The organism is Shewanella maritima (assembly GCF_004295345.1).
Classification (GTDB): Bacteria; Pseudomonadota; Gammaproteobacteria; order Enterobacterales; family Shewanellaceae; genus Shewanella; species Shewanella maritima.
The window spans coordinates 1,326,442-1,557,127 of record NZ_CP036200.1 but is presented as its reverse complement, the minus strand read 5'-3'; the positions used below and the strand labels follow the sequence as shown (position 1 = coordinate 1,557,127).

The 230,686-nt window shown below is 44.8% G+C and carries 203 protein-coding genes, 13 tRNA genes and 13 pseudogenes (1 of these 229 cut by a window edge); 128 read left to right on the top strand and 101 right to left on the bottom strand.

The features are described 5' to 3' along the window. From EXU30_RS06715 to EXU30_RS06690, 6 genes are all read left to right on the top strand, one after another. A protein-coding gene (locus EXU30_RS06715; RefSeq protein ID WP_130598536.1) for an alpha-hydroxy-acid oxidizing protein crosses the window boundary here: on the top strand, positions 1 to 736 show its 3' portion. It extends 506 nt beyond the left edge of the window; only the last 736 of its 1,242 coding nucleotides appear in the window; its start codon lies off the left edge, out of view; it ends in the stop codon at positions 734 to 736. After that, complete coding sequence (locus EXU30_RS06710; RefSeq protein ID WP_130598534.1) at positions 737 to 1,057, top strand: cytochrome c3 family protein; 321 nt, start codon at positions 737 to 739, stop codon at positions 1,055 to 1,057. A 53-nt stretch (positions 1,058 to 1,110) separates the two neighbouring features. Further along, positions 1,111 to 1,680 carry a 3-keto-disaccharide hydrolase gene (locus EXU30_RS06705; protein ID WP_165398978.1) on the top strand — a complete coding sequence of 190 codons (570 nt, stop codon included), beginning with the start codon at positions 1,111 to 1,113 and terminating at the stop codon, positions 1,678 to 1,680. 244 nt (positions 1,681 to 1,924) lie between these two features. Next, on the top strand, positions 1,925 to 2,905 hold the full coding sequence (gene dusA / locus EXU30_RS06700; protein ID WP_130598530.1) for a tRNA dihydrouridine(20/20a) synthase DusA: 981 nt from the start codon (positions 1,925 to 1,927) through the stop codon (positions 2,903 to 2,905). A 303-nt stretch (positions 2,906 to 3,208) separates the two neighbouring features. Further along, a complete protein-coding gene (locus tag EXU30_RS06695) occupies positions 3,209 to 3,517 on the top strand; it encodes a hypothetical protein (RefSeq protein WP_130598528.1) in 309 nt (102 codons plus the stop codon). Positions 3,518 to 3,686: 169 nt separating this feature from the next. Continuing rightward, entirely contained in the window at positions 3,687 to 3,884 is a 198-nt protein-coding gene (locus EXU30_RS06690; RefSeq protein ID WP_130598526.1) for a PspC domain-containing protein, read from the top strand. A gap of 184 nt (positions 3,885 to 4,068) precedes the next feature. Here EXU30_RS06690 and EXU30_RS06685 read toward each other — a convergent pair whose 3' ends face one another. Further along, the gene (locus EXU30_RS06685) at positions 4,069 to 4,806 is read right to left on the bottom strand and encodes an enoyl-CoA hydratase (protein WP_130598524.1); all 738 of its coding nucleotides are present in this window, start codon (positions 4,804 to 4,806) and stop codon (positions 4,069 to 4,071) included. A 36-nt stretch (positions 4,807 to 4,842) separates the two neighbouring features. Here EXU30_RS06685 and EXU30_RS06680 point away from each other — a divergent pair, with 36 nt between their 5' ends. The 3 genes from EXU30_RS06680 to EXU30_RS06670 are packed head-to-tail and all read left to right on the top strand — an operon-like array spanning position 4,843 to position 7,041. Next, positions 4,843 to 5,325: a copper chaperone PCu(A)C gene (locus EXU30_RS06680; RefSeq protein WP_130598522.1), complete on the top strand. Its 483-nt coding sequence runs from the start codon at positions 4,843 to 4,845 to the stop codon at positions 5,323 to 5,325. 19 nt (positions 5,326 to 5,344) lie between these two features. Further along, on the top strand, positions 5,345 to 6,316 hold the full coding sequence (locus EXU30_RS06675; protein WP_130598520.1) for a DUF2333 family protein: 972 nt from the start codon (positions 5,345 to 5,347) through the stop codon (positions 6,314 to 6,316). A gap of 2 nt (positions 6,317 to 6,318) precedes the next feature. Further along, positions 6,319 to 7,041, top strand: coding sequence for a TIGR04219 family outer membrane beta-barrel protein (locus EXU30_RS06670; RefSeq protein ID WP_130598518.1), 723 nt, complete (start codon positions 6,319 to 6,321; stop codon positions 7,039 to 7,041). A 79-nt stretch (positions 7,042 to 7,120) separates the two neighbouring features. Here EXU30_RS06670 and tolC read toward each other — a convergent pair whose 3' ends face one another. Continuing rightward, complete coding sequence (tolC, locus tag EXU30_RS06665; RefSeq protein WP_130598516.1) at positions 7,121 to 8,416, bottom strand: outer membrane channel protein TolC; 1,296 nt, start codon at positions 8,414 to 8,416, stop codon at positions 7,121 to 7,123. Between the two features lie 308 nt (positions 8,417 to 8,724). On the opposite strand from tolC, the gene nudF reads away from it, so the two are divergent. The 7 genes from nudF to parC all read left to right on the top strand — a co-directional run bounded on the left by nudF (position 8,725) and on the right by parC (position 16,918). After that, the gene (nudF, locus tag EXU30_RS06660; RefSeq protein WP_130598514.1) at positions 8,725 to 9,360 is read left to right on the top strand and encodes an ADP-ribose diphosphatase; all 636 of its coding nucleotides are present in this window, start codon (positions 8,725 to 8,727) and stop codon (positions 9,358 to 9,360) included. A 207-nt stretch (positions 9,361 to 9,567) separates the two neighbouring features. Then, on the top strand, positions 9,568 to 9,993 hold the full coding sequence (locus EXU30_RS06655) for a DUF1249 domain-containing protein (RefSeq protein ID WP_130598512.1): 426 nt from the start codon (positions 9,568 to 9,570) through the stop codon (positions 9,991 to 9,993). 36 nt (positions 9,994 to 10,029) lie between these two features. After that, entirely contained in the window at positions 10,030 to 10,869 is an 840-nt protein-coding gene (gene cpdA, locus EXU30_RS06650) for a 3',5'-cyclic-AMP phosphodiesterase (RefSeq protein WP_130598510.1), read from the top strand. Positions 10,870 to 10,913: 44 nt separating this feature from the next. After that, a complete protein-coding gene (locus EXU30_RS06645) occupies positions 10,914 to 11,495 on the top strand; it encodes a YqiA/YcfP family alpha/beta fold hydrolase (RefSeq protein ID WP_130598508.1) in 582 nt (193 codons plus the stop codon). A gap of 57 nt (positions 11,496 to 11,552) precedes the next feature. Next, the gene (gene parE / locus EXU30_RS06640) at positions 11,553 to 13,439 is read left to right on the top strand and encodes a DNA topoisomerase IV subunit B (RefSeq protein ID WP_130598506.1); all 1,887 of its coding nucleotides are present in this window, start codon (positions 11,553 to 11,555) and stop codon (positions 13,437 to 13,439) included. A gap of 87 nt (positions 13,440 to 13,526) precedes the next feature. Beyond that, positions 13,527 to 14,627, top strand: a complete 1,101-nt coding sequence (locus EXU30_RS06635; RefSeq protein ID WP_242620333.1) for a PQQ-dependent sugar dehydrogenase — start codon at positions 13,527 to 13,529, stop codon at positions 14,625 to 14,627. After that, the gene (gene parC / locus EXU30_RS06630; RefSeq protein ID WP_130598502.1) at positions 14,624 to 16,918 is read left to right on the top strand and encodes a DNA topoisomerase IV subunit A; all 2,295 of its coding nucleotides are present in this window, start codon (positions 14,624 to 14,626) and stop codon (positions 16,916 to 16,918) included. The genes EXU30_RS06635 and parC overlap by 4 nt, the downstream gene beginning before the upstream one ends. 77 nt (positions 16,919 to 16,995) lie before the next feature. Here parC and EXU30_RS06625 read toward each other — a convergent pair whose 3' ends face one another. From EXU30_RS06625 to rsgA, 7 genes and pseudogenes are all read right to left on the bottom strand, one after another. Beyond that, positions 16,996 to 17,187, bottom strand: a complete 192-nt coding sequence (locus tag EXU30_RS06625) for a bacterioferritin-associated ferredoxin (RefSeq protein WP_130598500.1) — start codon at positions 17,185 to 17,187, stop codon at positions 16,996 to 16,998. 386 nt (positions 17,188 to 17,573) lie between these two features. After that, positions 17,574 to 18,500: a D-2-hydroxyacid dehydrogenase gene (locus EXU30_RS06620; protein WP_130598498.1), complete on the bottom strand. Its 927-nt coding sequence runs from the start codon at positions 18,498 to 18,500 to the stop codon at positions 17,574 to 17,576. Between the two features lie 139 nt (positions 18,501 to 18,639). Next, positions 18,640 to 19,404, bottom strand: a complete 765-nt coding sequence (locus EXU30_RS06615; RefSeq protein WP_130598496.1) for a glycerophosphodiester phosphodiesterase — start codon at positions 19,402 to 19,404, stop codon at positions 18,640 to 18,642. An 11-nt stretch (positions 19,405 to 19,415) separates the two neighbouring features. Then, a complete protein-coding gene (locus EXU30_RS06610) occupies positions 19,416 to 22,622 on the bottom strand; it encodes a mechanosensitive ion channel domain-containing protein (RefSeq protein WP_130598494.1) in 3,207 nt (1,068 codons plus the stop codon). Between the two features lie 43 nt (positions 22,623 to 22,665). Beyond that, positions 22,666 to 23,543: pseudogene (locus EXU30_RS06605) on the bottom strand (DMT family transporter). A gap of 25 nt (positions 23,544 to 23,568) precedes the next feature. Continuing rightward, positions 23,569 to 24,429, bottom strand: a complete 861-nt coding sequence (gene asd / locus EXU30_RS06600; RefSeq protein WP_130598492.1) for an archaetidylserine decarboxylase — start codon at positions 24,427 to 24,429, stop codon at positions 23,569 to 23,571. 97 nt (positions 24,430 to 24,526) lie between these two features. Then, positions 24,527 to 25,588 (bottom strand): small ribosomal subunit biogenesis GTPase RsgA, encoded by a 1,062-nt coding sequence (gene rsgA / locus EXU30_RS06595; protein WP_130598490.1) that lies wholly within the window; start codon positions 25,586 to 25,588, stop codon positions 24,527 to 24,529. A gap of 115 nt (positions 25,589 to 25,703) precedes the next feature. Between rsgA and orn the strand changes: the two genes are divergently transcribed. The 27 genes and pseudogenes from orn (at position 25,704) to EXU30_RS06460 (ending at position 51,234) form a co-directional block, all read left to right on the top strand. Then, positions 25,704 to 26,249, top strand: coding sequence for an oligoribonuclease (gene orn, locus EXU30_RS06590; protein WP_130598488.1), 546 nt, complete (start codon positions 25,704 to 25,706; stop codon positions 26,247 to 26,249). A gap of 187 nt (positions 26,250 to 26,436) precedes the next feature. Further along, a tRNA-Gly gene (locus EXU30_RS06585) sits at positions 26,437 to 26,512 on the top strand. A 49-nt stretch (positions 26,513 to 26,561) separates the two neighbouring features. Continuing rightward, positions 26,562 to 26,637: transfer RNA gene (locus EXU30_RS06580), tRNA-Gly, on the top strand. Positions 26,638 to 26,741: 104 nt separating this feature from the next. Then, positions 26,742 to 26,817, top strand: a tRNA-Gly gene (locus tag EXU30_RS06575). 250 nt (positions 26,818 to 27,067) lie between these two features. Further along, positions 27,068 to 27,143, top strand: a tRNA-Gly gene (locus tag EXU30_RS06570). A gap of 114 nt (positions 27,144 to 27,257) precedes the next feature. Next, positions 27,258 to 27,333: transfer RNA gene (locus tag EXU30_RS06565), tRNA-Gly, on the top strand. 303 nt (positions 27,334 to 27,636) lie between these two features. After that, positions 27,637 to 28,092, top strand: a complete 456-nt coding sequence (locus tag EXU30_RS06560) for a ferritin family protein (RefSeq protein WP_130598486.1) — start codon at positions 27,637 to 27,639, stop codon at positions 28,090 to 28,092. A gap of 157 nt (positions 28,093 to 28,249) precedes the next feature. Then, positions 28,250 to 28,708 (top strand): tRNA (adenosine(37)-N6)-threonylcarbamoyltransferase complex ATPase subunit type 1 TsaE, encoded by a 459-nt coding sequence (gene tsaE / locus EXU30_RS06555; protein ID WP_130598484.1) that lies wholly within the window; start codon positions 28,250 to 28,252, stop codon positions 28,706 to 28,708. Between the two features lie 2 nt (positions 28,709 to 28,710). After that, complete coding sequence (locus EXU30_RS06550; RefSeq protein ID WP_130598482.1) at positions 28,711 to 30,036, top strand: N-acetylmuramoyl-L-alanine amidase; 1,326 nt, start codon at positions 28,711 to 28,713, stop codon at positions 30,034 to 30,036. A gap of 3 nt (positions 30,037 to 30,039) precedes the next feature. Next, on the top strand, positions 30,040 to 32,040 hold the full coding sequence (gene mutL / locus EXU30_RS06545) for a DNA mismatch repair endonuclease MutL (protein ID WP_130598480.1): 2,001 nt from the start codon (positions 30,040 to 30,042) through the stop codon (positions 32,038 to 32,040). A 25-nt stretch (positions 32,041 to 32,065) separates the two neighbouring features. Then, positions 32,066 to 32,956, top strand: coding sequence for a tRNA (adenosine(37)-N6)-dimethylallyltransferase MiaA (gene miaA, locus EXU30_RS06540; RefSeq protein ID WP_210147110.1), 891 nt, complete (start codon positions 32,066 to 32,068; stop codon positions 32,954 to 32,956). Positions 32,957 to 33,034: 78 nt separating this feature from the next. Continuing rightward, positions 33,035 to 33,298 (top strand): RNA chaperone Hfq, encoded by a 264-nt coding sequence (hfq, locus tag EXU30_RS06535; protein WP_130598476.1) that lies wholly within the window; start codon positions 33,035 to 33,037, stop codon positions 33,296 to 33,298. Between the two features lie 21 nt (positions 33,299 to 33,319). Then, complete coding sequence (gene hflX / locus EXU30_RS06530; protein WP_130598474.1) at positions 33,320 to 34,627, top strand: ribosome rescue GTPase HflX; 1,308 nt, start codon at positions 33,320 to 33,322, stop codon at positions 34,625 to 34,627. Positions 34,628 to 34,656: 29 nt separating this feature from the next. Further along, positions 34,657 to 35,814 carry an FtsH protease activity modulator HflK gene (gene hflK, locus EXU30_RS06525; protein WP_130598472.1) on the top strand — a complete coding sequence of 386 codons (1,158 nt, stop codon included), beginning with the start codon at positions 34,657 to 34,659 and terminating at the stop codon, positions 35,812 to 35,814. 2 nt (positions 35,815 to 35,816) lie between these two features. After that, positions 35,817 to 36,710 (top strand): protease modulator HflC, encoded by an 894-nt coding sequence (gene hflC, locus EXU30_RS06520; RefSeq protein ID WP_130598470.1) that lies wholly within the window; start codon positions 35,817 to 35,819, stop codon positions 36,708 to 36,710. A 702-nt stretch (positions 36,711 to 37,412) separates the two neighbouring features. Further along, positions 37,413 to 38,003: a ubiquinol-cytochrome c reductase iron-sulfur subunit gene (petA, locus tag EXU30_RS06515; RefSeq protein ID WP_130598468.1), complete on the top strand. Its 591-nt coding sequence runs from the start codon at positions 37,413 to 37,415 to the stop codon at positions 38,001 to 38,003. Then, on the top strand, positions 38,003 to 39,217 hold the full coding sequence (locus EXU30_RS06510) for a cytochrome b (RefSeq protein WP_130598466.1): 1,215 nt from the start codon (positions 38,003 to 38,005) through the stop codon (positions 39,215 to 39,217). Before petA ends, EXU30_RS06510 begins: the two co-directional genes overlap by 1 nt. Beyond that, positions 39,217 to 39,960 (top strand): cytochrome c1, encoded by a 744-nt coding sequence (locus EXU30_RS06505; protein WP_130598464.1) that lies wholly within the window; start codon positions 39,217 to 39,219, stop codon positions 39,958 to 39,960. Before EXU30_RS06510 ends, EXU30_RS06505 begins: the two co-directional genes overlap by 1 nt. 95 nt (positions 39,961 to 40,055) lie before the next feature. Continuing rightward, positions 40,056 to 40,685, top strand: coding sequence for a stringent starvation protein SspA (sspA, locus tag EXU30_RS06500; RefSeq protein WP_130598462.1), 630 nt, complete (start codon positions 40,056 to 40,058; stop codon positions 40,683 to 40,685). Then, positions 40,685 to 41,158, top strand: coding sequence for a ClpXP protease specificity-enhancing factor (locus EXU30_RS06495; RefSeq protein WP_130598460.1), 474 nt, complete (start codon positions 40,685 to 40,687; stop codon positions 41,156 to 41,158). Before sspA ends, EXU30_RS06495 begins: the two co-directional genes overlap by 1 nt. Before the next feature lie 73 nt (positions 41,159 to 41,231). After that, positions 41,232 to 41,804 carry an anthranilate synthase component II gene (locus EXU30_RS06490; protein ID WP_130598458.1) on the top strand — a complete coding sequence of 191 codons (573 nt, stop codon included), beginning with the start codon at positions 41,232 to 41,234 and terminating at the stop codon, positions 41,802 to 41,804. Positions 41,805 to 42,310: 506 nt separating this feature from the next. Then, entirely contained in the window at positions 42,311 to 44,800 is a 2,490-nt protein-coding gene (locus EXU30_RS06485) for a S9 family peptidase (RefSeq protein WP_130598456.1), read from the top strand. Between the two features lie 98 nt (positions 44,801 to 44,898). Next, a pseudogene (locus EXU30_RS06480) lies at positions 44,899 to 46,040 on the top strand (HDOD domain-containing protein). A gap of 539 nt (positions 46,041 to 46,579) precedes the next feature. Continuing rightward, on the top strand, positions 46,580 to 47,797 hold the full coding sequence (locus EXU30_RS06475; RefSeq protein ID WP_130598454.1) for an aspartate aminotransferase family protein: 1,218 nt from the start codon (positions 46,580 to 46,582) through the stop codon (positions 47,795 to 47,797). Positions 47,798 to 47,873: 76 nt separating this feature from the next. After that, a complete protein-coding gene (astA, locus tag EXU30_RS06470) occupies positions 47,874 to 48,893 on the top strand; it encodes an arginine N-succinyltransferase (protein WP_130598452.1) in 1,020 nt (339 codons plus the stop codon). Positions 48,894 to 48,904: 11 nt separating this feature from the next. Further along, a complete protein-coding gene (gene astD / locus EXU30_RS06465) occupies positions 48,905 to 50,365 on the top strand; it encodes a succinylglutamate-semialdehyde dehydrogenase (RefSeq protein WP_130598450.1) in 1,461 nt (486 codons plus the stop codon). A 74-nt stretch (positions 50,366 to 50,439) separates the two neighbouring features. Then, the gene (locus tag EXU30_RS06460) at positions 50,440 to 51,234 is read left to right on the top strand and encodes a DUF1338 domain-containing protein (protein ID WP_130598448.1); all 795 of its coding nucleotides are present in this window, start codon (positions 50,440 to 50,442) and stop codon (positions 51,232 to 51,234) included. A 188-nt stretch (positions 51,235 to 51,422) separates the two neighbouring features. On the opposite strand, the gene EXU30_RS06455 is transcribed toward EXU30_RS06460, so the two are convergent. From EXU30_RS06455 to crp, 4 genes are all read right to left on the bottom strand, one after another. Further along, positions 51,423 to 52,778: an ATP-binding protein gene (locus tag EXU30_RS06455; protein ID WP_130598446.1), complete on the bottom strand. Its 1,356-nt coding sequence runs from the start codon at positions 52,776 to 52,778 to the stop codon at positions 51,423 to 51,425. Then, positions 52,779 to 53,450: a response regulator gene (locus EXU30_RS06450; protein ID WP_130598444.1), complete on the bottom strand. Its 672-nt coding sequence runs from the start codon at positions 53,448 to 53,450 to the stop codon at positions 52,779 to 52,781. It lies immediately after the preceding gene. Continuing rightward, complete coding sequence (locus tag EXU30_RS06445; RefSeq protein WP_130598442.1) at positions 53,431 to 53,781, bottom strand: PepSY domain-containing protein; 351 nt, start codon at positions 53,779 to 53,781, stop codon at positions 53,431 to 53,433. Before EXU30_RS06445 ends, EXU30_RS06450 begins: the two co-directional genes overlap by 20 nt. A 93-nt stretch (positions 53,782 to 53,874) precedes the next feature. Beyond that, positions 53,875 to 54,510: a cAMP-activated global transcriptional regulator CRP gene (gene crp / locus EXU30_RS06440; RefSeq protein WP_130598440.1), complete on the bottom strand. Its 636-nt coding sequence runs from the start codon at positions 54,508 to 54,510 to the stop codon at positions 53,875 to 53,877. A 322-nt stretch (positions 54,511 to 54,832) separates the two neighbouring features. On the opposite strand from crp, the gene EXU30_RS06435 reads away from it, so the two are divergent. Beyond that, entirely contained in the window at positions 54,833 to 55,612 is a 780-nt protein-coding gene (locus EXU30_RS06435) for an SEL1-like repeat protein (protein WP_423213377.1), read from the top strand. 555 nt (positions 55,613 to 56,167) lie between these two features. Here EXU30_RS06435 and EXU30_RS06430 read toward each other — a convergent pair. The 3 genes from EXU30_RS06430 to EXU30_RS06420 all read right to left on the bottom strand — a co-directional run bounded on the left by EXU30_RS06430 (position 56,168) and on the right by EXU30_RS06420 (position 58,402). Beyond that, on the bottom strand, positions 56,168 to 57,064 hold the full coding sequence (locus tag EXU30_RS06430) for a phosphoribulokinase (protein ID WP_130598436.1): 897 nt from the start codon (positions 57,062 to 57,064) through the stop codon (positions 56,168 to 56,170). Between the two features lie 116 nt (positions 57,065 to 57,180). After that, positions 57,181 to 57,432, bottom strand: coding sequence for a YheU family protein (locus EXU30_RS06425; RefSeq protein WP_130598434.1), 252 nt, complete (start codon positions 57,430 to 57,432; stop codon positions 57,181 to 57,183). Next, on the bottom strand, positions 57,392 to 58,402 hold the full coding sequence (locus EXU30_RS06420) for a hydrolase (protein ID WP_130598432.1): 1,011 nt from the start codon (positions 58,400 to 58,402) through the stop codon (positions 57,392 to 57,394). Before EXU30_RS06420 ends, EXU30_RS06425 begins: the two co-directional genes overlap by 41 nt. 192 nt (positions 58,403 to 58,594) lie before the next feature. Here EXU30_RS06420 and EXU30_RS06415 point away from each other — a divergent pair, with 192 nt between their 5' ends. From EXU30_RS06415 to arsJ, 6 genes are all read left to right on the top strand, one after another. Then, positions 58,595 to 59,101, top strand: coding sequence for a TAT leader-containing periplasmic protein (locus EXU30_RS06415; protein WP_130598430.1), 507 nt, complete (start codon positions 58,595 to 58,597; stop codon positions 59,099 to 59,101). Positions 59,102 to 59,177: 76 nt separating this feature from the next. Beyond that, entirely contained in the window at positions 59,178 to 60,761 is a 1,584-nt protein-coding gene (locus tag EXU30_RS06410) for a GMC family oxidoreductase (RefSeq protein WP_130598428.1), read from the top strand. 491 nt (positions 60,762 to 61,252) lie between these two features. Then, positions 61,253 to 63,400: a M3 family metallopeptidase gene (locus EXU30_RS06405; RefSeq protein ID WP_130598426.1), complete on the top strand. Its 2,148-nt coding sequence runs from the start codon at positions 61,253 to 61,255 to the stop codon at positions 63,398 to 63,400. A gap of 366 nt (positions 63,401 to 63,766) precedes the next feature. Next, positions 63,767 to 64,111, top strand: a complete 345-nt coding sequence (locus tag EXU30_RS06400) for a metalloregulator ArsR/SmtB family transcription factor (RefSeq protein WP_130603291.1) — start codon at positions 63,767 to 63,769, stop codon at positions 64,109 to 64,111. A 77-nt stretch (positions 64,112 to 64,188) separates the two neighbouring features. After that, complete coding sequence (locus tag EXU30_RS06395) at positions 64,189 to 65,196, top strand: ArsJ-associated glyceraldehyde-3-phosphate dehydrogenase (protein WP_130598424.1); 1,008 nt, start codon at positions 64,189 to 64,191, stop codon at positions 65,194 to 65,196. A 1-nt stretch (position 65,197) separates the two neighbouring features. After that, positions 65,198 to 66,412 carry an organoarsenical effux MFS transporter ArsJ gene (arsJ, locus tag EXU30_RS06390; protein WP_130598422.1) on the top strand — a complete coding sequence of 405 codons (1,215 nt, stop codon included), beginning with the start codon at positions 65,198 to 65,200 and terminating at the stop codon, positions 66,410 to 66,412. Positions 66,413 to 66,528: 116 nt separating this feature from the next. Here the strand turns inward: arsJ and EXU30_RS06385 are convergent, their stop codons facing one another. Together EXU30_RS06385 and EXU30_RS06380 are read right to left on the bottom strand one after the other, a co-directional pair. Beyond that, positions 66,529 to 66,975 carry a TIGR02444 family protein gene (locus EXU30_RS06385; RefSeq protein WP_207234104.1) on the bottom strand — a complete coding sequence of 149 codons (447 nt, stop codon included), beginning with the start codon at positions 66,973 to 66,975 and terminating at the stop codon, positions 66,529 to 66,531. Between the two features lie 119 nt (positions 66,976 to 67,094). Beyond that, entirely contained in the window at positions 67,095 to 69,008 is a 1,914-nt protein-coding gene (locus EXU30_RS06380) for an ABC transporter ATP-binding protein (protein WP_130598418.1), read from the bottom strand. A gap of 149 nt (positions 69,009 to 69,157) precedes the next feature. Here EXU30_RS06380 and EXU30_RS06375 point away from each other — a divergent pair, with 149 nt between their 5' ends. Further along, on the top strand, positions 69,158 to 69,355 hold the full coding sequence (locus EXU30_RS06375) for a YheV family putative zinc ribbon protein (RefSeq protein ID WP_130598416.1): 198 nt from the start codon (positions 69,158 to 69,160) through the stop codon (positions 69,353 to 69,355). Positions 69,356 to 69,415: 60 nt separating this feature from the next. Here the strand turns inward: EXU30_RS06375 and EXU30_RS06370 are convergent, their stop codons facing one another. From EXU30_RS06370 to sfsA, 8 genes and pseudogenes are all read right to left on the bottom strand, one after another. Then, entirely contained in the window at positions 69,416 to 69,940 is a 525-nt protein-coding gene (locus EXU30_RS06370; protein ID WP_130598414.1) for a DUF4124 domain-containing protein, read from the bottom strand. Positions 69,941 to 70,242: 302 nt separating this feature from the next. Beyond that, positions 70,243 to 71,091 carry a pantoate--beta-alanine ligase gene (gene panC, locus EXU30_RS06365; protein ID WP_130598412.1) on the bottom strand — a complete coding sequence of 283 codons (849 nt, stop codon included), beginning with the start codon at positions 71,089 to 71,091 and terminating at the stop codon, positions 70,243 to 70,245. A 131-nt stretch (positions 71,092 to 71,222) separates the two neighbouring features. Then, complete coding sequence (panB, locus tag EXU30_RS06360) at positions 71,223 to 72,017, bottom strand: 3-methyl-2-oxobutanoate hydroxymethyltransferase (protein ID WP_130598410.1); 795 nt, start codon at positions 72,015 to 72,017, stop codon at positions 71,223 to 71,225. Positions 72,018 to 72,094: 77 nt separating this feature from the next. Continuing rightward, positions 72,095 to 72,570, bottom strand: a pseudogene (folK, locus tag EXU30_RS06355) (2-amino-4-hydroxy-6-hydroxymethyldihydropteridine diphosphokinase). 54 nt (positions 72,571 to 72,624) lie between these two features. Continuing rightward, entirely contained in the window at positions 72,625 to 73,935 is a 1,311-nt protein-coding gene (locus EXU30_RS06350; protein ID WP_130598408.1) for a polynucleotide adenylyltransferase PcnB, read from the bottom strand. A gap of 193 nt (positions 73,936 to 74,128) precedes the next feature. Continuing rightward, positions 74,129 to 74,983, bottom strand: a complete 855-nt coding sequence (gene gluQRS, locus EXU30_RS06345; RefSeq protein ID WP_130598406.1) for a tRNA glutamyl-Q(34) synthetase GluQRS — start codon at positions 74,981 to 74,983, stop codon at positions 74,129 to 74,131. 85 nt (positions 74,984 to 75,068) lie between these two features. After that, positions 75,069 to 75,512, bottom strand: coding sequence for an RNA polymerase-binding protein DksA (dksA, locus tag EXU30_RS06340; protein ID WP_130598404.1), 444 nt, complete (start codon positions 75,510 to 75,512; stop codon positions 75,069 to 75,071). Positions 75,513 to 75,630: 118 nt separating this feature from the next. Continuing rightward, positions 75,631 to 76,335 carry a DNA/RNA nuclease SfsA gene (gene sfsA, locus EXU30_RS06335; RefSeq protein ID WP_130598402.1) on the bottom strand — a complete coding sequence of 235 codons (705 nt, stop codon included), beginning with the start codon at positions 76,333 to 76,335 and terminating at the stop codon, positions 75,631 to 75,633. A 182-nt stretch (positions 76,336 to 76,517) separates the two neighbouring features. On the opposite strand from sfsA, the gene pepB reads away from it, so the two are divergent. Continuing rightward, positions 76,518 to 77,795, top strand: a complete 1,278-nt coding sequence (gene pepB / locus EXU30_RS06330; RefSeq protein ID WP_130598400.1) for an aminopeptidase PepB — start codon at positions 76,518 to 76,520, stop codon at positions 77,793 to 77,795. A 177-nt stretch (positions 77,796 to 77,972) separates the two neighbouring features. Here the strand turns inward: pepB and thpR are convergent, their stop codons facing one another. Then, entirely contained in the window at positions 77,973 to 78,587 is a 615-nt protein-coding gene (gene thpR, locus EXU30_RS06325; RefSeq protein ID WP_130598398.1) for an RNA 2',3'-cyclic phosphodiesterase, read from the bottom strand. 210 nt (positions 78,588 to 78,797) lie between these two features. Between thpR and EXU30_RS06320 the strand changes: the two genes are divergently transcribed. The 4 genes and pseudogenes from EXU30_RS06320 (at position 78,798) to EXU30_RS06305 (ending at position 87,741) form a co-directional block, all read left to right on the top strand. After that, positions 78,798 to 81,086: a putative bifunctional diguanylate cyclase/phosphodiesterase gene (locus tag EXU30_RS06320; RefSeq protein WP_130598396.1), complete on the top strand. Its 2,289-nt coding sequence runs from the start codon at positions 78,798 to 78,800 to the stop codon at positions 81,084 to 81,086. A gap of 454 nt (positions 81,087 to 81,540) precedes the next feature. Beyond that, positions 81,541 to 84,071, top strand: a pseudogene (gene hrpB / locus EXU30_RS06315) (ATP-dependent helicase HrpB). A 34-nt stretch (positions 84,072 to 84,105) separates the two neighbouring features. Continuing rightward, the gene (gene mrcB, locus EXU30_RS06310) at positions 84,106 to 86,463 is read left to right on the top strand and encodes a penicillin-binding protein 1B (protein ID WP_130598394.1); all 2,358 of its coding nucleotides are present in this window, start codon (positions 84,106 to 84,108) and stop codon (positions 86,461 to 86,463) included. 138 nt (positions 86,464 to 86,601) lie between these two features. Further along, the gene (locus EXU30_RS06305) at positions 86,602 to 87,741 is read left to right on the top strand and encodes a GGDEF domain-containing protein (RefSeq protein ID WP_130598392.1); all 1,140 of its coding nucleotides are present in this window, start codon (positions 86,602 to 86,604) and stop codon (positions 87,739 to 87,741) included. A gap of 24 nt (positions 87,742 to 87,765) precedes the next feature. Here the strand turns inward: EXU30_RS06305 and EXU30_RS06300 are convergent, their stop codons facing one another. The 8 genes from EXU30_RS06300 to EXU30_RS06265 form a co-directional block, all read right to left on the bottom strand. Next, positions 87,766 to 88,587, bottom strand: coding sequence for an ion transporter (locus EXU30_RS06300; protein WP_130598390.1), 822 nt, complete (start codon positions 88,585 to 88,587; stop codon positions 87,766 to 87,768). Positions 88,588 to 88,709: 122 nt separating this feature from the next. Beyond that, positions 88,710 to 89,036, bottom strand: coding sequence for a hypothetical protein (locus tag EXU30_RS06295; protein ID WP_130598388.1), 327 nt, complete (start codon positions 89,034 to 89,036; stop codon positions 88,710 to 88,712). Positions 89,037 to 89,051: 15 nt separating this feature from the next. Next, the gene (locus EXU30_RS06290; protein ID WP_130598386.1) at positions 89,052 to 89,705 is read right to left on the bottom strand and encodes a hypothetical protein; all 654 of its coding nucleotides are present in this window, start codon (positions 89,703 to 89,705) and stop codon (positions 89,052 to 89,054) included. Between the two features lie 6 nt (positions 89,706 to 89,711). Beyond that, entirely contained in the window at positions 89,712 to 90,401 is a 690-nt protein-coding gene (locus EXU30_RS06285; RefSeq protein WP_130598384.1) for a PspA/IM30 family protein, read from the bottom strand. 10 nt (positions 90,402 to 90,411) lie between these two features. Beyond that, entirely contained in the window at positions 90,412 to 90,825 is a 414-nt protein-coding gene (locus EXU30_RS06280) for a YjfI family protein (protein WP_130598383.1), read from the bottom strand. Positions 90,826 to 90,903: 78 nt separating this feature from the next. Beyond that, positions 90,904 to 92,661, bottom strand: coding sequence for a polyamine aminopropyltransferase (locus tag EXU30_RS06275; RefSeq protein ID WP_130598381.1), 1,758 nt, complete (start codon positions 92,659 to 92,661; stop codon positions 90,904 to 90,906). Between the two features lie 5 nt (positions 92,662 to 92,666). Beyond that, on the bottom strand, positions 92,667 to 93,566 hold the full coding sequence (locus EXU30_RS06270; RefSeq protein ID WP_130598379.1) for a DUF350 domain-containing protein: 900 nt from the start codon (positions 93,564 to 93,566) through the stop codon (positions 92,667 to 92,669). A 13-nt stretch (positions 93,567 to 93,579) separates the two neighbouring features. Continuing rightward, positions 93,580 to 94,548 (bottom strand): hypothetical protein, encoded by a 969-nt coding sequence (locus tag EXU30_RS06265; protein ID WP_130598377.1) that lies wholly within the window; start codon positions 94,546 to 94,548, stop codon positions 93,580 to 93,582. A gap of 165 nt (positions 94,549 to 94,713) precedes the next feature. Here EXU30_RS06265 and glnE point away from each other — a divergent pair. The 4 genes and pseudogenes from glnE (at position 94,714) to rimI (ending at position 99,636) form a co-directional block, all read left to right on the top strand. After that, positions 94,714 to 97,568, top strand: a pseudogene (gene glnE, locus EXU30_RS06260) (bifunctional [glutamate--ammonia ligase]-adenylyl-L-tyrosine phosphorylase/[glutamate--ammonia-ligase] adenylyltransferase). Positions 97,569 to 97,678: 110 nt separating this feature from the next. Beyond that, a complete protein-coding gene (locus EXU30_RS06255; protein ID WP_130598375.1) occupies positions 97,679 to 98,647 on the top strand; it encodes a GGDEF domain-containing protein in 969 nt (322 codons plus the stop codon). Positions 98,648 to 98,719: 72 nt separating this feature from the next. Beyond that, positions 98,720 to 99,058 (top strand): DNA polymerase III subunit psi, encoded by a 339-nt coding sequence (locus EXU30_RS06250; RefSeq protein ID WP_130598373.1) that lies wholly within the window; start codon positions 98,720 to 98,722, stop codon positions 99,056 to 99,058. Between the two features lie 101 nt (positions 99,059 to 99,159). After that, the gene (rimI, locus tag EXU30_RS06245; protein WP_130598371.1) at positions 99,160 to 99,636 is read left to right on the top strand and encodes a ribosomal protein S18-alanine N-acetyltransferase; all 477 of its coding nucleotides are present in this window, start codon (positions 99,160 to 99,162) and stop codon (positions 99,634 to 99,636) included. 534 nt (positions 99,637 to 100,170) lie between these two features. Here rimI and lipA read toward each other — a convergent pair. The 14 genes from lipA to leuS form a co-directional block, all read right to left on the bottom strand. Then, positions 100,171 to 101,136 carry a lipoyl synthase gene (gene lipA, locus EXU30_RS06240; protein WP_130598369.1) on the bottom strand — a complete coding sequence of 322 codons (966 nt, stop codon included), beginning with the start codon at positions 101,134 to 101,136 and terminating at the stop codon, positions 100,171 to 100,173. A 2-nt stretch (positions 101,137 to 101,138) separates the two neighbouring features. Then, a complete protein-coding gene (gene lipB, locus EXU30_RS06235; RefSeq protein WP_130598367.1) occupies positions 101,139 to 101,789 on the bottom strand; it encodes a lipoyl(octanoyl) transferase LipB in 651 nt (216 codons plus the stop codon). A gap of 145 nt (positions 101,790 to 101,934) precedes the next feature. After that, entirely contained in the window at positions 101,935 to 102,201 is a 267-nt protein-coding gene (ybeD, locus tag EXU30_RS06230; protein WP_130598365.1) for a DUF493 family protein YbeD, read from the bottom strand. Between the two features lie 166 nt (positions 102,202 to 102,367). After that, positions 102,368 to 103,579 carry a serine hydrolase gene (locus EXU30_RS06225; RefSeq protein ID WP_130598363.1) on the bottom strand — a complete coding sequence of 404 codons (1,212 nt, stop codon included), beginning with the start codon at positions 103,577 to 103,579 and terminating at the stop codon, positions 102,368 to 102,370. A gap of 324 nt (positions 103,580 to 103,903) precedes the next feature. Next, entirely contained in the window at positions 103,904 to 104,737 is an 834-nt protein-coding gene (locus EXU30_RS06220) for a septal ring lytic transglycosylase RlpA family protein (protein WP_130598361.1), read from the bottom strand. Further along, positions 104,727 to 105,737 (bottom strand): lytic murein transglycosylase B, encoded by a 1,011-nt coding sequence (mltB, locus tag EXU30_RS06215; protein ID WP_130598359.1) that lies wholly within the window; start codon positions 105,735 to 105,737, stop codon positions 104,727 to 104,729. The genes EXU30_RS06220 and mltB overlap by 11 nt, the downstream gene beginning before the upstream one ends. Positions 105,738 to 105,740: 3 nt before the next feature. After that, entirely contained in the window at positions 105,741 to 106,847 is a 1,107-nt protein-coding gene (gene rodA / locus EXU30_RS06210) for a rod shape-determining protein RodA (protein WP_130598357.1), read from the bottom strand. Beyond that, positions 106,844 to 108,700, bottom strand: coding sequence for a penicillin-binding protein 2 (gene mrdA, locus EXU30_RS06205; protein WP_130598355.1), 1,857 nt, complete (start codon positions 108,698 to 108,700; stop codon positions 106,844 to 106,846). The genes rodA and mrdA overlap by 4 nt, the downstream gene beginning before the upstream one ends. Positions 108,701 to 108,820: 120 nt before the next feature. Then, positions 108,821 to 109,291, bottom strand: a complete 471-nt coding sequence (rlmH, locus tag EXU30_RS06200; RefSeq protein ID WP_130598353.1) for a 23S rRNA (pseudouridine(1915)-N(3))-methyltransferase RlmH — start codon at positions 109,289 to 109,291, stop codon at positions 108,821 to 108,823. Further along, complete coding sequence (gene rsfS, locus EXU30_RS06195; protein ID WP_130598351.1) at positions 109,291 to 109,620, bottom strand: ribosome silencing factor; 330 nt, start codon at positions 109,618 to 109,620, stop codon at positions 109,291 to 109,293. The genes rlmH and rsfS overlap by 1 nt, the downstream gene beginning before the upstream one ends. 129 nt (positions 109,621 to 109,749) lie before the next feature. After that, complete coding sequence (nadD, locus tag EXU30_RS06190; protein WP_130598349.1) at positions 109,750 to 110,421, bottom strand: nicotinate-nucleotide adenylyltransferase; 672 nt, start codon at positions 110,419 to 110,421, stop codon at positions 109,750 to 109,752. Beyond that, on the bottom strand, positions 110,422 to 111,450 hold the full coding sequence (gene holA, locus EXU30_RS06185; RefSeq protein WP_130598347.1) for a DNA polymerase III subunit delta: 1,029 nt from the start codon (positions 111,448 to 111,450) through the stop codon (positions 110,422 to 110,424). It abuts the gene before it with no gap. Between the two features lie 124 nt (positions 111,451 to 111,574). Next, on the bottom strand, positions 111,575 to 112,075 hold the full coding sequence (locus tag EXU30_RS06180) for an LPS-assembly lipoprotein LptE (protein ID WP_130598345.1): 501 nt from the start codon (positions 112,073 to 112,075) through the stop codon (positions 111,575 to 111,577). Between the two features lie 169 nt (positions 112,076 to 112,244). Then, entirely contained in the window at positions 112,245 to 114,836 is a 2,592-nt protein-coding gene (gene leuS, locus EXU30_RS06175) for a leucine--tRNA ligase (RefSeq protein ID WP_130603289.1), read from the bottom strand. Positions 114,837 to 114,956: 120 nt separating this feature from the next. Here leuS and EXU30_RS06170 point away from each other — a divergent pair, with 120 nt between their 5' ends. Both EXU30_RS06170 and EXU30_RS20890 read left to right on the top strand, forming a co-directional pair. Then, on the top strand, positions 114,957 to 115,457 hold the full coding sequence (locus tag EXU30_RS06170; RefSeq protein ID WP_130598343.1) for a zinc ribbon-containing protein: 501 nt from the start codon (positions 114,957 to 114,959) through the stop codon (positions 115,455 to 115,457). A gap of 223 nt (positions 115,458 to 115,680) precedes the next feature. Further along, on the top strand, positions 115,681 to 115,959 hold the full coding sequence (locus EXU30_RS20890) for a DUF6966 domain-containing protein (RefSeq protein ID WP_130598341.1): 279 nt from the start codon (positions 115,681 to 115,683) through the stop codon (positions 115,957 to 115,959). A 109-nt stretch (positions 115,960 to 116,068) separates the two neighbouring features. Here the strand turns inward: EXU30_RS20890 and EXU30_RS06160 are convergent, their stop codons facing one another. The 8 genes and pseudogenes from EXU30_RS06160 to EXU30_RS06125 all read right to left on the bottom strand — a co-directional run bounded on the left by EXU30_RS06160 (position 116,069) and on the right by EXU30_RS06125 (position 123,998). Further along, a complete protein-coding gene (locus EXU30_RS06160; protein ID WP_130598339.1) occupies positions 116,069 to 116,566 on the bottom strand; it encodes a glycine zipper 2TM domain-containing protein in 498 nt (165 codons plus the stop codon). A 736-nt stretch (positions 116,567 to 117,302) separates the two neighbouring features. After that, entirely contained in the window at positions 117,303 to 117,821 is a 519-nt protein-coding gene (locus EXU30_RS06155) for a prepilin-type N-terminal cleavage/methylation domain-containing protein (RefSeq protein WP_130598337.1), read from the bottom strand. Then, positions 117,811 to 119,378 (bottom strand): annotated as a pseudogene (gene lnt, locus EXU30_RS06150) (apolipoprotein N-acyltransferase). The gene EXU30_RS06155 and the pseudogene lnt overlap by 11 nt, the downstream one beginning before the upstream one ends. A gap of 3 nt (positions 119,379 to 119,381) precedes the next feature. Further along, entirely contained in the window at positions 119,382 to 120,203 is an 822-nt protein-coding gene (corC, locus tag EXU30_RS06145; protein ID WP_130598335.1) for a CNNM family magnesium/cobalt transport protein CorC, read from the bottom strand. 101 nt (positions 120,204 to 120,304) lie between these two features. Beyond that, on the bottom strand, positions 120,305 to 120,766 hold the full coding sequence (gene ybeY / locus EXU30_RS06140; protein WP_130598333.1) for an rRNA maturation RNase YbeY: 462 nt from the start codon (positions 120,764 to 120,766) through the stop codon (positions 120,305 to 120,307). Next, on the bottom strand, positions 120,766 to 121,935 hold the full coding sequence (locus tag EXU30_RS06135) for a PhoH family protein (RefSeq protein WP_130598331.1): 1,170 nt from the start codon (positions 121,933 to 121,935) through the stop codon (positions 120,766 to 120,768). The genes ybeY and EXU30_RS06135 overlap by 1 nt, the downstream gene beginning before the upstream one ends. A 184-nt stretch (positions 121,936 to 122,119) precedes the next feature. Continuing rightward, the gene (miaB, locus tag EXU30_RS06130; RefSeq protein ID WP_130598329.1) at positions 122,120 to 123,547 is read right to left on the bottom strand and encodes a tRNA (N6-isopentenyl adenosine(37)-C2)-methylthiotransferase MiaB; all 1,428 of its coding nucleotides are present in this window, start codon (positions 123,545 to 123,547) and stop codon (positions 122,120 to 122,122) included. 91 nt (positions 123,548 to 123,638) lie between these two features. Then, positions 123,639 to 123,998, bottom strand: a complete 360-nt coding sequence (locus EXU30_RS06125; RefSeq protein ID WP_130598327.1) for a hypothetical protein — start codon at positions 123,996 to 123,998, stop codon at positions 123,639 to 123,641. A 297-nt stretch (positions 123,999 to 124,295) separates the two neighbouring features. Between EXU30_RS06125 and EXU30_RS06120 the strand changes: the two genes are divergently transcribed. The 12 genes from EXU30_RS06120 (at position 124,296) to EXU30_RS06065 (ending at position 129,931) form a co-directional block, all read left to right on the top strand. Continuing rightward, complete coding sequence (locus EXU30_RS06120; RefSeq protein WP_130598325.1) at positions 124,296 to 125,567, top strand: FAD-dependent monooxygenase; 1,272 nt, start codon at positions 124,296 to 124,298, stop codon at positions 125,565 to 125,567. Between the two features lie 130 nt (positions 125,568 to 125,697). After that, on the top strand, positions 125,698 to 126,285 hold the full coding sequence (gene pth, locus EXU30_RS06115) for an aminoacyl-tRNA hydrolase (RefSeq protein ID WP_130598323.1): 588 nt from the start codon (positions 125,698 to 125,700) through the stop codon (positions 126,283 to 126,285). A gap of 72 nt (positions 126,286 to 126,357) precedes the next feature. Then, positions 126,358 to 127,449, top strand: coding sequence for a redox-regulated ATPase YchF (gene ychF, locus EXU30_RS06110; protein WP_130598321.1), 1,092 nt, complete (start codon positions 126,358 to 126,360; stop codon positions 127,447 to 127,449). 287 nt (positions 127,450 to 127,736) lie between these two features. Further along, positions 127,737 to 127,813 (top strand) — tRNA-Met (locus tag EXU30_RS06105). Positions 127,814 to 127,924: 111 nt separating this feature from the next. Beyond that, positions 127,925 to 128,009 (top strand) — tRNA-Leu (locus EXU30_RS06100). A gap of 48 nt (positions 128,010 to 128,057) precedes the next feature. Beyond that, positions 128,058 to 128,132 (top strand) — tRNA-Gln (locus EXU30_RS06095). Positions 128,133 to 128,155: 23 nt separating this feature from the next. Then, positions 128,156 to 128,230: transfer RNA gene (locus EXU30_RS06090), tRNA-Gln, on the top strand. Positions 128,231 to 128,235: 5 nt separating this feature from the next. Continuing rightward, a tRNA-Met gene (locus EXU30_RS06085) sits at positions 128,236 to 128,312 on the top strand. 88 nt (positions 128,313 to 128,400) lie between these two features. Then, positions 128,401 to 128,485 (top strand) — tRNA-Leu (locus EXU30_RS06080). A 42-nt stretch (positions 128,486 to 128,527) separates the two neighbouring features. Beyond that, a tRNA-Gln gene (locus EXU30_RS06075) sits at positions 128,528 to 128,602 on the top strand. A gap of 78 nt (positions 128,603 to 128,680) precedes the next feature. Then, positions 128,681 to 128,765: transfer RNA gene (locus tag EXU30_RS06070), tRNA-Leu, on the top strand. Positions 128,766 to 129,316: 551 nt separating this feature from the next. Then, entirely contained in the window at positions 129,317 to 129,931 is a 615-nt protein-coding gene (locus EXU30_RS06065) for a hypothetical protein (RefSeq protein ID WP_130598319.1), read from the top strand. A 62-nt stretch (positions 129,932 to 129,993) separates the two neighbouring features. Here EXU30_RS06065 and EXU30_RS06060 read toward each other — a convergent pair whose 3' ends face one another. After that, positions 129,994 to 130,920 (bottom strand): TIGR03899 family protein, encoded by a 927-nt coding sequence (locus EXU30_RS06060; protein WP_242620332.1) that lies wholly within the window; start codon positions 130,918 to 130,920, stop codon positions 129,994 to 129,996. A gap of 69 nt (positions 130,921 to 130,989) precedes the next feature. Continuing rightward, entirely contained in the window at positions 130,990 to 132,210 is a 1,221-nt protein-coding gene (locus EXU30_RS06055; RefSeq protein WP_130598317.1) for an MFS transporter, read from the bottom strand. Between the two features lie 206 nt (positions 132,211 to 132,416). On the opposite strand from EXU30_RS06055, the gene hemG reads away from it, so the two are divergent. Beyond that, complete coding sequence (hemG, locus tag EXU30_RS06050; protein ID WP_130598315.1) at positions 132,417 to 132,938, top strand: menaquinone-dependent protoporphyrinogen IX dehydrogenase; 522 nt, start codon at positions 132,417 to 132,419, stop codon at positions 132,936 to 132,938. 9 nt (positions 132,939 to 132,947) lie between these two features. After that, positions 132,948 to 133,472: a cytochrome b/b6 domain-containing protein gene (locus EXU30_RS06045; RefSeq protein WP_130598313.1), complete on the top strand. Its 525-nt coding sequence runs from the start codon at positions 132,948 to 132,950 to the stop codon at positions 133,470 to 133,472. A gap of 133 nt (positions 133,473 to 133,605) precedes the next feature. Here EXU30_RS06045 and EXU30_RS06040 read toward each other — a convergent pair whose 3' ends face one another. The 5 genes and pseudogenes from EXU30_RS06040 to lolB form a co-directional block, all read right to left on the bottom strand. Beyond that, complete coding sequence (locus EXU30_RS06040) at positions 133,606 to 134,259, bottom strand: thiol:disulfide interchange protein DsbA/DsbL (RefSeq protein ID WP_130598311.1); 654 nt, start codon at positions 134,257 to 134,259, stop codon at positions 133,606 to 133,608. A 272-nt stretch (positions 134,260 to 134,531) separates the two neighbouring features. Next, positions 134,532 to 135,119: pseudogene (locus EXU30_RS06035) on the bottom strand (DNA-J related domain-containing protein); the annotation flags it as partial. A 286-nt stretch (positions 135,120 to 135,405) separates the two neighbouring features. Then, a complete protein-coding gene (locus tag EXU30_RS06030; RefSeq protein ID WP_130598307.1) occupies positions 135,406 to 136,353 on the bottom strand; it encodes a ribose-phosphate pyrophosphokinase in 948 nt (315 codons plus the stop codon). Positions 136,354 to 136,428: 75 nt separating this feature from the next. Next, on the bottom strand, positions 136,429 to 137,283 hold the full coding sequence (gene ispE / locus EXU30_RS06025; RefSeq protein WP_130598305.1) for a 4-(cytidine 5'-diphospho)-2-C-methyl-D-erythritol kinase: 855 nt from the start codon (positions 137,281 to 137,283) through the stop codon (positions 136,429 to 136,431). Between the two features lie 16 nt (positions 137,284 to 137,299). Beyond that, entirely contained in the window at positions 137,300 to 137,932 is a 633-nt protein-coding gene (lolB, locus tag EXU30_RS06020; RefSeq protein ID WP_242620330.1) for a lipoprotein insertase outer membrane protein LolB, read from the bottom strand. A gap of 222 nt (positions 137,933 to 138,154) precedes the next feature. On the opposite strand from lolB, the gene hemA reads away from it, so the two are divergent. The 7 genes from hemA (at position 138,155) to kdsA (ending at position 145,365) form a co-directional block, all read left to right on the top strand. Then, on the top strand, positions 138,155 to 139,405 hold the full coding sequence (gene hemA / locus EXU30_RS06015) for a glutamyl-tRNA reductase (protein ID WP_130598303.1): 1,251 nt from the start codon (positions 138,155 to 138,157) through the stop codon (positions 139,403 to 139,405). A gap of 99 nt (positions 139,406 to 139,504) precedes the next feature. Then, complete coding sequence (gene prfA, locus EXU30_RS06010) at positions 139,505 to 140,590, top strand: peptide chain release factor 1 (RefSeq protein ID WP_130598301.1); 1,086 nt, start codon at positions 139,505 to 139,507, stop codon at positions 140,588 to 140,590. A 10-nt stretch (positions 140,591 to 140,600) separates the two neighbouring features. Next, on the top strand, positions 140,601 to 141,449 hold the full coding sequence (prmC, locus tag EXU30_RS06005) for a peptide chain release factor N(5)-glutamine methyltransferase (protein ID WP_130598299.1): 849 nt from the start codon (positions 140,601 to 140,603) through the stop codon (positions 141,447 to 141,449). Between the two features lie 274 nt (positions 141,450 to 141,723). Continuing rightward, a complete protein-coding gene (locus EXU30_RS06000; protein WP_130598297.1) occupies positions 141,724 to 142,119 on the top strand; it encodes a SirB2 family protein in 396 nt (131 codons plus the stop codon). An 11-nt stretch (positions 142,120 to 142,130) separates the two neighbouring features. Continuing rightward, positions 142,131 to 142,922, top strand: a complete 792-nt coding sequence (locus EXU30_RS05995) for a transglutaminase family protein (protein ID WP_130598295.1) — start codon at positions 142,131 to 142,133, stop codon at positions 142,920 to 142,922. A 283-nt stretch (positions 142,923 to 143,205) separates the two neighbouring features. Further along, complete coding sequence (locus EXU30_RS05990; protein ID WP_130598293.1) at positions 143,206 to 144,459, top strand: DUF819 family protein; 1,254 nt, start codon at positions 143,206 to 143,208, stop codon at positions 144,457 to 144,459. Positions 144,460 to 144,516: 57 nt separating this feature from the next. After that, the gene (gene kdsA / locus EXU30_RS05985; RefSeq protein WP_130598291.1) at positions 144,517 to 145,365 is read left to right on the top strand and encodes a 3-deoxy-8-phosphooctulonate synthase; all 849 of its coding nucleotides are present in this window, start codon (positions 144,517 to 144,519) and stop codon (positions 145,363 to 145,365) included. A gap of 191 nt (positions 145,366 to 145,556) precedes the next feature. Here the strand turns inward: kdsA and EXU30_RS05980 are convergent, their stop codons facing one another. Next, a complete protein-coding gene (locus EXU30_RS05980) occupies positions 145,557 to 146,831 on the bottom strand; it encodes an alkaline phosphatase family protein (protein WP_130598289.1) in 1,275 nt (424 codons plus the stop codon). Between the two features lie 267 nt (positions 146,832 to 147,098). Here EXU30_RS05980 and EXU30_RS05975 point away from each other — a divergent pair, with 267 nt between their 5' ends. Then, positions 147,099 to 148,004, top strand: a complete 906-nt coding sequence (locus EXU30_RS05975; RefSeq protein WP_130598287.1) for a multidrug transporter — start codon at positions 147,099 to 147,101, stop codon at positions 148,002 to 148,004. A gap of 7 nt (positions 148,005 to 148,011) precedes the next feature. On the opposite strand, the gene EXU30_RS05970 is transcribed toward EXU30_RS05975, so the two are convergent. The 3 genes from EXU30_RS05970 to EXU30_RS05960 are packed head-to-tail and all read right to left on the bottom strand — an operon-like array spanning position 148,012 to position 150,137. Then, on the bottom strand, positions 148,012 to 148,704 hold the full coding sequence (locus tag EXU30_RS05970; RefSeq protein ID WP_130598285.1) for a phosphatase PAP2 family protein: 693 nt from the start codon (positions 148,702 to 148,704) through the stop codon (positions 148,012 to 148,014). Between the two features lie 8 nt (positions 148,705 to 148,712). After that, positions 148,713 to 149,705 carry a ketopantoate reductase family protein gene (locus EXU30_RS05965; protein ID WP_130598283.1) on the bottom strand — a complete coding sequence of 331 codons (993 nt, stop codon included), beginning with the start codon at positions 149,703 to 149,705 and terminating at the stop codon, positions 148,713 to 148,715. Next, a complete protein-coding gene (locus tag EXU30_RS05960) occupies positions 149,706 to 150,137 on the bottom strand; it encodes a VanZ family protein (protein ID WP_130598281.1) in 432 nt (143 codons plus the stop codon). A 166-nt stretch (positions 150,138 to 150,303) separates the two neighbouring features. Here EXU30_RS05960 and EXU30_RS05955 point away from each other — a divergent pair, with 166 nt between their 5' ends. Further along, positions 150,304 to 150,789: a YajQ family cyclic di-GMP-binding protein gene (locus tag EXU30_RS05955; RefSeq protein ID WP_130598279.1), complete on the top strand. Its 486-nt coding sequence runs from the start codon at positions 150,304 to 150,306 to the stop codon at positions 150,787 to 150,789. Between the two features lie 74 nt (positions 150,790 to 150,863). On the opposite strand, the gene EXU30_RS05950 is transcribed toward EXU30_RS05955, so the two are convergent. The 5 genes from EXU30_RS05950 to EXU30_RS05930 all read right to left on the bottom strand — a co-directional run bounded on the left by EXU30_RS05950 (position 150,864) and on the right by EXU30_RS05930 (position 155,023). Beyond that, the gene (locus EXU30_RS05950) at positions 150,864 to 151,097 is read right to left on the bottom strand and encodes a hypothetical protein (protein ID WP_130598277.1); all 234 of its coding nucleotides are present in this window, start codon (positions 151,095 to 151,097) and stop codon (positions 150,864 to 150,866) included. A gap of 435 nt (positions 151,098 to 151,532) precedes the next feature. Then, complete coding sequence (locus EXU30_RS05945; RefSeq protein WP_130598275.1) at positions 151,533 to 152,936, bottom strand: AmpG family muropeptide MFS transporter; 1,404 nt, start codon at positions 152,934 to 152,936, stop codon at positions 151,533 to 151,535. Between the two features lie 89 nt (positions 152,937 to 153,025). Continuing rightward, entirely contained in the window at positions 153,026 to 153,358 is a 333-nt protein-coding gene (locus EXU30_RS05940) for a hypothetical protein (RefSeq protein ID WP_130603283.1), read from the bottom strand. Between the two features lie 487 nt (positions 153,359 to 153,845). Continuing rightward, positions 153,846 to 154,439 carry a peptidylprolyl isomerase gene (locus tag EXU30_RS05935; protein ID WP_130598273.1) on the bottom strand — a complete coding sequence of 198 codons (594 nt, stop codon included), beginning with the start codon at positions 154,437 to 154,439 and terminating at the stop codon, positions 153,846 to 153,848. Positions 154,440 to 154,453: 14 nt separating this feature from the next. Then, on the bottom strand, positions 154,454 to 155,023 hold the full coding sequence (locus tag EXU30_RS05930; protein WP_130598271.1) for a YajG family lipoprotein: 570 nt from the start codon (positions 155,021 to 155,023) through the stop codon (positions 154,454 to 154,456). 375 nt (positions 155,024 to 155,398) lie between these two features. Here EXU30_RS05930 and EXU30_RS05925 point away from each other — a divergent pair, with 375 nt between their 5' ends. Together EXU30_RS05925 and EXU30_RS05920 are read left to right on the top strand one after the other, a co-directional pair. After that, entirely contained in the window at positions 155,399 to 156,373 is a 975-nt protein-coding gene (locus EXU30_RS05925; protein WP_242620395.1) for a DUF2804 domain-containing protein, read from the top strand. A gap of 118 nt (positions 156,374 to 156,491) precedes the next feature. Then, positions 156,492 to 157,448 (top strand): sterol desaturase family protein, encoded by a 957-nt coding sequence (locus EXU30_RS05920; RefSeq protein ID WP_130598267.1) that lies wholly within the window; start codon positions 156,492 to 156,494, stop codon positions 157,446 to 157,448. Positions 157,449 to 157,787: 339 nt separating this feature from the next. On the opposite strand, the gene EXU30_RS05915 is transcribed toward EXU30_RS05920, so the two are convergent. Both EXU30_RS05915 and EXU30_RS05910 read right to left on the bottom strand, forming a co-directional pair. Next, the gene (locus EXU30_RS05915) at positions 157,788 to 159,056 is read right to left on the bottom strand and encodes an MFS transporter (RefSeq protein ID WP_130598265.1); all 1,269 of its coding nucleotides are present in this window, start codon (positions 159,054 to 159,056) and stop codon (positions 157,788 to 157,790) included. A gap of 165 nt (positions 159,057 to 159,221) precedes the next feature. Next, positions 159,222 to 159,635 (bottom strand): hypothetical protein, encoded by a 414-nt coding sequence (locus EXU30_RS05910; protein ID WP_130598263.1) that lies wholly within the window; start codon positions 159,633 to 159,635, stop codon positions 159,222 to 159,224. 322 nt (positions 159,636 to 159,957) lie between these two features. Here EXU30_RS05910 and EXU30_RS05905 point away from each other — a divergent pair, with 322 nt between their 5' ends. Continuing rightward, the gene (locus tag EXU30_RS05905) at positions 159,958 to 160,698 is read left to right on the top strand and encodes a FadR/GntR family transcriptional regulator (protein ID WP_130598261.1); all 741 of its coding nucleotides are present in this window, start codon (positions 159,958 to 159,960) and stop codon (positions 160,696 to 160,698) included. Positions 160,699 to 161,107: 409 nt separating this feature from the next. Here the strand turns inward: EXU30_RS05905 and EXU30_RS05900 are convergent, their stop codons facing one another. Further along, positions 161,108 to 162,304 (bottom strand): methyltransferase, encoded by a 1,197-nt coding sequence (locus tag EXU30_RS05900; protein ID WP_130598259.1) that lies wholly within the window; start codon positions 162,302 to 162,304, stop codon positions 161,108 to 161,110. A 168-nt stretch (positions 162,305 to 162,472) separates the two neighbouring features. Between EXU30_RS05900 and EXU30_RS05895 the strand changes: the two genes are divergently transcribed. Then, entirely contained in the window at positions 162,473 to 162,883 is a 411-nt protein-coding gene (locus tag EXU30_RS05895; RefSeq protein WP_130598257.1) for a hypothetical protein, read from the top strand. Positions 162,884 to 163,092: 209 nt separating this feature from the next. Then, the gene (locus tag EXU30_RS05890; RefSeq protein WP_130598255.1) at positions 163,093 to 164,820 is read left to right on the top strand and encodes an ABC transporter transmembrane domain-containing protein; all 1,728 of its coding nucleotides are present in this window, start codon (positions 163,093 to 163,095) and stop codon (positions 164,818 to 164,820) included. Between the two features lie 122 nt (positions 164,821 to 164,942). Here EXU30_RS05890 and EXU30_RS05885 read toward each other — a convergent pair whose 3' ends face one another. Beyond that, entirely contained in the window at positions 164,943 to 166,541 is a 1,599-nt protein-coding gene (locus EXU30_RS05885) for an AMP-binding protein (protein WP_130598253.1), read from the bottom strand. 488 nt (positions 166,542 to 167,029) lie between these two features. Here EXU30_RS05885 and EXU30_RS05880 point away from each other — a divergent pair. Further along, positions 167,030 to 169,635: pseudogene (locus EXU30_RS05880) on the top strand (TonB-dependent receptor plug domain-containing protein). A gap of 59 nt (positions 169,636 to 169,694) precedes the next feature. On the opposite strand, the gene EXU30_RS05875 reads toward EXU30_RS05880, so the two are convergent. Beyond that, complete coding sequence (locus EXU30_RS05875; protein WP_130598252.1) at positions 169,695 to 170,225, bottom strand: thioredoxin family protein; 531 nt, start codon at positions 170,223 to 170,225, stop codon at positions 169,695 to 169,697. A 330-nt stretch (positions 170,226 to 170,555) separates the two neighbouring features. Between EXU30_RS05875 and EXU30_RS05870 the strand changes: the two genes are divergently transcribed. Beyond that, positions 170,556 to 171,176 (top strand): LysE family translocator, encoded by a 621-nt coding sequence (locus EXU30_RS05870; protein ID WP_130598251.1) that lies wholly within the window; start codon positions 170,556 to 170,558, stop codon positions 171,174 to 171,176. Between the two features lie 198 nt (positions 171,177 to 171,374). Here EXU30_RS05870 and EXU30_RS05865 read toward each other — a convergent pair whose 3' ends face one another. Together EXU30_RS05865 and EXU30_RS05860 are read right to left on the bottom strand one after the other, a co-directional pair. Further along, positions 171,375 to 171,656, bottom strand: coding sequence for a DUF3144 domain-containing protein (locus EXU30_RS05865; RefSeq protein WP_130598250.1), 282 nt, complete (start codon positions 171,654 to 171,656; stop codon positions 171,375 to 171,377). 70 nt (positions 171,657 to 171,726) lie between these two features. Next, positions 171,727 to 172,269, bottom strand: a complete 543-nt coding sequence (locus EXU30_RS05860) for a prepilin-type N-terminal cleavage/methylation domain-containing protein (RefSeq protein WP_165398976.1) — start codon at positions 172,267 to 172,269, stop codon at positions 171,727 to 171,729. Positions 172,270 to 172,461: 192 nt separating this feature from the next. On the opposite strand from EXU30_RS05860, the gene ung reads away from it, so the two are divergent. Beyond that, positions 172,462 to 173,070 carry a uracil-DNA glycosylase gene (gene ung, locus EXU30_RS05855; RefSeq protein WP_242620394.1) on the top strand — a complete coding sequence of 203 codons (609 nt, stop codon included), beginning with the start codon at positions 172,462 to 172,464 and terminating at the stop codon, positions 173,068 to 173,070. Positions 173,071 to 173,242: 172 nt separating this feature from the next. Here the strand turns inward: ung and ispB are convergent, their stop codons facing one another. After that, positions 173,243 to 174,214, bottom strand: a complete 972-nt coding sequence (gene ispB, locus EXU30_RS05850) for an octaprenyl diphosphate synthase (RefSeq protein WP_130598247.1) — start codon at positions 174,212 to 174,214, stop codon at positions 173,243 to 173,245. 471 nt (positions 174,215 to 174,685) lie between these two features. Here ispB and rplU point away from each other — a divergent pair, with 471 nt between their 5' ends. The 7 genes from rplU (at position 174,686) to EXU30_RS05815 (ending at position 178,862) form a co-directional block, all read left to right on the top strand. Next, the gene (gene rplU / locus EXU30_RS05845) at positions 174,686 to 174,997 is read left to right on the top strand and encodes a 50S ribosomal protein L21 (protein ID WP_130598246.1); all 312 of its coding nucleotides are present in this window, start codon (positions 174,686 to 174,688) and stop codon (positions 174,995 to 174,997) included. A gap of 18 nt (positions 174,998 to 175,015) precedes the next feature. Further along, on the top strand, positions 175,016 to 175,270 hold the full coding sequence (gene rpmA / locus EXU30_RS05840; protein WP_130598245.1) for a 50S ribosomal protein L27: 255 nt from the start codon (positions 175,016 to 175,018) through the stop codon (positions 175,268 to 175,270). Positions 175,271 to 175,469: 199 nt separating this feature from the next. Then, positions 175,470 to 176,636, top strand: a complete 1,167-nt coding sequence (gene cgtA / locus EXU30_RS05835) for an Obg family GTPase CgtA (RefSeq protein ID WP_130598244.1) — start codon at positions 175,470 to 175,472, stop codon at positions 176,634 to 176,636. 17 nt (positions 176,637 to 176,653) lie between these two features. Beyond that, a complete protein-coding gene (locus EXU30_RS05830; RefSeq protein WP_130598243.1) occupies positions 176,654 to 177,412 on the top strand; it encodes a threonine/serine exporter family protein in 759 nt (252 codons plus the stop codon). Between the two features lie 17 nt (positions 177,413 to 177,429). Beyond that, on the top strand, positions 177,430 to 177,882 hold the full coding sequence (locus EXU30_RS05825) for a threonine/serine exporter family protein (protein WP_130603281.1): 453 nt from the start codon (positions 177,430 to 177,432) through the stop codon (positions 177,880 to 177,882). Positions 177,883 to 177,909: 27 nt separating this feature from the next. Beyond that, the gene (gene folA, locus EXU30_RS05820) at positions 177,910 to 178,392 is read left to right on the top strand and encodes a type 3 dihydrofolate reductase (RefSeq protein ID WP_130598242.1); all 483 of its coding nucleotides are present in this window, start codon (positions 177,910 to 177,912) and stop codon (positions 178,390 to 178,392) included. An 83-nt stretch (positions 178,393 to 178,475) separates the two neighbouring features. Further along, positions 178,476 to 178,862 (top strand): DUF3718 domain-containing protein, encoded by a 387-nt coding sequence (locus EXU30_RS05815; RefSeq protein WP_130598241.1) that lies wholly within the window; start codon positions 178,476 to 178,478, stop codon positions 178,860 to 178,862. 256 nt (positions 178,863 to 179,118) lie between these two features. On the opposite strand, the gene EXU30_RS05810 is transcribed toward EXU30_RS05815, so the two are convergent. The 7 genes and pseudogenes from EXU30_RS05810 to lptD all read right to left on the bottom strand — a co-directional run bounded on the left by EXU30_RS05810 (position 179,119) and on the right by lptD (position 188,117). Next, complete coding sequence (locus EXU30_RS05810) at positions 179,119 to 181,140, bottom strand: methyl-accepting chemotaxis protein (protein ID WP_130598240.1); 2,022 nt, start codon at positions 181,138 to 181,140, stop codon at positions 179,119 to 179,121. A gap of 111 nt (positions 181,141 to 181,251) precedes the next feature. Then, positions 181,252 to 182,069: pseudogene (locus EXU30_RS05805) on the bottom strand (symmetrical bis(5'-nucleosyl)-tetraphosphatase). A 3-nt stretch (positions 182,070 to 182,072) separates the two neighbouring features. Continuing rightward, the gene (gene apaG / locus EXU30_RS05800; protein WP_130598239.1) at positions 182,073 to 182,450 is read right to left on the bottom strand and encodes a Co2+/Mg2+ efflux protein ApaG; all 378 of its coding nucleotides are present in this window, start codon (positions 182,448 to 182,450) and stop codon (positions 182,073 to 182,075) included. A gap of 42 nt (positions 182,451 to 182,492) precedes the next feature. Next, positions 182,493 to 183,305 (bottom strand): 16S rRNA (adenine(1518)-N(6)/adenine(1519)-N(6))-dimethyltransferase RsmA, encoded by an 813-nt coding sequence (gene rsmA, locus EXU30_RS05795; protein ID WP_130598238.1) that lies wholly within the window; start codon positions 183,303 to 183,305, stop codon positions 182,493 to 182,495. Between the two features lie 9 nt (positions 183,306 to 183,314). Then, complete coding sequence (gene pdxA, locus EXU30_RS05790) at positions 183,315 to 184,298, bottom strand: 4-hydroxythreonine-4-phosphate dehydrogenase PdxA (protein WP_130598237.1); 984 nt, start codon at positions 184,296 to 184,298, stop codon at positions 183,315 to 183,317. Between the two features lie 9 nt (positions 184,299 to 184,307). After that, a complete protein-coding gene (surA, locus tag EXU30_RS05785) occupies positions 184,308 to 185,612 on the bottom strand; it encodes a peptidylprolyl isomerase SurA (protein ID WP_130598236.1) in 1,305 nt (434 codons plus the stop codon). Positions 185,613 to 185,817: 205 nt separating this feature from the next. Further along, positions 185,818 to 188,117: pseudogene (lptD, locus tag EXU30_RS05780) on the bottom strand (LPS assembly protein LptD). A 144-nt stretch (positions 188,118 to 188,261) separates the two neighbouring features. Here lptD and EXU30_RS05775 point away from each other — a divergent pair. From EXU30_RS05775 to EXU30_RS05750, 6 genes are all read left to right on the top strand, one after another. Next, the gene (locus EXU30_RS05775) at positions 188,262 to 189,392 is read left to right on the top strand and encodes an aminoglycoside phosphotransferase family protein (RefSeq protein ID WP_130598235.1); all 1,131 of its coding nucleotides are present in this window, start codon (positions 188,262 to 188,264) and stop codon (positions 189,390 to 189,392) included. Then, complete coding sequence (gene murU / locus EXU30_RS05770; RefSeq protein ID WP_130603279.1) at positions 189,392 to 190,081, top strand: N-acetylmuramate alpha-1-phosphate uridylyltransferase MurU; 690 nt, start codon at positions 189,392 to 189,394, stop codon at positions 190,079 to 190,081. Before EXU30_RS05775 ends, murU begins: the two co-directional genes overlap by 1 nt. Positions 190,082 to 190,145: 64 nt before the next feature. Next, positions 190,146 to 190,925 carry a co-chaperone DjlA gene (djlA, locus tag EXU30_RS05765; protein WP_130598234.1) on the top strand — a complete coding sequence of 260 codons (780 nt, stop codon included), beginning with the start codon at positions 190,146 to 190,148 and terminating at the stop codon, positions 190,923 to 190,925. 76 nt (positions 190,926 to 191,001) lie between these two features. Continuing rightward, the gene (locus EXU30_RS05760; protein ID WP_130598233.1) at positions 191,002 to 191,616 is read left to right on the top strand and encodes an outer membrane protein; all 615 of its coding nucleotides are present in this window, start codon (positions 191,002 to 191,004) and stop codon (positions 191,614 to 191,616) included. 99 nt (positions 191,617 to 191,715) lie between these two features. Beyond that, entirely contained in the window at positions 191,716 to 192,678 is a 963-nt protein-coding gene (locus tag EXU30_RS05755) for a D-2-hydroxyacid dehydrogenase (RefSeq protein WP_130603277.1), read from the top strand. A 67-nt stretch (positions 192,679 to 192,745) separates the two neighbouring features. Beyond that, positions 192,746 to 193,177 (top strand): hypothetical protein, encoded by a 432-nt coding sequence (locus EXU30_RS05750; protein ID WP_130598232.1) that lies wholly within the window; start codon positions 192,746 to 192,748, stop codon positions 193,175 to 193,177. A gap of 129 nt (positions 193,178 to 193,306) precedes the next feature. Here EXU30_RS05750 and purT read toward each other — a convergent pair whose 3' ends face one another. Then, positions 193,307 to 194,503, bottom strand: a complete 1,197-nt coding sequence (gene purT, locus EXU30_RS05745) for a formate-dependent phosphoribosylglycinamide formyltransferase (RefSeq protein ID WP_130598231.1) — start codon at positions 194,501 to 194,503, stop codon at positions 193,307 to 193,309. A gap of 232 nt (positions 194,504 to 194,735) precedes the next feature. Between purT and EXU30_RS05740 the strand changes: the two genes are divergently transcribed. Continuing rightward, on the top strand, positions 194,736 to 195,152 hold the full coding sequence (locus EXU30_RS05740; protein WP_130598230.1) for a DUF3302 domain-containing protein: 417 nt from the start codon (positions 194,736 to 194,738) through the stop codon (positions 195,150 to 195,152). Between the two features lie 2 nt (positions 195,153 to 195,154). Then, a complete protein-coding gene (locus EXU30_RS05735; protein ID WP_130598229.1) occupies positions 195,155 to 196,306 on the top strand; it encodes an HlyD family secretion protein in 1,152 nt (383 codons plus the stop codon). Between the two features lie 184 nt (positions 196,307 to 196,490). Here EXU30_RS05735 and EXU30_RS05730 read toward each other — a convergent pair whose 3' ends face one another. Further along, positions 196,491 to 197,057, bottom strand: coding sequence for a DUF4136 domain-containing protein (locus EXU30_RS05730; protein ID WP_130598228.1), 567 nt, complete (start codon positions 197,055 to 197,057; stop codon positions 196,491 to 196,493). Between the two features lie 184 nt (positions 197,058 to 197,241). On the opposite strand from EXU30_RS05730, the gene EXU30_RS05725 reads away from it, so the two are divergent. Next, positions 197,242 to 197,547, top strand: a complete 306-nt coding sequence (locus EXU30_RS05725; RefSeq protein ID WP_130598227.1) for a DUF1289 domain-containing protein — start codon at positions 197,242 to 197,244, stop codon at positions 197,545 to 197,547. Here EXU30_RS05725 and EXU30_RS05720 read toward each other — a convergent pair. The 6 genes from EXU30_RS05720 to EXU30_RS05695 all read right to left on the bottom strand — a co-directional run bounded on the left by EXU30_RS05720 (position 197,544) and on the right by EXU30_RS05695 (position 203,495). Continuing rightward, positions 197,544 to 198,842 carry an ATP-binding protein gene (locus EXU30_RS05720; RefSeq protein WP_130598226.1) on the bottom strand — a complete coding sequence of 433 codons (1,299 nt, stop codon included), beginning with the start codon at positions 198,840 to 198,842 and terminating at the stop codon, positions 197,544 to 197,546. The genes EXU30_RS05725 and EXU30_RS05720 overlap by 4 nt on opposite strands. Positions 198,843 to 198,853: 11 nt before the next feature. Beyond that, the gene (locus EXU30_RS05715; protein ID WP_130598225.1) at positions 198,854 to 199,567 is read right to left on the bottom strand and encodes a winged helix-turn-helix domain-containing protein; all 714 of its coding nucleotides are present in this window, start codon (positions 199,565 to 199,567) and stop codon (positions 198,854 to 198,856) included. Beyond that, positions 199,567 to 199,989 carry a DUF3019 domain-containing protein gene (locus tag EXU30_RS05710; RefSeq protein WP_130598224.1) on the bottom strand — a complete coding sequence of 141 codons (423 nt, stop codon included), beginning with the start codon at positions 199,987 to 199,989 and terminating at the stop codon, positions 199,567 to 199,569. The genes EXU30_RS05715 and EXU30_RS05710 overlap by 1 nt, the downstream gene beginning before the upstream one ends. Then, positions 199,989 to 200,861 carry a MipA/OmpV family protein gene (locus EXU30_RS05705; protein ID WP_130598223.1) on the bottom strand — a complete coding sequence of 291 codons (873 nt, stop codon included), beginning with the start codon at positions 200,859 to 200,861 and terminating at the stop codon, positions 199,989 to 199,991. The genes EXU30_RS05710 and EXU30_RS05705 overlap by 1 nt, the downstream gene beginning before the upstream one ends. A gap of 234 nt (positions 200,862 to 201,095) precedes the next feature. Continuing rightward, positions 201,096 to 201,710 (bottom strand): TetR/AcrR family transcriptional regulator, encoded by a 615-nt coding sequence (locus EXU30_RS05700; RefSeq protein ID WP_130598222.1) that lies wholly within the window; start codon positions 201,708 to 201,710, stop codon positions 201,096 to 201,098. Positions 201,711 to 202,073: 363 nt separating this feature from the next. Beyond that, complete coding sequence (locus EXU30_RS05695; RefSeq protein WP_130598221.1) at positions 202,074 to 203,495, bottom strand: coniferyl aldehyde dehydrogenase; 1,422 nt, start codon at positions 203,493 to 203,495, stop codon at positions 202,074 to 202,076. Positions 203,496 to 203,789: 294 nt separating this feature from the next. On the opposite strand from EXU30_RS05695, the gene EXU30_RS05690 reads away from it, so the two are divergent. After that, complete coding sequence (locus EXU30_RS05690) at positions 203,790 to 204,221, top strand: universal stress protein (protein WP_130598220.1); 432 nt, start codon at positions 203,790 to 203,792, stop codon at positions 204,219 to 204,221. 129 nt (positions 204,222 to 204,350) lie between these two features. Here EXU30_RS05690 and EXU30_RS05685 read toward each other — a convergent pair whose 3' ends face one another. From EXU30_RS05685 to EXU30_RS20505, 3 genes are all read right to left on the bottom strand, one after another. Beyond that, positions 204,351 to 204,899: a DUF924 family protein gene (locus EXU30_RS05685; RefSeq protein ID WP_130598219.1), complete on the bottom strand. Its 549-nt coding sequence runs from the start codon at positions 204,897 to 204,899 to the stop codon at positions 204,351 to 204,353. Between the two features lie 97 nt (positions 204,900 to 204,996). Continuing rightward, positions 204,997 to 206,607 (bottom strand): PH domain-containing protein, encoded by a 1,611-nt coding sequence (locus EXU30_RS05680; protein WP_130598218.1) that lies wholly within the window; start codon positions 206,605 to 206,607, stop codon positions 204,997 to 204,999. Then, the gene (locus EXU30_RS20505; protein ID WP_242620329.1) at positions 206,604 to 207,416 is read right to left on the bottom strand and encodes a PH domain-containing protein; all 813 of its coding nucleotides are present in this window, start codon (positions 207,414 to 207,416) and stop codon (positions 206,604 to 206,606) included. Before EXU30_RS20505 ends, EXU30_RS05680 begins: the two co-directional genes overlap by 4 nt. Before the next feature lie 251 nt (positions 207,417 to 207,667). On the opposite strand from EXU30_RS20505, the gene EXU30_RS05670 reads away from it, so the two are divergent. From EXU30_RS05670 to bfr (EXU30_RS05600), 15 genes are all read left to right on the top strand, one after another. Beyond that, complete coding sequence (locus tag EXU30_RS05670) at positions 207,668 to 208,267, top strand: alpha-ketoglutarate-dependent dioxygenase AlkB family protein (protein ID WP_130598217.1); 600 nt, start codon at positions 207,668 to 207,670, stop codon at positions 208,265 to 208,267. 115 nt (positions 208,268 to 208,382) lie between these two features. Next, complete coding sequence (locus EXU30_RS05665; RefSeq protein ID WP_130598216.1) at positions 208,383 to 208,682, top strand: BolA family protein; 300 nt, start codon at positions 208,383 to 208,385, stop codon at positions 208,680 to 208,682. A gap of 139 nt (positions 208,683 to 208,821) precedes the next feature. Next, positions 208,822 to 209,916, top strand: coding sequence for a TRAP transporter substrate-binding protein (locus tag EXU30_RS05660; RefSeq protein ID WP_130598215.1), 1,095 nt, complete (start codon positions 208,822 to 208,824; stop codon positions 209,914 to 209,916). Positions 209,917 to 210,025: 109 nt separating this feature from the next. Further along, positions 210,026 to 210,535, top strand: coding sequence for an S-ribosylhomocysteine lyase (gene luxS / locus EXU30_RS05655; RefSeq protein WP_130598214.1), 510 nt, complete (start codon positions 210,026 to 210,028; stop codon positions 210,533 to 210,535). 199 nt (positions 210,536 to 210,734) lie between these two features. Beyond that, positions 210,735 to 212,798, top strand: coding sequence for a TonB-dependent receptor (locus EXU30_RS05650; RefSeq protein ID WP_165398975.1), 2,064 nt, complete (start codon positions 210,735 to 210,737; stop codon positions 212,796 to 212,798). A 431-nt stretch (positions 212,799 to 213,229) separates the two neighbouring features. Beyond that, the gene (locus EXU30_RS05645; RefSeq protein ID WP_130603273.1) at positions 213,230 to 214,564 is read left to right on the top strand and encodes a Na(+)-translocating NADH-quinone reductase subunit A; all 1,335 of its coding nucleotides are present in this window, start codon (positions 213,230 to 213,232) and stop codon (positions 214,562 to 214,564) included. Beyond that, positions 214,564 to 215,760 (top strand): NADH:ubiquinone reductase (Na(+)-transporting) subunit B, encoded by a 1,197-nt coding sequence (locus EXU30_RS05640; RefSeq protein WP_130598212.1) that lies wholly within the window; start codon positions 214,564 to 214,566, stop codon positions 215,758 to 215,760. Before EXU30_RS05645 ends, EXU30_RS05640 begins: the two co-directional genes overlap by 1 nt. Then, the gene (locus EXU30_RS05635; RefSeq protein ID WP_130598211.1) at positions 215,753 to 216,550 is read left to right on the top strand and encodes a Na(+)-translocating NADH-quinone reductase subunit C; all 798 of its coding nucleotides are present in this window, start codon (positions 215,753 to 215,755) and stop codon (positions 216,548 to 216,550) included. The genes EXU30_RS05640 and EXU30_RS05635 overlap by 8 nt, the downstream gene beginning before the upstream one ends. Then, positions 216,550 to 217,182: an NADH:ubiquinone reductase (Na(+)-transporting) subunit D gene (locus EXU30_RS05630; RefSeq protein ID WP_130598210.1), complete on the top strand. Its 633-nt coding sequence runs from the start codon at positions 216,550 to 216,552 to the stop codon at positions 217,180 to 217,182. The genes EXU30_RS05635 and EXU30_RS05630 overlap by 1 nt, the downstream gene beginning before the upstream one ends. 5 nt (positions 217,183 to 217,187) lie before the next feature. Next, complete coding sequence (gene nqrE / locus EXU30_RS05625; protein WP_130598209.1) at positions 217,188 to 217,796, top strand: NADH:ubiquinone reductase (Na(+)-transporting) subunit E; 609 nt, start codon at positions 217,188 to 217,190, stop codon at positions 217,794 to 217,796. Positions 217,797 to 217,840: 44 nt separating this feature from the next. Next, complete coding sequence (gene nqrF, locus EXU30_RS05620) at positions 217,841 to 219,088, top strand: NADH:ubiquinone reductase (Na(+)-transporting) subunit F (RefSeq protein WP_130598208.1); 1,248 nt, start codon at positions 217,841 to 217,843, stop codon at positions 219,086 to 219,088. 130 nt (positions 219,089 to 219,218) lie between these two features. After that, positions 219,219 to 220,232 (top strand): FAD:protein FMN transferase, encoded by a 1,014-nt coding sequence (locus EXU30_RS05615; protein ID WP_130598207.1) that lies wholly within the window; start codon positions 219,219 to 219,221, stop codon positions 220,230 to 220,232. A gap of 24 nt (positions 220,233 to 220,256) precedes the next feature. Continuing rightward, positions 220,257 to 220,478, top strand: a complete 222-nt coding sequence (gene nqrM / locus EXU30_RS05610) for a (Na+)-NQR maturation NqrM (protein ID WP_130598206.1) — start codon at positions 220,257 to 220,259, stop codon at positions 220,476 to 220,478. A 211-nt stretch (positions 220,479 to 220,689) separates the two neighbouring features. Then, positions 220,690 to 221,154 carry a bacterioferritin gene (gene bfr / locus EXU30_RS05605; RefSeq protein ID WP_130598205.1) on the top strand — a complete coding sequence of 155 codons (465 nt, stop codon included), beginning with the start codon at positions 220,690 to 220,692 and terminating at the stop codon, positions 221,152 to 221,154. A 16-nt stretch (positions 221,155 to 221,170) separates the two neighbouring features. Next, the gene (gene bfr / locus EXU30_RS05600; protein ID WP_130598204.1) at positions 221,171 to 221,638 is read left to right on the top strand and encodes a bacterioferritin; all 468 of its coding nucleotides are present in this window, start codon (positions 221,171 to 221,173) and stop codon (positions 221,636 to 221,638) included. Between the two features lie 93 nt (positions 221,639 to 221,731). Here bfr (EXU30_RS05600) and EXU30_RS05595 read toward each other — a convergent pair whose 3' ends face one another. Continuing rightward, positions 221,732 to 223,648 (bottom strand): methyl-accepting chemotaxis protein, encoded by a 1,917-nt coding sequence (locus tag EXU30_RS05595; protein WP_130598203.1) that lies wholly within the window; start codon positions 223,646 to 223,648, stop codon positions 221,732 to 221,734. A gap of 230 nt (positions 223,649 to 223,878) precedes the next feature. Between EXU30_RS05595 and dinB the strand changes: the two are divergent. Continuing rightward, positions 223,879 to 224,957: pseudogene (gene dinB / locus EXU30_RS05590) on the top strand (DNA polymerase IV). A 134-nt stretch (positions 224,958 to 225,091) separates the two neighbouring features. Here the strand turns inward: dinB and EXU30_RS05585 are convergent. Continuing rightward, positions 225,092 to 226,552, bottom strand: a complete 1,461-nt coding sequence (locus EXU30_RS05585) for an aminoacyl-histidine dipeptidase (protein ID WP_130598202.1) — start codon at positions 226,550 to 226,552, stop codon at positions 225,092 to 225,094. Positions 226,553 to 226,863: 311 nt separating this feature from the next. Between EXU30_RS05585 and EXU30_RS05580 the strand changes: the two are divergent. Both EXU30_RS05580 and EXU30_RS05575 read left to right on the top strand, forming a co-directional pair. Beyond that, a pseudogene (locus EXU30_RS05580) lies at positions 226,864 to 228,419 on the top strand (M17 family metallopeptidase). An 896-nt stretch (positions 228,420 to 229,315) separates the two neighbouring features. After that, positions 229,316 to 230,604, top strand: a pseudogene (locus EXU30_RS05575) (NCS2 family permease). Positions 230,605 to 230,686: the final 82 nt, after the last annotated feature.

Below are 230,686 nucleotides of genomic sequence, written 5' to 3'. Positions count from 1 at the left end.
AAGTAAGTTTGTTAGGGGTATTGTTGAAGGGGCTTACAATGCTGGCACCCTAGGTTGGGCAGCAGACGGTATTGGCGACCCAATTGAGACATACCGCGAGCGCCTAACTGTGGTCAAAAAGTTCAAAGGCCGAGCTTTAGCACAGATTAAACCTCGTACTCAAAAAGAAATTTTTGAGCGTATTGATGCAGTGCAAGCAGCAGGTGCACCTTTCTTTGCTATCGACATCGACTCTGCCGGTCGCGCAGCAAGAGCCTTACCGGGTAAAACAGTTGAGCCTAAAGATGTCAAAAAGCTTCGTGAAATCGTCAAGTACGCGAAAATTCCATTTGTAGCGAAAGGGATCATGACACCAACTGAAGCACTTATGTGTGTAGAAGCTGGCTGTGCAGGTATTGTTGTGTCGGATCACGGTGGCCGTGTAATGAGCTCAACTCCTGCATCTTTAGACGTGCTGCCAGGTATTGTAAAAGCGGTTCGCGATAGCGGTTCAGACATGGTCATCTTGTTTGACTCAGGTGTTCGTGACGGTGGTGATGTGCTTAAAGCCCTAGCACTAGGTGCGCAAGCTGTACTTGTTGGCCGTCCTTTCTTAAGAGCTTCGCTAGGTGGTGGTGCTAAAGGCGTTGAAATGATGTTCAAGAAAATGCACACCCAACTCGTTTCTACCATGGTATTAGCTGGTGTAGCTGATGTGAAAAAAGTGCCGGCGGACATCATCTATAAGGAGGCTTAGATGGGCCAGAAACGAATTAAAGGCCTCTATGCAACCTTATTAACCTTTGCTGTATTGACTACAGCCAGTGTTAGTGCCACTCCAAGCGATCAAGATCGTCAATACGGTGGAGGAGGCAAAGGTGCTGTGGTGTTTAGCTTTGAAAGTCATGCGCGCAATGGTGGCTTAACTTGCGAAGACTGCCACTCAACCGATGGCACGGGGTTATTTGAGATGCAGCGATATGAATTTACCATGCAAGATCATGCTAAAGGAAACTATTGCTGGGCCTGCCATAACAATAAAATCGCAGATAAAAGCTGCGGTAGTTGTCACTACTAACGGCTATGGCTCCTTCATTTAATCAAGGAGCCTTCTTATGGAGAAGAACATTCATGAAATACCTAGTTTTAGGCGTAATCGCGGCAGCGGCGATTCCATTTTGTAGTATTGCAGATACATTGGGTGTAAAAGCTGATTTATCTTTCTATGACCGTCATATCGTTGCAGATGGCGTCACTTGGTCTGCACAAAATGACATTATTCATTCAAAAGGCACTGGAGAAAGCTATCTTGTTGTACCAGGAACCTATGATGATTTTGTATTAACCATCGAGTTTAAACCTGATGCGACCGTTAATGGCGGTATTTATATGCGCTGCCAAGATCCTAAAAAAATCAAAGCAAACACTTGCTATGAGGCCAATATTTGGGATGCAGCAAAAAACCAAGAGTTTCGAACTGGTTCAGTCGTAAAACGACAAACCTATATCAGCAAACAAGATACCGCCAATCAATGGAATACTTATGAGTTAACTATGGTGGGTCAACATCTAAAAGTTCGATTAAATGGTGTGGTCACTGCAGAGATGAACAATGTTGAATATGCAGATGGCTTTATTGCTATTCAGCACAAAGGCAAAGGCGAATTTAAAATGAGAAACTTAAATATTCGCAAGCTATAAACTTTCTCTACTGTTTCACGTCCTCCCCCTGCGAAGCCCAAAGCAACATGCTGCGGGCTTTTACATTCTTATGTTGTTTTTGTGTACCCTGCTTTGTAGTCGTTGGCAGCTTTTCTATGCTAGAATGCGCCGCTTTTTTGTCCTGCTAAATCATCAACTATGCCGCCAACAATTTACGTTGGGCGAGCACACTTGCTGTCGCAGGCTAAAATTGATACCAGAAAACTATTGTTTAGAGACGTTTATGAGCACACAGAATCTTGATCGCACTTTTAGTATCGCGCCAATGCTTGATTGGACCGATCGTCATTATCGATACTTTGCGCGCATTATGTCTAAACAAGCTTTGCTCTATACCGAGATGGTGACGACAGGGGCGATTATTCATGGCAAAGGTGATTACCTTGAGTTCAATGAGCCTGAGCACCCAGTGGCGTTGCAGCTAGGCGGGTCTAACCCACAGGATCTTGCTACGTGCGCTAAGCTTGCGGCTGAGCGCGGTTATGATGAAGTAAATCTTAATGTGGGTTGCCCGTCAGATAGAGTACAAAATGGCCGCTTCGGTGCTTGCTTAATGGCTGAGCCTGAATTAGTTGCCGAGTGTGTGGATGCTATGAAGCAAGTGGTTGATATCCCGGTTACGGTCAAGTCACGTATTGGTATTGATGACCAAGACAGCTATGAATTTTTAACTCGCTTTATTGATGTTGTTTCAGCTTCAGGCTGTGAAGAGTTCACGATTCATGCTCGCAAAGCCTGGCTACAAGGTTTAAGCCCTAAGCAAAATCGTGAGATCCCGCCGCTGGATTATGATCGCGTGTATCAGATCAAAAAAGACTACCCGCAATTAAATATCAGCATTAATGGCGGAGTTACCAGTCTTGAGCAAGCTAAAGTGCATCTTGAGCATGTTGATGGCGTTATGGTTGGGCGCGAAGCCTACAACAACCCTTATATTCTTGCCGAAGTTGACCAACAGCTATGTGGTATTGATGCGCCTGTGGTGACTCGCCAACAAGTGATCGATCAAATGCTGCCTTATATCGAGCGTCATTTATCTTCTGGTGGCAAGCTGCACCATATTACCCGCCATATGACTGGGCTATATCAAGGTATTCCAGGCTCACGCAGCTGGCGTCGTTATTTGAGCGAGAATGCTCATAAGGCTGGGGCTGATACTCAGGTGGTACTCGATGCGATTGCGGCTATGGAGCAGGGCAAGTAACGCTACTCAAGATTTGTGAATATCTACTACTTTCGACTGCTTTAAAAGCGCCATCTGGCGCTTTTTTGCTATTTGAGCGATCGCAAATGATCGTTTTGACTATTTTCACCAAGTAAATGGCGAAAATCACTACTCGTTGGTTTTTTGCCAATATTAGCAAATGAAAACCACGGTTAAAAACGCCATTGTTCTCACCTATCTATTTGTAATTTAAATAAATATAAAACTTGGCACGCAGGTTGTAATAACTTAATCGTCAGTGATAACAGGGGTTATCACACTAAACGATTAAAGGATTACATTATGTTTACTTCAACTTCTAAAAATTGGTTATCAACTTCAGTTAAGTCTTCTATCGCTGCGCTAGTACTGGCTACAACAAGTCTATCAGCACAAGCTAATGAAGTGTCAGTGACCGAAAGTCTAGTAACCAATATTGAACAAAACCTTACTCACGCAAGCCAAGAAATGTTTAGCACAGTGCAGCACGAAATTATGTTGTCGCTACAAACTCAAATTGCTGAGCAAGTGTTTGAACTCACAGCAACGGAATCTGCAACTGAACAAGCTGATAAAATAAACACTGCCATTGCTGCAGCTAAGGCTAAGTAATGTTATTCAGTTCAGGTCTAGTCACTTTGCTTTTGTTACCTGTCATTAGTTTTAGTTTATGTGCAGCAATGGCGAGCTGGCTTTGGGGTGATGCGCAATAATAAAGTCCGAAGTGATTCGGCAGTAAATTTTAATCAGCCAGGTTAATGGCTTAAACAAAGGGGATGATATGAGTAGTTTGATGGAACGTTTAGATTCGAGTCGCGGGTTAGTGTGTGGTGTATGTAGCAAAATCGCCACTCAGTTTGGTTGGTCTATCGCAGTTAGCCGTATAGTGGCAGCAATTGTGTTAGTGGTAAATCCAAGTGTGACTTTGTTGGTTTATATGGTGATTGCCGTGCTGATGACCCAGCGTAGTTCTTACTGAAAACACCATAGATGGCAATAACAAGAGGACAAGACTATGCCCCAAAACCGCAGTAAAACAGTTAAACGCTGAGCTCTTAGTTAACCGCTTTTATTTGAGAGCGATTAACTAAGGGCTTTGTAGCTTGTATGCATTGATTAATGCACACAAGCCATTGATTGGTACACATAAGCGTATAGCGAGGTTATTTAGACAAGAAAGCAGCAAAGCGTGCTTTGGCTTCATCACTTTGTAGGCGGGTATCAAATTCCACAAGCTCGCGCTCCATTTGGTTTTTTACTTGGTCAAAGTCATGACGCAATAACTTCTTCGACGCTTGAATTGCCTGAGGAGGCAATGCAGCGAGTTTTGCGGCTTGTTTAAAGGCAAACTCAACTACTGGCTCGTCAGTAATCACTTTATTGAGTAGATTAAGTTCATCTGCGCGCTGCGCTGAAAACGGCTCGCCAAGCAGCAGTAACTCGGCCGCTTTATGCTGACCAATGAGTTTTGGTAGTAAGTAACTTGATGCCGCTTCCGGCACTAGTGCCAGTTGGGTAAATGGCATTTGAAATTTAGCGCTTTCGTCTGCGTATACCAGATCGCAATGCAACAGTAAGGTGGTGCCGATACCAACCGCTGCGCCAGACACCGCTGCAACCATCGGTTTGTTTACTGCGAGTATAGCTTGTAAAAACTGCACCGTTGGATGGTCATTAGTTAGTGAGCCCGATTGCAAAAAGTCGGCGATGTCGTTGCCGGCAGTAAAGCAGTCGTCGGTGCCACGAAACAGAAACGCACGAATACCATTGTCCGCCTCACCTTGGATCAGGTATTCTGTTAGTTGTTGATACATCTCAAGATTGAATGCATTACGCTTTTGCGGACGATTAAAACTGATGATGCGAACGCCCTGATCATCTCTAACCTGGATAAGACTCATTCGTGATTTTCCTTAATTGAAACGAGTAGTTATTAAATGGAGTTTAAGACATTGAAAAAAATATTCAAACACTTGTTTAATTCATTCGCCCTAATGTGTTTTGCGCTACCCACATTTGCTAACGTCATGGTCAAGGATGGCTATGTAAGAGCAATGCCTGCGAGCGTGCCTAACACAGCGGCTTATATGACTTTAATGAACCATACTTCTGATGCTTTAACGCTGGTTGGTGTGACGACATCAGCGGCCAAAACCGCAGAATTACACACTATTATTGAACAAAATGGTGTAGTTAAAATGCGTCAGGTAGAAGGGTTCGAGTTAGCGTCTCATGCAAGCTTAACGCTGCAGCCATCTGGCGATCACATTATGTTGTTAGGATTAGCTAAACCATTAGTGGTGGATGACACTGTGTCGCTAACTTTGCACTTTAGTAATGGCACAGAGCAAGCGATAGAGCTGCCGGTCAAGAAGAAGGCCAGCGCCAGTGATGAGCATGCGCATCATCACCATCACTAATTTTTAAGGGAGCGTTATTATGCAGATAACTCGTAATCGAATTTTGGGCTTAATTGGCCTGCTGTTTTTTATCGGCTACGCATTGAGTGTGTGGTGGAGCAATGAGCCAAAGCCATTAGAGCCAGAAATTTATGGTACGAATGACAGCGAGCATGTAATTGGTTATGCCACTACTAGCGCGTTAATTAATACCATGGACACCTTGCTTACTAAGCCTGGTGGCTGGCTTGCAAATGATGTAATGCCGCCTTCTGTGATGATGGATAACATGCCTGCGTTTGAATTTGGCGCGTTAGAACAAACTCGTGATTTGGCGCTAATAATGCGTAAAGAGTTTAGCCGTTCACAATCCCAATCTACGGCTGATCAAGACTTATTGGCCGCGCATTCTAAGCTAAATATTTCCCATACTAGCTGGTTAGTGCCAAGTGCTGAAGGTGAGTACAAAGAAGCCATTAAGCTACTAAAATTATACCGCGCAAAAATTAGCGATCCGCAAAATAGTCAGGCACAATTCTACGCTCGCGCAGACAACCTAAATGAATGGTTAAAAGAGGTACAAAAACGCCTTGGTAGTATCTCGCAACGTTTATCAGCAAGTGTGGGTCAAGACAGACTGAATACTGACTTAGCGGGCGACAGTGCCGCTAGGCAGTCAACGCCAGGTTTTGCTAGCAGCGAGATTAAAACTAGCTGGTGGAAAGTTGATGACGTATTTTATGAAAGTCGTGGCAGTGCTTGGGCATTGTTAAACTTTATGAAAGCGGTCGAAGTCGACTTTGCTGACGTGCTAGAAAAGAAAAATGCCGAAGTCAGTCTGCGACAAATTATTCGCGAGCTCGAAGCAACTCAAGAAACCGTTTGGAGCCCGATGGTATTAAATGGAAGTGGTTTTGGTCTTGTTGCAAACCACTCGCTAGTGATGGCGAATTATATATCCCGTGCAAATGCTGCGGTGATTGATCTAACTAACTTACTTTCTCAAGGATAATCATGAAGAAGTCTCTTATTGCAACCGCGCTGGTTGGCTTAATGAGTGTTTCAACTGCGCAAGCTGCCACTGTTGTTGGATTCAAAGTGGGCGGCGATTTGTGGCAAGCTGACCCTGAAGGCACCTTAAGTGGTGATGCGGGTACTCGACAAGACATTAACTATGAGTCGAACAATCGAGGCAGTTTTTGGGTTGCTGTTGAGCATCCTATCCCATTAATCCCAAACGTAAAAATCCGCGAGAATAGCATAGATAATAAAGGTGCTTTCACTGCGGATGATAAAGACTACACAGTATATAACAAGCTAAGTAATACGGATTTTGTATTGTACTATGAGCTGTTGGATAACAGCATAGTTGAGTTAGATATTGGTGCAGCCTATAAGAAGTTTCATGGTTCAGTTCGAGTTGATTACATGAATGCACCAGCCGTTGGTTTTCCTGCTACAGACGTAGATAGTGGCGTGGTAATGGGTTATGTCAATGGTCAAGCTAGCATCCCAGGTTTAGGCTTGTTCGCCTTTGCTGAGTTGATGCAAGGCGTTGATGAATCTGGCGTCCACGATTACTCTGCAGGTCTTGGCTGGGAGTTTGATGGTGTGGCGCTAGATACTCGTATCCGTGTTGGTTACCGAGAGTTTAACTTTGATGTGAATGGTTTCTCAGGCACTACCCAAGATACCAAAACCAAAGGTGCATTCGCTGGTGTTGAATTAGTTTTCTAATCGACAAGTTCGCAGCAATAAAAAAACCGCCAAATGGCGGTTTTTTTATTGTTTAATTAGCGCTTGCTAATGGCTTAGATTATTTCTCTAAACCATTGTTAACCGCAATTACGTCGTCTTCGTTTAGCGTACCTGCAGCTTGCTTAAGCGCTAAGATAGACTTGATGTAGCCGTAACGAGCTTGAGAAAGCTGACGCTTAGAATCATAAAGGTCACGAGTACGGTTCAGTACGTCAACGATAGTACGAGTACCTACTTCGAAACCTGCTTGAGTCGCTTTTAGCGCTGACTCAGAAGAAACAACTGACTGCTCATAAGCGCGGATAGAGCTGATAGAAGCAGATACGTTGTTGAAGTTATTACGAACGCTCTTCACTACACCACGGTGAGTTTGTTCTAAACGCTCACTTGCTTCAACAAAGTTGAACTGAGCTTGTTTTACTTTTGAAGATACGCGGAAACCTTCAAAGATTGGCACACTTAAGGTTAGGCCAATGTTGGTGTTGTTTGAGTCGTTACTATCAGGAGTCTGCTGGAAGTTGTTTGTGTAACCAGCATTGAAGTTTAACGACGGCATGTGACCTGCTTTGTACAGGCTAATAGTTTCGCTAGCAATGTCTTTACCAATACGCTGAGTCATCAGCTCGATGCTGTTAGTTTCTGCCATCGTCAGCCACTCTTTAGAAGTTGCTGGCGCAGGTGTCACTGCAGAGAAGCGCATAGTGTCTAGTGCGTCGATTGATTTGTGATCGATACCGGTAATTTCACGTAGTGCTTCGTAGCTGTTTGATAGATCGTTTTCAGCAAGAATTTCTTGCGCAGACGCTAAGTCATACTGAGCTTGCGCTTCGTGTACGTCAGTGATCGCAGTTAGACCAACAGCAAAACGTTGTTTGGTTTGCTCTAGTTGACGCTCAATCGCTGCCTTTTCTGCACCTTGGAATTCAAAGTTATCTTTAGCTGTTAGCACGTCAAAGTAAGCAGTGGTAACACGAATAATCAGGTTTTGCAGTTGCGATGCATACGCTGAGTCAGCTTGTGAAGCTGCTTTTTCAGCAAGACTTAAACCAACCCATGCGCTGTGATCGTATACCACTTGGTTAAGGCTTACACCGCCAGTAAAGCCGTCAGTGTCTACAGATGGGTCGTTCCATGCTTTTGCGTAACCAACGTTAGCACTGATGGTTGGCAGTAATGGAGCACGATTTTCTTCAATTTGCTCATATAAAGCATCACGTTGCGCTTGTGCCTGCAGTACTACTGGGTCACTTGTTAGCGCTTGTTGGTAGATTTGAAGTAAGTCGTCAGCTTGTGTTGCTGGTGCAGCAAAAGTGAATGCTAGTGCTGCATAAATTGAACCCATTTTGAATTTCATGTTCTGCCCTTATAGACATGCCCTGGTCAGGCTTAGTTAACTTATTTAAACAGTAATAACTGAGAGTCTGTAACCCAGATTAAATTAGAATATGTGTCATCTTAACATTCTGATCTAATCAAGGTTTTTATTACTATAAAACAGTAAAGAGATTACTATAAAATAGTAAGAAGAGTCGCATTTTCAAGTCAACTTGGAAGTGTAACAGATTTTTATTTATTCGTACCTTGATAGCATTCAAATATTACCTATTGATTATTTAGCGAGTTCACATTTTTAAGTAAAAGTGGCGTTTGAGAGTGTAAAAAATGACCGATGAATCCCTGTCTGGGCGCTTTACTGCCGAAGATGACGTAGAAATAAAATCAATCAAACCTCTATACCGAGGCTTTTTCAAGCTAGAGCAATACACATTTAGACATAAGTTATTTGCTGGTGGCTGGAGTGGCGAGGTCGTTAGAGAGGTGTTTGAACGTGGCCACGCCGTAGTTGTGCTGCCGTATGATCCCATTACTGACAAAGTAGTGTTGATTGAACAGATCCGAATACCAGCAATCACTACGACTGATAGTGTTTGGTTATATGAGTTGGTCGCAGGAATGATAGAGCCTAATGAAAGCCACCTTGACGTAGCTAAGCGTGAATTAATCGAAGAAACCGGTCTTACTGCATCAGATTGGCAATATGTGAACAGTTATTTGGCAAGCCCTGGCGGGACCACAGAGCGTTTTTATTTATACCTAGCTAAGGTTGATGCGAGTGTCGCTACAGGAGTTCACGGTCTTGAAAGTGAAGCCGAAGATATCAAAGTGCATGTTGTGTCTCGTGAGCAGGCTTATGCCATGACGCAAAATGGCGAGATAGATAATGTGTCAACAGTACTCGGCTTACAATGGTTAATGCTAAACTACCAGAAGTTGATACCAATCAGCACAAGTATGTGAGCATCCTTACTGGCTAAAATCGCTTATAACTTCGTTAAAAATTTTGAAGGTAGGGTAACTAGCTTGCTGCAATTTCTGCCTTGTTCTAAGCGATTTTTTCTGCGTAATCCCTGCTCACTTCTTTGCCCCGATTGGTATTAAAACGCATAAATAGTGATTTATGCCATGTGTGATGAGCATGTTTTTAATTAATTAGCCGAGTGTAGTGTGTCGAGTCTCAAACCGAAATACCAACCTAATGTGAGTGGTTTCCTATCCTTATGTACCCGAAATTACGGCCATATTTTGAAGTGGCTGCCTGAGCATGCCGAAGTGGAAGATTGTTGGAATGTGGTAGGGGAATTCGGCACATTGACGGTAAAACTAGTTGAAAACACTAAATATACGCAATTATTAGAGCTTTCTCGTTATTTGCCTACAAGCTACTTTTTTAAGTCGCCTTGTGCCCGAGTTCGGGTATATCATGACGCGCAATTAGCAGAAGTGTTAACTAGTCAGCAGATTTACCGCCTTAAACCAGTGTATGATTACCCGAATTTATTTATGCACCAAACTGACGAGAAGTATCAAGTTAATGCATTTCTTGAAGAGTTGCTAAAGATAGGACAGCTGCAAGTCGTTGATCCTACATAACACTTTTCTTTAATTACATTATTTAGGGACCACTGAGTGCAATCAGAAGCCAAGAATTATTCCAAGTTAAAGAATGATTCCGTTCGTCTTGTTCAAATGACGGACCCGCATCTCTTTGCTGATCCTGAATCTCAGTTACTTGGTGTTAACACTGCGCAAAGCTTTAATGCCGTGCTCGACACCTTTATCGCCAGCAACTATCAAGCTGATCTTTTGCTAGCCACTGGTGATATTAGCCAAGACTATTCGCCTGATTCTTACCAGCAATTTGCTGATTATGTTACTAAGTTAGACCTTCCTTGCCATTATCTTCCTGGTAATCATGATGACCCAAGACTGATGAACTTGCATATGCAGGGTGATCACATGTTTGGTCATCAGCGGATTATTATTGGTGAGTGGCAAATTCTAATGTTGGACTCTACTGTGCGTGGTAAGCCTGGTGGCTTTATGGCGCAAGATCAGTTTGAGTTAATTGATGGTGCGATAAAATCTGAGCCGAATAAACATACCTTATTGGTGATGCACCATAACCCAGTGCTGGTTAAGTGTAAGTGGCTAGATCAGCACTGTATGAGCAATGGTGACGTATTTTTAGAGCAAGTCGGTCAATATCCTCAGGTAAAAGGCATCTTGTGGGGACATGTGCATCAGGCATATGACAGTGAGTACCAAGGGGCTCATGGCATAGTCTCACTGATGGCAACACCATCGACTTGTATTCAGTTTAAGCCAAAGTCGCCTTATTTTGCCTTAGATGGCTTGCAACCCGGATACCGTTTGCTGGAGCTTGGTAGCGATGGTAGCATTCAGACACAAGTTTATCGTGTCGCAGGTGATCGATTCTCACCTGATAATGAAGCCAGCGGGTATTAAATAGCACAAGATAGTGCAGCGCAGTTCCCGTAGTGAGAGGATTTATGCTGCTCTATATACATGGATTTAATAGTTCCCCCCTTTCAGATAAAGCTGTAGTTACCGCCAATTATATTCGCCAGCACTATCCTGCGCTTCAATTCGAGCAACCACAATTACCCACAGAACCTAAAAAGGCCATGGCCTTATTGGTTGAATATTGTGAGCAAGCAAAAGCAAGTGCACAGCCATTGATGTTTATCGGTTCGTCATTAGGGGGCTATTTTGCCAGTTATCTTGCTGAGAAATATGGTGGAAAAGCCGTTTTGGTGAACCCCGCGGTAAAACCATTTGAATTATTTGAAGACTTTATCGGACCACAATACAATCCCTATACCGATGAGCACTATCAGGTACTGCCTGAGCACAAAGACGATGTAGCCGAGTTCAATACCGAGGTTATCCGTCATCCAGATCGATTTTTTGTTATGTTGCAAACTGGTGATGAAGTGTTAGATTATCGACAAGCACTGCATAAATATCACTGCTGCGAGATGTTATTAGAGCCGAATGGCGATCATAGCTTTGTGGGTTATGAAACACACCTTGCCAGAATTTGTCAGTTTTTAGGGCTCAGTGATCAATAAATCTCAGCTTGATAACCAAAACAACAATGTTAACGCTGCCAATAAAATGTGTGGACTATGACCAACCAATATACTTCTGATGCTATTGAAGTCCTTAATGGACTTGATCCTGTAAAACGCCGCCCTGGCATGTACACAGATACCACCAGACCAAACCACCTCGGCCAAGAGGTTATCGACAACAGTGTTGATGAAGCGTTAGCGGGGCACGCATCAAAAATCGAAGTGATCCTTCATAAAGATAACTCGTTAGAAGTGATTGATGATGGTCGTGGTATGCCAGTGGATATTCATCCAGAAGAAGGTATTCCTGGCGTAGAGCTTATTCTGACCAAACTGCATGCTGGTGGTAAATTTTCCAATAAAAACTATCAATTCTCCGGTGGCCTGCACGGTGTGGGTATCTCGGTAGTTAACGCGTTATCGACCCGTGTTGAGGTCACTGTGCGCCGTAATGCACAGGTTTATCAAATGGCGTTTGAAGATGGCTTTAAAGTCGAAGAGCTGGAAGTTGTCGGCACTTGTGGTCGCCGTAATACTGGCACACGAGTACACTTTTGGCCTGATGCCAGTTATTTTGACTCAGCTAATTTCTCATTAACCAAGCTGGTTTACCTGCTGCGTGCAAAAGCGGTGCTTTGCCCAGGGCTAAAGATTAAGTTCACCAACAAGCAAACGGGTGAAAGCCAAGAGTGGCACTATGAGAGCGGTCTACCCGATTATTTAAAAGAAGCGGTGAAAGGCTCAGAAATGCTACCTCAAGAACCGTTTATCGGTAGCTTTAAAGGTGAGCTAGAAGCCGCTGATTGGGCGATTACCTGGTTACCTGAAGGCGGTGAAAGCCTCAATGAGAGTTATGTAAACCTGATTCCAACACCGCTTGGTGGCACCCATGTTAACGGTTTCCGCCAAGGCTTACTTGAGTCGATGCGCGAATTTTGTGAATTTCGCAATCTAATGCCTCGTGGCATTAAACTATCGCCAGAAGATATCTGGGATCGCGCCGCATTTATTTTATCAATCAAGATGCAAGACCCACAGTTTGCTGGGCAAACCAAAGAAAAGCTCTCAAGCCGTCAAAGCTCAGCCTTTGTATCTGGCATCGTACGTGATGCGTTTTCACTATGGCTAAACTCCAACACTGAGCTGGCGCAGCAGCTAGCTGAGCTATGTATCAGTAATGCGCAAAAGCGCCTTAAAGCGGCTAAAAAGGTCGCGCGTAAGAAGGTCACTTCTGGGCCTGCACTGCCTGGTAAGTTGACTGACTGTAGTGGTCAGGATCCAATGCGCGGCGAACTGTTTTTAGTTGAGGGTGACTCGGCAGGCGGCAGTGCTAAGCAAGCACGTGACCGCGAGTTTCAGGCCATTATGCCGCTGCGTGGTAAAATTCTTAACACTTGGGAAGTTGACGCCGGGCAAGTGCTCGCTTCTCAAGAAGTGCACGATATTTCTGTGGCAATTGGCTGCGACCCAGATAGTGATAAAATCGACGAACTGCGTTATGGAAAAATTTGTATTCTTGCCGATGCGGACTCAGACGGACTACATATTGCGACCTTGCTATGCGCCTTGTTCCTAAAGCACTATCGCGTGCTTGTGGAAAAGGGCCATGTTTATATTGCTATGCCGCCGCTGTTTCGTATCGACATAGGTAAAGAAGTGTTTTACGCCCTTGATGAGGACGAAAAAACCGGCATTTTAGATCGCATTGTTGCTGAGAAGAAAAAAGGCAAGGTGCAGGTAACACGATTCAAAGGTCTAGGTGAGATGAACCCGCTGCAATTGCGTGAAACCACTATGGACCCAAACACGCGCCGCTTGGTGCAATTAACTATAGATGATGCTGAAGAAACGCTGGCAATTATGGATATGTTGCTCGCTAAGAAGCGTTCATCTGACAGGAAAAGTTGGTTAGAAAGTAAAGGGGATTTGGCCCAAATATAGTTGGCTAATGGCAGTATGATGACAATAAAAACCAAAAGACATCATCGTTTGCTCAACGTCTTTCGCAATGGACTGAAAGGCTTGTGTATGAGTTTTTCTGTTGCCGTCGTGGGATTGAGTGCATCGCAGCATGCGTATGCCGACTCTATGACCATCACGGTGACAAAAGGCTTTGGTATCACGCTGTTCGCATCCGATTTAGGTGATGTAAAGCAGATGGCCATCGGTGATAAAGGAACGTTGTTTGTTGGTTCTAAAAAGAAGGGCACCATTTATGCTCTTGAAGATGGCAATGGTGACGGCAAGGTCGATAAACGCTATTTAATCGCTAAAGGCATGGATTACCCAGAGGCCATCGCGTTTAAAGACGGCCACCTGTACGCCACAGAAGAAGACCGTATTGTGCGCTTTGCCAATATCGAAACGCGCCTGCGCCGTCCTGGCCGCGCTAAAGAAGTGTTTTCTAACCTACCTGAGCTCGATAAAAAGCATACCCGTGCCATGCGTTTTGGCCCAGATGGGCGTTTATATTTGTCGATTGGCGCACCCTGTAATGTGTGTGAAGCACAGGCACCATTTGGCAGTATCATTGCCATTGATTTGGACTCAGGTAACAGCGAGCAGGTCGCCGTAGGTATTCGCTCTGTAACAGGCTTTGACTGGTCTCCAGTTGATAATAAGCTGTGGTTTGCTGACTCAGGTCGCAATTGGATGGGTGATAACCTGCCACCGGATGAAATTAACCGCGTTGATACTAAAGGCAGCCACTTTGGTTTTCCCTACTTGCATGCCAAGTCGGTTGAAGAGCCTGCTTATATCAAACCAAGAAATTTGAATATTGTATTACCTGAATATGAGCTACCTGCACATGTCAGCCCAAAAGGGTTGCACTTTTACACAGGTACTCAATTCCCGCAGCGCTATCATCAGCAAATGTTTGTTGCTGAAAATGGCTCATGGAACCGCTCAAGTAAAATCGGCTATCAAATCGTGATGATGAGTGTACAAAATGGCAAGTCTAGTCGCGAAACTGTCGTGAGCTTTCTTGACGGCGAATTCCCCGTTGCTAGGCCTTTTGACATCCTAACTGCGCCAGATGGTGCCATGTACATTTCAGATGATCTGAAAGGCAATATTTACCGTTTATATTACAAAAATTCTGAACAATCACAGGAATCAGCACAATGAGTGATGCGATCGAGCTAAGCCTTGATGGCGTAGAGCAAATGCCGATTAGGCGCTTTACCGAAGAGGCTTATCTTAATTATTCGATGTACGTAATCATGGACCGCGCCTTACCGCATATTGGTGACGGTTTAAAACCCGTGCAACGACGCATTATTTACGCCATGAGCGAGCTAGGCTTATCGGCGCAATCTAAACACAAGAAATCAGCGCGTACAGTAGGTGACGTATTAGGTAAATACCATCCTCACGGTGATAATGCTTGTTACGAAGCCATGGTGTTGATGGCGCAGCCGTTTTCTTATCGTTATCCATTGGTTGATGGTCAAGGTAACTGGGGTGCCCCAGATGACCCTAAATCATTTGCTGCAATGCGTTATACCGAAGCTAGGCTGTCAAAATTTTCTGAAGTGTTACTGTCAGAGCTTGGTCAGGGTACTGTGGAGTGGGGCGTAAACTTTGACGGCACCATGAAAGAGCCGATAACGTTGCCGGCACGATTGCCCCATATTTTGCTTAATGGTATTACCGGTATTGCTGTAGGTATGGCAACGGATATCCCACCGCACAATGCCAAAGAGCTGGTCTCTGCCTGTGTTGAGCTGCTTGAAAACCCAAAAGCGGATCTCGAGCGTTTGATGGAGTTTGTGCCTGCACCTGATTATCCAACTTCTGCAGAGATAATTACCCCAAGTAAAGATATTGCCAAAATCTACGAAACTGGTCGCGGGTCGCTGAAAATGCGTGCAACCTACACCGTTGAGAATGGCGAAGTGGTGATTTCCGCACTGCCACACCAAGTGGGTTGCGGTAAAGTGCTAGAGCAGATTGCTGCGCAAATGCAGGCTAAAAAGCTGCCAATGGTGTCAGATCTGCGCGATGAGTCAGACCATGAAAACCCAGTCCGGGTTGTTATTGTACCGCGCTCAAATCGCGTCGATTGCGAGCAATTAATGGCACACTTATTCGCCACGACTGACCTGGAAAAGAGCTACCGGGTTAACTTAAATGTGCTCGGTCTCGATGGTCGCCCACAGGTCAAAGGATTAAGGACGCTGTTAACTGAGTGGTTAACGTATCGTATTGCTACGGTCACTCGCAGGCTGCAATTCCGCCTAGACAAGGTGTTAGCGCGCTTACATATTCTTGATGCGTTAATGATCGCGTTTTTGAATATCGATGAAGTGATTGAAATTATTCGTTTCCACGATGAGCCAAAAGCCGAATTGATGTCGCGCTTTAACTTATCGGAAAAACAAGCAGAAGCGATTTTAGAGCTAAAGCTGCGTCACCTTGCCAAGTTAGAAGAAGTGAAAATTCGCGCCGAGCAAGAAGAGCTTGCAGCAGAGCGTGACAAGCTGCAACTGACATTAAGTTCAGAGCGCCGCTTGAAAACACTGGTGAAGAAAGAGCTCATTAAAGACGGTGAAACCTACGGTGATGAGCGCCGCTCACCAATCGTGGAGCGCAGTGAGTCTAAAGCGCTAACTGAGCAAGAGTTAACACCTGCTGAAGCTGTGACTGTTGTGCTATCAGAAAAAGGCTGGGTGCGTTGTGCTAAAGGTCATGATGTTGATGCCGAAGGCTTAAACTATAAGTCTGGTGATAAGTATTTATGCAGTGCTAGCGGTCGCAGTAATCAACCGTCAGTATTTATTGATACATCGGGGCGGGCATTTGCTACTGATACCCATACGCTGCCATCTGCCCGTAGTCAGGGCGAGCCTATTACCACTCGCTTTAATATTGCAGCGGGCGAGACCATAAGCCATGTGTTGCTTGGCGCGGATGATCAGCGCTACCTTGTTGCATCTGATGCGGGTTATGGCTTCATCTGTGCGTATAAAGACATGGTAAGCCGTAACAAGGCGGGTAAAGCGCTGTTAAGCCTGCCAGCCAATGCGCAGTCGCTGCCACCACAGCCGTTAGCTAAGGTAGATAATCAGTCACTACTTGCTATTACCAGCGAAGGGCGGATGTTGATGTTTACCCTAGACGCTTTGCCGCAACTCTCAAAGGGTAAAGGTAATAAGATTATTGGCATTCCAAGTGAGCGTGCTAAGAACCGCGAAGAGCTGCTACTGCACATCGCGATTGTGCCGGAAAATGCCGCAGTGACCTTGTGGGCAGGTAAACGTAAGCTGACGCTGAAAGCGAGCGATTTAGAGCACTATCGGGGTGAACGTGGCCGCCGAGGCGCTAAACTGCCACGTGGCTTACAGCGAGTCGATTCAATTGAGGTTGAAACTGGCAATGCTATTGAGCCTATTGAAGGCGAGGCTACAGAGTCTTAGTGTTCAAGCTTGCACAAACAAAAATACCACCTTCGCGGTGGTATTTTTTTGTGTATTAGAGTGAGGTTTAAACCAAGCTAGGCGACTTCGTAGAAGTTAGGCTCTAAGTCTAATTGAGTTTGAATGATTTGATTTGCCATGCGCGCACATTTGCCACATTGGTTTGCTACACCTAAGCGTTTCTTTACATCCGCTAATGTCATGTCGCCCTGACTCACAGCTTCTTTGATTTGGTTATCAGTAATGGCATGGCAAAGACAAACGTACATATTGGCCTCATTTACATCTAGGTTCTAATTACCACGCTTTAGGTGGTTAAGGTTTAGCAATTGTGCAACCTCTAATGAATGATGAAATTGTAAATGAAAACTGTTCTCATTGCTAATAACTTTTTGGAACATATCGAGATAATTTGTTTTTATCTGGGTTATAGATAAACGCGATCTCGCTCAAACTATTGCTGTGATTGAGATCTAGCGAGTTAGAGTACAGGTATTCATCAGTGAAATTTAGTCGCCGCCAAAGATTAACGGATTGACTGATTTGCTGAGATTACTGGTGGTTTGATAGAGAAACCTAAGCTTATGCCTTTCCGGCTAATAGTTACGAGCAAAACGGCTTGCTGCTATAGCGACAAGTAACCGAAATGTGTGCGTTAGTAGCCTCGCTCAAATTCAACCACATAATCTAATGGCTTTTGGCTGAGCCAATTCTGATAGTTTTGGCTGAATACTTCGACAACTTGCTCTGGAAAGCTTGGCGCTGCGATATGGGGCGTGATCACCGCATTTTTACACTCCCAAATTGGGTGTTCGCTAGGTAACGGCTCCTGATTGAACACATCTAATATCGCGCGCATTTGTGGGCGTTGGTCTAACAGAACCGTCAATTCGTTTAAATCCAACACATCACCACGACCAATATTGAATAGTACAGCGTCGTGCTTCAGCTGAGTTAAAGCATGTTTATTGAGTGTGCCTGCGGTTTCGGTGGTGCTAGGTAGTACGCTCACTATTGCATCGGCTAGTGCTAGGTGCCTGTCTAGATGGGCTAAGGTATCTACACAATCAAAACCAGGTACTTGGCGCCCTTGGCGGTTTATGCCTGTGACTGTCATACCAAAGTGTTTGGCGGTAACGGCGATATGCTTGGCAATTGAGCCTGTACCCAACAGCAGCAGATTTTGCCCTTGCAGTGACTTAAAGCTTGTAGGCAGCCACAGTTTTTGCTGCTGTTGTAGCTGGTATAAGTCGTGTTGACGCTGGTGAGCAAGTAAGTAACCAAACACATACTCACTCATGAGTGGGCCGAATATACCTTTTACATTGGTGAGTTGATAGTCTTTGCGCTGGCGTTTGCCCATGAGTTTATCGACACCCGCAAATGTCGACTGCATCCATCTTAGCTCATTGGCATGTCCTAACAGTGGCAGGGCGAGTGCTGGTTCAGCAAACCAAATATTGGCTTCCAATATGCTGTTAGGCGAGTCACCTAAAATAGTGAGCTCGGGTAAGTTACAACTTTCTATAAGCTGACGATATTGCTCATTCTCGCGAGTCAGTAATAGTAATTTGTTGCTCATAGGCCAGCCACTTTTAGTCAGTACATAACATAAGTATAAGAAATCATAAGGATTATACTGACCTTTTGTTGCTAAATAAGGCAAAAAAGTACAATTCGCTAGATTTACAACTATCGGTGGCGATTTCAGCTAACGCGTGTTACTCGAACCAGTGGGGTAATTGGTCTTCGTGATGATGAAAATGCGATGCTTGCCCATCGTCAGTCTGCATAACTAATGAGTCAACTACAGCTTGGGCCTTATCAGGGTAATTACTGAAAATGCCATCGACGCCAAAATGATGCAGGGCGCGAATGTCATCGGCTTCATCTACCGTGTACACAAATACTTTTACGCCGCGTTGGTGGGCATCTTCAATCATTGCTTGGTTGACAAAATTGATAGAAAGATTGATTGAGTAGGCATTTAAGTCACTGGCAGCTTGAGCAAGATTAAGCGGCACACCATCAACTAACGGTGCAACATACGCTTGTCCATATTCACTTTTGAGTGTTGCCAAATAGTGGTGGTTAAACGATGACACTAGGACTTGCCGGTAGGTAAAATTTAACTCATCGAATATGCGGGGGTACAAGTCCATGAACGGCGCAATAGAGAAACAGCCTTTGAGCTCAATATTAACCATACAGCGACCATTAATTAATTCTAGCACTTGCCACAGGGTAGGGATTGGCTCGCCAAGAATATGTAACTGAGCAAGCTCAGCTTTGGTTGCTAAATGGATTGGGCCAAAGCCGTCAGATTTATTTTCTAGTCTACGGTCGTGGAACACATATAGCTCACCTTCGACGTTATGCACGTCAATTTCGATGGCAGTCACACTGAGGTCTAATGCCATTTGCATTGCTGCAAGCGTGTTTTCCGCTTGGTAGCCGCTAGCGCCGCGGTGAGCAAAAACCAACATGATAATTCCTTCTAAACTTTAATTAGGCTTGATGCTTCGCGCCCTTGATTATTACTCAAATGAATTTCCATTTGTGGGTAAGCCAACTCAACTTGGTTCTCCTTCAGTTTTTTGCTTATCTGCTTGTGAAGGCTGTGCCGTAGCGGCCAACGTGCATCCATGTCTTTAGCGTAAGAGCGCACTTCATAATCTTGGGTATGCTGACCAAAACCTGCAAACCAAACTTCTGGTTCAGGTATGGTGAGTGAAAGCTCACATTCGCGTACGGCTTGATGCAGCAGCATCTCAACTTTAGTTGGGTCTGCATCTCTAGCCACTGCCACTTTAATAATCACACGGGTTATTGGATCTGACAGCGACCAGTTTACTAACTGCTCAGTGATAAACGCCTTGTTTGGCACAATGATTTCTTTACGATCCCAGTCGACAATGGTGGTGGCACGAATTTCAATTTTGGTCACTGTACCTGTGAGGTTTCTAATGGTGACGGTATCACCAATACGAATCGGTTTCTCAAATAAGATAATCAAGCCCGAGATGAAGTTGGCAAAGATTTCCTGCAATCCAAAACCCAAACCAACAGACAGTGCTGCAATCAACCATTGCAATTTTGACCATTCAAGCCCAAGGCTAGAAAAGCCAATGATCAAGCCTAAAAAGATAACGATATAGCTACTGACAGTCGTTATAGCAAAGCCCGTACCTGGTGACAGGTCTAGACGCTGCAAAATGGTTAACTCAAGCAGGCCGGGCAGGTTCTTGGCTATCATCAATGAAAAACCAGCCAACACCATACCAACTAGTAAAGATTTTAAGGTGATTGGCACTTGCTGTTCGATGCCGTTGACACTAGAGCTGGTACTCCACAATGTAATGCCATCTAAGAACGATAACAGCGCGGTATGAGTGTGTGATAGTAGGGCGATAAGACAAGCAATAAACGCCAGTGTTAATAGTGAACGCACCAGGCGAATCGATTGACTAGCAATAGTATCGAGGTCTATTACCGGTTCTTCATAGTTTTCAATCGGTTCGTTATTGTCTTCACCTCGTTCACGCTGAGCAAGCTGTTCAGCGCGCTTAGCTTTCGCACGGTCAAATGCAATTAAGCGTTGTTCGATGAGCATCCAACGTTTGATTAGTTGGTATAACAACAAAAAGCTTAAACCCAGCACAATAGAAACTTGTAATTGTATGAGTAATTGCACGGAGGTGAAGTAGTAGCCAATCGCTGCCAAGAATCCACTCACCACAGGCACGCTGATAATAAATAGCCACAACAGCTTTTGTAGTAAGCGCATGTTTTGCTTGCGTGGGTGATTTTCAAGGTTGGAGCCTGCAAACAAGAACACGCTCTTATAGAAGTCAAATAAGATGACGCATAGAACAATAAATGCGCCGCGGCCAAGGCTAGTGCGCACAAATGAGGTGTCTAGCATTTCGGTGAAGCCAACGAGTCCCATCAAGGGCGTGGTTAACAGGGCGAAATGCAGCACCTTACGTTGCATTGCTAATATTGCTTCACTTGGTCGTCTGAAGTGTTTTATCAGCACACCATTTTCAGCCGATAGCAGGTAGATAAATCGAAATATAAAGTAGTTAATACCAATCGCGAGTAGGCCAAAACCCAGAGCGTAGACAAAGTTATGTTTCGAGCTGTAAAGAATGGCGCCAGCAATTAATACAGGTAGCGGCTTAATTGCAGCATAGGCAAAGGTCGCCACTAAGGTTTTAATGGTGTATTTGAATTTGTCTTGCGACACGTTGCCTACATAGCCTGTGTACCTTAAGTTGAGGCGATTAAACTTAGGTGTGAGCATGTCTTGTGCCATTAGGCTCAAAATCAGTAGTATCACCCAAGATGCCCACAGGTAATTATGCTGCTGCCAGGCTTGCTTAAGCTGTTGCCATTGTTCTGCTTGCGTTAGCCATTCAATACTCTTAACAACATTTGTGAGCCAAATTGTGCCAACACTTGGAGCATTCGGTACCCAAAATAGGTGCTCATTGAGCGTGGTTTTTAAGGTGTTATGTACCTGGTTAAGTTGCTCATAGGCAACACGTAGTTTGGCTAACTCATTAAGATATTGCTCGTTGGCCTTGTTTAGTTGTCCAAGCAGTGATTGCTGCGCTTGTAACAATTGCCATTGCTCATCGCCGTATTTTGACTGCTCTAGTAATCGATTTTCTAAAGTGATTTGAGCTTGTTCAAACTGATAACGTTGCAGCCTTGCGTCGGCCATGTGATTTTGTAGCTGCGCTAGATTGGGTGGCTTAGGCAGTGATTGCAAAATTGCTAAGAAGCGTTCGCCAAATGCTGCATTGGTTTTTACCCAGGTGACTTGCTCTTTTACATTACTTAATTGCAATGATTGTGACTGATAACGCTTCTCTATGAGTTCTTGTTCAGATATCGCACTATTAATATCTTTGGCTAATTGCTTAAGCTGCAGAGCATAATCTTGATTGGTGCTATTTAGTGCTTGAGATACCGCATCTTGATAGTAAGAGCGCCCTAAATTACTGGCAATGGCTAAGTCGGTTTCGGTTTGACGCTTAATGCTGATCGCCTGATTTAACTCTTCAATCAAGGCCTCTTGCTGCTTAAGCGAAGCTCGAAGCAACTGCTGATTCAGTTGGTTTAGCTTAATCTGAACTGGGTTGGCTTTAAGCTGCGCTTGCAGTGTATCTAGGTGCTGAGTGAGTAAATTAGCCTGTAGTTGGTACTTTTCACCCAGTGGTGTGTCATTAGGCGCCTGAGGCGCTCGTAGGTGTTGTGATAGGGAGTTTTGAGCTTCTGCTACTAATTCAGGAAGCTGTTTGCGCTCTTGCTGCAGCCTTTGGTAGCGCTTGCTGACATCAAGCTCGCTTTGTTTAAGCTCTGATAACAAGGCATATGCCATTGACGATTGTTGCTCAAGGTCGACATTGGCGGCAATTTTCAGCTTTTGTTTACTTGCGGCGATTTGTTGCGCTAGCCGGGTTTGGGCTTGCTCTGCGTCGCTAATAATTGCCTTGTATGCTTGTTGCTCATCAAGCTCACGTTGGATTTCCTGCTGGATAAGAGCAATTTTAGTTTGGATATTATCTTCTTGAGCTGGCGATGTTGCGGGCAAACCGAGGCGGTTGTTAAGTGGCAACGGCGTGTTGGCATTTAACTCAAAAACGAGAGAAAAAAATAGGATGCAAACGCAAATAATACGAGTAAGTAGTGGCATAGTAAAAAGCCCAAGTCATCATGGGCTTATGGTAGCCAAAAATCTATGATTTTGCCTTATTTTTTTGCTTATGTTGCAAGGTTTCAAACACGGCTGTAGCAACAATGATACTGCCACCGATAAAGGTGTTGAGTGATACATCTTCGCCCAAAATGATAAAAGCAAAGAGTGCACCGTAACAGGGTTGTAAACAAGACACTAAACTGACCGTTTTAGCCTGCAGTTGTCTTAGCGCTTGAGCGAACAATGCATGGGGCGCTGCGGTGAAAAATACCCCTAACACTAGCAACATGATCCAAGTAGTGTTACCCACTTCATCAAAGCTTACTTGTTGCCACGGTAGTAGCAAGCAGGCCGCAATTAAGGTTTGGTAAAACATAGCCTTAGGGCCGCCGTATTCGGAAAAATACTGCTTATGCATGATATTGCGCGCGGTAAATAAGGCTGCCGATAACACGCCAACCAATACACCTAAGGTAACATCATTGTCTAGGCTTGCTTCTGGGATTAGCAAGCTGACACCAATTAAAACAGCAATGCTAGAAATCACATCTACAACTTGCAGTTTTTGCTTGGTAAAAAAGGGTTCGGCTAACACTGTCATGACAGGGTAGGTGTAAAAAGCGATCATGCCGATGGCGACAGTTGATAGCTGCATAGCGGCAAAGTAAGTCACCCAGTGGCTGCAAACCAGCGCGCTTAAGACGATCGCGACAACATAGTCTTTGCGGCTGTTAAGTTTTAATGACTGCTTAGAAAGCTTGACTAGTACCGCGAGTGCAAATGCCGCGACTACGCAGCGAAATAAGGTTATATCGACCGCAGATAATGGAACGATTTTGGAAAATAGCGCTGTTCCCCGAACATGAGAACAGCGATATGAAGTTCAATTAAGCCGCCATATTGGCGAGAATGAGGCATAAGCTTTACTGCTTAGTTTTGTAAATTAGTTCAGCTCTGCAAACGGTTGACCCATGCGAGTTGTCTCACCTGGCTCAACGCCATCAACAAACTCATCAATGGCATCTTTGCCCCAAAGCATGACAACAGTGCTACCTAGTTTAAAGCGGCCCATTTCGGCGCCTTTTTCAAGTGTAAGTGCATCAGCGCCGCTTGTAGGGTAGTCCCAACTAAACACTTGCTTGCCACCTGGTGGAGTTACTGTGCCTGCCCAAATAGTTTCGATGCTAGCAACAATCGTAGCGCCAACCAGCACCATTGCCATTGGACCAATTTCGGTTTCAAAAATAGCAACGACGCGCTCGTTACGGGCAAAGAGTCCTGGGACGTTTTGCGCGGTTAACGGATTTACTGAGAATAGATCTCCAGGGACATAAGTCATTTTCGACAGAGTGCCAGTAATTGGCATATGAATACGGTGGTAATCTTTAGGCGCAAGATAAATAGTGGCAAAATCACCGTCTTCAAATCGCTTAGCATCTTGTTCATCACCGCCTAATAGCGCAAGTGAGGTATAAGAGTGACCCTTAGCTTGGAAGATATTGCCATCTTCAATTGGACCTAACTGACTGACTGCACCATCAACTGGGTGAGCCATGATTTTTGCGTCCTCAGCAATTGGGCGCAAGCCAGGCTTAAGTGCACGAGTGAAGAAGTCATTAAAAGTTTTGTATGCTTGCGGCTCACTTTGAGCGGCTTCAGACATGTCGATTTTATATTGCTTGATAAACCACTTAATACCCGCAGTGGTAATTGAGCCTAGCTCTGCGGCTGCAAACTTACCGACTAAACGCGATAGAAAATGTTTAGGCATAATGTATTGCAAAGCAATTTTTAATGAGTCCAATGTCTGTTCCTATTATTCGACGAGTTGGTTAAATTTTGCGTATATCATACCTAAGTCGGCGTAATATACATCCTGTCAGTTGTAAATTTGTATAAATCTAATCGTCTAGTGTACGAAAGTGTCGGGCGTGACGCTGCTCGTCGAGACTGGCGATAATACGTTGATAATTGTTAAAACGGTCCTGGGTGATATGGCCGTCTTTTAACGCTGCTTGAATGGCGCACCCAGGGTCGTCACCGTGTTTGCAGTCTCTGAACTTGCAAGTGCCAAGAAACTCGCGAAATTCTATAAAGCACCAGCCGACACGCTCAGCAGGCAAGTGCCATAGGGCAAATTCACGTACGCCTGGCGAGTCGATTAAGTCGCCGCCGCTTTTAAAGTGCAACAATTTCGCCGTTGTGGTGGTGTGTTGGCCAAGGCCTGAGTTGTCTGACACATCACCTACTAGCAATTCGGCATCTGGCATCAGAGCGTTTATAAGCGAAGACTTTCCAACACCTGATTGCCCCGCGAAAATGCTGACTTTATCGCTAAGGAGCGCTTTTAACTCTTCGATGCCTTCACCTGTATGGCTACTGACTTGATAAACTTGATAGCCAATGGCGCGATATCTATCGAGTGCTTGGTCGACCTCTGTGCGGTTGTCATCGTCAAGTAAATCTATTTTATTGAGTACGATGACTGGCGCGATATCGGTATCTTCACAAGCCACTAAATAGCGATCGATAATTTGTGTGGTAAAGCTTGGTAGCACCGAAGAGACAATCAAAATCTGGTCGATATTCGCTGCAATGATTTTTACACCGTCATAAAGATCGGGTCTGGTTAATGAAGATGTACGTGGATGTACAGCCTCGATTACGCCGCCAATACCCGAGCCTGATTGCACTTCTGTTGCTAGTCGCACGACAACTTTGTCACCAGTGACTAAACTGTTAATGTTGCGACGAATGTTGCAACGTGTGGTAATACCGTCTGGCGTTTCAATATCGGCGTGTTGCCCAAAGCGTGATATAACGGTGCCAGACTGCTCAGGACCTAGCAGGTTATCTTGAAGTTCAGGGGTGTCGGCTTTGGCTGCTTTTCGCGATAAACGTTTACTTTGGTTATCGCGCATGCGTCTTAATTGGCCTTTGCTTAGTGGTTTCTTTTTACTCACAGACGTATCTTCATTAATATAAGGTGTTTTTTTGTGTTTCAAAAACACAGTATGATACACCCTCTTTAATAAAAAAGCCTGAATTTAGGGCAACAGACGAATATAAGGCATATTAATGGCTGCGAATGCGAACAACTTGATTTGGGTCGATTTAGAAATGACAGGTTTGGAGCCTGCAGTTGACCGTATTATTGAAATTGCCACCTTAGTGACAGATCAAGATTTGAATATTATCGCTCAAGGGCCTGTACTAGCGATTCATCAGTCCGATGAAGTGTTAGATGCAATGGATGACTGGAATCAAAAGCATCATGGTGAATCTGGCTTGATTGACCGAGTTAAAGTCAGTGATGTGACTGAGCAAGAGGCCATTCGCCAAACCATCGCATTCCTACAAGATTATGTCCCACAAGGTAAATCACCTATGTGTGGTAACAGCATTGGCCAAGATCGCCGTTTTTTAAACAAATACATGCCAGAGCTAGAAGACTACTTCCACTACCGCAACATCGACGTCAGCACCATTAAAGAGCTAGTTCGTCGCTGGCAGCCTGAAACCATGAATGGTTTTAGCAAGAAAAATACCCACCAAGCTCTCGAAGACATCAAAGAGTCCATTGCTGAATTACAGTTTTATCGCGAGAAAGTATTTAATATTTAATCAATCGCGCTGAAATTGAAAAAAAGGACTTGCAGTAGGCTGAATATTACATATAATTCGGCCTCGTCTTTTGGGAATGCACTTGCGCAGTACCTATAAAAAGATGAATGGAATGCGACATTAGCTCAGTTGGTCTTGAGGTGGATAATCTAAACCTTGCCCAAGTGAATAATAGAAGCAAAGATAAGCGACATTAGCTCAGTTGGTAGAGCGAAACCTTGCCAAGGTTTAGGTCATCGGTTCGAACCCGATATGTCGCTCCAAATCTTCTTAGATTTGAAACTCTTTTCAGTAGAGTATAAACATTGATATGCGACATTAGCTCAGTTGGTAGAGCGAAACCTTGCCAAGGTTTAGGTCATCGGTTCGAACCCGATATGTCGCTCCAAATTCTCCTTGAATTTGGCACAATTTGAAATGCGACATTAACTCAGTTGGTCTTGAGGTGGAAAATCGAAACCTTGCCCAAGTGAATAATTGAAGCAAAAAAACGCGACATTAGCTCAGTTGGTAGAGCGAAACCTTGCCAAGGTTTAGGTCATCGGTTCGAACCCGATATGTCGCTCCAAATTCTCCTTGAATTTGGCACAATTTGAAATGTGACATTGACTCAGTTGGTCTTGAGGTGGAAAATCGAAACCTTGCCCAAGTGAATAATTGAAGCAAAAAAACGCGACATTAGCTCAGTTGGTCTTGAGGTGGAAAATCGAAACCTTGCCCAAGTGAATAATTGAAGCAAAAAAACGCGACATTAGCTCAGTTGGTCTTGAGGTGGAAAATCGAAACCTTGCCCAAGTGAATAATTGAAGCAAAAAAACGCGACATTAGCTCAGTTGGTAGAGCGAAACCTTGCCAAGGTTTAGGTCATCGGTTCGAACCCGATATGTCGCTCCAAACTCTTTTCAATAGAGTCTAAACATTGAAGCTCAGATTATGCGACATTAGCTCAGTTGGTCTTGAGGTGGAAAATCGAAACCTTGCCCAAGTGAATAATAGAAGCAAAGATAAGCGACATTAGCTCAGTTGGTAGAGCGAAACCTTGCCAAGGTTTAGGTCATCGGTTCGAACCCGATATGTCGCTCCAAATTCCCCCCCCAGAAACTTCACTACGCCGGACATCAGGCATGTAGGTAATCGGTTCGAATCTCTCTTCACGAAAGCATAGGTCGTTCCAACTTTTCTTCACGTGAGCTTTATCTCGCATATCTCTCTAGTAAAAGCAGTATTGGTTTTGAGCTGTATTTATGTATCCTTTTTTCGCTTCATATCTCCTTAGCGTGACTGCCATAGTCTTTCACTTAAAAGTTTGATGTTGTTCAAATAAACTTCACTGAATTTCGACAATAATTAGCTAACGCCTATTTATAATTGAGCCTTGGAGTGAATTATGCGCATCCAGCAATTAAGTGAACTTTTAGAATACGTAGCAAATTGCCGCCTTAGTATGGGTAAGCTATACGGTCGATTGCATCGAAACGCCGACTCGTCACGAGTGAAGCTGATGCTTGAGTACTTTCAGCAACACGAGCAGCATATTCATGACACCTTAATCAGTTATATTGAAGATGCACCGAGCCGAATTCTAGACACTTGGTATAAAGACATAGTGTTCGAAGATTTTGTAAAACGTTGCGTGACAACATCGCTGCCGGCCAACATGACTGAAGATCAAGTGCTTGAGTTACATTTGGACTTAGAAAATCGATTGATTGAGCTGGTTGAAAAAACTGCTAACAGCAGTGCGACAGATGAAGTGAAAAGCGCATTGCTTGATATTGTGCGCGTCGCTAAAACGCAGCAAAAGCGCCTAGTGCATAGCACTATTCGCATGGATGACATTTAATCATTAGCCTCAAGACGTTTTAAGAACAAAGCCAGCGCCTAATGCTGGCTTTTTTGTGAGTTTTTTACACGCTAGCTATGTCAGCATGACTAGAGTTTCTGGTATATTCTGCGGTTCGAATTTATTTAATAATCATCAGCATTAGTAAGCGGTATCTATGACTCAATTTGTGACCTTGTTAGAAGACGAAGCAGCAACTGTGGCTTTAGGTAAACAGATGGCTGGTGCAATGACGCCGCCACTTACGGTTTACCTTAATGGTGACCTTGGTGCAGGTAAGACGACCTTTAGCCGCGGGGTTATTCAGCACTTAGGTCATCAAGGTGCGGTCAAAAGTCCAACTTATGCCCTGGTAGAGTCCTATGAAATTAAGGGTATCGATGTCTTTCACTTTGACTTGTACCGCGTAGCCGATCCTGAAGAGCTTGAGTTTATGGGGATCCGTGACTACTTCACGCCAAACAGTATCTGTTTGGTTGAGTGGCCAGAAAATGGTTGTGGGTTAATCGCAGAGGCTGACTTACAAATTTATATCAGTTATAAAGGTGAACAAAGGCAAATTAGTATCGAGGCTACAACCGAGCTCGGGCAAAAATTGGTAAGCAAATTAAAATAATAATGAAGATTTATCGGCTGTTTATTTACCTGGTTTCCTGCTGTGTGCTGCTGCTTTCAAGCGCGGCAAACAGTGCCAATAAGCTCGACAGTGTGCGAATTTGGGCTGCACCCGATAATACGCGTGTGGTTTTCGACCTTAAAGATGCGCCTAATTATAGTCACTTTCCGCTGACCGAACCTTATAGACTCGTTGTAGATATTAAGGATACTGGCACAAAAGTCGATCTGGCTAAGCTTGCCAACAACAGTAAGCTTATTAAGCGAGTACGCTTAAGTAAACCGCCTAAAAAAGGTACGCTTCGCCTCGTACTTGATTTGCATAAGCCTGTGCAATCAAACCTATTTACCTTGCCGCCAACAGCGCCTTACGGCAACCGCTTAGTTGTTGATTTAAAAGACTCATCGAGTGCACCTTCTCAATCTAAGACCGTAAGAAAATCCGCTAACGATTCAGAGCGTGATGTCATTATTGCCATTGATGCAGGCCATGGCGGCGAAGACCCAGGCTCTATTGGTCCATCTGGCGTTTATGAAAAAACAGTTGTGCTGGATATTTCAAAACGTCTTGAGCGAATGATTAATAGCACTGCGGGTATGCAGGCGGTCATGACGCGAACAGGTGACTATTTTGTTAACTTGAATAAGCGCTCTGAGCTTGCCCGTACCAGTAAAGCTGATTTATTGATCTCCATTCATGCGGACGCATTTACCACGCCGCAACCAAGTGGCGCGTCTGTGTGGGTGCTGTCTATGCGCCGGGCAAACAGTGAGATTGGTCGTTGGTTAGAGCAAACTGAAAAACACTCTGAGCTACTTGGTGGTGCTGGTGAGATCATCCAAAATACTGACTCGGAGCAGTACCTCGCGATGACCTTACTGGATATGTCGATGAACAGCTCGATGGCAATTAGTCACTCGATTGCTGGCGATGTATTACATGACCTGGATAAAATCACTCACTTGCACAAGAAAAGGCCCGAGTCGGCTTCGTTTGCGGTACTTAAGTCGCCAGATATTCCGTCAATTTTGGTTGAAACAGGGTTTATTTCTAACCCTGGTGAAGAGCGCAAATTATCCAATGGCAAACACCAAGAAAAGGTTGCAAAGGCGATTCATAAAGGTGTGCTGAGATACTTCCAAAACCATCCGCCAGCAGGTACTTTGTTGGCAAAACGAACCAGTATCAAACACAGTGTAAAGCGTGGTGAATCGCTATCTGTCATCGCCCAGCGTTATCAAGTGAGTGTGAGTAGTATTAAAAAAGCCAATAACCTCAAGTCAGATATGCTGCGTATTGGCCAAAAACTGGTTATCCCAAGAGCGTAAACCATGGCAATTGAATTACTTCCACCTCAACTTGCTAACCAGATTGCCGCAGGAGAGGTGGTTGAGCGACCTGCATCTGTCGTAAAGGAACTGGTAGAAAACAGCCTTGATGCTGGTGCGACTAGAGTCGACATTGATATTGAAAAAGGCGGCAGTAAGCTAATTCGCATTCGCGACAATGGCTGCGGTATTGCCAAAGAAGAGCTTAATCTCGCACTTTCTCGTCACGCAACGTCAAAAGTACATACCCTTGATGATCTTGAAGCTATTTTGAGTTTTGGTTTTCGCGGTGAGGCGTTAGCGAGTGTGAGCTCTGTGTCTCGTCTCACCTTGACCTCGCGCACCGCTGAGCAAACTGAAGCTTGGCAAGCCTTTGCTGAGGGCTCGCAAATGGCGGTAAAAGTTGTACCAGCCGCGCATCCACAAGGCTCTACGATTGAAGTTGCCGATTTATTTTTTAATACACCTGCTAGACGCCGCTTTTTAAAAAGCGACAAGACAGAGTTTACTCATATTGATGAGTGGCTAAAGCGCATTGCGATGGCGCGTACCGATATTCATTTTGTTTTGACCCACAACGGCAAGCGTGTTCGTCAATATAAGCCTGCTAATACCGACATCCAGTTACAACAACGTATTGCGCAGGTTAGCGGCAAGAGTTTTGCTGAATTGGCGCTAGAAGTCAGTTGTGAGCATGAAGGTTTGAAGTTGTCGGGATTTATTCAGTCGCCTCAAGATCCTGTGCAAGTTGATACCCATTACTTCTATGTAAATGGGCGTCTTGTGAGAGACCGTTTAGTTAATCATGCTGTAAAACAGGCGTTTGCTGAACACGGTTATCAGGTTGCCCCCGCGTTCATTTTAAAGTTGGATCTTGATCCTCATCAGGTCGATGTAAACGTTCATCCTGCTAAACATGAAGTACGTTTTCATCAAGCTCGCTATGTTCATGATTACATATTGCAAGCACTGCAATCTGTACTTGGACAAATGCCGATGGAGCCTGTCACTCAGCAACCTTCAAGCAGAAAGCTGGATAGTCAATCCGTACCAGGATTAACGCTTGGGCAAAGCACCATGGAGCAAGTGTCAGCTGTGCCAAGCAGCGCAGCAACTCATAGTGGAGCAACCGGGTCGCCACAGAATGATAGCGGCCAACATAGCCATGAAACAGGTTATTTCAATAGCCAAAGCCAATACGGCAGAATGCATATTCCGAGCAAGGATGGTGCAGCTCAGAGCTATACGCAGACTCAGGCTGGTTTAAGACAATCAAGCTATGCTGATAACAGTGACTATGCAGACAGCAGTGTTAGCGGGCAACCTAGGCATCCTGGGCGACATGATAAATCTAGCTACAGCCAATCGCCTTACCGAGGGCAAAATGAGGATATCAACCCTAGGGCAGTAGAGAGCTACGCCAAGTTACTATCTACGCCTGAAGTGGTAACCGATGCGGGCATAGATACAGGTTTACAACCTATGCCTGATTTACTCGATGAACGTTACTGGGTGAAAGTGGTCGGGCAGCAATTGTTGCTGCTGGATATCACCTTGGTGTCTAAGGCGCTGGCAAAAAACGAGTTACTTGAAAAGCTACCAACAGGGTTGGTGAGCCAACCTTTATTGATGCCAACTTCAGTAGCCGCAGATAGCGATTGGTTAAAGGTGATTGCTGATCAAGATAATCTACTGAGAAAAATGGCAATTGAGGTTACAATTCGCTATCAGCAGTTGATTATCAAAAAAGTGCCCCAATATCTAAGGGAAGCACATTTAGCAAACATCATTCCTGAACTGTTGCAGTGGTTTATGGTCGAAACACCAACAGATGAGGCGTTAAGTCAGTGGATTGTTGAGCATATGCAAGTGCCTAACATCAACCCACAGTCTCAATGGCAAGCTTTATGTGAGCTTTCTGAGCAGCAACAGCAAGTTATTTGGCAACAAGCTAAGGTCATGCCTTGGCAGCAATGGTTAAAAGAGCAAACGAGTGACAACTAAGCCGCAACCTAAAGTCATTTTTCTTATGGGCCCAACTGCGTCGGGGAAAACTGCACTCGCAATTGAACTAGCCAAACATCATAACTGTGAGATTATCTCAGTTGACTCAGCGTTGATTTACAAAGGTATGGATATCGGCTCGGCTAAGCCCACCGCAGACGAAATAGCCCAGGCTCCACATGCATTGATTGATATTTTAGACCCAGCAGAAAGCTATTCTGCTGCAGATTTTCGCCAAGATGCTATTGCCGAAATTGAGCGCATCTTAGCGAAGGGTAAAACGCCACTGCTTGTTGGTGGTACGATGATGTACTTTAAAACCTTGCTTGAGGGGTTATCTCCGCTGCCAAGCGCTGATGAAGCCATTCGCGCGGAGATTACCAAGCAAGCTGAGTCAATTGGCTGGCAAGCTTTACATCAAGAGTTATGCGATATCGACCCAGTTGCGGGTGAGCGAATTCATCCAAATGATCCCCAGCGCTTATCACGCGCGTTAGAGGTGTATCGTATTACTGGGAAAACGTTAACCGAGTTATCGCAGACTAAAGCACCAGCATTACCTTATGACGTAGTGCAATTCGCTATTGCACCAACGGATAGAAAAGTGTTACATGAATTAATCGCTAAGCGTTTTAACATTATGCTCGAACAAGGATTTGTTGCTGAGGTCGAGTCGTTAAAAGCGCGGGGCGATTTACACATAGATATGCCGTCAATGCGCTGCGTGGGTTACCGCCAGTGTTGGCAGTATCTTGATGGGGAATTCGACTATAAGACTATGGTCGAAAAAGGAACCGCTGCAACTAGGCAATTAGCTAAACGTCAATTAACATGGCTAAGAGGTTGGCCTGACTTGCATTGGTTAGAAAGCGGTGCTGAAGGGAATTTAGTTACACTTATGCGTCAATGCCACTAGCATAATAGTGTGCGCTGTATAATACTAAAACTAAACAATAAAACATAAATTGATAATTTTATAAAAAGGAAATTAAAAATGGCTAAGGGGCAATCTTTACAAGACCCATTTTTGAACGCTTTGCGTCGCGAACGTGTACCAGTTTCAATCTACCTAGTTAATGGTATCAAGTTACAAGGGCAAGTTGAGTCATTTGACCAATTCGTCATTCTTTTGAAAAACACTGTAAGCCAAATGGTTTACAAGCACGCTATCTCTACAGTCGTGCCTGCACGCCCATTCAATGTATCTAACCATCAAGGTGCTGGTGCACCAGGCGATGATGCAGGTAGTGCTGAGTAAGTAAAATAAGGAAAACGCTTTTTGTTTGATCGTTATGAAGCGGGTGAAACAGCTGTACTTGTTCATATCGACTTTTCCGACGAAGAACGTCGCGAAGACATAGTTGAATTACAGTTATTAGTTGAATCTGCCGGTGCTCGCTCAGTGGGTGTTGTGACTGGCAGTAGACGTGTTCCTGACCGCAAGTTTTTTATAGGCACAGGTAAGACGGAAGAGCTAGCGGCCATGGTCGCTGCAACGGAAGCAAATGTTGTTATCTTTAACCACGCATTGAGCCCCGCTCAAGAACGTAATCTTGAAGCAATTTGCCAATGCCGAGTCTTAGATAGAACAACCCTTATTTTAGATATTTTTGCTCAACGAGCCCGAACCCATGAAGGTAAGTTGCAGGTGGAGCTAGCGCAATTGCGCCACATGTCGACTCGCTTGATTAGAGGTTGGACTCACCTTGAGCGCCAAAAAGGTGGTATCGGTATGCGCGGCCCGGGGGAAACCCAGCTCGAAACCGATAGACGATTATTGCGTGGGCGCATCAAGAATATTAATCGCCGCCTTGAAAAAGTTGATAAGCAGCGTGAGCAGAGTCGCCGCTCACGTAAGCGCAGTGAGCTAGCAACAGTATCGTTAGTAGGTTATACCAACGCGGGGAAATCCACGCTATTTAACGCATTGACGACGTCTGAAGTCTACGCTGCTGATCAGCTTTTTGCGACGTTAGATCCAACCTTGCGAAAGTTAGCCTTGCCTGACGGTGAGGTGATTCTTGCTGACACAGTTGGATTCATTCGTCATTTACCTCATGACTTAGTTGCCGCGTTTAAAGCAACGTTGCAAGAGACCCAACAAGCTGAAATTCTGCTGCATATCGTTGATTGCGCAGATGACAATATGGCGGATAATTTCGACCAGGTGCAAGATGTACTGAGTGAAATTGGCGCAGGTGAGATTACCCAGCTAGTCGTTTGTAATAAAATCGATTTACTCGAAGATTTTGAGCCGAGAGTTGATTATGACGACGAAGGTAAACCTGAGCGAGTTTGGGTTTCTGCGCAAAAGCGCCAAGGCTTTGATTTGCTATTACAAGCAATCACCGATTTAATCGGCAAAGTTATTCATGAGTTTAGTGTAAAAATCCCTGCAAATGCAGGACATTATCTTGGCCAATTTTACCGACTAGACGCCATACAAACACAAGAGTATGACGAGCTAGGTAATTGTATCGTAACTGTGAGAGTAGAAGACGGCGATTGGCGTCGACTGGTTAAGCAGAGTGAAGGCGAATTAGCGACATTTGTTTTTGACCCGTCAGAAACAGCTGTTAATGGTTAAACTCTTTTTTCATCCAATTGGAGTGCTAAATGGCTTGGAATGAGCCCGGAAATAAGGGTGATAAAGACCCTTGGGGAAACAAAGGTGGCAACGATCAAGGGCCACCAGATTTAGACGAAGTATTTCGTAAGTTTTCAAAACGCTTTGGTGGCAAAGGTGGTAACTCTTCATCGGGTTTACCTTTCAATGGCGCGAGTCTTCTTGTTATTGCCATTATTGCTTTGTTCGTGTGGGGCTTGTCTGGCCTTTACACTATCAAAGAAGCAGAGAAAGGTGTTCACCTGCGCTTTGGTGAGTACATTGGTCAAGTTGGGCCAGGTCTGCACTGGAAAGCAACGTTTATCGATGAAGTTTATCCAGTTGACGTGCAAACCTTCCGTACCATTCCTGCAAGCGGCAGCATGTTAACGTCAGATGAAAATGTCGTGAAAGTTGAGCTGGTTGTTCAGTACAGCGTCGCTGATCCATACGAGTACTTGTTCAGTGCGGTTGACGCAAATGCCAGTTTGCGAGAAGCAACTGATAGTGCTCTGCGCTACGTGATCGGTCACAATCGTATGGATGACATTCTGACTACAGGTCGTGATGCGATTCGTCGTGATACTTGGAGTGAGTTAGAGCGTATCCTTGGGCCATATAAGTTAGGTCTTACGATTCAAGATGTGAACTTCCTACCTGCACGTCCACCGGAAGAAGTTAAAGATGCGTTTGATGATGCTATTGCTGCGCAAGAGGATGAACAACGCTTTATTCGTGAAGCTGAAGCATATGCACGTGAAGTTGAACCTAAGTCTCGCGGTGTCGTTGAGCGTATGGCGCAACAAGCAAGTGCATACAAACAGCGCGTTATCCTAGAAGCCGAAGGTGAGGTCGCACGATTCTCTAAGCTACTACCTGAATATCAACAGGCTCCAGAGGTCACTCGTAAGCGTCTTTATTTAGAAGCGATGCAAGAAGTCATGTCTGACACTAATAAAGTGTTAATTGATGCAAAAAATAACGGCAACTTAATGTATTTACCACTTGATAAGATGATGCAGTCTTCATCTAGTAACCAAGCAGAGCAACAGTCGCAGCCGCCGCGCCATGTTAACTCTAGTTCTAGCACTGCGCCGCAGTCTTACTCGACAACGCCGCAATCTGGCCGTATGTCGCGTGAAGAGCGTGCTCGTCAAGGGAGAGGTTAATCATGGGTAGATTTGGATTAATTATTTTAGTTGCTTTACTTGGTGTCGGTTATTCTTCTTTGATGGTGGTCAATGAAGGTGAGCGAGCAATCGTGTCTCGATTTGGTAAAGTTGCCAAAGATGTCATTGATGGTGAAGAAGTCACGCGTGTATTTGCACCTGGCTTACACTTCAAAATCCCTGTGATTGATAAGCCACGTTACCTTGACGCACGTATTCAAACATTAGATGGCGCAGCTGACCGTTTCGTTACGTCTGAAAAGAAAGACTTGATGGTTGACTCTTATGTTAAGTGGCGCATTAAGGATTACGAAAGATATTACTTATCAACTAACGGTGGTGTGAAAGCTAACGCCGAAAGCTTACTACTTGCGAAAATCAATAACGATTTGCGTACAGAGTTTGGTCGTCGCACCATTAAAGAGATTGTTTCTGGTAAGCGTGATGAGTTACAAATTGATGCGCTAACTAATGCATCTGAAAGTGCTGAGAACATCGGTGTTGAGGTGGTTGACGTACGTGTTAAGCAAATCAACTTACCTTCAAATGTCAGTAGCAGTATTTATCAGCGTATGCGTGCCGAGCGTCAAGCTGTAGCACGTGAGCACCGTGCGCAAGGTCAGGAGCAGGCTGAAATTATCCGAGCGACCATAGACGCTCAGGTGACGGTTAAGATTGCGGAAGCTGAACGTGAAGCTCTCACTGTTCGCGGTGAAGGTGACGCGCAATCAGCTAAGATTTACGCTGATGCATTCAATCAAGATGCTGAGTTCTATGGCTTCCTACGTAGCCTTGAAGCTTATAAAGAGAGCTTTAAAGGTAGCGGCGACGTTATGGTGTTGGAACCAGATAGTGAGTTCTTTAAGTACATGAAGGACATGAAAGGCGCTAATTAGTCTATTATGAACTTGAAAAACGCCCAGCCTAGCTGGGCGTTTTTGTTTGTAGCCTTAAATCAGTTGCTTAAATAGGTGGTTGCCATCTATTAGGCTTTGCTTACTATTTCTAGTCTTTTCAGAACAGGCAGCGTTAATAACTAGCTCACCAAGCTAGATTATAGTTTCGGCTGCTAAAGCTAGATTCCTTTGCAGGACTCTTTCACAAGGCCATCTTCTTTAGAAACAATATGGTTTACGCCATAAGAGAGATTAAAAGTACTGGGTTGGCTACACAGTTAATTCGTGTGTAAGGTCGACTCTCTCATCAATGGTGACTTGTCTTGAATAAAATTTAAGCTTTGAGGCCAAATAGTGATGTTTGATTTGCAGTTAGTTTGCAAATACTCAATTTTAATCATCATTAGATGTCTAAATACATTAGAGACAAGTGTAATAATAAAAAACCTTGCTTTATCTGAATGTTATCTAATTCATTAAACTCTGTTATATGCCGTGTTTAGCTGCGGTTGTGGCGAATTTGTGACGCAAAATAGAAAATTTGGCTAATTCCTCCACTTAGTTACATCTTTTAACTATGATCTGTCTCAAATTTTTCGTTATAATGAGCATCGCCTCAAACTATGTTTTTAACAGTTATCGATTTTAAATGTTAAAAGCATTGAAATATAAAAATTCCAACACCCTTTGGGAGATAAGTGGATGAGCAATGCGCCAGTCGATACCGGACGTCGCAGATTCTTGACAGCCGCAACCGCCGTGGTAGGTGGTGCCGGTGCTGCAGCAGTTGCAGTACCTTTCATTAAGTCGTGGAATCCTAGTGCCAAGGCCAAAGCCGCAGGTGCCCCGGTTGAAGTAAATATTAGTAAAGTTGAACCTGGACAATTAATTCGCGTTGAATGGCGCGGAAAGCCAGTCTGGGTTGTACGTCGTACTGAAGCAGTTCTGAATGAGCTAAAAAGCTTAGACGGTCAACTGTTAGACCCTACCTCACAAGAAGAACAGCAACCTGAATATGCTCAGAATGAAGCTCGCTCTATCAAGCCTGAGTTTTTCATTGCTGTGGGTATTTGTACTCACCTTGGTTGTTCGCCTACTTACATGCCAGATTCGTTTGGTGAGCAAGTTGAAGGCGTAACTGCAGGTTTCTTCTGCCCATGTCACGGTTCTAAGTTTGATATGGCTGGTCGTGTATTCCAGGGTGTTCCTGCACCGTTGAACCTTGTGATCCCTCCGCATCAGTACCTAGATGATAATACCGTGCTTATCGGTGTTGATAAGGGAGAAGCATAATGGTTAAGAACATTATTGATTGGGTTGATGCTCGCATCCCTATGACGGCGACTTACAACAAGCATGTTGGTCAGTACGCCACACCAAAAAACTTTAACTTTTGGTATTTCTTCGGCTCATTAGCGCTACTCGTTTTAGTTAACCAGCTACTTACAGGTATTTGGCTAACAATGAACTATGTACCTACAGCTGAAGGTGCTTTTGCCTCAATCGAATACATCATGCGTGATGTAGAATACGGTTGGTTACTGCGTTATATGCACTCCACCGGGGCTTCAGCCTTTTTCGTGGTGATTTATCTGCATATGTTCCGTGGTCTTATCTATGGTTCTTACCAGAAGCCAAGAGAGCTACTATGGCTATTCGGTATGCTTATCTTCCTAGTGTTAATGGCTGAAGCCTTCATGGGCTACCTATTGCCTTGGGGTCAGATGTCATACTGGGGTGCACAGGTAATTATCTCATTGTTTGGTGCGATTCCATTTATTGGTGATGATCTAACTCTGTGGATCCGTGGTGACTACGTAGTATCTGGAGCGACGCTTAACCGCTTCTTTGCACTACACGTAATCGCATTGCCATTGGTACTAGTCGTATTAGTATTCTTACACTTAATTGCACTTCACGAAGTGGGCTCTAACAACCCAGACGGTGTTGAAATTAAGCAAAACAAAGATGAGAACGGTTGGCCTGTCGATGGCATTCCATTCCACCCTTACTACACAGTTAAGGACATCTTAGGTGTTGCTGGTTTCTTAATCATCTTCTGCTACGTGTTGTTCTTTATGCCTGAAGGTGGTGGTTACTTCCTAGAGAAACCAAACTTTGAAGCAGCTAACCCAATGAAGACGCCTGAGCATATTGCGCCGGTTTGGTACTTCACGCCTTTCTACGCCATCTTACGTGCGATCCCGCACAAGCTACTGGGTGTAGTCGGTATGGGTCTTGCAATCGGTGTGCTGTTCATCTTACCTTGGTTAGATCGCTGCCGCGTTAAGTCGATTCGCTACCGTGGTCTAATTCATAAGATTAACATCGCGCAGTTTACTGTTTCATTCCTTGTGCTTGGTTATTTAGGTGCTGTTCCGGCTACACCTACGCTAACTATTGCTGCACGTATTTTCACTTTCACGTATTTTGCGTTCTTCGTTGCACTGTGGGTTTACAGTAAAAACGAGAAAACAAAACCAGTGCCAACAAGGGTGACTCACTAATGAAAAAGTTAATAATCGCATTAGTTGCCCTGTTACCTATGTTTGCCATAGCGGCTGGCGGCAACAACGAACATGTAAAAAGCCCTGCTGAACCGATTGACTTAACTGATAACGCATCGTTAGAGCGTGGTTTAGGTTATTTTCAGCAATACTGTGCTGGTTGTCATAGTACTCAGTATCAACGTTACGGCCGTGTGGCTGATGACTTAGGTATTTCAGTAGATGACATGAAGGCTAAGTATTTACCAGCGGACGCTAAAATTGGCGATCTAATGGAAAATGCTATCCCTGATGCTGACGCTGCGAAATGGTTTGGTGCAACGCCACCAGACCTAACGCTAGTTGCTCGCGTTCGTGGTGAAGATTGGGTGTACTCGTACCTTAAAGGCTTCTATGCCGATCCATCACGCCCGTTTGGTGTTAACAACACGGTCTTCCCGATGGTTGGTATGCCACATGTAATGCAAGACCTTCAAGGTCTAGGTACAGCGGTATTTGAAACCAAAACCGTAAATGGTGTAGAGGTAACTTCGATCAAGGAAATTACCCCTCCTCAAGGCGGTTCAATGTCTGCTGAAGAGTACGACCAGGTTGTGCGTGACATCACTGGCTTCCTCGTTTATTCAGCTGACCCTGTTAAGTTAGAGCGTGAAGCGATGGGCTTTTGGGTACTTTGTTTCCTATTCGTTTTCTTCGTGATTGCATATTTATTGAAGAAAGAGTACTGGAAAGATGTACACTAGCCATCAATAACAGGTAGAATACATTATCCGCATATTGTAAACGGGGGGCTTTGCCCCTCGTTTGTTTTGTTTTTATTAGATTCTGGAGGGTATCAATGGCTGTTGCTGCCAACAAACGCTCTATCATGACCCTGTTTTCAGGCGCCGATGATTTATATAGCCACCAAGTTCGCATTGTTTTGGCTGAGAAAGGGGTAACTGTTGATGTTTTACAAGTTGACCCAAGTGAGATGCCTGAAGACTTACTCGAGGTAAATCCATATAACTCTGTGCCAACGCTGGTTGACCGTGAGTTGGTATTGTACGAATCTCGTATCATCATGGAGTACTTGGACGAGCGCTTCCCGCACCCGCCATTAATGCCTGTGTACCCAGTTTCTCGCGGCCAGTCGCGTCTAATGATGCACCGCATAGACACTGACTGGTATGTATTGGTAGACCGCATTCGTAAAGGTGACCGTGTTGAAGAAGCACGCAAAGAGCTGACAGAAAGCCTGGTTGCTTTAGCACCTGTGTTTGCTGAAATGCCTTACTTTATGAGTGAAGAGTTCGGTCTAGCTGACTGTTACTTAGGCCCATTACTTTGGCGTTTACCTGAGCTAGGTATCAATCTAGATGCTCGTACTTCTAAAGATATCAATGCTTACATGACTCGTATTTTCGAGCGTGAGTCTTTCAAAGCGTCTTTGACTGAAGTTGAGCGCGAAATGCGCATGGGCATGTAATGAAAGCGATTACGCCAAATCGTCCATATTTGTTGCGCGCGTATTATGAGTGGTTGATGGACAACCACTTAACGCCTCATGTGGTTGTGGATGCATTTGTCCCTGGTACAGAAGTGCCACAGCAGTTTGTTAAAGACGGTCAGATCGTATTGAACATTGCTGCAAGCGCAGTGGGTAATTTGCAGATGACCAATGAAGCGGTCGAGTTTAACGCTCGCTTTGGTGGTGTGCCGCAACAGGTTTATTTGCCATTAGCATCAATCGTTGCCATTTATGCTCGTGAAAACGGCGCCGGCACAGTATTCGATGCAGAAGATGCCTATTCAGCAGAGGCTGAATCTGAGCATCTATCGGCGGTTGAAGATACAGCTGTTGAAGATGAGCCAGCGCCAGCCAGTGCTGAGCCAGCAAAACCTGCAACAACTCAGGCCGATAAGCCTAGACGCAAAGGTCATTTAACTTTAGTTAAATAGCCTATATGCGAGCCAATAAAACCAGTCTTGTGGCTGGTTTTTTTATATCCATTAAATTTATCGCGGTAACCTCATGTTATTGATCATTGATAACTATGATTCTTTTACATTTAACCTAGTTCAGTATTTTCAAACTCTGGGGCAAGAGGTCGTTGTTAAACGTAACGATGAGGTTTCTATTGATTATATTGAGTCGCTTGCACCAAGCCATTTAGTTATCTCACCTGGCCCTTGTAGTCCAAATGAAGCTGGGATCTCTCTTGATGCAATTCATCATTTTGCCGGTAAACTTCCTATCTTAGGTGTATGTCTTGGCCATCAGGCCATCGCACAAGTTTACGGGGCAAATGTGATTCGCGCAAAGCGAGTGATGCATGGTAAAACCAGTTTAATTGACCATAATGCTGAGGGGCTATTTAACAAGCTCAAGCAGCCTTTGTCGGTCACGCGTTATCACTCACTATTAGTTGATGCTGTGCCGCCAGACTTCGTGCTAGATGCATGGTTTGACGACCCAATTCATGGTCGTGAAATTATGGCGATGCATCATCAGTCTTTACCTATCTTTAGCGTGCAGTTCCACCCAGAATCTATTCTTACCGAGCAAGGTCATGACTTGCTGGCAAACTTCCTTAGGACCTGTTGATCTTTCAAGATTATTTTTGCAGCAGCTTGTTGGAAATTTATACAAGGCAACGACTTTGATGTGTGGTGGTCCCACATGGTAAGTCGTTAACGCAGTAGAAATGACGACAAGCGCTGCCTGAAAGGTTCGTTTAAAAGCACCTACGCCCTTAGCAAAGAGCTTAGTTTGTTGCGAGCCCTATTGCTAAAATCAATAGGTTTAGGTGACTAGACGTCATCGCTCGCGTCGCGATTAAAGTGCTTTTAATTCGAACAAACTCTAATTAGCAAAGATCAGCAGGCCCTAGTTATTCCCATTAAACCGCACGTACAACACATAAATCTGTTACAACTTATCCTCTAAATGTAGCGATTTTGGTTAGTAAGATGTGTTATAAAGTCTGTTTGAAACTAAAATGAGCCACTCTTAATTGAAAGCGTACGTTTAGCAGAGAGATTCTGAGTAGAAAGATTCTTTTAGTAGATAGTCACATTAGAATAATAATGACCTTTAACAAAGGAAGATTCATGACACCCATCGCGCGCAAATTCGCTATCAGTGCCTTATCTCTAGCAGTTCTTGTTGGTTGTAATGCGACTGGTCAGCAGCAAACAAAGGTAGTAACGCAAAAGACTACCCCTCAATCACAAGTTAACCTTGTTGCACCACCTGAAGCTCAGCAGCCGCTTACCTTAAAGCAAATTATGGCAAATCCCGACTGGATGGGCGTTTTAGCCAAAGGTGCCTATTGGTCCGATGATGGCGAATCTATCTATTTTGCGCGCCAGGCTCATCAAGCCCCCATTGCTGATTTTTACCAGCTAGGGCTAAATTCTGGAGCTAAAGCTGAGAAAATTGCAATTAACCAATTACACTTGGCGGACCAAAAGCGTGGCGTATTGAGTCCTGACGCTAGTAAAAAAGCTTACCTTTACAAAGGCAACTTGTTTGTAAAAGACCTTAAGCACGGCAGTGTTAAGCAGCTCACTAAACTTAATAGCCCAATTAGCGATGTTAAGTATCTTGCTAATGGCGATCTAGCCTATTGGATGAGTAACAGCATTTTCCGAATTCATAAAGATAGCGGCTTAATCGAACAGATTGCTGATATCAAAATGGCTAAAGCACCAAAAGGTGTTCAAGATCCAAGTTCATACATAGCCAAACAGCAACATAGATTGATCAACTATGTATCGATGAAGCACGAGCATGCTAAAGCAAAAGAGGCTTACAAAGCGCAAGTTGAGCAGCAAGACCCGACTTTTGCATCTAAAACCTGGTATTTAGGTGATAAAGAGTCTGTTGTGGAGATGAGTCTATCTGCAGATGGCCGTTATGCTTTTGTCGCGCTAGTTGATAATAGCTATAGCTGGCGCAGTGAGCATGACATCATGCCAAACTATTTAGGTCAGGAAGGTTATGTTGATGCAGTGCCTGCCCGAGCTCGCGTGGCCGAAGATGACTTCCCGGGTCACCGTTTTGTGTTACTTGACTTAGTTGAGCACACGAAAAAAGACATTACCATCGAAGGATTAACTGGTTTTGATGAAGATGTTTTCGCCGAAGTCAAAGCTGAAAATGCCAAAGCACAAGGTGAAACCTACAAAAGTGAAACAGCGCCAAGAAAAATCCAGCTGATCCGCGACTGGACCTGGAGTCAAAGTGCAATTCAGTGGCATGAAACTGACAATAAACTATTGGTGATGCTAGAAGCGGTTGATAACAAAGATCGCTGGATTGCTGATGTGGATCTAGAAAAGGGTAAGTTCAACACTCAGCACAGATTGCACGATACTGCCTGGGTTAACTATACCTTCAATCAGTATGGTTGGTTAGCCAATTCTAATGACTTCTATTACCTATCTGAAGAATCTGGTTACTCACACTTGTACGTGCGTAACAGCGAAGGTAAAACAACCCAGTTAACTTCAGGCAAGTTCGTGGTTGACAATGTCACCGCTGCTAAAGACGGTAAGCATTTATACTTCAGAGCTAACATTGATCACCCAGGTAGCTACAACGTTTATCGTGTTAGCACACAGGGTGGTAAAGTTGAAAAGCTAACTGACTGGCTAGGTACGCTGGATTATCAGCTTAGCCCGGATGAAACTAAACTGCTATTAAACGCGTCATCAGTTATTACGCCTGAAGAGCTGTTTGTGCAACCTATTGGCGGCACAATTCAGCAAGTGACTCAATACGCGAGCAAAGAATTTAAAGCTTACCCTTGGCAAGAGCCTCAAGTGGTCGCTGTGCCATCAAACCATGGCGCTGGTGACGTTTACGCTCGTGTATACCTACCACAAGGTTACGATGCTAAATCGGCAGACAAGTACCCAGCGGTTATTTTTAACCATGGTGCAGGTTATTTACAAAATGCCCACTATGGTTTCTCTGGCTACTTCCGCGAATTTATGTTCCATAACCTGCTTGCTCAGCAAGGTTACGTGGTGATGGATATGGATTATCGTGGCTCTAAAGGTTACGGCCGCGACTGGCGCACAGCGATTTATCGCAACATGGGCCACCCAGAGGTTGAAGATCTTAAAGACGGTGTTAGCTGGATGGTCAACAACACCAATGTTGATGTTAGCCGCGTAGGCACTTACGGTGGCTCTTATGGTGGTTTCTTAACCTTCATGGCTTTGTTTAATGAGCCTGAGTTATTCCAGGCCGGTGCGGCGCTGCGCCCGGTAACTGATTGGGCACATTATAATGCGCCTTACACTTCAAATATTCTTAATACACCTGATATCGACCCGATAGCTTACGAGCGCAGCTCGCCTATTGAACATGCTGAAGGCTTGCAAAAGCCGCTGCTTATAATGAGTGGTGTATTAGACGATAACGTGTTCTTCCAAGACAGTGTGCGCCTAGTACAACGCTTAATAGAATTGGAAAAGCCAATGTTTGAAACGGCCATTTATCCGGTTGAACCTCATGGGTTTAAGCAAGCCTCAAGTTGGTTGGACGAATATCGCCGTATTTACAAGCTATTTGAGCAAGAGTTGAAATAACTCAAATCAACTGACTGCTAAGGCTTCTTTCGGGAAGCCTTAGTGCTATATTGTGTATAACGCAGACATTATTACGTAGTTAGATTTAGGACAAGTGAGTGGCAATTTCGGTAGCAGGTGGAGTTAAGCCTGGCAAAGTGATAGAAGTGGAGCAACGCCACTATCAAAAGATCATTGTTGGTAAACAAAAAGCAAATACAATAGTTGATAGCTTCGATGCACAAGCTGAAAACGACGCCAATAAGCTTGAAATAGAGCGCCAGGCGATACGCTTGCGAGTTGAGCAGCAAGCAAAATCACAGCAAATCTACAAAGCAGTTTCTGCGCAGCTAACTAGCACAGTTAACAATGCCATTGAGCACCAACTTGCGTCACCTGAACTTGTGCTTGAAAATAGCAAGCTTGAAGAAAGCCAAATATTGCTAATCGAGCAGATACTTGCCAGCGATCCAAACCTTAATCGCATGCGTCCGCTAATCGCTAACCTAAGCTGGTTATCTCGCGATCTGGTAACCATGATCAACAGCCCCGCCTCAAAACATCGTCGTCCTAAAACATCTGATGTACAGGTTACAGATTTAAAGTTAGTGCTGAACTATATCGGTATTGAGAATCTGCGTTTGTTGATTCCGTATTTTAGTTTGCGTAATTGGTTACCATCAGGTAATGCCAATTTATTGTGGACCACGCGTAAATTGTGGCGTTATAGCATGGTCACGGCCATCGCTGCCCAAGCGCTTGCTCAGTTACATGAGAAGGACGTTAGCTTGATTTATAGTAGTGCCTTGATGTATCAAATGGGCACAGCGGTCATTCTTAATAACAGTATCAGCATATATGACAAAACTTGGGGGGGTGGTTAAGAGAAGCGAGTCAGGAGCGAGATAAAGAAGTCTATGATGCCGTAATGGCGACCGAGTTCCCCTCGCAAAAGGTTTATGAGCAGGTGTTAACTCATGGACATTCACTAAACTGGCAATTACTTGAGTTACTTGAGTTTAAAGATAGTCCGCTGACTAACATTCTCAAAGAGCTCGATGAGGCTTATCACTTTAGTGATTTATCGGTAGAGGCGCAGATTGTTGCCAAAGCGAGTAGCTTTGCCAAAGTTTATCTACTAAGTGAAATCAACATGATAGAGCCCGCAGAGCGGCGAGTTATGTTTGATTACTATCAATTCTCAGAGCAAGAAATTTTGCGTTTAAAAGCGCAAAACTTCCGCAAGCTAGATTTATTGTAAAAAAACCAATAACGCGGACATTCCTACTTCGCAACATTGCAGCTTCTGCGACATTTTAAGGTTTCAGGCTAACTTAATCCCTTACTGCTATTGTTTGTACTCTTGGATAATAGTCATAGTGTTCTCTAGATAGTAACTCGTTGACAGCAGGATGCCAGATAGCTTCAACATGCTCGCGAAAGCTGGTTAAAATAACTGCAATATGCAGTTATTTGCACTAATTTAGGTCATTAGTTAATGTGTAGTTATGCACTTTTGGTGAATAGCTACACAAAATATGTCGAAACAACTTTTTTTGTGACTATTTATTCTATAAAACCTACATTTAAGCGCTTCGTATGCATCAAATTGCCAATCTTTATTCATTTTTTAGGCCAGCGTCTCATTAGTTAGTTGTCGATTACTGGCATTTTGATCACATTTTCGCTAATAATGTTCAGATAATTAAACAAGCATACGCTATTTCACTAACATAAAATAAAGAAAATAGCGCCTTAGGTGGCCTAAGCGCCCCGGTTAACTAAAAAGGAAAACAAGCGATGAGTGTTGAAATGAACTTAACTCGAGCCCAATTTGATGAAGTCATGGTGCCTAATTATGCGCCAGCGGCGGTAATCCCTGTTCGTGGTGAAGGTAGCCGAGTTTGGGATCAGGAAGGCAAAGAGTTTGTCGACTTCGCTGGCGGTATCGCAGTTAATTGTTTAGGCCACTGTCATCCATCTCTCGTTGCAGCGTTGAAAGATCAAGGTGAGAAGCTTTGGCACCTATCTAACGTAATGACTAACGAGCCTGCGCTTGAGCTAGCAACTAAGTTAGTTAACTCTACATTTGCTGAGCGCGTATACTTCGCTAACTCTGGTGCAGAAGCAAACGAAGCTGCGCTAAAACTTGCACGCCGTTACGCGCTAGATAACTTTGGTGAGCAAAAAGATCAAATTATCGCGTTTGATAAAGCGTTCCACGGTCGCACCTTCTTTACGGTAACCGTTGGTGGTCAAGCTGCATATTCAGACGGTTTTGGTCCTAAGCCACAAAGCGTTACTCACATTCCATTCAATGACATTGCCGCATTAGAAGCGACAATCTCTGATAAAACCTGTGCCATTATGCTTGAACCTCTGCAAGGAGAGGGCGGCATCATTAATGGTGACCCAGAATTCCTAAAAGCGGTTCGCGAGCTTGCAGACAAGCACAATGCATTGGTTATATTCGATGAAGTGCAAACGGGTATTGGCCGTACCGGTGACTTGTATGCCTACATGGGGACTGAAATCGTACCAGACATCCTAACTAGTGCTAAAGCGCTTGGTGGCGGTTTCCCAATCGCAGCTATGCTAACGACCGAAAAAGTGGCTAAGCACCTTAAAGTAGGTACTCACGGTTCTACATACGGCGGTAACCCGCTAGCTTGTGCTATCGGTAATGCGGTTATGGACGTGGTTAACACTGATGACGTACTTGCTGGTGTTAAACAGCGTGAGCAACTCTTCCGCGACGGTCTAGCTGAAATTAATGCTAAGTACGATGTATTTAGTGAAGTGCGCGGTAAAGGTTTATTACTTGGAGCAGTACTTAATGACAAGTACAACGGCCGTGCACGAGACTTCCTAGTTGCTTCAGTAGCTGAAGGCTTAATGAGCCTAGTTGCTGGTGCAAATGTTGTTCGTTTTACTCCTTCACTGGTTATCCCAGAAGCTGATATCAAAGAAGGCTTAGCACGTTTTGAACGTGCAGTAGCTAAAGTCGTGGCGGGATAAAACAAGTTTATTGTTTTTAAACTTGTTGTCTTAGTGCTGACAAACCACAGTTTGTCAGCACCTTTAGGAGATTAAAATGTTAATCATTCGGCCAATACGCGCCTCTGATTATGATGCCTTGCATAGCATTGCCATTGAATCGGGGCACGGATTTACCTCGCTGCCAGTCAATGAAGAGCTACTGCGCTCTAAAATCGAGCGTGCTGAAAACTCTTTTAATAAGAAAGTTAAAACGCCGCAGGACGAAGGCTACTTAATGGTGATGGAAGACACCAAAACCGGTGAAGTTGTCGGTACCTGTGGTATCGAAGCTGCAGTCGGGATGGAAGATGCTTTTTATCACTATCGTTTAGGCACTGAGGTTTACCACTCAGAACAAATTTCGGTTCGTAATGAAGTTGAAACCTTAACCCTTTGTCATGATTACACTGGCGCAGCAGAACTATGCACGCTGTTTTTAAAAGACCGCTACCGTAAAGGCCGCAATGGTCGCATGCTATCTCGCTCGCGCTTTTTATTTTTAGCTCAGCACAAAGAGCGCTTTGGTCACACTGTGATCGCTGAAATGCGCGGCGTGAGTGATGATAAGGGCCAATCACCTTTTTATGAATGGCTGCAAAAGCACTTCTTGGGTATCGACTTTGTCGAAGCTGACTACTTATCAGGTTTAGGCAAGAAGTCTTTTATGGGTGAAATGATGCCTCGTAGCCCGGTTTATGTTGGCATGCTGCCAGCAAAAGCGCGCCGCGTGATAGGTGAAGTCCATAAAAATACTAAGCCTGCGCTGCGTTTACTTGAAGCAGAAGGCTTTAAGTTTAGGAATTACGTCGATATCTTCGATGGAGGTCCAACGGTTGAGTGTGCTTTGACCGACATTCGCGCGGTTCAACAAAGTCGCTTGCTTACCGTTAAAATCGGCCGTATGCCGCATGCTGATACGCATTATATTTTTTCAAATACTTCAGTTGCCGAATATCGCGCCGCAACTGCCAAGTTACTCGTCTCCCATGAACACGACGAAGTGATTTTAAGCCCTGAAATTGCCAAAAATTTGTTGGTAGAAGCAGGCGATCAAATCCGCGTGTTATCAATGTAGGAACAAATTCAATGGAACAGTTTATTAATGGTCAGTGGCTTGCTGGTAAGGGCCACAGCGTACAATCAACTAACCCAGCCAATAAAGAAGTAATTTGGCAGGGTAATACCGCTACAACTGAGCAAGTTAATCAAGCAATTGAAGCTGCGCGAAATGCACAGTTTGATTGGTTTATGTTGGGCTATGAAGGCCGCATCGCGGTGATCAATGCCTATAAAGCACAGCTAGAAGCGCACAAAGACGAAATTGCTGAAACTATCGCACAAGAGACTGGTAAGCCGCAGTGGGAAACCGCCACTGAAGCGGGCGCCATGATTGGTAAAATTGGTTTATCAATCCAGTCTTATGACAAGCGAACGGGCACATCGACAAATGAAATTCCTGCTGGTCGCGCTGTATTGCGTCACAAGCCTCATGGTGTGGTTGCAGTATTTGGTCCATACAACTTCCCGGGCCATTTACCAAATGGTCATATCGTGCCAGCACTAATTGCTGGTAACACTGTGGTATTTAAACCGTCAGAGCTAACACCTAAAGTAGCTGAGTTAATGCTTAAGTGCTGGGAAAAAGCCGGTCTTCCTGCTGGTGTGATAAACCTAGTTCAAGGTGAAGTTGAAACGGGTAAAGCGTTGGCTTCACACCCGCAAATCGACGGGCTATTCTTTACCGGTAGCTCTCGTACAGGTCATATCTTGCATGAGCAGTTCGCTGGGCACCCTGGTAAGATTTTAGCGTTGGAAATGGGCGGTAATAACCCGTTAATCGTAAAAGACGTCGCTGATACCAAGGCTGCAGTGCATGAGATTTTACAATCAGCTTATATCTCTGCTGGTCAACGTTGTACTTGTGCGCGTCGTTTGTATATCGAGCAAGGTGCGAAAGGTGACGAGTTAATCGCTATGCTGACCGAAGCGGTCAAGCAAATTGCTGTTGCTCCTTGGAATGCACAGCCACAGCCATTTATGGGCTCGATGATCTCTGAAGGCGCAGCAAAAGGCATGGTAGCGGCGCAAGACAACTTACAATCTCTAGGTGGCCAGTCTCTGGTTGAACTGAAGCATCTTGAAGCCGGTACAGGTCTAGTTAGCCCTGGCCTTATTGATGTGACAGCAATCGATGCACTGCCAGATGAAGAATACTTTGGCCCACTGCTGCAAGTGGTTCGGTACCAAGACTTTGATCAAGCAATTAATCTAGCTAACGATACTCGTTACGGGTTATCTGCAGGTTTACTTGCTGACAGCCGTGAAGATTATGATTACTTCTTGGCGCGTATTCGTGCAGGTATTGTTAACTGGAATAAGCAAATCACAGGCGCGTCAGGTGCAGCGCCATTTGGCGGTGTTGGCGCATCAGGTAACCACAGAGCGAGCGCATTTTACGCGGCAGACTACTGTGCATACCCTGTAGCCTCGGTTGAAGCCGATGCAGTTAACCTACCAACAAGTTTAAGCCCTGGCTTAAAACTGTAACGCTGATTTAAATGATAAGGGGCATGTTGAGCCCCTTTATTCTTTGTTAGATAGGGCAAACAAGGACCGAACTAATGCATACCGATGTAAACACGTTATTTGCCGAGCTGTGGCAAGACTATATTCAGATGACGCCATCTGCAGCGAAAATCCATGAGCTGTTAGGCAAGGGCGAAGAGATCATTAACGACCATATTGCGCTGCGCACTTTTAACATCGCTAAGGTCAACCTAGATGTACTTGCTAAGCACTTTTTGGCTTTAGGTTATGTGGATAGCGGCGACTATAAGTTTGAGCAAAAGAAACTTGTTGCTAAACACTTTGAGCATCCAGACCCAACCCAACCTAAAGTATTTATCTCTGAGCTATTAGTAGAAGAGTTTAGTGATTCACTGCAGCAAACGATTAAAGGCTTTATCGAGCAGATGGACGCTTCTGTGACCACTGCTGAGAACTTTATCTACTCAGGTCGTCACTGGGACTTAGATATCGCTACTTATCAAGCACTGCTTACTGAGAGTGAGTATGCTGCTTGGGTTGCTGCGTTGGGATACCGCGCAAATCACTTTACAGTATCAATCAATCATCTTGCTGATTTTGAGCACATTGAAGATGTTAACCAGGCGCTTAAAGATGCGGGCTTTGTATTAAATAGCTCAGGTGGTGAAGTGAAAGGCTCTGCTGAGGTATTACTTGAGCAATCATCAACCATGGCTGATCGCATGACTGTTAAGTTCTCAGATGGTGAGCTAGAGATCCCATCTTGCTTCTATGAGTTTGCTAAGCGTTATCCAAAAGCGGACGGTGAGCTTTATACTGGTTTTGTTGCGGCATCAGCCGATAAGATTTTTGAGTCGACCAATAGCTAATACTGGGCTTCGCTAGTTAACTACCTATGTTAGCCTCTAGCTCAATTAGCTCAAAAATAAAAAGCGCCTTGGCTGTTGAAGCTAAGGCGCTTTTTGTTGTATGTCATCAACAACTCTCTTAGCGCAGGTTTTATGCGCCAGTGGCTTACTGCCAGCACGGCTAATAGCCGTGCTAGTGCTAATTCAATCTATGATTTACTACTGGCATCACTAGTTAGTGGGAACTCTATAACCACTGATAAACCTGATAGCTGCTGCCCTGACAAGAAACTTAGCTTGAATTCATATTGCTCGCAGATTTCTTTAACGATTGACAAGCCTAGTCCGTGCCCCATTACTGCTTCATCAAGACGTTTTCCGCGCTGTGTAAGCTGCGCTAGCGCCTCTTGCTCAACACCGACACCATCATCTTCAACTGTAAGTAAAATGCGCTCAGGCTCGATACTAAGGGTAATACTGACTTGAGATTGTGCCCATTTAAATGCGTTATCCAGTAAGTTACCAAATAACTCCATGCCGTCTTCACGGTGGATAGGTAAACGAGTATTGTCTACCTGGGTAATGAGTTTACAGTCAATTGATTTATGGTGATGCACTTTATTGAGGGTGCTAATTAGACTATCAAAGTCTTTAGGGAAGCTCATTTGTGCAGCTGGCAGCATGTCTCCAGTAACCCGCGCTGCAGCAAGTTTACGCTCAATCATCATGCGAATATCATCAAGTTGTTGTTGCATCGCTGATGCAATTTCTGGCTCTGATAAGCCAAGGGCTTCAACCTGTTGCTGCATTACGGCCAGTGGCGTTTTCAAGCCATGGCTCAAGTTACCTAGATTATTACGACTTCTCTCTACTTGCTTTGAGGTGTATTCGAGTAGCTCATTGTAGGTTTTTGCGAGCGGTAAGATCTCTTGTGGAATAGGGTCTAGGTTGAGTTGGTTTATCTCGCCATCTCTTAGTTTAGCGATTGATTCTTGTACCTGTTTCACTGGCTTAAATGATTGGCGCAGAATTAAGAAAATACCGAGCAGCATCGACAATAACATCGCAATATTAATGGCGAGTTTTACCCCGAATACCTCACTAAACACGCGCCGGCCAATACTTAAGTCTTGAGCTACGGTAAGGGTTGCAGTGAGGTCAGTGTTAGGCGCACCAACACCAATTGACAATAACTGAATATCATTGTTTTTCGGCCCTTTTGCTTGCCATGAGCGCATCTCTTTGGCTTCAAGCATTTCAATCTTCAGCTGCACGTCCCATAGTGAGCGTGAACGGATAACGTCGTTTGGCAGGTTTAGTTGATAGTAGCGCCCCGAATAAGCAGGTTTATAGAAGCTAGATAGCTGGCTTTGATCAATGACCAGTTTGCCTTCTTCGAGTCTTGTAGCAAGTATGATGTGCTCTAAGTCTTCCTCAAGTCGGTTAATAATTGAGTCGTGAAATGCCTCACGTAGCATCGACTCGAACAGCATAATACCCGTTAAGGTGGCTAACACGATTAACCCGCTTAGCCACAAGCTTAACTTAGAGCGAATCGAGATCATTTAGGCGATCCCGTGGAAGATATAACCCTGACCGCGGCGGGTCTCGATAGCTGTTTTACCCAATTTTTTACGTAGATGAGTCACATAAACTTCGACTACGTTGCTTTCTTTCTCATCATCGAATTGATATAGCTTTTCGGTGAGTGAAGTTTTTGACAGTAGCTTTTTAGGCGACATTAAGAAGATTTTTAGCAGCCTGAACTCCATTGCAGTGAGATCGTATTCCTTATCTTCAAGCATTACTTTTTGCTCGTTTACATCTAAGGTGATACCTGCAACTGTGATTTGATTATCAGATGAATTCATACGCCCACTGGCGCGGTGAATCAAAGCTTGAATACGTGCAAGTAACTCTTGAGCGTGGAATGGCTTGCCTAGGTAGTCGTCTGCACCTGCATTAAAGCCTTCGACTTTTTCGTGCCATTGACTACGAGCAGTAAGCATGATGACCGGCGTTGATAGGCCGTCTTTACGCCATGAGTCTAACAGTTCTAGGCCATTACCATCTGGCAGGCCTATGTCTAGAATGACACAGTCGTATTGAGATTCTTTGATTAGGTAGTCTGCTTCCGTAGCTTTGTCGGTGACATCCGTGACATAGCCTGCCTGTTTAAGCTGTTTTTCAAGTTCAGTGACCAACAGCGGGTTGTCTTCAACGAGTAGCAGTTTCATTTTCGGTACACTCACTTAGTGGTTTTGATAGTGAATTAGTCAGATCTTTGCTGGCATCAAGTTCAAAATAAACCTGTTTACCGTTAGATAGTTGCATTTGTACAGCGTAAAACCAAGTATTACTTACTTGCACTAACCTAACATCAATTAGCTGGCCTTTGCAGTAGGCTTCAACAGTTTTTAGTGCGCTGTTTAACGACACGATTTCGCCATTGGCCACTAACTGTGCAGCCGTGTTGTGCTCAAACTCATATGTGTCGTTAGGTGCTAGTGGAGGCTGAGTAAAAGTAACTGAACTCAAGCTGAGAACGGAGCTAAATAACCAACTCATTTTTCGCTCCCAAACAAAAAGTGGTGACCAAATCAATTGACCACCACTTTAGCTGAGTTGCCTTAAATTGAGCTGAAGTAGCTCCGCTTTAGCTTAGCGCGTACCGTATACTACGATAGTCTTACCATGTGCTTGGATAAGATTTTGCTCTTCAAGCATTTTCAAGATACGGCCAACGGTCTCACGAGAACAACCTACAATTTGACCGATCTCTTGACGAGTGATCTTAATTTGCATGCCGTCGGGATGAGTCATTGCATCTGGCTGCTTAGCAAGGTGCAGTAAAGTTTGAGCAATGCGACCTGCTACGTCTAGGAATGCCAAATCACCTACTTTTTGACTGGTGCTTTGCAGACGGTATGCCATTTGCGCTGAAAGCTTCATTAAGATTTCAGGGTTAACTTGAATAAGCTGCTTAAATTTCTTGTAAGAGATTTCAGCAATTTCACATGCCTGTTTAGCACGGACCCAAGCAGTACGTTCAGCTTGCTCTTCGAACAAACCTAGTTCACCGATAAAGTCTCCTTGGTTAAGATATGACAGGATCATCTCTTTACCTTCTTCATCTTTAATCAGAACAGCGACAGAACCTTTAACAATATAGTAAAGAGTGTCTGAATCTTCGCCTGCGTGAATCAAGGTACTCTTGGCAGGATATTTGTGAATGTGACAGTGTGAAAGAAACCACTCCAAAGTTGGATCAGGTTTTGGCTTGCCAATAAGAGCCATAATAACTTCCTCGATTGATTAAAAATTAATGTAAGTTTTATCTAATTAAGCATTATACGTGACAGTGTAACGCAAAACTTTGATGAAGATCGAATTTAAGGGCTGGCGTAGTGTATACGAACTTGCTAAGCATTTGGTTTATTTTGCCTTATTTGCGATGAAGTTCAAAGTTCGCAATGATTTCTTGGTGTTAAACATGTTTATAAATCAGCGCTAACAAGGGTTTCTATTGTGTTGAGTGAATTAGTTAGTTAATGTTGAGCCCATGTGTAGGCGCCTATAGGGCATGTTTAAAACTTGTGAGGTGGATTTGAAGACCCATTTGTTGTCACGTGTATTTGTCCTTCCTGGTGCGTTGTTGGCACTGAGTAGCTTAAGCTTGCCTGCGTTTGGCTTTGGCTTACCAGAAACTCAGGAAACCCAAACCGCTAGCAAACTGGTACGTATTGAATTTAAAGCCCAGCAAGGCGATGTAGATGCTCAGTATCTGTTAGGTTTGATGAGTATTACCGGCCGTTTTGTCGAAAAAGATTTAGGTTTAGGCAATGAGTGGCTGAATAAAGCCGCATTGCAAAACCACCCAAAAGCTCAGCAAACGCTTGCTGATTTAAGCTATGAAGGCAAAATTTACCCACGGGATCTTGCTGAGGCTAAAAAGTGGTATGCCATATTAGCTGAGCAGGGTAACAAGTGGGCTAATTTCCGTCTCGGGTTTATTTACTCTGCAGGTGGTGATGGTGTTGAGCGAAACTGTGGTAAAGCCATGGAGCAGTTTTCTGCGGTTGGTGATGACGTGTCTCTTGGTAACGTGGCCTGGATTTTGGCAACGTGCCCTGAAGCTGAATACCGCGATGGTGAGCGTGCGGTCGACTTGTCGCTTAAGCTACTTGAAAGCAATCAAAACGATCCAACCATTTTAGACAACTTAGCAGCAGCTTACGCCGAGCAAGGTGCTTTTGAGCAAGCTGTAACTACTCAGCAAAAAGCTATCGACGCGCTGAAACAAAACCCTGAGCTTGCTAACATTGATGAGTTTCAAAGTCGCCTTGAGCAGTATCGTAACAACAAAGCTTATCGAGAAGTCATTCCTCTCTTGAACTGAGCAAGCTAGCAACTGAAATTAGCCCAAGGGTCAAAATTAATCTAAGGGCTACCCCAGAGCGAATGAGCGATTGATTATGAGCCATTTACTAAGGGGTAACGAACTTTGATTGCGCAAGACGCCGTAAAATCATCCCTGATGGCTCAGCTTTAGCATCCCTGCTAAAGAGGCTTGCTTACTCAAAGCTCATTAACCCCATAAGAAAGCGCGCGATAAATTTTCATGGTCTCGCCCTAAGGGCTACCCTTCTAATTACTGCTTTATCTCATTACGCGCTTTAGGGATTTCTGCCTAGGGTGAGTTGCAGTGTAATTTGTGGACCACTTTAATCAAATTGATGTTTAGGTGTTGGTCGCTATGGCTAAAACGGTAATTGAAAACGAGTAATGCTATGGAGTGGAGGGGGATTGATGTACCTCCCTAATAGACATAGCAGGGGCATCGGTTAGGTCAGTACATCAATATGTCACCACTACCCAGCTATGATGAGGTTCGTAGAGTAGCGGTGACAGGAATAGAATAAGCTGCTCGGCTTAAGTCAATCTTAACCGCGAGTTAGTCTTCGCCGAGCTCGGATATTTTAGTTACCTGCAGACGTTTTTCTTTTAACGCTCTGATTAGCGGCGTTAAGATTAATTCCATCGCCAATGACATCTTGCCTCCAGGAACAACCAGGGTATTGATGCGTGACATGAATGAGCCTTGGATCATATTCAAGTAGTACTGAAAGTCGACGTCTTTAACACCGCGAAAACGAATAACCACAAAGCTTTCATCAAGGCTTGGGATATCTTTAGCGCTAAATGGATTAGAGGTATCAACCGTCGGTACACGTTGAAAGTTGATGTGAGTACGAGAAAACTGCGGCGTCATATGCTGAATATAATCATCCATACTACGCACGATCGACCCCATCACTTTTTCACGGCTATGGCCGCGATCATTGGTGTCGCGAACAATTTTTTGGATCCACTCTAGGTTAACGATGGGCACCATGCCGATGAGCAAATCTACGTGTTTGGCAACGTCTATGTCGTCAGTCACCACACCGCCGTGTAGACCTTCGTAATACAACATATCTGTGTCAGCTGGTAGATCGCGCCAGTTAGTAAAGGTCCCTGGCATCTGGTTAAATGGCACAGCTTCATCAAAGGTATGTAGGTAGCTGCGAGTTTGCCCTGTTCCCGTTGCGCTATAACTGGCGAAGCACTCTTCGAGCTTGGCGAAGTTATTGGCTTCAGGTCCAAAGTAACTCAGGTTTTGATTTTCAGCTTGAGATTTACGGATCAGCACTTCCATTTCTGCGCGGGTGAAGTTGTGAAAACTATCGCCTTCAACAAAGGCAGCATTTATACCGAGCTGCCTAAAAATATGGGTAAATGCAGTAGTCGTGGTGGTGGTTCCTGCACCTGATGACCCTGTTACCGCAATAATAGGATGTTTTGCTGACATGTTTTCCGCCTGAATCTGAAGTCAATTAACCCCTGATTGGGGGCGTTTTTTGTTTGTTTATTCCGCTAGTTATACGGCAATTGTTCGTCTTGCGTCAAACCAGTGAGTGAATTAGGTTACTCCCAAAACGCCGTTGGTTGAATATGCTCACGCTGGCGAATCGCGATAGACTCATCATCTTCACTATACTCCACCACTAACTCGCCCTGTTTTAACTTTTGTTTACAGGCGCTAATCGCCGCATCAAATTGCGATGAGTCTAAATCGGCAAAGCTGCCATCTTCAAATTGAGATAATAAGTACTCTTTGATCAGCTGAGATACTGTGTCACTTGGCAGTGTTATCAGCGCCTCGTAGGGAACTATCATTGCTTGCTCCGTTTAGCAAAAACCTTAAAGCACGATGCTCAAGGTAGAATTTAGGCTGCCATGGTGTGCCGCCGTTAATAAAGCCAACGTGACCACCATATTGATGTAGCTCGTATTCTACCGCAGATGATAGTTGATGTTGCGCCGGGATCACCTCATCGGTCATAAATGGGTCATCTTGAGCATGAATGATTAAGGTTGGCACTGTAATGTGCTGCAAAAAACTTAGCCCGCTTGCGCGGTTGTAATAATCTTCAGCACCGTCAAAACCGTGCAACGGCGCAGTGATTTTGTCATCAAATAAATAAAAGGTTGAAAGGTTGGCTAGTTGGCTGTGATCCACTGGCATAGCCGTTTGCAGCTCTGGTGTTTCTAGCTTAGTACGCATTTTTTGCTGCAATTGCTTTATCAGGTAACTTTGGTAAACAGTGGAAAAGCCGCCTTCTAGGCGTTTAGCACATGCCCCTAGGGCCAGCGGCGCAGACACCACGACAGCGCGACTTAGCAGACTTTGCTCGCGGTACGTTCCCTGATACTTCGCCAGCACGTTGCCACCTAGGCTGTAACCAATACCAAGTAGTGGTGAGTTGGGGCAACGTTGTTTAAGTGTTTTAAGGGTAAAACTGACGTCTTCAGTATCACCACTGTGATAGCTACGAGCAAGACGATTAGGCTCGCCTGAGCAGCTTCGGTGATGATGCACTACTGTGCATAAGCCTTGCTGCTTCGCCTCATCTAACATGCGTCTGGCGTAATGAGACTGGGCGCTGCCCTCTAGCCCATGCACAATCAACAGAATTAGCTGGCCGTCTTCAGGCTTGCCTAACCAATCAAGATCAATAAAGTCACCGTCTTGTAGCTCTAGACGCTCGCGCTTTACCACGGGCATGGGAATTTTGCGCATTACTGGCAAAATGGTTTGTACATGTGGGTTCTTTGCCCACCAAGGTGGCGTGAATGCTAATGTCATGGCTATCAAATGCTTTTGCTTGTTTTTATATTGGTGTCTGATCGTTAATAGTGTAGATTCATACGTATGTTTAAAAAATGTTGCTCACTATTGGGGCGCACTCTATCACACAAGTGAGTGCAGCAAAAATAACTCAATAATACCGATCCCAATACCAGCAGCTTTGACAAACGCTTTCTTTGGGGAGAAGAAATGAAAAGACGGACCTTTATTACTGGCGCTTTCGTTGGCACTGCCGCGTTAGCACTCGGGGTTAACTTATCGACGTCGTATGTGGATGAAGATAATAGTGAGAACGCTCACCGGATGATCTTCGCTGCATTGATCCCCATCTTTTTGGAGGGGGCATTGCCTGATGTCGCCTCTCACAAAGAGCAAGCAATCAATCGTACGCTTAATAATATTGCCGACACCTTAAAGGTATTGCCAGATGATCAGCGAGACGAGTTATTAGAGCTGCTTGATATGCTGGAGTCACGCTTTTCTTTGTTACTGCTGACTGGCAGCTTAACGCCGCTTATTATGCGTCAACCTAAACAACTTGTTTCTATGCTTGAGTCTTGGCGTCATCACTTTATTGAATTACTGCAAACTGCTTATCTCGGCCTGCGAGAAGTGGTGATGGCAAGTTACTACGCTAGCCCAGAGCATTGGGGGAGAATGCAATACAGCAAGCCAAGCTTTTTGGTTAGTGACTAATAAACTCAACTAAACCAGAGTAGTAAACAAACCTTATTGACCAAGCTGTAATAAGAAAAATAACAAGGAGTGGTGTGTGGCAATAGTCGATCCAATTGAAGTCGGTTTAGCTAATGGCTGGCGACATATAGATGCAGGTCAATTAGAGGGCGAGCATCAGTTTGAGGCTGATGTGGTGATTGTTGGCACTGGCGCGGGTGGTGGCACTGCGTCAGAAATCCTCACCGAAGCTGGCCTTAAAGTGATTATGATTGAAGCGGGTGGGCTTAAGTCTTCGCGTCATTTTGATATGGAAGAGCGCACTGCTTACCCAAATATGTACCAGCAAGCCGCGGCGATGAAAACCAGTGATAAAGGCATCGGTATTTTTCAAGGTCGCACAGTGGGCGGCTCAACCACTATCAACTGGACAACTTCTATCCGCACGCCCAAGCAAGCACTAGATTTCTGGCAGCAAACCAATGATGTAAAAGGCCTTGATGCGGAGTCACTCAAGCCATGGTTTGAGAAAATGGAGCAGCGCCTTACCATTCAAGAGTGGACTTACCCGCCCAATAAAAATAACGCAGTGCTGCGTGATGGTTGCGAAAAGCTCGGTTGGGAATATACCGTTATCAAACGTAACGTCCGTGGTTGCTGGAATACCGGCTATTGCGGTGTGGGTTGCCCGGTTAACGCTAAGCAGTCAATGTTGGTAACCACAATTCCGGCAGCGCTTGAGCGCGGTGCAACCTTAATATCTCGCGCTAAGGTGATTGAGTTAAATCATCAAGGTGATAAAGTCACAGGACTCGTGGCTCAAGGGCAAAATGAGTATGGCAAGCCAACCCAAACCAAGCTGAGTTTTCGCGCTAAACATTACATATTAAGTGCGGGGGCAATTCACTCTCCAACTATTTTGATGCGGGCGCAAACACCTGATCCCTATCAATTGCTTGGTCGAACCTTTTTGCATCCGTCTTTACTTTCAGGCGCCTTATTTGAGGAGCAAGTCAATGCTCATAGTGGTGCGCCGCAGGCGATTTACTCAGATGAGTTTGTATGGCGAGACGGCGCTGCAGGTGAGCTAGGTTATAAGCTTGAATCTGCGCCAGTTCATCCAATTTTGATCTCTTCCAAGACTATAGGTTATGGCCAAAGCCACGCCAAATTGATGGAAAACTTTAACCGTATTCAGGTGCTGGTGGCGCTGGTGCGTGACGGCTTCAATGAGCAAAGCCCGGGTGGTCAGGTGCGGTTAACTGAGCACGGTTTTAGCCTAGATTATCCACTAACCCAAGCCTTTTGGGATACCGCTCGCAGGGCTTATTTGTCGATGGCTGAGTTGCAGTTTGCTGCAGGAGCCAAGCAAGTTTTACCAATGAGTGATGGGCAGTTATTTGCATCATCTTGGCAGCAAGCAAAAGCCAATATTGAGTCTATGGACATTGCGATATTGAAAACCATTGTTGCTTCAGCTCACGTGATGGGCGGTTGTCCAATGGGCGAAGATAAAACCAAGTCGATGATTGCCAGTGATGGCAGCAGTCATTATCTAGAGAACTTATCGGTTTTTGACGGCTCTATGTTCCCTACCAGTTTAGGGGCTAATCCGCAGCTGTCGATTTACGGCATAGTGGCCAAAAATGCCACCGCATTGGCGCAGCGCTTAACCGCTTAATCGTCGATTCTTTTAGGAAGTTCGCTCAATGTACTTGGGAGCAGCATATCGTATGCTTAATCTAGACTAGGTTGAAGTTAACTTTGAGCGAAATATTTCTGATAAGTGATAATAGTGGCTTTAGTCCTTAACTTACCATTTTCATGTTGTGAGTTTAGACATGAATAAAAAGCTCTGAGAATGCGGGTTTTACAGTATTTAGATCACACTTTTTATTAACAACTCACCCTATTTTGTATCTCAATAGCTTTCCTTACATTTTACACCTTTACACTCGTTACAACATAACATTAGTATGCTTGATTCGTTACTTATGCATTAAGACGTTGCTGTGACGATTAGCTGTAGACATGCTCCGTACTTATCTAGGCAGTGTTTATAGATAACTATTTATTGGGCTTGGCTCAAGTAAATCTGGCTTTGCTCAACTAAATAGTTGCCGTATCTGTAACGTCACCGTTTATTCAAAATAACAATAATGGAGTTAATCTATGAGAAAGTCATTAATTGCTGTGGCAATTACTTCGACTCTGCTAATGACTGCATGTCAGCAGATGAACACAAGCGCACCACAACAAGCCGTATCTGCAACTGAGCAGCAAGTTGTCGCTAACCCATTTTTTGTCAAAAGCGAGCTGCAATATCAAGCACCTGACTTTACTCAGATTAAAGATGAGCACTTCATGCCAGCATTTGAGCTGGGCATGCAGCAGCACCTAAAAGAAATTGACGCCATTGCTAACAACCCTGCGCCAGCGACATTTGAAAATACTTTTGTTGCGATGGAGCGTTCAGGTGAGTTATTAACTCGCGTATCACGCGTGTTCTTTAACCTTGTTGGTACAGACAGCAACGCTGAACGTCGCCAAATTCAAAAGACTATGGCGCCTAAGCTTGCAGGTCACTCAGATAACATTAACCTAAACCCTAAGTTATTTGAGCGTGTTGAAACCCTATACAACAAACGCGATCAACTAGGTCTAGATAGCGAGCAACTGCGCCTAGCTGAAACCACTTACAAAAACTTTATCCGCGCGGGCGCAAAACTTTCAGACGCTGAAAAGAAAACCATTCGTGCACTTAATGCTGAGCACTCAACGCTGACGACTCAGTTTGGTCAAAACCTGCTGCAAGAAACCAAGAACATTCAAGTGATTGTTGATGATGTTGCCGAGCTTGCTGGTCTTTCTGATTCACAAATTAGGTCTGCTGCAGCGTCTGCAAAAGCTGCAGGTCACGATGGTAAATACGCCATTAACATCACTAACACTACACGTCAGCCAATTCTTGCCTCGCTAGATAACCGTGAGCTACGTGAGCGTGTATGGAAAGCTTCTGCAAATCGTGCTCAATCAGGCAAAACTGATAACGGTAAAATCGTTGCGCGTTTGGCAACGCTGCGCGCTGAAAAAGCGCAATTGCTAGGTTACGACAACTGGGCGAGCTTTGGTCTTGAAACTAGCATGGCGAAAACACCACAAGCGGTATACGACATGCTAGGTTCTATGGTGCCAGCAGTTGTTGAAAAAACTAAAGTTGAAGCGGCTGATATTCAAGCCATGATTAAAGCCAAGGGTGGTAATTTTGAGCTGCAACCTTGGGACTGGGCATACTACGCCGACCTTGTTCGTCAAGATAAGTACAACCTAGACGAAGCTGAAGTTAAGCAATACTTTGAGTTTGACCGCGTGCTAAATGACGGTGTGTTCTACACCATGGGCAAACTATTCAACATTAGCTTCAAACTGCGCCCTGACTTACCTGTGTACCATGAAGATGTAAAAGCATACGAAGTATTTGACGCTAACGGTGATAGCCTAGCTATCTTCTATGCGGACTACTTTGCTCGTGACGGTAAGCGTGGCGGTGCGTGGATGTCTTCATTCGTTGGTCAATCTAAGCTTTTAGAGCAAAAGCCAGTGGTTGTGAATGTAATGAACATTCCTAAAGGCCCAGAAGGTGAAAAGACATTAGTTAGCTATGACAATGTAACAACCATCTTCCACGAGTTAGGTCATGGCCTGCACGGTATCTTCTCTGATGTGAAATACCCAAGCCTTGCGGGTACTGCAGTATCACGTGACTTTGTTGAGTTCCCATCGACTTTCCAAGAAGATTGGGCGGCGCACCCTCAGGTGATAGCTAACTATGCTAAGCACTACAAAACGGGTGAGCCAATTCCAAAAGAGCTACTGGATAAAGTGATTGCCTCTCGCAGTTTCAACCAAGGCTTCGACACCCTTGAGTATATGGCAGCTGCGCTGCTAGATATGGAATGGCACACAGTTTCAGCTTCTGACAAGATTGGCGATATCAATGAATTCGAGCATGCTGCACTGAAAAAGCATGGTGTAGACATTGCAGCGGTACCACCACGTTATAAGTCAGCTTTCTTCTCGCACTCAATGGGCGGCGGTTACTCAGCGGGCTACTACGCTTACATGTGGAGTGAGATCTTAGCTGCTGATGCATATGCTTATGTACAAGCTAACGGTGGTCTAACGATCGAAAACGGCAATAACTTCCGTAAAAACATTTTAGCTGTGGGTAACAGCAAGAACTTAATGGACGCTTACAAGGCCTTTAGAGGTCAAGAGCCAACAACGGATGCACTACTGATTCGTCGTGGTCTGAAGTAACCAAAGTTTAGCTTAGATTGGTTTAACCATGAGCCATTAAAAGGGCTAAGAGCTAAGGGTTAAGAGCAAAAGGGCTGATTATTCAGCCCTTTTTTGTGCCTGAGGTTTGGCTCTCAGGTAAAGTTCTACTGAACGGAACTCGCTAATTTCAATCAACAGTAAAAATTTGATTTGACACATTCGGAAATTCATATATATTTATTTTCGAATATTTAGCGTAGAACTTCAGGTCATATGTGCTGACCCTGCTATGCTAATTCACAAGTTCATTTTTATTGGTTTATTTAGAGGTGAAGACTGATGACACAAGCTGCAAATGAAGTTATTCCAAACGATTCGCCTGCTACTGAGCTGCGTGAAGCAGTGATATCGCCACTTACGTTTTATAAATCACTTGCCGATGAAACCAGACTATTGAGCTTGTTATTGATCGCAACGGAGCAGGAGCTTTGTGTTTGCGAATTGATGCAAGCATTAGATGAAAGCCAGCCAAAAATCTCCCGTCATTTAGCTCAGCTGCGCAAAGCGGGCTTGCTGCAAGACCGACGCCAAGGGCAGTGGGTGTTTTACCGCATTTCACAATCGCTACCACAATGGATGCAGCAAGTACTGCTAGACAGCTTACACAATAGCCAAACATATATCGCCCATAGTCAGCAGCGATTGGCGCAAATGGGTGACCGACCAACACGCAATGGTAAATGCTGCTAGGCGCGACGAGAAAGCCGCAAGCATTCGCCAACAAGTTTATGAGTTATAGATAGTTTTAATGTATTGAGGAATAAGTAATGACAATTAAAGTAGGTATTAACGGCTTTGGCCGTATGGGACGCTTATCTATGCGCGCCGCATTCGACTGGGATGAAGTTGAGTTTGTGCAAATTAATGACCCAGCAGGTAATGCAGAAACCTTAGCTCATCTGGTTAACTTTGACTCTATTCATGGTAAGTGGCATCACGAGGCGGTTGCCTCAGGTGATAGCATTGTGGTGGACGGCAAAACTATCCCTTGTTCATCAAACAAGGCGATTAGCGACACTGATTGGTCACAGTGCGATGTAGTGATTGAAGCATCGGGAAAAATGAAGTCTAAGGCTGTGCTGCAAGCGTATCTTGATCAAGGTGTTAAGCGTGTTGTGGTTACCGCGCCAGTGAAAGAAGAAGGTGTGTTAAATGTCGTTGTTGGCGTTAACCATGACCTTTACGACCCAGAGCAGCATCCAATTGTGACAGCAGCTTCTTGCACTACCAACTGTTTAGCGCCTGTGGTTAAAGTGTTGCATGAAAAGTTAGGCATCAAACATGGCTCTATGACCACTATTCATGACATCACTAATACCCAAACCATTATTGATGCACCTCACAAAGACTTGCGCCGCGCCCGCGCTTGCTCAATGAGCCTTATTCCAACCACGACGGGCTCAGCAACTGCGATTACCCATATCTTCCCAGAGCTAAAAGGTCGCTTAAACGGTCACGCTATTCGCGTGCCTTTACTCAATGCTTCAATCACAGATTGTGTGTTTGAAATGAATCAGCCGACCACAGTTGAAGAGATTAATGCGCTATTACAAGATGCAGCAGACAATGAGCTTAAAGGCATTTTAGGTTTTGAAACCCGACCGCTTGTGTCGATTGACTATCGCACCGACCCGCGCTCAGCCATCATTGACGCTATGTCGACTATGGTGGTTAATGACACCCAAGTGAAGCTCTATGTTTGGTACGACAACGAGTGGGGCTATGCTAACCGCACTGCTGAGTTAATGCGTATGGTAGGACTACAGGACAAGTAATATGTCACTGCTGACTAAGTTAAGCTCACTGCCCGATGCGATTAAACAGTATCTTATCGTCACTGGTAATTACTGGGCATTTACGTTAACCGATGGTGCGCTGCGCATGCTGGTGGTGCTGTATTTTCATCAGCTTGGGTATGCGCCGTTAGAAATTGCCATGCTGTTCTTGTTCTACGAGTTCTTTGGCGTGGTGACTAACTTAGTCGGAGGCTGGTTAGGGGCAAGGCTTGGGCTTAACCGCACCATGAATATTGGGCTGGCGATGCAAGTTATCGCGCTTGCCATGCTATTAGTGCCCGAAACCTACTTAACAGTCATTTGGGTAATGATGGCTCAGGCGCTATCTGGCATAGCTAAAGATCTCAATAAGATGAGCGCTAAAAGCTCTATCAAGCTGCTAGTGCCTGGTGATGCTCAGGGTAAACTTTATCAATGGGTGGCAATCTTAACTGGGTCGAAAAACACCTTAAAAGGCGTGGGCTTTTTCTTAGGTGGCGCATTGCTTAGTGCCTTTGGTTTTCAAACTGCAATCATGATTATGGCTATCGCGCTGGCACTGGTTTGGCTGATGAGCATCATGCTGCTTAAGCAAGACATGGGTAAAGCCAAAAACAAGCCTAAGTTTTCGCAGATTTTTTCTAAGAGTCAGGCGATAAACTATTTGTCTGCGGCGCGCATGTTCCTATTTGGTGCCCGTGATGTCTGGTTTGTGATAGCGCTGCCTGTATTCCTTGCCAGTCAGTTTGATTGGGACCATTGGTATGTTGGCGGCTTTTTAGCTTGCTGGGTGATTGGCTATGGCATAGTGCAAACCTTTGCGCCGTATTTCACTGGTAAGAAGCAAGGTAAGGTGCCAAACGGTAAAGCGGCATTTGCCTGGGCGCTACCACTGGTGAGTGTGCCGTTAGTTATTGCTGCATCACTGCATTTTAACTGGCAGGTGAGCGCAGTATTGCTATCGGGTTTGATGGTCTTTGCCGTGTTGTTTGCGATTAATTCATCGCTGCATAGTTACTTGATTGTTAGCTACGCCGGAGATGATGGTGTATCGCTGGATGTTGGCTTTTACTATATGGCCAATGCGATGGGGCGCTTAATTGGCACCGTACTATCGGGTTGGCTTTTTGGTGCTTACGGTCTAACGGTTTGCTTGATTGTGTCGGCTATATTTATCTTGCTCGCGGCGCTATTAGCACTGAAGTTACCGAGGTAGGCTTGCTTAGTTGGTTGTGATAATCAGCTATGATACTGGCAGAAATCAAAAAGGCGCTTTGTTTAAAGCGCCTTTTTATCATCTATTTTAGAGCAGGATATATTGAGCTTTTCAGGTTAGTTGAGCGTGCTGATAATGGTCTCATCTAAACCAAATAAACTAAGGTAAGCGGCAATATTCGATTGCTGCGGATTGCTTTCACCTTCAGTGCGAACCAGTTGTGCGCGGATAATTTGCTGTGATTTACGCTCCATAATCAGCTCAACTTCGAGCATTTTTTGATACTCGTCTTCACTGGTGTGTGCTTTGGCTTTGCGGCGTAGCGTGCGGTAGGGGATAAGTACAAACTCTTCCCACCTTGCAATTGCCTTTGCCAGCGACTGCCAGCTTGCTTTAGCAATGAAATACCCCTGAGCATCAAGATACTCAGCTAGTAAGATGAGATTCACATTGGTGTGGTAGTTGTCTTGTAAACTGATATAGCGATTAGGGTTAGCCAGGTAGGCTTGCTCGCAGTGTTGCCACAGCTGCTGGTCTAATGCTGGATGATCAAAAGCTGTCATAAATCTCTCCATGATTTTGCCCCTAAGCTAAAGTCAAAGTGCTAGCACGCATTGGTTTAAGCAAGCTAGCATTAAACCAATGCTATTGGGGCATCCTTAACAGATTATTAAGTAAAGCACTAAAGTGGAGAATTTTCCTGCTCAATGGCTTCAATACTTTCTTGAAGCTCTAGCCAGTCCATTTCGCTTTCTTCCATCGCCTGCGTAAGCTCAACTCGCTCGTCCAGTACCTTGGTGAGCTTTGCCTTGTTCTCGGCATCGTAAATGCTGGTATCAGCTAATTGGGTTTCAAGTTCGCTCAAGCGTGTTGACCATTTTTCTTGGTCTTTTTCTAGCTTGGCTTGCTTTTTCTTCAGCGGAGATAGCTTTTGACGTAATTCAGCCTCTAAACGCTTTTGCTGCTTTTTATCAATCTGTGGTGCAGATTCCTTAGTTGAGCTGCTCTCGCTCGCTGCTGCGGCTTTGGCTGCATCTAGCAGCCATTGGTGATAATCATCTAAATCGCCATTGAAAGGAGTGACTTCACCGCTATCAACTAAATAGTAGTCACTGCAGCTTAGGCGCAATAAGTGACGGTCGTGCGATACAATGACCATTGCGCCCTCAAAGGTTTGCAGGGCTACGGTAAGTGCATGACGCATTTCTAAATCTAAGTGGTTGGTCGGTTCATCGAGCAGCAGTAGGTTAGGGCGCTGCCATACCAATAGTGCCAGCACCAAACGGGCTTTTTCACCGCCAGAAAATGGTTTTACAACCGACAGAGCCATATCGCCGTCAAATCCAAATCCGCCAAGGAAGTTGCGCAGCTCTTGCTCTTTGGCATTGGGAGCTAGTCGTGCAAGATGCTGCATTGGCGTTTCATCCAGATGCAAAAACTCAACCTGATGCTGAGCAAAATAACCAATATTGAGCCCAGGGTTTGGCTGGTATTTACCTGATTGCGCTTCAAGTTGCCCGGCAAGTAATTTAATCAGTGTTGATTTACCTGCGCCATTGCGCCCGAGTAAACCAATGCGCGCGCCGGGTACCAGATTGAGCTGTACCTTATTAAGGATGGTTTTGTCACCATAACCAGCGGCAACTTGCTCCATGGCCACGAGCGGATTAGGCAAAGCATCTGGCGCTTTAAATTCCATGGTAAATGGGCTCTGAGCATGAGATGGCATTAGCTCGGTCATCTTTTCCAGTGCTTTTAGGCGGCTTTGCGCCTGCTTTGCTTTACTGGCTTTGTAGCGAAAGCGGTCAACGAATGACTGCATATGCGCGCGCTCTTTTTGCTGACGCTCATAGGCTACTTGTTGCTGCGCCATGCGCTCTGCGCGAATACGTTCAAAGGCGGTGTAGTTACCCTTGTAATAATTGAGTAAGTGATGCTCAACATGCACGATTTCATCAACAATACCGTCGATAAAATCACGGTCGTGACTAATTAAGATTAAGGTGCCCTGGTAGGTTTTAATCCAGCCTTCTAGCCAGTATGTAGTGTCTAAGTCTAAGTGGTTGGTTGGCTCATCGAGTAGTAATAAGTCTGAGCGGCACAGCAGTGCTTGAGCCAGGTTAAGGCGCATACGCCAACCACCGGAAAAGCTCTTAACTGGATTGTTTTGTTCCGTTTCACTAAAGCCAAGCCCTGCTAGTAGTGCGCCCGCTCGAGCATGAATCGCATAGCCACCAATCGCATCAATCTTGCCGTGAATTAGCGCGATGGCATTACCATCGTCGGCTTGTTGAGCTGCATGTAATTGCTGCTCTAGCTGACGATATTCAACGTCGCCATCAATGACATACTCAATTGCACTGGTATCCAGCGCCGGTGTTTCCTGAGCTACCGAGGCAATTTGCCAGCCGCTAGGTATGTTGAATTCACCTTTGTCGAGTTGTAGCTGTCCTTTAATTAACGCAAGCAGTGACGATTTACCTGTGCCATTAGCGCCCACAAGCCCAACCTTATGTCCTGGGTAGACTGTCAGTGAGGCTTCATTGAGTAAGGTTTTGCTGCCACGGATAAGCTGGGCTTGGCTAATGTTGATCATGAAAAACTACTTGGCTTAGATATCGAATATGGGGCGCATGATACCCCAAAGGCGCAGTTTTTTCCCACAATATTGGTGGTGAGCTATTAAAACGTGGCAAAATAGTGCTTAGCATCAATATAGATAACTAAAAACAACAAGAGTGATATATGGCACGAGTAAAAAAACGCTTTGTAGCTGGGGCTAAATGCCCAAAATGCGGCGCCCAGGATAGTATTGTGCTGTTTATGGACAATGGTATTGAAACCGTTGAATGCACAGATTGTGATTACCGAGAGCAGCAAGCTGATCAGGCTGTCGCTAAGCAGTCTAGCGGTGCCATGATTGGTGTGTTTAAGCCTGAATAACATAGCATATTCGCGGTAAACAAAAAGAGCAGCCAATGGCTGCTCTTTTGCTATTTAAGTTTACTGACTCATTAGTAAGTCTGGTGGTGTCTCGGCCGAAATCTTCATTTTGTGCTGATTAAGCAATTTGATCACACTGAGGTTGTTATTGGTTAAATCGTCAAAGCGTTGATTAATTTCTTCCAGCTCTAGCCCATAGCTTGGGTCGTCTTTTTCTTTACTTTGCCAGTAGTGTTTTCTGTCTAACTTTTGTACTTCACTGGCACGCAAAATTTCAAAGTAACTGTTTTCTTGCTTTAAGCGATAGATCTCACCATCCAGTAACTGCAAAAGTTTTTCTCTAGAAATGGTTTGCTTCTTTAACAGGGCTTTCAGTGGATCGTTTTTGACTTTCTTCTTGTCGGAATCGGTTTCGGTGGCGATGCCTAACTCGTATTCAATTTTGTGCTGGCGGAATTCTTGTGGGCACACTGTGTGGCTGAAAACGACTTTATTGTTTTTCATACATTTGTAAATGGTACTCGTATCCGCCTGAGCTAAGCAGGGCAGAATTAGAGCGAGTATAAAAAACAGTCGAGTTGCCATAGGGGGCGACAGGTCCTTTTGCTAACGATATGTGTTCCAGACAGTATAGCCTTCACGTAGGGATCGTATTGAAGATATTCCATTAACTCCGGTATTTTTACGTGAGAGCTACCTTATTTAGTATAAGCGACTAACAAGGCTATCGATCACTATGGCTTAATTTTAACGATAAAACCAGTTTTTTAACAATGTTTTTATTGCGGGAATTATAGATTTTTTAATGTTTTTTAAATGCTTACAAGCAGCGCGAGTAAGCATTTAGTTACATTTATTGTGCTGATAATATGAGTTAATGTTGCAGACTATTTAAGCTCGAAAACCATATTATCAATCAGGCGTGCTTTACCTAGATAGGCTGCGGCTAAGATAACTAGCTGTTTATCGCCCGCATTAGCAGGTTTTAGCGTCATTGCGCTGCGAACCTCGATATAGTCGAGCTTGAAGCCGACTTGTTCAATCATCTCGATTGCGTGCTGGCGAACGGTTGCTAGCTCCTCACCTTGCTGTAGCCCTTGTGCTATGTGGTCCATAGCTTGTTTGAGTTTGGCTGCACGTTGCTTTTCATCAGCCGTTAGATAGCCATTGCGAGAGCTCATAGCCAGACCCGATGGCTCACGAATGGTATCAACGCCGATGATCTCAATTGGCATTGATAGATCTTCGACCATGGTTTTGATGATGAGCAATTGCTGAAAATCTTTGCGACCAAATAGTGCAACATCAGGTTGAACGATATTAAATAGCTTGTTTACCACAGTGGCAACGCCGCGAAAATGTCCTGGGCGAGTGGCGCCGCAAAACTCATCGCCAATTTCAGGCACTTCGATAAAGGTTTGCTTATCTAATCCTTTCGGGTAGATGATGTCTGGAGTTGGCATAAACAGTAAGTCCGCGCCAACTTCAATCAGTGCTTTACTGTCTTGCTCATAAGTGCGCGGGTAGCCGTCAAAGTCTTCGTTTTGGCCAAATTGCATCGGGTTTACAAAAATAGAAACCACTACAACGTCAGCTTGTTGTTTGGCATTTTTAACCAGGGTTAGGTGACCTTGGTGTAAGTTGCCCATAGTCGGTACAAATGCGACTTTCTTGCCTTGTTGTTTCCATTGGCTAACTTGCTGACGAATATCTTGGATGCTGGAAATCGTTTTCATGGGACACTCTTAAATAAACGAGGGTGTTGAATTGAGGTTGATGTTTCGCTTGTTACTAGTCGCTTATCGTGTATAAAGCGGTGGTAATAAAATGCGCCTGAGATTAGTAGGCGCATGGATTTCTACTTAAATTAGTTAAAGGTGTGCTCTTCACCTGGGAAGATACCTTGTTCAACTTCTTCAATGTAGGCTTTTACCGCTGCGCGAATTTCACCAGTTTGCTTTAGGTAGTTCTTAGAGAAACGCGGAATATAGCCGCTAGAAATACCTAATACATCGTGCATCACTAGGATTTGGCCGTCTGTATCTTTACCTGCGCCAATACCTATCACGGGAATAGTCAACTCTTCAGTAATGGTTTTAGCAAGCTGTGCAGGGATGCACTCAAGCACTAATAACTGTGCGCCGGCTTGTTCCATGGCTTTGGCTTCATTAATAATGCGCTGGGCATTTTCATTGTCGCGGCCTTGCACTTTAAAACCACCAAACACATGTACTGACTGAGGCGTTAAGCCTAGGTGAGCACACACTGGAATACCGCGCTCAGTTAGCATTTTTACGCTTTCTAGCAGCCACTCACCACCTTCAACTTTAACCATAGCGGCGCCAGCTTGCATTAGCTTGGTCGCATTCTGCATAGTTTGCTCTGGGGTGGCGTAGCTCATAAATGGCATGTCAGCGATCAGCAAGGTGCGCTCAATACCGCGGCGTACGCAAGCTGTGTGGTAGGCAATATCATCGACTGTGACAGGTAGGGTGTCGCTATGGCCTTGTAGCACCATACCCATAGAGTCACCGACAAGTAGTACATCAATGCCTTCACTGTCAAAAGCGCCAGCAAAGCTAGCGTCGTAGGCGGTCAACGCGGTAAATTTTTTACCTTCTTGTTTAAACTTCATCAAGGTTGAACTGGTAACTTTAGACATAATGGACTCTTAATTACATTTGATTGTTGCGAGGGATATCTGCATGCAGCTTAACCCTAGTAGGGCATTTGATAAACTTAAGCGGGCAGTTTTTGTAGCTCGTCTCGCATAGTTTGATTGACTAGCTTATTGATTGAGCTGCCACAAGGCAAGGTTAGTTCGGGTGATATTTCTTCAAGGGAACAAGAACAAAACTACGCTGCTTCATACCGTAGTGGGGCACGGTGAGCCTAGGTAGCTCAATGGTTTGTTGATTATAGAGCAAAATATCTAAATCTAAGGTGCGTGGTCCCCAGCGAACTAGGCGTTCGCGGCCTTGATTAAGCTCAATTTGCTGCAGCGCATCGAGTAATTCAATTGGTGCGAGTTGAGTGATAAAGCAAGCTACTGCATTAACATAATCTGGCTGCTCAACATCACCCATAGGCACTGAGCGGTAATAGCTGGAGACTTGAATTTCACCATCGAGGCTTAAGGCTTTCATCGCCGCAACGGCATTATCAAGCTGGGCACTAGGGCTATCAAGATTAGCGCCCAGTGCGATATAAACCAGATTATGTGCTTGTTGATTACTCACGTACAGATAACTCTTTAACAGGCGCGCCGGTTACGACTCGCCTGCAGGTTTCTTATTGGCGGGTTTTCTGCGGCGACGACGTTGCTGCGCATTGCGGTTGCGCTGGTTGCCTTTGCCTTTTTTAACCATGTCGCTGCGAGTTTGCTCGTCACCTTCAACAAAGCTTGTCCACCAGCTAGCAACCTTAGCGGCTGTGCCACCTTCAGCTTCAGCGCGTAGCAGCAATAAGTCATAAGCTGCGCGGAATTTAGGGTGTTCAAGTAACTTGAATGCGCGCGCACTTTGGCTGCGCTCTAGGCGCAGTTGTAGCTGCCAGATATCCTTAGCTGGAGTGCTAAAGCGGCGCGGGATACTAATGGTGCGGCACTGCTGCTCCATTACATCGCCCATCGCGGCGACATTAGCATCGTAAATACTTAAACCGCTTTCTAGCGCGATATCATCGGCGCGTTGCTTGAGCGGGTACCACAGCAGAGCTGCGTAGAAAAATGCCGGCGTGACCGGTTTGTCCTGCGCCACACGTAAGTCAGTATTACGCATCACAGCATCAAGCATTTTTGCCATGCTGCCTTTTGGTGAGTCTTGTAATAATGCATCGATTTGTGGGAACAATGGCTCAAACAAATCAAAGTCTTGCATCATTTCAAGGTTAGCTGCAGCCTTGCCTGAGAAGAATAGCTTAAGCACTTCTTCGTACATGCGCGCAGCGGGGATACCTTTTAGTAGTGGTGCAAGCTCGCGAATTGGCTCTGCGGTGCGCGGCTCAATTTGCATATCAAGCTTGGTTGCAAAGCGCACTGCACGCAGCATACGCACAGGGTCTTCACGGTAGCGCGTTTCAGGATCGCCAATTAAGCGAATGATGCGTTGGTCGAGATCTTGAATACCGCCTGAGTAACTGTGAATTGAGTAATCACTGATATCGTAATATAAGGCGTTTACAGAGAAGTCGCGGCGCTCGGCATCTTCATCAATCGTGCCATATACGTTGTCTCTTAGTAGGCGACCTTGAGCATTCGATTTCGATACTTTGTCGTTGTTGCCATTGCTTTCGTGATGACCACGTAAAGTCGCAACTTCAATAACGTCGCGACCAAATACAATGTGCGCCAGACGAAAACGGCGGCCAACTAAACGGCAATTCCTAAATAAGCGCTTAATTTCTTCAGGTGTCGCATTGGTGACTACATCAAAATCTTTCGGTTCAAGACCCAAAAGAATATCGCGCACGCCGCCACCGACTAGATAAGCCTGAAAGCCAGATTTGTGCAGACGATAAAGTACCTTGAGCGCATTCTCACTAATTTGACGACGGGAAATGTCGTGATTATTTCTAGCCACAATTGTCAGGCCAGATGCATCTGCTTGTAATTGTGTTTCTTCTGCTTGCTCGTCAGCTGATGAATCAAATAGCTGTTTGCAGAATTGACTAATACGGCGAAAAATAATGCACCTCGTTCAGATAAAATGGTTGATTAAAAATCTGGCGGCTATGATATACCCAACGCCAGCAATAAGCGAGTTTCCAAGTCGCTTAAATCAATATTTCAGTTTGCTTTGGGACGCGTGTGATATCGAATTGCGAGACAGCTTGTTTAAGCATAATGTCAACGCGATCAACATCAACTTTTTGCTGCCCTAAAAAGGCCAATGCCGCATTTATGCTTGCTTGAGGTTTGTTTATATCAATCGCCGGTGCGTGGTTTTGTTTGGACAGTTTAAAGCCTGGCTCAATACTGGCAACGGGCACATGCGCCCATTTTGGGGCATCAAGCCCGAGCATGGCAAATAAACTCAATTGGCGACAGCTTGAGGTAAGCAGATCGCTACCGCGCACCACTTCAGTGATACCTTGCTCTGCATCATCTAAAACTACCGCTAACTGATAGGCAAATAAGCCATCGCGGCGTTTGATAATAAAATCTTCGCTAGCAAAGTCTGCTGCTACATTAACCTTGCCCATAATCTGATCATCAAATGTGGCAATTTGCGCCTGGTTAATAACGCGGATGGCACCATCTTGATGCTCAAGAGCGCGGCAATGACCACTATAAATACCGCCAGCTTGTTGAATTTGCTTGCGAGTACATTGGCAGAAATATGCTTGATTAGATGTGATTAGCTCATCAATGCAGTCTTGGTAGGCTTGATGGCGTTGACTTTGGTACATGACTTGCCCGTGCCAGTGCAGTCCATAAGCATCTAAGGTTTTTAAGATATCGTTTGCGGCACCTGCGACTTCGCGTGGTGGGTCAAGATCTTCCATTCGCAGTAGCCATTGGCCTTGCTCGGCGTGGGCACGCAGATAACTTGCCAATGCAGCAATTAAAGAGCCAAAGTGCAAAGGGCCAGATGGAGAGGGAGCAAAACGACCAATGTAGTTAGTCATAGAAAGCGGCGACTAGCGACTGAAAGGGGTAAAAGATAAGAGGGAATCATAGGGGTGAGAAGCCTCACCCCACAAAAGCAGTGGCTTAGCCAGCCATTTGCTTCTCTTTGATTTCAGCAAGTGTTTTACAGTCGATACATTGATCCGCTGTAGGACGTGCTTCAAGACGACGGATACCGATTTCGATACCACAAGAGTCACAGAAGCCGAAATCGTCTTCTTCGATCTTTTGTAGTGTTTTCTCAATCTTTTTGATCAGTTTACGTTCTCTATCACGTGCGCGTAGCTCTAGGCTGAATTCCTCTTCTTGCGCTGCACGGTCAACAGGATCCGGGAAGTTTGCCGCTTCATCTTGCATATGGTTTAAGGTGCGATCGACTTCTTCACGTAGTTGGTTGCGCCAAGCTTCTAAGATCAGTTTAAAATGATCTAACTGATCTTGATTCATATACTCCTCACCAGGTTTTTCCTGATAAGGTTCTACACCTGCGATAGCGAGTACGCCAAGTTTTTTAGTGCCTTCAGGCATAACGCATCTCCTGTATTGTTGCGTTTTTAAGGGCGTCTTAAAAATTTGAGGTCGCTATCTATAGCAAAATCTATATAGCGAGGCAAATTTTTTATTTGCTAATTTATTGTTTTATGACTTAGACAATAAATTTACAAACTGTTTCGATTCGTCCACCTGTGGTAGACATGGCTACTTTATAAGCCAGTACCTCTACACCCTGTTCAATCGCGTCTTTTAGTAAGTCTGCGTATTTTGCGTCAATATGGGCTGCTGGTTTGACGGTTGAAATTCCACTGTGCTGTACCACAAACAATAATACGGCGCGGTGGCCTTGCTGTACCATGGTGACCAACTCTCGAATGTGCTTTTGTCCGCGACTGGTGACCGCATCAGGAAAATACCCTGTATTCCCTTCAAGTAAAGTACAACTTTTGACTTCAATATAACACTTTAGCCCTTCTTGGCTAGATAGCAGTATGTCTATTCGGCTATTTTCTGCACCGTACTTCACCTCTCGCTTTAGTTCGTCATAGCCTTGAAGCTCAGTAATCACGCCTGATTCAATGGCTTCCTGCGCTAGGGCATTAGCATTACCTGTGTTAATGCCAATAAGGTGACCTTGATCGCTTTCCATTAGCTCCCAAGTATGGGGGTATTTACGCTTGGGGTTGTCAGAGGTGGAAAACCACACCCGGTGGCCTTCAAACAGGCAGTTTTTCATCGAGCCAGTATTGGGGCAGTGGATGGTGATAACTGAGTCGTCAGCTAGGCGTACATCGGCTAAAAAACGCTTGTAACGCTTAATTAACTTACCTTCGAGTAGTGCGGGAGAATAATTCATCAATCTAATTTTTCATCATTATTTTGAGCTAGATGTTAACAAACTTTCCCTTGGAATAATCTAATTGTTCAGCCTACACTAGGCGCAAATAACAAGTGCAACTGAAGTGTCTACTAAAACAGCTGCATTTTGGGGGCGCGTGAGAGCGGCCATTAATAAAATAATGATATAAGGAATGACCTATGCAATTTATGATTGTTAAATTATCCAATCAAGCGGCCACTGGCCCTTGGGGAAATGCTGCTGTAAGTTTCGAAAACGATCAGGCAACCGTTCATATGGTTGAGCAAGATGGTTTACGACATGTACAGGCTGCAGCACGTAAATTGCGTAATCAGGGCATTAACCATGTGCAGTTACAAGGCGAACTATGGGATGTGCACACTCAATGGGCGTTCTCGCAAGGTTTTACTTCAACTAAAGGTGACTTTGAGGTGAAGTGGTGCGGCACAGATGCTGAGCAAAGCCTACTAGCACATCAGTTTGAAGCGGCGCAATTTGCTAAAGACCTAACCAATGACACACCAGAGAATCTGTCACCCGTTAAGCTTGCTGCACGTGCTGCAAATTGGTTACAAAATATTGGTGGTGATAAGGTTTCGAGCCACATTATTGAAGGTCAGGGTTTGCTAGATAATCAGTGGGTCGGTATTCATGCTGTTGGCCGTGGTAGTGAGCGTCCACCTGCATTATTAGAGCTTGACTACAACCCAACAGGTGATGACAACGCACCGGTAGATATTGCACTGGTGGGTAAAGGCATCACCTTTGACTCGGGTGGTTACAGCATTAAACCGTCTGAAGGCATGTTGACCATGAAGTGCGATATGGGTGGTGCGGCAACTGTGACTGGTGCTTTGGGTTTAGCGATGAAGCAAGGTTTGAACAAGCGCGTTAAGTTGTTCTTATGCTGCGCTGAGAACCTAATTAGTGGTCATGCATACAAGCTAGGCGACATTCTTACTTATAAGAATGGTGTAACGGTAGAAGTGGTTAACACTGATGCGGAAGGTCGATTGGTGTTAGCTGATGGCCTGCAAGCGGCAAGTGAAACTAAAGCGCCATTGATTATTGATGCCGCAACCCTTACTGGTGCTGCCATGATGGCTGTTGGCGGTAGCTACAACGCGATTTTCTCACCGCAAGCTGAAACTCTGCAATTAGCGCAGCGCTGTGCAAGCCGCGTTTCTGAAAACGTATGGCCGTTGCCGTTAGACCCTTGGCATAAAGATATGTGCCCATCACCTTATGCCGACACAGCGAATAGCCGTCCTGTTAAAGGTGGTGGCGCTGGTGGCGCGTCTAATGCGGCTGGCTTCCTATGGCGTTTTGTGTCAGATGAAGCTAACTGGTTACATATGGACCTTGCTGCCGCGTTTGAAAACAACTCTGGTAGCTTATGGGCTGCTGGTGCGACCGCGCATGGCGTACTGACTATTGCCGAAATTCTTAATGACTAAATGCTCTCGGTTAATTAGTGCTACTGATTGAGTAGCATTAACTCTCTTGAGTTCCAAGCCGCCTTATATAGGCGGCTTTTTTCTGGACGCTCCTCCATATTCAGAATCCAAGTGCTTAACCCGCACCAGGTTGAATTTAGCTCTTGTTATTGAATATCAGTATTGGGCATCTTAGTGCTAAGCACCGAGTTTTCTAGTGCAGAGCTTCAGGTAGCGAGGAGGTCGGCCTTGTCCAACATTGAGTGATTGATATAAATGCAGCTGATCGAATTCGATTTTTATGGGGTGCAGCTGTTGGTTAAACTGGTTTAAATGCTCTTCAATATCAGCGTGAGTAACCGAGCTAGCGGTTCGTATTGGGCGGGCAAGGGTGATGTGCGGCCGGTATTCATATTTAGATTGATATAACTCGAGATCAGCCGCGATAGTTTGTATCTGGCGATGCAAATTTGTTAATGCTGGCGGTGCGCTTCCTTCAATACATAAAATTTTGGTAGCTTGCCAATAGCTAATCTGGCCAAAATCGTTACTAAATGCGTTACCTCGCAAACTTTGTAGCGAATTGTAAACATTGGTGGTTTTTTCTTGATTCACTTGTCCTAAAAAACCTAAAGTAACATGCATGTTTTCAATGGGGACTTGGGAACAAGATGACAGCAGTGGTTGCGCTGTCATTAAAAGTGGGGAAGTCACAGTTGTCGCAATTTGGCGCAACTTAATTTGTGTGGACGCAGAAATATCAAACCCGACAAACAGTCGCTTAACGGTATTTTGTAACTTGTTTTCTGACATAAAAATGATGTCCTAGCCAAGGTGAGGTTAGCGATAAATATCGGTCGGTTAGAGTTTGCTAAATCAATGTTTCTGAAATAATAGTCATTGTCATCTATGCTTACCTATGTAGCGTTGTTAAGCCAAGCTATGAATCGGTGAGTCAATCGCAGCGTTACTTCTCCACCCCTGAGTGCAAATTGGATTGCTAATCAAAATTAGAGTGGATTAATGGTTAACAGTACACCACAGCTTTTAAAAAGTGTGTTATCTGAAGGACGATTTACAGATGAACATGCTACTACCCTTGCATTGCTCGACGAAGCCTTGATTCAAGTATGTGCCCAAGTCAGTTGCGATGCCGCATTTATCGTCACAAGTCAACAAGATAACCTTTTTGCGCCTAGTTTAGAGGTGGTTGATACCGCGAAACGTCAAGTCGCCAGTTATTTTACCCTTGAGCGCGACAGTCAAAGCCTATTTACTCAAGCATTGTTATCTGACACTGAGTTTCTGGATTTATTGCTTGCCAATGAATTTGCGCTTGAACTGAGCCTGACTGATGGAGATATACCACCATCAGAGCAAATGGACACCAGCAAGTTTGCACACGCGTTAAGTCAACTTCCTCAGTGGTTGCATCTTGCGGTGAGTCCTGCGGTGACTGTCGGAAATGTTCGTGTGATGCTAGCTTGCGTGTACATCCATAATCAGCCAATTGAAGTTGTTCGCAAAGATGATGTTAATAGTTGCCGCCATTTCTACTTAGAAGATATTACCTTCCAAGTCGCCTCAGCAATGGAGCTAAGAAGAGTATCTTATCTCCTTGAGAATAAAGAGCGCCAATATCAAGAGTTGTTTCAGCAGCTTCCAATGGCATGTGCCTTGGTTGATGTAAATGACTGTGTCGTGGTGCAAAATCAGGTAGCTAACCAGAGTTTGCCGCTAATCGAAGGTCAAAGCCTTTATGATTTAATGCAGTCAGATGATCATCCATTACTTGAAGATACACTTCACATAGTGCGCACAGGTATGCTGCGCCAGGCATTTTGTGAGCTGCCATTAAAAACGGGAATTCAGCAGCATTGGTACAAGTTTAGTTTTTGTCATGCCATGAACTCGCAAAAACAACTGCTGTTGATGGTTGAAGATATCACTGAGCGTTATCGCTTGGCTGATGAGTTATCTTTTCACTCTAACCACGATGCTTTAACTGGTTTACCTAATCGCATTCAGTTTGAAGCCCTGCTTGAAGAAGTGCTGGCAGAAGATGAAGAGATCCAAGCGTGTGTGGCATTTTTAGATCTTGACCAATTTCAGGTGATCAATGATTTAAGTGGTCACTTAGCCGGTGATCAATTGCTGCAGCAAGTGGCCAAAAGGCTCAAACAGTTACTGCGTAAAGGTGATGTCGTTGCTCGTCTAGGTGGCGATGAGTTTGGCTTGCTGATGTATTACGCCGATGAAGAAGCGGCGAAGCAAGTCGCGAAACGTATTTGTCATCAGCTATTTGAGCATGAGTTTGTTTGGAAAAACGTTCAGCACAATGTTAGCGCCAGTATTGGTATTGCTAAACTAGATAAAACCGCCGATGACATTTATCAGGTTATGAGTCAGGCCGATGCAGCTTGCCGCTTAGCCAAGGAGGAGGGGCGTAATCGCTGGCATTATTTCTGCCCCGATGATCCGCAAGTTCACACGCTTTATAATCAGATGGTAGCTTCGGTTGATATTACCGGTGCGCTTGCACTTAATCAGTTCGAGCTTTTCTACCAGCTAATCGAACCTTTATCTAAAGCTGAGTCTGGTTTGCACATGGAAATCTTGCTGCGAATGGTGCAAGACGACGGCAAATTTGTCTCGCCTGGGGTGTTTTTGCCTGCGGCCGAACGTTATAACTTAGCGTCGAGAGTCGATCGCTGGGTTATCGATAACCTACTCAAATGGGGCAGTGATAATTTAGATACCTGGTCTGAGTTGTCTATGGTGTCGGTAAACTTATCGGCCATGTCGCTCGCGGATCAAAAGTTTATGGGCTGGTTAGAAATGCGCTTGATGGTCGAGCCGGAGCTAGTAGACAAACTTTGCTTTGAAATCACTGAAACTGCAGCGGTAAGTCAATTGCAACAAGCCACTGCGTTAATTGATTTATTGCAACCACTAGGTTGTAAACTAGCACTTGATGATTTTGGCTCAGGCTTTTCAAGCTTTGCCTATTTAAAATGCTTGAACGTCGATTTTGTCAAAATTGACGGTCAGTTCGTGGTTAACCTTTGCCGTGACTCAAGCGACCAGGCGATTGTGAATGCCATTTGTCAACTGGGTAAAGATATGAACTTTGAAGTGATTGCTGAGTTTGTTGAAAGCACTGAAATTGGATACAAACTAAAGCATCTTGGTGTCGATTATGGTCAAGGTTACGCCATTAATAAACCTGCGCCATTATCAACCCTAGATTCAGGTATACGACATCCTTGGTTGATTGAGGATAATGAGCAATTTATAGGTGGTGATATCTAACCTGCCGCCTATTATTCACGACTTGGTTAACAGCGCTTTAGTTTTCTAAACCTGAACTCGGAATAAGGAAGTGCCAATAACTCTGTAGTCTAGAGTAAGGCTTAGCGATACGTTTCTAACGAGATAGTTTTGTTTAGTTCAAGACGAAGCTACGCGTCAATAGCTAGCCTATTGCAAGTAGCTTCAACGCCCGCTCTTTACTAAGAGACGGGCAAAAATAGCCGTTAGAAACCGATTTATTATCCCGAGCTCAGGTTTTCTAGATGCAGCCAGTGGTTTTTAGTACACTGGCGTTTATCATTTATTTGCATAGATAGTCGCAGCTCTAAGCGCCAAAACTCGTAACTTCATGCCATCGCAACCACAAGCTTCAACTCAATCTTCACCCCTCAATTCAGCTCAATTGGTCGCTGATCAATCTAGCCATGCACAGCATAGTGCGAAATCACCGGCTATGCCGATCAGCGAAATTTTCCCGCAGTTAAAAGCAGCCATTAGTGAACATCGCCAGTTTGTTATTGAAGCGCCAACCGGTGCAGGCAAGTCAACTGCGTTGCCCGCTGAAATGCTTAAATGGCCAGAAATTTGTGGCAAGATATTGATGCTAGAGCCAAGACGAGTAGCCGCGCGAAATGTGGCGCACTTTGTTGCCGCAAGTTTGGGGGAGCCAATAGGGCAAACTGTCGGTTATCGAGTTCGCGGTGAAACTAAAGTCAGCTCGCAAACTCGCCTTGAAGTGGTAACCGAGGGCATATTGACCCGAATGATCCAGCAAGACCCAGAGCTAACGGGTATTGATGTGGTGATATTCGATGAAATTCATGAGCGTCATTTAACCACAGACATGGGGTTAGCACTGGCTCTTGCGGTGCAACAAGACTGGCGTGAAGATATCAAGATTATTGCGATGTCTGCGACGTTATCAGGCCTTCCTCTAGATAAGTTGATGCCTGATGCCGTGAGCTTGCAAAGTCAGGGGCGAAGTTTTGAGGTTGAGTTAGCTTACAAGGCCGCGCCAACTCAGTCGCCATGGTTAAATCACATGGCCAAGGTGATAGGTGATATTGCCAGAGGTGAGTCCGGCTATGCTGAGCAATATACTCAAGGCTCGATATTGGCATTTTTGCCCGGCAAAGGTGAAATTATTCGCCTTAGCGAACAGCTCTCGCACCTGCCTGAAGATTACCTTATTTGCCCGCTTTATGGTGAGTTAAGCGCTAAGCAGCAACAAATGGCAGTGAATCGCGCCCCTGAAGGTAAGCGAAAGATTGTGCTGGCGACCAACGTGGCTGAGTCGAGTTTGACCATAGATGGCATAACAATTGTCGTTGATAGCGGTTATCAGCGCGAGGCGAGCTTTAACCCAAATAATGGTGTTACTCGCTTAAGTTTAAAACGCATTAGTCAGGCTTCGGCAATTCAACGCAGTGGCCGTGCAGGCAGGCTACAAGCTGGGCTAGCAGTAAGGCTTTGGGGGCGGAGCAGCAAGGGCGTTTAGCCGCGACTACCGCAGCGGAAATTACTCAATCTGAGTTAACCCAACAAGCGCTTGATTGTGCTTATTGGGGAGAGGCGCAACTACAAGATTTACAGCTATTGTCGATGCCACCAAAAGTTAATGAGCAACTCGCATGGCAATTACTTCAGCAGCTGCAGCTGGTGGATAGTCATCATAAAATTACCGCCTTGGGGCGCAGCGCCTATGAATTAGGCGTGCATCCTCGCCTGGCTTTTATGCTGCTAAAAGCCAAACAAATTGCTGCAGATAACCCACAGTTGTTGCAACTAGCGTGTGCGCTAGCTGCGATTGTTGAAGCGCGTGGATTACCGAAAAAAGGCGTTGATATCGCTAAGTATTTGCCGTTAACCGAGCAAGGGCAAATGTGCCAGCAAGTGCAAAGTTGGCTAAATAGACTGCAAGATAAAGGTCAGGGTAAGCAAACAGCGCCTCGACAACCAGTAAATAGCTGGGCCAGTGATGCTGATATTAGTTTGCTGCTAGCCCTTGCTTACCCAGATAGAATCGCTAAGGCGAGAGGCCTGGGGCGGTTTTTACTCAGTCATGGCTGCGGCGTGAGCCTTGATGAAACCGAAGTATTAGCCAATGAAGACTATTTAGTTGTGGCCGATTTTGGTGAACACGCTAATCAGCAAAATGGTCGTGTTTACTTAGCCAGTCGATTACCCAAGTCACTATTTGATGGTGAGCTTGCTTATCTTGTGACTGAGCAAAGCCTAGGTGAATGGAATGCTGCGAAAGGGCGTTTTATTGCCGAAAAGCAAACCTGCATCGGCAAGCTAGTGTTAGCGCGCGAGTCGATTAATCAAATCGATCAACCGATAGTGATTAACGCATTATTAGCTGAAATTAGGCGCCAAGGATTTGAGATATTCGACCATGTCCAAAAGCTCAAACAGTTGCAGTTAAGGGTGGCGTTGGCGAGACAGTTTGAAGGTGAGCTCTGGCCTGAGGTTAGTGAGCAGCAATTATTAGCTAGCCTAGAAGATTGGCTTGCTCCGTATCTCAATGAGGTTAAAACACTTGAGCAGCTTAAAAAGCTTGATGTGGCTAGCTTGCTACTGAATCAGCTAGATTGGACGCTGCAGCAACAGCTTGCTGAAAAAGTGCCAAGCCATTGGCCCATGTTAACCGGGACGCGCGCGCCAATTGAATATCAAGTGGATGATGCTAATCAACAAACAGCAGCAGGTGTACGTGCTTTGCTAAAAGTGCGATTACAAGAAGCGCTAGGTATGGCACAAAGCCCAAGTTTATTTAATGGTAAGTTTGTGATTACTATGTCGCTGTTGTCGCCGGCGCAAAGGCCTATTGCGGTTACTGCTGATCTTGCTAGTTTTTGGCAAGGGCCTTATGAGCACGTAAAAAAAGAGATGAAGGGTAAATACCCTAAGCATTTGTGGCCTGATGATCCTGCGAATACTCAGCCAACAAAATTTACTAAAAAGCGCACACCAGGCGCATAAGCGCCTAACAATATATTTTTGAGAAATACCTTTTATGGCAAAAGCGAAAACCACCGCAAAATCACCGCGTAAGAGTGCGGGCAAAACAACTAACAAAGCGGGGAAACGTGCTAAGAAAACTAATAAAAAAGCCTCTTCGTCTTGGGGGAGAAAGATCTGGTCATTGACCTGGAAGCTGACGTTAATTGCGTTTGCTGCCGTGACCTTCTACGCCATTTATTTAGACCAGATTATTGCTCGTAAATTTGAAGGACAAAAGTGGCATTTACCGGCGCAGGTATTTAGCCGCTCGATGGCGCTATATCCGGGCGCTGCAGTCAATCACCCGCAATTGATGGCAGAGCTCAAAATGCTTGGTTACCGCAAGGTGGCAAATCCAAGACAAGTTGGTGAGTTTTCAGCATCGAAAACCCGTATTGAACTATGGCGACGAGCATTTTTGCATCCTGAAGGTAATCAAGCTGAGCAACGGGTGATGATTAGCTTTGATGAGCAAGGCATTGACTCGGTTAAACGCATGTCAGATAAACGCGAGCTTGCGGTGTTCCATCTCGAGCCCGTACTGCTCGATAGAATGATTGCCACAGGTGATGAAGACCGCTTATTTGTATCGACCATTAACATGCCGCAAACCATTATTGATGCGCTCATTTTGATTGAAGATCGAAGCTTCTTTGAACATCACGGCGTCAATCCGACAGCGATTGCTCGTGCGGCCATGGTTAATATTAGTGCGGGGCGTACAGTGCAGGGAGGTTCAACCCTAACTCAGCAGCTGGCGAAGAACTTTTTCCTATCTAGTCAGCGTAGTTTAGTTCGCAAAGCCCGAGAAGCCTTGATGGCGCTGATCATTGACTTTAGATATAGCAAGGATGAAATCCTCGAAGCTTATCTTAATGAAGTTTATATGGGGCAGGATAAAGCGCGCGGCGTACACGGTATGGGGCTAGCATCGCAGTTCTATTTTGGTAGGCCGATTGCCGAGCTCACTGTGGATCAGCAAGCATTTTTGGTTGCTGTGATTAAAGGGCCGTCTTACTACAACCCTTGGCGTTACCCAGAGCGTGCTAGAGAGCGCCGTGATCTGGTGCTGCGAATTCTTATGGAGAACGACAAGTTAACTGTCGCCCAGTACAAAGCGGCAGCAGGCTCTCCGCTAGGTCTGCGCAGTGCTAAGCGCTCGGTACATAAAAAGCTACCAGCTTTCTTTGCCATGGTTAAACAAGAGCTTAATGAGCGATTTGGTGAGTCATTACTCAAACGCTCCGGAATTAAGGTTTACACCACGCTAGACCCAATGGCGCAAGAGGCGGCTGAAAAAGCGGTGGTAAGCACCCTTGCCGAGCTAGATAAGCGCACTAAGGATGTGCAAGTGGGTATGGTGGTCACCGATAAATATACCGGTGGCGTAGCCGCTATGGTGGGTGACAAGCAGCCAAGTTTTGATGGCTTTAACCGCGCAGCACATATTCGCCGGCCAATAGGTTCACTGGTTAAACCTTTCGTATATGCCTCTGCGCTGGCTGAGCCACAGCAATATACGCTTGCCAGTTTAGTTGATGATAAACCAATTACGCTCAAAAACGGTCAAGGACAAACTTGGTCACCAAAGAATGTCACTAAAGAGTTTAGTGGTCAGGTGCCCTTACTGACAGCGTTTAAAGACTCAATGAACGTACCTACAGTGAACGTGGGTATTGGTGTCGGCGTTGATGCGGTAGCGACTACGTTAACCAAGGCTGGCTGGTCTGAAGAAGTACCTACGTACCCATCAATGCTACTTGGTGCGGTGAATGGATCACCTTTGATGGTGGCGCAGGTCTATCAAACTGTGGCCGATGGTGGACGTTTCCGTAGACTGATTTCAGTTACGTCTGTGCTAGATGAAAACAATACGCCGTTAAAAGCTAAGCGCCCACGCAGCGAGCTTGCTATCGCGCCAGCAACCGATCATCTAGTGCAGTATGCTATGCATCAGGTTGTACGAAGTGGCACGGCTAAGCGCCTGGGTCGCGCTTTCCCAAATACGCGTCTGGCGGGTAAAACAGGTACCAGCAATGACAGCCGAGACTCCTGGTTTGCTGGCTTTGATGAGCGCAATGTCGCGGCAATTTGGGTTGGTCAGGACGACAACAGCAAGACGGGGCTTTATGGCAGCAGTGGTGCAATGGCTGTGTATCAGGCATTTTTGAAAAATCGTCCACCGCTGAGTTTACGCTTGTCGCCGCCAAGCGGCATTGTGAATGGCTACTTTGAGGTTGCAACGGGGCAGGCTAAGCAAGCTGATTGTGGTGAAGTCGCCATGCTGCCTGCGATTGCAGAGAGCTATCAACCCGCAGCTAACTGTGGTGAGCCTTTATCTTGGTGGCAAAAATTACTTGGGCAAGATTAATTTGTCCTAGAATGATTTTAGGTTAGTTTTACCGTGGTTTTGGCGGTAAAACTAACCAAGGAAAAGATTCAATTCTATTGGTCGCTATTATATTCTACACTTTATATATTCACGAATAATTAACGGCTTAGGGACTTTATGTTCGAGCACTTCAAACGTGTCTCAATACAAAAGCGTTCCCATATTGGATATCAGCGCTTTAAGCATTATCAGATCTATCAGGTCATGCTTCCCTATTCTAATTTTGTGCTGTCAGCCGTAAGTATTTATTTGCTGTTTCTGGTCTTTGATTACCAACATTTAGAAGATGACTTCTCAACCGCGGTCTTCATCCGTACCACCCTTTCCGCCCTATGTTTTGCCATGATGCTGTGGTTTAAACGTCATAAGCCCAAGTTGCTCAACTTTGCTGAATTTTCGCTTATTTTAGTTGTGTACTGGTCGATTTTATATATTGGGCAACTGGCGATAGATGTTGGCGATTTTAACTATCAACTTGGTGGCACCTTAGTATTGGTGTACGTTGGCGCACTGAGTCGTTTGCCGTTTCACTATAGTTTTTGTGCACTTACGGCTATGTTGATCATTTACCTGGTAATGATAGCGCCAGAAAGAATCGCCCATGATTTTGACGGAGAGGTCGACCGTATCTCAATTATGGTAGGACTGTTTTTTATTGCCACTATCTCTAGTTTGCGCCGCGATTTTGAAACCTGGAAAGCCTATGAGCAATATCGGCAGATCCGCAGTCAGCGTCTAAGATTACAAGCCAGTCAAAAATCTCTTGCCGAGCAAACGATTACCGACCCATTAACCGGCCTTAAAAACCGTTTGTATTTTTCACAACATGCGTTTGATGCTGAGCGTTACGCTTGTCGTCACGGGTTAACCTATGCAGCTTTGATGATAGATATTGATAATTTTAAGCAGATTAATGACTTATACGGCCATCAAGTGGGAGATAAGGTAATTTCTCAGGTAGGTGATGTCATTCAAAGTTATTGCGGCAACTTAACCGACATGAACATTCGCTATGGCGGTGAAGAGTTTTTGGTGGTGTTTTTACGTATAGACAAAGACACGCTGGAGCAGATAGCTGCTGATATTTTACGCTCCGTTGTTGAGCTTCCCTGGCGAGACACTGGGCTTGATGTCACTGTGTCTATCGGCGCAGCATTTGCCAACGCAAAACAAACGCCACTTAAAAAGCTGGTTAACTTGGCCGATATGGCGCTCTATCGCGCCAAAAATGAAGGTAAGAACTGTCTGCGCTACTAAAGCAGTCTTAGAGTTAGATGTTTGTTACTCTTTTTTCGCTTTAGTAAGTTGAGTTTTTAATTCGCTAATCTCACTAAGCATTTGAGTTTGGTTTTGTTCCATCTTTTGCTGATTTTGCTCCATACGCTCTAGTGCTCGTTCAATCTCTGATTTTATTTCTTCTTGGTGTGCCTGCTGCCGCTCTGCGTCATCAGGTGCAACGAATACCGATGCCATATAACCTGATATTACCCCGAAGAAGCTTACGCCGCTGACAATCACTACGCCGCCGATAACATGCCCTGCAGTGGTAACAGGATAGAAATCACCATAACCGACGGTAGAGATGGTGACCAGTGCCCACCAGATGGCTTGTTCTGCTGTGGTGATATTGGCATCTGGTGCGCCAGACTCCACCAGTAAAATCAGAATCGATGAGAAAGCTAGAATTAACACCATTGCCAATAAAAGGCTGGCGAGTGTGGTTTGTTTGCGTTGTTTTAGCAGCGGTAAAATCAGCGAACGGCTAGCTCTAAGCAGGCGAATAACCCTTAAGATCTGGAAGATTCGGGCAAACCTAAGTTGTTCTATGGCCGGAATGCTGGCGACAAAATCAATCCAATGGGTTTTGACATAGTATTTTTTGTCGCGAGCGTTGACCAAGCCGACAAAAAAGCGGATTAAGAAGATGATACAAATTGATGAGTCGATAGCTAACAGTAAGCGATAGGTTTCGCGGTCAAGATTTGAGAATGTCATTGCGAGCACCACGACCACAGACACTAACGACAGCACCATCATGGCTAGCTCAATCGGGCTGGGCGTAGTTTCTCTTATGCGGGCTGACCATTTTTGTGAATCAATCATAGCAATCCATTTATGATTTATTGAAAACTCATTGCTTTATACCAAATGGTATTAGTACGCAGAGTAGCATAACAAAAACGCACAGTGCTAAGGACTGTGCGTTTTAAGTCAACCGATTAAGCTTATTTAGTTTCAACAAACTCGACGAGGTCATCGATGACCCGCTTTTTGATTTCCAACTGGTCTTCAGGTGTTAGATCGTACTTTTGCGCTAGCAAGACATAATCATCAGGACTAAGTGAGACGGTTAAGCGTGGACGCTTAGGGCGTTTTGAAATCGATAAGCCAAGTATGGTGCGGATTTGATCAGACGGGCTCAAGCCTTCGTCTAGTGCCGATTTGCGAATGGTGTACTGGAATTTTTCATCCAGATCAAAAGCCACTTGCGTTGCTTTGGCGGCTTTTTGGTTTTTGAGCCAGGCTTCCGGTAAGGTTTTTGATTTCGTCATTACTCTTGCTCCTGCCTAGCTTCCTGGCCAGTAGTCGCGAATGTCGCTCAATGGGCGGTACAGCGTCAGCATGACCTCAGTTTCGCCACCTTCATATACCTCAACATCAATAGCATGAGTATCGTCGCCATTGACCAGGTTGTAGCTTTCAAAGGCGTCACCACGTTTGCCATTTTCATCTTGCGGCGGCTTAAGGTTGCGATAGTCCTCGCGGTGGAAGTAACCAAACTGGGCAAACTCTTGCTGATGGTAGCTTGGGGCTAACCAACGGCCAAATAAGTCATCAAGCTCAGCTGATAACTCATTAGTATGCAAAGTGGCATTACCTGGCTCTTCGAACAGTTGCGCAAACTCATCGAGGTCGAATAGTTCTTCAACATCTGCACGGGTGATTTTGATTGAAAAGCTTAAATAAGGGTCGTCGTCTTGAACATAAGCCATGAAAATAGCGCTGCCCTCGGCACCTCTAAGTAAAAGCTCGCACTGCTGGCTGCGCTGATACTCGTAGGTGTGGATGGCTTCCACTTTCAGTTGTTGACCCCTTAATTGCGACGGCAATGCAAAGCTATCATCAAGGGTGACCATGTCACCCTTGAGTAGCTCATTGGGATTGCTGAGCGTGCGCTCGGGAGCTTGTTTTTTGCCAAATAGGCCGCTAAGAAATCCCATTGCTAATTACCCTTTTTTCGCTTTTATGCGGTCAAGTACAGCGCTTGCATTAGACTTCTGCTCGCCAATGCCAGCTTCGGCTAGTTTGGCTTGCAGTGACTTGTCGCTGTTCTCATCATCTAAGGTTTCAGCCGCTTTTAGACGGTCATCAAACTGTTGCTGACGTGCCTTGATACGCTCAAGTGAGTCTTTAGCGTTAAGCAGCTTAGAGTTGCTTGACGCAAACGAGTCTGTGATAGTCGCTGTCGCTTTTTGCACGCTTTCAGTGGTCTTAACCATGCTTAGCTGGCGTTGGTAATCAGACAGCTGACGCTCAGTTTTCTTCACCAGTGTTTTTAGGCGCTCAGCATGAGCCGTGTAGCTTTGGTTAGCGCTTTGTTGCTCAGAAAGCTCTTGGTCTAACTGAGCAATTTTCTCAGCGACTTCAAGGGCGAGTGCTTCGTTACCTTTTTCTAAAGCTTGAGTTGCGTAACCTTCGTGTTCAGCAATTGCGCGTTGCAGACGCTCAACTTCGCGGCTGGCTTGCATTTCTTTAGCCATCACGTCAGTTAGTTCACGCTTAGCTTTGGTTAAGTGTTTTTCAGCGTCACGAATTTCTTGTTCGAAAATACGTGTTGAGTTGGCATCGACAATGCTTTGACCTACTTCTGTCGCACCACCACGAAACGCGGTTAAAATTTTATTTAAGATACCCATGATTGGCTCCTTATTTTAAATAGTCGGCTAGCTCGTCGATGACTTCGAGACAGTTGTCAGACAGTACAGCTAATTCTTGCTCAACTTCTTCCATGCTTGAATGAACAGACAAAGCACCGTAAACCACATATTTATCGTCAATTTTTGCAAATGATGATAATGGCATTGGAATGTTAAGTTCTAACATGGTTTCAAACATTTCTGCACGGCGCTCTGGGTTAACTTCGTCTTCGCCCCAAAGGTAGCTGATGCACAAAATTTGATTGTCAGTAACCGAAACAAACACCGGAATTTCTTCACGGCCGATAATGTTGGCTTGCAATACTTCTACGTCACCGTCAATCGGGTAGCAGTCGAATTGAAAGCCGGTTTTACTTTGGTCGCATAAGCCATTTAGATGGTTTGCAATTGTATGGATGTTCATAATTGTCCTCATTGACATAATATGTCTGCGATTAAAGATAGCACCACGACATAATATGTCAAGCGCCTTTTTTCACCATTAAAAAAGATTCATCAGTTCCTGCTCTGACCATGCTCCTTGGTGGTAGCGATAGAGCTGCAACGAGCCAATCTCATTTACCTTAATTTGCGGCAAATCATCATAGAAATGAAGCGGAAATTCGAATGATGCTTGCATTAATCCTAGGGTAATCCAATCCATCTCAACTGGCAGCGCGTCAAGTTTGTTAATACGGCTCTTCATTGGTGCGCCTTTGAGTGTGCCGCTAGTCCAGCCCCACTCGCCAAAGCTAGGCACATTGTGATGATACTGACTGACGTTAAACCCGCTCGCGCTGAGGGTTTTGCCTATCGCCATAAATGCTTCTGGTGCATGGTAAGGCGAGGTCGACTGCACTGTGACCACACCATCAGCGCTTAGCAGCTCGGCAACCTTGCGGTAGAACATATCTGAATACAGTTTGTTAAGGTCTGGGTGACTTGGGTCAGGTAAGTCGATGATGATGGCATCAAATTTTTGATTATCACCTATGAGTTTATCAACGCCATTAAAGGCATCATCGTAAATGAGATTAACTCTAGAATCGTTAAGGGCGTCATCATTCAACGCCAGCATGGCGCGACTTAATCGCTTAGGCATATCAGCTGGTGGTTGCTTAAATAGCGCAACTAGCTTTTCATCTAAGTCCATTAAAGTTACCGACTTAGGTTGCCACTTTAAAACCTGTTTAAGCCCTAAACCGTCACCGCCGCCTATGATCAAAACATTGTCGGTTCTAGCGCTTGCAGCGAGTGTAGGGTGGACTAAAAAGTCGTGGTAGATGTGCTCATCTATGCTAGAGAATTGCAGGCGACCGTTGATATAAAGATTATAAACTGGCGGCTTACCACTGCCTCGTAAACGCTCGGTAAAGGTCAGTTGTTGGAATCTGGTCGACTCGGTATACACCACATTATCTTTATACAGTAGGTTGTTGAACCCTTGCTCCCACTGAGGGCCTTTATAAGCCAACACGCCGAGAATAGCGCAGGCAATGATATGGCCGACAAACAGTAATTTCACATAACGGATTTGCTGCCAGAAGCGCCAGATAAATGCCAGACCTGCAATCAAGTTTACGCTTGCTGTCATTGCTGCAGCCAATTGGATATCAATGGCCAGCATAAAGCCTACCCAAATCGCCGCGCCAACACCGGCGCCAATATAGTCAGCGCCGTAAATGGTACCGGCGTTGTGGAGCAAGTGCGCTTCACTTAATGATTGACGAACGCGGGCGATAAGTGGGATTTCCATGCCTATCATTAAACCCAGCAATACTCCCCAGGCGTATGGGATGTAATGGCTAAGGACTTGAAAGGTGTGGATAACGCCGCCATCAGGTAATTGGTCGGGTGGCAGGTTAAGCTGTGATGCTATGGCAACAGGCATCACGTGGCCAAAGCCAATAATTGCAGCGGTAATGATGATTGCTAAGCCGCCGCATAGAGCGATGGCAAGCTCAAGTGTTGCAAAGCCGGTAAAGGCACAGCGGATTTTACGCGCAGCAAATGCACCAATACCCATAGATACGATCATTAGGCCAATCATGGTATAGATTGCGGCCTCTAGCGCACCTAAAATACGGCCAGCGTAATTAGACAGTAAGTATTCGTAGATAAGGCCGCATCCCGCTAGCGCGGCCATAATGCCTAGCAATAAAACATCGTCAAACCAGCTAACGCGTTTTTGTAGGGCAGGGTCAACAATTGCGCCCTCCCCATTGTCATCGGCTAGTGGGGAGGGTGAAGCTTGGGTCATACAAGTTAAGCCATCAGTGCGGTAAGAATAAGAGCAACAGCGATACTGATCGCCATTTCTACTGCTGCTGTACCTATGTTGTGCTGTTTTTCCACTTCGTCAGCGATATCAATGCCAACCAGTACCAGCTTTTTCACGATAGCGATAATGATAGAAAGCAGCACTAGCATAATGATTGAAAAGATTAACCAACCACCAATATTGTGCAGATATGCCGTCGGCTCATAGTAGATAAAGTGACTTGCAGCGTTAAAGCTTAGCGCCATGGCAATCATGTAGCCACTGTGGCGAATCGCCAGTGCAGTTTGCCCTTGCATCAAAGCTTGTTGCATGGATGCGCCTTGATTACGTTTAGCGTATTGGTTTTCACGATATCGAGTTAATAGCACCATCATCAGCTGTGAGATAATAAAGGCGGCAAATATCGCTACAAAGGTATCGAGAGTAAGGTCTTCTGCCCATAACAGTACCGCGCGGATAATGATTGCAGTAGCAACTGCTGCAGCGGCATCAACTAAAGCCACAGACACATTACCCTTTAAAATTTGCTCATTCTTAGCAAACTCATTTAAGGCGATTTTGTCGTGAAGATAACGACCAAGCTTAATTAGAATCAGTCCAAATAAACCATAGGCTGTCATGCCAATGGCTTCAACAGTGTAAGATGTGGCGGCTTCACCGGTAATTGCCCCAGTTAATACAATACCTAGGGCTGCTACTGCACCTGCTGTGCTAATACCAAAAGCAAAGTTGTCGCGCTCAGATAGCTCTTCACGGCTGCTAACTTTGGCACTCCAGCCCTGCAAAAAGCGCATGAGGGTTAGCAGTACAATGGCGATAGCGAGATCGATGCCAAGAATAATGACCAAGTCTGTGGTGATGCCATATTGTTGAAAAAAGTTCATGACGTTTCCTTACCTATTTGCCTCTGCGTGTACCACGAGAGGTACGGGTAGATGAATTGCGAAAACTACTGCTATTACTTTTCGCATAATTTGAGCGGAACTTACTGCTGCTGGCGCTAGCACTCTTGGTGCTCGGGCTGCTGGTTGACTGGCGTGACAAGCTCGTCGAGCCAGTGCGGTTTTTCGCATATGGGCTTGAGAAGCGTTTGCCCTGGCTGTCAAAGCGCTTTTTGGTGCTATCAAATACTCTGTCTTGCGCTCTTGCTTGTTTTGGCGAAGTGTAGCGATAACGTCCTACATCGTTGTAATAACTGTAGCCTCGGCGGTTTGACCAAGAATCGTAATAAATTGGCCGATTGAAAACATTGGAGAACATGGCGTACATACCATACCACTCCCAAAACGAGATACCGCTTGAGTTGGTTTGCCAGCTGCCATAGGCTGGGTTGCCGACTAACTGACTACCCGCACCAAAGTCTTCACTGCCATTAGCAACGATCTCGGCCTCTCGGCTCATGGCATTAACTCTGGCGAGTGTGCCGTTAGACATATCGGCAATCACATTGACCGGGTCTGACAGCATGTCGTTAAACAATGCCATATCAGCCGCTTGATAAAGGTTTTGTGCCTCTTCTAGCTGCTGGTCAAGGTCAATAAAGTTTGCACTGCTGCTTAGCTCAGTCACACGTCTTGCAAGGGAGCTATACATAGGCCCTGAGCTGGTGGCATCTTTAGCAAGCTCGTTGATTAGCGGCGCCATGTCAGGCTGCTTAGCTGCTAGCACTTGTGCATATTGAGTGAGTAGGTTGGCGTTACGTACTTCGCCCTGGTTTAAAGCGGATTCGAGCTGAGAAAGGCGCTGCTGTGCCAGTTGTTGGTACTTGGCGATTTGCTCTGGCCGGTCGTCGCCACACGCTGACAGTAACAACACCATGGTGATGGTTACCAGATAGCGGGATATCGCCGAAATTTTGCCAAACATGATTTCTCCAGTTGGTATATATTTCATAATTCAAACACACACAGGGTATAGTACCTGAGGTTTATGAATTTCATCTTATTGCGATGAATATCAATCTGATGTATGAGTCTAGATATAGCACTCGTGACATAATATGTCTATCGTTGATTGCGTTAAGGAGACATTATCGCCATGGAAAATCAAAGTAACAAGGCATTATCTGCACTGCTAGTTGAGCGAGCAGAAAGTTACTGGATAAAACTGTGTGAGGCTTGGCCTCAAGCAAGCGAGCAATTAAGTGAGTCACAACAAGCGCAGCTAAAACAAGCTTCTGCCTTGAGTGATTTTATTGGTGAGCAGCTTTGCCGGCATAGTGATTGGGTGCCTTTGTTATTTAATGGCTTAATTGATGATGTTGATCGGGCGCAATTTAGCACTGAGCTAACGGCACTACTCGCCGAGCAAACCTCAGAAGAGGGCGTGAAAAAAGCGCTGCGTGATTATCGTAATCTGCACATGGTGCGTCTGGCTTGGCGTGACTTTTTAAATCTGACCCCACTGCAAGAATCATTGCTAGATTTATCCGCGTTAGCCGAGTCTTTAGTGATTACTGCGCGCGATTGGCTCTATGACGAAATGTGCAAGCAATTGGGTACGCCGATGGACGCTCAGGGTAATGCTCAGCCTTTGCTGATATTAGGCATGGGTAAACTCGGTGGCCGTGAGCTTAACTTTTCGTCAGACATAGATCTTATTTTTACTTTCCCAGAGCATGGCGAAACCCAAGGTGGTCGCCGCTCGCTCGACAATCAGCAGTTTTTTATTCGTATGGGGCAGCGTCTGGTTAATCTGTTAGATCAAGTCACCGTTGATGGTTTTGTCTTTAGAGTCGATATGCGCCTGCGCCCTTATGGCGAGTCAGGCCCATTGGTTGTCAGTTTTAGCGGCCTTGAAGACTACTATCAAGAGCAAGGTCGTGATTGGGAGCGTTATGCCATGGTCAAGGCGCGCGTACTTGGCCCCTGGACTGCCCATAGCGATGAGTTGCATGACTTATTAAGACCGTTTGTCTATCGCCGCTATATTGATTTCTCAGCGATTGAGTCACTGAGAAAAATGAAGCAGCTTATTGCCCAAGAAGTGCGTCGCCGCAGACTTAGCGACAATATCAAGTTGGGTGCAGGCGGCATTCGTGAGGTTGAATTCGTGGTGCAAAGCTTTCAGCTTATTCGTGGTGGGCGAGAGCCGTCATTGCGCCAGCAAAGCTTGTTTGCCACCATTGAAACCTTAAATAAGCTTGGGCAACTAGAGTATTTGGCTGTTAACGAGCTTAAAGATAGTTATATCTTTCTGCGCCGGGTAGAAAACCTTTTGCAGGCAATTGATGATAAGCAAACCCAAACCCTACCAAGCGAAGAGTTACACTGGCAGCGCTTATGTCATGCGCTGGATAAAGTAAACGAAACAGATCTTCGCACCCATGTAGAGTCAGCGATGCGTAAGATCCACAGCCATTTTAATGCCACGGTTGGTGGTGACGAGCAGCAAGATAATCAAGACCCGTTAGGTAGCCAATTATGGATTTGCCAAGATGATGAAGACGCGGCTGCTTTACTTGTTGAGCAGCAAGTTGAAGATGATGATATTTGGCCGCAAATTAAGTCGTGGCGCGCGACCGTGTTGCAACGCTCAATCGGCCCACGCGGGCGCGAAACGCTCGATAAACTAATGCCCAAGCTGCTGGATGAACTATTACAGTTAGCTGAGCCTAGCGCGTCATTTATGCCGGTTGCTAAGGTGCTGGATAAAATTCTTACCCGTACCACCTATCTTGAGCTGTTATGTGAAAACCCAGGTGCTCGCCAGCAACTAGTTCGCTTGTGTAGTGCCAGCCCGTGGATTGCTGAGGAGCTGGCTAACTTCCCTATGCTGCTTGATGAGCTTATCGATCCCGCTCAGTTATATGACACCACAGCCATTGATGATTACCCAAGTGAGCTACGTCAGTATCTATTGCGCGTGCCCGATGATGACATGGAGCAACAAATGGAGGCATTGCGTCAATTTAAGCTGTCGCAGCAGTTAAAAATTGCAGCTGCTGATGTCACAGGTGTATTGCCAGTCATGCAAGTAAGCGATCATTTAAGTTACCTGGCCGAAGCTATTATTGAGCAAGTGGTATTACATGCCTGGCAGCAGGTTGCTGAGCGTCACGGCGTGCCAGCTGACACAAGCGTCAGCAATATGGGTTTTGCAGTTATCGGCTATGGCAAGTTGGGGGCCTAGAGCTTGGCTATGGCTCAGACCTTGATTTGGTGTTTCTGCATGACAAATTACCTGCTGGTGAAACCGATGGTAAACGCCCAATTGATAACAATCACTTCTATTTGAAGCTTGCCCAACGCATTGTTCACTTATTCGCGACTCGGACCACCTCTGGTGAGCTATATGAAGTCGACATGCGTTTGCGTCCATCTGGCGCGTCAGGTTTGCTGGTCAGTGAGATTGAGCGCTTTGGCGAGTATCAGGCCACTGAAGCCTGGACATGGGAGCATCAGGCGTTAGTGCGCTCTCGCTTTGTGTATGGTGACGATGCACTGGCAGCCAAGTTTAGCCAGCAACGGGCTAAAGTGCTGCAGACTGAGCGCGATAAAGTCTCACTCGCCAAAGAGGTGCGCGATATGCGCGTTAAAATGCGTGATCACTTATTGAAAGTGGACAGTGAAACCTTTGACTTAAAACAAAGCCCTGGCGGCATAGCCGATATTGAGTTTATTGCGCAATTTATGGTGTTAGCCCATGCCCATGAAGATAAAGGTTTAACTGTTTGGTCTGATAATGTGCGCATTTTTGAAGTGCTCGCTGAGCGCGAGTTGATGGGATTTGCCCAAGCGCAGCAGCTTATTCAAACCTATTGCCAATTGCGTGATGCAAACCATGAGCTGACATTGCAGCATAAAAAAGGTCAGGTGCCAGTAGCTAGGTTTACTGCCGATACTGATGCAGTGATTAGTATTTACAATCAGTATTTACAGTTATAACCCACTAGTATTTAACTCGGGTCGTTGTAGTGTAATGCAGCTTTGAATTGGTTGAATTTTCTAAATTCTGCTGCTTATATTATAGCTAATATAAGTAACAGGATTTTTGTATGCTCGCAGCGCCAATCCCTGAAAATGAACAAGATAGAGTTGAAACCCTGCGCAGCTTAAATGTACTTGATACAGCAGCTGAAGAACGTTTTGACCGCATCACACGTCTTGCACAGCGTTTGTTTAATGTCGAAATTTGCCTAGTCAGCTTAGTGGATAGCGAACGTCAATGGTTCAAGTCGGCTAAAGGTTTAGATGCCTGTGAAACCAGCCGTGATATTTCATTTTGTGGACATGCCATAGTGCAAGAACATGTGTTTACTGTTGAAGATGCTTCTATCGACCCACGCTTTAGCGACAACCCACTAGTGCAACAAGCCCCTTTCATTCGCTTTTATGCTGGATACCCGCTAAAGATGCCCAACGGTGTACGCGTAGGGACCTTATGTATTATTGATAGTACGGCGAGGCAGTTTTCAGTTGAGGATAAGCTAGCTCTAGAGGATTTAGGTAAGTTAGTTGAAGATGAGTTGATTAGTGTGCAGCGCTCTACGTTAGATGTATTAACAGGTTTATCTAATCGCTGCGGTTTTGAAATGCTGGCCGAACAAACGTTAGCAAGTTGCGATAGATATCAGGTGGGTACCAGTTTACTGTTTTTCGACCTGGACTATTTTAAAGATATTAACGATCAATATGGTCATGAGCAGGGGGATGTTGCCCTGCAAGCTTTCGCCGAGGTGTTAAAGGCTAATTTTCGTGAGTCTGATGTGGTTGCCCGTTTTGGCGGCGATGAATTTGTGGTGCTTATTAGTCACATGAATTGCGATGAGATCGAGATTATATTATCTCGCTTTGAGCATAAGCTTGCCGAGCAAAACAAACTCCTTAATAAGCCCTATGATATTGCCTACAGCGTCGGTGTTTGCCAGCGTCAGCATAATAGCGAGCTTGATTTAGCTGGCTATCTGGCTAAAGCGGATGAAGCTATGTTCAAAGTTAAAGCGCAGCATCATCAAGGTGATTAACTTAAGTGTTATCACGACCAAAAATCTCGTAAACTAAGCTAGTTCACTTACTTGCAAAGAAACCTGCTACTTATGGAAAAATCTGCTTATCTTGATGCGATGAATATCACCCGCTGGCGCGGTGCGGATAAGCCGGGGAAGCCCTATCTGGTGATTCATGACCTTGATGCTGATATGAGCGAGCACCCGTTTCTCAACCATATCTTAAGTTTAATTGGGGTAACACCAGAGCAGTGCGACTTCGATTGCCAGCATGTTTCAGGCCCGCAAGTGGTATGGGATATGCGAAAAGTGGCTATGCGCCCAAGAGTTGCGTGGCTAGTGAGTAAACCTTTGCAAGATGTCATTGCCAGCCCAGAACAAAAGCGCCTGCTTTGGAAGCAAATTTGCGACCATCAAAATAGCCAGTAAATGCTATATAAAGCAGGCTTGTCGCCAGCTACTTACGCTATCATCACTAGTCATAGTTAATAGTCTAACCAATCATAGTCTAACCAATCATAGTTTAACCAATGTCAGAATCTCACTCAGTATCAGCCAATCAGTACATTCTACAACCCCTTACTGAAGCTAATGTAGAACAAATGCTGCTAGTAGAACAAAGCGCCCATAGCCATCCCTGGTCGCAGGCGATTTTGGCAAGTTGTTTTGGCAAATGGTATCGAGTTACTGGAATTTATAATGACCAACAAACCCTGCTTGGGTTTGTCATAGTGCAGCAAATTGTTGATGAAGTGACCTTAATGGATATCTGCGTGCATCAACAAGCTCAAGGCCTAGGTTTAGGTAAACAATTGCTAGAGCAGGTGATCACTGAAGCTAAGCAACATAACGCCGTGAGCATATTGCTAGAAGTGCGAGCCTCCAATCAGGCCGCGATTGGCTTGTACCTATCACAAGGCTTTAATCAAAGTGGTATTCGCAAAAACTACTACCCAACTGACAGCGGCAAAGAAGATGCCGTTTTAATGGATTATCAATTTAGGTAAGAGCATTCTAATTTTTGGGGCAGTAACTTTTGGGTCAGAGTAAATCTTCAAGGTATTGAAAAATATCGATTAAATTTTGTAGTAAAACCACACTTTGGCGATTTTACATAGCCTTGTTTATCTGTGGCGCTTGATGATTTAGAAGTAAACTATCACTCCTTTCTAAAGAATGTGACTTTGTGTGAGCTCCCTAAAATGGAGCAACGTTTGCTACTTTTCAGCGACTGCGTGTAATGACATTTAAAGCCATTGAAAACAGGGATGTTTTCGTCGAGCCCACAGGACGTGCTTGCCGCGTGCTTTAAATGTTATTGCATCGGGGGCTAAGTATTTAAGCTGACAAGGTTGGTGAATAGCTTTTGGGTCAGAGTAAACCTTCAAGATATTGAAAAGTATAGCTTTAATTTTGTAGTAAAACCACATTTTGGCGAGTTATCTAGTCTTGTCTATTTGCGGTGGTTGATGATTGAGAAACGAAAAAGCCACTGATATAACATCAGTGGCTTTTCTATTTGATTCGCGAGTGAGTCTAAGTTACTTCACTTCTTTACCTTGTGCTTGTAAGTCTGCATGGTAGCTTGAGCGCACCATAGGGCCACAGGCCGCGTGGGTAAAGCCAATGCTTTCAGCATAGTCTTTTAGCTCATCAAACTCTGCTGGTGGGACATAACGTTCAACAGGTAAGTGGAACTTAGATGGCTGAAGGTACTGGCCAAGGGTAAGCATTTCTACATTATGCTCACGCAGATCGCGAAGTACTTGTGCAATCTCTTCATTGGTTTCACCTAAGCCCATCATTAGACCTGACTTAGTCGGCACATCTGGATGGCGCTCTTTAAAGCGTTTAAGTAGATCAAGTGACCACTGATAATTAGCACCTGGACGCGCTTTACGGTAGTGCTTTGGCGCAGTTTCCAGGTTGTGGTTGAATACATCTGGTGGCTCGACCGCTAGGATATCAAGTGCTGCATCGATACGACCACGGAAGTCTGGCACCAAGATTTCAATCTTGATCTCTGGGTTAAGTGCGCGGATCTCGCGAATACAATCGGCAAAGTGCTGAGCACCACCGTCACGTAAATCATCGCGGTCAACCGAGGTGATCACCACATATTTTAATTTCATGTCCTTGATAGTTTGCGCCAGTTTCTTTGGCTCATCAGCATCAGGCTTAAGTGGGCGGCCATGAGCTACATCGCAGAACGGGCAACGGCGGGTACAGATCGCGCCTAAAATCATAAAGGTCGCTGTGCCGTGGTTAAAACACTCAGATAGGTTAGGGCATGAAGCCTCTTCACACACAGAGTGCAAGCCATTTTTACGTAGTGCTGATTTGATTTCAGTAATACGCTGATTAGATGCTGGCAGTTTTACACGTAGCCAATCAGGCTTACGCAGCATAGTTTCACGCTCAGATGGCACGACTTTAACTGGGATACGGGCGACTTTGTCTGCATCACGCAGCTTAACACCGGGTTGTAATCTTTCAGGCCTATTCATAATTATTCTACTAATCCTTGATGATGTACCAATTCTTGGTAACCCAATATTTTACTTAATGTTTGAATCAGTTTTTCACTGGCTTCATCGACCGTTTGAGGGCCGTTTAATGCTTTACATTGCACCATCTCCATTCCGGCATAACCACATGGGTTGATGCGTTGAAATGGTGCTAAGTCCATGTCGACGTTTAGTGCTAGACCGTGGAATGAGCAGCCTTTGCGGATACGTAACCCAAGTGAGGCAACTTTACGCTCGTTGACATAGACACCTGGTGCGTCAGCTTTAGCATATGCTTCAACACCATAGATGTTGAGCATGTCGACAATGCTTTGCTCAATCTTGTTGACTAATTCACGTACGCCAATTTTAGCGCGTTTAATATCAATAAGAGGATATACCACCAGTTGGCCTGGGCCGTGGTATGTCACCTGGCCGCCTCTGTCCACTTGAATAACCGGGATGTCGCCTGGATTAAGGATGTGCTCGGCTTTGCCGGCTTGCCCTTGAGTGAACACAGGGTTGTGCTCAACAATCCACAGCTCATCTTGGCTGTTTTCGTCGCGATTATCGGTATAGGACTGCATTGCGTGCCAAATTGACTCGTAATCTTGACGTCCCAAATGTCTGATGTGTAATGCTGGAGTTTGCAAGGGCAACCTCTCCCCTTATTGATGCACGAGCGTCACTAGGCAGCGAATCGATATCAGCTGTTAGTGAATTAGGCTAACGTTAAGTACCTGACTAATTTAGTCGGGATTATACTCGACTTTAGCGCTAATCGTGAAATGATTTGTGTTAAAGGACGCGTTTTACGCCTTCAATTGCCGCTAGATCAGTATATGCTTGCTCAATGTGTTCTTTACTGGTCACAGTGATGCGAATGGTAACTGAGTAGTAGCTGCCTTTGCTTGAAGCCTTTACTGTTGGTGTGTAATCGCCCGGCGCTAATTGCTGAGCAACGGCTACAACGCGGTCAGCTAAGGAGTCATCAGCATCGCCGATAACTTTAAATGGGCAAGAATTTGGAAATTCCATTACTTCGTCAAAAGTGGTGTTTAACATGCGCTACTCTTTTGGGCTGGATTGGATTTAACTCTAAATATGGTGCTGATTATACCTTATTCAAGTCTTTTGGGGCGCTAAAAAATTAAAGCCACATAACTGTGGCTTTAACTATTTGAAATTAGGTTTATTTGAACTTAGCTGGTTAAGGTGTAACCCTTGCAGATTAACCAAACCAACTAGCAAACATTTGCTTGAAGTAGTCCATTAACTTGCTAAACCAGCTGCCTTCTTGCACTTCGTGTAAGGTAACAAGTGGGAACTGAGCTATGTCTTTACCATCAAGCTGGAAGTAAACATGACCAACAGTTTCGCCTTTAGCTAATGGCGCTTTCAGTTCTTTTACCAGCTCAAAGTTGGCTTCTAGGTTCTTGGCTTGGCCTTTGTTTATGGTGATTGGCGTGTCACTGACTAGGCCTAAATCGATCGTTTCACGATCGCCGTACCAGATCTTCTGGGTAACAAAGGTGTCGCCTGCTTTGTATGGAGTAATCGTTTCAAAGAAGCGGAAGCCATAGTTTAGTAGCTTTTTACTTTCTGCTTTACGGGCTGACTCGCTCTTAGTGCCCATCACTACTGTGATTAAACGCATGTCGTTGTTAGTCGCAGAGGTTACTAGGTTATAGCCTGCGCCAGATGTATGGCCGGTTTTAATGCCATCTACGTTTAAGCTTTTATCCCATAACAGGCCGTTACGGTTGTATTGCTTGATACCGTTAAAGGTAAATGATTTCTCGGCATACACGCGGTACTCTTCTGGCACATCACGGATAAGCGCGGCGCCTAGAATTGCCATGTCATAAGCGGTAGTTTTGTGGTTATCAGAGTCTAGACCGTGTGAGTTTTCAAAGTAGCTGTCTTCCATGCCTAGCTGTTTTGACCATGAGTTCATTAGGTCAACAAACGCATCTTCTGTGCCAGCAATGTGCTCTGCCATCGCGACACAAGCATCGTTACCAGACTGAATGATAATACCGCGATTAAGGTCTTCAACTTTTACCGTTTTGCCAACTTCAATGAACATTTTAGACGAGTCTGGGAAGTTCTTTGACCAGGCATTTTTTGAGATAACTACATCATCATCTAATGAGATGTTACCTACTTTCACTTCATGGCCAATCACATAACTGGTCATCATCTTGGTCAAACTAGCAGGGTTTAGGCTTTCGTAAGCGTTTTCTTCAGCGATGACTCTACCCGTGTTGTAGTCCATAAGCACGAATGCTTTAGCTGCAACTTTGGGAGCATCTGGCGTAACAACCGGCGCGCGGTTTGGCGTTGGACGTGGATCTGGTTGCGGCGTTGCAGCAAGGGTTGAGAAGGATACTGCACAAAGTAGGAACAGTGATTTCATTGGGCGATTAACAATATTCTTCATGAATTTGGCACGTCTCTATTTAATGGAACTTTTGTCATGACTATTTACAGGCTAGTTGTGAAATATTTTAGTGCATCTTGTGTTTTGCCTTAGCGCCTAACCAAGGGCCGAAAAAGCGCCGTAGGCTGAAACTGGTACACAAATGAGGCTAACTAGCTAGTCGAGCTGCTGTAATTTTGCAGATTATATCACTAGTAGGCAATGAATTATTGTTAAGGTTCCTTCATTAGCCGAAAATTAACCAGCCAATGAAGGAGTCGGTGCTCTGCTAGTGCAATATTAATGTTTATACTGAACTTTATATTGAGGTCACAACTGAGTTTTCTATTGAGTTTGCTGCGGCTTTTGCTGTAGCAAATAGCTTTGTGGGTAACCACTTTGTTTAACTTTAAGTAGTAGTTGCTCAGCAAGGTAATGCTGCCCAATAGGACCCAGCTGCAAGCGGTGTAAACCATCACCAGACACTACTTGAGTATTTACCTGAAACTGCTTGGCCATTTGCTCAGCAATTTGCTCAATTTTAGCTTTATTGCTTGAAGCAACCACTTGCACAAAGTGAATTGAGTCATCGCGCAGCTCCTCCAGTGCGATAGAGCGAGGTGAGTCAAAATGGATGACTTCAATAGACACTTTAGCCGTGCCAGTTTTAAGCATGTCTAGCTTGTAAGCAGCGGCATAAGATAAGTCGATAATGCGACCTTCATGGAACGGGCCGCGATCATTCACTCGCACCACAACTTGCTTGTTATTGGCGTGATTAGTGACTTTGACATAACTTGGAAGCGGCAGGGTTTTGTGAGCTGCTGACATTGAGTACATGTCGTAGGTTTCACCGTTTGAGGTGAGGTGCCCATGAAACTTAGCACCATACCATGAGGCGTAGCCTGATTGCTTAAAGTTTTTACCTGTATCGAGCACAGTGTAGCTTTTACCGCGCACAGTGTAAGTCATGTTGTTACCTTGCTTACTGTAGGGCTCGTATTTAGGGTAAGCGTCTTCAACCTTACTAACATCTGGCGCGTTTTCAGGAGGCTTATCATGCTTGATGCTATAACGCTCATCCTGGCTTTTAGGCTGGTTGTTACTTGAGCAGCCATTAAGCATCAAGGCTGCAGCCGCAATGGCGATAACAGTAAGTGATTGAAACTTAGTTTGCATAGTAAGCGGCTTTTAATTGTTGGCTAAATTGGTATACGGCCATGGCGTACAGTGGGCTGCGGTTATAACGGGTGATGACGTAAAAGTTATTTAAGCCCAGCCAATACTCGTCGGCCTCGACTTGTTCTAGTTTAATAAGCATTGCTAACTGAGAAACGTCGATATCTTGCGCTGTCTCAAGGCTAAGCTCAGGGCTAATAATGTCTGACACTTTATAATGCAGGCGTTCACTCTTCCACACTTTAGCTTGTGGTTTACTGTCGCCACTGTAGGTCAATTTTAGTGCCACAGGCGCATCTTTTTGCCAGCCATGTTGGTGGAAGTAATTAGCCACACTGCCAATGGCATCAGCTTTACTGCCAAGTAAATCACGGCGACCGTCGCCATTAAAATCTACTGCGTAATGACGATAGCTTGATGGAATAAATTGACCGTAACCCATGGCACCAGCGTAAGAGCCATAAAGGCTGTCTAGGGTGAGTCGTTCTTCTTTTGCTAGCGACATTAGGTTGGCGAATTCGCTGCGGAAAAATTTGGCTCGTGGTGGGTAGTAAAAACCTAAAGTATATAGGGCATCTTGCACCTTATATTTGCCCATATAGCCGCCGTAAAAAGTTTCGATACCGATAATCGCGACAATGATTTGCTCGTCGACTTGAAACTTTTCAGCTGCCTTTTTAATGATGCCAGCGTTTTCTCGCCAAAATTCTAGCCCTTTAGCAAGACGCTTGTCGGTTAAGAAGATGGGGTAATACTGATGCCAAGGCTTGGCTTCCCAAGGTTTTGAAATAGCATCAAGCACGGCTTGATTATGGTTAGCTGAGTCAAGATAGGCCTGAATTTCGGTTTTACTAAAACCTTTTTCTAGCTGAGTTTGCATAAACTCTTGTTTGCGCTCGGTTACCTGGGCGTCATCTTCAGCCTGCGCGGTGAATGAGATACTTGCGCTTAGTGCACAGGTCAGCATGATTTTTAGCGGCGTTAAAAAGCGTCGTTTCATGTATTACCTATCAATAAATCTGCGGTGGGTGTGAATACTCATCAAGATACCGAAACCTGTCATTAGCGTCAGCATGGAGGTACCGCCGTAGCTGATCAGCGGCAAAGGCACCCCTACTACAGGTAAGATGCCAGATACCATGCCGATATTCACGAAGATATAAACAAAGAAGGTTAAAGTAATACTTCCGGCTAATAAGCGGGCGAAACTGGTTTGCGCTCGCGAGGCGATCACTAGGCCACGGCCGATAACAAACAAATACATGGCCAGCAGCAGTAAGCTGCCTACCAGACCAAATTCTTCGCCAATCACCGCAAAGATAAAGTCAGTATGACGTTCGGGTAAAAATTCAAGCTGTGACTGACTGCCTTCAAGCCAGCCTTTACCCCAAATACCGCCAGAGCCAATGGCGATTTTCGATTGGATAATATGATAACCCGCGCCAAGCGGATCTTGCTCTGGGTTAAATAGGGTCATCACTCGGGTGCGCTGATAATCATGCATCAAGAAGAACCACAAAATGGGCAGCATCGCGAGTACAAATAGTACAAAGCCGCCTACAATCATCCAGCTCATGCCAGATAAAAACAGCACAAATATGCCTGATGCTGCAACTAGAATGGAGGTGCCTAAATCGGGCTGTTTAGCAATGAGTAACGTTGGAATAAGCAGAATAATCGCGCCGCCTGCTAGGTAGCGTTTTTTGGGCGGTAGCGGGAATTGACTGATATACCAGGCCATAGTGATAGGAAAGGCAAGCTTAATCAGCTCCGATGGCTGAAACTCCATAAAGCCGAGGTTAAGCCAGCGCTGAGCGCCTTTATTGATGGTGCCAAAGAAGTGTACAGCCACCAACAAACTTATGCCGGCGAGATAAATTTCTAATGCCCAACGCCGCAATATTTCAGGGTTAATTTGCGCAACAATAAACATGATGCCAAGTGATAAACCAATGCGGGTAAATTGGCGCTTCATCATGGCTGGGTCTTCGCCGCTAGCCGAGTAAATGACAAAGGCGCCAAACAGCATCAGGGCAAGTAGACCAAGCAACAAAGGCGGGTCTATGTGAATGCGTTGCCAGACTGTCTTTTTTTGATGATGGGTTGTCACTGCGTCACCATAAATTCATCACGTAATAAGTATTCATCTAATAATGCTCGTGCCAATGGGCCTGCATTAGCGCCGCCCCAACCGGCATTTTCTAGTACCACGGCAAGCACAATTGTTGGGTTTTCATATGGGGCGTAAGCAACAATTAACGCGTTATCGCGTAAGTGATCAGCGATGGTATCTTCATCGTACTTTTCATCTTGGCCGACACTAAATACCTGAGCCGTACCCGTCTTCATCGCTGCTGTGTATTTGGCATCGGTAAAGCGCGATTTATGGGCGGTTTGGCGCATGGCTTCATTGATAATATCCCAGTTTCTTGGGTTATTTAATTCAATAGGTGGTAGCTCATCAATTGGTGTGTCGATTTTTACCGTACCAGATTTGAGTGACTTGAGTAGATGCGGGGTAAAGCGTTGCCCTTTATTGGCAAGGGTAACCACTGAGTTGGCAAGTTGCAGCGGTGTGCTGGTCCAGTACCCCTGACCAATACCCACCGAGATGGTATCGCCGACATACCAAGGTTGGTTGTAGCGCATACGCTTCCAATCTCTTGAAGGCATGATACCGATTGATTCTTCAAAAATGTCTATGCCGGTGCTTTGACCAAAACCAAATGGCTCCATAAAGTTGGCCAGTTTATCGATACCTGATTTATAAACCAGATCGTAGAAGTAGATATCGCAAGACTCTGAGATAGAGTGGTACACATCTACCCAGCCATGGCCCCATTTTTTCCAGTCACGCCACTTGCGCTCAACCCCCGGAATTTGCCAGTAGCCGGGGTCCCACACTCGGGTCTTTTCTGTTACGATTTTTTCTTCTAACCCCATCAAGGCGATATGTGGCTTAACGGTAGAAGCCGGTGCGTATTGCCCCTGAGTAGCACGGTTAATTAATGGGCGGGATTTATCATTAAGTAGTGCACTGTATGCTTTGCCGCTAATGCCATGGACAAATGCGTTTGGGTCGTAGCTTGGGCTCGACACCATTGCCAAAATGCCGCCATCTTGTGGGTCGATGGCGACTACTGAGCCGCGTCTACCTGCTAAAAGCTCCATGGCTTTTTGCTGCAGTTTTAAATCTAAGGTGAGGTAAATATCTTGCCCCGGCTCGGGTGGTGTGACTTTTAAGGTGCGGATCACTCGGCCACGGTTGTTAACCTCTTCTTCTAAATGCCCTGGCTTACCGTGTAGCAGGCTCTCATAGTATTTCTCGATACCTTGCTTGCCAATATCTTTGGTGGCGGCGTAGTTTTTCCATGCGCCGCTTTTTTCTAGCGTGGCTTTGTCACGACTATTAATCTTACCAACATAACCCAGTACATGGGTCATTAACTCTTGGTGTGGGTAGTATCGCTTTAAACCTGCTTCAACAAAGATGCCCGGATATTCATGCTGGTTTACGCTAAAACTTGCGACTTGCTCTGGGGTTAGGCGAGTTTTAATCGTCAGTGGCTTAAAGCGGCGATGGTATTTGAGCTTTTCTTTTATTGATTCTCGCTCATCAGCGGATAGTGGAATGATGTTATTGAGCTTATCGAGGGCGTCATCGACTTTTTTGACCTTTTCAGGAATGAGCTCAAGGGAATAAAAAGGTTGGTTTTCGGCAAGTAATTGGCCGTTGCGGTCGAAAATCAATCCACGGCTTGGCGCAGTAGGGACAACACGAATGCGGTTGTCATTAGAGCGCATTTCATAGTCGGCAAATTCTGACACCTGTAAGTTATACAGGTTGGTCAACAATACCCCAAGTAACGCCACCACACAGACAAAGGTAAATAGTGCACGGCGCTTAAATAGCGAAGCCTCAGCAGCATGATCGTGCATAGTTACGCGCTTTCTTGGCGACACTCAGTTTTCTCCAACTTTGATAATGTATCTGGGGTTTAGCTTGGTGCTAGGGCTGCCTAGAGGCTCACTTTAGCAGGAGAGTGCAGGGAACAAAAGCCGTAATCTGCGTGCTAGTGAGCTTTATTCCCTATGATATGGGTGATTGTTATTGATACTCCAGGCGCGGTATAAACTTTCGGCAACCAGAACTCGTACCAAAGGGTGCGGTAAGGTTAAGGCTGACAAACACCAGCTTTGGCTTGCAGCGGCTTTACATGCTGGTGCTAACCCTTCAGGGCCGCCAATCAATAAGCTGACATCGCGACCGTCCAGTTGCCACTTTTCCATCTGCTGCGCTAGCTGAGGAGTGGTCCAGTTTTTACCAGGAAGGTCGAGACTGACAATATGATTGCCCTTGTTAACCGCCGCCAACATTTGCTCGCCTTCTTTTTGCAAAATGCGGGCAATGTCAGCGTTCTTTCCGCGCTTACCAGCAGGAATTTCGATTAACTCTAACGCCATGTCACGAGGGAAACGGCGCTGATATTCTTCAAAACCTGTGGTTACCCAAGCGGGCATTTTGGTGCCAACGGCAATAAGCTGAAGCTTCATTAGGCGTCTTGATCAGCCCATAGCTTTTCTAGTTGGTAGTATTCGCGAGTTTGATCTTGCATGATGTGCAAAATCACGTCGCCTAGGTCTACCAGTACCCATTCACTGCTGTCACGGCCTTCAACGCCAAGTGGTTGTACACCTGCGCCTTTCGCTTCAACAACGATGTGCTCGCTGATCGCACGCACGTGGGTTTTAGAAGTACCTGTGCAGATCACCATAGTTTCGGTGATAGATGATTGATTTGAAACATCTAATACTGTGATGTCTTTGGCTTTTAAGTCATCGATTTTATCGAGAACGAAATCTTTAAGTTCGCTGCCTTGCACGCGAAGTACCTCATTAGTCAAAAATAACGGGGCATTATACGCAAAATGGCTATCTGTGCGCAATTATGAGGCAGTCATCGCGGTAGATTTTTTACCGCATACTCACAAGTGATAACAAGCGGTTTGTATCTAGGTTAGATAAAGCTGCTGCTGATTGATGTAGTCGAGTACCGTTTGGCTGAGTTTGTCTTTAACGTTTAACCCGCGAGCTAATTCGTTGCGAATATCTGTTGATGAAATGGCATGTAGCGGTGCATCGACAATAAAAACGTTACCGGACTTAGCGCGTGTTAGTGCTTGGCTTAGAGTGCTTGCCCGTTTTGAATAATTCGCCAGCTTTGGATGGCTTGTCTGCCGCTTGGCTAACACCTTTGCCATGCTTGAGCCTTGCGCTAACTGCCAGCCAGGACGAGCGCATAAGGCAATATGGCAATACTGGAATAGTTGTTGCCATTGATGCCATTTGTCTAAATTGACAAATGAGTCCATTCCCATGATGAAGTAGAACTCATGCTGCGGGTATTGCTCGCTAAGTTGCTGCAAAGTGACAACTGAGTAAGACGGCGAATCGCGGTTAATTTCAATATCGCATAGTTTAAGCTCTGGGTGCTGCGCGCATTCAAGCTTAACCATGTTCAACCTGTGCGCCGTGCTGACTTGAGTCGAGCTTTTGTGGGGTGGAATATGATTTGGCATCAGCCAAACTTCATCGAGCTCAAGCTGCTGTTGCACTGCGAGCGCAGGTTGAATATGCCCTTGGTGGATAGGGTCGAACGTGCCACCTAAAATGCCGATACGCATCTAACTTAGCTCTATGTGGGCCAGACGGTTATGGGCGCGCGGGTCGAACAACAAACATAAGTGACTGGTGCCAACCCAGTCTTCAATACCATGCTGTTTGAGATTGAGCTCTAATTTAGAGGTAAAGGCGAGCATGTGCTCGATATGATCAAGCTCTAAACGGCTAAGGGCTGATTGGTATAAAGGTTTGCGTTTGTCCCAAATGCGATGCTTACCATATAGCTGAGCGAGTGGCTCACCTTGCGCCATGGCAAGCTTGAGGGTCATCAGCAAATTTATCTCTTTAAACAGTGACCACATTAGGATTGGCATAGCAGTGCCTTCTCCCTGCAACTGTGCCAGTATGTGCTGCGCTTTCTTTTGCTGGTTCAATAACAAAGCATCAGTTAGCTGGAATACGCTAAAGCGTGATTGATCTTCAAAGTAATCTTGCAGTTGTTGGGCGCTAATATCTGCATTTGGGCTAAGCAGTTGCAGCATTTGCATTGCTTGCTCGGCGGCGAGCAAGTTGCCTTCAAACAAACTAAACATCATGGCTTTGGCGTCATGATGAATGATCAGCTGGTAATGTTTGATGCGGCCATCTAACCAACGCTCAAATTGTTTACCCTCTGGTGTGGTGCAAGGTACATACACGCCTTTGGCATCGAGGGTTTTAAACCATTTACTTTTGGTTTCAGCTGACAGTTTTGGACCTTGTAAAATGAGCAACACATCTGGGTTGTTGTCTGCCATGATAGTTTGAAATGCGCTCGCGCCATCTGTGCCAGGTTTGGCATTCGGTAGGGTTAGCTCTATCACGCGGCGGCTGGCAAACAAGCTCATTGATTGCCACTCTTGGATCAGGTCGTTCCAGCTAAAGCCAGTTTCTTGGGTAAGTTGAATTCGCTCTTCAAAGCCTTGTTTGCGGGCGGCTTGCAGCACTTGTTGCTTGCTGTTATCCACGAGCCAAGGATCATCACCAAACAGCATGATGACGTTTGGTAGGGGCGATAATTGGTGTTTTAGTTGATCTGGATAAACCCGCATTAATCTGTCTCAATCACGCTTAAATGGTTAGCTAGCAGTTGCTGTTGGTCTAAATGCTTTTGGTTTGGTTGCTGGGCACTTAGTCGCTTGTTACATAGACGCTATTTGCTAAATCGACTGCCGCCTAGTTAATGGTCGCTAAGGTTTGCACAATACGGTCAGCGGCTTGCTGACGCATCTCTTTAACGAGTAGCTCCATTTCGCGGCTTTTTGCCAACGCGGTACGTGGATCGTCTTTATAGTCACGGCGAATGGCGGTTTCGAAAAATTCTGGCTCGCCATCAGGCAGTGCCACTGAGTAATTCACGTGATAAATAAGCTCGTATTCAGCCACGTTACCATTTGGGTACAGTGACAGGGTAGCGCGCTCTAACGAGTCGTTTATCAGCCTCAATGTTGGGGTTTGCTTATTGGCGTCAACGAGGTCGATGCTGTTTACCCGCAGGCGATCGCTTAGCAGACGAGTTAACTCGCTGTATTGGTCGCTACTGGCTAAATGCAGCTGCGATAAGTGCTCTGGTATTTGATAGCTACGTTGCAGCTTAAAGCCGCAGGCGCTTAACGCTAGGCTAAGTAATACAACCGATAAAAGTGTTGTAATTGAAGAAGTTCTAAGAGCAGGCATTACTGTTCCTGTAAATGTAAACGGGTGCGCCATGTGGGCGATAGTGTGCCAAAAAATAAGGCTCAGTACCATGGATACTGAGCCTTATATTAACTAACTTAAGCCTTGAGTGCACATGTGAGCTTGATTAGCTTAGTGCGCTCTGTTGTGGCTTATGTTACTTAAGTTTTTATTTAGCAACGATGCTTAATAGTTTGCCTGGAACATAAATTACTTTAACGATGTTTAAACCGTCGGTGTATTTTTGTACCTGAGCTTCAGCTAAACCTGCTGCTTCTACATCTTCTTTAGATGCATCTGCTGCAACTGTGATTTTAGCGCGAACCTTACCATTCACTTGCACCACGATTAGCTTGCTGTCTTCAACCAAAGCTGACTCGTCAACCGTTGGCCATAGGCTATCTTCAATATCAGTTTGGTTACCCAGTGCTTTCCACATGCTGAAACAAGTGTGTGGGATAATTGGGTAAAGCAAACGTGTTACCGCTGATAGTGCTTCTTGGATTAATGCACGGTCTTGGTCATTGTTGCTTGGCGCTTTTTGCAGCTTGTTCATTAGCTCCATGATGGCAGCAATCGCTGTGTTGAACATCTGACGACGCTCAATGTCATCACTCACTTTAGCGATGGTTTTGTGTAATTCACGGCGCAGCGCTTTTTGGTTGCTGTCTAGTGCTTTAACATCAAGCGCTACAACTTCACCTTTAGCTACATGGTCAGACGCTGTTTTCCACAAACGCTTAATGAAGCGGTGCGCACCTTCAACACTTGATTCTTGCCATTCAAGAGTCAACTCAGGTGGCGCAGCAAACATCATAAATAGACGCACTGTGTCAGCGCCGTATTTATCAACCATTTCTTGTGGGTCGATACCATTGTTCTTCGACTTAGACATCTTGCTCATGCCGGTGTAAACCAGCTCGTTGCCTTGTGAGTCAACTGCTTTGGTGACACGGCCTTTGTCGTCAGTTTCTTGAACCGTCACTTCAGATGGCGATACCCAAACGCGGCCGCCTTTGTCGTTGGTGTAGTAGTAAGCATCTGCTAGTACCATACCTTGAGTCAGTAGGCGTTTTGCTGGCTCGTCAGAATCAACTAGACCAATATCACGCAGTAACTTGTGGAAGAAGCGGAAGTACAAAAGGTGCATACAAGCATGCTCAATACCACCAATATACTGATCGACAGGTAGCCAGTAGTTCGCTTTTGCTGGATCTAACATTTGATCTGCTTGCGGGCTACAGTAGCGAGCGTAGTACCAAGATGACTCCATAAAGGTGTCAAAGGTGTCGGTTTCACGCAGCGCGTCTTGTCCATTAACCTGAGTTTTAGCCCACTCTTTGTCGGCTTTAATTGGGCTTTGGATACCATCCATTACCACATCTTCAGGCAATACAACCGGTAGTTGCTCTTCCGGAGTTGGCATTACAGTACCATCTTCCAAAGTCACCATAGGAATTGGCGCGCCCCAGTAACGCTGACGTGAAACGCCCCAGTCACGTAGACGGAAGTTCACCTGGCGCTTACCTTTACCTTCTGCGCTAAGTTTGGCATCGATTGCATCAAATGCTGCCTGGAACTCAAGGCCATCTAATTCAGGGAAAGCTTCGCCTGAGTTAAATAGAATACCTTTTTCAACGAAGGCTTCTTCGCTGATGTTTAGCTCGCCTTCAGTTGGCTTGATAACTGCTTTGATCTCAAGGCCGTATTTAGTTGCGAACTCATAGTCGCGCTGATCGTGCGCCGGAACTGACATCACTGCGCCAGTACCATAGTTCATTAATACGAAGTTAGCGCACCAGATAGGCACTTGCTCACCTGTGATTGGGTGAACAGCATATAAGCCGGTAGCAACACCTTTTTTCTCCATCGCCGCCATCGCAGCTTCAGTGGTATCGACGTTTTTACACTCTTCGATAAATGCAGCAAGCTCAGGGTTATTCTTTGCCGCTTGCTCTGCTAACGGGTGACCGCTGGCAATTGCTACGTAAGTCACGCCCATTACTGTGTCAGGACGGGTGGTGTAGATATCGAATGTTTCATCGCTATCAGCAACACCAAAGGTCATTTCAATACCTTCACTGCGGCCAATCCAGTTACGTTGCATAGACTTAACCTGCTCAGGCCATTCGTCTAGCTTGTCGATATCGCTTAGTAGCTCATCAGCATAGTCAGTGATTTTGATAAACCACTGTGGAATTTCTTTCTGAACTACTTCAGTGTCACAGCGCCAGCAACAACCGTCTTGTACCTGCTCGTTTGCCAGTACCGTTTCATCGTTTGGACACCAGTTAACTGAAGCTGTCTTTTTGTAAACCAAGCCTTTTTCATAAAGCTTAGTGAAGAACCATTGCTCCCAGCGGTAGTACTCAGGGGTACAGGTGGCAATTTCACGGCTCCAATCGTAACCAAAGCCTAAAAGCTTAAGCTGGTTTTTCATGTAGTCGATGTTTTGGTACGTCCAAGGTGCTGGTGCAGACTTGTTGTTAATTGCCGCGTTTTCAGCAGGTAGACCAAATGAGTCCCAGCCAATAGGTTGCAGTACATTTTTACCCTGTAAACGCTGGTAACGAGCGACAACATCACCTATGGTGTAATTACGCACGTGTCCCATATGCAGTCGACCTGAAGGGTATGGAAACATAGACAAGCAGTAGAACTTTTCTTTGCTTGCATCTTCGGTGACTTCAAATGTTTTTTTGTGTTCCCAGTGCTGTTGTACTGAGGATTCAATTTCTGAGGGATTATATTGCTCTTGCATCAATCTATTTCCGGCTTTGCCGCCCATTGTTTGACCTAACGCTGATTAGCGTGACGAATAACTGCATAGAATAAACTAGATGTAATGTATTAAAAAGGTTCGGATGAAGGAGTATTTATTATGAGTGACAGAAGTTCTGCTTTATTAGACTTATATCAAGCCTTAATCGACCAAGTAAAACGCCAGTACGAAGAAGATAACTCATTGACTGCAAAAAGTTTGTTTGTCTCTGTTATCAAAGGGCGCGAGTTTTTAAAGCTCAAAAATGCCGCTTCTGATCAAGAACTGGAGTTAGTGGAAGAGTTTTTAAAACGCGACATCGCTAGCTACATCAAACAGTCCCACGCCGAAGATATTCTTCACAGCCCGTCAGTTATTGCTTTTGAAAAAACACTTTGGCATTGGTTGGGTGAGCTGTCTGATCGCAGCCAGGTGCAATGGCACGAAATTACCAGCGACTTTGAACACCAAGGTGTTTACCGTTCAGGTGAAGTGATTAACCAGGGAAAAGTGGTCTGTAACCAGTGTCAGCATGAAATGGATATTGAATTTCCATCAATTATTCCTGACTGTCCTGAATGCGATAGCACTGAGTTTAGTCGTGAAGCTTTGATGCCTTAAATATTAGCGTCTTAAATATTAGTACCGCTTATATTAGTGTTAAAAGCGTTAGGTGTTTTGGGGATTAGCTAGTGCCATTACATTTGCCTATTAGAACTTTTTAAAGAAAGTTCTGTTGGTCGTGCAGACAATATAAGTCCTATGAGTTGAGTCGCGACTAGGGGGTATTCCCCTAGCTGCATGTCGGTTCAATAGGGCACAGACTCGTTATGTGTGAATTAATATGGGATCGAAAACGAAAGAGCTAATAGAAGTTCTAGACAGACTTGTTCAGATGTTGGATGACGACGGGCAACAGCACTGGTGTGATTGGATGTCGCGTGCTCGAAAAAGGCTTATAGAATCAGACTTTAACGGAGTAGAAAAAGTACTATCAGCATACGGTGGTATGGGTTCATTTAACGATATTTGTCTAAGCAAGATAACTCGTAAAAACGATCGTTTTAGTGAACTACAGACACGCGCATGGGAACTCGCGACTGCAATAAAACACGAACAATAATAAACACATAACGATGTGTTCAAGACGGACTCATAAACGCAGGCTAGATTCACTTCGCTCAATCATAACCTGCGCTTGTTCATCGCTTAGCTAGCCTGTAAGAAACATATTACTCTAAAGTACCATCTGCTAGCTTTTGCAGTGCTAATTGATACTTGTCTTTCGAGTATTGGCCGTAAGCATCTATGGTCACTTTTTTGCCTTTTTTATAAACAACCACCAGATCATTCTTAAAGATAGTTGACGCTAAATCGCCACTGACAACGGCAATATTTTTGCGCTCAGCGGGCACATACACTTCATAAACCACTTGATTGAATTCTTTAGTTAGCGCTTTGTCTGTGATTGCAGCTGCGCCTAACGCACCTACACCTGTGGCGATGGTTTTACCATTGCCATCACCGATTTGATTGCCGATAAGCGCACCGACCGCGGCACCAGCTAATACGGTGACAATAGATGGCTTTTTCTCAACTTTTTGGTACAACACTCGCTGCACCTTGCCAACTCTTACTGTTTCAACTTCATCCTGTGGTGGCTTTGACGAGCAAGCTGCGAGCATGAATGATAAAAGGCTAACGAAAATGATTTTGCTGTAATGTGTCATGGCGATATCCCTGATGCCTACTACTGAAATACGTTTACTAGCTGATGGTTTAGTTGTTTTAAACTAGGCTAAACCGTCACAAGTACTAAATAAGTGCGAATAAAAGCTAATAAACATAATGACTTATGCGATGAACTATACGCCGAGCTATAACCTCCGTCTATAGCTGTACTGCGATGTGATTTGCGAACAATGTTTTTTAAGTGAGCCAGATACGGCTGCATGTCTTGGTGTTAATGAGCTAGAAGGAAGTTTCATAGTTTCAGTGACTTGCAGTGAATCATGTTTAATGCGTTTTTTTGATCAAGTTTCGTCAGTTGCCAACAAACGTGTTTACTAGAAGAGATTTCGTCGGAAATAAAGAAAAACGGATTTAATGAGTGTGAGCTTGATTCAACACTATGCACGAACGAATAAACTTTTTATCTGTGCCCAAGACTGGTACGGCGACAAGTAACTAGGGAGATATTAGCAATATAGGTACTTGAACTAGGGTCATGAACTAGATTTACCTTGTCAAAAGGCGCTTAATTAAACAAAGTTCCAGTATCTAGTAGAGATAATTTTTGCATTAACTTGGCACTAGGTTCGATTGGCTCTAGGTTCGACTAATGCTGTAGCAGCATAGCTGCAGATTTTTAGCTGATAATTATCTTATTTCAACATCGCATTTTGAGGGCATGGTGTGTGTAATTCGATTATTCTCAGTGCCTAAAGAGGTCCTGAACTGAACAGACTAACAGCCAGATGCTTCAATACTTAGTTGCGGTGGCGTAGTTGCATTAGCTGCTTGTACGTAGTGGAAGTAACAATTATCGTTTAGCGTTTGGCCATTTTTGTCTAGGTCATAACCAATGTAAGTATTGGCAATACCTTGATACTGAATGGTGAAAGCGTCATCTAACTCAATCCATTTTTCAATATCAGTATTGTCTAAATATCCCCATTTTAATCGCGTTTCAAAAATACCATCATTATCTAAATCTATATCAATCAAATCATCTCTACCGCTTACAGGTTGCACCTGTAAACTCGGCATTTGTGATTTTGCATACACTAATGAGTTGGCGGTTTTTACAGACGCTGAAATGCTGCTAAGTATTGAAGTTCGCGCTTCTGAACTTAAACCAATAAATTTAGGCGCAGCTACAATGGCGAGGATAGCTAGAATGATGATGACAACGATCAGCTCAACTAAGGTAAACCCTTGTTGGACTTTTCTTATGTTATCGGATTTGCATAGGTTATTTTTCATACTTAGTTCTGTACTTAAATGCTAAGGATAATAGTAGCAATAAAGTAGAGAAGAGTAGTAGAGGGAGTTGACCAAATCGCATAAACAAGGTTTCACCTTGATATAAAGGCACCTCGGTAACCAGCACACCTGTTTCAAACTGAGGTAATTGCTCGGTTATTTTGCCATAAGGGTCGACTACAGCTGTGACACCATTGTTCGTTGCCCTTAGCAGTGGTTTACCTAATTCAATGGCGCGCATTTGGGCTATTTCCATGTGCTGCAGCGGGCCATTTGACGTGCCAAACCAGGCATCATTGGACACGGTAAGTAGTAAATCGGTATCTATGTTGGTGTTGGCGCGAACCTGCTCTGGGAAGACGATTTCATAGCAAATGGCTGGCGCGACCTGATAACCCAGTGCGTTCAAATTAGGCTGTTGGTAGTCACCGCGCATAAATGATGACATAGGTAAGTTAAAGAAAGGTGCCAGCGGCCTTAGTAGCGACTCAAACGGCACAAACTCACCTATCGGCAGTAAGTGATGCTTTAAAAACTCGTTGCTGCCATTAATCTCATAATCACCCTGGTTTTGCTGTTTATTAAAGTGATTGCCAAGCACTACGAGCGCATTGTAATAACCTGATGGTTTCTTGCTGATAATGCCGGTAATAATGGCGATATTATTAAAGCGTGCCACATCATTAGTGCCAACTAAAAAATCACTGACTAACACTTCTGGCGCAGGGATCGCCGCTTCTGGCCACACAACTATGTCTAGGCTAGATTCATCGTCAAAATGATTGCGGGTCAAGTCCATGTACTTGACCATGGTTGGCCATAAGTTCTCTGGCTCCCACTTCATACTTTGGGGATGTTACCTTGTACTAGCGCTACTTTTACGCTGTCGCCATTTTCGGTAATTGGATTAAATTTTGGTGCAAGGTAAGCAAGGCTGATGATGAGCGGCGCTACGACAAGTAAAGGTAACCAGCGCTTTTGTGCCAGTAATGCTAGGCTACCTGCAGCTAAAGCAATGATAAAGCTCAAGCCCAAAGCACCAATAATGCTCGCCAGTTGACTCAATGGCCCAAGTGTTTGGCTATAGCCAGCCCACAGCCATGGAAAACCTGTAAGCACCCAGCCGCGCAGCCATTCGGTGAGCACCCAAAGCGCAGGGAACAAACCTAGGTATTGCCAATAGCTAGCAAAGCGGCCTGATACTTGTAGCTTCGCGAGCAAATAACCACACAGTGCTGGATAAATGGCGAGATATAAAGCGAGCAGTCCCATCAATGCCATTGAGACAACCAAAGGCATGCCGCCAAAGGTGTCGATACTGACATGCACCCAACTAATGCCGACAGCAAAGCAGCCAAAGCCAAAACTTAGCCAGTAAAATAAGCTTTGTTTAGGTGTTTTTGATTGGCTTTGAAATAGCGCAAAGGCGAGGGCAAGTGGGTAAATCGCCCAAATATTGTAGGGCGCAAACGCAAGGGCGGTGCTAGCACCAGCAGCAAATGCTGTGACTAGCGAAATTCGCCCTTGATTTAACTTTGCTAAAGCTTGGGATAACACGACTTATTCGGCAGCCGTGTCGTTGTTGCTAACGTCAGGGAGTTTTACCCTTAGTTGGTTGAGGCGACGACTATCAGCATTGGTCACAGTGAATTCAATGTCATCAATAATGATGCTTTCGTTGCGCTCAGGTAGATGACCAAAAGCGTGCGAGACTAGACCGCCAACGGTGTCGAACTCTTCATCGCTAAATTGAGTACCACAAGCCGCGTTAAAGTCATCAATTTCGGTCAAAGCTTTAACCAAGAATACTGAGTTGCCCACGCGTTTAATTTCAGTATCTTCTACTGAGCTGTGGTCAAACTCATCTTCAATTTCACCGACAATTTCTTCAAGAATGTCTTCAATGGTGACAACACCTGACACGCCGCCGTATTCATCGACAACAATTGCCATGTGATAACGTTGAGAGCGGAATTCTTTAAGCAGCACATCAACGCGTTTACTTTCTGGCACAACCACCGCCGGGCGGATGATTTGCGCGAGCGAAAATGGCGTGTCTGATTGCTTGAAACCGTATTTAATTAGGTCTTTGGCAAGTAGGATGCCTTCGATATGATCCTTGTCTTCATTGACGACAGGAAAACGAGAGTGAGCAGACTCAATCACGGTCTCAAGTACTTGATCCACGTTTGCGTCTACTTGTAGGGTGACGATTTGTGCTCTTGGGATCATAATGTCCCGAACACGCAGGTCAGTAACCTCTAATACACCTTTAATCATTTCGCGGGTGTCTTCAGTAATCAGGTCGCGCTGCTCTGCGTCAGAAATGACCTCGACTAACTCTTCGCGATTTTGAGGTTCGCCCTGGAATAATTGGTTGATCTTATCAAGCCAGCTTTTCTTTGGGGCGTTTGTACTCGGGGGATCTCGTCACTCATATGTATTTTCCAAAATCATAGCTGCCAATCAGCTAGCGATTTTATTTAGATTTCCTTGTATGGATTGTCATAACCTAGGCCTTGGATTAGCTGCGTTTCTAGCGCTTCCATTTCCTCGGCTTCAGCGTCGATAATATGGTCATACCCTAGCAAATGCAAGCCGCCGTGGATGACCATATGCGCCCAATGGGCTTGTAAGCTTTTATTTTGTGCTTTGGCTTCCTGTTCAACCACGCTAACACAGATAATTAGGTCGCCAAGTAGTGGCAATTCAACCTCTGGTGGCGCTTCAAATGGAAACGACAACACATTGGTTGGCTTGTCTTTGCCGCGATAGTTGCGGTTAAGGCTTTGGCTCTCGTCACTATCAACTAAACGAATAGTCAACTCGGCTTGTGTCATCGCGTTGTCAATAGCGGTAGTCGCCCACAGTTCAAAGTCCTGTTGGCTCGGGATATTTGTAGCGTCGGTGGCAACTTGTAGGTCCAAGTCTAATTGCAGTGACATTAGCTTTCGCTCTTCAGTTGTGAAGACTTGTCCGCTTGAGCTGAAGGCTCTTCTGCGGCTGCTACAGGCGTTTCGCTGGCGATTTTTGTCGCGCCATTAGCACTACTAGCATTAGCACTAGTTTGGCCTTCAGCTTCACTGGCTTGCTTGCGCGCAAGGTAAGCCTTGTGTTTGGCATCTTTTTCACGCTCTTGCTGACGATCAAAGTGCTCATAAGCTTCGACAATGCGCGCGACAACTGGGTGACGCACTACATCTTGCGCAGCAAAGAAGTTAAAGCTGATTTCAGGCACCTTGCTTAACACTTCAATGGCGTGGCGCAGACCAGACTTTTGGCTACGAGGTAAATCGATTTGGGTGATGTCACCTGTGATCACCGCGCGCGAGTTAAAGCCAATACGGGTGAGGAACATTTTCATTTGCTCAACCGTAGTGTTTTGGCTTTCATCAAGAATAATAAAGGCATCGTTTAGTGTGCGACCGCGCATATAAGCAAGAGGAGCAACTTCAATCACGTTACGCTCAATCAGTTTTTCTACACGCTCAAATCCGAGCATCTCAAATAGAGCGTCATAAAGTGGGCGTAGATAAGGGTCGACCTTTTGGCTTAAATCGCCCGGTAAGAAACCCAGTTTTTCACCTGCTTCTACCGCAGGGCGAGTTAATAAGATACGGCGAATTTCTTGACGCTCTAATGCATCCACTGCGGCGGCAACCGCAAGGTAAGTTTTACCTGTACCGGCAGGGCCAATACCAAAGCTAATATCGTGGCGAGCAATGTTACTTACATAAGCACTTTGATTTGGGTTACGTGGTTTGATCACGCCGCGCTTGGTTTTGATATGCAGGCTTTTGTCTGTATCACTGTGGTCAGCTTCAATAGCAATGGCTTCTTGAATGGCTAGGTGCACAGTATCAGGCTCTAAATCAGGGGTTGAGCCTTTCATTGGCTGGGTTTCAACATAAAGCTGTTTTAGCAAATTGTTGGCATTGAGGGCATTTCGCGGCATACCTACAATGGTGAAATGATTGTTTTTATGAATAATTTCAACACCTAAACGACGCTCAAGTTGCTTGATGTTGTCGTCAAATGGACCACAAAGAGAAGACAGGCGGCGGGTATCTGAAGGCTCAAGATACAAATTCATGGTGGTGACTTTATTGGTCAATTATTTCTCCAACGATTTTCAATTAAACAGTACAAGCTAACATTAGTGTATGCCGAGGCAAGGGTAAATAGTTTGCGGCTATTTTTTGCACGAATGTGAGTAAAGACAAAGGCGGCAGAGCCGCCTTTTAATAGGTGTTTCGCTATTTACAATTACTCGTGTGCAAATATATACGCAGCAAAGTTTATGCTGGTTTAAATTGGCTCACACCTAAGTCATCATCTTGCTTATGTTTGGCAAGAATGTCTGATGGACGCAGGCTTCTACGTAGGTCCATCTCATCTTCGCCACGAATAAATTCGCCGCGTAAAGAGTTGGTGTATACGTCAACGATTTCTACATCAACGAAACTACCAATATGCGTGTGTGGCGCTTCAAAGTTCACTACGCGGTTGGTTTCGGTGCGGCCGCGAAGTTCCATTGGATTTTTCACCGATGGGCCTTCAACTAAAATACGTTGCACTGTACCTAGCATTTGACGGCTGTAACGCATCGCTTGCTGAGTGACGCGGTCTTGCAAAATAGCTAGGCGCTGTTTTTTCTCTTCTTCGGTCACATCATCTGGTAGATCTGCCGCAGGCGTACCAGGGCGTGCACTATAGATAAAGCTGAAGCTGTGGTCGAAGTTAACTTCTTCAATCAGCTTCATAGTGTCAGCAAAGTCTTGTTGGGTTTCGCCAGGGAAACCAACAATAAAGTCAGAGCTGATTTGAATGTCAGGGCGCGCTTTACGTAGGCGACGGGCAATTGACTTAAACTCAATTGCCATGTGGCCACGCTTCATTTGCGTGAGAATGCGGTCAGAGCCTGATTGCACAGGCAAGTGCAAGAAGCTAACTAGCTCTGGCGTATCTTCATAAACATCAATGATATCTTGGCTGAATTCGATTGGGTGGCTCGTGGTAAAACGTAGACGGTCAATACCGTCAATGCTCGCAACCAGGCGCAGTAGCTCGGCAAAAGTACAAATATCATCATCGTGAGTTGCGCCGCGATACGCATTTACGTTTTGACCAAGTAGGTTGACTTCACGCACGCCTTGCTCGGCAAGTTGTGCAATTTCAAGAATGACGTCATCCACTGGGCGGCTAACTTCTTCACCACGTGTGTATGGTACAACGCAGAAAGAGCAGTATTTGCTGCAGCCTTCCATGATAGACACAAACGCAGTTGGGCCTTCGGCGCGAGGCTCAGGAAGGCGATCAAACTTCTCGATTTCTGGGAAGCTAATATCGATAACAGCCTTTTGGCCGTTTTCAACCTGATTAATCATTTCAGGTAAACGGTGCAGCGTTTGCGGACCAAACACTATGTCGACGCACTGCGCGCGCTCTTTAATCGCTTTACCTTCTTGGGATGCCACGCAGCCACCGACGCCAATAATAAGCTCTGGCTTCTTATCTTTTAGGTTCTTCCAACGGCCAAGTTGGTGGAACACTTTTTCCTGTGCTTTTTCGCGAATAGAACAGGTATTAAGTAATAATACATCTGCTTCTGTCGCGTCTTCTGTCAAGGTGTAGCCTTGATAGTCGTCAAGTAAGTCAGCCATCTTAGACGAGTCATACTCGTTCATTTGACAGCCCCAGGTTTTGATATGAAGTTTCTTACTCATCACTGCTCGCCGGTAACCCATAGTAAAAATAGCGCGATATTTTACCCATAGTTAACCCTTGTGGCTAGCTTTTGTGGTGTTTTGTCACGCTTTATTGCGGCGCGACTAATACCCCTATTTCCTGTAATGAATTGCGGTTTTGGGGTAAAGCGTTTGAATCTGCTATCGAAATCGCAAAATTTTTCGCCATTGTTTTACTTTGCTGCCGAGCATCCAACATAATATTGCTGTGCAATTGCTGATGGTGGGCGGCAAGCATTTCCGCGGTGTGTTGATATAAGGCATAATCAAACGCATTACGGTAGATTATGGTCATGGTTTCCATTGTCGGATTAACTAGGGCTTCATCTGTTGCTCTTGCTTGAGCCAGACTTGAAGGGCTGAAACTTGCGGCAACCATGCTTAGCGCAATAATACCGCTGCTAATAACTAACTGAGTGTGACTTTTCATGACTTCCTCTCTTAGCAAATTAAGGTGGAACATGGGTTAGACAGTCGCAGTATAGCGTTTGGTTTATGTGGTTTGTTTTAGCCATTGTAACTAAGTATGGCAGTTATGCCGCTAAGACATATTTGCTCACGTATTGCTCAATAGCAGACATGAATTGTCGCCAATTGACATGTTTCGACACACAATATATCGCGCGAAATTTATCGCACTGGTTAGTGCATTATAAAGCAGTGCCACAACACAAACGGCATGCTTTTAAAAGAATAAGAAAGTCATCAGATAACATAGGTTGTATTAATGCAAGATGGTTCTTCAGCTGAGCAGCTAAATGCTCAACAAGCAACACAATATGATGTGGTCATTGTTGGCGGAGGCATGGTTGGTGCTGCCAGCGCAGTGGGCATTGGTCAGCTCGGCCTTCGAGTTGCAGTTATCGAAGCGCATGAGCCGCAAGCATATACACCTGAGCAGCCACTGGATGTTCGGGTTTCAGCGATTAGCGTGGCATCAGCCAATTTGCTCGATCGTTTGGGCGTAATGCACAACCTGCTGGCGCTGCGGCATGTCGCCTATACAGGGCTAGAAACCTGGGAGCTTGATGGCTTTATTACTCAATTCAGTGCTGAGCAAATCGGCGAGCAAAAACTGGGTTACTTTTTTGAGAACCGCCTTATCCAATTAGCGTTATGGCAGCAAATAGCAACTATGGATAATGTTGATATACTGTGTCCGCGCAAAGTATCGAGTATTAGCCGCAGCTATGCTCAAGATAATCAAGCGGTAGCCATTGGTGTTGCAAATAAGGATGGCGTAAAGAATGCGCAACTGACCATTACATTAGACAGAGGAGAGCAACTTAGCACCAAGCTGCTTGTAGGGGCTGATGGCGCAAACTCGCAAGTCCGTCAATGGGCGGGCATAGGTATAACGGGTTGGGATTATGCGCAGTCAGCTATGTTGATTAACATTAAGTTGTCGCAAGCCATAGAACCTGTCACCTGGCAGCAATTTACGCCAGAAGGACCAAGAAGCTTATTGCCTCTGCCAGATAACCATGCATCTTTGGTGTGGTATGACTCACCTGTACGTATCAAACAATTATCACAATTATCCAACTTGCAGCTAGGTGCACAAATTCGTCAGCACTTTCCAAGTCGCCTACCACAGGACTTTGAGGTAGTTGATAAAGGTAGTTTTCCGCTAACTCGGCGTCATGCGCAGCAATACTATATTGATAATGCCGTGCTAGTAGGGGACGCTGCCCACACCATCAACCCACTTGCTGGTCAAGGCGTGAATATTGGCTTTAAAGATGTCGATGTATTAATTGCACAAATTGCCGATGCCATTGGTAATAATCAGCCCTGGCATAGCAATCACGTGCTTAAACAATACCAGTGCAAACGCTATGCTGATAACCAATTAATGATGAGCGCTATGGATGCGTTTTACGCTGGCTTTAGTAATGACCTATTACCATTGAAGCTGCTACGTAACGGCGCATTAAAGCTTGCCAATATCGATACCCCAATAAAGCGCAAAGTGCTCAAATACGCAATTGGGCTGTAGTCTGATTTCGATCGCCTTGCCTGCATGATTGTTGCACGAACGATTGGGTGTTAAAATGCCGCCCTTTATATCCAGTAGCGAGTTATTTTTGACCTATGGTCAGTCGCTACTTTAATAGAATGTAGAGTGGATGAGTAATATTAAACTGATTGTTGGTTTAGCAAACCCAGGCTCAGAGTATGAGCGCACCAGACACAATGCTGGCGCCTGGTATGTGCAAGAGTTAGCCCGTATATGTAATGTGAGCTTAAAAGCTGACAGCAAATATTTTGGACTCACTGCCAGAGCGACACTTCACGGTAAAGACGTGCGCTTACTTATCCCAACCACATTTATGAACCTAAGCGGCAAGTCAGTTGCCGCATTAGCTAACTTTTTTCGTATCGCGCCTGAAGAAATATTGGTTGCCCATGACGAGTTGGACATGCCTCCTGGTGTGGCTAAATTTAAGCTAGGTGGCGGCCATGGTGGCCACAATGGTCTAAAAGACATTATTGCCAGAATGGGTAACGACAAAGGCTTTTATCGTTTGCGTATCGGCATTGGTCATCCGGGCGATAAAAATAAAGTCAGTGGCTATGTGCTTGGTAAGGCACCGACTAAAGATCAAGAGTTAATGAACGCGGCAGTAGATGAAGCGGTTCGCTCTAGTGAAATTCTATTTAAACAAGACATGACAAAGGCAATGCATAGGTTGCATTCCTTTAAAGCAGAGTAATTAAGTTAGCGTTTAGACGCGCTTAAACAATTCCTGACTCACAAGAGTCAATGACAGTAAAAAGGTATCGATATGGGTTTTAAATGCGGCATTGTTGGTTTACCAAACGTTGGTAAGTCTACCTTGTTCAATGCACTAACACAGGCTGGTATTGAAGCGGCTAACTTTCCGTTTTGTACTATTGAGCCAAATACTGGCGTAGTACCAGTACCAGATCATCGTTTAGATGCACTAGCAGAGATTGTAAACCCAGAGCGCGTAATGCCAACAACCATGGAGTTTGTTGACATCGCGGGTTTGGTCGCAGGCGCTTCTAAAGGTGAAGGTCTAGGTAACAAGTTCCTAGCTAACATCCGCGAAACTGATGCTATCGGTCACGTTGTTCGTTGTTTTGAAGATGACAACATTACTCACGTTGCAGACAGCGTTGATCCTGCGCGCGACATTGACGTAATTAATACAGAGCTTGCACTGTCAGATCTTGAGAGCTTAGAGCGCGCGGTTCAGCGTCAGCAAAAGCGTGCGAAAGGCGGTGATAAAGACGCTAAGTTCGAAGTTGAAGTATTAGAAAAGCTGCGCCCAACACTAGATGAAGGCGGCATGCTACGCAGTGTTGAACTAACTAAAGAAGAAGCGGCGGCAATTCGTTACTTAAACTTCTTAACGTTAAAGCCAACCATGTACATTGCTAACGTATCTGAAGATGGTTTTGATAATAACCCGCATCTGGATGCAGTTCGCGCGATTGCCGAAACCGAAAATGCAGTGGTTGTGACCGTTTGTGCTGCTATCGAGTCTGAGCTTGCTGAAATGGAAGCGGAAGATCGCGAAGAGTTTATGGCTGATTTAGGTCTTGAAGAGCCGGGTCTTGATCGCGTGATCCGCGCAGGTTACCAATTACTAGACCTACACACCTACTTTACTGCGGGCGTAAAAGAAGTTCGCGCATGGACAGTACGTGTTGGCGCAACAGCTCCGCAAGCGGCTGGAGTGATCCACACAGACTTTGAGCGCGGCTTTATTCGTGCACAAGTGATGTCTTATGACGACTTTATCGAGCATAAAGGTGAAGCGGGCGCGAAAGAAGCAGGTAAGCTTCGCGTAGAAGGTAAAGGCTACATCGTTAAAGATGGCGATGTTATGCACTTCCTATTCAATGTATAAATTGTCCTAGTTGACACTTTTGTATGTTATTTGGGCGTAAACCTTGGTTTGTGCAAAAAAGGGCCGATTTATCTTGGCAATCGGCCTAAGTTAGCGTTTAATAGTCTGTTCGCGGTTAGGGTATTCATAGTAAAAGAGTTATTTTTGCTGCAACAATATGCAGTTTGGTGAAGTTATAGCCGAACAATCAATATTGATAAAAAATGCGAAAAAAAGCTGTTGACCTGAATACCCTGAATAAGCATAATACGCCCCGTCCTCACGACGAGGGCAGCAGAAAACGAAGTGGCAATGTAGCTCAGCTGGTTAGAGCACAGCACTCATAATGCTGGGGTCGCAGGTTCAAGTCCCGCCATTGCTACCATCTTCTCAAGATGTAAAATTCGAGGTTGGCTGGTTAGTTAAAGCCCTGCTTTAGAAATAAGACCGGCACCTGCTCAAGGTAAAATGAGAATCTGTTTCTTACAGAGACAGTGCGGGAGTGGTGGAATTGGTAGACACGCCAGATTTAGGTTCTGGTGCCGCAAGGTGTGAGAGTTCAAGTCTCTCCTCCCGTACCATTATTTAGAAAGGCTGGCTTTATAGCGGGTTTTTCAAAACAAGTTGATTGGGGTATCGCCAAGCGGTAAGGCACCGGGTTTTGATCTCGGCATTCCCAGGTTCGAATCCTGGTACCCCAGCCATCTATTTATAATCGCAAGATTATTGGGATATCGCCAAGCGGTAAGGCACCGGGTTTTGATCTCGGCATTCCCAGGTTCGAATCCTGGTATCCCAGCCATATTTGGCAATGTAGCTCAGCTGGTTAGAGCACAGCACTCATAATGCTGGGGTCGCAGGTTCAAGTCCCGCCATTGCTACCATATTTACTGGGTAGAAGGGATTTGTTCTCACTACTGAGTAGATAGCTAACGTACACCTCCCAAGGTATGTTGGCGAAGAAAATTAGATGCGGGAGTGGTGGAATTGGTAGACACGCCAGATTTAGGTTCTGGTGCCGCAAGGTGTGAGAGTTCAAGTCTCTCCTCCCGTACCATCTAACTCAATTTTCTTCAAAATTTAGATTTATATCTAAGATTGGGGTATCGCCAAGCGGTAAGGCACCGGGTTTTGATCTCGGCATTCCCAGGTTCGAATCCTGGTACCCCAGCCATTACTTAAAGTGTTTGGCACATGGTTTAGTAGGATGCTAAATCATTGATAGTCGCCCTGACTGTCAGAAATATTTGATGCGGGAGTGGTGGAATTGGTAGACACGCCAGATTTAGGTTCTGGTGCCGCAAGGTGTGAGAGTTCAAGTCTCTCCTCCCGTACCATCAAATAGTTTTCCTTTCTAGTTATTCTTTTGATTCTCTCTTGTAAAAACTCACTAAAATCTACCTCTCTGTGCTTATATTTCTTCACTATTCTACCGAGCTTTTACCTAGCTTAGCGGTTCAAATAAAGCGGTCGCTTAAATAAATTAGTGGCTTAAGTAAATCTAGCTTGGCTAAAGCACTATTGAAGTTAATATAAAACCATTCGGCTTATCTCATCGTTTAGCTTTGAGCATATGCAAACACGTAACAATAAAATTTTGTTTTGTACCAAAGGCTTATAATGAAGCTGCATTATTAAGGTTAATTAGTAATTATAAACTGCTTCGATGAGTATTGCGGTTATAGTGCAAAGTCTATAGAAATATGCCCAAGTCAGCTTTTATTTAAGAAAATCTGCTTACTTATCTAGTTTACCGTTAAATTGCTTGATTGAATTCGATTTCAAAAAGCGCAACTTTTCATATGTTTATGTATAAAATTTGTCCATAAATTCATTCTGATGTAACATTGTTGCAAATTATTACAAATAGAATGTCGAGCAATAATAAATGTCCATTTTGACAGACGAGGAGCTTGCCTGCTTCGGTGAGTTATTTACCCCTCAATCTGCCACTTCACTTGAACCACACCAAGCCGAGAAAACTCAGGCTTATGATGAACATTACTTGAGTGTTTCAACAGAGATCCCTCAAGTGCTGACTAAGATCTTAGGTCAAGCGCAGCTGACATTGTTGGCAGAGATAAGCCATTACCGGTTATGGTTCCCTTTAGTACTAAAACGTGATGAGCTAGGGCAGTTCGTGCCTGTGCTAGGTGTGCCTGAAGTGCTTGATGCACGTGGCAGCGAACGCTCATGGCGGGTGAATAATCTAAAGGGCGTAAAAGTGATGACTCGCTGTTGTGAGGCACAAGCTCAGGTGCTGTCATTGTCAAGTTCTGGATTAACGATTCGCTTGCCTGAAAATTGCTGTGCAGACGACTTTTATCAAGCAAATTTGCTGCTTCCAGGCTCTCAGCCTATCAGTGTCGACTTTGAGCCGGTAAGAACCGAAAACGATATCATGGCTGCGAGGATAAATGCTCACGGCCACGCGCGCCAGGCAATACGTGAGTTTCTATTTAGCGAGCATAAAGCACAGTTCTCACACCTTTACGCAAGCTAGGAAGTACAAGCTAGGAAGTACAGCTAGTAAGTATTAGTTAGCGTGTGTTGATGCTTTCACTTTTATTGTTTCGAAAAGTCTTTATCTAGCAGTTGCCCCAAGGCGGCAATATAGTTTTTATCACTTGTGGCATGCAGCAATTGGCATAATTCATCGCCAACAGGGGTAAACCGGTAATAGGTAAGCAATAAATGTTTGTTCCTTGGTGTACGCTTTATTACCTCTACACCGAAGCTAAGGCTAATCGGCGAGGCGCTATCGAGTACCCCAGTTTCAAATTCACTCTTGTGTAAAATCCCCGCCCCAACCAGGGTTAAGATACTTGAATACGGCAAGCCAAACTGCGACAGGTTTAAGCCTGTATTGCTTGACTGGCGAAAATAGTGTTTTAACCCGCCTGTTAATCTGTAGCCCGTCATTAGCTTAAAACGGCTTTCATTATTAAATCTTGAAGCAATGGCTAATGCTTTTTCAAACATTTGCGCTTCACGCTGGGTGAGTTGGGTTAACACTGCTAAGGTACGTAAGCTGAATTGACCGGGATTAACGATTTCACTTGATAAAATTCTTGCCCATAAGTCCTGCATTTTGCGGTTATGGATTTGCTCGGCCATCTTGAAGAACTGATAACGCCAGTCAGGGTCTAGCTCCACTCCGGTCACATCGGATGGAGTGTAGTTCAGTGCCAGTGCAAAAATAGTTTCAAGGTTTTGTTGATGTTGATTAAGCTGTTTTTGCACGCGAAACTGCGCACGCTCGGTGATGGATGCCGTTGACGGGCGATAGTGAGCCTCACTGGCCAAGCCTAAAATGCGCCCGAGTTGCAGTGCTTTTTGTCTGGCTGATGCTTGAGATGAGTCGCTGTTTTTGGTGCTAGGCGTAGCTGCAGCAGGCTCTGAAGTAACAGGCTTTTCCGTTTTTACCGCAGCCTTGCTTGGCTCTTGTGTCTCAACCATAAGCGATTTGTTGTTGTCGAGCGTGTCTGCCATGAGTGTTCCTTTGCGTTATCAGCTATGAGCTATAAAGCGATCAACCACAGATCTTTCTTACTTTAGCTACTACGACTCAATCGTTGTTTTTGGCCAATTGGTTTCATTGCCAACTGTAGGTTGCTCAGGCACGTTTAGTGCAAGCAGTAGTGAACAAATCGCAAATACAGTACCAATTAAAAATACTGCAGTCGGTGAGCTTAGCCATAACAGACCGAGCAATGCCGGAATAACCACGGCGGCAATATGATTAATGGTGAAGCTTACTGACATAGTTGAAGCGATGTCTTGCTGATCAGCAATTTTCTGAAAATAAGTTTTCATTGCAATTGCCATGGCGAAAAGTAAGTGATCAATGACGTACAGGGCTGCGGCGAACTGCGCGTTTTCCACAAATGCGTAGCTAGTGAATACTAGAGCCAGACCCACGTACTCTACCGTGAGTGCTTTACGCTCACCGATACGTCCAATAAATCGGCCTATTGCTGGTGCAAAGGCAAGGTTAATCACATAGTTGATAAGAAACAGAGCGGTGATTTCACTTACCGTATAACCGAATTTTTCCACCATCATAAAGCCGGCGAATACCACAAAGATTTGCCTTCTTGCGCCAGAGAAAAAAGTAAGTAGGTAGTAAAGCCAGTAGCGTTTTCTCAAGATAAGCTTTTTGGTTTGTGGCGCAGCTTGGCGAAAGTTAGGAAACAAAACAACCATCGACAGCACCATGATAGCGCCAAGGCCGCCGATAATGGCGTACATCCACACATAATCAAGTTTGAGCCAGGTCATGATTAACCAAATGCTGCCATAGCCAGTTAACGCCGCTGCTGAGCGCCAGGCAAGGGCTTTACCCATAAAGGCTGCGGTATCTTTTTTATCTAGCCATTGCAGAGTGAGAGATTGGTTAATGGTTTCATAGTAATGGAACCCAATCGACATGATCACTGTGGTGATATAAAGCCCAATCACACTTGGGAAGAAGCCAGTTATCGCTACGCCCACGCATAAGATTGCCAGTGAGAGTAGGGCAAAGGCTTGCTCTTTTATAAACAAGAGTACAAACACGGCGGTGAATGCTAAAAAACCCGGCACTTCACGCAGGCTTTGTAACATACCGATCTCTGCACCGGTGAATGCAGCTCTTTCAATCACAAAGTTATTTAGCAGTGCTTGCCAAACAGCAAATACCATCGACATGACGAACGTCATCCCAAGTAATAAATGTTGTGGTTTGGCGGTAAGTTGAGCCAGCGCATTGGCATTTTCGGCGCTATCGGTATGTTGTGACATGACGAGCCTAAATAGTTAAGTTGCTGTAGATATACTGACATAGTTTGGCCGGTTGGGCGATATATAGGGAAGTTCCTCCTACCGTTTAGCCCTTCATAACGGAGGACTTGCTCGGTGACTATCAGGCCGTGATCTGTTTCAAGTACTCAATTAACAGAGTAAGCTATCATGTTTAAAGTCATTTATTTCATTGGCATGGGAACAAGATGAGCCAAATTTTACTTATTCACTCTAGTGTGCACGGCCAAACCGTAAAAATTTGCAAATACATGCAGCAAAAAGCGCAGGAGCAAGGTGTGAACATCACTTTGGCTAGCCTTGCCGACAATCCATCTATTGAGGGCTTTGACAAGGTATTTATTGGCGCCAGTATTCGTCATGGCAAGCATCGCCCAGCTCTATATCAGTTTATTGAAGCAAATAAAGCTAAGCTTGAGCAAATCCCTAGTGGCTTTTTCTCTGTGAGTTTAGTCGCTCGCAAGCCAGGTAAAAACACGCCGGAAACCAATATGTATATGCAGGCGTTTTTAAAGCAAAGCGTGTGGCAGCCAAAGCATCTGCAAGTGTTTGGTGGCAACCTTGATTACCAGTTTTACGGCCCTGTCGATCGCAATATTATCCGCTTTATTATGTGGATCACTAAAGGTCCTACTGACCCACATACCAAGGTTGAATATACAGATTGGGATAAAGTCGACGCATTCGTTGATACCATGATTAATGCTTAAGAGGTGTAGATGAAGTTACCTCGTTTTTTCAGTGTGATTAGTGCCAAGCTACATATCATTATGATAGCTACGTGCGCTATTTTATTGCCGACAAGCGGCTGGTTGTTAATAGGTAAACAGTTAAGAGTTAACGCCAGTATTTGGGACTATGTTCATGTTTACCTTGGTACTATTACCGCAATACTTGGACTTTGCTTTGTGGTCAAGTGCTGCATAAAAGGTGGTTGGCGCCAGTTTTTCCCGTGGGTAGTGTTAGATTTATCGCAATTTTTTGCCGACGTTAAAGGTTTATTCAAAGCACAGTTACCTAGCTCAGGCGGTAAAGGACTATTGAGTATTATCGAGGGTGTTGGATTGCTGTTATTAGCAGGTGTGTGTATTAGTGGCTTAATGTGGGTGTTGACTCAGGGAGATATGGAGGCGTTAACTTGGCGCAAGTATCACGTAACGTTGGCTGAGTACTTTGTCACCTTTGTTGCTGTGCATATGGTACTCGCTTTGGTACACGTGATAGAGATGATTAAAAACTCTTAGCAGGTTGTTTGCGGAGCTTTAGCTGCTTAACTGGAGTTATCGATAAAGCTGGAGATAATAAAAAAGGCGCAGGTAGCGCCTTTTTTATTTTCACTTTGATATTGCCAGCGTAAGCTATTTCATTAGAGCTAAACTATTTCTTCAAAGCTAAGTAGTTCATTAAATCGATAATCTGCTCAAGGCTGCGCATCTCATTCATGTTAATCAAGTATTTGTCGTTAACAACGAAGCTAGGCACGCTGCGAACGTTATACATCACTTGCTCTTGACGCCATTGTGATAGCGCTTTATCTGTTGCAGCATCGTCAGCCATTTTGTCATATGCCGCTGAATCAATTCCAAACTCAGCAAATACCTTTTTGATATCATCACGTGAGTTGATCTCGCTTTCATGTTTATGGCCGTGAGCACCGTGATCATGACCATCACTAGCATCGCCTTGAATTGCAGTAAACATTTTTAATGCTAGGTCATGTTTGTGCTCAGTTTGATTCATTACCACGAGTGAGCGCATGACTTCAGTGCCGAGATCACTATTCATAAAATCAACATGCTTGTTTTCAAAAGCGATTTTCTTGTCGATGTGCTGCTTAATAAATGGCAGGTATTTGGTTTCCATGTTGTAGCAGCTGTGGCAGTAAAACGAGAAGTACTCTGTCACTTTTGGCTCACTAGGGGCAACGCGGTTAGAAACTTGTGTGTAGTGTTTTCCTTCAACAAATTGAGCTGCAAAGCTAGACAGTGGAGCGACAGCAAGAGTTAATGCTAATGCGATATGTTTGATCATAGTGGCCTCAAATGGGACTTGTACATAATGAAACAAGTGTATTGTTGTTGCATGAATTATCGCTGAATTCGCGGGAAATAATAGAGCGGATATGTGATCTTTAGCCGCTTTAGCTAATTTAGTCGTGACCGATGTCAAAGATCCTTGCTAATTAAACTCACCGCTAACGTACGGCTGGTGCTGAATTGAGTACGGTTAAATTGCCCGCTAGCGTACGGCTGGTGCTGCATTAAGTATGGTTAAATAGACCATGTCGCCAAGCGGGTAGTGTGTTAAGCGACGAGGCTTTTGTCTCTCAGTGTTTGCCAGGCTTCACACACTTGTTTGAAGCGCTCAGCATTACCCTGATCTCTATCTGGGTGCCATTTAAGGGCGAGTTTGCGCCACTGTTTGCGAATTTGTTTATCGGTTGCACTCTCGTCTAGTTCAAACACCCTTAAGGCCTGTCCTTTATGCATTAGCTGATGGTTAAGGCCGATGTATTCTTGATAGCTACTCCAAAACGAGTCGAGCATCTCTTTCACTACATTGCTGCATGTATCATAGTTTGCCCAGTCGAGGTAGTAATCACGCAGGCTAGCATCACTATGATGAAGTAGATCTGCGTTGCTTGGCACGAGTCTAAATAGCTGAATATCCATTGCTTGAACTTGCAGCCATTGCTTAGGCAATAACATGTCTTGCAGTTCGTAGAGGGCATTCATTAATAGGAAGTTGCGTTTGAAGAGGTCTTTTTCAGGAGAGGTGTCGAGGTCGTGCATTAACCCTTTTTGCTGCAGCTCTGCAGCGAGGTGGTGCACTTTCCAACTTTTAGCGCTCGATTGCAATAGGGTGAGCAATGGCCAGATAAGCGGGTTGTCCCTTTGAGCGCTTTTACTTGGTCATTGGCCTGTTTAATTGAGGCGACTGGGCTAAGTAACATAACGTCATCTTCATCCTGAATTGGCGATAATTTCTACTATGCCATAGGGGAAAACAGTGCAAGCAGATTTTGACAGCTAAGATGAGTGCTCAGCGCGCGTATTTGTTATCAACGGGAGGTGATAAGAATTTTGGGTAATAAAAAACGCACTCAATGGAGTGCGTTTCATTTGGCGTTAGCCGAACACTTGCAAATTAGTGACCCAGCCTTTGTTTACAGCGTCTTTAGTGACGGAACATCGCCGAAATAGACTCTTCGTTGCTTACGCGGCGAATCGCTTCAGCAAGTACACCAGACATAGTTAGCTGAGATACTTTGCCTACTTTAAGCATGTCTTCGCTTAGCGGTACAGTGTCAGTCACAATCACTTCATCAATCACTGAGTCAGCGATGTTCTTAGGTGCATTACCTGAGAATACTGGGTGAGTTGCATAAGCAAATACGCGGTTAGCACCGTGCTCTTTTAATGCTTCAGCAGCTTTAGATAGTGTGCCACCAGTATCAATCATGTCATCAACGATGATGCAGTCACGACCTTGAACGTCGCCGATAATGTGCATAACCTGAGCAACGTTAGCTTGTGGACGGCGTTTGTCGATAATAGCTAAGTCAGAGTCATCAAGTAGTTTAGCGACTGCACGTGCACGTACCACGCCGCCGATATCTGGAGAAACAACGACAGGGTTGTCTAGCTTCTTCGCTAGCATGTCTTCTAGTAGTACTGGGCTACCGAATACGTTGTCTACAGGTACGTCGAAGAAACCTTGGATTTGCTCTGCATGCAAGTCACAAGTTAATACGCGGTCAACACCAACGCTTGATAGGAAGTCAGCAACAACTTTAGCTGTGATAGGTACACGAGCACTGCGAACACGACGGTCTTGACGAGCATAACCAAAGTAAGGAATTACCGCAGTAATACGGCCAGCAGATGCACGACGTAGCGCATCAACCATGACGATAAGTTCCATTAGGTTGTCGTTAGTTGGCGCGCAAGTAGATTGAATGATGAATACATCCGCACCACGTACGTTCTCGTTGATTTGAACACTGATTTCACCGTCGCTGAAACGGCCTACTTCTGCGTCACCGAGTTTGCAGAATAAACGTTCAGCAATTTTTTCGGCTAGTTTAGGGGTAGCGTTACCAGCAAAGAGCTTAATGTCGGGCACTTTATGAACCTCAGGCGTTGGCTTGAATATGGGCTAAATGAGCAAATTCTGCTCACTTAGAAGAATTTTAATAATTTAAAGCTGGGCAAGTCGTTCCAGTAATGGTGACTTGTTTAAGCCTTTAGCAACAAAGCCTTGCATTGAATCTGGCAATTTTGCCAGCGTATCAAGTGCTTGTTGCGAATGCTCAAAACGGCCAAAGACACATGCTCCGGTCCCCGTCATTTGAGACGGCGCATATTCTAGCAGCCAGCTCAAGGCATTGGCAACTTGAGGGTAGGTGTTTGCCACTAAAGTTTGGCAGTCATTTGACCAAGTTCTTTCCATTAGCGATTGCAAATTTAGTTTAGGTGTTTGCCTTGGCAAATCTGGATGCTGGAACACCTGCTGAGTTGAAACATGCACGTCAGGGACGATAACTAAATACCAAGGTTCATCTACTTTAACTGTTTGTAGTTTTTCACCCACGCCCTCGGCGAAAGCCGCGTAACCATTAATAAAAACAGGGACATCGGCACCTAAGCTTAGACCAATTTCAGCCAGTTTTTGGTGAGGAAAGTTAATATTCCAAAGTGCATTGAGTGCCACTAATGTCGTGGCTGCATCTGAAGAGCCGCCTCCAAGACCACCGCCCATCGGCAGCAATTTATCTATCCAAATGTCGGCGCCGCCAGCATAATTTGCCGCTATTTTTAGCGATTTTGCAGCTTTTAGAATTAAGTTATCGCTATCAGCGACAACTTTGGACATCTTGGAGTGTAAACGAATGTCACTGGTTTCGGTGACATGGAAATCTAAATAGTCGCAATGGTCGACAAATTGAAACAGAGTTTGTAATTCATGATAACCATCACTGCGTCGTCCGGTGACGTGCAGGAACAGGTTTAACTTTGCAGGAGCTGGCCAGCTTTTAGAAATAGGCGCTTTCATGTTGACGTCCTTGTGTCTACTGGATGGGCTGCATTGCTTGCCATTGGTTGTTTTGGATTTTGATTTGTACATCATCTCGCACAATAATGATTTGTCTTGGTATTTGTATGCCTTGCAGTATTTGCCAGCTTCTAAAGTCAACTTGCCAATGTGACGCTGTTTGCTCGCTGATAAGCTGCTTTATCGTGCCATCAGCATTATAGCTAATTACTTTGTCTTCGCTGCTGGCTTGACCGGTTATCCATAGAGGCAATCTATCTAAAGGAATATGAATCGACACCATAGAGTCGAGCAAGGTTTGCGGGTCTTTATCAAAATAAGTTTCGCCATTGGCGGTCAATGTTGCACCTTGTGGGCCACTATCTAAAACCAATAAATTAGTGCCAATCATAGTAGTCAGACGTAAATCATCGCCTTGAGCTTGGTGAAACCAATATAAGTTAGTGCTAAATTTATCTGTGTTTGAGCGAACGGCAATTTTACCCTTAAGTTCCCAATGCTGTGCTTGCGCAACATGATTAACGCTAACAGGTTCAAAGTTGGTGTGCTTTAAACTACTGCAGCCATTAAGCATCAACATAAGTAGCAGTAATAAACTTATGAAACTGAATTGGCGCACTGTGATAGCTTGAGGCTTTTGGGTGTTCACACTAATACCAAGATGAGGTTAAACGTTGGGTCATCATACTGCTCCAACTAGCTGATGTAAAAATTGCTTTTACTAAAAAGTGCACTGTTTATGCATTTGCTAACAGCTACAAAGAAAATTTAGACATATATTCGGTTTTGTTAACCCAATTGTGTTTTTAGTTTGTGCTTTTAGTAGAATGGCCTAATTAACGAGATCGATAAGAACTTCAGAAAGAGTCAAATGAGTCTAGTAGTAATCGGGATTAACCATAAAACGGCGACAGTAGATTTACGTGAGAAAGTTGCCTTTTCTCCAGATCGCATCCATGACGCAATGAAAAGTTTAGCCAGTCGCAGCCGCACTGGTGAAGCTGTTATCGTGTCTACGTGTAACCGTACCGAACTGTATAGCTGCAATGTCAAACCTGAAGAGGTCATTGAGTGGCTAGAAGAGTATCACGACCTAGATCATGAAGCGCTGATGCCATGTATCTATGCCTATGAAGATCAAATTGCTGTGAAACACCTGATGCGCGTTGCCTCTGGCCTTGACTCGCTTGTATTAGGTGAACCGCAGATTTTAGGTCAGGTAAAGCAAGCGTTTGTTAAAGCAAAAGAAGCGGGCACAACTGCGGTTACGATTGATCGTTTATTCCAAAATACCTTTTCGGTTGCCAAGAAAGTGCGCACCGAAACCGATATTGGCGCCGCTGCAGTATCTGTCGCCTTTGCCGCAGTAAGCATGGCAAAGCATATTTTCTCGTCGCTCAAAACCACTAAGGTACTGTTGATTGGCGCGGGTGAAACTATTGAGTTAGTCGCGAAGCACTTAAAAGATCAAGAAGTGAATTCAATTGTAGTGGCTAATCGCACTGTTGAGCGTGCACAGGCGATGTGTGAAGAGTTCAACGCCACGGCGATTACCCTGCAAGACATTCCAGAGCATTTACCTCACGCCGACATTGTTATTTCGTCGACCGCGAGCCCTCTACCTATTTTAGGCAAAGGCATGGTTGAAAAAGCGTTAAAACAACGTCGTCATCAACCTATGTTATTAGTCGATATTGCAGTTCCGAGAGATATTGAAGCAGAAGTCGGTGAGTTAGACGACGCTTTCCTTTATACTGTTGACGATTTACATAGTATCATTGAACAAAACATGGCTTCGCGTAAGGAAGCCGCCGAGCAGGCAGAGATTATTGCCGAAGAACAAGCCGTCTTATTTATGGAGTGGGTGCGTTCTTTAGAGTCGGTTGACAGTATTCGTGAATATCGTAGCCAGTCATTGGCTATTAAAGATGAATTGGTTGAGCGCGCCTTGAATAAAATTCAGCAAGGTGGCAACGGCGAGCAAGTAATTTTAGAGCTTGCTAATAAGTTAACCAATCGCCTCATTCACGCACCAACCCAGGCGTTGACTTCAGCCAGTCGCCAGGGTGATTTAAATACATTAGGTCAACTGCGAGTCGCGCTTGGTTTAGATAAACACTAGCAGCTAAATATTCAGTTCAATCCTACTTAGCACTGCAATCGCAGTGCTTTGTTGGTTGTAAAGCAAAATTTAGGTGAACAGCAAGGGTTAGCCAGTTACATGAAACCATCCGTTATCCGCAAGCTTGAAGGCTTGCTAGAGCGTAATGAAGAAGTTTTAGCATTACTAAGTGATGCCAGTGTGATTGCGGATCAAGACAGATTCCGCACCTTATCAAAAGAATATGCTCAACTTGAAGACGTAGTAAAAAGCTTCAAGGCATTCCAGCAGGCGCAAGAAGACCTAGAGTCAGCCGAAATGATGCTGGAAGAAGATGACGCTGAGATGCGTGAAATGGCGCAGGAAGAAATTAAAGAAGCTAAGCAAGCATTAGAGCGTCTAGAAGACGAGCTGCAAATCCTGCTGCTACCAAAAGATCCAAATGACGACCGTAACGCCTTCATCGAAATCCGCGCAGGCGCTGGTGGTGATGAAGCGGCAATTTTCGCCGGTGATTTGTTCCGCATGTACTCTCGCTACTGTGAGTCGAACAAGTGGCAAATGGAGATCATGAACGCTAACGAAGGCGAGCATGGCGGTTTCAAAGAGCTTATTGTGCAAGTTACTGGTGATGGCGTCTACGGCAAGCTCAAGTTTGAGTCTGGCGGACACCGCGTACAACGCGTGCCAGAAACCGAATCACAAGGTCGCGTACACACCTCTGCCGTAACGGTTGTCGTATTGCCAGAAATTCCAGAAGCTGAGCAAATCTCGATTAACCCTGCCGATCTTAAAGTCGATACTTTCCGCGCCTCAGGTGCGGGTGGTCAGCACGTTAACAAAACTGACTCGGCTATTCGTATTACTCACGTACCGTCAGGTATTGTGGTTGAGTGTCAAGATCAGCGCTCACAGCACAAAAACCGTGCTCAAGCCATGAGCGTGTTATCGGCGCGCCTACAAGCGGTTGAAGATGAAAAACGCCGCAGTGAAGAAGAGTCTACTCGACGTAATCTAGTCGCAAGTGGTGATCGCTCTGAGCGTATCCGTACTTATAACTTCCCTCAAGGTCGTTTAAGTGAGCACCGTATCAACCTAACGCTGTATCGCTTGGGTGAGATTATGGAAGGCGATCTAAACGCGATTATTGAGCCGCTAACTCAAGAAGAACAAGCCGATAAACTTGCCGCACTCGCAGACGAGTAAGGATTAAGGCTTGGCACAATCTAGTCAAACCATTGCGCAGGCGCTGCAATGGGCAAGCGAGCAATTACACTCTACCTCTGAGTCGGCGAAAGTCGATGCAGAGGCCTTGCTGCTGCATTGCATCAATAAAAATCGCAGTTTCTTATATACCTGGCCAGACAAAACTTTATCCTCGGCTCAGCAAGCTGACTTTGAAGCTATGGTTGCAACAAGGCAAGCTGGCCGCCCAGTGGCGCACATTATTGGTGAGCGCGAGTTTTGGTCGCTGCCGTTTTTAGTTAACGATACGACTTTAATCCCAAGGCCTGATACGGAGATTTTAGTTGAAAGCGCCTTGAATTTACCGCTTGCTGACGACGCCAATGTGCTTGATTTAGGTACTGGTACTGGCGCAATAGCCTTGTCATTAGCCTATGAACGCCCAAGTTGGCAGGTAACTGCAATTGATAAGGTGCCAGAAGCTGTCGCCCTTGCTAAGGCGAATCGTGACAATTTAAAGCTCGGCCAAGTTGAGATTTTACAGTCTGATTGGTTTAGTGAAGTTACCGATAAACGATTTGATTTGATTGTGTCTAACCCGCCGTATATCGACGAGGCGGATAATCATTTATCTCAAGGTGATGTACGTTTTGAACCGCACAGTGCGTTAACCGCAAAAGATCAGGGTTATGCTGATTTATTTCACATTGCACAAACGGCAAAAAGCTACTTAACTTCAGGTGGTTATTTACTGTTAGAGCATGGTTATCAGCAAGCAATTAAGGTGCGAGAAAAGCTGATTGAGCTTGGCTATCAAGATGTGGCGACCATTCGAGATTTTGGCAGTAATGATCGCTGTACTTTAGGTCGACTGTGCTGAAGGCTCCTGGCCGTCTAGGCTGAAGCTCCAGGTCGATTGGGCTGAAGGCTCTTGGCCGTCTAGGCTAAAGCTCCGCGTCTTATTGGCCGAGGCAAGTTAGTTGTGAAAAATTGAGACCTGAGCGCAAGTTAGCTACCCCACATGGATGTTGACATGAACTTTTTAGCGTGACGCTATTGGAGCAATCAAAGTTGTGGCTAAGTTAACAATTCGAGTAAACTGGCTGCGTTTTATTCTGCTCTAAATAAAATCAACAAAGACAGAGATTTAAAAAATGGAAACATTTTACAGTTTATACCCTGCCGTTAAACATACGCATATGTTGTTTTTGGCATTAAGTATCGCCTTGTTTGTATTACGTTTTGGTCTGCATTTACGTCAGTCTCCATTAATGGAGAAAAAGCTGCTGAAAGTCGGGCCACACGTGATTGATACTTTCTTATTAGTGTCAGGCTTTACCCTTTGCTTTATGATCAAACAGTACCCATTTGTAGATGCATGGATGACTGAAAAAATCATCTGCGTGGTGGCGTACATCGTATTAGGGATCATGGCATTAAAATCAAACCGTAATAAGCTATTTAAGTTCTTTGCTTTCATTGGTGCAATTGGTTGGTTAGTGCTAGCGGCCAAGCTGGCTCATTTTAAACAAGTTGTATTAATGGGTTAATTGATTCTGTCATGAAGCATACTTTTCTATCTGATGACTCAGTGTCTATTCCAGAGACTGCGTTCGATTTATCAGAGCACCTTGGCTTTTTACCTTCTAAAGCGGCGCAGTGGGCGTGGTACGAGTTATCTGGCTCTGTGCTAAGTCGCTATGTTGTCGATCAACAAGCTCGTCTAGATGGTCTATTTAAATGGTTTTTCAATGACCTAGGTTTTTGCGCTAAAGAAGATTACTTTAGTGTCGAAGCAGCTGATTTAAGCTACTGCGTGACGAAAAGACAAGGTAACAGCACTACGCTTTCGACTTTGTTGGTATTGCTCGCTAAGCAGCTAGACTTGCCACTTGAAGCGGTATTATTGCCAGGGCACACAGTGCTTCGCAGTAAACTTAACGGTAAACAGGTTTACCATGATCCGTTTAGCGGTGAGCCTATGACTCGCCGTCAGTTGCATAATTTAGTGCGCGGTGAGTTAGGTAATGCAGCCCGCCTTAAGCCAAAGCACGTAAAAGCTGCCACGGTAAAAACTTTGATTTCGCGTATGCTTAATGAGCTCAAAGCCAGCTGTATTTTGACGCAAAAATTTGAGCAAGCCATGGAGTGTTGTAGCTTGCTACTGCAATGGCACCCGGGCGATGTGCACCTTAATCGCGAGCGCGCTTTTATTGCCCAGCAGTTGGGTTGTATAAAAGTGGCGATGTCAGACTTGCAGCACTTTATTGATAGCAGCCCGCATGACCCTGTTACTGAGCTAGTAAAGATGCAGCTTAAAGAGCTCAGTCAGCAGTCACAAACCTTGCACTAACACCATATATAACCTTTAAGTGCGTAAGCGAAAGCTTGCGCACTTTTGTATTTTATAGGGCGAAATTTCTACAAAGAGGCCAGATATCCACCGCTTTGTGAGACGCAGGGCAGTAGCGATTGCCATTTTGTGATAAAACCACATAGCTCAGTTGATTGAACTCTAGAGATTGAGCCTGTAGAGATGAAGCAAAAATAGCTGCTCAAACTAAAAAAACAGCCTGCATAGCGGGATAACAATAATAACGATATTGCACAATTAAAATTGCAAGGGAGACGCAAGCATGACAACGCCTGCATTAGTGACCAACGACGCCACGGCATTAGGCCTGTTAGCTGCGATCCTTGGTTTTGTTTTTTATACCAACAGTTCAAATAACCCATTTTGGAAGAAGTTTTACACCTTCGTACCAGCCTTATTACTATGTTATTTCTTGCCGTCACTGCTAAATACCTTTGGTATTGTTGATGGTCACTCATCTAATTTGTACTTTGTTGCCTCGCGCTATTTACTGCCAGCCTGTTTAGTCTTGCTTATCTTAAGTGTCGACTTAAAAGCGATTTTAGGTCTGGGCCCTAAAGCCATTGTGATGTTCTTAACTGGTACCGTAGGTATTGTGATTGGCGGCCCCATTGCGCTGTTAATTATTTCAGCGCTTAACCCAGAGGTGATTGGTGGTCATGGCCCGGATGCTGTATGGCGCGGCATGACAACTCTTGCAGGTAGTTGGATTGGCGGCGGCGCTAACCAAGCGTCGATGAAAGAAATTTATGAAGTTGGCGGTGATATCTTTTCGGTGATGGTCACCGTTGATGTGATTGTTGCTAATATTTGGATGGCAGTATTGCTACTGATGGCATCAAGAGCTAAGCAAATTGATGCCAAAACAGGCGCAGATACCAGCGCCATTGAACGTTTAAAAGTGCGTGTTGAGCAGTATCACGCTGAAAATGCGCGTATTCCAAGCCTGCCTGATCTAATGATGATTGTGGCTGTGGGTTTTGGTATAACCGGTATTGCCCACTTTGGCGCTGATATTCTTGGGCCATTTTTTGAAGCAAATTACCCATGGACTCGCGATTACAGCTTAACGTCTAAGTTCTTCTGGCTGGTGGTGATTGTCACTACAATTGGTTTAGCGCTGTCATTTACACGCGTGCGTCATATTGAAGCAGCAGGTGCATCTAAAGTGGCCTCGGCATTCCTGTACATCCTAGTGGCGACCATTGGTTTACATATGGATGTATCAAAACTTGCTGATGAACAAAACCTTTGGTACTTCGCCATTGGTATGATTTGGATGATTGTACATGCGAGCTTTATGCTTATCGTTGCTAAAATTATTAAAGCGCCACTGTTTTATATGGCAGTGGGCAGTCAGGCCAATGTTGGCGGCGCGGCATCTGCCCCTGTGGTTGCGGCAGCTTTCCACCCAGCACTCGCGCCAGTAGGTGTATTGCTAGCAGTATTTGGCTATGCCGTGGGGACTTACATGGCGTGGTTATGTGGTCAGCTACTACAGGTGATTGCGGCCTAAATTAGCGTGTTGGCATTGGGCGAACACGCACAATTTTTTGATTAAAGAGAATATACTATGGAACAAAAAGTTATCGGCTTTAGCGGCTTAGAAGTCGCCAACGACAAGCCATTTGTTTTATTCGGCGGTATGAACGTGCTTGAGTCTCGTGATCTCGCTATGTCGATTGCCGAGCACTATGTAAAGGTTACCGAAAAGCTTGGTATTCCATATGTATTTAAGGCGTCGTTTGATAAAGCCAATCGCTCTTCAGTGAACTCCTACCGTGGTCCAGGTATGGAAGATGGGCTTAAGATTTTTGAAGAGATTAAATCGACCTTCAATGTGCCTATTATTACTGACGTACATGAGCCTTACCAATGTCAGCCAGTTGCCGACGTGGTTGATGTGATCCAATTGCCAGCATTCCTAGCTCGCCAAACCGATCTCGTTGTCGCCATGGCAAAAACCAATGCCATTATTAATGTGAAAAAGCCGCAATTTTTAGCGCCGCACGAAATGCGTCATATCATCACTAAGTTTAATGAAGCAGGTAACGACAACATTATGTTGTGTGAGCGTGGCTCAAGTTTTGGTTACAACAACCTAGTAGTTGATATGCTTGGCATGGATGAAATGAAGCAGTCAGGTTACCCAGTGATTTTTGATGCTACTCACGCGCTGCAACGCCCTGGTGGTCGCGCCGATAGTGCTGGTGGCCGCCGTGCTCAAGCGACAGAGCTTGCTCGCAGTGGTATGGCATTAGGTCTAGCTGGACTGTTTATCGAAGCGCATCCAAACCCTGATGAAGCTAAGTGTGACGGCCCATGTGCGCTGCCTTTGCACCAATTAGAGAATTACCTTACTCAGATGAAAGCTATCGATGACTTAGTTAAGTCATTTGAGCCGATTGATACCAGTAAGTAGCTGCTTACTGTTCTAGTTAATGAAAAAGCCCTGACTCCTTATAAGTCAGGGCTTTTTGTTAGCTGCGCTACTGCCAGCTCGGAGGAATTACCTGAGCGTTGGCTTCGCAAGTCCTTTAAACTTTCTTAGCAAGGCGCGGTTAAATTACCCGTGATGGCTTCACTACAGCTTCCGGTAATGACGAGCTGCAGTTATTTAAGCTTACCAACAAAAGGAGCAATCGAACTTGTTGGTGGCACAACCTCATCATCTAGGCCAATTAATTTGGCAATTAACGCATAGATGTGGACGTTTTCAAATGCGTTAATTCGTCCCGCTTTAAAGGCCGGCCCTTGGGCGAGGAAAATGCCATCGAGCTGTATTGTCGCTTGTGGGTCATAACCGTGAGTAGCCTTGCCATCGACCACTTTTTCATTATCAAACACATAAGGCGGGTGTGCGTTTAAGATAAGATCCGGCATTACATCCGATTGCTTGTCAAAGTGCCAATGAGCTGGGTATTCACTTGGTTTGAGAATTTGATAGCGTTTATCTTTCTCGGCCAACTGATCCGCTATGAGTTGGCGATAAGCGGCATCAAGTACCACTTGCTGATCACCATAAACATATAGCTGAGTCTGACCATTTACTGTGATTAATTGATCGTTATCCAATAAAACTTGTGGGTCGGCTATTGGATTGAGCCTGTCAATATCCACCATGCCATGATCTGATACTATCACTAGGTTAATATTTTGGGTCACCGCATTTGCCTGTATGTAGGCTCGTAGCTTGCCAATTAAGCTATCAACTTCAAAAATGGCATTAGCAAGTTCATCTGAATTAGTACCATATGTGTGTCCGGCGCTGTCGACAGTCGAAAAGTACCCAAAGATAAGTTTAGGTCGTTTGTGTTTATCCCGGTTTAACCAGTCAATGATTTGCTCGATGCGATCGGCATTTGGTGTGTTGTGCTTGTATGTAAAAAACTCAGTAGGTGAGTATTCGCCGTGGTCGATTTCAGACTCAGGCCAGAAATAAATCGCACTGGCTTTAGCTGCTTTTTCGGCTTCAACCCAAATAGGTTTGGCACTTAACCATTTAGGTTGCTCACGCCCAGCACCTAAGCTGTAATTCTTCTTGAGTGTTTTCGAGTAAAACTTGTTTTGTACTATGCCGTGAGTCTGCGGGTATACGCCGGTCACCATGCTTATATGGTTGGGAAACGTCTTACTCGGAAATACTGGTGTTAAGCCGTCACTAGCAAGGTGTTTGCTGCGCATTTCAATTAGGTTGGGTGCGACTTTAGCAAGCTTTGGATTGTTGAGATAATGATTGGCAAAGCCATCGATTGAAATCACCACTGTAGTGCTGTCACTCTGGTTTTGCTCTGCATTAACCAAAAGTGTCACTGGTAATAAAGTGATAGCAAAAGCCAGCTGAATTAGCGTCCTTGAGCGTATAATGCGAACTGCTGCATGATACATGTGTGATTTCCCTACGTTGATGAGTGCTTGTGTGGTTTTTGAGCGCTCATTCTACCGTTAAAACCCGCCTAGGTTTAAGTTAAGAAATGTGACAATTGCCTGCTTTACATAAATTCACCACCCACGGCTACGTAAAAGTGCGAATCTTGATTCATCACTTTTGCGGGTGAAATCTATTCAAAAATAAGCTAAGCCTTGGCTTATTTTCTGTTAATAAGAGTATAGTTTAGAGCCAGTTAACAGTTTCAGTCGCTAGGAGCGTCAAGTATGTGGATAGGTTTCACCTTGCTAGCAGCATTCATGCAAGCATGGCGCAATGCGTTGCAATCTAAGCTTAGTCAAGATGTGAGTATCACTGGCGTAACGCTAGCAAGGTTTATCGCTGCAGGCCCGATTGCAGCCTTGTATTTAGCCATCTTGTATCAAACGCATAGTGTTCCTAAGCTAAGTTTTAGCAATACCTTTTATTTGTATATCGCCCAGGCATCCTTGATGCAGATTATCGCCACTGCATTGATGGTGAAGCTTTTTACCTTAAAGAACTATGCGGTTGGCGCCGGACTTGCCAAAAGTGAGGCCATCGTTGCAGCAGTGTTTGGGCTGATGTTCTTTGGCGTGCAATTAACTGCGCTTGGTTGGGCTGGCGTTGCTGTTGGCGCATTGGCTGTTATGGTGCTGAGCGGTGCGTTTAAGCTCAATAGCGCATCTCGCTTAAGTAATGAAAGCAAAGGCAGTTATTCTTGGTCAACGGTTCTATTAGGGCTAGCTTGCGGCAGTGCATTCGCACTGACCTCACTTAGCGTGCGTGAAGCGAGCTTGCAATTGCAAGGCCCTTATATGGTAAGAGCTGCCTGGGTGTTGCTGTTGGTGATTAGCAGCCAAACGCTTATTTTGGTGAGTTATTTGTTGCTTAAGCAGCGTCAGACTTTGGTTAAGCTTTGGCGCAACAAACAGCTTACTCTAGCAGTAAGCGTTACCAGTTGTATTGGCTCTATCGGCTGGTTTAGCGCAATGACGCTAGAGTCGGTGCCGTTAGTGAAAACCCTAGGGCAAATTGAAGTCTTCTTTATGTTGCTAATTGGTCGTTACTGGCTAAAGCAACCAAATACCAAAAGTGATGTCCTGGGTTTATTGCTAATCGCAGTCGCTGCTTTGTTGGTGATCTGGGGCTAGCGGTTTATCAGTGTTTGCTGCCAGAGTTACTGCTAAATAAATGACTACAAGTATGTGCGAGCAGGCAGCCAAGTGTCGCTCCTGCTAAAAGATCGCCCAAGTAGTGATAGTTTTGCCCTAACTGCCCGGTAATGGTTGCGAGCATAGCGGTTATCCAAACTGGCGCAAGTTTGGGAAAATAGCGCCACAACATGCTTGCCAGCGCAAAACTAAATAACGCATGACCTGATGGAAACGAGTGGAAGCCTTTTTCTAGCGTTAGTGGGTAGAAACCTTCAACACCGTGGCTGATCCAAGATGGGTTATCATTAATCCAGGTCTCAGGCCAAGTGCGGCCAAACAGCATCTTTGCGCCTACGCGCACACAGATGGCGAGTATCAATAAGCTAACTAGCTGCAATGCAGCTTGTTTTAATCTCTCCTGCCAAGGCCTGTAAAGACTGCCAATAATGATCGCACCAGCTATCGCTTCAAGCAGCACTGGGATATCGGAAAACAGCTTAAATAGCATATTGGGCTGACTATGCTGATGCAGCCAGCTTGCCAAGGGGCGATCAATCAAGCCAATTGCAAGCATCACACAAAGCCCTGCAATAAGGTATGCCAGCACAAAACTGCGCTTAAACGGAATAGGTGCAGGGTTTGGCTTGAATATCATTTCTTTATCACGACAGTCTTTAGCAATTGAGGTGTTTAACAATAGGGAGCTTAGTTATGCGCATTATAATATGCTTGTAATTGATGGATTTGCTCAACCAATGCCTGATTTACCGGTGTGTTAATGTCTGTTGAGCGTGCCCTCATCACCACATAACCATTAATTTGGTCAATCTCGGTTTGCCGCTGGTGTGCAATATCTTGATGCATTGACGAGTAGTTTGCTGCCGTGAGCTCGATAACCTTAGCGACATTTTTAGTCATTTGCTGCGCATCGAGTGTTACGCCATCAGCTCTGGCAACTTGCACACATTCATCAATAATCGCGGCAATTTGGCTCTGGTATTGTTTTGCCGCCAGCTGACCATTTTGACACTGCTCTATCGCGGTTAACGGATTAATAGCGCAGTTGATAGTCAGCTTAGTCCATAAGGCTGTGACAATATTATCGGTAATCATTAGATTTGGAATTGCCCTGCTAACAAGCGTTAATAAACTGCCGTCCATTTGCGGCCCAGCAAACAAGCCCAGGCTAGTTGCGCCATTGCCCGTTTGTTTTATCGCAAAAGCATTTGTCTTTAATGCTGCCTGAGAAGTAGTTGCTAAGCTTAAGCCTATATTTGCTGATAGCGTTGACGAGCTATTTAGCAGGCTTTGCACCTCAAGGTGCGGCCCCATGCCATTGTGTAGCAACATAATATGGCTATCGATTGGCAGGTGCGCAAGTAACGGCTTGAGTGCACTTGCTACCTGATAAGCCTTGACGCATACGATGACAAGTTTCACCTTAGCAAGCTCCTGCATCAGTGTGTTTGATGCAATATCTATAAGCTGACAATGATAGTTTGTTGAATTGCCATCAAGGCTAGTAAAGCTGAGCTGCTGGTTGGTATTTGCTTGCTCGAAACGCTCGTGACTCACAATCAGCTTTAGTGCAGCTTGTGTTGTATTTATTTGAGTCGCTAGTTGCTGATGAATTAACTGTCCAATAGCGCCAGCGCCTAGAATGGCGATTTGACCATTGATACCCTGCATATTTGCCATTTAGTTATCAGCCTTGCTGTGTACTTGTGCAGATTTGCCATTCAGCTCACCGGATTTAATACTTTGCGCGCCAGCTTTGCCTTTACTGCCGTATTTGAACATGTGGTAGATTTTCAAGCACACATAAAACAAACCAACACCTAATAGATCGGCTGCGACGTCGTCAACTGACGCATTGCGATAGGGCAGCTGTGATTGGATAACTTCGATTAAAATCGCATACAAGGTTAAAATTGACGTTAAGATGTACCATTTGGGTTTAAAGGCATAGTAGGCGAGGTATGACAACGCAAAAAAGCTGCCTAAATGGCCGACTTTATCCATGTGTTGGAACGTCACAGGATAGTTTCCAGGCTTTGAGAAAACCAGGTAGCTAACGATGATAAAAGTGACAATCAACGCTAGCTTGAAAATGTTTCTATAGCTAATCACAAGCCTGAGGATACCTTAGAATAATAGTGTTTCGCCAAATCATAAGAAAACTACTTACACTTGTCACCGTAAACCTGATTTATATTAAAAAATTCATTCAACTATATCGCAGTGTGCGACAATTTAATCGTAAACTAGCTACGAGAAAATTTAAGAGGATACCATCATGCCATCAATGGATATTGTGTCAGAAGTCGACGCGGTTGAGCTGAGAAACGCAGTAGATAACACGCGCCGAGAAATCGACAACCGTTATGATTTTCGTGGCAAGAATGTCAGCGTTGAATTTAAAGATATGCAAGTGACACTGTCTGCCGATGATGAGTATTACTGTAAACAAATGGTTGATGTGCTGCGGATGAACCTGAGTAAGCGCAATGTTGACCCAGCAGTAATGGAAGTAGATGAAAAGGCGCTACATACAGGAAAAACCTTTTCTCTGCGGGTGCGCTTTATGGAAGGCATTGAAACTGATGTGGCTAAAAAACTGGTGAAAGTTATTAAAGACAGCAAGATGAAAGTGCAGTGTGCTATTCAAGGTGACACAGTGCGGGTAACCGGTAAAAAGCGTGACGATTTGCAAGCAGCTATTCGTTTAGCAAGGGAATCTGAGTTAGGTCAGCCGTTTCAGATTAAGAACCTGCGTGACTAGAGGTTAGTATTTTATTGGCTGTATATAAACAAAAACCACCTTGGCCAAGGTGGTTTTTTATATGGTGATGCACGCTAGTCTTTTAGTTGATTGATGCTCTCGCTGACTTCATAACCTTTATCGGTAACAATTCTTTCTAACACCACTAAGCGATGCTTTAAGCTTTCAACTTCATCGATGAGTTTCATTTTGTCGCTAGAATCTATCTTGGCTTCAAGCTGCTTCATTCGCAGACGATACTTGAAAAAGTCTGCGCCAAAAATGGCAAAGAACACAATTGCGACGATAAGAACTTGGCTGATATCCATATTTCACCTTTCACCTTTAATCAATTAACTTTAAACCTAACAGGTTTAAAAGCAAAAAGCTGACCAGGATGAAAAGTTAATACTAGGGCCTGTTGATCTTTGCTGATTAGAATTTGTTCGAATTAAAAGCACTTTAATCGCGACGCGAGCGATGACGTCTAGTCACCTAAACAAATTCGCTCGCAACAAAGAGTAAAGTGCTTTTAAACGAACCTTTCAGGCAGCGCTTGTTGTCATTTCTACTGCGTTAACGACTTATCATGTGGAACAACCACACATCAAAGTCGTTGCCTTGTATAAATTTCCAACAAGCTGCTGCAAAAATAATCTTGAAAGATCAACAGGCCCTAATGAGTGAGTTAGCGGATTACCTAGCGTTAGCTCAATAACATATTAAGCAAAAAGTTAGTGCTAATGAGTATCAGTTGGCCAATTTCACTTACGAGTAGTTGACTCGCGATCTGCAACTGGTTTTTCGTTGGCTTGGTGATTCTGCTGCTTCTGTACTAGATGGATAAGCCATAACACAGGGAAGCCGATAAGACTGGCGGCAATGAAGAAGTTCACATAACCAAAGTTATCGACATATAGCCCTGAGAAGCCTGCAACAAACTTAGGGAATAAGAGCATGATTGATGATAATAGCGCGTATTGCGTCGCGCTGTAGCCAGAGCTTGTTAGGCTAGAAAGGTAAGCAATAAAAGCGGCTGTCGCTATGCCTGCGCTAAAGTTGTCCATTGAGATTGCAAAGGTTAAGAAAGCCACGTCATAACCAATGTGAGCCTGCCAGGCGAATAACAAGTTAGTAATAGCTACTAATAGCGCACCTAAAAACAGGATTTTCATGGTGCCGTAGCGAGCAATCAATATGCCGCCAGCACCCGCGCCAATTAAGGTCATAATCAGGCCGTAAACCTTACTTAAAAACGCGATCTCTTCTTTGCTAAACCCCATGTCGACATAGAATACATTTGCCATAATCCCCATGACGATATCTGATATGCGGTAGCAGCAGATCAGCAGTAAAATCATGATGGCACTTTTGCCATAGCGTTTAAAAAAGTCGACAAACGGCAGTACCGATGCACTATACAGCCAAGCAAATGCTTTGGCTGTGGTAGGTGAATATCGCTCGCTGAATTTAGCTCTAAGTAGCGCTTCTTGCTCGGTTGCTTGCTTGTTATCGACTTGAGGCTCACGGCACAATAACGTGGTGATAATACCTACGCCCATCAGTGAAGCCATAATAGCGTAGGCGGTTTGCCAAGATTCTAGATTATATGCACTGTCGCCAGGGCTAATCGCTGCGGCAATTGACAGCGCACCTGCGGTGGAAACAATCATAGCGCCGCGATAGCCCACTTGATACGCCGCTGCAAGCGCCGCTTGCATATGCTCTGGTGCCGATTCAATCCGAAACGCGTCAATGACAATATCTTGGGTGGCAGAGGCAAAGGCGAGCAGCAAAGCACATAAAGCTAGCTGCTCTAAATTCACTTGCGGGTCGCTCATCGACATACCTAGGATAGCTAATACCACACAGGACTGAGCTAATACCATCCAGCTGCGTCTACGCCCAAGTAAACTAGTAAGAAAGGGTAGGGAGAGCCTATCTACCAATGGTGACCAAACCCACTTAAATGCGTAGGTTAGGGCTATCCAGCTGAAGTAGCCGATGGCCGCTCGATCAACTCCAGCTTCTCGCAGCCAAAAACTTAATGTTGAGAATACCAACATTAATGGCAAACCAGCCGAAAAACCCAAGATCAATAATGCGAGTACTCGGCGATGAAGGTAAACCGAAAAGGCACCGAAGAAACGCGACCAGGTCGAAGGCATAGAGAAGCTATTCATTAATCTAGGTGGAGTGATACCACCTAGCTTAAGTGTCAGCGACTAAAGGTCAAGCGCTAGCGGTAAATTATTGTTTATGGGCGGATTCCGATGCAGCTATCGGGGAATTTTCCACCAATATTAAGGAAATCACAGCAATCATCTACCTGCTTACGCAAATATTGATTACCGCGAATTGCCCATTCTGGCCATTTGTCGAAACAGTGTAACAGGTGCCAGAATACTTGCTCTGTTTCGCTAGGTAGTTGAGCTTTAGATTGGGGGGTATTGACCAGGCATTGCCATTCTTCAAGTACATCCCACATGTAGAGTTGAATTTCTTTGTATTCGAGTTGTTCGTCTAAAAATGCTTTCCCGTAAAAAGCCAGCTGTGGAGCCTTGGCTTCAATGAAGTCATCTGCTGTCATCATTGTCATGTCCTTTAAACGCTTTCTGTGGAGCGTCTTCCTTGAACTAATGTTATTGAACAAATTAAAGTGCGCGAAATTACAAAATATAACTTTGGTGTAATGCACTAAAGTATAGACACGATTAGCCGATATTGTGGAGTTAGTGTAATAAAACTGCAAAAAGCATAGTAATGACTGAAATTGACTTTACTGAGCGATTTTCTGCTAAATATGGCGGTTAATGGAACGGAAATTGAACAATTGTCCTGTGCAAATTCGCTCAAACTCGGTGAAGATAAGTTAAGTTTTTGAATCTTAGTCGTTGTTTAACGACGAGAGTATGAATGCTGCTCAGTAATCGAAACCTGAGTAGCGCTATGATTTGATTCCCCCAAGTTAAACAATCATCAATGAGTATGAGTTTGCCAGCAAAAAGGAGGCATAATACCTCCTTTGCGATGTGTGCGTTTTTAGCGTGTCATTAACTAGATATCGATATAGGTCGTTATCTCGGTAAAAGTGTCGCCTTGGTTAGCGTGATGTTTTTAACCGGTACATCTGGCCAACCAAGTTTGGCATTTTGTCCTGTTTCAACCACGGCCATTGCTTCTAATACTTCTAAACCCTCAATGACTTCACCAAATACAGCATAACCCCAACGGCGCTTTGAAGGGTCAAGCCGTTTGTTGTCAGCGACGTTAAAGTAAAACTGTTTGGTCGCACTGTGAGGCTCATTCTCCCTTGCCATGGCAATGGTTCCCAAGCCATTTGAAAGGCCGTTGCCAGCTTCATTTACAATAGCTGGCATGGATGGCTCTGCTTCTTCAAAATTGCCATCAAGCCCGCCACCTTGCACCACAAAGTCTGCGATAATGCGGTGGAAAATAGTATTGTCGTACTCGCCTTTAACCACATAGGTTAAGAAGTTATCTACGGTAATTGGTGCTCGCTGGCGGTCTAGTTCAACAACGATTGTGCCCATGGTGGTTTCCAGTTTCACTTTTGGGAACAGAGTATCAGGTTGAATATCGACTTTAGCGACTGCGCAGCTCAAGGTTAGTGTGAGGGCGATAATAGCGGCAGATAACCATTTAAACATGTCTTTCGTCCTTGTTATTGCTGTTGAATAAATTGATGCAACTCGGCGTCATTAAGAATTTCACCCGTTAGCTTGTCGAGCAGTTTGTTGATGTCTAACTCTAGGGTGGCGAAGTCAGAGTTAAACGGGCCAGTTAATGTGCCGCGGCCTTTATATATTTTGGTAAATTCTTGAGTGCGGTTTGTGGCGACCACATTAATAGTGACCTGAGTTTTTGCCTCATAGCCAAAGGTGGTTTCAGTGACATCAGTGAGCAAATTATCTAACTGAAACTGCACAGTGCGAAATGAGCTTGATGAAATACTATAGCCAGCTTCGCTAATACCTTGTCTAAATACCTTATCAAGCTGTTGCCTTACAGGTTCGCTTGGACTAATGAGTCTAGCTGCATCGTCACCATTATGAATCCGTACAATAAAGTTAGCCTTGCGGGTATCAATAGTTTCAACATGTACCTGAGTTGCCATTGAGGTTTGTGGTGCAACGGCGCCAAGACTTGGGTTTAATGCAATATGGGTTGGCTGGTGACTGGCACAGGCACTTAGGCCTAGCGCAGCAAGTAAAATGAACACAGGTGATTTCATATTTATGGTGCGTCTTTAACTTATGTCTCTTGTGATAATGACAGCAAGCATATCAGATTTAACACAAGGTAACAGCCAACATAATACGCATTAAGGCTGTATTAATGGAGGATGGGGTTTAGCTTCACCAAACTACTGCTTCTCAATAGTAACAAGCTGAGGTGGTTGACATTATTTATTAGGCGTAGCAACTTAATTTGTGAAATGACACGGAGGAAAGTGATGTCGGCGCAGCAGCAAAACCTCAACCCGAAACCTCAAGTAGTAGCGACAGTGGATGCTGAACAGGCAATAACATCTACAGATACGTTAAGGTATCCACCAATACATACGCAAATTGCCCCTGACTGCTTAATTCAGGCAGACGGTAAACCCATGTTTGGTCATTTCGATGGCATAGTAAAGTCACTTGGATTAGAACAGTTTGATTATCGCAATACCATGGATAAACAAGCATCCAAACTTGCCAAGTATTTCGATTACAAGCAGTTTCAGTTTGTGACGGTCAAAACTCAGCGCTACATAGTGAGCGCTGCGATTGCCGATATTCGCTATCTTGGTAGCGGCTTTATTTATGTGTATGACATCAAATCACAAAAAATTGTCGAGCAAAGCTACTTAAGGCCGCCGACTCTGGGCTATCAAACAACGCCGTCGCCATACAATGGTGAGGCAAGTATCTCAAAGCTTGGGTCAGCCGATAAGTTGGCGCGTTTTAATCTAGTTGAAGGTGTTTGGCAGCTTGAGATTAACACCAACAAGGTAAGCGCGTCGCTAACCTTAACTCCGCCAGCATTAAGTTTACCGATGAGTCTGGCAACCCCAACTGCATACAATGGCTGGACATACACCCAAAAACACAACGCCCTGCAGCTGTCTGGCACCTTAACGGTTAACGATGAGCCACAGCCGCTGAATCACGCTTTGGCGAGTTATGACTTTTCTGCTGGCTATATGCGCCGAGAAACCAGCTGGCGCTGGGCGAGTCTTAATGCTAATACCGAAGGTGGCGTGATAGGGCTTAACCTTGCTGCTGGAGTAAATGAAACTGGTGCCAATGAAAATGTACTCTGGGTTAATGGCCAGCGCCATTTGCTTGGGCAAATTCAGTTTGAATTCGACAGAGATGATTTAACCAGCCCATGGCAGATACGCGCGGTCAATGGTCAAGTTGACTTAAGTTTTCATGGCATCAATCAACGCACTGAAAAGCTCGACCTCTTGCTACTGAAAAGTAATTTTAGGCAGTTTATAGGCTATTTCGATGGCAAGCTTACTGATAACCAGGGTGTGACTTATACCATTTCTCAGCAGCTAGGCTTGTGTGAAGATCATTACGCCAAGTGGTAGTGGGCTTAGTCGCGATATGTTGAGGTTGAGTTTATTTAACGCTTTAGCTATTAAGCATTAGGCTAGTTGGACTTTAGATATTCGGCGCAGAGCGGTTGGAAGCGCCCTTGGAGAGTAAATGGAATTTTCGAATATGATGGCCAGTTTAATGAGTCATCCAGAGTTATTACTGTTGGTGTTGGCACCATTATTTTTTGTGTGTATCGCTGCTGAGTGGTGGTTTATCCGTCAAAGCCAATCCCTGCCGCAGACAGCGCGTTATGTACTACCAGAAGCTGCTTGTAACATTGGTCTTGCAGCTATGCATCAAGTGACTGACATTTTGGCAGGCTTACTGATTGCCAAGGTGTACTTGTACTTCTTTGGCTGGCGATTGTTTGATATTGAATTAAGTCTTGCGAGTTTTGCTGCATTGCTGATAGCCCAGGATTTTTGCTACTACTGGTTCCATAGAGCGAGTCACCGGGTGCGTTGGATGTGGGCGGCGCATGTGGTGCACCATAGCTCTGAAAATATGAATTTGTTGACTGCCTTTCGCCAAAGTTTAATGTATCCCCTCGCTGGCATGTGGCTATTTTGGTTACCGCTCGTTGTGATTGGTTTTGATCCAAGTTGGGTGGTGTTTGCTGTTTTGCTTAACCTTGGTTTGCAGTTTTTTGTTCATACGCAAGCGGTTGATAAGCTTGGGCCGTTAGAGTGGGTTTTTAATACGCCATCTCATCATAGAGTCCATCATGGGCGTAACCCTGAGTACATTGATAAGAACTATGCTGGCGTGCTGATCATCTGGGATAAGTTGTTTGGCACCTTTGAGAAAGAAATTGCGCCGGTAAACTATGGCATTACCAAGCCAGTAAACAGTTTCAACCCGCTAGTGGTCAGCTTTGCAGAGTGGCGCGACATGTTTAAAGAGGTGAGTGCTTCGGGTTTAAGCTTGTCTGAGCGCTGGGCGCTATTATTTGCGCCGCCACAGGCACAGCAAATAAACGCTCGACAAATGGATGGGCTGCAAACGGATACTCAGCAGGTTAAACATGAACAAGATAAACCAGCACAGGATTTTACATCGCAGTAAGCGGCACTCGTTTCTCACAGTTATAAATAAATTACTATCTTCTAATGAAGGAGACTTTGTGTGGGCTCCCTAGAAGGGGACCCAATCAGTTGAAGCTATAGGCTAGAGTTGCAGTGATATTTAAAGCCGTTGAAAACATGGATGTTTTCGTCGAGCCCACAGGACGTGCTCGCTGCGAGCTTTAAATTCCATTGCAACGCCAGCTAATTATTGAAGCAACCCCTTCTGGAGAAAAATAGAACGATAACCACTTACTGAATAAGGTGGTTTAGGGCCGAAAATAACAACGCCAGACTAAAGCCTGGCGTGTTTATTTTTGTTAGCAAGCTAAAGCCGAATCTACTTAGGTTTTACCGCTTCAACCTTACCGCCTAACCATACTGAGATAAGCGACATAGGTACTAGAATCGCGCCAAGAATAAACAGAGCTGAATAGTCACCGTTTTGTGTCAGCCCTGGTACTAGCTGAATGGTGATAATCACGCTAAGCACCGCAGATGTACCACTGATCCCCGCTAGTGTGCCGACAGTTTTACCAGAGAAGTAATCACTTGGTAGAGTTTGAATGTTACCAATAGCGGTTTGGAAGCCAAACAGAATTAACGCGATAAGTCCCATTGCCATAGCTGGTGTTGCGGCTTGCGTTGTGAGCAATAGTGCCGGCAGCATGACTAAACCACCTACTAAAATTGTTAGTCGGCGAGCTTTGCTGACGCAGCCATACTTCTCAATTAACTTGCCGCTGAACCAGCCACCAAAAATGGCACCAATTGCCGCGCCCACATAAGGTACCCAGGCAAATGCACCAATTTGCTTAACGTCAAAGCCGAACTTTTCATTTAAGTAAAGCGGTAGCCAAGCAACAAACAACCACCAGATAGGGTCAACGAAAAAGCGCGCCGCAATAACACTCCAAGATTGTTTGTGTTTAAGTAGTTGCCCTAGTGTTGGGACATACTCATCTTGGTTATTGCTGTCAGTTCCAGCAATTTGACCAGATAAGATGTGCTCACGTTCTTCATCGGTGATCCATGGATGAGCATCAGGCGCAGATTTATAAACGATTACCCAAGGGATAATCCATAAGAAACCTAGGATAGCAATCACCACGAAAGTGGCTTTCCAGCCAATAAAGGCATATAGCGCAGCGATAAGCGGCGGTGCGATGATCGAGCCCATTGATGCACCTGAGTTGAAGATGCCTTGTGCGAGTGCGCGTTCTTTAGCCGGGAACCATTCAGCATTAGCTTTAGTGGCGCCAGGCCAGTTACCTGCTTCACCCACACCAAGAATAGCGCGGACAATAGCAAAGCTCATTGCAGTCGATGCGATAGCGTGGGCTGCGATAGAAATCGACCATACTAAAATGGATAAGATAAAGCCAAGGCGGGTGCCGATGGCGTCGAAGATTTTACCAAATAGTGATTGACCGATGGCGTAGGCGATCATGAATACGCTGATGATGTTAGCGTAGTCACTTTTATCTAGCCCTAATTCTTCTGAAATACTTGGCCACATAATGGCAAGTGCGGAACGGTCAATATAGTTAATCACAGTTGCTAGGGCGACCAAGCTAACAACCAACCAGCGTAAATGTTTGACTTTCATTATTATACTCTTGTATGACAAATTTAACGGTTGTAGTTATCCGCTAGAGCCAGAACCAAAATGCACAATGTTAAGCGCTAGTAGATAAATGCATGCAGGACATAGGTCATATTGCCGCTAATGAAACAAGATTGAAACAGTTTTGTTATAAAAAAGGGCAACACATCACAGTGTAATATGTTGGAATACACATGAGACTGTGAGTGTTCCTTTATCAACATTATTTGTCAGACATATTGCTTGGAACTTAGCTTTAGCACCTAAGAAGAACTTAGGACCAGAGCGTGAGTAGTCGGCAATGGCTGTGCTGTTACCACGAGTCATGACCTGTGGCTCGTCTAGCAGGTTCAGCGCTTTCAGGGAGAAAGACAAATAGTCAGTTAACTTGTAGCTTGCCGTAAAGTCGAGATAGCTGGCGTCTTGCTCAGTCACCGCTGCTACTTCAATGTCTGTTTGAGTGTTGTCAGCAACAGCATTGGATGACAGGGCGGAGGCGAGGGCGATTAATAATATCGCAGTTCTAGGCTGCCAAGATTTGCCCTGCCCCTTTAGTGCATGGCTTATTTTATTAAGTTTCACGTTAATCTCCCCAGAGTAAAGCTAGTTTCTTAAAGTTTGTTTCTAACTATCAAGGTAAACACATATTTCAATTTTACTGTTGGAATAACAGCGTGTGCTTAATTAGAAACTAGGGGAGGGACTGATACGGTGTTAACCAGTTTGTTATACCAATTGTTAATGCTTTTAGTGTATTTTGTTTTTACCAATGCTGGATATGGTCTGACAATTTGCTAGAATTGGTTGAAAGAGTTAGCTATTATCTTTAAATAACTGTTGCTGTTCGGTTAATTAACGATATGATTATCAGCGATTGACTAGAGCGTAAGTTGAAGGACTGAGTATGAAAAACCGTCGCTTATTTTGGCGCATCGTTGAACAGATTGAACAAGCAATAGAGCAAGGCGAATATGCTGTGGGGAGCCGTTTGCCTCCAGAGCGTGAACTTGCTGAAAAGTTTGATGTGAGTCGACCGACAATTCGTGAAGCGATAATTGCCTTGGAAGTGCGTGAACGTGTTGAAGTTAAAACAGGTTCAGGGGTTTACGTGGTAAACCAAAATAGTACTGATAATGTGACTCAGAAAATTAATGCCTTTGAACTTACGCAAGCTAGAGCGCTAGTTGAAGGTGAAATTGCCGCTTTAGCTGCTAACAGTATTACCGATGAAGAGCTTGCCAAGTTGCATCACACGCTAGTGATGATGGAAGACAAGGAATACATTGAAGAAGCGGACCAAATGTTCCACCAAATTATTTCGCAGTCGACCCGCAACAGCGCATTGATAAACGTATTCGACAGCCTGTGGGCACTGCGCTCTTCTAGCACGGCAATTGTTGATGACTACAATATGGTTTGCAGTACCGACAATCGTAAAACTCTCGCTGAGCATACTGCAATCTATCAAGCATTATCTAAGCGTGATGCGTCACAAGCACGTAATGCGATGCATGAGCACTTTAATCGTTTAATCAATGTGTTATTTGATAAACTTGAAGCCCAGGCGCTAGAAGAAGTGCGCCGTAAAAACAACGCCAATCGCGATTTATACTCCATCGATAACATTGTTAAGTTGCGAAGCTAGGCTCTGTTTGCCCAGAGTGTTTAAAACAGTGAAATAACAAACGCAGAGTGGTGACTCTGCGTTTTTTGTTGTTAGCCCCTAAACCACCTACTGCAGCAGGTGGCTATCTATGGGTTGTAATATAGGTGGCGGGGAATTAGTCAATCAATTTTGTGTTTGGTTAATCAAGGTTGTTTGGCTGTAAGATAACTAAGATTAATAAAGCTTTCGGCAGCTAGAGCTTGCAGGGTGAGTTCATCAACATTTATCGCGCGTTTATTTATGGGATTAATGAGCTTTGAGTAAGCAAGCCTCTTTAGCAGGGATGCTAAAGCGGAGCATCAGGGATGATTTAACGGCGTCTTGCGCAATCAAAGTTCGTTAACCCTTAGTACATGGCTGATAATCAATCGCTCTTGCGGTCGTCCTACTAGAGCTTACGGCTTTGTAAAATAACGAACTTGCCGTTCGATGCCACTGTTTCACAGTTTTTGAAAATGCGTTTTAGCTTAACGTGATAGTTTAAATGACGGTTACCCACCACATGTAAAATCCCGCCCTTTTGCAACACCTTGGCCGAATCACTGAACATCTGCCAGGCAATATGATCCGTGATGGCTTCGCCCTGATGAAACGGCGGGTTACATAACACGAGATCTGGCTTGATATTGTCAGGCAGGTTAGACAAGCAATCTTCCCAAGCAAAGCTTGCATCACCCTCATCTAATTGATTGTTAGTCCAATTTAGCTTAGCGCTGCTAGTTGCCATATGTGAGTCATCTACAAAATGGATGTGAGCCTTGCTGTAACGCTTTTTCGCATGCAGCCCTAAAATGCCGTTGCCGCAACCTAAATCGACTATCGATTCAAATTCACCATCGGGTAGGTTGTCGAGCATGATCCGCGCGCCAATATCGAGTTTGGTGGCGGAGAATACATTACTTAGATTAGTCATGCTAAAGCCATCTTGTTGCCATGTGGCTGCTGGCGGCAAAGCTCTTGCTTTACCATCTGTAATGGCGGTAATGACGCGTGTTTTTTTGTAGGTAAGGCTTGCTGATGCTTCACCTAAATGCGTGGCAATGCTGCCAAGTAACGCTTTATTGATTGACTTAGCTTTGGCGCCGATAAGCACTTGAGTGCCTGGTTTTAGCACCTGTGATAGGCGACAAAGTAGGTAGTTAAAGTAATTCAGGTTTTTAGGTAACTTAATTAGCACAAGTTCGATGCTTTGTTTGAGCTCATCTTCACTGGTTTGCCAGTCAATTGAATCGATGTTGAGTTGGTTGTTTGCTAGGTTTTGCTGAGCGCCTAAAAGTGATGTTTTAGCATCGGTTTCAAACACCAGTGGCCAATTGGGGTTAATTGATTTTAGGCAGCAAGTCAGCGCACCAAAGCTATCGTTAATGATAAGGGTGTTTGGCAATTTGGGGGTGTCTAGCTCTGGGCTGTTTTTGAGCTCAGTCCCTTCAATTAGCTCAGGGCTATTCTCTAGCTCAAGGCTGTCGGTTAGCTGCTTGACGATATGTTCGTCTGCAGCATCCCATGCTTGCAGGTTTGATTGCTGCTTAGCTGGGTAGCGCTGCAAGGTGAGATTAATGTCTGAAGAGGCGAATTGCGTATTCATAGGTAAACCTTATCACTTAAGTGGCGCGCATTATCGCAGATCTGATGAACTTGAGCTAACTGATAAGTGCATAGGTTAATTTGCCTACTTGTTTGTGTTGCCTGTTCACATACTTGTACTGATTGGTATAACATCATAATTTATTGATTTTTAACACAAGGGGCACGTATGAACGGTGCTGGTGGAACGTCAGGCGGCGTAGGGCAGTTTTTTATCGGCTTGATAATGATGTGTGGTGGCTTTTATATGTTGCTTAAAGCAATTAAGGTCACCAGCAGCTTTGGTTTTGGTTATAGTCTCTATAGTGTCGGCAGCTATAACCTGACGAGCGGGATGATTATGATCCCGTTTATTTTTGGTGTCGGGATTATGTTCTATAACGCCAAAAATATCTTAGGTTGGGTGCTAACCTTTGGCTCATTGACAGGACTTATTTTTGGGGTGATTAGCTCAATTCAGTTTCGCTTTACCCATATGTCGGCGTTCGATTTAATCGTGATTTTGGTATTGAGCATGGGCGGTTTAGGTCTGTTCTTGCGCTCACTCAAAACCGTAGAAAAGCGCTACCCTAGTAGTTAGTTGTTTTGAGCCGTTCAGGGTTGTCTAGCTGCCAAACATTGGCAAGTAAACGACTGTTAACCCAAAATAGTTAGCGTGATTGATGGCAAGGAGCCGGTGCAGAGTTTAGCATCGGCTTTTTTGATGCAAGACAGCGAACCACAACCCATGTGCCCATTTATGCAAGGAGTAAGCATTTGAGTTCCTCACCCAGCATATTCAGATGGCTGATGTCATTTTTAAAGCCTTATCGTGCTCGCGTTGTCGCAGCTATCGTGTTTTTGTTTATTGGCTCGCTTGCCTGGCTGTCTTTGGGGCAAGGGGTAAAGATGATGGTCGATGAAGGGTTTGTAAGTACTAACACCGAACGTTTAAACCAAATCATCTTTTTTATCTTATCAATCACCTTCATTAGTGCTAGCGCGGTATTTTGTCGGTTCTATTTGGTCACCTGGCTGGGTGAGCGAGTTAGCGCTGATATCCGCAAGACGGTATATCAACATTTATTGATGTTATCGCCTGGCTATTTCGCCCAGCAAAGAACAGGTGAGGTGATTTCCCGCTTCACCGCTGATACCACATTGCTGCAGTCTGTGGTGAGCTCAAGTTTATCGATGGCGCTGCGCGCTAGTGTCACTGTATTAGGCGGCATGGTGATGATGCTGATCACCAGCGTCAAGTTAACCTTGCTGGTACTACTCACCGTGCCTTTGGTGTTAATTCCAGTTGGCATATTAGGGCGTAAGGTGCGCAGTTTGTCGCGCAAAAGTCAGGACAGAGTCGGCGACCTTGGTGCTTACATAGATGAAACCTTACACGAAATCCATACAGTACAAGCCTATACCCATGAGGGGCAGGATAAGCTGGCATTTTTTGATCGCGTTGAAGCGGTCATGAGCACCGCCAAAGCACGCATATTTTATCGCGCAGTGCTGATTGCCTCAGTGATGTTTTTGAGTATTGGTGCCATTACATTAGTGACCTGGGTTGGTGCGCTAGATGTGATGGATGGCACTGTTAGCGCCGGTGAGCTTTCGGCATTTATGTTTTATGCGGTGATGGTGGCAGGCTCGGTGGCGACCATTAGTGAGGTTTATAGTGAAATTCAACGCGCTTTTGGCGCAGCTGAGCGCTTACAAGAGTTAATGTTAACGCCAATTGATATTACTGACGTTGAGTCTCCAATGCAGTTAAGTGATGCGTCAAACCGAGATTTAACCATTAGCGAGTTAGTATTCACTTACCCCGATGAAACAGAAAGGCATGCGCTGGAGCACATTAGCTTATCGATTAAGGCTGGCGAGCGAGTGGCGTTAGTAGGGCCAAGTGGTGCAGGCAAAAGTACCTTGTTTGAATTGTTGATGCGCTTTTATCAACCAAAATCTGGGCAAGTGCTACTTGATGGCGTGGATATCGCCAGTTTATCGCTTGAGCAGCTGCGCCAGCAGTATGCGCTAGTACCGCAAGAGTCGGTAATATTTGCGATGAGCGTGCTTGATAATGTCCGTTATGGCCGACCGGACGCTAGCATTGATGAGGTTAAACAAGCTTGTATCGCAGCAAAAGCCGATGAATTTATTCTCGCGTTTGATCAAGGCTATGACACTTATTTAGGTGAGCGCGGCGTGCGTTTGTCAGGCGGGCAAAAGCAGCGAATCGCCATAGCAAGAGCCATTCTAGCTAATAGACCCATCTTATTGCTTGATGAAGCCACTAGTGCACTTGATGCTGTAAGTGAAGAGCAAGTAAAGCAAGCGCTCGATACTCTAATGCAGGGGAAAACCACCTTGATTATTGCCCACCGTTTAGCAACGGTTATTAATGCCGATCGCATTTTTGTGATGGATCACGGTAAAGTCGTCGCTGAAGGTACCCACCAAAGCCTGATGCAAAATAGCCCACTTTACCAAGAGTTTGCCAGCTTGCAGATGTTAGATGGCAAGTGGGATGAAGCTTAATTCACTTTGGAATAACTAACCCTCACCGAGTCGCGAGCCGTTACAGGTTTGTAGATAAGCAAAAGCCATCAAAATGATGGCTTTTCTTTCAGAACAACTGCTAGTTGGATAAGTGCTACAGCCTATTTGCGAAGCTCGCGGCGCAAGATTTTACCGACAGCACTTTTTGGTAACTGCTCAATAAACTCGATTATTTTAGGTACCTTGTAACCAGTCAACTCGGTTTTACAGTATTGCCTAATCGTATCGCGAGTTTGCGCTTCATCATTAGTTGGATTAGTCAGCACAATTACGGCCTTTACCGCTTCACCTGAATGATCATCTTCAACACCCACAACCGCACACTCTAGTACGTCTTGATGGCGTGATAGTACATCTTCGACTTCATTAGGGTATACGTTAAAGCCAGAGACAATAATCATGTCTTTCTTGCGGTCAACAATAGTGTAAAAACCGTCGCCAGATTTAATCGCGATATCGCCAGTTTTAAAGAAGCCGTCCTCGGTCATCACCTTGGCGGTTTCTTCCGCCTTTTGCCAGTAACCTTGCATGACCTGTGGGCCGCGAGCGGCAAGCTCACCAGCTTCACCGACAGCCACTTCTTCATCGTTGATATCTAGGATCTTCACTTCGGTCTCAAGCACTGGTTTGCCGATTGAGCCAAGGCGTTGATGACCTGGTGCGTTTAAGGTGATAACAGGAGAGGTTTCTGACAGGCCATATCCTTCGCTGATCATACAGCCTGTGGTGGTTTGCCAAAGTTCTGCGGCGGCGCTAGTCAGTGCGGTGCCACCAGAGATAGTCAGTTTTAAGTGGCTAAAGTCGAGCGCTTTAAATTCTGGTTGGTGGCAAAGGCCAACAAATAGTGTGTTAAGGCCAGCAAAACCGGTAAATGGATAGCTCGCAAGGGTTTTAATTAAGCTCGGAATATCTCTTGGATTTGGGATCAGGACTGAGCAGCTGCCAGATTCGAAGTTAAGTACCAGATTCAACATAAACGCATAGATGTGATAGATAGGCAGCGGCGCGACAAAAATATCCTCACCGTCGGTCATGGTACTGGTTATACGCGATTTCACCTGAGCTGAGTTCGCCAAAATGTTGCCATGGCTGAGTACCGCACCTTTTGATAAGCCTGTGGTGCCACCAGTGTATTGCAGCGCAGCAATATCATCTTTGTTTGGCGTAACTTGCGAGTATGGTAGCCCTGCACCCTTATTAAGTGTCTCTAAAAATGGTGTGTGCTCAAATGCTGCAGCTTTTTGCTCTGGCGGGTTAATTAAATCAAGTGGATGAGTAGCAATGACGCTAATTAAACCGGTTTGCTCGACCACATTGTTTAGTGTTGGTAATAGGTCAGAAAGCACCACTAATACTTTTGCTCCAGAGTCATTGAATTGGTGGATCAACTCGCGCTCTGTATACAGTGGATTAGTGTTTACCAGTACCATGCCTGCGCGAATCACGCCATAAGCTGCAATGACGAATTGGGTAATATTTGGCAGCTGAATCGCCACGCGATCGCCTTTTTGTAGGCGAGTGTCGTTTTGTAGGTAAGCTGCGAACTGGCGTGAAGCTTGATCGATTTCCCCATAGCTAGTGTCATGCCCCAAACATGCATAAGCTCTGTGGTTTGCGTATTTTTTACAAGATTGGTCGATGAGGTCAACGACCGATTGGTATTGGTCAAGATTGAGGGGTGAGCCGGTATCAAATGCCATACTGATTTTCCTTATCAGTTATTTGTTATTGTGACGTTTTTATTCAAACGTTTGTTTAGATTAGTGTGGTTTTTGTGCGCAGGTCAATCAATAACAGCGTTTTTTTAACTGGTCAGATTTTCCTTACACTGTTGGCTTAGTGCTTGGTGTTACATAGCTAAAATCAAATTGTGGGTTTGAATTAATAGGACCTAATTTATCTCACTGTATGACGAGAGCTTCGTGGTGCTTTTGATTGGTTTCACCCGCTGTTCTGGTGTTTTCACCTTTTTCTTAATCGAGCATATCGGCAATATGGCCCTGCTTGTTCTTATTATCTATTGGGGTGTGTTTTCTGGTGTGGTCACATTCTTTAAGCGTATGGTTATTTAGGGTTTGCTGTTATAGAACTGATAGGGCTAGTTAATTTAGCTCAGGGAGAGATGTATTAACATCAGTAGTATCAAGATGTTTTTCTCAATACTTAATAGAATATATGAGAAACCATGATGAAAAGAAAAGTTGACCTACGCTTAAAAAAGTTAAGTACCGCGGTATCCGTAGCATTATTTGGATCTCTGATTGTGAATCCAGCAGTAAGTGCCGAGGAGCAAGGTGTAGACAAAGATATTGAAAAAATTGCAGTGGTTGGTTCACGTGGTGCACCGCGTTCAATCGCCGACTCACCGGTTCCGGTGGACATTATTGGTGCTGATGAGTTACGTAAATCTGGTAACTCAGATATGTTGGAAATGCTAAAAGGCTCAGTGCCATCGCTCAATGTTCATACCAATCCTATTAGTGATGCCGCGACACTTGTTCGTCCGGCAAATTTACGTGGACTATCAGCAGATAGCACTCTTATCTTATTAAATGGTAAACGTCGCCATCGTTCTTCGGTGATCACCTTTTTAGGTGGTGGAATTAATGATGGTGCACATGGGCCTGATATTTCAGTTTTTCCTGCAATCGCTTTAAAGCAAGTTGAAGTATTGCGTGACGGTGCTGCTGCTCAATATGGCTCAGATGCGATCGCTGGCGTAATGAATTTTGTGTTACGTGACGACGCAGAGGGTGGAGCCATTGAGGTTAAGTCAGGACAATATTATGAAGGAGACGGAACCGCGACAGAAGTGTCAGGGTATGTAGGTATGCCACTTACTCAGGATGGCTTTGTTAATTTGAGCTTTCAGTACAAAAATGCTGATGCGACTAGTCGAAGTGTTCAGCGCCCGGATGCTGCAGCTTTTGCAGAGGCAGGTCTAGATGTTGCAAACCCTGCTCAAATTTGGGGTTCGCCTGAAGTTAAAGACGATATTTCATTATTTGCAAACTTAGGATTAGATCTTGATGACTATTCTCAAGCCTATTTATTCGGTAACTACTCGTCACGAGATGTAAAAGGTGGGTTTTATTATCGCAACCCACATACTCGAGGCGGAGTTTACTCCAACGATGATGGCGCTACACTGCTTGTCGGTGATTTGACCCCGGCCCTTTAGGCCAGGTCAATGAAGGGTTAGGTATTGGTGATGGTATTGACTGCCCAGTAATCCCAATCACTTCAGCAAATGTTACTACACAGCAAGATTACATTGATGGGATACAGAACAACCCAAACTGTTTTGCCTTCAATCAAATGGTGCCAGCAGGTTTTACCCCAAACTTTGGTGGTGAAATAATTGATACGTCTTTGGTAGCGGGTACAAAAGGTGAATTTCAAATTGATTGGCTGAAAGGCATTAGCTACGACTTTAGTGGTTCTTACGGTAGCAATTCGTCACGTTATTTTATTTACAACACTGTGAATGCATCTCTAGGTCCGGATAGCCCAAGAGATTTTAGTCCAGGTAAGGCGATTCAAACTGAGTGGAATATGAATGCCGATTTTGTAAAGTATGTTGATTTAGGCTTAGCCGCAGAGGTCGCGTTTGCAGCAGGTTTAGAGTGGCATGATGAAACCTATGAGATACTGGCTGGTGATGAAGCCTCCTTCAAAGTAGGTCCTTTGACTTCGCAAGGTTTTGGTATTGGTTCAAATGGTTTTCCTGGGTATCAGCCATCCGCTGCAGGCGAGTTCAAGAGAAAGAATAAAGCCGTGTACTTAGATACAAGTGTACCGTTTACTGATGCTTTCTTAGCAGAATTTGCGATTCGATTCGAAGACTATGACTCGTTCGGATCCACAACCAACTACAAAGTTGCTGCTAATTGGCATCTGACAGATGATTTTTCAGTACGTGGCTCTTTTAATACTGGCTTTAGGGCGCCAACCGTAGGTCAAAGTAATGTAGCTAACGTTCAGACAAACTTATCTGGCGGTGTGTTGGTTGATTCTGCATTGCTTCCTCCAACCAACCCTATTGCACAGCAACTTGGCGGCACTGAATTAAGTCCTGAAGAGTCGATGAGTTACACACTGGGTGCTGTTTATAATTATGAAGATTTTTTTGTCACCTTAGATTATTACCAGATAAAAGTTGAGGACCGGATTTCACAGTCTGAGAAAATCTCTTTATCCGATAGTGATAAACAGGTGCTTAAGGATGCTGGAGTACCAAACGTTGACGGCCTAGCACAGGTTAGTTTTTTCACTAATGATTTTGATACTACGACAACAGGGGTTGACCTTGTCGCCAACTATAGCGCCTCATTGCTAAAAGGCGATGCATCATTTGCGTTAGCCTATAACTGGAATGAGACTGAAGTTGATAGGTTTTCAGCGATTACCGGTGACTTTAAGGTAGCTAGGCTCGAAAAAGACTTACCTAAGCATCGAGCAACATTTACTTGGCTTCAAACTTGGCAAGACTTTGGATTGTTCACTAGGGCCAACTACTTCGGAGAATATCAAGGTGTGCATGTAGACTATGACGCCACGGTCAAAACCGCTAGTGCTGCGGTGACCGTCGATATGGAGTTGAGTTATTATGTTAACGATGCGTTTACTATCTCTTTAGGTGCTCAAAATATTTTTGATCAGCAAGCAGAAAAATTAGACTTTGCTGATGCTACAGGTATTCCGAATAATAACTGGGGCGGACAATATTATGAAACTTCACCCTTTGGATTTAACGGTGGTTATTACTACGGTAAGTTAAATTATCGTTTTTAACTTAGTGTGATACGTATAAAGGCTGCCTTGGCAGCCTTTATAGTTTTACAGCAACAGGCCTAATTAACCTTCGAAAGCGCCCATAACAAGTCTGTAATTGCCAATGTTGCAGGCAGTTCAATTCCTTGCGGTTGCTGTGGCCCATATACACGGTTGTAAGGTGTGCCATGGCCGCCAACTGAGGCAAGGTAGCCTTCAACCAATGGATTGCTATTGGTTATATCGCCACGCATTAATACTATATTGTCGGCATTAAGAGTATCTACCACTTGCTCACGGTGCCAAACATTTGCTTTGTTAGCTCGACATGGTAAGCACCAGTCTGCCTGTACATCAACAACAACTGTGTAACCTTGCTCAACCAGCCCTTGGATTTTTTCTGGCTGCAGCGGCTGCCACTGTTGAAAAAGGTAAGCATCGTAATTCTCGCCATTCTTAATAAACGCCACGATACCCGCCATACAAACTGCGAAAAAGCCAAGCACGAAGATAACGGCCATTGGAATGGCTTTACCTTTTATTTTGGCAAACAGTAAGGCTGCAATGGCAGCAAATAACAGCAGTAATAGGATACTTGGAACGTAGGTCATGGTGAATTTATTGCAGAGTTAACCAATATCCCCAGAGCTTAACATAGGCAAGCTTAAAGTTACGTTAAGGTATATCTGTCGGCAAAAGTATTTAAAGATTGACACTGGTCAATTGTTACTGGTTAGTTCTTATTGGTTAAAATGGATTTTAACCTCATGAGACATGTTGACGTGAAAACGGCTAATTGTAATGTCAGCTTGGTCCTATACGGTTTTCCTGCGTAATCTCGGGTTACTTATTTATCCATAACACTACTAAAGCCCAACCGATACTTGTTTTTTAGGCCACATTAAGGTTTCATTAGCAGCCTTGAAAAGAAGGGACTGATTATGGGTTTGAGTGTTTGGTTTGGCCTATTAGCTGTGTGCTGCTTAGGAGCTATGTCGCCAGGGCCAAGTTTAGCTATGGTGGTTAAATATACGGTGACGCAAAGTCGCTTGCACGGCGTTGTTTGCGCCTGGGCACATTCTATTGGTATTGGGGTATATGCACTCATTACCTTGCTGGGCTTGGCTGTGGTTTTAAAAAACTCGCCTTTGTTGTTTAACAGTATTGCGGTATTGGGCGCTTTGTATTTAGCCTGGCTTGGGTTTAATGCGCTACGCTCAAATGGCACTAGTCAACTCAATGTTGATGGTGAGGCGCAAGGGGCGAGCTTATGGCAAGCAGCACGAGATGGCATAGCTATTTCTTTATTTAATCCGAAAATCCTGTTGTTCTTTTTGGCTTTGTTTTCGCAGTTTGTGGCTGTAGCTGATTCATTATCTGGCAAAACCATTATTGTGCTTACGCCTTTAGTGGTCGATGGCTTATGGTATACCTTAATTGCACTGATTTTATCTCACGGCGCTATCTTGCCTAAGCTACAAGCGAAATCTGCACTTATTGATAAGCTTTCAGGTATTGTGTTGATTTTGCTAGCAATTCGGGTGATCGCAGGATTATTGTAGGTCTAACTTCAAGGGCGAATGCTTTGGGCTGATGGTAGGCAATGATATGAGCGCCAACCGCTAGTTTCAGTCGTCTATGCTTATAGTGAGCTGTCAAGTAAACAGCACAAAAAAGCCATCAATTGATGGCTTTTTTAATGGCGGCTAAGAATCATATACCATCTTAGCTAAATCGATATGTTTGCTTGTTTTAAGCAATTAATCGCGCGGCGTACCTGGTGGGTAAGCGATGTGGTCGTTTAGATTTTCTTCTAACATGTCTTTATATTCTTTCGCGAACCACTCAAGTGCGTTGTCTTTTTCTGCTTTTAGATCTGAAGATTTTATGGCAGCTTCAAACGCGTTGAAACGAGACGCTGCATAGCGCATGCCTGTGCCCACTTTACCAATATCGTTTTCTTGTTGGCTTAGTTGATTTGCTAGTGCGATAAACTGATCAGCAATTTGGTAAATAGTTAACTCTTGTTTCTCTTCTGACATGACTCTTACTCATCGTGATTACATAAATTAGCAATGAGTGTACCTACTTTACGCTCAGATAACAGTGAATTTAGCTACTGGGGTCAGAATCTGTGATCACTTGACCATTCTGAGAGTTGTAATAAATCGACAGGGTATTGAGCTGATTGTAGAAATAGCGGCATTGATCACTAGCAATATATGTTGCCTGATAAGCGGAGACTTCGGGGTCACTGCTACTGGATACTGAGGGAGCATCTTGAAGCACAGTAGTCCAAACCGAAATACAGTCGCGAAAGTTATTAAGCCTTGGTGATGACTCAAATGGAAAGTAGTTTTGCGCAGGGTAACCCCATAGGTTCATATCCAATAACCCGTCGTTACCAGCGCTTTCAAAAATAACCAAATTATCTGCTGGGCCGCTGTAACCGAGTGCAGCCCACTTTAAGTGAGCTAAGTTGATACCGCCAGCAAATGCGCCACCGGTTGCTTTTACATTGGCTACATGGGCGTCTTGTTGAACATCAATAAATCTAGGCAGGGCAATGACAGCAATGATGCCTAAAATAATGATGACAACCACTAGCTCTATCAGGGTGAAACCTTGGTTTAGATGGCGGTTACTCGAGGTCACAACAATACCTTTTGTTAAATCATTATAGTTATTATTACATATGACTATAGCAAAGTACTGTTAGAATACCTGAGCTTTTGGCAGATAAGTATTTGCTGAACATAGGTAAAGACGAGTTATTGGAGATATTGGGTGCATAGTTGGCAAGATTTTATTAAACAGCAAGAGTCGCAAGCATATTTTCAAACGTTAATGCAGCATATTGATAGCCGCAGAGCGCAAGGTATCAGCGTGTTTCCACCGCACTCTGAGGTGTTTAGTGCATTTGAGCTAACGCCGCTTAATCAGGTGAAGTTGGTGATCCTTGGGCAAGACCCATACCATGGTCCGGGGCAAGCTCATGGATTAAGCTTCTCAGTAAAACAAGGCGTTAAAACTCCGCCATCGCTAGTTAACATTTATAAAGAGTTAGTGCAGGACATTGAAGGGTTTATAACGCCGGCACACGGAGAGTTAATCAAATGGGCAGATCAAGGCATTTTACTGCTTAATACAGTGTTAACGGTAGAGCAAGGACAAGCCCACTCCCATGCTAAACTTGGCTGGGAGCAATTTACCGATAAGGCGCTTGAGCTGCTTAATGAACAAGACAGGCCTATCGTATTTTTATTGTGGGGCAGTCATGCGATCAAAAAAGGTAAGCTGATCACCGCCAAGCATCATCATGTCCTTAGTGGTCCACATCCATCGCCTTTATCTGCATATCGTGGCTTTTTTGGCTGTCAGCATTTCTCCAAAGCCAATCAGTTATTACAACAAGCCGATGTTGAGCCCATCGATTGGAATGCGATTAATCAATAACGCTAATATTAGCGCGCTTATTTCACTAGAAAGTTATGGTGCCCGCTTAGAGCAAAAGTTCGTAGAGAATATAGAAGACTGATTTAGAAAACGAAAAACGCCTCAATTGAGGCGTTTTTGCTAAGAACCATTTTGCTTTTTCAGCTAAGAGGGCTTGTTAGGCGATATAACACTAGTTATTGCGTCTTACCGCTAACTTAGCTAAAGACACTAATGCTTCTTTGTATTCACTATCAGGAATAATGTTCAGCGCATCAATGGCCTTTTGTGCTTCTTGCTCAGCTTTCTGCTCTGTGTATTTAAGTGCACCAGAGTCATGCAGCGCCGCCAAAATCTCATCGATCGCATGAGTGCCGTCGCCTTTTTCGATCGCTTGTTTGATTAAGGCTGATGCTTCTGCGCTACCGTGTTTCATAGCGTAGATAAGAGGCAAGGTAGGTTTACCTTCTGCTAGGTCATCACCAATATTCTTACCTAGCTCTTCGCTATCAGCCGTATAGTCAAGTAGGTCGTCAGTTAGTTGGAATGCAGTACCCAAGTATTTACCATAGTCACCAAGCGCACGCTGCACGTCTTCGCTTGAGTCATTAAGCACGCCAGCAAGCAATGTTGCAGCCTCAAACAGTCTTGCTGTTTTGCAGTAAATCACCCGCATGTAGCTTTCTTCAGTGGTGTTTGGGTCATTACAGTTCATTAACTGCAACACTTCACCTTCTGCAAGCACATTGGTCGCATCAGCCAATACATTTAAAACTTGCATGCTGTCCAACTCAGTCATCATTTGAAATGAGCGGGTATATAGGAAGTCACCAACTAATACACTGGCGCCATTACCAAACATAGCATTGGCGGTTTCACGTCCGCGGCGCAGGGTTGACTCGTCAACGACGTCATCATGGAGTAATGACGCGGTATGAATAAACTCGATGATCGCAGCCAGTTTGACATGGCGATCGCCTTTATAGTCGATCGATCTCGCTGCTAATACAGATAAAAGCGGGCGCAGTCGCTTACCACCTGCATTAATAATGTAGAAACCTAACTGGTTGATTAAGGCTACATCTGACTCTAGCTGTTTATAAATTAGCTGATTCACTGATTGCATATCAGTATCAGCAAGTTGACGAATGGCGTTTAAGTCCATGATAGTCTCTGGTTATGGTGGTGACGGAGCACGCACTAAAAGTTTATTATTCTGTTAACTGGTTATCATATTAGATAAACATCACAGTCAATAAAAGCCTCAGTGGCTGATAGTCTGTTATCATCGCCGTTAATAAGTGTAAACGCAGTTTTTTTGGCCAGTTTATAATTAACTTTGCTAGCGAAAAACGAACACAAGTTTAACAGGCTTTTATTGACAGAGTGTGACGCTAATGTCTTGATGATATTAACTGTCGCTAATTTTGTTAGATCTTACCTAATTTTTACCCCTAACACAGCCTTGATACGGCAAACTGTGTTGTATTCAGATCTTTTTTGATTGAAAGCCATTTAACGCTTGCCAGACGTAAAATGTTCGCGTAGAATCCGCGCCCATTGTCATTAAAAGTTTTTTAGCACCTAAGTCCTCAATTGATGGATTAGCGTGTTAGTCATTTGGAGTAAAATAGCTATGTACGCTGTTTTTCAAAGTGGCGGTAAGCAACACCGTGTTGCTGAAGGTCACACAGTACGTTTAGAAAAAATTGAAGTTGCCACTGGCGAAACTATCGAGTTCGATCAAGTTCTACTAGTAGCTGACGGTGAAAATGTTCACGTTGGTGCTCCACTAGTTGAAGGTGGTAAAGTTGTTGCTGAAGTGGTTAGCCACGGTCGCGGTGAAAAAGTAACTATTCAAAAGTTCAACCGTCGTAAGCATCACGAAAAGAAAATGGGCCACCGTCAGTGGTTCACTGAAGTTAAAATCACTGCGATCAGCGCTTAATTATTAGGAGTCTAACTCATGGCACATAAAAAAGCTGGCGGTTCTACTCGTAACGGCCGCGATTCAGAAAGCAAACGTCTTGGTGTAAAGCGTTTTGGTGGTGAATCAGTTCTTGCTGGTAACATCATCGTTCGTCAACGTGGTACTAAATTCCACGCTGGTGACAATGTAGGTGTTGGTCGTGACCACACTCTATTCGCTCTATCAGACGGTAAAGTAAAATTTGAAGTTAAAGGTCCTAACAACCGTAAGTTCGTTAGCATCGAAGCTTAATTTTTTACTAAGCAAGTTTTAAAAAGCCCCACCTTTATGGTGGGGTTTTTGTGTTTATTAACGGTATTAATAACCGGTTAACGTAATATTTTCGGTTGGTTGCAGTTAGCGCTTCGTGGATGATTTTACTTCTGTGCTGCTCTGCAAAATCCTAGTGTTTAGGGTTATAATGACAGATTAGGTTGCGTCAGGAGTCAGTATGAAGTTTGTTGATGAAGCAAAGATCAAAGTTGAAGCAGGTGATGGTGGCAGTGGCTGCGTCAGCTTCCGTCGTGAAAAATATGTACCAGATGGTGGCCCAGATGGCGGCGACGGTGGTGACGGTGGTAGTGTTTACCTGCAAGCAAATGAAAACCTAAATACACTTATCGATTATCGCTTTACTCGCTTCCATGCTGCAGAGCGCGGTACTAATGGCCGTGGCCGTGACTGTACCGGCGCAGCGGGTAAAGATTTGATTCTGCAAGTGCCTGTGGGTACTCGCGCTGTTGATATTGAAACTGAAGAAAGCCTAGGCGATCTTACCGCCCATGGGCAAAAGCTGATGGTCGCTAAGGGTGGTTATCACGGCTTGGGTAATACGCGCTTTAAGAGTAGTACTAACCGTGCGCCTCGCCAAAAGACGCTAGGCACACCAGGTGAAGTTCGTGAGATCAAATTAGAACTGTTACTGCTGGCAGATGTTGGTCTCTTAGGCATGCCAAATGCGGGTAAGTCTACCTTTATTCGCTCGGTATCGCGTGCAACCCCAAAAGTGGCTGACTACCCGTTTACTACGCTTGTACCTAACCTTGGTGTGGTTAGCCCGCGCCCAGGGCAGAGCTTCGTGATTGCCGATATCCCAGGTCTAATTGAAGGCGCTGCAGATGGTGCCGGCCTTGGTATTCGCTTTCTTAAACACCTAGAGCGTTGCCGCGTGTTATTGCACATTATTGATATCGAGCCTGTTGACGGTAGCGATCCGGTTGAATCAGCTCGTGCTATTGTCGGCGAGCTTGAGAAGTACTCACCAAAACTTGCTGCTAAGCCTCGTTGGTTAGTATTCAATAAGACCGATCTGATGCTTGAAGAAGAGCTGAAAGAAAAGATCGATCATATTGTGTCTGAGCTTGAGTGGGATGGCGATGTATACACTATGTCTGCCTATAACCGTGAAGGTACCCAAGAGCTGGCGATTAAGATGTTAGACTTTATCGAAAGTCTACCTGAAGAAGCTGAGCAGCAAGCTGGCGAAGAAGACGTTGAGTTTAAGTGGGACAACTACCACCAAGGTCAAGAAGAAGTGGTTAATGAAGACTTCGACGATGACTGGGACGACGACTTTGACGATGATGACTATGATGTTGAAGTGATTTATCAGCGTTAATTTAATTTGGAAGTAACGTGTACGCCGAAAGTCAGAATGATATTACGCGTTTAGTTGTGCAATGTGCGCAGCTGCTATTAGCCTACGGTGCTGAATCTGAGCTTGTTGAAGAGATCAGTCAGCGCCTAGGTAAAGCCCTCGGACTTGCCAGTGTTGAGCTGTCCATTTCCTCTAATTCGCTCGTGTTAACCTCATTGGTTCACGGGCGTTGTATTACTACCACCCGACGCATTCGCGCCCACGGCATTAATATGATGGTGGTATGCGAGTTACAGCGTATTTGTCTGTTGGCCGAAAAAGGCTTGTATACAGCCAATGAAGTGCGCCGCCGGTTATCTAAAATTGAACCTCGCAGTTATCCAGCTAAAGCCGTTGTGCCTATGATAGGTCTGTCGTGCGCGAGTTTCTGCCACCTGTTTGGCGGCGATCTTATGGCATGCGTTTTGACCTTTTTTGCATCTGCGATCGGCATGAGTGTAAGGTTGTTCTTTGCTAAGCGACATTATAATTTGCTGGTCAATTTTGCGATTACGGCTTTTTGTATCAATGTGATAGCTCAACTTGGTTACTTATTTCCGATCACGGACACACCACAAATCGCTATGGCAGCGAGTGTATTGTTATTGGTGCCAGGGTTTCCGCTGATTAATGCTATCTCTGATATGGTGAAAGGCCACATGAATGTTGGTATTTCACGCTGGGGTAACGCAACTTTGTTAACGCTTGCCTCAGTGATCGGAATTACAATCGCAATGCAGCTAGGAGGGATCTTTTGACCGACTCGCTGATCTTTATGTTGCTACATGACGCCTTTTTTTCGGCTATTCCTGCAGTGGGTTTTGCGATGGTATTTAATGTGCCTAAGCGATTTTTGCCTTATTGCGCGTTAGCCGGTGCAATAGGGCATAGTATGCGTACCTTGCTGATGCATTTTGATATGCCGATTGAGTGGGCGACCTTTGCTGCAGCCGCGCTAGTTGGGTTTGTAACTATTCGATTTGCTAAAATGCACTTAGCCCCGCCGTTAATGTACGCTGTTGCCGCGATTATTCCTATGGTGCCTGGCACCTATGCATTTAACACTGTAATTGCATTGATTCAGTTGACTGCAGCCAATGAAATTAGTCCAGAGCTTACCGCTCAAGTGGTGCTTAATGGTCTTAAAACTGTATTTATTCTAGGTGCGTTAGCTGTGGGGTTAGCAATACCTAACCTACTGTTTTATCGTAATAAACCTGTGATCTAAAAATATAACAATGAACAAGGAGAGATGATGCGCATCGCGATGATCGCCGCTATGGCAAATAACCGTGTGATTGGCAAAGACAATCAGATGCCATGGCACCTGCCGGAAGATTTACGCCACTTTAAAGCGATGACCATGTCTAAACCTGTGGTCATGGGGCGTAAGACCTTCGAGTCTATTGGAAGGCCATTACCGGGACGACACAATATTGTCATTACTCGACAGCAAGATTATCAAGCTGAAGGTATCACAGTGGTGAGCTCAGTAGATGAAGCTTTTGCTCTAACTCAAGATGTAGATGAAGTGGTCATTATTGGTGGCGGTCAGTTATATGCTGAGTTATTACCACGTGCAGAGGTGTTGTATCTGACGCAAATTAACCTTGAAGTTGAAGGAGATACCTATTTCCCTGATTGGGATGATGGTAGTTGGCAAAATGAAAACTCAGAAACTGCAACAAGCGACAAAGGATTGCAATATACGTTTAACACTTTCATAAAAAAGTGTTAAATTATACAGCGTTTGACCCTGATTAACATACGGCCCCAAAGCGGACGTGTAGTGATACAAATAATAAGATAAAGGAGTGTCAGATGCGTTTATTACCTGTGGCTGTTGCAGCCGCGATTGTTGCATCTTCTGTGTCAGCCCCTGTTGTCGCAAATACTGACCAATTAGTGGCGAATATCTGTAACTACGTACAATCAGATGACAAAAATCGTCTTCGTAAAAAACTGAAAGAGAGTCGCGTTAAATTACGCAACATCTATTCGGGTGTTTCTTGTGATGGCAGCAGCCTTCTTCGTACTGCCTACAATGCAAATGCTTCATCAGTTGGTGAGTTTATTGCGAAGCGTCTATCTTCGAAAGAGCTAAACGCTGCGGAAGCAGATGGTAGCACGATTCTTCAATGGGCAGATGCAAATGGTCATGGTGGCCATTCTATTACTGCAGCTATTAAAGAAAAAGTGGGTGGCTAACTTGTCATTAAACTAAAAATGCCGGTTTATCCGGCATTTTTTATGCCTGAAATTTAACTTTGTTGAAGCGCTCTAGTTCTTACTCTAGCTCTTACTCTAGCTCCAGATATTAATTACAGAGAAGCTGTAAACGGTACTTATTTTTAGATTTAGGCTATCTTAATTTCTAGCATGTGAAACACATTACAATAACGTTTAGGGCAACAAAAAAGGGCCGTTAAGGCCCTTTTTTACTTTGGAAATGGATGAGTTTACATTAAACCTTAAACTCACCTACAGAGCTTTGAAGCTCCTCTGCAAGCTCAGCGACTTGTTGGCTAGACTCTGCAGTTTGATCCGCACCAATAGAGGTTTCTTCAGAAATCGCTGCAATGTGTTCAAGCTTCTCTGACACCTGCTGACTCACAAGGTTTTGCTCTTGAGCAGCTTGGGCAATGTGGGTTCCTGAATCAAAGGCGCTATGTACTGAGTTAGAAATGGTTTCTAATGCCAAGTTGGCTTGCTCGGTTTTCTCTACACAGCTATTGGCTTGTGAGCGTCCAAGTTCCATGACTGATACTGCTTCTTGTGCGCCTTGCTGTAAGACTTCAATCATTTGCTGAATCTCTTGAGTAGAGTCCTGAGTACGGGAAGCGAGACTACGTACTTCATCAGCTACTACTGCAAAACCACGACCTTGCTCACCGGCGCGAGCAGCCTCAATTGCAGCGTTAAGGGCAAGTAGGTTGGTTTGCTCTGCAATACCGCGGATCACATCCAAAATGGAGCCAATTGAAGCACTGTCAGCGTGGAGTTTATTAATCACTTTACCCGCTTTGGTCACTTCGTCAGCGAGAGCAAGGATTGTTCTCTTGTTCTCTTCAGCTAGCTGATGCATATGATTGGTTTCTTCGTCAGCTTGCTTAATCTGTGCAAGTGCTTCATCGGCGCTAGCTGAAACTTGTTGGGCGCTTGAGCTAAGCTGGGTAGTCGCTGTGGCTACCTGGTCAACTTGACTCTTCTGCTCTTGAATACCAGTTGTAGTTTGTGCCGTGATAGCTGATGTTTCTTCGGCTGCCGCTGCAAGCTGATTAGAGCGATCAAGAATACCGACAATTAAGCTACTTAAGCTGTCGACTAAGCGGTTACAGTTTTTAGATAGCTCTGCAAATTCATCGTGCCCGCTGTCATCCAGCTTGTGGGTCAAATCACCGGACGCCAATACATTTAATGCCTGGTTAATCTTATCTAATGAGCGTGTTAGTGGTTTAACCACCATAATGCTCACTGCTATCGCAACTCCGATGGCAATAAGTACCACTGCCCAGGTTTTAAATGCTGCCGAGTCGATAGTTTCAATAGCGTTGGCGCTAATTTCTGCTGCATAGGCATCGATATCTTTTGCGAGCGCAGTCATTATTTGGCTAATGTCATCAGAATGCTTGGCATTTTGAGTCAACAGACTTTGTGCACGCTTGGCATTTGCAAGCTGCTGCTTTTTAATTGCGATGACTGATTGATTACCATTGAGCAAGCTGAATACTTTACTAGTTTCAGTTTGTAAGTCATCAAGGAGATCTTGGTCAAGTAATCCCTCGCCTTGGCGGTTTATGTGCTCAAGCTTAGTCCTTGCCTCATTTACCATATACTCAAGTTCTTGAGCAATTAACTTGTATTTGCTTTCATCTGTCGCTGCAACAAGGTCATATACGGTAGTGATGAGATTAATAAAGGTGTTGTCTACCACACTGGCTGAAGCGGCAATACTTTGCTCCGTGGTGTCTTCACTCATTTCAAGATCAATAAAGTCGAGCAGAATAGACGAAGCGTCGTCCGCTGCCTCTTCAAGCTCTTCACGCTTTTTCACGAGTAATTCTTGTTTGCTTAGTGCTTGCTCTTTTTCATTGAGCATGTCTACAACCATGTTGTGGAAGGTGTTGTAGCTCGACTCAAGTTGATTGATGCGACCGGATAAGCTTTGGTTATCACGCAGCAGTGACGATAAGCTGTTTAGCTCGGACTTGAAGCGATCATCAAGCTGCTTTTGATTCGATTGCACTGGTGGGATTTGACTAGATGATTGACTGTGATAGCCCTCTAAGCCTTGAATTTTTTGCTGACTGAGGTTTTCGTTTAGTAAGCTAGTTGCTTCTAGCGCAGGCAGACTAATTTGCTGCAGTGTGATAGCGCCATCTTTGATGCGGCTATTACTCATTGAGGTGACCACACCAAATACAAATAACAACAAAGTGACAATGGCAAAGCCGCCAATCACTCTTTTCGCTACATTAATTTTCATAGGGTACTCCGACTATTATTTTTAGTTTGAATCGGCCTAACTGCGTGTACTCAGTCAAAAGTAGACAAATTCTATTATTAGCTATCGGCAATTAACAACTTTAGTTTAACGCTATCTTAACCTTTTTTGGGTAATTTTTTCATTATTTTCAACGTGCCAAAGTGTCAAATTGTTACCCCAGCAGCATCCTGTGTCTAACGCTTGTAGATTAGGTTGTTCAACCTTACCCATAAGCGCTGCCCAATGACCAAATATCAGAGTGACATCGTTGTCAATTTTTCTGGGGAACTCAAACCATGGTCGGAGTTTAGTCTTATCTACTTTCGAGGGGAGTCTTTGCACGCAAAGTCGAGTCGACCATCTAAATGTAGGTATCTCATTCGTGTAAGCGCGTTGATACAATAGCGAAGTCGTGTGAGCCCTTGGGCTTGTGGTAACCAGTTTTCAGCCTCATCGGTATACATATTAGCAATCAATGCATCGAGATAGTCTGGCTGCTGCAGCGCTTGGCTGACAAGCTCTGCCTCAATTTCAAGTCTGGCTAAGTCCCAGTGCGGTGGCACGCCTGCATGGGTCATGACTATTTTGTGCTGAGGGAGCTGGCGCATCAAAGGCTGCTCACGTAACCAGTCAACTAATACCTGAATATCCGCTGCGCCCAGTAACTCCGTGAGATTATCCTTTGGATTGGGCTTTTTTATTTTGCCATGCAGTGCAAGCAAATGAAGGTCGTGGTTACCCAGGACGATTTTTGCTGCGCTGTCTAACTGTTTTAAATAGCGTAGTGTGGCGAGAGAGCCTTGACCGCGGGCAACAAGATCGCCGACGCACCAAAGCTCATCTTTTGATGGGTTAAAGTCTACTTTTGCTAGTAGCAGCTGTAGTTCGTCAAAACACCCCTGAATATCACCGACAAAATAGTGCGCCATAGGTTATTGAATCAGCCCAGGTTGGGCTAACCGAAACATTGGGATTTGCGCTTTGAATTTGTGGCCGCTTTCATCGACCATGCCATAGCTGCCCTGCATAAAGCCTACAGGGGTTTCTAACACGGTGCCGCTAGTGTATTGATAGGCTGTATCAGGTTTAATTGTCGGTGTTTCTCCAACAACACCAGTCCCTTTTACCTCAGACTCTTTACCGTCAGCATTGGTGATGATCCAGTGACGGTCTTTCAAGGTAACGGAGCGCTGACCTAAGTTGATAATGGTAATGGTGTAAGTAAATACAAACTTATCGTCAGCAATATCTGATTGCTGTTCGATAAATTCAGTTTCAACTTTGATTTTTATTTGTGAATTCACGTCCAAAAGTTCCGTTTCGGACGTGTTTAAGTCACGCCCAGTTAAAAATTAGTCTTGAGTTGGCTTACGGCAAAGATGGTTAGCAATGGCAACATATTGCTCAACAGTAATTTGCTCTGGGCGCAGGCTAGCGTCAATACCTAGGTTGGCAAACTCATCGTCTGTCACCAAGGTTTTTAAGTTGTTACGCAAGGTTTTGCGGCGCATGTTAAAGGCGGTTGAACACACGTGGCGCAGCATATCAACATCGTCACATGGCCAAGGCTTGTCCTTATATGGCAGTAAACGTACAACGGCAGAGTCCACTTTCGGTGGTGGAGTAAATGCCGTGGGTGGTACTTCAAGCACTGGCACTACTTGGCAATAATATTGAGCCATCACTGTTAACTTGCCATAGGCTTTGGTGCCAGGGCTTGCAGATAGACGCAGCACCACTTCTTTTTGCAGCATAAAGTGCATGGTTGCAATCTCTTCGGCGTATTCGAAAAGATGGAACATAAGCGGCGTAGAGATGTTATAAGGCAGGTTACCAAATACCTTCATTTCTTTGCCTGGCTGTTTTAGCTGGGCAAAATCAAATTGCAGTGCATCACCTTGGTGAATGGTTAATTTGTCTTTTAGGAAAGGGTGCGATTCTAAACGCTCAACAAGGTCTCGGTCGAGTTCGACAACACACAAGTTGTCAACCGACTCAGCTACAGGCTCAGTAATTGCGCCAAGGCCTGGACCAATTTCAACCATTACATGATCGTTGTCAGGTGAAATTGCACCCACGATACGGCTAATGATGCTCTCATTGGTTAAGAAGTTTTGTCCAAAGCGCTTACGCGCTGTATGGCCTAAATGTACTTTATTACTCATGAAATTTTGCTACTTACTCTTATTCGCCAGTTCAATGGCTTTGTTCAATGCACAGGTAAGGCTGCCGCAATCTGCTTCGCCAGTGCCTGCTAGTTCAAGCGCCGTTCCATGGTCTACTGAGGTACGAATATAAGGTAAACCCAATGTAATGTTGACTGATTTACCAAAACCGAGGGATTTTAACACAGGTAGGCCTTGATCGTGATACATAGCCAGAACCACATCAGCTTGCTCTAGATACTTAGGTTGGAATAGAGTGTCTGCCGGAAGCGGTCCGACAATACTCATGCCTTCATCGCGCAGCTCATTTAGCGCAGGGATCATCACATCGATTTCTTCACGACCTAAGTGACCGTCTTCGCCCGCATGTGGATTTAAGCCACAAACGTATATCTTTGGATCGTCAATACCAAACTTATTGACCAACTCGCGATGTAATATCGTGATGATGTGATTTAAGCGCTCATGTGTGATGGCTTTAGATACATATGCAAGCGGGATGTGAGTAGTTACTAACGCAACTTGCAAGCCTGGCGCGGCTAACATCATTACAACGTCTGAGCAGTTAGCTTGCACAGCGAAAAACTCAGTGTGACCACTAAATGGAATTCCTGCTTGGTTGATGATGCCTTTGTGAACCGGCCCTGTTACCACAGCGTCGAATTCATTAGACATGTTCTTTTCGCCTGCATAGCGCAGGGTATCAACCACGTAAGCACTATTGGCTTCGTTGAGTCTGCCACATACCGCTTCTTCAGCGAGCGTAAATGGAACAATTGTTAACGTTCCAGCCTCTTGTGGTTTGGGCTCTTGCGTTGGTTGATATGGGCGCAGCTGCAGTGGCAGCCCGAGAATTTTGGCTCGCGTGGTTAATAATTGCGGATCTGCACAAACGACAAGCTCAGCAGGCCAAGCCTGCTGAGCGAGTTCGATAACGAGATCTGGGCCAATACCAGCGGGATCACCCGGGGTAATTGCAATACGTTTGGTCATTAAGTTGGTTTAGCCTCGAGAGCTAGCTACGTCGAAGATTTCGATATATGCGTCGCTGCGCATTTCATCTAACCAGTTTTGTAGCTCTTCATTAAATTTACGACGGAAAATAAGCTGGTGAGCACGGTTGCTGTTAAATTTGTCCGTGGCATCAGTCTTACGCTTAGCTTCAAGTTGAGCAATATGCCAGCCGTGGGTTGTTCTGAACGGCTCACTAATTTCACCTGGTTCTAGGCTCATTAGGGTGTTAGCAAATTCGGGTACATATAGGCTTGGTTCTGCCCAGCCAAGCTCACCGCCTTTGGCACCAGAGCCTGGGTCTTCTGAATATTGACGAGCAAGATCAGCAAAGTCAGCTTCGCCGGCGCGCACTTGCTTTAAGAAGTTGTCTAGCATGGCTTTCGCACGCTCTTCAGACAAAATAGGTGATGGTTTTAGCAGAATATGGCGAGATTTAACTTCGTCAATTTCTTGAGTTTGCATGCCGCGGGTGTCCATCACTTTGATGATATGGAAACCTGAGCCAGACTTAATTGGGCCTATGATGTCGCCTTTTTTTGCACCACTGATTACTTCAGCAAATAGCGTTGGCATTTCGTTGATGTTCATGAAATCCCAAACACCACCTTCAAGGGCTTTAGGGCCTGAAGACGAAGCGATGGCTGTACTTTTAAAGTCTTTACCGTCGTTGAGGCGCTTCAATACCGCATCAGCGCGCTTGCTCGCGCTTTCTAGCTGCTCACTGCTTGGGTTACTTGGTACATCAATTAAGATATGTCCAACCTGGAATTCAACGTCCTTTAAGCCTTGTTCTTCAATCATTCTTACTAGGTTATTAATCTCCTGCGGAGATACCTGAATACGACGCTGAACTTGAATACGTTGTATTTCACCTAGGGTGATTTCTTCACGTAGTTGTTCGCGGTATTGATTGAAGCTCATGCCATCTTTTTCGATTTGGTCGCGCATCTGTGACACGGTCATTTTCTGCTCGCGAGCAATGTTTTCGATGGTTTGGTCAAGCTGTAAGTCACCAATTTGCAGACCAATACGTTCAGCCATCTGCATTTGTAGGTGAGTAAGGATTAAGCGCTCAATAACCTGAGTTCTTAGCGCGCTCTCTGAAGGCAAGGTTTGATTCGCAGCCTGAGCATTCGCTTTGACGGTGCGGATCATGTTGTCGATTTCACTTTCTAAAATAATGCCATCGTTAATCTGTACCGCTACGCTGTCGAGTTGTTGCGGTGCTGCGATGCTTTGGTGGCTTGCGAATAGTGCCATCAATGCAAACATCAATTTCTTACTGTGTCTCATCCAAAAAAATCCTTGGCATTAATTGGTGTGCTTTAACTATTTACGGTTACCCGTATCGAGATGATCAGCTGGTGATTTTATTTAATCTCATTGTGAACATCTCACTAAACCTAAGCTGGTTATTGTATGACTGTTTCTTTAGCGCTTGGTTCAGCAAAAATTTGTCGTTGTTTTGTTAACCTTGGCAATCTACCACACTTGGGGGCTAATTCCTCAAGTAAAGTGGTTTGCGGTAGTTAAATAGTCCTTCGTTGAGCATATCGTCGACACCCAATGGTCCTGAGCCCCTAAACCTTTGATGACAAAGTTGAGATAAAAGCCGCTTTCAAACTCTTCACGAGTATCAATACCTGGGTTTAAATCATCGTCATAATTGGTTTTGATGCGGTAGTGATAACTAAAGCGTACTGCCCAGCAGCAAGATTCATATTGAATACCGGCATAGTTTTCGATATTTCGGCGCTCATTGATGTCATAGTACCAGTTACCAACAAAGTACAAATCGTCTGAAATTGGCCAGGTTGTACGTAAACCAGCTTGAGAAATGTTGACCTTATCGTTGGTGTTATTATTGACCAGATCTGGAATGTAGCGGTAACTGAATTGCAGTAGTTTACCGCTGCCTGGGCGGTAATCTAGCGTTGCTTGACTCTTTTTGTTTTCGCCATGTTCAGTATCATGCTGCACCGACGCACTCACAAACCAGTCGTCATATACGCGGGTATCTAACTCAGCTGCCAATACAGAAGTTGATTGTTCTTGAGTCGTCACCGATTGCGCTTTGAGGACTTTTGATTCCTGGAAATACAAGATTTGACCAACGCTGAACTTCATTTGTTCTCGGTTGTTGTCGTTGTAGAGGCGCGTAGTGAAACCAAGCGTCATTTGGTTAGCATCGGCAATACGGTCGAGACCTGAGAAACGACGGTCTCTAAATAGGCCGAAATAGTCCTCTTGTAACTGGGCACTATCATAGATACCAATGCCAGATTGATCTTCATAGCCGACAAACAGGTACTGAAATTGCGGCTCAAAGGTTTGGCGCATTGGTGTCGACAAAAACTGAGTTTGTCGTTCAAAATTAATTTGACCGTTAATTTGCAGCTGCGGGATTGTACGATTGACGGTTTTATCAAGCTCTGGTTGCAAACTTGACTCATCTTGCCAGTAATTGGTTTGCAGTAGCTTTATCTCACTGGTTAACGAGCCAAATGGTGCATGAATAGGCAGGGCAATACTAGGCTCCATATGCACGCGAGTCGCACTGCCATAAAGTGCGTCTTGATGACGGAAGTTAGTCACTTCCGTGCCAAAGGTGAAGTCTAAGTTTTGCCAGAAGTCTTTGTTGTAATAGTTAAAGTTTAGCTGTGGCATTACTTGATAAGGTTTTTCTTCTTCGCCAAGCACCTTAATGTCCTGCACTCGGACACTAAAGTCCCAATCTTGGTCGAAGTAGCTAGCTTCACCAATGCGCGATAATTGATTGTCCGTCGCGCGCGCAACTTGTGAGTTCAAATCATTGAAGTAGTTGTTGTCTGACACATCGGTGTAGTTGGCTTGAACGCGCCAATTGTCATTAATTTTGCCACTGTGATTCCAGTGATAAAGATAGCGATCTGGGCTGTTGGCAAGCTTTCTGTCGTCTGCTAGATACTCTACATTAAATTGTCCCGACTGATCAGGCGAGTTCATGTAGCGAAATTCTGTTTTGAGGAATAAGCCACGGGCTGACATATAATCAGGGGTAAAGGTTAAATCGTATTCTGGTGCAATATTCCAGTAGTACGGCGTGCTTATCTGGACACCATTAGTGGTACTGGTGCTAAATTCTGGAAATAAAAAACCTGATTTACGTTTGTCTGAAATCGGTACTGTCATGTAGGGGATATACATAATCGGGATATCTGCTACACGTAATTTTGCATCCCACACTTCGCCCCACTCTTCTTCACTGTCGATGCGAATTTTTCGCGCCTCAAGCAGCCAAGACTGAGACTCTGGTGGGCAGGTTGTGAAGTTGGTGCCAGACAACACTAGGTTGTTATCTTTAGTGATCTCTAACTCTTCGGCGTCACCATTTACTTGTTGACCATGTAGCCAGTACTTAGCACCTGAAAGGGTGGCACTATTTGATGCCATTTGCGCGACTAACGAATCAGCAGTGACGGTAAACATGTCGTCTTTAAACACTAGATTGCCAGATGCGTTTAGTTGTTGCTTTGGTTGGTTAACCGAGGCGTTGTCGGCAGAAATATGACGACTACCCTGACTGAAACTCACATCCCCAGTAAAGTGTGCAGTGTTATCCATCTCGGCATAAGACGAGTCAGAAATAATTACAATATCATCAGCTTGGATACCTGCTACAGCATCGCGGTCGTTGGCTGTTGGAGATACAGGTGGGATGATGGCACAGTGTCCTAATGCCTCACTCGCCATTACTTGTTGGGAGTTAATCAACCCATTGGCGAGTAGGCAATATGCCATAAAATAACGAATCTGCATTGTTATCAATTAGTTATGATTTCTTATTTTGGAAATATGTTGGGGAGAAAAGGATACCCAGCTCAATGAATCTATCCATAATTTAGCTGATTCCACTAATTTTGCTGGTTATAATAAAACAATTTTCCAGCAAGAGCTAATGAGATGAGCCAATCAGATCAAAGATTTGTTGCCCTTCAGGCGTGGTTAACGCCGTTATTTGAACAACCATTTGAAATTCGGCTTATCAGCGGAGATGCCAGCTTCAGAAGATATTTTCGTGTCACGCTCACAGCACAGCAAAATCAAGTATCTCAGGCATCCCCCCATCATGTTGAGCAAGCTAGGTTAAATGCGACTAGTTATATTGTCGCTGACTCGCCTGTTGAACTTGTGCCTATCGAGCCATTTATTGCGATGGCAGAGGCTTATAAGCAGGCCGGGTTGTTGGTGCCAGAGGTTATTGCCAGTGATGCACAGCAAGGGTTTGTGTTACAAACCGACTTGGGTGACGAACAACTACTGAGCCATTTAACGCCGCAAACCGTGACTCAATATTACCAACAAGCACTCGCGTTGTTGCCGTCTATCGCTGGCGTTACCCAAACAGCCCAAGGTGAGCTCGCTCAATTTGATGAAGCATTCTTACGCCGCGAGTTGGGTATTTTTACCGAGTGGTTACTTGAGTGTCATCTCAATTACCAACCAAGTGACCAGGAGTCGACACTGATTGAAAACACCAACAAGGTGTTAATAGCAAGCGCCCTTGAGCAGCCGCAAGTTGGCATGCATCGAGACTTTCATAGCCGCAACTTATTACTGACTGAACAAGAAAGTAGTGACAGCAAACTTGCGGTGATTGACTTTCAAGATGCGGTGATCGGTCCTGTGACTTATGACGCAGTGTCATTGCTGCGCGACTGCTATATTCGTTGGCCAGATGAATTAGTTAACCCTTTGATGCAAAGCCATTTTGACGCCATGCAGGCCGCAGGCGTTATTGAAAAGCAGACGACGTTTAGTCGCTATCAGCGCTGGTTTGATTTAATGGGACTTCAGCGCCACATTAAGGCGGCAGGTATTTTTACCAGGTTAAAACATCGTGATGGTAAAACTGGCTATATCAAAGATATTCCGCTCACGTTGCAATATATTGTTGATATCAGCGCGCGTTATGTCGAGTTAGCAGAGTTTGGACAGTGGCTGGAAGCTAATATTGTGCCTCGCTTTGCATGTGCTAAAGAGCAAGTATGCTTGGAAAACAGCAAATCTATTGCAGATGAGGCATCAGTATGATCAAGGCGATGATTTTAGCTGCAGGACGAGGTGAGCGTTTAAGACCGTTAACAGATAGCTGCCCAAAACCTTTAGTCGAGGTAAACGGCAAACCCTTGATTGAATATCATCTTGAAAAGCTGGCCAAAGCGGGTGTCGCCGAAGTGGTCATTAACTGCGCCTGGCAAGGTCATATGCTGCCTGAAACCTTGGGTGATGGTAGTCGTTGGGGGTTGTCGATTCAATACAGTCATGAGTCGCAAGCTCTTGAAACTGCAGGTGGAATAAAACAAGCTTTGCCTTTGTTAGGCGCTGAGCCATTCTTGGTGATAAATGGAGATATCTATATCGATGACTTGCCAGATTTTGATCGTGCGCTGACGATGCTTAATCAGCAAGGTAAGCAAATGTTCTTGTGGCTAGTCACTAACCCTGCGCATCATCCTAGTGGTGATTTTTCGGTTAACGAAGGAGCATTGAGCTACCAGGCTGACAACAAGTTTACCTTTTCTGGTATGGGTATCTACCATCCGTGTGCTTTTGACTCTCTTGAAGCAGGTAAAGCACCCCTTGGGCCGCTAATGCGAGCCGCGATGGAACAGAAACAGGTTATTGGAGAGCTGCATAGCGGCTATTGGTGCGATGTTGGTACTACTGCACGTCTAGCGGAAGTAGCAGCGCACATTCAAATGCTAAAAAATGAAAGTTAGCTCCACATACACACTTAGATTATATAAATACAACTCGACTACATAGACAGAGCTAGGGTTTTTAATGCAGATTTGGGGTAAGGTTTTTGGTGCGCTCATTGGCTTTATGTTTGGCCGATTTCTTGGCGCGCTTGTTGGTGCTTATCTTGGGCATCAATATGATAAAAGTCGTTTTATCAAGCAATATGCTTCAAGGGTGCAGCATATTCAAAGTCAATTCTCACGGACAACGTTTGCGCTGCTTGGACGAATAGCCAAAGCCAATGGTCGAGTGACAGAATCAGACATCATGGTCGCGACCATGTTGATGGATCAACTTAAGCTGCATGGCCAAGCACGAAGTGATGCCCAGCAAGCTTTCAGAGATGGCAAACGCGCCGACTTTGATGTTAAGGCGCAGCTGCGAGAGTTTCATCGTGCCACTCAAGGTGTTAACGACCTTAGAAAAATGTTTCTTGAAATTCAGGTGCAGATGGCACTGCATGATGGTGAGCTGCACGCGAGTGAACTTGCTATTTTACGCTTGATCGCAGATGAGCTTGGGCTCGCTCGTCAACTTGATGCCACCATTGCCAGTATGCAAGCCGAGCATAAGTACCATCAGGCTAATCGTAGCCAAAGTAACAAGATGGCGACTGCTGATGCTTATTCGATTCTCGGTGTTAAGCAAAGCGACAGTGACCAAACCATAAAACGTGCCTACAGGCGTTTGATGAATGAGCACCATCCAGATAAGTTGGTTGCCAAAGGCTTACCAGAAGAAATGATGAAACTTGCTAAAGACAAGGCGCAAGATATTCAGTCTGCCTACGATAGCGTCAAAGCCGATCGGGGTATGCGTTAGGTGATACGATTAAATGACTTATGGGCTGTTCGCATTGTAAAAATTACACAGGGTTTTATTTATATAAGGATGATTTATGAAGTCTTTTTCTAAGCTGTTGATAGCCGCATTAATTATTTCTCCAGGCGTTAGCTACGCGGATATTTTTGTTGCTCCTTTTGGCGGCTATAGCTTTGGCACTAGTGACCTCGATGTTGTTGATAACGATGGCAATGTTACTTCGACGTTAAAATTAAAAGAGTCGAACAATTATGGCGTAATGCTAGGTACCACAACCAACCATCCTGGCAACATGTATTTCTTATACAGTAGGCAAAATAGTGAAATTGCGACTTTCTCGCAAACCCCGTCACCAGTTAATAAAGTTGACGTTAGCTATTACCACCTAGGTGGCACCTTATTCTTAGGTCGTGATGCATTTAAACCTTACGTCACTGCCAGCGCAGGTGCTACTCAGCTCTCTCCTGATCAGGGGTTTTCAAATGAGACGCGCTTTTCGATGGCGATTGGCGGTGGCTTAACTTATGACTTAACTGATAACTTCTCGGTTTTTGCTGAAGTTAAAGGGTTTGCCACTCTGTTCAATTCTAGCTCAACCTTGTTTTGTGATAGCACACGTTGTGCGTGGAATATCAAGGGTAATGTGATGTGGCAAAGTCAGGCGAATGCAGGCGTGTCATTTAGGTTTTAAATCGTAGTCAATGACCTGCAAAAGGAGTCATATTTGAGCAATCTGTCAGGTGACAAAACTGTTAATGCGCCATCTAAACAAGTAGGTGAGACAAAAAACATGTCAAAACCTAAGCCCAAATTAGTGGTACTCGATGGCTACACCCTAAATCCGGGTGACTTAGATTGGCAGGTATTGTCAGAGTGTGCTGAAGTAGAGGTTTATGAACATACGGCGACTGGTGACTTATTAGCGCGCGCTCATGGAGCACAGCTGTTACTAACCAATAAGACTGTGATTGATAGACAATCTATAGCCCAGTTACCTCAGCTTAAATACATTGGTGTGCTAGCCACTGGTACTAATGTGGTTGATAGCAAGGCTGCGAAACAGCAAGGCATAGTGGTCACCAATGTACCCGCTTATGGCCCAGATGCTGTGGCGCAAATGGTGTTTGCGCATATTTTACAGCATTGCCAACAGGTCAGTCTGCACGACAACGCCGTCAAACAAGGTGTCTGGAGCCGCGAGCGCGATTTTTGTTTTACTTTAGCGCCGCTTACCTCGCTTAAAGATAAAGTCTTAGGGCTAGTCGGCTACGGAGATATTGGTCAGCAGGTTGCAAATATCGCGCTTGCTTTCGGTATGCGCGTGATAATTAGCACGCCCACGCCTAAAACAGATCTACCACAAGGCATTAGTTGGAGTGAGTTAGACTCAGTGCTTACCCAAGCTGACATATTATCACTGCATTGCCCGTTAACGGATGACACTAAGCAGCTTATTAATCCAACCAGCTTAGATAAGTTAAAGCCGGGCTGCTTGCTGATTAATACCGCCAGAGGCGATTTAATTGATGAGGCTGCATTAGCCCATTGGCTAAACAGCGGCAAAGGTTTTGCCGGATTAGACGTGTTATCAACTGAGCCGCCAAGTGCAGATAATCCGCTTTTGTCGGCTAGTAATGTGACAATAACACCTCATATTGCCTGGGCAACATTTGAGGCGCGCAGAAACTTGCTGTCGATAGCCGTTGATAATGTACACGGATTTCTTGATGGTAAGTCCATAAATTGTGTGTAACTGGGTTTGCTAAAGGTAAGATCGTAATACAAGCGCAACAAGGGTTTAATGAAATAGGGAGATAAATGTGGCGATATGGAAGTCACTTTATGATGTGTTTGATAAAGAGCGCAGTCGTGTGGAAAAGCAGCGCGGTCAGCTCAGGGCACTGCAATTTGAGTTAGAGGCTAATATTCGCTTTGTTGCAAGCAGTGGTCAGCAAGAATCACAGCTGTTGCTGATTGCGGACAAATTAGAATCACAGACGTTCGATACTATTTTATCTCAGGGTTTTAGCTTTAATAATGAGATGTTGAAAGCTCAGCAAATTGCCGGCTATGCTGAGTTTAACCGCTATGTGGGACGAGACAGTTATCAGTTAGTATGTGATGCGTACCAGCGCATTAAGCTTATCAAAAAGTCGCCAACAGGTATCACTGGGCTGAAACTCAAGTCGCTGCTGAGATTTTTGCTTTTAGTGCATTTTCATCTAAATGGTAAAGGCTTACCGAAAAAATAGCCTAGCTGGCTATCTCTCAATGCAGTTTACTAACATGTATTTCAAGCTCGATACCAATAGTGAAATTAATAAAAAACCAGTGATTGCTCACTGGTTTTTTTATTATTCATCAACGTTCGCCGTTGGTATTTAGAAAATCACTTTTACTTGAGCCGCGCTGTGTTTGGCTTTTTCAATCGCAGCGTCAATTGAGTTATCACGAGCAAGGGCGACACCTAAGCGGCGGCGGCCATCAATGTCTGGCTTTCCAAAAATACGTAGCTGAGTCAGCGGCGCTTCAAGTGCTTGAGCTAGGCCTTCATAACGAATATCAGTCGAGGTGCCCTCTGCAAGGACTACCGCACTGGCACTAGCGCCAAATTGGGTAATAGGTGTGATTGGCAGCCCTAAAATAGCACGTGCATGTAGGGCAAACTCAGATACATCCTGGCTGATCAGGGTGACTAAACCTGTATCGTGTGGGCGAGGTGATACTTCAGAGAAGTAAACTTCATCACCTTGAATAAATAATTCAACGCCAAACAAACCATAGCCGCCAAGTGCCTCAACCACTTTTTTACTCATAGCTTGTGCTTTTTCTAACACGTGAGCTGGCATCGCTTGTGGCTGCCATGATTCACGGTAGTCACCATCTTCTTGGCGATGACCAATTGGTGCACAATAATGAATACCGTTGACTGCACTTACCGTTAGCAAGGTGATTTCGTAGTCGAACTTAACAAACCCTTCAACAATCACTCGGCCTTTACCTGCACGGCCGCCTTCTTGGGCATAATTCCAGGCGCTATCAATATCAGCTGTGACTTTTACCACGCTTTGGCCTTTACCTGATGAGCTCATTACCGGCTTCACCACACAAGGCATACCAATTTTTGCCACGGCTTCATCAAACTCAGCTTTAGTATCACAGAAGAAATAAGGCGAGGTTGGTACACCTAAGGTTTCTGCAGCTAGGCGGCGAATACCTTCACGGTCCATGGTGAGCTGGGTGGCTTTTGCCGTCGGTACGACGTGCAGGCCTTGGGCTTCTAACTCAACCAATGCTTGGGTGGCGATAGCTTCGATTTCAGGGATAATTAAATCCGGCTTTTCTTGCTCTATGATGGCTTTTAGTGCATCAGCGTCAAGCATGTTTATCGTGTGAAAACGATGTGCAACCTGCATCGCAGGAGCATTTGGGTAGCGGTCAACACCAATCACTTCAACGCCATAGCGTTGCAGTTCAATGGCAACTTCTTTACCGAGTTCGCCACAACCTAGAAGCATGGCTTTTTTCGTGCTTTTTGAATGAGGTGTACCAAAAGTTGTGATGGTTTTGACTGTCATATTTGGCCTATTTGCTATTGATTATGTCGGGTAGGGAACGGTTGCTATTTTACCTGTGCAGAGACGATATAGATGGCAAATTGCATAAGAAGTGTGGTTAAGATCACTACTAAGTTAGGGAAAACTTAATTTCAAATTTTATACAATCCACAAATTACAGCTATCTCTCATTTAAGTTTGGTGTAATACTAACCACTTGTTATCTGTGTGTTTACTTAACAAGGAGCCGTTCATGTTCTTAGACTATTTCGCCTTGGCGTTATTGTTCTTTGTCGCATTGGTGATTTTCTACGGCATTATTGCCATTCACGATATCCCCTACGAGATTGCTAAACATCGTAATCATCCGCAGCAAGATGCCATTCATATTGCTGGCTGGGTAAGCCTTTTTACTCTGCATGCCATTTGGCCGTTTTTATGGATATGGGCAACTTTATATCGCGAAGACAGAGGTTGGGGTTTCTCTCAGCTTGAACAAAAAGAGCAGCAGCTGGAGCAAAAAGAAGAGCAACTTGAGCTGCAGGTGAAACAGCTTACACAGCAGCTCAGCGAGTTAACCAATAAGGTAGCTAAGTTAGAAGCTGTTAAGTCAGAGGTTGCTGTCGCCGAAGACACGCCGCAATCAAACCAAGATAACAAGGAGGGATAATCATGGATTTACTGCTTATTCTTACCTATACCGCATTTTGTGTCGCCATTTTTAAGATTTTCAAAATCCCGTTAACAAAGTGGACGGTACCTACGGCCATTTTAGGTGGTATTGCGCTTATTGGCACCTTGTTGCTGTTGATGAATTATAACCATCCTTATACCAAATTTAGCCGCGAGTACTTTGCATCTGTGCCTATCACTCCTGCAGTACGTGGCATTGTCACAGAAGTCAGTGTTAAGCCAAATGAGCCGGTTAAAAAGGGGGATGTGCTTTTTAAAATTGACCCTGTGCCTTTTGAAGCTGCAGTTAAACAAAAACTGGCAGCATTAAAAGAAGCTGAGCAGCAAGTGCCACAGCTACAAGCCGCTGTTGAGATTGCCACAGCAGCTGTTGCCCAGGCGCAAGCTGACAAAGACCGAACTGAATCCGCTTACAAGCGTTATGAAGAAGGGCGCAAAAAGGGCGGCCGTAATTCACCCTTTACTGAGCTTGAATTAGATAACAAACGCCAGCTATTTTATGCATCAGCAGCGCGCTTAGAGGCCGCAAAAGCTGACGAGTTAAGATCACGTCTGGCGTTTGAGTCAAATATTGATGGTGTAAATACTAAGGTTGCGGGCCTGCAAGCTCAGCTTGACCAAGCCAGGTACGACTTGGAACGAACTGTTGTGCGAGCACCTGCAGATGGTGTGGTTACGCAATTAGCGCTGCGTGAAGGTGCGATGGCAGTTCCGCTACCGCTTAGACCTGCAATGAGCTTTATTCCTGATGAAGACCGTTACTTTGCAGGAGCGTTTTGGCAAAACTCACTGTTAAGGTTAAAGGTCGGTGATGAAGCCGAAGTGATTTTAGATGCCGTGCCAGGCAAGGTGTTTAAAGGTAAGGTGTCTGCAGTATTACCGGCGATGGCAGAGGGTGAAATTCAGTTTGGCGGCACGCTGCAATCATCTAGCAGGTTGTTCCAACGCGGCCGTGCATTAGTGTTGATTGATATTGATCATGAGCAACATGAGACTTTGCGTAATTTACCTGCAGGTGTTGCAGGGCAAGCTGCGGTTTACACCGAGCACTTTAGTCACGTATCGATTATTCGACGCGTGCTACTGAGAATGCAAAGCTGGTTAAATTACCTGTTCGGAGAAGGGCACTAGCCGCTTACTGAGCGCGTTAATGTTGTAACTGAGTAGGTTACAATTGAGTAAGAAATAATACAGCCCGCGTCAGCGGGCTGTTTTGTTATTGAATTTTAACAAGAACTATCTTTGAGAATCATTCGTCACGAGCTATTCGCAAAGATCTATTTGCAAAGAGCTATTCTCGAAGAACCATCTGCTATTAATTGCTTATCTTTTGCGGTGGGAACACACTTAAGATATTCGCGACAGTCGCATTGGTGCTTTCAAGTTTCGCTTCGCCACCTTTATCGAAATCAAATTTGTCACTGCCACGCCAAATTAGGCGGTTGGTGTTACTGTCGACAACATCAATTTGAATACTTTGCTCAGTTACCATTTCTTCGCCAACTGGAATTGACGTGCCTATGCCAATAGAGCCATGGCGACCACTGGTCCCTGTGCCTAAGCCAATCGACATACCAGAGCTTTTGGGTTTTTCCTGAGTGATAAAGCGATAGCTAACCAAAAAGTCACTATCACCTTGTTTTAGTTTAAAACCCTGCGCCTGCAGCTGAGTATCAATTGCCTGTTTAATACGCTCGGCACTAATGGTATCGGTTGCCTCTTCAAGCACAAGATGGCTGTAACTTTTTAGCTGATTAAAATCGTAGTTAGTGTCGTAGTCTGATTGCGGAGTCGATTTACAACCGGCAAGCAGCAGTAGAGAAGTGGCAATAAAGCCAAAGCTAAGTTTTTGTACCCAGCAGGATGTATTAGATAAGGCCATGGTGAGCTCCAGAGAAATGAAAACGTCAAAAAACTAAAAATTAACTATGCTTTGAGTCTACGGTGCCCATAGGCAGTTGTCGACTTTTACACAAGACAAAGCCACTAGTTGTTGATTAAATTATATTTAATTCTAAGTGGTCTAGGCTTTTAATTTGTACTAGCTCGCGTTAGTTTAGGAAATCATGGAACAGTTAAGTTTTTTCAGTGTACCTAGCCCTTGTGTCGGGATCTGTCAGACAGATGCTCGGGGCTATTGCATGGGTTGTTTTCGCAGCCGTGATGAAAGGTTTAACTGGATGAATTTGTCTGAAGTGCAAAAGCAAGATGTGGTGCGCTTGTGTCGCGCCCGTAAACGCCGTCGGCAATATGCACTGTATAAAGCAAAGCAACAGCAATTACATCAACAGCAAGCTCAGGTTAATCCTCAGTTTGACTTTGACGATGACGATGCTTTGCCTGCAATTGATGAGTCACAATCTAAAGATTAGCTTGCCTGACCATCGCCTGATTCTTTTGACCACAAGGAGTCTTTTGGCCATAACAAGCTAAACGTAGTTTGGTTTGGGTTGCTACTTACGGTGATCCGGCCGCGGTGACGGTTCATCACTCGGCTAATAATGGCCAACCCTAACCCGTGTCCTTTGTTTGCGTGATGTTGTAATTTAGAGCGGAAAAACGGCTTAAAAATATGCGGTTGATCCTCCAATGGGATCTCTGGCCCGTCGTTGGTGACAGACAGTCTTATATGCTCACCTAAGATGTTTAAAGTGACGATGATGGTACTGTCGCCATATCGCTGTGCATTGGTGATAAGGTTCTGAATAGCTCTTTCAATCAATGCAACTTCACCTTTTACATACACTTCTTCAAAGTTACATTCCCAATTAATTGTAGTGGGACTGAGTGGCTGCAAGCGTTTAATCAGCTGTTGACTGGTATTTACCAGCTCACAGTTCTCAAACTCTGGCTCGACGTATTGGGTTTCTAGGCTGGCGTATGTAAGTAGCTCTTGCAGTAGGGTTTCCATTTCCTCAATGTCAGCCTGCATTGCATTAAGAAAATCGTCACGTTTACTCACTTGCGTATTGGGCTCAAAGTACTGCGGCAGTAATGCTAGCGCAAACTTCAGCCGCCCGAGTGGCGTGCGAATTTCATGGGAGATGGCGTTAGTGAGATGCTTCTGGTTATCAATCAACTCTGAGATATGGTTGGCCATATCATTGAACGTGCTCGCTAACGGCGATACTTGAGAGCTTTTTGCCAGCTTAATGCGGGTGTCCCAATTAGCTTTACCGAAGGCGGCGGTAGCCTGGCGCAGATTTTTTAAATCTCGCGATAACGGCCATACCCAAACCAGTGAGACTAGTGCAAGAGATAAGTAGAAAAACAGTGTGAATAAGCCGCGTAGTTCTTCTCTTGGGTCAACATCAATCGGGCCAGCAACCAAAACTTGATCACCAACAGCAATAAAAAACAGCTCGTGTTTGTTTTCGGTAATCGTTGAAAGGACTTCATTGGGGGCGAGCTCGATGTCACCAGCAAGGGCAATTTGGTCGCGCTCATGCAGCGCCAATGGAATAGGGTGGTTTGCCTGAATATTTCTTAAATGATGAAGGCGGTCTTGCTTAGGTATCTCACCTAACAATAAGGCAAAAGCAATCAGTGGCGAATTGAATTCGCCACTGTCATCAACATTGCGTTGCCAAAGGGTGTCTAAACTCCAGCCGATACCTAAGAAGCTTAGGCTTAACAGCAGGTATAAGCTGATAAATAAACGTTTCAAGCGTGTGCGGGTTAGTTATTCCAGGCTTCTGGCGCGAATAAGTAACCTTGTCCCCATACGGTTTTGATCCTAAATGGCGTTTCGATGCTATCACCTAGCTTTTTGCGTAGGCGTGAGATACGAACGTCGATCTTACGATCTTTGCCATCAAAATCAATGTTAAGTAAGTACTGATAAATATACTGACGACTAAGCACTTGTCCAGCTTGAGATGCAAGTAACCAGAGTAATTCAAACTCATGACTTGTTAAGTCAATTTCAGTATTACCTAAGCGAATAGCTTGAGTGTGTGGGTCAATATTGAGTTTACCAAAGCTTAAGCAGTGCGACTCTGCTTTAGCTGGTTGTGCTTGACGGCGAAGTAAGTTGTTGATGCGAGCAACTAGCAGCGCCGGATCAACAGGTTTGACGATGTAATCATCTGCACCCAATTCAAGACCTTTAATTTGATCTTCATTTGATCCTAATGCACTCATTAGCAGCACTGGGCCAGCAAAATAGTCAGGCAGCTTCTCACATAAACTTAAGCCATCTAGGCCTGGAAGCATGATATCTAGCAGGATAATGTCGGGCTTATAACTGATTAGTCGGGTCAATACAGTGTCGCCACGACGCTCTACTTCTACGTGCATATCGTGAGATTTCAAATAGTCCACGATTAAGTTTGCCAGTCGAATGTCATCTTCAACCAATAGCACTCGATGAGTCGATTGAACTGTAGCCATTAAAAAAAGCTCCAAGGGTTGCGATAGCGACGTCTCACTTTGGTGCTAGACGCCGTGGTGACTTTAACTTTTACCCCTGCAAGGGTGTTGTTATTATTTTTTTGCACCAAGACAAACTGAATGTCTTTATCGGATTTAATTTTTAGACTAAGAGACTGGGTGTTAGGATCCTCAGAACACCAACGCGGCATATCTGGATAATCTGAGATTATGCAGACCAGCTCATCGCTGTCCATCTCCCAATTTAGGGTAATGTCTGTTTCACAAAGTTGGCTTTGTGTATCAGTCAGACACATGTGCGGTGTAGCCGTAAGCTCCACTTGCGCTGAAAGTGTATCAGCTTTAGGGGACGCAATACCCAAAAAGAGTAAGGAAATGATAGCTAGCTGAAAAATGCAGCGTATTGGTTGACGTAATTGCATCAGAATCTATAAGCCATTCCAACAAAATAAGTTGAAGAGTAATCATCTGATAACAAAGGGCTATCGCTGATAGCTTTTGCAAACTTCGTGTAACGTAGAGCTAGCAAGGCATCCCAGTGGGTAGCTATTAAATAGCGGGCAGTTAGTTCAGCGCCAAAATTCCATGCAGACGATGCACGATATTGCTGATGCCAAAAGGTATTTTCTGTCACGCGAATGCCGTAATAGTAATCAACTAGATCTTCACTTTTCCAGGTTGCCGATACGCCAGTATCGAACACCCAATTATCCACAGCAATAGAATAGTTCCATTTAAAATCGGCTTGGGCGCCGTTGTGGACATTGAACATATCATGACCAATAGCCGCTTTGAGTACACCGAAGCGGCTAAAATAAAAGCCTTCGATGGTAGCAAGCATAGTAAAGTTACGGTCACCCAACTCATCAAAATCAATGGTTTTATCAACCATTTCAGCTTGCTGTGCGGAGCTCGCGCTTACACTGCTGCGCTGGTAGCCATTAGCTAACATAAAAATGTTTGATGGATCCCACTTATTAAAAAAGCCGCTATCGTCACTGTAAGTTGTCGCAAGATTGATAGTAAATCGCTCAGACTCGATCAAACTATAACCAAGGTTGCCGTTGTCAAAAAACCAGTTGTCACCGTAATAGGCGATTGAAGGTACAACGTAAACGGGGATGTTTTCGTAGTCTGAAAGTGGATTTGAACGCGAGCCTAAGCCGATGGCAAGGGCTAAGTCCCAGCGGTCGATGTCGATACAGTTTTGACTTTGTTTGCAAGACTCCTCAGCAAAAACCTGAGTATGCACAGCTAAAAAGACAATCAAAAACTGCAGAATTGTTTTATGCATATGATATTAGGTAATAATTACAAACAATGGGTAATCTTAACATCAGCGATTTATTAAGTAATCAGAAAAGGTGTTGGTGTTACAAACTGATGCAGAGAATGTGATAACTGTTAATTGAAACACGGTTTTAATGCGTCAAGAATACCGAAAACATGATTACAACATGGCGTCGAAATCGCTGCCTTTGTTAAACATTGTTATCATTTTATTCCATGACAAGGGTATCTTAAGGAATTACGCCTTAATTGCACGCCAAAACAGTTGAAAACTGGCATTACGATGATTTGGATCAATACCCAACTGAGGATTATCGGTAAAGAAGCGAATCGCAGCCAAGTATTGACCATGACAATTCTCTAACATCAGCTCAATGGGGTATTGGCATAGCTCACCCTGCTGCTGACCTTGCTTGAGCATATCGACTAAAAAGCCAAGAATGTCGTGCATTGCCATATTGCGGGTATTACTAGGTATCTCGCTTGAGAGCGAAAAATGTAAGAAAAATGCTTGTTGCAGTGGATTTGCTAGCGCCCAGTCGATAGCTTGTTGCCATAGGGCATTAGCATCATGCTCAAAGTCGCCATTTAGGGCGGCTTTGCTGGTAATTTCGCTGGCAAAGCGGGTTTTTATGGTAACAAACAGTTCGGTGAGTATCGCGTCTTTAGTGGCGAAATGATGAAATAAGGTGCCGGTTGCGACACCTGCATGTTTGGCTATTGATGCGGTTGAAGTGCCATGAAAGCCATTTTCAACAAACAGTGTCAGCGCCGCATCGAGTACTGCTTGACGTTTATCTAGTTTGTTTCGTTTTTGCTTGTTTGTTTTGCTCTGAGCAATGGCTTGATTCATGACAACTCCAACTCATCCTATCTATTTTGTTCTTAAACCCTTAGCTAGGGCCTGTTGACCTTTCAAGATTATTTTTGCAGCAGCTTGTTGGAAATTTATACAAGGCAACGACTTTGATGTGTGGTTATTCCACATAAGTAAGTCGTTAACGCAGTAGAAATGACAACAAGCGCTGCCTGAAAGGTTCGTTTAAAAGCACCTACGCCCTTAGCAAAGAGCTTAGTTTGTTGCGAGCCCTGTTGTTAAAATCAATAGGTGTAGGTGACTAGACGTCATCGCTCGCGTCGCGATTAAAGTGCTTTTAATTCGAACAAATTCTAATCAGCAAAGATTAACAGGCCCTAGTGCTTTTCCAACATACGCCTAGCGTAGGAAGAAAGAGGTTAAAGCACGCTGAATGCTATTACCATAAGGAGGGTGAACTAATTTACCAGAATTAAGCTTACCGCTTTTTAAGATTGTTTTGGCATGGCTAAAGGTTAAAAAGCCTTCTTTACCATGGTAGTGCCCCATGCCTGAAGGACCTATGCCACCAAACGGTGCATCGTCGGCTGCCACATGGAACACAGTTTCGTTAATCCCCATACCGCCAGCATGAGTCTGCTTGATTACATGTTGTTGTGTCGCAGTGTCAAAACTCATTAAGTACAGTGCCAATGGACGGTCGTGTGACTTGATGTAGTCAATCGCCTGATCAAGCGAGTCGTAGCCCATGATTGGCAAGATTGGGCCAAAGATTTCACTTTGCATCACGGCCATATCGTCATTGACGTTAGTTACTAATTGCGTTGCCATTTTACGCGTTGAGGTCATAGGCTGTGCATTGGCGGCGGTTATCTGCGCGCCTTTTGCTTTTGCATCTTCAAGCAAGCCCTGCAAGCGTTGGTGTTGACGGTCGTTAATCACGTTGCCGTAATCATCATTGGTGTCAAACTCAGGGTACATATTTTGGAATCTGGCTTGATACGCGGATATAAACTCATCTACTTTGTGTTGCGGGCAAAATACATAGTCGGGGGATACACAGATTTGCCCGGCGTTGAGGCATTTACCATAGATAAGACGCTCAACTGCGGTGTCGATATCCATATCTGGGGCGATAATTGCTGGAGACTTACCGCCAAGCTCTAGGGTGACTGGTGTGAGGTTATCTGCTGCGGCGCGCATAACATGCTTACCTACAGCTGTAGAGCCAGTAAACATTAAATGGTCAAATGCTAGTGATGAAAACTCTGCTGCCACATCTGCTTCGCCTTCAATCACCGCAACTTCATCTTCACTAAATACTTCGGCAAGCATAGTCCGCACAACTTGATTGGTTGCTGGAGTAAACTCTGACATTTTCAACATAGCACGGTTACCAGCAGCAATCGCTGTAAGTAGTGGGCTAATAGCCAGTTGTACTGGGAAGTTCCATGGCACAATAATGCCAATTATGCCTTTAGGTTGATACTCAACGGCGACTTTTGATGGGGATAACAATAACCCTGCATGGCGCTTGCTTGGCTTCATCCACGATTTGAGCTTTTTACAGGTGTAATTGATGTTATTCACACAAGGCATGATGTCAGCGATGGTTGTATCACTGTCAGGTCTATGACCGTAATCTTGCTTTAATGAGGCTATGGCAGATTCATGGTGCTTGAGTAAAGCTTGCTTGAGAGCTTGTAGCTTATCGATACGTTGCTGGTAACTAGGGTATGGCGTTGATGAGAATGCCTGTTTCTGGTTGGCAAGTATGCCGGAAAGTGACTGAGTTTTGGAGTGATCAATAGCCATGTTCATAGTAAGACCCTGTTTCTGCTAGGTATCCGCATTGGTGGATACAAGAGTTATGTGCACCATTGATTACAATAGTCGGCGCGATGACAGTCTTAGGTTTATGCTCTGTTGCAAGCTTTGCTTTTAAGCCGGTAGCTACAAGCTATTAATGAGTAAAAACATAAAACCGACTGATTAGTCGGTTTAGTTTGTGTGTTTTTTTTGAACATGTCAACCTGCTTTGAGCTAGATCACAGTGGAATACTGAAATGCCTACTACACTGATGATAGACAAGCGGTTGAACTTAAGGAGGGTGTATGCGTACTAAGACAATTTTATGGCCTACTGACTTCTCAGAGACGGCTTCACATGCGCTGCGTTATGCAATTGAAATGGCTAACCTTTATCAAGTTGGGATCCGTATTTTGCATGTGGTTGACCAGCCATTAGGTGATGAGAACTACATGATTTTGGCGATTACGCCGGAAGAGCTCGCAGCCAGTATGGAGAAGGCTGCAGCCGAAAAAATGCATGCTTTACTTGAGGAGCTAAACACAGATCTTAAGGTGGAAACTTTGATCCGTCGCGGCGATGCAACTGAGGAAATTGTGGCTGAGGCTAATGGTGGCGATATTGGTATGGTGGTGATAGCCAGCCATGGGCGTAGCGGCTTAGCGCATTTTCTGCATGACAATGTCGCGGAAGCTGTGGCAAACCAAGCAAAATGCCCGGTACTGGTCGTTAAGTAAACCACAACCCTGCAGCTTTGTTGAAAAGCAGGCCCTAGTAACCGTTAAACAAAGAGCAGCCAATTGGCTGCTCTTATTATTCGTGCCCAGAATGTTGGGCGGTAGAGAGTAGGTGTTAAAAGCTAGGCGCTAAAAGCTCGAACCAGGCTGAGTTAAAAAGCTTATCTCAGCAGCTGAAGATTCACGGCCAAGGATTTGATTGCGGTGCGGGTAGCGGCCAAATTCATCAATTATCACCTTGTGCTTCAATTCAAAATCAAGGTTGCCCTTGGCGTATTTCTCAAACAAAGGTACAGCTTGCTCGTGGATAAGTGCAGACTCGCTGTGCATATAAGGCATGATTAAAAAAGGAGCCTGTTCATTGCTTAGTGCCATTAAGTCGTCTTGCGCCACCGCATATTGCGCCAGAGTTAGCGCCATTGAATCGTTGGCAAACGCTTTAGGCGTGTCTCGATAAGCGTTGCGCGAAAACTGATCCAGCACAATCACTTCAGCTAAGCGGCCAATAACAGACTCTCGCCAGTGGGCCAATTCCCCTGCTTCAGCTTGCGCTAACAGTGATCCAAATTGCCTAATGATGGCTTTATCGAATTCATCATCTTTTTGCCACCATTGCGCAGGGGTGATTTGCTTGAACCAAAAATCAATAATGTGTTGGGCAGTCATTGAGTTATTCATTTTACAGTTGTCTCTTTCTTGTTTTGGTTACTTTCGCTGAACAGGGTTGGCAGTATTAGCCTTATACTTACCCTAAATCTCGTACAAGCTGACCAGGTTAAATCCAGTTATTGTGATCATTTACGGTTTTACTTAGCGATCGCGTGACGATTGTTTGGGCAACGCTCTCTGGTACATATGGCAAGGTTAGTGTGCCACTAGCGAGACCAAGTTCGATGTAAGCCAAACCTGCGCGTTTTTGAGTGCGAGTTTGGGTCACTTTGACACTCTGAATCTTATTATACGGAATGCGTTTCCAGTTTTGGCCGATTAAACCTGTGTGCTGCCAGACAACATTGTCATTAATCCAGTATCCCCATTGGCGGTATCGCAGGTAAAGCAAACCAATTACAACTATTGTGGCGCCCCAAAACCAGTTGAATATAGGTGGACCATCGGGAATAAATAAATGAAACATTGAAAAGATGGTGGCAGGGATTATGGCTAGTTGAACACGGCGATAAAACCAGGTGATATGAATGCCAATAAACCGCTCGGGAATAGTAATTTTTTGATCTTTAACTTCAGGTAGGTTGGCGATAAGCGGAGCAATCTCGCTATTACTCACACATGGCACTAGCATATTTTGCTTGGTTCTCTCCTCTATCTCTTGACCTGCAACCTGTTTAAAAAACAAGGTCCAGCGACCAATCACCCTAGCAAGCGCTGGTTGTTCAAATTGAATAACCTGAATTCGGTGAGTTTTTAGCGCATCTTGCTGGTGAGAAATAACGCCACCACTGCGTTGCAATGTTCTGTTTAGCAGCTTTAGCTGATAAGGATGGTATTTTAGTACCGCAGCAATCACCGAAATTAACGAAATCACCGCGTAAAACATAAATAACAGACCAAAGAAGGTTAGCAGCTGCAAGCCCACATTATGCGAGGTATGTAAAGCAAACCAGGAAAATACCTCACCCACTAGCGGGTTCTTAGCGATTTCTTCCCATTGAATTTGCCCAGCGATAGGACCTGCTACAATTGCAAACCAGATGAAGTTGTTCTGGTATAAGCCATAAGTTACAAGTTGCTTTAAACTGCGGGTCGCAATGAGCTTACCATCTTGCAAGTCGCGCGCTTGATCGTCAGCACTGTTGTCTTGTCTGCCTACTTGATGGGTGTCGTTTGTTATTGATGGCTTTTTCAGTAGCCGCGCTTTTAAACTTTGCGCTAACTTGCGATCAAGTGCAGCTAGTGCCGCTTCATCTTTTTTCGATCCAGCCGTCTCCACCACTAAGGTAGCGAGATCCATTGGCCTAAAGTAAAAAGGCTGCTCAAAGCGCACGTTCTGGATTTTATTAAGTGGTATTTCGTTTTTCTTAGTAAACAATAAGCCTTTTTTAACTTCTAATTGATTGCCTTGAATGCGATAACGAAATTTGCGCCATTCAATGAGCGCAGACAGGGTAATTAACAGCGTTAGTACACTGATTACCGCGATTGACCATTGTAAACTAAAGCCCTTTTGCCAACCGGTATAAACAATAGGAATGATGGCGTAACCATTAGATAGCAAGACTTTAAGTGTGGAAACCACGTTGCTAATAATTGACCATGCTGACAGTGCTTGCCACTCAGCGCTCTTTTCTGGTGGCTGCTGATAGGTGTCGTTTTTGTCGGTTAAAGGCTCTTGAGCAGAGTCGTTTTTGCTAGAAACCTGAGGGTTCATTGACCCTCCTTAGGAGTATCTGTACGTTTAGTCTCACTATGATCGATTTCAATAACTTGGAGGGGATCGAGATCGTCTTCAAGCAGGTTGTCTGTAGCTTTATCTGCCGTTGTGTTAGGTTCGCTGGTACAAATGCTCGCTGGTGATATATAAACCTCTTCGGTTGCAGGCGCTTGAGCTGTAGCGCAGTGCAATATATGTTGGCGTAGATGCTCGGCCTCTTGTGCGTTTAGGCCTGGAAGGTCGATTTCTGCAGAGCCACTTCCGGCGCTAAAGCACTTTAGCGTAACTAGGTTAAACTTGCGCTCGATTGGTCCTTGGCTAATGTTTGCATGTTGTAAGCGCGTATAGGGAAGGGCTGTGGTACTTATCCAGAATAACCCTTCGCGCATAACGAACTCTTTGTTAAACACGCCATAGCAATAGGTTTTTGCTTGTTTATAAATGGCCGTTGTAACAAGCAGTGCCAGTATGAAAGCGCAGCTAGCGATAATCATTGCCATAATTAGTGGAGGTTGAGCCGCAACTAATATTGCGCCGATGATGACTAACACTAGCAGCGCAATTGGTGCAGTGGTGAGTAGGACCGACTTGGCATATTGGCTGTCAACAGGTGTTAGTTGCAGCTCGGTTAATTGGCTCCATTCGCCGCTCGCTTGCAAATGTCCATGGTCATATACCTCAGCAGCGACAGGCTCAGACACGTGGTTAGCTGCAGCAACATCTATTTGCGCGGTGATGTCATTATTTGACTCAGCTTCTGCTGACACGTTTGCCGATTCAGGTGCGTTAGGTATTTTGGTTTCCACGCGCAAGTCACTCCTTTGAAATAGTTGGTCATGCACAGTTAATTAGTGGTACTAAGACCTAATTAGGCATCACACAACAAAATTAACCCATGCTAATTTAAAACTATATAGCGCTTTGCCACTAGCAACTATAGACTGAAACATAAATTGACAATTTATGTCATGGGTTTCTTTATTCCAAAGCCGTGCGCTTAGCGCAACTGCGGCTCGTACTGAACTTAAAAGCAGCGAATGACCTAAGTGAGTCTACATTGACCCAACATGAATCCCCGCCCGTAACCTTGATAAAGCAGTTTCTGCCGCCAAAGCTGTGTCAGCTGCTGTGGCAAGAAAGTCAGAATTACCCGTTAGAGAAAATCGTGATTCAGGTATTTGGCAAATATCACCCAATACCGCGCACTCAAGTTTGGTTTGCAGATAGCGGCTGTGATTACAAATACTCGGGCTCACTTATCCGCGCTTTGCCTTGGCCGCAAGAGTTAGCAAAAATTCGATTACTGCTTACACAGAAGCTCCCTGAGTATGCAACCCATATCAATGGGGTGTTGGTTAATCATTATGTTGATGGTCAAGACTGCATGGGGTGGCATAGTGATAATGAACCTGAAATAGTCAAAGATTCAGCCATTTTGTCATTAACTCTTGGCGCGGCGCGAGATTTTGTGGTGCGACACAAAGTGACTAAGCAGAAATTTAATTATCTGTTAGCTGAAGGAGACTTACTGATCATGCATGGCGGTATGCAGCAAGCTTGGGAGCATGCATTACCCAAGCGGGCACGGGTAAATTCGCCGCGGCTTAACTATACCTTTAGGCATATAAAACCTGATTTTTATCAAAAATTTAACTAAGAAAAAGCGGCGCTTCCTCACACTTTTATCAGGTTAAATAAGGTTACAAGTTTGATCTTTAAAGTTGAAAGATTTACCCTGCCTGCTCTTGCAACGACGAATAAAAGAGTTAGTTATGTCGGTAGAGCAAAAAATTACTGATAAGTTAAACCAAGCGTTTTCTCCTACTCACCTTGAAGTGATCAACGAAAGCAATCGCCATCACGTTCCCCCGAATTCTGAGACCCACTTTAAAGTGGTGATTGTCAGTGAATCATTTGATGGTAAGCGTTTAATTGCACGTCATCGCGATGTAAACGGCACCTTGGCACATGAACTTGCTAATGGGGTACACGCTTTGTCCATCAACACATACACCAGTCAAGAATGGCAGCAGCTAGAAAGTGTGCCACGTACACCAAATTGCAAAGGCTAATTTAATTAGTAATTGTATCGCCTTTAGTTAACTAACCTCACATTATGTGAGGTTTTTTTATGCAAAATGATGACTAAAAATTGGTGTTTGGCGAAAATAGCGTTATGTTAATTTCATGTACCACTTCCAAGGATTATGGATGTCACGGTTACCGTTTATTGCATTAATGCTAGCGCTGGGCTTGTTAGCGTCTTGCAAGCCACAAAAAGCGCCTGTGTTAGTTGCAACCGAGACCAAAGAGCCTGCAATTGAATGGCGACTGGTTACTTCTTGGCCTAAAAATTTACCTGGTCTAGGTATGGCAGCTGAAAACTTTGCCACGCTGGTCAATCAAATGTCTAACGGCCGTTTAAACATTCAGGTATATGGCGCGGGTGAGGTGATGCCTGCACTAAAAGTGTTTGATGGTGTAAGCAACGGTGAGGTACAAATGGGGCACAGCGCCGCATACTATTGGAAAGACAAGGTCCCTGCCGCTCAGTTTTTCTCATCAATCCCATTTGGTATGAACGCCGATCAAATGAATACCTGGTTGTTCTATGGTGGCGGTATGGAACTGTGGCGCGAGACCTATGAACCGTACGGTGTTATCCCTTTTGCCGGTGGTTTTACCGGTATGCAAATGGGGGGATGGTTTAATAAAGAGATTAATTCGATTGAAGATCTTCAGGGATTAAAGATGCGACTGCCAGGTCTTGGTGGTGAGGTGCTTCGCGCTGTTGGCGGTATTCCCTATGATAATTTGGCTGGTCGCGAACTGTTTTCAGCATTGCAAACAGGTGTGATTGATGCAGCTGAATGGGTTGGGCCATATAATGATAAAAGGTTGGGTTTGTATAAGGTCGCTAAATATTATTATTACCCTGGTTGGCATGAGCCGAGCGGCGCAATGGAGTTTTTAGTCAATGAACAAGCTTTTAGTGAGCTGCCTGAAGATTTGCAAGTTATAGTGACAATTGCCACAAGAGCGATTAATCAGGATATGCTAAATGATTACACCTATGGACACGTGCAATCGATGCCTGAGCTTATCAACCGTTACAATGTTATTGTTAAACCTTTTCCGGTTGAGGTTATACGCGAGCTTAAACAAGCACGCAGTGGTGTTTTAGATAAGGTTGGACGCGGTGATGAGCAGTTTGCAAAGGTTCGCGAATCATACTTGCACCATGAAAAGCTATTTAAACAGTTTTATGATTACACTCATGGCGCTATGGTTGAGCTAGATGAATAGAATTTGTAATAGTCTAAGCAGACGTTAGTGTTATTATCTTACCTGCCTAAAAATTAAGGCAGCAAGCACCTAAATCCGGATAATAACTAAAACTTTTTGGGAGAATCCAATGCCGTTACTTGATAGCTTTACTGTTGATCATACTAGGATGAGTGCACCGGCAGTGCGCGTTGCCAAACACATGAGTACGCCTAAAGGCGATACTATTACAGTGTTCGACTTACGCTTTTGTATCCCAAACCAAGACATTCTGAGTGAGCGTGGGATTCATACTTTGGAGCACCTTTTTGCCGGTTTTATGCGTGATCATTTAAATGGTGACCATGTGGAGATTATTGATATTTCTCCTATGGGATGCCGCACTGGTTTTTATATGAGCCTAATCGGCACGCCTGCTGAAACTGACGTTGCAGAAGCCTGGCTAGCAGCGATGGAAGACGTACTTAAAGTAGTCGAGCAATCACAAATTCCAGAGCTAAACGAGTATCAATGTGGAACTTTTGAAATGCACTCGCTAGAGCAAGCACAAGATATTGCTCGAAGTATTATCGCATCAGGTATTAACGTGAATCGCAATGACGATTTAAAGCTTAGTGATGATATTTTAAAAGGGCTGTAGCCTAAAACCTAAAAGCGGCGAAAGCCGCTTTTTTGTGCCCTTTAAAAACCATAGTGAGCGACTGCGGGGAAATGGTTATTCAAATGTAGCATTTTAGTTTGTAATATGTGTTTGAAACCATTGTTGTATTAGGGTTAATCTCATAGAATTGTTCTAATTTCAAAGCTTTTAGCGTAAAGACACATATATGGAGATAATCATGTCTAGTCGCCCGTTTAGCCTTACTACAGTCGCGTGTGCCATTTTGGCATTAGTGAACTCCCCCTTAGCGCATGCCGCAGAGCAACAAAAAGAACAAGTGAGCCGCGCAGATGTAAATGTCACCCAAGATATGGGAGCGTTTCAATACCGCAGCACCGAAATGGCACTGGCGCAATCAGGTGTGGTTGTGTTGCCTGCAAGCTCCTATCAAGCCAATACTGTAGTCAATCGCGGCGCAGTAAATGGTGTTGCGCAAACTCAAGATGGCATTTTCTTCTCACCAGCTCCTTACTCTGCCAATCTTGTTATTGCACCTAATCTATTTTTTCAACAAAGTGTCAATGTCGAGCAGTCGACTACAGCAGGCATAGGTAGTGAAGGCAGCTACGGCGTTGTTGACTACCAGTCAAAGAGAGTTAGTAGCGCTGATACTGCAACTATCGTCAACCTGGAAGCAGGGCAAAATAGTGAGCTTGCTGGTGGCATTATTATGAGTGGTACCTCTAAGCAATATACTATGTTGCTAGGAGTGGACTACCAAAAGGCCGAACAAGATGTGGGGATTGCACGTGACTTAGATGCGCAGTATAGCCATACCGATATCATGTTTAAGGTTGGTGCTGGCAGCCTACTTGGGGCGCGAAATCCACAAAAGACTGAGTTTAGTTTTCAATTTTCTGATAAAGACAATGACGCTGGATTGCTGGGTTTGACTGATGCTGATTTTGAGCTTGAGCCACAAAAACGTTATCAAGTAGCGCAGTTTGATAATGAAACTCAACGCCGCACTCGCTATGCCTTAGCCCACGAGGTAACGTTATCACCAAGTAACCAGATGTACACCGATCTCTATTATCAAAGTATGTCTCAGAAAACGTCACAAATGGCGTACTTAAATGGTGATGTGATTGATAAATCGCTGCTAGCAGGGCTCGCGCTATTTGAGCGTCAACCTTTGGGGGTCGACCTTACTTTGGGGGCGATGGCACAAGATAATGAGTTTGATGGCTTTGGTATTCAAACTAAAGGCGTTAACCAATATGGCCAGCATAAGGTTATTTATCATGGGCGTTATCACCATGATAAAGCTGAAATGCGCTTAGGCTACCAAGATTGGATCTATGGGCAAGACTTAAGCTTTACCCCTGGTAATAGCTTTAGCACAGTTGAGGCATACACAGACGATGCTACTGCCATTCTAGCTGGCGTCGATACCGAGTTAAATTATGGTAAATGGCAGATTTTAGCTGGCGTGTCATACGAAACCGTTAACGTGACCCGTGAGGTTTCTATTACGAGCCATGACATTACTAATGTCGACTTTTCTGATGACGGCTGGATACCTTCACTTGCCGCAGTGTATCAAGGTGATAGCTGGCGTTTTGAAGCAAACGCTAAGCGTGCCTGGACGGCAGCATCAGCAGGCAACAAACTGCAAAAAGCCCAAGAGGCTATGCAGTATGAGCTAAGCGCTGCATATACTCTCGGCGCGATGCATATAGATGCAGCTACTTATTACCATGACTTTAATAACATGCATTTCAGCTGCATGTGGGGAGTCGTGTGTGGTTATGAAGGCCACACTCTGCAAGAAAATATCGAAGATGTGAAAGTGTATGGCGCCGATGTGAGTGTTAACTATCAACTCGCATTCGACAGTTTCTCAATGCCAATTATTGCTAACTATCTCTATGCAAAGACAGAGCTTGATGATAGTGCCTGCGCAAACGGTGGCTGCCCAGACACTGAAACGCGTTTACCTTGGACCCCAGAGCATCAAGCTTTTGTTAGTACCGGTATCGTAGTGGGTGATTTCTCGTTAATGGCGCAGGCTCTATATCAATCTGAGATAGGTTACATGTATGACCAAGTTGAAGATTATTCAATTGATTCACAGTGGAAGCTAAACGTGGCAGCTAGCTATGACTTTAGCGCGCAGCATCAAGTTTATCTTCGAGTAGAAAACGCGCTTAATCAAGATCTTGTGGCTCACAACTCGCACTTAGGTGTCGTCGCTGGGGCGGAGCAAAAAGCGCTTTTAGGCTACCAAGGTCGCTTTTAACTGCTGACATCCAATCTATCTATTTGTTTTAAATATGTTAAAGCTCAAGCTATTTTAGCTTGAGCTTTATTTGCTTTTACTAATAGTTTAAATATTAGTCTTTCCAAAATATTTTCTATAAAAATTAGTGCTATAGTAAATCGAACTCGAAAAAATATGCCGATTTTTAGTGAAAACCTTACCCTGAGCCAAACTGTTTGAAATGTTAACGCCCTGAGTCCCTTGCAGTTTGAAAATACAAATAATTTTCGTGGCGGTAGTCTCATAATTGGGGTAAAATGCGCGCGACCAGCGTGATTACGATCGCATTTTCGTGTTAAATCTGCGCTAGCTCAAGAATATTTATTTTGTTAACGCCTTGTTTGCTAATGACTTATTCTTGTTGCGGAACGTGGCGCATTGTCTTTCCTTCAAACGTAGTGCTTGTGGATATGATTACAATTAAGAAAGGATTGGAACTCCCTATCGCGGGTGGACCAGAGCAAGTTATCCATAATGGCCCGGCCATTAAACACGTCGCTACATTGGGTGAAGAGTATATTGGCTTACGTCCTACCATGAAGATCAAAGTGGGCGATAAAGTACAAAAAGGCCAGGTGATTTTTGAAGACAAAAAGAACCCAGGCGTAAAATATACAGCTTTAGCCAGTGGTACGATTAAAGAAATCAACCGAGGTGCCAAACGCGTACTTCAATCAGTTGTTATTGATATTGAAGGTGACGAAAGTGTCGTATTTGCTAAATACGATGCTGATAAACTCACCTCTCTCGACGCGCAAGCTGTTCGCGACAACCTGATCGAATCGGGTTTGTGGACCACATTGCGTACTCGCCCTTTCAGTAAAGTCCCAGCGGTAGATTCAGAACCTGCTGCGTTGTTTGTGACTGCCATTGATACTCAGCCACTCGCTGGCGATCCTCAAGTAGTTATTGCAGCAAACAAAGATGATTTTGCTAATGGTTTGACTGTGCTTTCACGTTTAGCAGAAGGCAAGGTATTCCTATGTAAGGCGCCTGGTGCTGACATTCCTGCTGCAAATGCGCAGGTGAAGGAGTTTGCCGGTAAACATCCAGCGGGCTTAGTGGGTACTCATATTCACCATGTGCTTCCAGCCTCTGCTAACCGCACTGTATGGCATCTTGGCTATCAAGATGTGATTGCGATTGGTCATTTGTTTACTACTGGTGAGTTAACGACAGACCGCGTTGTTGCACTAGCAGGCCCTGAAGCAACTAAGCCTCGCTTAGTTAAAACGCATGTTGGTGCAAGCCTTACTGAATTGACTCAAGGTGAGCATAATTGCAGCTCAGTTCGTGTTATTTCAGGTTCAGTATTAAACGGTCGCCACGCGCATGGCCCACATGCATACCTAGGTCGTTACCACAATCAAGTGAGTCTACTTGAGGAAGGTACCGAGAAAGAACTATTTGGCTGGGCTATGCCTGGTGCTGACAAGTACTCAATTACTCGCGCATTCCTAGGTCACCTAAGCTCTTCACGTTTATTCAAAATGACAACCAGCACTGGCGGCTCTGACCGCGCTATGGTGCCAATTGGTAACTATGAACGTGTTATGCCGCTAGATATTTTGCCGACTATGTTACTGCGTGACCTAGTATCTGGTGATTATGATGGCGCAGCTCAATTAGGAGCCTTAGAGCTAGATGAAGAAGATCTAGCATTATGTACTTTCGTATGTCCTGGTAAGTATGACTATGGCTCATACCTACGTGACTGCTTAGATACGATCGAGAGGGAAGGCTAATGAGCTTGAAAGATTTTATCGAGCGTATTGAACCGCAATTTGAAAAAGGCGGTAAATACGAAAAGTGGTACGCGCTCTACGAAGCGGTTGCTACTGTATTTTATACTCCAGGTAAGGTGAACAAGGGCGCAACCCATGTTCGTGATAACCTAGACCTTAAGCGTATGATGATCACTGTTTGGGCGTGTACTTTCCCAGCAATGTTCTTCGGTATGTATAACGTTGGTTTGCAAGCGCAAGTTGCATTGGCTGCTGGTTTTGGTACGCCAGATATGTGGCAAGTTGGCTTGTTTGAAATGCTAGGTGGTCAGCTAACTGCTGATTCAGGCATTGCGGGGCTAATGTTCTACGGCGCATGTTTCTTCCTACCTATCTATGCTGTGACATTTGCAGTCGGTGGTTTCTGGGAAGTGCTATTTGCTTCTGTACGTGGCCATGAAGTTAACGAAGGTTTCTTCGTCACCTCGGTACTGTTCGCACTCACCCTGCCGGCAACCATTCCTTTATGGATGGTGGCACTGGGTATCACCTTTGGTGTGGTCGTTGCCAAGGAAATCTTTGGTGGTACAGGTCGTAACTTCCTCAACCCAGCGCTTGCAGGTCGAGCATTCTTATTCTTTGCTTACCCGCTAAGCATGTCAGGTGACACTACTTGGGTCGTTGCAGATGGCTTCTCTGGCGCGACGGCATTAAGCCAAGCGGCGCAAGGCACTCTTGATTACGCTAATGCTGATTGGATGGCTGCGTTTATGGGCTTCATTCCAGGTTCTGTAGGTGAGGTTTCTACCTTTGCTATTTTACTTGGTGGCTTAGTGATTATATACACTCGCATCGCTTCATGGCGCATTGTTGGTGGTGTAATGGCAGGTATGATTGCTGTTTCGCTACTGCTTAACGCGATTGGCAGCGACACTAACCCAATGTTTGCTATGCCATTCCACTGGCACCTAGTGTTAGGTGGTTTTGCCTTCGGCATGATGTTCATGGCAACTGACCCTGTTTCAGCGTCATTTACTAACCAAGGCAAGTGGGCATACGGTTTCTTAATTGGTGCGATGGCGGTGTTTATCCGTGTTATCAACCCAGCATTCCCAGAAGGTATGATGTTAGCAATTCTATTCGCTAACCTTTTTGCACCTTTGTTCGACCACTTCGTGGTTCAAGCAAATATCAAGCGGAGGATTGCACGTGGCTAATGCTAAAGAATCTTTCGGTAAAACATTGTTCGTTGTAATCGGTCTTTGTTTTATCTGTTCTATGTTGGTGTCAACGGCGGCAGTACTGCTTAAGCCAACGCAACTAGAGAACAAGCTTTTAGATAAGCAAAAGTACATTTTAGAAGCAGCAGGCTTGATTGATACCCGTTCAGGCAAAGTCGAAAAAGCAACAATTATCGACACCTACAACAAGTACGTAGAAGCTAAAGTTGTTGATCTAAAGTCTGGCGACTGGGTAGAAGGTGTTGACGGCAATACCTTCGACGTTGAAAAAGCAGCTCGCACACCTGAAACCTCATTCAAACCTGTTAATGACATCGCTTCGGTTAAGCGTGTTGCTAATCATGGTGTGGTTTACTTAATTCGTGATGATAGCTCACAGCTACAAACTGTGATTATCCCAGTTAAGGGTTATGGTCTGTGGTCAACTATGTTTGCTTTCCTAGCGGTAGAAGCTGACCTAAACACGATTCGTTCATTGGTTTACTACGACTTTACTGGCTCTGGTGAAACACCAGGTCTAGGTGGTGAAGTACAAAATCCACAATGGATTGCTAAGTGGAAAGGTAAGAAGCTATACAACGCTCAAGGCGAATTAGCGATTCAAGTAACTAAGAACCCAGCTGTCGCTAACTCTGAGTTCGGTGTTGATGCACTATCTGGTGCGACACTGACCGGTAACGGCGTTCAGTACTCTTTAGAGTTCTGGTTAGGTGAAGAAGGCTTCGCTAAGTTTATTGAAAAAGCACGTAACGGAGGGTTGAGCTAATGTCTGAAGCTAATAGCGTCAAGCAGGTTCTAACCGGACCAATTGTTAGTAATAACCCAATTGCATTGCAAATCCTGGGTGTATGTAGTGCCTTAGCGGTAACCAGTAAAATGGAAACTGCATTGGTAATGACCATTGCACTAACGGCGGTTTGTGCATTCTCAAACCTGTTTATCTCAATGCTACGTGCACATATTCCAAGCAGTGTTCGTATTATTGTGCAGATGACGGTAATCGCATCGCTAGTAATCGTTGTTGACCAGGTGCTGCAAGCATTTGCTTACGATGTCGCCAAGCAGCTATCGGTATTCGTTGGTCTAATTATTACCAACTGTATCGTGATGGGCCGCGCTGAAGCATACGCGATGAAAACGCCACCAATGCTGAGCTTTATGGACGGTATTGGTAACGGTTTAGGTTACGGCGTTATCTTGTTATCTGTTGGCTTTGTGCGTGAGTTATTTGGTAATGGTTCACTTTTTGGCGTAGAAATCTTAGCTAAGGTTTCTGACGGTGGTTGGTACCAGCCAAATGGTTTATTACTACTGCCACCAAGTGCGTTCTTCCTAATTGGTGCTTTGATCTGGATGATCCGTGTTTATAAGCCTGATCAAGTAGAAGCTAAAGGGTAAGCGAAATGGAACATTATATTAGTTTATTAATTCGCTCTGTTTTCATTGAAAACATGGCCCTGTCGTTCTTCCTAGGTATGTGTACTTTCTTAGCGGTATCTAAGAAGGTTAAAACCTCAATGGGTCTAGGTGTAGCGGTAATTGTGGTGCTTGGTATTGCGGTACCAACTAACCAAATCATTTATCAAAGTTTTCTTGCTCCAGGCGCGTTAGCATGGGCAGGAGTACCTGAAGCGGACTTGAGCTTCCTTAAGTTCATTACTTTTATTGGTGTGATTGCAGCGCTAGTACAAATTTTGGAAATGACTTTAGATAAGTACTTCCCTCCTTTGTATAACGCACTCGGTATCTTCCTACCGCTAATCACAGTGAACTGTGCGATTTTCGGTGCGGTTTCATTCATGGTTGAGCGTGATTACAACCTAGGTGAAAGTTTTGTATTCGGTATTGGCTCAGGTATCGGTTGGGCACTTGCAATTGTGCTACTTGCCGGTATCCGCGAGAAAATGAAATATTCTGACGTACCTGATGGACTGCGTGGCTTAGGTATTACCTTCGTTACTGCTGGTTTGATGGCACTAGGTTTCATGTCGTTCTCAGGTGTGTCTTTATAAGACCGCCTAGAGATGCATTAATTTGAACCTTTAAGGATAAGTAAATGGGTATTCTTGAATCTACACCAATAGATGTTTATCTAGGTGTGAGCATGTTTACTGCGATTGTCTTGATCTTAGTATTAGTGATTTTGTTCGCTAAATCTAAGCTTGTGGCAAGTGGTAGCATTAAGATTGGCATCAATGGTGATGCTGACAAAGCATTTGAAACCGAAGCTGGCGGTAAGCTACTAGGCGCGTTGGCAAGTAACGGTATTTTCGTATCAAGCGCATGTGGTGGCGGTGGCTCATGTGGCCAGTGTCGTGTGAATGTAAAGTCAGGCGGTGGTGATATCCTGCCGACTGAGCTTGACCACATTAGTAAAGGTGAAGCGCGTCAAGGTTGTCGTCTTTCTTGCCAGGTAAATGTTAAAACTGACATGGAAATCGAGCTAGACGAAGAAATCTTTGGTATTAAGAAGTGGGAATGTGAAGTTATCTCTAACGATAACAAAGCGACCTTCATTAAAGAGCTTAAACTTAAGATCCCTGACGGTGAGTCAGTGCCGTTCCGCGCCGGTGGTTATATCCAAATTGAAGCGCCTGCACACCATGTTAAGTATGCAGACTTCGATGTACCTGCAGAGTACCGTGGCGACTGGGAACACTTCGGCTTCTTTGACCTGGAGTCAAAAGTTGATGAAGAAACCATTCGTGCATACTCGATGGCGAACTACCCAGAAGAGTTCGGTATCATCATGTTGAACGTGCGTATTGCTACGCCGCCTCCACGTAACCTAAGCCTACCTTGTGGTAAGATGTCATCGTACATCTGGAGCCTTAAGTCTGGCGATAAAGTGACGATTTCAGGTCCATTTGGTGAATTCTTCGCAAAAGACACTGACGCTGAAATGGTATTTATTGGTGGTGGTGCAGGTATGGCGCCAATGCGTTCACATATCTTCGATCAGCTTAAGCGTCTTAACTCTAAGCGTAAGATGAGCTTCTGGTACGGTGCACGTTCTAAGCGCGAAATGTTCTATGTAGAAGATTTCGACGGCCTAGCGTCAACCAATGATAACTTCGAGTGGCATGTTGCTCTGTCTGATCCTCAGCCAGAAGACAACTGGGACGGTTACACCGGCTTTATTCACAATGTGCTTTATGAGAACTATCTACGCGATCATGAAGCGCCAGAAGATTGTGAATTCTACATGTGTGGCCCACCAATGATGAACGCTGCCGTAATTGGTATGCTTAAAGACTTAGGTGTTGAGGATGAGAACATCCTACTGGATGACTTTGGCGGTTAACGCTAAACCATCATCTAAGTAAACGGAATTGCAGCTTTGTTGAACATGGAGGTACATGTTAAACAAGCTGCAATTTTTATTTTGACGGCTCTAATAAAGAGCTAATACCAATTGGTATAAACCAAAAAGAATGATAATGAGATATATAACCAAGCTGTTGTCACTGTTGATATTGGTCCTTGTTGTCAGCGCCTGCAGTCAGCCACAATTGGTCAGCTTAGCAGGGCGTACTATGGGCACCACTTACCATATTAAGTTGGTACCTAATAAACATCTCCCCGACGAGCAATTGCTTCAGGCCGAAATCGATATGGCGCTTGAGCGGGTGAACAATCAGATGTCGACTTATCGACCAGCGTCTGAGTTGTCGCAATTTAACCTATCTAAGGCTGGTCAACGTACTCGAGTGTCGCAAGATACGATTTTAGTGCTTCAAGAAGCGATTAAGCTCTATGAACAAACCGATGGCGCATTAGATGTCACCTTAGGCCCATTGATTAATCTTTGGGGCTTTGGTCCAGAAAAACGGCCGATCAAGGTACCGAGTAAGCTCGATATTGACATTGCTAAAGCAAAAATGGGTATAGAAGGTGTCTCGATTGAACCAGGGCATTTAGTTAAACATAACTCAGATTTATACGTCGATTTATCATCTATCGCGAAAGGGTTTGGCGTAGATGTTGTTGCAGCTGTATTAGACAAATACCAAGTGTCTGGTTATTTAGTTGAAGTTGGTGGCGAGATCAGTGTCAAAGGTCACAAACTTGATGGTCAACCTTGGCGAGTTGCGATTGAGCAACCTGATGCGACGGGGCGCGAGGTGTCGAAAGTCATTAGCCTAAAAGATATGGCGATGGCGACATCGGGTGATTATCGTAATTACTTTGAAGACAAAGGTGTGCGTTTTTCTCATCTTATTGACCCGCGAACCGGTTACCCTATCAACCATAAGTTAGCGTCGGTAACTGTGCTGCACCCGAGCAGTATGTCAGCAGACGGTTACGCAACTGCCATGATGGTAATGGGCACCGAAGCATCATTAGCGCTTGCCAGTGAGTTAGATTTGGCGATAATGTTGATTGAAAAGCAGCCCCATGGTTATCAAATTCATTATAGCGATGCGTTTTTGCCATATGTGCAATAGCCTCGTGTTGTATCGGAGTCGTATATGAGTACATTTATTGCCGCATTCGTTATTTTAATGCTGTTTTTCGTATTAATGTCTGTGGGCTACATCATCAAAAAGAAAGCCGTTGAGGGTAGCTGCGGTGGTCTAGGCGTACTTGGCATCGAAAAAGCCTGTGATTGTGATGACCCATGTGACAAGCGCAAGCGCCGAATGGCGGAAGAAGAGCGCCGTGCCAAGCTTGAAAAAAACCGTATTATTTAACCAGATGTTGCGAATCACATTGTAAAGAGCCTTCATTTTGAAGGCTTTTTTTGTGATTTAATTTTGTACAACAGATACTAAGCTAAGTAAAAATGAGAATGCTTATCAGTATTAAGTGTATGAAATTAAAGAAAAAATTTACTTTAGACTTCAGCTGTACTATTCTGTGTGAAATTGATCTAGATCAAGTTCACTGATTAGGGACAAGACAATGAAAGGCAAGCCAAACGTCATCGCTCAGCTTAATCGCGTGTTAACTTTTGAGTTAACTGCCATTAATCAATATTTTCTCCATGCGCGTATGTTTAAGCACTGGGGTTTAGACCAGCTCAACAGCAAAGAGTACAAAAAGTCGATTCAAGACATGAAACACGCCGACAAATTAATTGAGCGTGTGTTGTTTCTTGAAGGCCTTCCAAACCTGCAACAGCTAGACAAGCTACGTATTGGTGAGGACACTGAAGAAATGCTGCAGTGCGATATGGAAGCTGTAACAGAGCAAGTTGCAGAGCTACGTAAAGCGATCAAGCTGTGTGAAGATGAGCGTGACTATATGAGTCGCGACTTGCTAGAAGAGTTGCTTGAAGATGAAGAAGAGCACATTGACTGGATTGAAACCCAGCAAGATCTCATCACTAAGACCGGTTTAGAGAACTACCTACAGTCACAAATGTAAGTTAAGGATATTTATCATGAAAGGCCATCAAGAGGTTATCGACGCATTAAACTCATTGTTGACTGGCGAGCTATCAGCAATGGATCAGTATTTTGTTCACGCCCACATGTACGAAGATTGGGGCTTGAACGAATTATATACCCGTATTTTGCATGAGTCAGACGATGAGAAAGTGCATGCGGCAAAATTGGTTCAGCGCATCTTATTTTTAGAAGGTACACCAGATGTTGCTAGCCGCGAAGCGCTAAACATTGGTAAAGACGTTAAAGAGATGCTTGAGAATGACCTTCAGTACGAATACAAGGTTGCTGAAGACTTACGTAAGGTGATTGCACTTTGTGAAGAAAAGGGTGATTACCAAACTCGCGAGCTGCTTGAAGTTTTACTCGATGATACTGAGTCGGATCACATGTACTGGCTTGAGAAGCAACTACGCCTAATCGAGCGAGTGGGTCTGCAAAATTACCTGCAAAAGCAAATGTAATTGCATACTCTGCTATACAAAAAACGCCGCTAACGTATTAGCGGCGTTTTTGTTTATAGCATTGTTTGCTCTGGCCGTAGTGTTTATCTAAGACTAAAGCTTAAATTGACCAATCAAGCCTGACAGCTTGTCATTGATTTCGGCAATATTAGCGGTTTCTTGTTGCTGCAGTTGCCCCTCTTTATTCAAGGTTTCTACCATATCGTGGATCTGATGCATGTTGAGGTTAATCGCCTGAATAACCTGATTTTGCTCGCTAGCTGAGGTTGAGTTCTGGCTATTTAGCGCATTGATCTCATCCATAATCACGCTCATCTGTTGCAAGCTTGCAGAGGTATCCGCCACTTCTTCAACGGTTGTGCCACACGCTTGCTCTGTTGAGGCAATCGATGCCACTACATTGGTTGCTTCAGATTTTAACTGAGCTAATGCCTGCTCAATCTCACTGGTGCTGGTTTGGGTGCGACTCGCTAGTGCGCGCACTTCATCAGCAACCACCGCAAAGCCTCTGCCTTGCTCACCGGCTCTAGCTGCTTCAATCGAGGCGTTAAGTGCCAGTAAGTTGGTTTGCTCGGCAATGGCGCCAATTACATCAACAATGGACTGAATTGAACTCGTCTCATTGTTCATATGCTCAACTTTGCCAGCGGTTTCGTTGATTTGACTCGCAAGGGCAAGAATACCTTGCTGGGTCGACTCGATAGTTTTCAAAGAATGGGCGCCGCTGTGATGCGCTTCATGAGTGTGCTTCGCCGCTTCTACTGTATTGGCTTCAACCATTTCAGCGGTATTCGATAGCTGCTCTATCGCGGTCACGATTTGTGTGGTTTCGCTGGTGTGTGAGGTTAAAATTTGCTGAGAATGCTCACTGAATTGTTGTAGAGAATGTACGCCAGATGACAGTGCAACAGTCGCCTGATTTATTTCTTTCATCATACTTTGTAGCTGGCTAATGAACTGGTTAATGCCACTGGCAATTTTACCTATATCGTCATTGCATTTAACTTCAAGACGTTTGGTGAGATCGCCGTTACCTTGAGATAGCTCCGTCACTAAAGTGCGCAGCTCAGCAATTGGTAAGTACAGCTTGTTGAGCACGACGAGCAATCCCGCTACCGAAGCAGTCAATACTAGAATCACAACCAATAGTAATTTAAACGTTGCTTGGTATAGCGGGGCAAACGCGCTGGACTCATCCACAGTAACAATGACGTACCACTCTTGGTTATCAATCAGCTCGATACGTTTGCTGGCAACTAATGTGGCCTCGCCATTGAGCTCGTGAGTTGCCACACTTTGGTTGACCCCCAAAGCTTGTTGGGACACTTGCTTTAAGTCGGCTATATCATTGATGTTTTGTTTTGCCTCGATAAAAGGCGAGGTAGAAGCCAGTACTAGTCCCTGTTTATTGACGATAAAGCCCGTAGCGCCTTCAATTTCATTGAGCTTGTTTAGCTCTGAGGTAAGTTGGTCAAAGCGGAGGTCAGCCATGATGATGCCGCCATCAATTTGATGCATCACTCCGAGCATTGGTATCGCATCAGTGCGGGTAAAGAACACATCGCTTAGGCTAATGCCACGAGAGCGCTTACCTGCTTGATACCAGGGACGAGTTCGAGGGTCATACTTAGATACGATACCCACACCATTAGGAAATGACTCTGAGGCTTTAGACACATAGCTGCTGCCATCATCAAAGCCTATGATCACTTTGCTCACGCCGCCCAGTTTTGCTGTGTATTGCGTCATAGCCACGTGGCTATGTTGATTTTGACCATTTTCTTGACGATAGAGCATGGCTAGCTCAGTGACCGCGCTGGTTGTGCGCTCAAAGCGAGATTTAATCTCGATAACTTTTTGTTCAATCACATGGTGAATGTTTTGTACCAGCGCATCTTGCACACTGTCTTTAAATTGCACATAGGTTACTAGGCTACTAATGAGCAGAGACAACATCAGCAGTCCTGTCATAGCAGAGAGTAAACTTGCTTTAAAGCCGAGCTTTTTCATTAGCTTATCCTAATTGTATTATTATACTTTTTATTATTCTAAGGATAGTATGCTAATTAAACTGCTAACTTCATCAATATTCTTGTATCAGTGTTATACAAAATGTGACTTGCCGCTTTTGAGGGCGTTTCTGTTCCCTGCTCTAACCAAATAACAGGTTTTGTTGAATACTGTTTTTTTATACAGTAATATTGTGGTAATCGTTTTTTGGTCACTGATATGAGCAACAGATGCGAAAAATAATTCATATCGACATGGACTGTTACTACGCCGCTGTAGAAATGCGTGACTTCCCCGAACTAAGGGGGAAGCCATTAGCTGTGGGGGGCAGAAGTGATAGGCGTGGGGTGATCAGTACTTGTAATTATGAAGCGCGTGCTTTTGGGGTGCGCTCAGCCATGAGTAGTCATCAAGCGTTGCAGCTTTGCCCAGACCTGACTTTGGTGCCAGGAAGGATGCAAGTTTACAAAGATGTTTCGGCGCAAATTCGCGAAATCTTTAAGAGCTATACCAGCCTTATTGAGCCTTTATCGCTAGATGAAGCCTATCTGGATGTCACAGATACCCAATTGTGTAAGGGCAGTGCCACCTTAATGGCACAGGCGATACGCGATGAGATTTATCAGCAAACTGGGCTGACAGCATCAGCTGGTGTAGCGCCAGTTAAGTTTCTTGCCAAGATTGCTTCAGATCTAAATAAACCCAATGGTCAGTATGTCATTCGCCCTGATGACATAGCGCAGTTTATTAAACCCTTAGCTCTGAAAAAGATCCCCGGCGTTGGCAAGGTTACCGCCAAAAAGCTTGCTGATCTTGGTTTGAATACCTGTGAGGATGTGCAGAATTACCCAAAGCAGGCGTTAGTGCAGCGCTTTGGTAAGTTTGGCGTTGTCTTGCATGAGCGTGCTTATGGGCGTGATGAAAGAGCCATTAGCCCTAATCGCGTGCGCAAGTCGGTGGGGTTGAAACCACCTTAGCAAAAGACATTTATACCCTAAGCCAATGTCAGCAGGTGATGCCGCAACTTATTCAAGAGTTGTCATCGCGAATGCAGCGTAGTGCTAAAGATAGAAGCATTAACAAGCAAGTGGTTAAGCTGAAATTTAATGATTTTAAGCAAACTACGATTGAGCATCGTAGCGATGAGCTGTCAGTCAACTTGTTCGCTAGTTTGCTTGAAGATGCCTTAAAGCGTGCCAATGGCAGAGGTATTCGTTTACTGGGCGTGAGTGTCGGGCTTGCAGGTGAGGCGCAAGGCCAAGCTGTAACTCATGTTGCACAAAGCTCTCAACTTGATTTGCCGCTTTAAGTAATTACAGCAACTTGGTGTACTAATGTTTACCTCTAAACACCTAGGTCTTAATACTCATTCAGTAATGCTGTTTTCAATAAAAAAAGGCTGCAAATGCAGCCTTTTCGATGTTTTCGCCTTATTTGAGATAATTAGCTTTTCGCTGGAATATTCTCTAGCACCGCAAGTAGTAACTCCCAGTATTGACCAACAGTGGTGATGTTGACCATTTCATCTGGGCTGTGTGGGAAGCGGATAGTTGGACCAATGGATACCATGTCCATGTTCGGGTACGGCTCTTTAAATAGACCACACTCAAGACCCGCGTGAATAACCATAATGGTAGGGTCTTTCTTGTAAATGCCGTTGTAGGTTGCGCGCACAATTTCCATAACAGGTGAGCTATTATCTGGCTTCCAACCTGGGTAAGCACCGCTAAACTCGATGCCTGCACCGCTCAAATGAGCTAGTGACGTCAACATGCCTTCAATTTCGTCGCGACCTGAGTTGATAAGCGAGCGGATAAGGCACAAGATTTGAACTTGCTCTTCCTCGGTAGAAATCACACCAACGTTTAGTGATGTTTCAGTTACGCCTTCAACTTCATCACTCATACGCATCACGCCGTTCGGGCAAGCATTAAGTAAATCAATTAAGCTATTCTGCGCAGTTTCGCTCATTACTTTAGTAGGCGAGTCAATCGCTTCCAGAGTTAAGGTCATATCTGGGTCTGCAATGGCTAGCTCTGCACGAATGGTTGCCTGAAACTGGGCAATGTTTTGCTCAAGTAACTCAACGTTATCTGCAGGCAGCATAAAACTAATGTTTGCTTCACGTGGGATAGCATTACGCAGCGAGCCACCAGTAAAGTCGACTAACTCAAGTGCTAGGTTGTCAGCATATTCAAATAAGAAGCGTGCAAGTTGCTTGTTGGCGTTACCGCGGCCTAGGTGAATGTTGACACCCGAGTGACCACCTTTTAAACCAGATAAAGTTAAGCGGTAGCTAGCATTATCTTGCTCAGGTGCTTGCCATGTCATTGGCACAGAGATTTGACCGTCAACGCCGCCAGCACAGCCCATGTAGATCTCGCCTTCTTGCTCTGAGTCTGTGTTGATCAGAATCTCAGCATCAAGCATGCCAGCTTCAAGACCAAATGCGCCTGTCATGCCTGCTTCTTCATCAATGGTTAGCAATACTTCTAATGGGCCGTGTTTAATGTCGCTGCTGCCCAAAATAGCCAGTGCCGATGCCATGCCAATACCATTATCTGCACCGAGTGTCGTGCCGTTAGCTTTTACCCACTCACCATCAACATAAGCTTCGATTGGGTCTTTTTCAAAATCATGCTCTTTGTCAGCATTTTTTTGCGGCACCATATCAATATGGGCTTGCAGGGCAACAACTTTGCGATCTTCCATACCAGGTGTGGCTGGTTTTTTGATGATTAGGTTACCGACTTTGTCTTCAACTACATTCAAGCCCTGAGCATTTGCCCAATCTTGAATATGCTGCGATAAAGCTTGTTCGAACTTTGATGGGTGAGGAATGGCACAGATTTGTTCAAACCATTGCCAAAGCGGTTGAGGATATAATTGGTTGATTGCGGTCACGATTGAGCCCTCAATTAGTCGTTGTTTATGCTGCGGCGCTTGCTACTCCCAGTTTATGGATTCTAGCTACAGGGAGTTAATAGCGTCGCTATTTATTGTTTGCTTTCATGCCAATCGGTTGGCATTCGCTAATGGATAGGCACTTTAGCACACTTCGCTCACAGTCTGATCGACGACCGTGACGATAAAATCGAAATGAGATTGGTTTGGGTCGCATTTTCTGTAAATATAACTTCACCCGCTCAAACCTAGGTGGCAGTTCAGACCCAAGTTGTGAGCCAAAAATTTTAAACCCAGTTAAAGGAATGCCCATGTTTCACAGCCCGATTGTAGGTGTAAACCAAGCCGATGCCATTTTTGCCGAAGATAAGTGGGATGCGGTAGTGGTTGTCACGCCAAGTCTTGATGCCATTGAACAACAAGAAATAAAACTGCTCGCCGCCCATGGTGCACAGGTCGATAAACGCGTAGGTAAGTCAGCCACCTTGTTATTTGCACCAGGTCTTGCAGGTGGCCGCTTAGTGATTTCTCCAGTGGCAGATATTGATAATGAATATGTTGATGTGCGCCAATACGCTAAAGCTGCCCGTGCAGGTATTGAAATTGCTGAGCAAGCTGGCGCTGTAAAACCTTTACTCGTAGTAGCGAGCTCAAGTGATAGCCGCTACCAGTTTGCACGCTCGGTAGCAGCCATTGCCTGTAATCAAAGCCTATGGCAGCCGCTAGAAACCCGCCTCGCGACAGGCCTAACTCCTAATATCGAGCAGATTGGCCTGTTAGTTGAGCAAGCGCAAGATGACAGTGTGGCAGCAGAGGCTGATGCAATCTCGCTTGGTCAGTCATTAGCTCGTGACTTGTGCGGCACTGAGCCTGAGCAAATGAGCGCGATTAAGTTTGCTGAGTATTGTCAGCAAGCATTTAAAGACACTGTAATTAAATGCAGTGTAATAGAAGATAAAGCCACACTAGTTAAAGATTATCCGTTACTCAGCGCTGTCGGTCGCTGCTCGTTTGATGTTGCGCGTCATCATCCTCGGGTCGTGCGCCTTGAATATGTCGGTGTGGGCGAGATTGAGCAGTCGTACTTTTTAGCGGGTAAAGGTGTGGTGTATGACACTGGCGGCGCAGATTTAAAAGTTGGCGGCGCCATGGCTGGCATGAGTCGTGACAAAGGCGGCGCAGCGGCGGTAGCGGGTGTGATGAAAGCACTAGCTGTCACCCAACCCAAGGGAGTACGGGTTGTTGCAGAGCTTGGATTAGTGCGCAACAGCATAGGTAGCGAAGCGTTTGTCACCGATGAGATTATTACTAGCCATGCAGGCGTGCGCGTGCGTATTGGTAATACCGATGCTGAAGGGCGTTTAGTGCTTGCTGATGTAATGTCACACCTTAAGCAGCAAGCGCTAGAGTGTGAAAGTGAGTCTGCACCGCAAATGTTTAGTGTTGCCACATTAACAGGGCACGTGGTGCGTGCTTATGGCGGCTACACGGCTTTGGTAGAGAATGCTGTTGCACGTAACATGCAAGTGGCAAGCGAGCTACAGCAAGTGGGTACCTTATGGGGGAGCCTGCTGAGCTGTCATACCTACGCCCAGATGATTTTGACAGAATTGCTGATAAAAACGGCGCCTGTGATGTGATCTCGTCAAACAATGCGCCTTCATCAATCACCGCGCGTGGTCACCAATTCCCTGCAGCATTTTTAATTAAGGCATCGGGTATTGCAGAGCATGGTGTCGGCAGTGACAAGCCAATTGCTTATACCCATGTGGATATTGCCGGCAGCGCCACTGAAGGTGACCCGCTTTATGGCAAACCAACTGCTAACCCTTTAGTGAGCCTGTATCAATACATTTGTCGTAAGTAAAACAACCTATCGCTCCTGCTAGCATGGAGCGTTTCACAATAAAAAAGCCGATATGTCACTCTCAATGAGGCGCATGTCGGCTTTTTTGATGATTTTGTGTACTAAAACCTCATTTATATGACGAAATTGTAATATAATTTCTGCATTATGCGTTAAAAATAAATTTTGAAAATAATTCTTGTAATTAAATTACATTTTTGTATAATTGTTTTCGTCGAGAGGGGACTCTTGATTCTAGTATTATCCAGGAAGGATATCTTCTCCAAGGATCCGAGCACTAAGTTGTCTCTATGGATTGAGAAAAAGTTAGTTCCAAGGAACCGAGCCAAGCTTTACTAGGTTTTTAAACAACTTTTTTGGAGAATAGCTATGTCTTACTTAGGTAATCGTAATGTATTTTGGCAAAACTTTTGGCTTGATACGAAAGTTCTGCAACGTGGTCTGTATCCGATGAAGTAAAGGTTTGTCCACCTTTTATCATCAACTTTCCACCCCTTTTGTTAGTCGAGAGACTTTTAGACTTAGGATAAGCGACCTTGTCGGTTATCTTCATCACAATTAGTGATGCTTGCATTCCTTTCCCCAAATGGGACGCATGAATATGTCAGCCTACTCTTTTGAGTAGGCTTTTTTTTGGTTATTTTTCTCCTGAATCACCACTATGTTCTCAACTGAGAACGCAAACCTTATCTAGTTCACATGTCCACAAGAACTGCGACCGTACCAGCGCGACATAAGCTGCTATTTAATAGCTATATGGAGTATAAATCACTATAATTCCGCTCGCGAAGTTGTTAATTTGCTTAACATTCTGTACTGCCGTTTCATAATTAAAACAGTCGGCGATACAAATCCAAATCATTGTCTAGATCACCTACACCAAGGAACATGGTTCCATGTTAGAAAAACTTTTTAAACTTAAACAAAACAACACCACGCTAAAGCAAGAAGTCGTTGCCGGTTTAACCACCTTCTTGACCATGGCGTACATTATTTTCGTTAACCCTATGATGCTTGCAGATGCAGGAATGGACCAAGGCGCAGTATTTGTCGCGACTTGTTTAGCTGCTGCGCTGGGTTGTTTAATTATGGGGCTGGTGGCGAACTACCCAATTGCGTTGGCGCCAGGCATGGGGCTGAATGCGTTCTTTACCTACACAGTTGTGGGAGAAATGGGTTACAGCTGGGAAACCGCACTGGGCGCGGTATTTATGTCGGGAGTGTGCTTTTTAATTTTATCCTTAGTGCGCATTCGCGAATGGATTGTTAACTCAATTCCTATGTCGCTGCGATTTGGTATTGCGGCAGGTATTGGTCTATTCCTGGCGTTAATTGGCCTTAAGAGTGCCGGTATTGTGGTGGCTAGCCCTGCCACATTAGTGACAATGGGTGATATCACTTCATTCCCGGCATTAATGGCAGCGCTTGGCTTCTTCTTAATTATTGCCATGGTTTATCGTGGCATGAAAGCCGCGGTGATTTTGAGCATCATCATTATCACGGTTCTAGGGATGATTTTCGGCGATGTGCAGTACGCTGGCTTAGTGTCTACGCCGCCTTCTATTGCGCCAACCTTTATGAAGATGGATTTATCGAGTGTGCTTGAAATAAGCATGATTTCGGTAATTTTTGCCTTCTTATTTGTTGATCTATTTGATACCTCAGGCACTTTAGTTGCGGTGGCGCAGCGTGGTGGTTTCCTTGATGACAAAGGCCGTTTACCACGGGTAAAACGTGCTCTGACGGCAGACAGTGTCGCGACTATTGCTGGCGCGGCTATGGGACTTCAACCACAACCAGTTACATCGAAAGCACAGCTGGCGTGAGTGCAGGTGGACGTACTGGTTTAACCGCAGTCATCGTTGGCCTGATGTTCATTGCTTGTTTGTTTATCTCACCACTTGCTGGCATGGTGCCGCCATATGCAACAGCGGGTACCTTGTTTTATGTGGCTATCTTAATGATGTCAGGTTTGGTTAATGTTGAGTGGGAAGATATTACTGAAGCAGCGCCGGTTGTGGTGACCTGTTTGCTTATGCCGTTGACCTTCTCAATTGCTAATGCCATTGGTTTTGGTTTTATCTCATATGCCGCTATCAAACTGATGACAGGTCGCGTAAAAGACCTCAATGCAGGGATTTTAGTGATCGCCGCATTATTTGTGATTAAGTTTATATATGGTTAAGTAAAATCGCTGAGTATTTTAAGGGTTATGCAATGCATAACCCTTTTTTATGTGATATCTCAAAATCTTCTACAATTTGTCG

Excerpts from the sequence above, each read along its gene's own strand:
- crp (WP_130598440.1), bottom strand. The coding sequence starts at position 54,510 with ATGGCTCTTATTGGCAAGCCAAAACCTGATCCAACTTTGGAGTGGTTT.
- rimI (WP_130598371.1), top strand. The coding sequence starts at position 99,160 with ATGTCAGAATCTCACTCAGTATCAGCCAATCAGTACATTCTACAACCC.
- astD (WP_130598450.1), top strand. The coding sequence starts at position 48,905 with ATGGAACAGTTTATTAATGGTCAGTGGCTTGCTGGTAAGGGCCACAGC.
- EXU30_RS06560 (WP_130598486.1), top strand. The coding sequence starts at position 27,637 with ATGCGCATCCAGCAATTAAGTGAACTTTTAGAATACGTAGCAAATTGC.
- EXU30_RS06695 (WP_130598528.1), top strand. The coding sequence starts at position 3,209 with ATGTTTACTTCAACTTCTAAAAATTGGTTATCAACTTCAGTTAAGTCT.
- EXU30_RS05740 (WP_130598230.1), top strand. The coding sequence starts at position 194,736 with ATGTTCTTAGACTATTTCGCCTTGGCGTTATTGTTCTTTGTCGCATTG.
- EXU30_RS06300 (WP_130598390.1), bottom strand. The coding sequence starts at position 88,587 with ATGATTGATTCACAAAAATGGTCAGCCCGCATAAGAGAAACTACGCCC.
- EXU30_RS05695 (WP_130598221.1), bottom strand. The coding sequence starts at position 203,495 with ATGAACATGGCTATTGATCACTCCAAAACTCAGTCACTTTCCGGCATA.
- EXU30_RS05815 (WP_130598241.1), top strand. The coding sequence starts at position 178,476 with ATGCGTTTATTACCTGTGGCTGTTGCAGCCGCGATTGTTGCATCTTCT.
- EXU30_RS06420 (WP_130598432.1), bottom strand. The coding sequence starts at position 58,402 with ATGACATTAGCATTCACGCCACCTTGGTGGGCAAAGAACCCACATGTA.
- EXU30_RS05930 (WP_130598271.1), bottom strand. The coding sequence starts at position 155,023 with ATGAAATCACCTGTGTTCATTTTACTTGCTGCGCTAGGCCTAAGTGCC.
- EXU30_RS06280 (WP_130598383.1), bottom strand. The coding sequence starts at position 90,825 with ATGAACATCCATACAATTGCAAACCATCTAAATGGCTTATGCGACCAA.
- tsaE (WP_130598484.1), top strand. The coding sequence starts at position 28,250 with ATGACTCAATTTGTGACCTTGTTAGAAGACGAAGCAGCAACTGTGGCT.
- orn (WP_130598488.1), top strand. The coding sequence starts at position 25,704 with ATGGCTGCGAATGCGAACAACTTGATTTGGGTCGATTTAGAAATGACA.
- rplU (WP_130598246.1), top strand. The coding sequence starts at position 174,686 with ATGTACGCTGTTTTTCAAAGTGGCGGTAAGCAACACCGTGTTGCTGAA.
- EXU30_RS06475 (WP_130598454.1), top strand. The coding sequence starts at position 46,580 with ATGAGTGTTGAAATGAACTTAACTCGAGCCCAATTTGATGAAGTCATG.
- purT (WP_130598231.1), bottom strand. The coding sequence starts at position 194,503 with ATGACAGTCAAAACCATCACAACTTTTGGTACACCTCATTCAAAAAGC.
- nudF (WP_130598514.1), top strand. The coding sequence starts at position 8,725 with ATGACCGATGAATCCCTGTCTGGGCGCTTTACTGCCGAAGATGACGTA.
- mrcB (WP_130598394.1), top strand. The coding sequence starts at position 84,106 with ATGGCAAAAGCGAAAACCACCGCAAAATCACCGCGTAAGAGTGCGGGC.
- EXU30_RS05650 (WP_165398975.1), top strand. The coding sequence starts at position 210,735 with ATGTCTAGTCGCCCGTTTAGCCTTACTACAGTCGCGTGTGCCATTTTG.
- EXU30_RS06620 (WP_130598498.1), bottom strand. The coding sequence starts at position 18,500 with ATGAGCAACAAATTACTATTACTGACTCGCGAGAATGAGCAATATCGT.
- EXU30_RS05775 (WP_130598235.1), top strand. The coding sequence starts at position 188,262 with ATGAGCCAATCAGATCAAAGATTTGTTGCCCTTCAGGCGTGGTTAACG.
- EXU30_RS06290 (WP_130598386.1), bottom strand. The coding sequence starts at position 89,705 with ATGGGATTTCTTAGCGGCCTATTTGGCAAAAAACAAGCTCCCGAGCGC.
- djlA (WP_130598234.1), top strand. The coding sequence starts at position 190,146 with ATGCAGATTTGGGGTAAGGTTTTTGGTGCGCTCATTGGCTTTATGTTT.
- EXU30_RS05915 (WP_130598265.1), bottom strand. The coding sequence starts at position 159,056 with ATGAAAGTCAAACATTTACGCTGGTTGGTTGTTAGCTTGGTCGCCCTA.
- parE (WP_130598506.1), top strand. The coding sequence starts at position 11,553 with ATGACCAACCAATATACTTCTGATGCTATTGAAGTCCTTAATGGACTT.
- EXU30_RS05760 (WP_130598233.1), top strand. The coding sequence starts at position 191,002 with ATGAAGTCTTTTTCTAAGCTGTTGATAGCCGCATTAATTATTTCTCCA.
- EXU30_RS06510 (WP_130598466.1), top strand. The coding sequence starts at position 38,003 with ATGGTTAAGAACATTATTGATTGGGTTGATGCTCGCATCCCTATGACG.
- EXU30_RS05645 (WP_130603273.1), top strand. The coding sequence starts at position 213,230 with ATGATTACAATTAAGAAAGGATTGGAACTCCCTATCGCGGGTGGACCA.
- EXU30_RS06445 (WP_130598442.1), bottom strand. The coding sequence starts at position 53,781 with ATGAGTTGGTTATTTAGCTCCGTTCTCAGCTTGAGTTCAGTTACTTTT.
- EXU30_RS06225 (WP_130598363.1), bottom strand. The coding sequence starts at position 103,579 with ATGAAGAATATTGTTAATCGCCCAATGAAATCACTGTTCCTACTTTGT.
- astA (WP_130598452.1), top strand. The coding sequence starts at position 47,874 with ATGTTAATCATTCGGCCAATACGCGCCTCTGATTATGATGCCTTGCAT.
- arsJ (WP_130598422.1), top strand. The coding sequence starts at position 65,198 with ATGTCACTGCTGACTAAGTTAAGCTCACTGCCCGATGCGATTAAACAG.
- EXU30_RS05810 (WP_130598240.1), bottom strand. The coding sequence starts at position 181,140 with ATGAAAATTAATGTAGCGAAAAGAGTGATTGGCGGCTTTGCCATTGTC.
- EXU30_RS06180 (WP_130598345.1), bottom strand. The coding sequence starts at position 112,075 with ATGCCTGCTCTTAGAACTTCTTCAATTACAACACTTTTATCGGTTGTA.
- EXU30_RS05595 (WP_130598203.1), bottom strand. The coding sequence starts at position 223,648 with ATGAAAAAGCTCGGCTTTAAAGCAAGTTTACTCTCTGCTATGACAGGA.
- EXU30_RS06460 (WP_130598448.1), top strand. The coding sequence starts at position 50,440 with ATGCATACCGATGTAAACACGTTATTTGCCGAGCTGTGGCAAGACTAT.
- EXU30_RS06415 (WP_130598430.1), top strand. The coding sequence starts at position 58,595 with ATGAAAAGACGGACCTTTATTACTGGCGCTTTCGTTGGCACTGCCGCG.
- EXU30_RS05990 (WP_130598293.1), top strand. The coding sequence starts at position 143,206 with ATGACAACGCCTGCATTAGTGACCAACGACGCCACGGCATTAGGCCTG.
- ybeD (WP_130598365.1), bottom strand. The coding sequence starts at position 102,201 with ATGTTAAACACCACTTTTGACGAAGTAATGGAATTTCCAAATTCTTGC.
- EXU30_RS05715 (WP_130598225.1), bottom strand. The coding sequence starts at position 199,567 with ATGGCTACAGTTCAATCGACTCATCGAGTGCTATTGGTTGAAGATGAC.
- EXU30_RS06495 (WP_130598460.1), top strand. The coding sequence starts at position 40,685 with ATGAAAGCGATTACGCCAAATCGTCCATATTTGTTGCGCGCGTATTAT.
- EXU30_RS06255 (WP_130598375.1), top strand. The coding sequence starts at position 97,679 with ATGCTCGCAGCGCCAATCCCTGAAAATGAACAAGATAGAGTTGAAACC.
- cgtA (WP_130598244.1), top strand. The coding sequence starts at position 175,470 with ATGAAGTTTGTTGATGAAGCAAAGATCAAAGTTGAAGCAGGTGATGGT.
- ychF (WP_130598321.1), top strand. The coding sequence starts at position 126,358 with ATGGGTTTTAAATGCGGCATTGTTGGTTTACCAAACGTTGGTAAGTCT.
- EXU30_RS06485 (WP_130598456.1), top strand. The coding sequence starts at position 42,311 with ATGACACCCATCGCGCGCAAATTCGCTATCAGTGCCTTATCTCTAGCA.
- prfA (WP_130598301.1), top strand. The coding sequence starts at position 139,505 with ATGAAACCATCCGTTATCCGCAAGCTTGAAGGCTTGCTAGAGCGTAAT.
- parC (WP_130598502.1), top strand. The coding sequence starts at position 14,624 with ATGAGTGATGCGATCGAGCTAAGCCTTGATGGCGTAGAGCAAATGCCG.
- EXU30_RS06690 (WP_130598526.1), top strand. The coding sequence starts at position 3,687 with ATGAGTAGTTTGATGGAACGTTTAGATTCGAGTCGCGGGTTAGTGTGT.
- EXU30_RS05680 (WP_130598218.1), bottom strand. The coding sequence starts at position 206,607 with ATGAACCCTCAGGTTTCTAGCAAAAACGACTCTGCTCAAGAGCCTTTA.
- EXU30_RS05885 (WP_130598253.1), bottom strand. The coding sequence starts at position 166,541 with ATGGCATTTGATACCGGCTCACCCCTCAATCTTGACCAATACCAATCG.
- bfr (WP_130598205.1), top strand. The coding sequence starts at position 220,690 with ATGAAAGGCAAGCCAAACGTCATCGCTCAGCTTAATCGCGTGTTAACT.
- EXU30_RS06375 (WP_130598416.1), top strand. The coding sequence starts at position 69,158 with ATGGCACGAGTAAAAAAACGCTTTGTAGCTGGGGCTAAATGCCCAAAA.
- EXU30_RS05615 (WP_130598207.1), top strand. The coding sequence starts at position 219,219 with ATGATAATGAGATATATAACCAAGCTGTTGTCACTGTTGATATTGGTC.
- EXU30_RS06305 (WP_130598392.1), top strand. The coding sequence starts at position 86,602 with ATGTTCGAGCACTTCAAACGTGTCTCAATACAAAAGCGTTCCCATATT.
- EXU30_RS06490 (WP_130598458.1), top strand. The coding sequence starts at position 41,232 with ATGTTATTGATCATTGATAACTATGATTCTTTTACATTTAACCTAGTT.
- EXU30_RS05685 (WP_130598219.1), bottom strand. The coding sequence starts at position 204,899 with ATGAATAACTCAATGACTGCCCAACACATTATTGATTTTTGGTTCAAG.
- pdxA (WP_130598237.1), bottom strand. The coding sequence starts at position 184,298 with ATGACCAAACGTATTGCAATTACCCCGGGTGATCCCGCTGGTATTGGC.
- mutL (WP_130598480.1), top strand. The coding sequence starts at position 30,040 with ATGGCAATTGAATTACTTCCACCTCAACTTGCTAACCAGATTGCCGCA.
- EXU30_RS06385 (WP_207234104.1), bottom strand. The coding sequence starts at position 66,975 with ATGACAGCTTTTGATCATCCAGCATTAGACCAGCAGCTGTGGCAACAC.
- gluQRS (WP_130598406.1), bottom strand. The coding sequence starts at position 74,983 with ATGACTAACTACATTGGTCGTTTTGCTCCCTCTCCATCTGGCCCTTTG.
- tolC (WP_130598516.1), bottom strand. The coding sequence starts at position 8,416 with ATGAAATTCAAAATGGGTTCAATTTATGCAGCACTAGCATTCACTTTT.
- EXU30_RS06320 (WP_130598396.1), top strand. The coding sequence starts at position 78,798 with ATGGTTAACAGTACACCACAGCTTTTAAAAAGTGTGTTATCTGAAGGA.
- EXU30_RS06155 (WP_130598337.1), bottom strand. The coding sequence starts at position 117,821 with ATGAAAAATAACCTATGCAAATCCGATAACATAAGAAAAGTCCAACAA.
- EXU30_RS06710 (WP_130598534.1), top strand. The coding sequence starts at position 737 with ATGGGCCAGAAACGAATTAAAGGCCTCTATGCAACCTTATTAACCTTT.
- dksA (WP_130598404.1), bottom strand. The coding sequence starts at position 75,512 with ATGCCTGAAGGCACTAAAAAACTTGGCGTACTCGCTATCGCAGGTGTA.
- hemG (WP_130598315.1), top strand. The coding sequence starts at position 132,417 with ATGAGCCAAATTTTACTTATTCACTCTAGTGTGCACGGCCAAACCGTA.
- ispE (WP_130598305.1), bottom strand. The coding sequence starts at position 137,283 with ATGAAAGCGCCTATTTCTAAAAGCTGGCCAGCTCCTGCAAAGTTAAAC.
- ybeY (WP_130598333.1), bottom strand. The coding sequence starts at position 120,766 with ATGTCACTGCAATTAGACTTGGACCTACAAGTTGCCACCGACGCTACA.
- EXU30_RS06045 (WP_130598313.1), top strand. The coding sequence starts at position 132,948 with ATGAAGTTACCTCGTTTTTTCAGTGTGATTAGTGCCAAGCTACATATC.
- nqrE (WP_130598209.1), top strand. The coding sequence starts at position 217,188 with ATGGAACATTATATTAGTTTATTAATTCGCTCTGTTTTCATTGAAAAC.
- pepB (WP_130598400.1), top strand. The coding sequence starts at position 76,518 with ATGCAATTTATGATTGTTAAATTATCCAATCAAGCGGCCACTGGCCCT.
- pth (WP_130598323.1), top strand. The coding sequence starts at position 125,698 with ATGAGTAATATTAAACTGATTGTTGGTTTAGCAAACCCAGGCTCAGAG.
- EXU30_RS06680 (WP_130598522.1), top strand. The coding sequence starts at position 4,843 with ATGGAGTTTAAGACATTGAAAAAAATATTCAAACACTTGTTTAATTCA.
- surA (WP_130598236.1), bottom strand. The coding sequence starts at position 185,612 with ATGAGACACAGTAAGAAATTGATGTTTGCATTGATGGCACTATTCGCA.
- EXU30_RS05945 (WP_130598275.1), bottom strand. The coding sequence starts at position 152,936 with ATGCCTTCGACCTGGTCGCGTTTCTTCGGTGCCTTTTCGGTTTACCTT.
- petA (WP_130598468.1), top strand. The coding sequence starts at position 37,413 with ATGAGCAATGCGCCAGTCGATACCGGACGTCGCAGATTCTTGACAGCC.
- EXU30_RS06685 (WP_130598524.1), bottom strand. The coding sequence starts at position 4,806 with ATGAGTCTTATCCAGGTTAGAGATGATCAGGGCGTTCGCATCATCAGT.
- EXU30_RS05955 (WP_130598279.1), top strand. The coding sequence starts at position 150,304 with ATGCCATCAATGGATATTGTGTCAGAAGTCGACGCGGTTGAGCTGAGA.
- EXU30_RS05665 (WP_130598216.1), top strand. The coding sequence starts at position 208,383 with ATGTCGGTAGAGCAAAAAATTACTGATAAGTTAAACCAAGCGTTTTCT.
- EXU30_RS06625 (WP_130598500.1), bottom strand. The coding sequence starts at position 17,187 with ATGTACGTTTGTCTTTGCCATGCCATTACTGATAACCAAATCAAAGAA.
- miaB (WP_130598329.1), bottom strand. The coding sequence starts at position 123,547 with ATGAGTAAGAAACTTCATATCAAAACCTGGGGCTGTCAAATGAACGAG.
- EXU30_RS06055 (WP_130598317.1), bottom strand. The coding sequence starts at position 132,210 with ATGTCACAACATACCGATAGCGCCGAAAATGCCAATGCGCTGGCTCAA.
- hemA (WP_130598303.1), top strand. The coding sequence starts at position 138,155 with ATGAGTCTAGTAGTAATCGGGATTAACCATAAAACGGCGACAGTAGAT.
- EXU30_RS05825 (WP_130603281.1), top strand. The coding sequence starts at position 177,430 with ATGTTGCTACATGACGCCTTTTTTTCGGCTATTCCTGCAGTGGGTTTT.
- EXU30_RS06430 (WP_130598436.1), bottom strand. The coding sequence starts at position 57,064 with ATGTCAGCAAAACATCCTATTATTGCGGTAACAGGGTCATCAGGTGCA.
- EXU30_RS05935 (WP_130598273.1), bottom strand. The coding sequence starts at position 154,439 with ATGTTTAAATGGTTATCTGCCGCTATTATCGCCCTCACACTAACCTTG.
- EXU30_RS05890 (WP_130598255.1), top strand. The coding sequence starts at position 163,093 with ATGTCATTTTTAAAGCCTTATCGTGCTCGCGTTGTCGCAGCTATCGTG.
- EXU30_RS06505 (WP_130598464.1), top strand. The coding sequence starts at position 39,217 with ATGAAAAAGTTAATAATCGCATTAGTTGCCCTGTTACCTATGTTTGCC.
- nqrF (WP_130598208.1), top strand. The coding sequence starts at position 217,841 with ATGGGTATTCTTGAATCTACACCAATAGATGTTTATCTAGGTGTGAGC.
- EXU30_RS05905 (WP_130598261.1), top strand. The coding sequence starts at position 159,958 with ATGAAAAACCGTCGCTTATTTTGGCGCATCGTTGAACAGATTGAACAA.
- EXU30_RS06295 (WP_130598388.1), bottom strand. The coding sequence starts at position 89,036 with ATGACGAAATCAAAAACCTTACCGGAAGCCTGGCTCAAAAACCAAAAA.
- EXU30_RS05965 (WP_130598283.1), bottom strand. The coding sequence starts at position 149,705 with ATGGCAAATATGCAGGGTATCAATGGTCAAATCGCCATTCTAGGCGCT.
- EXU30_RS05980 (WP_130598289.1), bottom strand. The coding sequence starts at position 146,831 with ATGTATCATGCAGCAGTTCGCATTATACGCTCAAGGACGCTAATTCAG.
- EXU30_RS06125 (WP_130598327.1), bottom strand. The coding sequence starts at position 123,998 with ATGAAAAGTCACACTCAGTTAGTTATTAGCAGCGGTATTATTGCGCTA.
- nqrM (WP_130598206.1), top strand. The coding sequence starts at position 220,257 with ATGAGTACATTTATTGCCGCATTCGTTATTTTAATGCTGTTTTTCGTA.
- hflK (WP_130598472.1), top strand. The coding sequence starts at position 34,657 with ATGGCTTGGAATGAGCCCGGAAATAAGGGTGATAAAGACCCTTGGGGA.
- EXU30_RS06170 (WP_130598343.1), top strand. The coding sequence starts at position 114,957 with ATGAGTGACAGAAGTTCTGCTTTATTAGACTTATATCAAGCCTTAATC.
- EXU30_RS06275 (WP_130598381.1), bottom strand. The coding sequence starts at position 92,661 with ATGACCCAAGCTTCACCCTCCCCACTAGCCGATGACAATGGGGAGGGC.
- sfsA (WP_130598402.1), bottom strand. The coding sequence starts at position 76,335 with ATGAATTATTCTCCCGCACTACTCGAAGGTAAGTTAATTAAGCGTTAC.
- luxS (WP_130598214.1), top strand. The coding sequence starts at position 210,026 with ATGCCGTTACTTGATAGCTTTACTGTTGATCATACTAGGATGAGTGCA.
- EXU30_RS06370 (WP_130598414.1), bottom strand. The coding sequence starts at position 69,940 with ATGGCAACTCGACTGTTTTTTATACTCGCTCTAATTCTGCCCTGCTTA.
- dusA (WP_130598530.1), top strand. The coding sequence starts at position 1,925 with ATGAGCACACAGAATCTTGATCGCACTTTTAGTATCGCGCCAATGCTT.
- EXU30_RS05705 (WP_130598223.1), bottom strand. The coding sequence starts at position 200,861 with ATGCATAAAACAATTCTGCAGTTTTTGATTGTCTTTTTAGCTGTGCAT.
- EXU30_RS05900 (WP_130598259.1), bottom strand. The coding sequence starts at position 162,304 with ATGAATACGCAATTCGCCTCTTCAGACATTAATCTCACCTTGCAGCGC.
- miaA (WP_210147110.1), top strand. The coding sequence starts at position 32,066 with ATGGGCCCAACTGCGTCGGGGAAAACTGCACTCGCAATTGAACTAGCC.
- ung (WP_242620394.1), top strand. The coding sequence starts at position 172,462 with ATGCAGCATATTGATAGCCGCAGAGCGCAAGGTATCAGCGTGTTTCCA.
- EXU30_RS06670 (WP_130598518.1), top strand. The coding sequence starts at position 6,319 with ATGAAGAAGTCTCTTATTGCAACCGCGCTGGTTGGCTTAATGAGTGTT.
- EXU30_RS05700 (WP_130598222.1), bottom strand. The coding sequence starts at position 201,710 with ATGAATCAAGCCATTGCTCAGAGCAAAACAAACAAGCAAAAACGAAAC.
- EXU30_RS06395 (WP_130598424.1), top strand. The coding sequence starts at position 64,189 with ATGACAATTAAAGTAGGTATTAACGGCTTTGGCCGTATGGGACGCTTA.
- EXU30_RS05690 (WP_130598220.1), top strand. The coding sequence starts at position 203,790 with ATGCGTACTAAGACAATTTTATGGCCTACTGACTTCTCAGAGACGGCT.
- EXU30_RS06270 (WP_130598379.1), bottom strand. The coding sequence starts at position 93,566 with ATGAACTTTTTTCAACAATATGGCATCACCACAGACTTGGTCATTATT.
- EXU30_RS05940 (WP_130603283.1), bottom strand. The coding sequence starts at position 153,358 with ATGACAGCAGATGACTTCATTGAAGCCAAGGCTCCACAGCTGGCTTTT.
- EXU30_RS05875 (WP_130598252.1), bottom strand. The coding sequence starts at position 170,225 with ATGACCTACGTTCCAAGTATCCTATTACTGCTGTTATTTGCTGCCATT.
- EXU30_RS06160 (WP_130598339.1), bottom strand. The coding sequence starts at position 116,566 with ATGACACATTACAGCAAAATCATTTTCGTTAGCCTTTTATCATTCATG.
- hfq (WP_130598476.1), top strand. The coding sequence starts at position 33,035 with ATGGCTAAGGGGCAATCTTTACAAGACCCATTTTTGAACGCTTTGCGT.
- EXU30_RS06675 (WP_130598520.1), top strand. The coding sequence starts at position 5,345 with ATGCAGATAACTCGTAATCGAATTTTGGGCTTAATTGGCCTGCTGTTT.
- EXU30_RS06060 (WP_242620332.1), bottom strand. The coding sequence starts at position 130,920 with ATGGCAGACACGCTCGACAACAACAAATCGCTTATGGTTGAGACACAA.
- EXU30_RS06550 (WP_130598482.1), top strand. The coding sequence starts at position 28,711 with ATGAAGATTTATCGGCTGTTTATTTACCTGGTTTCCTGCTGTGTGCTG.
- sspA (WP_130598462.1), top strand. The coding sequence starts at position 40,056 with ATGGCTGTTGCTGCCAACAAACGCTCTATCATGACCCTGTTTTCAGGC.
- mltB (WP_130598359.1), bottom strand. The coding sequence starts at position 105,737 with ATGAAACGACGCTTTTTAACGCCGCTAAAAATCATGCTGACCTGTGCA.
- EXU30_RS06250 (WP_130598373.1), top strand. The coding sequence starts at position 98,720 with ATGGAAAAATCTGCTTATCTTGATGCGATGAATATCACCCGCTGGCGC.
- EXU30_RS06405 (WP_130598426.1), top strand. The coding sequence starts at position 61,253 with ATGAGAAAGTCATTAATTGCTGTGGCAATTACTTCGACTCTGCTAATG.
- holA (WP_130598347.1), bottom strand. The coding sequence starts at position 111,450 with ATGCGGGTTTATCCAGATCAACTAAAACACCAATTATCGCCCCTACCA.
- EXU30_RS05975 (WP_130598287.1), top strand. The coding sequence starts at position 147,099 with ATGTGGATAGGTTTCACCTTGCTAGCAGCATTCATGCAAGCATGGCGC.
- thpR (WP_130598398.1), bottom strand. The coding sequence starts at position 78,587 with ATGTCAGAAAACAAGTTACAAAATACCGTTAAGCGACTGTTTGTCGGG.
- rpmA (WP_130598245.1), top strand. The coding sequence starts at position 175,016 with ATGGCACATAAAAAAGCTGGCGGTTCTACTCGTAACGGCCGCGATTCA.
- lipA (WP_130598369.1), bottom strand. The coding sequence starts at position 101,136 with ATGAATAGGCCTGAAAGATTACAACCCGGTGTTAAGCTGCGTGATGCA.
- EXU30_RS05730 (WP_130598228.1), bottom strand. The coding sequence starts at position 197,057 with ATGGCCTTATCTAATACATCCTGCTGGGTACAAAAACTTAGCTTTGGC.
- EXU30_RS06450 (WP_130598444.1), bottom strand. The coding sequence starts at position 53,450 with ATGAAACTGCTACTCGTTGAAGACAACCCGCTGTTGGTCACTGAACTT.
- EXU30_RS06615 (WP_130598496.1), bottom strand. The coding sequence starts at position 19,404 with ATGTTGGTTTTTGCTCACCGCGGCGCTAGCGGCTACCAAGCGGAAAAC.
- EXU30_RS06265 (WP_130598377.1), bottom strand. The coding sequence starts at position 94,548 with ATGTTTGGCAAAATTTCGGCGATATCCCGCTATCTGGTAACCATCACC.
- EXU30_RS06220 (WP_130598361.1), bottom strand. The coding sequence starts at position 104,737 with ATGCAAACTAAGTTTCAATCACTTACTGTTATCGCCATTGCGGCTGCA.
- EXU30_RS06645 (WP_130598508.1), top strand. The coding sequence starts at position 10,914 with ATGCTGCTCTATATACATGGATTTAATAGTTCCCCCCTTTCAGATAAA.
- rlmH (WP_130598353.1), bottom strand. The coding sequence starts at position 109,291 with ATGAAGCTTCAGCTTATTGCCGTTGGCACCAAAATGCCCGCTTGGGTA.
- EXU30_RS05950 (WP_130598277.1), bottom strand. The coding sequence starts at position 151,097 with ATGGATATCAGCCAAGTTCTTATCGTCGCAATTGTGTTCTTTGCCATT.
- EXU30_RS06285 (WP_130598384.1), bottom strand. The coding sequence starts at position 90,401 with ATGGGTATCTTAAATAAAATTTTAACCGCGTTTCGTGGTGGTGCGACA.
- bfr (WP_130598204.1), top strand. The coding sequence starts at position 221,171 with ATGAAAGGCCATCAAGAGGTTATCGACGCATTAAACTCATTGTTGACT.
- EXU30_RS05920 (WP_130598267.1), top strand. The coding sequence starts at position 156,492 with ATGGAATTTTCGAATATGATGGCCAGTTTAATGAGTCATCCAGAGTTA.
- EXU30_RS05995 (WP_130598295.1), top strand. The coding sequence starts at position 142,131 with ATGAAGCATACTTTTCTATCTGATGACTCAGTGTCTATTCCAGAGACT.
- EXU30_RS20890 (WP_130598341.1), top strand. The coding sequence starts at position 115,681 with ATGGGATCGAAAACGAAAGAGCTAATAGAAGTTCTAGACAGACTTGTT.
- EXU30_RS06040 (WP_130598311.1), bottom strand. The coding sequence starts at position 134,259 with ATGATCAAACATATCGCATTAGCATTAACTCTTGCTGTCGCTCCACTG.
- EXU30_RS05755 (WP_130603277.1), top strand. The coding sequence starts at position 191,716 with ATGTCAAAACCTAAGCCCAAATTAGTGGTACTCGATGGCTACACCCTA.
- EXU30_RS05865 (WP_130598250.1), bottom strand. The coding sequence starts at position 171,656 with ATGTCAGAAGAGAAACAAGAGTTAACTATTTACCAAATTGCTGATCAG.
- EXU30_RS06000 (WP_130598297.1), top strand. The coding sequence starts at position 141,724 with ATGGAAACATTTTACAGTTTATACCCTGCCGTTAAACATACGCATATG.
- EXU30_RS05630 (WP_130598210.1), top strand. The coding sequence starts at position 216,550 with ATGTCTGAAGCTAATAGCGTCAAGCAGGTTCTAACCGGACCAATTGTT.
- EXU30_RS06065 (WP_130598319.1), top strand. The coding sequence starts at position 129,317 with ATGTCCATTTTGACAGACGAGGAGCTTGCCTGCTTCGGTGAGTTATTT.
- folA (WP_130598242.1), top strand. The coding sequence starts at position 177,910 with ATGCGCATCGCGATGATCGCCGCTATGGCAAATAACCGTGTGATTGGC.
- EXU30_RS06425 (WP_130598434.1), bottom strand. The coding sequence starts at position 57,432 with ATGATAGTTCCCTACGAGGCGCTGATAACACTGCCAAGTGACACAGTA.
- leuS (WP_130603289.1), bottom strand. The coding sequence starts at position 114,836 with ATGCAAGAGCAATATAATCCCTCAGAAATTGAATCCTCAGTACAACAG.
- EXU30_RS06380 (WP_130598418.1), bottom strand. The coding sequence starts at position 69,008 with ATGATCAACATTAGCCAAGCCCAGCTTATCCGTGGCAGCAAAACCTTA.
- EXU30_RS06120 (WP_130598325.1), top strand. The coding sequence starts at position 124,296 with ATGCAAGATGGTTCTTCAGCTGAGCAGCTAAATGCTCAACAAGCAACA.
- EXU30_RS05870 (WP_130598251.1), top strand. The coding sequence starts at position 170,556 with ATGGGTTTGAGTGTTTGGTTTGGCCTATTAGCTGTGTGCTGCTTAGGA.
- panB (WP_130598410.1), bottom strand. The coding sequence starts at position 72,017 with ATGTCTAAAGTTACCAGTTCAACCTTGATGAAGTTTAAACAAGAAGGT.
- EXU30_RS06705 (WP_165398978.1), top strand. The coding sequence starts at position 1,111 with ATGAAATACCTAGTTTTAGGCGTAATCGCGGCAGCGGCGATTCCATTT.
- EXU30_RS05725 (WP_130598227.1), top strand. The coding sequence starts at position 197,242 with ATGGAACAGTTAAGTTTTTTCAGTGTACCTAGCCCTTGTGTCGGGATC.
- kdsA (WP_130598291.1), top strand. The coding sequence starts at position 144,517 with ATGGAACAAAAAGTTATCGGCTTTAGCGGCTTAGAAGTCGCCAACGAC.
- EXU30_RS05710 (WP_130598224.1), bottom strand. The coding sequence starts at position 199,989 with ATGCAATTACGTCAACCAATACGCTGCATTTTTCAGCTAGCTATCATT.
- EXU30_RS05735 (WP_130598229.1), top strand. The coding sequence starts at position 195,155 with ATGGATTTACTGCTTATTCTTACCTATACCGCATTTTGTGTCGCCATT.
- EXU30_RS05640 (WP_130598212.1), top strand. The coding sequence starts at position 214,564 with ATGAGCTTGAAAGATTTTATCGAGCGTATTGAACCGCAATTTGAAAAA.
- EXU30_RS06610 (WP_130598494.1), bottom strand. The coding sequence starts at position 22,622 with ATGCCACTACTTACTCGTATTATTTGCGTTTGCATCCTATTTTTTTCT.
- EXU30_RS05660 (WP_130598215.1), top strand. The coding sequence starts at position 208,822 with ATGTCACGGTTACCGTTTATTGCATTAATGCTAGCGCTGGGCTTGTTA.
- EXU30_RS05925 (WP_242620395.1), top strand. The coding sequence starts at position 155,399 with ATGTTTGGTCATTTCGATGGCATAGTAAAGTCACTTGGATTAGAACAG.
- nadD (WP_130598349.1), bottom strand. The coding sequence starts at position 110,421 with ATGCGTATCGGCATTTTAGGTGGCACGTTCGACCCTATCCACCAAGGG.
- ispB (WP_130598247.1), bottom strand. The coding sequence starts at position 174,214 with ATGGACTTAAACGCCATTCGTCAACTTGCTGATACTGATATGCAATCA.
- hflC (WP_130598470.1), top strand. The coding sequence starts at position 35,817 with ATGGGTAGATTTGGATTAATTATTTTAGTTGCTTTACTTGGTGTCGGT.
- EXU30_RS05895 (WP_130598257.1), top strand. The coding sequence starts at position 162,473 with ATGAACGGTGCTGGTGGAACGTCAGGCGGCGTAGGGCAGTTTTTTATC.
- EXU30_RS06635 (WP_242620333.1), top strand. The coding sequence starts at position 13,527 with ATGAGTTTTTCTGTTGCCGTCGTGGGATTGAGTGCATCGCAGCATGCG.
- panC (WP_130598412.1), bottom strand. The coding sequence starts at position 71,091 with ATGAAAACGATTTCCAGCATCCAAGATATTCGTCAGCAAGTTAGCCAA.
- EXU30_RS06455 (WP_130598446.1), bottom strand. The coding sequence starts at position 52,778 with ATGATCTCGATTCGCTCTAAGTTAAGCTTGTGGCTAAGCGGGTTAATC.
- rsmA (WP_130598238.1), bottom strand. The coding sequence starts at position 183,305 with ATGAGTAATAAAGTACATTTAGGCCATACAGCGCGTAAGCGCTTTGGA.